189 protein-coding genes and 1 tRNA gene (1 of these 190 only partly in view) are annotated in these 230,686 nt (G+C 53.8%); 90 read left to right on the top strand and 100 right to left on the bottom strand.

Annotated elements, in window-relative coordinates:
* Positions 1-18 precede the first annotated feature (18 nt).
* Positions 19-1,026, top strand: coding sequence for an oxygenase MpaB family protein (locus D9N13_RS22035; RefSeq protein ID WP_290594131.1), 1,008 nt, complete (start codon positions 19-21; stop codon positions 1,024-1,026).
* Positions 1,027-1,044: 18 nt separating this feature from the next.
* On the opposite strand, the gene D9N13_RS22030 is transcribed toward D9N13_RS22035, so the two are convergent.
* The 3 genes from D9N13_RS22030 to D9N13_RS22020 are packed head-to-tail and all read right to left on the bottom strand — an operon-like array spanning position 1,045 to position 2,656.
* The gene (locus D9N13_RS22030; protein WP_290594130.1) at positions 1,045-1,872 is read right to left on the bottom strand and encodes a sulfite exporter TauE/SafE family protein; all 828 of its coding nucleotides are present in this window, start codon (positions 1,870-1,872) and stop codon (positions 1,045-1,047) included.
* 13 nt (positions 1,873-1,885) lie between these two features.
* Complete coding sequence (locus D9N13_RS22025) at positions 1,886-2,338, bottom strand: protein tyrosine phosphatase family protein (RefSeq protein ID WP_290594129.1); 453 nt, start codon at positions 2,336-2,338, stop codon at positions 1,886-1,888.
* Positions 2,339-2,347: 9 nt separating this feature from the next.
* The gene (locus D9N13_RS22020; RefSeq protein WP_290594128.1) at positions 2,348-2,656 is read right to left on the bottom strand and encodes an ArsR/SmtB family transcription factor; all 309 of its coding nucleotides are present in this window, start codon (positions 2,654-2,656) and stop codon (positions 2,348-2,350) included.
* Between the two features lie 86 nt (positions 2,657-2,742).
* On the opposite strand from D9N13_RS22020, the gene D9N13_RS22015 reads away from it, so the two are divergent.
* The 3 genes from D9N13_RS22015 to D9N13_RS22005 all read left to right on the top strand — a co-directional run bounded on the left by D9N13_RS22015 (position 2,743) and on the right by D9N13_RS22005 (position 5,180).
* Positions 2,743-3,609 (top strand): MBL fold metallo-hydrolase, encoded by an 867-nt coding sequence (locus D9N13_RS22015; RefSeq protein WP_290594127.1) that lies wholly within the window; start codon positions 2,743-2,745, stop codon positions 3,607-3,609.
* Between the two features lie 42 nt (positions 3,610-3,651).
* Complete coding sequence (locus tag D9N13_RS22010; protein ID WP_290594126.1) at positions 3,652-4,572, top strand: helix-turn-helix transcriptional regulator; 921 nt, start codon at positions 3,652-3,654, stop codon at positions 4,570-4,572.
* A gap of 62 nt (positions 4,573-4,634) precedes the next feature.
* Positions 4,635-5,180, top strand: coding sequence for a YbhB/YbcL family Raf kinase inhibitor-like protein (locus D9N13_RS22005; RefSeq protein WP_290594125.1), 546 nt, complete (start codon positions 4,635-4,637; stop codon positions 5,178-5,180).
* 65 nt (positions 5,181-5,245) lie between these two features.
* Here D9N13_RS22005 and D9N13_RS22000 read toward each other — a convergent pair whose 3' ends face one another.
* Positions 5,246-7,129, bottom strand: coding sequence for a PhoX family protein (locus D9N13_RS22000; RefSeq protein ID WP_290594124.1), 1,884 nt, complete (start codon positions 7,127-7,129; stop codon positions 5,246-5,248).
* A 265-nt stretch (positions 7,130-7,394) separates the two neighbouring features.
* Between D9N13_RS22000 and D9N13_RS21995 the strand changes: the two genes are divergently transcribed.
* Positions 7,395-8,357 (top strand): GlxA family transcriptional regulator, encoded by a 963-nt coding sequence (locus D9N13_RS21995; RefSeq protein WP_290594123.1) that lies wholly within the window; start codon positions 7,395-7,397, stop codon positions 8,355-8,357.
* On the opposite strand, the gene D9N13_RS21990 is transcribed toward D9N13_RS21995, so the two are convergent.
* The 3 genes from D9N13_RS21990 to D9N13_RS21980 form a co-directional block, all read right to left on the bottom strand.
* Positions 8,354-8,959 (bottom strand): hypothetical protein, encoded by a 606-nt coding sequence (locus D9N13_RS21990; RefSeq protein WP_290594122.1) that lies wholly within the window; start codon positions 8,957-8,959, stop codon positions 8,354-8,356. The two genes, D9N13_RS21995 and D9N13_RS21990, sit on opposite strands and share 4 nt — an antisense overlap.
* 106 nt (positions 8,960-9,065) lie before the next feature.
* Positions 9,066-10,868: an alpha/beta fold hydrolase gene (locus D9N13_RS21985; RefSeq protein ID WP_290594121.1), complete on the bottom strand. Its 1,803-nt coding sequence runs from the start codon at positions 10,866-10,868 to the stop codon at positions 9,066-9,068.
* A 274-nt stretch (positions 10,869-11,142) separates the two neighbouring features.
* Positions 11,143-11,826: a hypothetical protein gene (locus D9N13_RS21980; protein ID WP_290594120.1), complete on the bottom strand. Its 684-nt coding sequence runs from the start codon at positions 11,824-11,826 to the stop codon at positions 11,143-11,145.
* A gap of 261 nt (positions 11,827-12,087) precedes the next feature.
* Here D9N13_RS21980 and D9N13_RS21975 point away from each other — a divergent pair, with 261 nt between their 5' ends.
* The gene (locus tag D9N13_RS21975) at positions 12,088-12,441 is read left to right on the top strand and encodes a transcriptional regulator (RefSeq protein WP_290594119.1); all 354 of its coding nucleotides are present in this window, start codon (positions 12,088-12,090) and stop codon (positions 12,439-12,441) included.
* A gap of 23 nt (positions 12,442-12,464) precedes the next feature.
* On the opposite strand, the gene D9N13_RS21970 is transcribed toward D9N13_RS21975, so the two are convergent.
* The 3 genes from D9N13_RS21970 to cysC form a co-directional block, all read right to left on the bottom strand.
* On the bottom strand, positions 12,465-14,201 hold the full coding sequence (locus tag D9N13_RS21970) for a mechanosensitive ion channel family protein (protein WP_290594118.1): 1,737 nt from the start codon (positions 14,199-14,201) through the stop codon (positions 12,465-12,467).
* A gap of 16 nt (positions 14,202-14,217) precedes the next feature.
* Complete coding sequence (locus D9N13_RS21965) at positions 14,218-14,940, bottom strand: YebC/PmpR family DNA-binding transcriptional regulator (protein ID WP_290594117.1); 723 nt, start codon at positions 14,938-14,940, stop codon at positions 14,218-14,220.
* Positions 14,941-15,030: 90 nt separating this feature from the next.
* Positions 15,031-15,648: an adenylyl-sulfate kinase gene (cysC, locus tag D9N13_RS21960; protein WP_290594116.1), complete on the bottom strand. Its 618-nt coding sequence runs from the start codon at positions 15,646-15,648 to the stop codon at positions 15,031-15,033.
* Positions 15,649-16,028: 380 nt separating this feature from the next.
* On the opposite strand from cysC, the gene D9N13_RS21955 reads away from it, so the two are divergent.
* Positions 16,029-17,462 (top strand): Coenzyme F420 hydrogenase/dehydrogenase, beta subunit C-terminal domain, encoded by a 1,434-nt coding sequence (locus D9N13_RS21955; RefSeq protein ID WP_290594115.1) that lies wholly within the window; start codon positions 16,029-16,031, stop codon positions 17,460-17,462.
* Between the two features lie 10 nt (positions 17,463-17,472).
* Here D9N13_RS21955 and D9N13_RS21950 read toward each other — a convergent pair whose 3' ends face one another.
* The 7 genes from D9N13_RS21950 to D9N13_RS21920 are packed head-to-tail and all read right to left on the bottom strand — an operon-like array spanning position 17,473 to position 25,186.
* On the bottom strand, positions 17,473-19,029 hold the full coding sequence (locus tag D9N13_RS21950) for a hypothetical protein (RefSeq protein ID WP_290594114.1): 1,557 nt from the start codon (positions 19,027-19,029) through the stop codon (positions 17,473-17,475).
* A gap of 46 nt (positions 19,030-19,075) precedes the next feature.
* Complete coding sequence (locus D9N13_RS21945; protein ID WP_290594113.1) at positions 19,076-20,029, bottom strand: UDP-glucuronic acid decarboxylase family protein; 954 nt, start codon at positions 20,027-20,029, stop codon at positions 19,076-19,078.
* Between the two features lie 3 nt (positions 20,030-20,032).
* Positions 20,033-21,103, bottom strand: coding sequence for a Gfo/Idh/MocA family protein (locus D9N13_RS21940; protein WP_290594112.1), 1,071 nt, complete (start codon positions 21,101-21,103; stop codon positions 20,033-20,035).
* A gap of 1 nt (position 21,104) precedes the next feature.
* A complete protein-coding gene (locus tag D9N13_RS21935; RefSeq protein WP_290594111.1) occupies positions 21,105-22,160 on the bottom strand; it encodes a methyltransferase domain-containing protein in 1,056 nt (351 codons plus the stop codon).
* Positions 22,161-22,177: 17 nt separating this feature from the next.
* Positions 22,178-23,110 carry a glycosyltransferase gene (locus D9N13_RS21930; protein WP_290594110.1) on the bottom strand — a complete coding sequence of 311 codons (933 nt, stop codon included), beginning with the start codon at positions 23,108-23,110 and terminating at the stop codon, positions 22,178-22,180.
* Positions 23,111-23,156: 46 nt separating this feature from the next.
* Complete coding sequence (locus D9N13_RS21925; RefSeq protein WP_290594109.1) at positions 23,157-24,119, bottom strand: hypothetical protein; 963 nt, start codon at positions 24,117-24,119, stop codon at positions 23,157-23,159.
* Complete coding sequence (locus D9N13_RS21920) at positions 24,116-25,186, bottom strand: Gfo/Idh/MocA family protein (RefSeq protein WP_290594108.1); 1,071 nt, start codon at positions 25,184-25,186, stop codon at positions 24,116-24,118. Before D9N13_RS21920 ends, D9N13_RS21925 begins: the two co-directional genes overlap by 4 nt.
* A 561-nt stretch (positions 25,187-25,747) precedes the next feature.
* On the opposite strand from D9N13_RS21920, the gene D9N13_RS21915 reads away from it, so the two are divergent.
* Genes D9N13_RS21915 through D9N13_RS21860 form a run of 12 tightly spaced genes read left to right on the top strand, consistent with a single transcriptional unit; the run spans position 25,748 to position 36,838 of the window.
* Positions 25,748-26,101: a hypothetical protein gene (locus D9N13_RS21915; RefSeq protein WP_290594107.1), complete on the top strand. Its 354-nt coding sequence runs from the start codon at positions 25,748-25,750 to the stop codon at positions 26,099-26,101.
* Between the two features lie 53 nt (positions 26,102-26,154).
* A complete protein-coding gene (locus D9N13_RS21910; RefSeq protein WP_290594106.1) occupies positions 26,155-26,796 on the top strand; it encodes a hypothetical protein in 642 nt (213 codons plus the stop codon).
* A 3-nt stretch (positions 26,797-26,799) separates the two neighbouring features.
* On the top strand, positions 26,800-28,299 hold the full coding sequence (locus D9N13_RS21905) for an FAD-dependent oxidoreductase (protein ID WP_290594105.1): 1,500 nt from the start codon (positions 26,800-26,802) through the stop codon (positions 28,297-28,299).
* Entirely contained in the window at positions 28,284-29,291 is a 1,008-nt protein-coding gene (locus tag D9N13_RS21900; RefSeq protein ID WP_290594104.1) for a Gfo/Idh/MocA family protein, read from the top strand. Before D9N13_RS21905 ends, D9N13_RS21900 begins: the two co-directional genes overlap by 16 nt.
* Before the next feature lie 41 nt (positions 29,292-29,332).
* Positions 29,333-30,235, top strand: coding sequence for a hypothetical protein (locus D9N13_RS21895; RefSeq protein ID WP_290594103.1), 903 nt, complete (start codon positions 29,333-29,335; stop codon positions 30,233-30,235).
* Positions 30,235-31,434: a glycosyltransferase family 4 protein gene (locus D9N13_RS21890; protein WP_290594102.1), complete on the top strand. Its 1,200-nt coding sequence runs from the start codon at positions 30,235-30,237 to the stop codon at positions 31,432-31,434. The genes D9N13_RS21895 and D9N13_RS21890 overlap by 1 nt, the downstream gene beginning before the upstream one ends.
* Position 31,435: 1 nt before the next feature.
* Complete coding sequence (locus D9N13_RS21885; protein WP_290594101.1) at positions 31,436-32,662, top strand: glycosyltransferase family 4 protein; 1,227 nt, start codon at positions 31,436-31,438, stop codon at positions 32,660-32,662.
* On the top strand, positions 32,649-33,530 hold the full coding sequence (locus D9N13_RS21880) for a glycosyltransferase (protein WP_290594100.1): 882 nt from the start codon (positions 32,649-32,651) through the stop codon (positions 33,528-33,530). Before D9N13_RS21885 ends, D9N13_RS21880 begins: the two co-directional genes overlap by 14 nt.
* A 13-nt stretch (positions 33,531-33,543) precedes the next feature.
* The gene (locus D9N13_RS21875) at positions 33,544-34,563 is read left to right on the top strand and encodes a glycosyltransferase (protein ID WP_290594099.1); all 1,020 of its coding nucleotides are present in this window, start codon (positions 33,544-33,546) and stop codon (positions 34,561-34,563) included.
* Between the two features lie 58 nt (positions 34,564-34,621).
* Entirely contained in the window at positions 34,622-35,554 is a 933-nt protein-coding gene (locus D9N13_RS21870; protein ID WP_290594098.1) for a class I SAM-dependent methyltransferase, read from the top strand.
* Positions 35,555-35,559: 5 nt separating this feature from the next.
* On the top strand, positions 35,560-36,207 hold the full coding sequence (locus D9N13_RS21865) for a hypothetical protein (RefSeq protein WP_290594097.1): 648 nt from the start codon (positions 35,560-35,562) through the stop codon (positions 36,205-36,207).
* 46 nt (positions 36,208-36,253) lie between these two features.
* The gene (locus D9N13_RS21860; protein WP_290594096.1) at positions 36,254-36,838 is read left to right on the top strand and encodes an acyltransferase; all 585 of its coding nucleotides are present in this window, start codon (positions 36,254-36,256) and stop codon (positions 36,836-36,838) included.
* 5 nt (positions 36,839-36,843) lie between these two features.
* On the opposite strand, the gene D9N13_RS21855 is transcribed toward D9N13_RS21860, so the two are convergent.
* The 4 genes from D9N13_RS21855 to D9N13_RS21840 all read right to left on the bottom strand — a co-directional run bounded on the left by D9N13_RS21855 (position 36,844) and on the right by D9N13_RS21840 (position 41,603).
* Positions 36,844-38,307 carry a lipopolysaccharide biosynthesis protein gene (locus tag D9N13_RS21855; RefSeq protein WP_290594095.1) on the bottom strand — a complete coding sequence of 488 codons (1,464 nt, stop codon included), beginning with the start codon at positions 38,305-38,307 and terminating at the stop codon, positions 36,844-36,846.
* 45 nt (positions 38,308-38,352) lie between these two features.
* Positions 38,353-39,585 (bottom strand): class I SAM-dependent methyltransferase, encoded by a 1,233-nt coding sequence (locus D9N13_RS21850; RefSeq protein ID WP_290594094.1) that lies wholly within the window; start codon positions 39,583-39,585, stop codon positions 38,353-38,355.
* A 48-nt stretch (positions 39,586-39,633) separates the two neighbouring features.
* The gene (rfbF, locus tag D9N13_RS21845) at positions 39,634-40,410 is read right to left on the bottom strand and encodes a glucose-1-phosphate cytidylyltransferase (RefSeq protein ID WP_290594093.1); all 777 of its coding nucleotides are present in this window, start codon (positions 40,408-40,410) and stop codon (positions 39,634-39,636) included.
* Positions 40,411-40,472: 62 nt separating this feature from the next.
* Positions 40,473-41,603 carry a glycosyltransferase family 4 protein gene (locus D9N13_RS21840; RefSeq protein ID WP_290594092.1) on the bottom strand — a complete coding sequence of 377 codons (1,131 nt, stop codon included), beginning with the start codon at positions 41,601-41,603 and terminating at the stop codon, positions 40,473-40,475.
* A gap of 339 nt (positions 41,604-41,942) precedes the next feature.
* Between D9N13_RS21840 and D9N13_RS21835 the strand changes: the two genes are divergently transcribed.
* The 4 genes from D9N13_RS21835 to D9N13_RS21820 are packed head-to-tail and all read left to right on the top strand — an operon-like array spanning position 41,943 to position 46,145.
* A complete protein-coding gene (locus tag D9N13_RS21835) occupies positions 41,943-42,929 on the top strand; it encodes an NAD-dependent epimerase/dehydratase family protein (protein WP_290594288.1) in 987 nt (328 codons plus the stop codon).
* A complete protein-coding gene (gene rfbG, locus D9N13_RS21830; protein WP_290594091.1) occupies positions 42,926-44,077 on the top strand; it encodes a CDP-glucose 4,6-dehydratase in 1,152 nt (383 codons plus the stop codon). The genes D9N13_RS21835 and rfbG overlap by 4 nt, the downstream gene beginning before the upstream one ends.
* Positions 44,078-44,093: 16 nt before the next feature.
* Positions 44,094-45,404, top strand: a complete 1,311-nt coding sequence (gene rfbH, locus D9N13_RS21825) for a lipopolysaccharide biosynthesis protein RfbH (RefSeq protein ID WP_290594090.1) — start codon at positions 44,094-44,096, stop codon at positions 45,402-45,404.
* 15 nt (positions 45,405-45,419) lie between these two features.
* Positions 45,420-46,145, top strand: a complete 726-nt coding sequence (locus tag D9N13_RS21820) for a polysaccharide deacetylase family protein (RefSeq protein WP_290594089.1) — start codon at positions 45,420-45,422, stop codon at positions 46,143-46,145.
* A gap of 83 nt (positions 46,146-46,228) precedes the next feature.
* Here the strand turns inward: D9N13_RS21820 and D9N13_RS21815 are convergent, their stop codons facing one another.
* Both D9N13_RS21815 and D9N13_RS21810 read right to left on the bottom strand, forming a co-directional pair.
* Positions 46,229-47,932 (bottom strand): multicopper oxidase family protein, encoded by a 1,704-nt coding sequence (locus tag D9N13_RS21815; protein ID WP_290594088.1) that lies wholly within the window; start codon positions 47,930-47,932, stop codon positions 46,229-46,231.
* A gap of 411 nt (positions 47,933-48,343) precedes the next feature.
* Positions 48,344-49,540 carry an NADH:flavin oxidoreductase gene (locus tag D9N13_RS21810; RefSeq protein WP_290594087.1) on the bottom strand — a complete coding sequence of 399 codons (1,197 nt, stop codon included), beginning with the start codon at positions 49,538-49,540 and terminating at the stop codon, positions 48,344-48,346.
* 178 nt (positions 49,541-49,718) lie between these two features.
* Here D9N13_RS21810 and D9N13_RS21805 point away from each other — a divergent pair, with 178 nt between their 5' ends.
* On the top strand, positions 49,719-50,312 hold the full coding sequence (locus tag D9N13_RS21805) for a TetR/AcrR family transcriptional regulator (protein WP_290594086.1): 594 nt from the start codon (positions 49,719-49,721) through the stop codon (positions 50,310-50,312).
* Positions 50,313-50,398: 86 nt separating this feature from the next.
* On the opposite strand, the gene D9N13_RS21800 is transcribed toward D9N13_RS21805, so the two are convergent.
* Positions 50,399-51,058: a fatty acid desaturase gene (locus tag D9N13_RS21800; protein WP_290594085.1), complete on the bottom strand. Its 660-nt coding sequence runs from the start codon at positions 51,056-51,058 to the stop codon at positions 50,399-50,401.
* Positions 51,059-51,181: 123 nt separating this feature from the next.
* Here D9N13_RS21800 and D9N13_RS21795 point away from each other — a divergent pair, with 123 nt between their 5' ends.
* Both D9N13_RS21795 and D9N13_RS21790 read left to right on the top strand, forming a co-directional pair.
* Entirely contained in the window at positions 51,182-51,523 is a 342-nt protein-coding gene (locus D9N13_RS21795) for an AraC family transcriptional regulator ligand-binding domain-containing protein (RefSeq protein WP_290594084.1), read from the top strand.
* A gap of 42 nt (positions 51,524-51,565) precedes the next feature.
* Entirely contained in the window at positions 51,566-52,138 is a 573-nt protein-coding gene (locus tag D9N13_RS21790) for a helix-turn-helix transcriptional regulator (protein WP_290594083.1), read from the top strand.
* 352 nt (positions 52,139-52,490) lie between these two features.
* Here the strand turns inward: D9N13_RS21790 and D9N13_RS21785 are convergent, their stop codons facing one another.
* The 3 genes from D9N13_RS21785 to D9N13_RS21775 all read right to left on the bottom strand — a co-directional run bounded on the left by D9N13_RS21785 (position 52,491) and on the right by D9N13_RS21775 (position 54,708).
* A complete protein-coding gene (locus D9N13_RS21785; RefSeq protein ID WP_290594082.1) occupies positions 52,491-52,739 on the bottom strand; it encodes a hypothetical protein in 249 nt (82 codons plus the stop codon).
* 455 nt (positions 52,740-53,194) lie between these two features.
* Complete coding sequence (locus D9N13_RS21780) at positions 53,195-53,848, bottom strand: hypothetical protein (RefSeq protein WP_290594081.1); 654 nt, start codon at positions 53,846-53,848, stop codon at positions 53,195-53,197.
* 17 nt (positions 53,849-53,865) lie between these two features.
* Positions 53,866-54,708, bottom strand: a complete 843-nt coding sequence (locus tag D9N13_RS21775) for a hypothetical protein (RefSeq protein ID WP_290594080.1) — start codon at positions 54,706-54,708, stop codon at positions 53,866-53,868.
* An 80-nt stretch (positions 54,709-54,788) separates the two neighbouring features.
* Between D9N13_RS21775 and D9N13_RS21770 the strand changes: the two genes are divergently transcribed.
* The 10 genes from D9N13_RS21770 (at position 54,789) to D9N13_RS21730 (ending at position 68,024) form a co-directional block, all read left to right on the top strand.
* Complete coding sequence (locus D9N13_RS21770; RefSeq protein ID WP_290594079.1) at positions 54,789-55,019, top strand: helix-turn-helix domain-containing protein; 231 nt, start codon at positions 54,789-54,791, stop codon at positions 55,017-55,019.
* A 226-nt stretch (positions 55,020-55,245) separates the two neighbouring features.
* The gene (locus D9N13_RS24370) at positions 55,246-55,437 is read left to right on the top strand and encodes a ribbon-helix-helix domain-containing protein (RefSeq protein ID WP_411268207.1); all 192 of its coding nucleotides are present in this window, start codon (positions 55,246-55,248) and stop codon (positions 55,435-55,437) included.
* The gene (locus D9N13_RS21765) at positions 55,438-58,323 is read left to right on the top strand and encodes an SNF2-related protein (RefSeq protein WP_290594078.1); all 2,886 of its coding nucleotides are present in this window, start codon (positions 55,438-55,440) and stop codon (positions 58,321-58,323) included.
* Positions 58,316-59,578, top strand: a complete 1,263-nt coding sequence (locus D9N13_RS21760) for an ATP-binding protein (protein ID WP_290594077.1) — start codon at positions 58,316-58,318, stop codon at positions 59,576-59,578. The genes D9N13_RS21765 and D9N13_RS21760 overlap by 8 nt, the downstream gene beginning before the upstream one ends.
* A gap of 2 nt (positions 59,579-59,580) precedes the next feature.
* Positions 59,581-61,497, top strand: coding sequence for an ATP-binding protein (locus tag D9N13_RS21755; protein ID WP_290594076.1), 1,917 nt, complete (start codon positions 59,581-59,583; stop codon positions 61,495-61,497).
* Positions 61,498-61,518: 21 nt separating this feature from the next.
* Positions 61,519-63,324 carry a site-specific DNA-methyltransferase gene (locus D9N13_RS21750; RefSeq protein ID WP_290594075.1) on the top strand — a complete coding sequence of 602 codons (1,806 nt, stop codon included), beginning with the start codon at positions 61,519-61,521 and terminating at the stop codon, positions 63,322-63,324.
* Positions 63,325-63,348: 24 nt separating this feature from the next.
* Positions 63,349-66,135 (top strand): DEAD/DEAH box helicase, encoded by a 2,787-nt coding sequence (locus D9N13_RS21745; RefSeq protein ID WP_290594074.1) that lies wholly within the window; start codon positions 63,349-63,351, stop codon positions 66,133-66,135.
* Positions 66,136-66,182: 47 nt separating this feature from the next.
* Positions 66,183-67,073: a hypothetical protein gene (locus tag D9N13_RS21740; RefSeq protein ID WP_290594073.1), complete on the top strand. Its 891-nt coding sequence runs from the start codon at positions 66,183-66,185 to the stop codon at positions 67,071-67,073.
* Positions 67,074-67,243: 170 nt separating this feature from the next.
* Positions 67,244-67,783 carry a conjugative transfer protein MobI(A/C) gene (mobI, locus tag D9N13_RS21735; RefSeq protein WP_290594072.1) on the top strand — a complete coding sequence of 180 codons (540 nt, stop codon included), beginning with the start codon at positions 67,244-67,246 and terminating at the stop codon, positions 67,781-67,783.
* Positions 67,776-68,024 (top strand): helix-turn-helix transcriptional regulator, encoded by a 249-nt coding sequence (locus D9N13_RS21730; protein ID WP_290594071.1) that lies wholly within the window; start codon positions 67,776-67,778, stop codon positions 68,022-68,024. Before mobI ends, D9N13_RS21730 begins: the two co-directional genes overlap by 8 nt.
* A 33-nt stretch (positions 68,025-68,057) precedes the next feature.
* Here the strand turns inward: D9N13_RS21730 and D9N13_RS21725 are convergent, their stop codons facing one another.
* Both D9N13_RS21725 and D9N13_RS21720 read right to left on the bottom strand, forming a co-directional pair.
* Entirely contained in the window at positions 68,058-69,329 is a 1,272-nt protein-coding gene (locus tag D9N13_RS21725; RefSeq protein ID WP_290594070.1) for a tyrosine-type recombinase/integrase, read from the bottom strand.
* A 162-nt stretch (positions 69,330-69,491) separates the two neighbouring features.
* A tRNA-Leu gene (locus D9N13_RS21720) sits at positions 69,492-69,578 on the bottom strand.
* Between the two features lie 154 nt (positions 69,579-69,732).
* Here D9N13_RS21720 and rnr point away from each other — a divergent pair.
* The 11 genes from rnr (at position 69,733) to radA (ending at position 79,998) form a co-directional block, all read left to right on the top strand.
* Complete coding sequence (gene rnr / locus D9N13_RS21715; RefSeq protein WP_290594069.1) at positions 69,733-72,189, top strand: ribonuclease R; 2,457 nt, start codon at positions 69,733-69,735, stop codon at positions 72,187-72,189.
* Between the two features lie 3 nt (positions 72,190-72,192).
* Positions 72,193-72,945 carry a 23S rRNA (guanosine(2251)-2'-O)-methyltransferase RlmB gene (rlmB, locus tag D9N13_RS21710; RefSeq protein ID WP_290594068.1) on the top strand — a complete coding sequence of 251 codons (753 nt, stop codon included), beginning with the start codon at positions 72,193-72,195 and terminating at the stop codon, positions 72,943-72,945.
* A 157-nt stretch (positions 72,946-73,102) separates the two neighbouring features.
* A complete protein-coding gene (rpsF, locus tag D9N13_RS21705) occupies positions 73,103-73,543 on the top strand; it encodes a 30S ribosomal protein S6 (RefSeq protein ID WP_290594067.1) in 441 nt (146 codons plus the stop codon).
* A 22-nt stretch (positions 73,544-73,565) separates the two neighbouring features.
* The gene (gene priB / locus D9N13_RS21700) at positions 73,566-73,874 is read left to right on the top strand and encodes a primosomal replication protein N (protein WP_290594066.1); all 309 of its coding nucleotides are present in this window, start codon (positions 73,566-73,568) and stop codon (positions 73,872-73,874) included.
* 44 nt (positions 73,875-73,918) lie between these two features.
* Positions 73,919-74,146, top strand: a complete 228-nt coding sequence (gene rpsR / locus D9N13_RS21695; RefSeq protein ID WP_101895037.1) for a 30S ribosomal protein S18 — start codon at positions 73,919-73,921, stop codon at positions 74,144-74,146.
* Between the two features lie 19 nt (positions 74,147-74,165).
* Complete coding sequence (locus D9N13_RS21690; protein WP_290594065.1) at positions 74,166-75,035, top strand: hypothetical protein; 870 nt, start codon at positions 74,166-74,168, stop codon at positions 75,033-75,035.
* Positions 75,035-75,484, top strand: coding sequence for a 50S ribosomal protein L9 (gene rplI, locus D9N13_RS21685; RefSeq protein WP_290594064.1), 450 nt, complete (start codon positions 75,035-75,037; stop codon positions 75,482-75,484). Before D9N13_RS21690 ends, rplI begins: the two co-directional genes overlap by 1 nt.
* Positions 75,485-75,743: 259 nt before the next feature.
* A complete protein-coding gene (gene dnaB / locus D9N13_RS21680; RefSeq protein WP_290594063.1) occupies positions 75,744-77,132 on the top strand; it encodes a replicative DNA helicase in 1,389 nt (462 codons plus the stop codon).
* 2 nt (positions 77,133-77,134) lie between these two features.
* Entirely contained in the window at positions 77,135-78,229 is a 1,095-nt protein-coding gene (gene alr / locus D9N13_RS21675) for an alanine racemase (RefSeq protein ID WP_290594062.1), read from the top strand.
* Positions 78,229-78,615, top strand: coding sequence for a hypothetical protein (locus D9N13_RS21670; protein WP_290594061.1), 387 nt, complete (start codon positions 78,229-78,231; stop codon positions 78,613-78,615). Before alr ends, D9N13_RS21670 begins: the two co-directional genes overlap by 1 nt.
* A 21-nt stretch (positions 78,616-78,636) precedes the next feature.
* Positions 78,637-79,998, top strand: a complete 1,362-nt coding sequence (radA, locus tag D9N13_RS21665; RefSeq protein WP_290594060.1) for a DNA repair protein RadA — start codon at positions 78,637-78,639, stop codon at positions 79,996-79,998.
* 19 nt (positions 79,999-80,017) lie between these two features.
* On the opposite strand, the gene D9N13_RS21660 is transcribed toward radA, so the two are convergent.
* Positions 80,018-80,386 (bottom strand): PilZ domain-containing protein, encoded by a 369-nt coding sequence (locus tag D9N13_RS21660; protein ID WP_290594059.1) that lies wholly within the window; start codon positions 80,384-80,386, stop codon positions 80,018-80,020.
* Positions 80,387-80,768: 382 nt separating this feature from the next.
* Here D9N13_RS21660 and D9N13_RS21655 point away from each other — a divergent pair, with 382 nt between their 5' ends.
* Complete coding sequence (locus D9N13_RS21655) at positions 80,769-80,984, top strand: PA3496 family putative envelope integrity protein (protein ID WP_290594058.1); 216 nt, start codon at positions 80,769-80,771, stop codon at positions 80,982-80,984.
* A gap of 69 nt (positions 80,985-81,053) precedes the next feature.
* Here D9N13_RS21655 and ettA read toward each other — a convergent pair whose 3' ends face one another.
* Entirely contained in the window at positions 81,054-82,724 is a 1,671-nt protein-coding gene (gene ettA, locus D9N13_RS21650; RefSeq protein WP_290594057.1) for an energy-dependent translational throttle protein EttA, read from the bottom strand.
* A gap of 135 nt (positions 82,725-82,859) precedes the next feature.
* On the opposite strand from ettA, the gene D9N13_RS21645 reads away from it, so the two are divergent.
* Together D9N13_RS21645 and glyA are read left to right on the top strand one after the other, a co-directional pair.
* Complete coding sequence (locus D9N13_RS21645; RefSeq protein ID WP_290594056.1) at positions 82,860-86,207, top strand: mechanosensitive ion channel domain-containing protein; 3,348 nt, start codon at positions 82,860-82,862, stop codon at positions 86,205-86,207.
* 187 nt (positions 86,208-86,394) lie between these two features.
* Positions 86,395-87,651 carry a serine hydroxymethyltransferase gene (gene glyA, locus D9N13_RS21640; RefSeq protein ID WP_290594055.1) on the top strand — a complete coding sequence of 419 codons (1,257 nt, stop codon included), beginning with the start codon at positions 86,395-86,397 and terminating at the stop codon, positions 87,649-87,651.
* 24 nt (positions 87,652-87,675) lie between these two features.
* Here the strand turns inward: glyA and D9N13_RS21635 are convergent, their stop codons facing one another.
* Both D9N13_RS21635 and leuA read right to left on the bottom strand, forming a co-directional pair.
* Positions 87,676-88,305, bottom strand: coding sequence for a diguanylate cyclase (locus D9N13_RS21635; RefSeq protein WP_290594054.1), 630 nt, complete (start codon positions 88,303-88,305; stop codon positions 87,676-87,678).
* 360 nt (positions 88,306-88,665) lie between these two features.
* Positions 88,666-90,330 (bottom strand): 2-isopropylmalate synthase, encoded by a 1,665-nt coding sequence (gene leuA / locus D9N13_RS21630; RefSeq protein WP_290594053.1) that lies wholly within the window; start codon positions 90,328-90,330, stop codon positions 88,666-88,668.
* A gap of 288 nt (positions 90,331-90,618) precedes the next feature.
* Between leuA and D9N13_RS21625 the strand changes: the two genes are divergently transcribed.
* The 11 genes from D9N13_RS21625 (at position 90,619) to D9N13_RS21575 (ending at position 98,929) form a co-directional block, all read left to right on the top strand.
* On the top strand, positions 90,619-91,074 hold the full coding sequence (locus D9N13_RS21625) for an Lrp/AsnC family transcriptional regulator (protein WP_290594052.1): 456 nt from the start codon (positions 90,619-90,621) through the stop codon (positions 91,072-91,074).
* A gap of 114 nt (positions 91,075-91,188) precedes the next feature.
* Positions 91,189-91,662 carry a transcriptional regulator NrdR gene (nrdR, locus tag D9N13_RS21620; RefSeq protein WP_290594051.1) on the top strand — a complete coding sequence of 158 codons (474 nt, stop codon included), beginning with the start codon at positions 91,189-91,191 and terminating at the stop codon, positions 91,660-91,662.
* 108 nt (positions 91,663-91,770) lie between these two features.
* Positions 91,771-92,943 carry a bifunctional diaminohydroxyphosphoribosylaminopyrimidine deaminase/5-amino-6-(5-phosphoribosylamino)uracil reductase RibD gene (gene ribD, locus D9N13_RS21615; protein ID WP_290594050.1) on the top strand — a complete coding sequence of 391 codons (1,173 nt, stop codon included), beginning with the start codon at positions 91,771-91,773 and terminating at the stop codon, positions 92,941-92,943.
* 2 nt (positions 92,944-92,945) lie between these two features.
* Positions 92,946-93,611 carry a riboflavin synthase gene (locus tag D9N13_RS21610; protein WP_290594049.1) on the top strand — a complete coding sequence of 222 codons (666 nt, stop codon included), beginning with the start codon at positions 92,946-92,948 and terminating at the stop codon, positions 93,609-93,611.
* A gap of 10 nt (positions 93,612-93,621) precedes the next feature.
* Complete coding sequence (ribBA, locus tag D9N13_RS21605) at positions 93,622-94,752, top strand: bifunctional 3,4-dihydroxy-2-butanone-4-phosphate synthase/GTP cyclohydrolase II (protein ID WP_290594048.1); 1,131 nt, start codon at positions 93,622-93,624, stop codon at positions 94,750-94,752.
* Positions 94,753-94,794: 42 nt separating this feature from the next.
* A complete protein-coding gene (gene ribE, locus D9N13_RS21600; protein ID WP_290594047.1) occupies positions 94,795-95,265 on the top strand; it encodes a 6,7-dimethyl-8-ribityllumazine synthase in 471 nt (156 codons plus the stop codon).
* 20 nt (positions 95,266-95,285) lie between these two features.
* The gene (nusB, locus tag D9N13_RS21595) at positions 95,286-95,750 is read left to right on the top strand and encodes a transcription antitermination factor NusB (protein WP_290594046.1); all 465 of its coding nucleotides are present in this window, start codon (positions 95,286-95,288) and stop codon (positions 95,748-95,750) included.
* Between the two features lie 14 nt (positions 95,751-95,764).
* Entirely contained in the window at positions 95,765-96,727 is a 963-nt protein-coding gene (gene thiL, locus D9N13_RS21590) for a thiamine-phosphate kinase (RefSeq protein WP_290594045.1), read from the top strand.
* A 15-nt stretch (positions 96,728-96,742) separates the two neighbouring features.
* Positions 96,743-97,225 (top strand): phosphatidylglycerophosphatase A, encoded by a 483-nt coding sequence (locus D9N13_RS21585; RefSeq protein WP_290594044.1) that lies wholly within the window; start codon positions 96,743-96,745, stop codon positions 97,223-97,225.
* Between the two features lie 93 nt (positions 97,226-97,318).
* On the top strand, positions 97,319-98,083 hold the full coding sequence (locus D9N13_RS21580) for an EAL domain-containing protein (protein WP_290594043.1): 765 nt from the start codon (positions 97,319-97,321) through the stop codon (positions 98,081-98,083).
* 150 nt (positions 98,084-98,233) lie between these two features.
* Positions 98,234-98,929, top strand: a complete 696-nt coding sequence (locus D9N13_RS21575) for a crotonase/enoyl-CoA hydratase family protein (RefSeq protein ID WP_290594042.1) — start codon at positions 98,234-98,236, stop codon at positions 98,927-98,929.
* 8 nt (positions 98,930-98,937) lie between these two features.
* Here the strand turns inward: D9N13_RS21575 and D9N13_RS21570 are convergent, their stop codons facing one another.
* Both D9N13_RS21570 and D9N13_RS21565 read right to left on the bottom strand, forming a co-directional pair.
* Positions 98,938-99,828, bottom strand: a complete 891-nt coding sequence (locus D9N13_RS21570) for an alpha/beta fold hydrolase (protein ID WP_290594041.1) — start codon at positions 99,826-99,828, stop codon at positions 98,938-98,940.
* A gap of 89 nt (positions 99,829-99,917) precedes the next feature.
* Complete coding sequence (locus D9N13_RS21565) at positions 99,918-101,402, bottom strand: RimK family protein (RefSeq protein ID WP_290594040.1); 1,485 nt, start codon at positions 101,400-101,402, stop codon at positions 99,918-99,920.
* A gap of 200 nt (positions 101,403-101,602) precedes the next feature.
* Between D9N13_RS21565 and D9N13_RS21560 the strand changes: the two genes are divergently transcribed.
* From D9N13_RS21560 to D9N13_RS21545, 4 genes are all read left to right on the top strand, one after another.
* Positions 101,603-102,727 (top strand): DUF2817 domain-containing protein, encoded by a 1,125-nt coding sequence (locus D9N13_RS21560; RefSeq protein WP_290594039.1) that lies wholly within the window; start codon positions 101,603-101,605, stop codon positions 102,725-102,727.
* Positions 102,720-103,907, top strand: a complete 1,188-nt coding sequence (locus tag D9N13_RS21555) for a GNAT family N-acetyltransferase/peptidase C39 family protein (protein WP_290594038.1) — start codon at positions 102,720-102,722, stop codon at positions 103,905-103,907. Before D9N13_RS21560 ends, D9N13_RS21555 begins: the two co-directional genes overlap by 8 nt.
* Before the next feature lie 85 nt (positions 103,908-103,992).
* On the top strand, positions 103,993-105,069 hold the full coding sequence (locus D9N13_RS21550) for an amidohydrolase family protein (RefSeq protein WP_290594037.1): 1,077 nt from the start codon (positions 103,993-103,995) through the stop codon (positions 105,067-105,069).
* Positions 105,070-105,077: 8 nt separating this feature from the next.
* Positions 105,078-105,782 (top strand): response regulator transcription factor, encoded by a 705-nt coding sequence (locus tag D9N13_RS21545; RefSeq protein ID WP_317622544.1) that lies wholly within the window; start codon positions 105,078-105,080, stop codon positions 105,780-105,782.
* Between the two features lie 21 nt (positions 105,783-105,803).
* Here D9N13_RS21545 and D9N13_RS21540 read toward each other — a convergent pair whose 3' ends face one another.
* Positions 105,804-107,222, bottom strand: coding sequence for a sensor histidine kinase (locus tag D9N13_RS21540; protein WP_290594036.1), 1,419 nt, complete (start codon positions 107,220-107,222; stop codon positions 105,804-105,806).
* 57 nt (positions 107,223-107,279) lie between these two features.
* Between D9N13_RS21540 and D9N13_RS21535 the strand changes: the two genes are divergently transcribed.
* The 3 genes from D9N13_RS21535 to D9N13_RS21525 all read left to right on the top strand — a co-directional run bounded on the left by D9N13_RS21535 (position 107,280) and on the right by D9N13_RS21525 (position 109,997).
* The gene (locus D9N13_RS21535) at positions 107,280-107,963 is read left to right on the top strand and encodes a nitroreductase (RefSeq protein ID WP_290594035.1); all 684 of its coding nucleotides are present in this window, start codon (positions 107,280-107,282) and stop codon (positions 107,961-107,963) included.
* Complete coding sequence (locus D9N13_RS21530) at positions 107,963-108,907, top strand: NADP-dependent oxidoreductase (protein ID WP_290594034.1); 945 nt, start codon at positions 107,963-107,965, stop codon at positions 108,905-108,907. Before D9N13_RS21535 ends, D9N13_RS21530 begins: the two co-directional genes overlap by 1 nt.
* Before the next feature lie 91 nt (positions 108,908-108,998).
* Positions 108,999-109,997, top strand: coding sequence for a nucleoid-associated protein (locus tag D9N13_RS21525; RefSeq protein WP_290594033.1), 999 nt, complete (start codon positions 108,999-109,001; stop codon positions 109,995-109,997).
* Positions 109,998-110,078: 81 nt separating this feature from the next.
* On the opposite strand, the gene D9N13_RS21520 is transcribed toward D9N13_RS21525, so the two are convergent.
* From D9N13_RS21520 to D9N13_RS21490, 7 genes are all read right to left on the bottom strand, one after another.
* Positions 110,079-110,756, bottom strand: coding sequence for an START domain-containing protein (locus tag D9N13_RS21520; RefSeq protein ID WP_290594032.1), 678 nt, complete (start codon positions 110,754-110,756; stop codon positions 110,079-110,081).
* 117 nt (positions 110,757-110,873) lie between these two features.
* The gene (locus D9N13_RS21515; RefSeq protein WP_290594031.1) at positions 110,874-111,902 is read right to left on the bottom strand and encodes a sodium:calcium antiporter; all 1,029 of its coding nucleotides are present in this window, start codon (positions 111,900-111,902) and stop codon (positions 110,874-110,876) included.
* A 32-nt stretch (positions 111,903-111,934) separates the two neighbouring features.
* On the bottom strand, positions 111,935-112,192 hold the full coding sequence (locus D9N13_RS21510) for a DUF3081 family protein (RefSeq protein ID WP_290594030.1): 258 nt from the start codon (positions 112,190-112,192) through the stop codon (positions 111,935-111,937).
* 270 nt (positions 112,193-112,462) lie between these two features.
* Complete coding sequence (locus tag D9N13_RS21505) at positions 112,463-114,637, bottom strand: glutamine synthetase III (RefSeq protein ID WP_290594029.1); 2,175 nt, start codon at positions 114,635-114,637, stop codon at positions 112,463-112,465.
* Between the two features lie 133 nt (positions 114,638-114,770).
* The gene (locus D9N13_RS21500) at positions 114,771-116,015 is read right to left on the bottom strand and encodes a catalase family protein (RefSeq protein WP_290594028.1); all 1,245 of its coding nucleotides are present in this window, start codon (positions 116,013-116,015) and stop codon (positions 114,771-114,773) included.
* Entirely contained in the window at positions 116,012-118,066 is a 2,055-nt protein-coding gene (locus tag D9N13_RS21495; RefSeq protein ID WP_290594027.1) for a di-heme-cytochrome C peroxidase, read from the bottom strand. Before D9N13_RS21495 ends, D9N13_RS21500 begins: the two co-directional genes overlap by 4 nt.
* 45 nt (positions 118,067-118,111) lie before the next feature.
* Positions 118,112-118,969 carry a lipase family protein gene (locus D9N13_RS21490; protein ID WP_290594026.1) on the bottom strand — a complete coding sequence of 286 codons (858 nt, stop codon included), beginning with the start codon at positions 118,967-118,969 and terminating at the stop codon, positions 118,112-118,114.
* A gap of 141 nt (positions 118,970-119,110) precedes the next feature.
* On the opposite strand from D9N13_RS21490, the gene D9N13_RS21485 reads away from it, so the two are divergent.
* Positions 119,111-120,907, top strand: a complete 1,797-nt coding sequence (locus D9N13_RS21485) for a diguanylate cyclase (RefSeq protein ID WP_290594025.1) — start codon at positions 119,111-119,113, stop codon at positions 120,905-120,907.
* A 2-nt stretch (positions 120,908-120,909) separates the two neighbouring features.
* Here D9N13_RS21485 and D9N13_RS21480 read toward each other — a convergent pair whose 3' ends face one another.
* From D9N13_RS21480 to D9N13_RS21450, 7 genes are read right to left on the bottom strand one after another with little or no spacing between them, the layout of a single operon-like run.
* Positions 120,910-121,839 carry a sterol desaturase family protein gene (locus D9N13_RS21480; RefSeq protein ID WP_290594024.1) on the bottom strand — a complete coding sequence of 310 codons (930 nt, stop codon included), beginning with the start codon at positions 121,837-121,839 and terminating at the stop codon, positions 120,910-120,912.
* Positions 121,832-124,168 carry an efflux RND transporter permease subunit gene (locus D9N13_RS21475; RefSeq protein WP_290594023.1) on the bottom strand — a complete coding sequence of 779 codons (2,337 nt, stop codon included), beginning with the start codon at positions 124,166-124,168 and terminating at the stop codon, positions 121,832-121,834. Before D9N13_RS21475 ends, D9N13_RS21480 begins: the two co-directional genes overlap by 8 nt.
* Positions 124,169-124,198: 30 nt before the next feature.
* Positions 124,199-125,176, bottom strand: coding sequence for a hypothetical protein (locus D9N13_RS21470; protein WP_290594022.1), 978 nt, complete (start codon positions 125,174-125,176; stop codon positions 124,199-124,201).
* Positions 125,173-127,878, bottom strand: coding sequence for a PEP/pyruvate-binding domain-containing protein (locus tag D9N13_RS21465; protein WP_290594021.1), 2,706 nt, complete (start codon positions 127,876-127,878; stop codon positions 125,173-125,175). Before D9N13_RS21465 ends, D9N13_RS21470 begins: the two co-directional genes overlap by 4 nt.
* Entirely contained in the window at positions 127,869-128,837 is a 969-nt protein-coding gene (locus D9N13_RS21460; protein WP_290594020.1) for an NAD-dependent epimerase/dehydratase family protein, read from the bottom strand. Before D9N13_RS21460 ends, D9N13_RS21465 begins: the two co-directional genes overlap by 10 nt.
* The gene (locus tag D9N13_RS21455) at positions 128,837-129,499 is read right to left on the bottom strand and encodes a methyltransferase family protein (RefSeq protein ID WP_290594019.1); all 663 of its coding nucleotides are present in this window, start codon (positions 129,497-129,499) and stop codon (positions 128,837-128,839) included. The genes D9N13_RS21460 and D9N13_RS21455 overlap by 1 nt, the downstream gene beginning before the upstream one ends.
* 16 nt (positions 129,500-129,515) lie before the next feature.
* Positions 129,516-137,072 carry a type I polyketide synthase gene (locus tag D9N13_RS21450; RefSeq protein WP_290594018.1) on the bottom strand — a complete coding sequence of 2,519 codons (7,557 nt, stop codon included), beginning with the start codon at positions 137,070-137,072 and terminating at the stop codon, positions 129,516-129,518.
* Positions 137,073-137,738: 666 nt separating this feature from the next.
* Here D9N13_RS21450 and D9N13_RS21445 point away from each other — a divergent pair.
* Both D9N13_RS21445 and D9N13_RS21440 read left to right on the top strand, forming a co-directional pair.
* Positions 137,739-138,386, top strand: coding sequence for a TIGR02281 family clan AA aspartic protease (locus D9N13_RS21445; RefSeq protein WP_290594017.1), 648 nt, complete (start codon positions 137,739-137,741; stop codon positions 138,384-138,386).
* Between the two features lie 38 nt (positions 138,387-138,424).
* Positions 138,425-141,700: a carboxyl transferase domain-containing protein gene (locus D9N13_RS21440; RefSeq protein ID WP_290594016.1), complete on the top strand. Its 3,276-nt coding sequence runs from the start codon at positions 138,425-138,427 to the stop codon at positions 141,698-141,700.
* 5 nt (positions 141,701-141,705) lie between these two features.
* Here D9N13_RS21440 and D9N13_RS21435 read toward each other — a convergent pair whose 3' ends face one another.
* Positions 141,706-142,530 carry a DUF3014 domain-containing protein gene (locus D9N13_RS21435; RefSeq protein ID WP_290594015.1) on the bottom strand — a complete coding sequence of 275 codons (825 nt, stop codon included), beginning with the start codon at positions 142,528-142,530 and terminating at the stop codon, positions 141,706-141,708.
* Positions 142,531-142,715: 185 nt separating this feature from the next.
* On the opposite strand from D9N13_RS21435, the gene ahpC reads away from it, so the two are divergent.
* The 4 genes from ahpC to D9N13_RS21415 all read left to right on the top strand — a co-directional run bounded on the left by ahpC (position 142,716) and on the right by D9N13_RS21415 (position 150,424).
* Positions 142,716-143,279 (top strand): alkyl hydroperoxide reductase subunit C, encoded by a 564-nt coding sequence (ahpC, locus tag D9N13_RS21430; RefSeq protein WP_290594014.1) that lies wholly within the window; start codon positions 142,716-142,718, stop codon positions 143,277-143,279.
* Positions 143,280-143,382: 103 nt separating this feature from the next.
* Entirely contained in the window at positions 143,383-144,960 is a 1,578-nt protein-coding gene (gene ahpF / locus D9N13_RS21425) for an alkyl hydroperoxide reductase subunit F (RefSeq protein WP_290594013.1), read from the top strand.
* 180 nt (positions 144,961-145,140) lie between these two features.
* Positions 145,141-146,100 (top strand): diguanylate cyclase domain-containing protein, encoded by a 960-nt coding sequence (locus D9N13_RS21420; RefSeq protein ID WP_290594012.1) that lies wholly within the window; start codon positions 145,141-145,143, stop codon positions 146,098-146,100.
* A gap of 58 nt (positions 146,101-146,158) precedes the next feature.
* Complete coding sequence (locus D9N13_RS21415; protein ID WP_290594011.1) at positions 146,159-150,424, top strand: PAS domain S-box protein; 4,266 nt, start codon at positions 146,159-146,161, stop codon at positions 150,422-150,424.
* Here the strand turns inward: D9N13_RS21415 and dxs are convergent.
* The 3 genes from dxs to D9N13_RS21400 form a co-directional block, all read right to left on the bottom strand.
* On the bottom strand, positions 150,421-152,334 hold the full coding sequence (gene dxs / locus D9N13_RS21410) for a 1-deoxy-D-xylulose-5-phosphate synthase (RefSeq protein ID WP_290594010.1): 1,914 nt from the start codon (positions 152,332-152,334) through the stop codon (positions 150,421-150,423). The genes D9N13_RS21415 and dxs overlap by 4 nt on opposite strands.
* A 111-nt stretch (positions 152,335-152,445) precedes the next feature.
* Positions 152,446-153,342 carry a (2E,6E)-farnesyl diphosphate synthase gene (ispA, locus tag D9N13_RS21405; RefSeq protein WP_290594009.1) on the bottom strand — a complete coding sequence of 299 codons (897 nt, stop codon included), beginning with the start codon at positions 153,340-153,342 and terminating at the stop codon, positions 152,446-152,448.
* Positions 153,343-153,585 (bottom strand): exodeoxyribonuclease VII small subunit, encoded by a 243-nt coding sequence (locus D9N13_RS21400; protein WP_290594008.1) that lies wholly within the window; start codon positions 153,583-153,585, stop codon positions 153,343-153,345.
* 204 nt (positions 153,586-153,789) lie between these two features.
* Between D9N13_RS21400 and pomA the strand changes: the two genes are divergently transcribed.
* The 5 genes from pomA (at position 153,790) to D9N13_RS21375 (ending at position 158,977) form a co-directional block, all read left to right on the top strand.
* A complete protein-coding gene (gene pomA / locus D9N13_RS21395; RefSeq protein WP_290594007.1) occupies positions 153,790-154,551 on the top strand; it encodes a flagellar motor protein PomA in 762 nt (253 codons plus the stop codon).
* Between the two features lie 12 nt (positions 154,552-154,563).
* Positions 154,564-155,757 (top strand): flagellar motor protein MotB, encoded by a 1,194-nt coding sequence (locus tag D9N13_RS21390; RefSeq protein WP_290594006.1) that lies wholly within the window; start codon positions 154,564-154,566, stop codon positions 155,755-155,757.
* A 75-nt stretch (positions 155,758-155,832) separates the two neighbouring features.
* Complete coding sequence (locus tag D9N13_RS21385; protein ID WP_290594005.1) at positions 155,833-156,921, top strand: AraC family transcriptional regulator; 1,089 nt, start codon at positions 155,833-155,835, stop codon at positions 156,919-156,921.
* 20 nt (positions 156,922-156,941) lie between these two features.
* A complete protein-coding gene (locus D9N13_RS21380) occupies positions 156,942-157,964 on the top strand; it encodes a hypothetical protein (RefSeq protein WP_290594004.1) in 1,023 nt (340 codons plus the stop codon).
* A 254-nt stretch (positions 157,965-158,218) separates the two neighbouring features.
* A complete protein-coding gene (locus D9N13_RS21375) occupies positions 158,219-158,977 on the top strand; it encodes a flagellar brake protein (RefSeq protein ID WP_290594003.1) in 759 nt (252 codons plus the stop codon).
* A gap of 69 nt (positions 158,978-159,046) precedes the next feature.
* On the opposite strand, the gene minE is transcribed toward D9N13_RS21375, so the two are convergent.
* The 5 genes from minE to coq7 form a co-directional block, all read right to left on the bottom strand.
* Positions 159,047-159,310, bottom strand: a complete 264-nt coding sequence (minE, locus tag D9N13_RS21370; RefSeq protein WP_290594002.1) for a cell division topological specificity factor MinE — start codon at positions 159,308-159,310, stop codon at positions 159,047-159,049.
* Complete coding sequence (minD, locus tag D9N13_RS21365; RefSeq protein WP_290594001.1) at positions 159,310-160,122, bottom strand: septum site-determining protein MinD; 813 nt, start codon at positions 160,120-160,122, stop codon at positions 159,310-159,312. The genes minE and minD overlap by 1 nt, the downstream gene beginning before the upstream one ends.
* A 20-nt stretch (positions 160,123-160,142) precedes the next feature.
* Positions 160,143-160,925 carry a septum site-determining protein MinC gene (gene minC / locus D9N13_RS21360; protein ID WP_290594000.1) on the bottom strand — a complete coding sequence of 261 codons (783 nt, stop codon included), beginning with the start codon at positions 160,923-160,925 and terminating at the stop codon, positions 160,143-160,145.
* Between the two features lie 195 nt (positions 160,926-161,120).
* Entirely contained in the window at positions 161,121-163,865 is a 2,745-nt protein-coding gene (locus D9N13_RS21355; RefSeq protein ID WP_290593999.1) for a hybrid sensor histidine kinase/response regulator, read from the bottom strand.
* A 40-nt stretch (positions 163,866-163,905) separates the two neighbouring features.
* Entirely contained in the window at positions 163,906-164,562 is a 657-nt protein-coding gene (gene coq7 / locus D9N13_RS21350; protein WP_290593998.1) for a 2-polyprenyl-3-methyl-6-methoxy-1,4-benzoquinone monooxygenase, read from the bottom strand.
* A gap of 178 nt (positions 164,563-164,740) precedes the next feature.
* Here coq7 and D9N13_RS21345 point away from each other — a divergent pair, with 178 nt between their 5' ends.
* A complete protein-coding gene (locus D9N13_RS21345) occupies positions 164,741-166,219 on the top strand; it encodes an AAA family ATPase (protein WP_290593997.1) in 1,479 nt (492 codons plus the stop codon).
* On the opposite strand, the gene D9N13_RS21340 is transcribed toward D9N13_RS21345, so the two are convergent.
* Entirely contained in the window at positions 166,216-169,035 is a 2,820-nt protein-coding gene (locus D9N13_RS21340) for a hybrid sensor histidine kinase/response regulator (protein ID WP_290593996.1), read from the bottom strand. The two genes, D9N13_RS21345 and D9N13_RS21340, sit on opposite strands and share 4 nt — an antisense overlap.
* 182 nt (positions 169,036-169,217) lie before the next feature.
* Positions 169,218-170,246, bottom strand: coding sequence for a cyclic nucleotide-binding domain-containing protein (locus tag D9N13_RS21335; RefSeq protein ID WP_290593995.1), 1,029 nt, complete (start codon positions 170,244-170,246; stop codon positions 169,218-169,220).
* 233 nt (positions 170,247-170,479) lie between these two features.
* Between D9N13_RS21335 and rimK the strand changes: the two genes are divergently transcribed.
* Complete coding sequence (gene rimK, locus D9N13_RS21330) at positions 170,480-171,391, top strand: 30S ribosomal protein S6--L-glutamate ligase (RefSeq protein WP_290593994.1); 912 nt, start codon at positions 170,480-170,482, stop codon at positions 171,389-171,391.
* 6 nt (positions 171,392-171,397) lie between these two features.
* Complete coding sequence (locus D9N13_RS21325) at positions 171,398-172,420, top strand: succinylglutamate desuccinylase/aspartoacylase family protein (protein ID WP_290593993.1); 1,023 nt, start codon at positions 171,398-171,400, stop codon at positions 172,418-172,420.
* A 47-nt stretch (positions 172,421-172,467) separates the two neighbouring features.
* On the opposite strand, the gene purD is transcribed toward D9N13_RS21325, so the two are convergent.
* The 10 genes from purD to dsbD form a co-directional block, all read right to left on the bottom strand.
* Complete coding sequence (gene purD, locus D9N13_RS21320; protein ID WP_290593992.1) at positions 172,468-173,763, bottom strand: phosphoribosylamine--glycine ligase; 1,296 nt, start codon at positions 173,761-173,763, stop codon at positions 172,468-172,470.
* A 146-nt stretch (positions 173,764-173,909) separates the two neighbouring features.
* Positions 173,910-175,475 (bottom strand): bifunctional phosphoribosylaminoimidazolecarboxamide formyltransferase/IMP cyclohydrolase, encoded by a 1,566-nt coding sequence (gene purH, locus D9N13_RS21315; RefSeq protein ID WP_290593991.1) that lies wholly within the window; start codon positions 175,473-175,475, stop codon positions 173,910-173,912.
* Between the two features lie 229 nt (positions 175,476-175,704).
* Positions 175,705-176,037: a DNA-binding transcriptional regulator Fis gene (gene fis, locus D9N13_RS21310; protein ID WP_290593990.1), complete on the bottom strand. Its 333-nt coding sequence runs from the start codon at positions 176,035-176,037 to the stop codon at positions 175,705-175,707.
* A complete protein-coding gene (gene dusB / locus D9N13_RS21305; RefSeq protein ID WP_290593989.1) occupies positions 176,034-177,026 on the bottom strand; it encodes a tRNA dihydrouridine synthase DusB in 993 nt (330 codons plus the stop codon). The genes fis and dusB overlap by 4 nt, the downstream gene beginning before the upstream one ends.
* Before the next feature lie 171 nt (positions 177,027-177,197).
* A complete protein-coding gene (locus D9N13_RS21300) occupies positions 177,198-178,805 on the bottom strand; it encodes a DUF3426 domain-containing protein (protein WP_290593988.1) in 1,608 nt (535 codons plus the stop codon).
* A gap of 78 nt (positions 178,806-178,883) precedes the next feature.
* Positions 178,884-179,759, bottom strand: coding sequence for a 50S ribosomal protein L11 methyltransferase (prmA, locus tag D9N13_RS21295; RefSeq protein WP_290593987.1), 876 nt, complete (start codon positions 179,757-179,759; stop codon positions 178,884-178,886).
* A gap of 86 nt (positions 179,760-179,845) precedes the next feature.
* The gene (accC, locus tag D9N13_RS21290; RefSeq protein ID WP_290593986.1) at positions 179,846-181,192 is read right to left on the bottom strand and encodes an acetyl-CoA carboxylase biotin carboxylase subunit; all 1,347 of its coding nucleotides are present in this window, start codon (positions 181,190-181,192) and stop codon (positions 179,846-179,848) included.
* Positions 181,193-181,205: 13 nt separating this feature from the next.
* The gene (gene accB, locus D9N13_RS21285) at positions 181,206-181,676 is read right to left on the bottom strand and encodes an acetyl-CoA carboxylase biotin carboxyl carrier protein (protein ID WP_290593985.1); all 471 of its coding nucleotides are present in this window, start codon (positions 181,674-181,676) and stop codon (positions 181,206-181,208) included.
* A 46-nt stretch (positions 181,677-181,722) separates the two neighbouring features.
* Positions 181,723-182,166, bottom strand: coding sequence for a type II 3-dehydroquinate dehydratase (gene aroQ, locus D9N13_RS21280; protein ID WP_290593984.1), 444 nt, complete (start codon positions 182,164-182,166; stop codon positions 181,723-181,725).
* A gap of 188 nt (positions 182,167-182,354) precedes the next feature.
* Positions 182,355-184,232 (bottom strand): protein-disulfide reductase DsbD, encoded by a 1,878-nt coding sequence (gene dsbD, locus D9N13_RS21275; RefSeq protein ID WP_290593983.1) that lies wholly within the window; start codon positions 184,230-184,232, stop codon positions 182,355-182,357.
* A gap of 269 nt (positions 184,233-184,501) precedes the next feature.
* Here dsbD and D9N13_RS21270 point away from each other — a divergent pair, with 269 nt between their 5' ends.
* From D9N13_RS21270 to D9N13_RS21250, 5 genes are all read left to right on the top strand, one after another.
* A complete protein-coding gene (locus D9N13_RS21270) occupies positions 184,502-185,113 on the top strand; it encodes a transglutaminase-like cysteine peptidase (protein ID WP_290593982.1) in 612 nt (203 codons plus the stop codon).
* A 78-nt stretch (positions 185,114-185,191) separates the two neighbouring features.
* Entirely contained in the window at positions 185,192-187,165 is a 1,974-nt protein-coding gene (locus tag D9N13_RS21265) for an EAL domain-containing protein (RefSeq protein WP_290593981.1), read from the top strand.
* A gap of 109 nt (positions 187,166-187,274) precedes the next feature.
* The gene (locus D9N13_RS21260) at positions 187,275-188,255 is read left to right on the top strand and encodes a DUF2333 family protein (RefSeq protein WP_290593980.1); all 981 of its coding nucleotides are present in this window, start codon (positions 187,275-187,277) and stop codon (positions 188,253-188,255) included.
* Between the two features lie 303 nt (positions 188,256-188,558).
* A complete protein-coding gene (locus D9N13_RS21255) occupies positions 188,559-190,763 on the top strand; it encodes a molybdopterin oxidoreductase family protein (protein ID WP_290593979.1) in 2,205 nt (734 codons plus the stop codon).
* A gap of 51 nt (positions 190,764-190,814) precedes the next feature.
* On the top strand, positions 190,815-192,731 hold the full coding sequence (locus D9N13_RS21250) for a DmsC/YnfH family molybdoenzyme membrane anchor subunit (protein ID WP_290593978.1): 1,917 nt from the start codon (positions 190,815-190,817) through the stop codon (positions 192,729-192,731).
* Positions 192,732-192,786: 55 nt separating this feature from the next.
* Here the strand turns inward: D9N13_RS21250 and D9N13_RS21245 are convergent, their stop codons facing one another.
* From D9N13_RS21245 to D9N13_RS21150, 20 genes are all read right to left on the bottom strand, one after another.
* Entirely contained in the window at positions 192,787-194,706 is a 1,920-nt protein-coding gene (locus tag D9N13_RS21245) for a polysaccharide biosynthesis protein (protein WP_290593977.1), read from the bottom strand.
* Between the two features lie 169 nt (positions 194,707-194,875).
* On the bottom strand, positions 194,876-196,060 hold the full coding sequence (locus D9N13_RS21240; protein ID WP_290593976.1) for a DegT/DnrJ/EryC1/StrS family aminotransferase: 1,185 nt from the start codon (positions 196,058-196,060) through the stop codon (positions 194,876-194,878).
* A gap of 44 nt (positions 196,061-196,104) precedes the next feature.
* Complete coding sequence (locus D9N13_RS21235; protein ID WP_290593975.1) at positions 196,105-196,725, bottom strand: acetyltransferase; 621 nt, start codon at positions 196,723-196,725, stop codon at positions 196,105-196,107.
* Positions 196,718-197,317, bottom strand: a complete 600-nt coding sequence (locus D9N13_RS21230; RefSeq protein WP_317622543.1) for a sugar transferase — start codon at positions 197,315-197,317, stop codon at positions 196,718-196,720. Before D9N13_RS21230 ends, D9N13_RS21235 begins: the two co-directional genes overlap by 8 nt.
* Positions 197,318-197,396: 79 nt before the next feature.
* Complete coding sequence (locus D9N13_RS21225) at positions 197,397-199,424, bottom strand: acyltransferase family protein (protein ID WP_290593973.1); 2,028 nt, start codon at positions 199,422-199,424, stop codon at positions 197,397-197,399.
* Between the two features lie 67 nt (positions 199,425-199,491).
* Complete coding sequence (locus D9N13_RS21220; RefSeq protein WP_290594286.1) at positions 199,492-200,706, bottom strand: glycosyltransferase; 1,215 nt, start codon at positions 200,704-200,706, stop codon at positions 199,492-199,494.
* Positions 200,707-200,779: 73 nt separating this feature from the next.
* Positions 200,780-201,895: a DegT/DnrJ/EryC1/StrS family aminotransferase gene (locus D9N13_RS21215; protein WP_290593972.1), complete on the bottom strand. Its 1,116-nt coding sequence runs from the start codon at positions 201,893-201,895 to the stop codon at positions 200,780-200,782.
* A gap of 48 nt (positions 201,896-201,943) precedes the next feature.
* On the bottom strand, positions 201,944-203,056 hold the full coding sequence (locus D9N13_RS21210) for an N-acetyl sugar amidotransferase (RefSeq protein ID WP_290593971.1): 1,113 nt from the start codon (positions 203,054-203,056) through the stop codon (positions 201,944-201,946).
* A 6-nt stretch (positions 203,057-203,062) separates the two neighbouring features.
* The gene (locus D9N13_RS21205) at positions 203,063-203,830 is read right to left on the bottom strand and encodes a HisA/HisF-related TIM barrel protein (RefSeq protein ID WP_290593970.1); all 768 of its coding nucleotides are present in this window, start codon (positions 203,828-203,830) and stop codon (positions 203,063-203,065) included.
* Positions 203,814-204,422, bottom strand: a complete 609-nt coding sequence (gene hisH, locus D9N13_RS21200; RefSeq protein WP_290593969.1) for an imidazole glycerol phosphate synthase subunit HisH — start codon at positions 204,420-204,422, stop codon at positions 203,814-203,816. Before hisH ends, D9N13_RS21205 begins: the two co-directional genes overlap by 17 nt.
* Positions 204,419-205,540 carry a hypothetical protein gene (locus tag D9N13_RS21195; protein WP_290593968.1) on the bottom strand — a complete coding sequence of 374 codons (1,122 nt, stop codon included), beginning with the start codon at positions 205,538-205,540 and terminating at the stop codon, positions 204,419-204,421. The genes hisH and D9N13_RS21195 overlap by 4 nt, the downstream gene beginning before the upstream one ends.
* A 9-nt stretch (positions 205,541-205,549) precedes the next feature.
* On the bottom strand, positions 205,550-206,785 hold the full coding sequence (locus tag D9N13_RS21190) for a hypothetical protein (protein WP_290593967.1): 1,236 nt from the start codon (positions 206,783-206,785) through the stop codon (positions 205,550-205,552).
* A complete protein-coding gene (locus D9N13_RS21185; protein ID WP_290593966.1) occupies positions 206,772-207,722 on the bottom strand; it encodes a hypothetical protein in 951 nt (316 codons plus the stop codon). Before D9N13_RS21185 ends, D9N13_RS21190 begins: the two co-directional genes overlap by 14 nt.
* Before the next feature lie 2 nt (positions 207,723-207,724).
* Positions 207,725-208,438 (bottom strand): hypothetical protein, encoded by a 714-nt coding sequence (locus D9N13_RS21180; RefSeq protein ID WP_290593965.1) that lies wholly within the window; start codon positions 208,436-208,438, stop codon positions 207,725-207,727.
* 520 nt (positions 208,439-208,958) lie between these two features.
* The gene (locus D9N13_RS21175) at positions 208,959-210,068 is read right to left on the bottom strand and encodes a hypothetical protein (RefSeq protein WP_290593964.1); all 1,110 of its coding nucleotides are present in this window, start codon (positions 210,066-210,068) and stop codon (positions 208,959-208,961) included.
* Positions 210,068-210,523 (bottom strand): acyltransferase, encoded by a 456-nt coding sequence (locus D9N13_RS21170; protein WP_290593963.1) that lies wholly within the window; start codon positions 210,521-210,523, stop codon positions 210,068-210,070. The genes D9N13_RS21175 and D9N13_RS21170 overlap by 1 nt, the downstream gene beginning before the upstream one ends.
* Positions 210,524-210,525: 2 nt before the next feature.
* Positions 210,526-211,581 (bottom strand): Gfo/Idh/MocA family protein, encoded by a 1,056-nt coding sequence (locus D9N13_RS21165; RefSeq protein WP_290593962.1) that lies wholly within the window; start codon positions 211,579-211,581, stop codon positions 210,526-210,528.
* Positions 211,582-211,632: 51 nt separating this feature from the next.
* A complete protein-coding gene (locus tag D9N13_RS21160) occupies positions 211,633-212,610 on the bottom strand; it encodes a Wzz/FepE/Etk N-terminal domain-containing protein (protein WP_290593961.1) in 978 nt (325 codons plus the stop codon).
* 39 nt (positions 212,611-212,649) lie between these two features.
* Positions 212,650-215,133, bottom strand: coding sequence for an SLBB domain-containing protein (locus D9N13_RS21155; protein ID WP_290593960.1), 2,484 nt, complete (start codon positions 215,131-215,133; stop codon positions 212,650-212,652).
* 10 nt (positions 215,134-215,143) lie between these two features.
* Entirely contained in the window at positions 215,144-216,661 is a 1,518-nt protein-coding gene (locus tag D9N13_RS21150) for a capsule assembly Wzi family protein (RefSeq protein WP_290593959.1), read from the bottom strand.
* 177 nt (positions 216,662-216,838) lie between these two features.
* Between D9N13_RS21150 and D9N13_RS21145 the strand changes: the two genes are divergently transcribed.
* On the top strand, positions 216,839-217,618 hold the full coding sequence (locus D9N13_RS21145; RefSeq protein WP_290593958.1) for a PhzF family phenazine biosynthesis protein: 780 nt from the start codon (positions 216,839-216,841) through the stop codon (positions 217,616-217,618).
* 226 nt (positions 217,619-217,844) lie between these two features.
* Positions 217,845-219,440, top strand: a complete 1,596-nt coding sequence (locus D9N13_RS21140) for an isocitrate lyase (protein ID WP_290593957.1) — start codon at positions 217,845-217,847, stop codon at positions 219,438-219,440.
* Positions 219,441-219,518: 78 nt separating this feature from the next.
* Here D9N13_RS21140 and D9N13_RS21135 read toward each other — a convergent pair whose 3' ends face one another.
* The 9 genes from D9N13_RS21135 to D9N13_RS21095 all read right to left on the bottom strand — a co-directional run.
* On the bottom strand, positions 219,519-220,805 hold the full coding sequence (locus D9N13_RS21135) for a TIGR02270 family protein (protein ID WP_290593956.1): 1,287 nt from the start codon (positions 220,803-220,805) through the stop codon (positions 219,519-219,521).
* 23 nt (positions 220,806-220,828) lie between these two features.
* Entirely contained in the window at positions 220,829-221,761 is a 933-nt protein-coding gene (locus tag D9N13_RS21130) for a type VI immunity family protein (RefSeq protein ID WP_290593955.1), read from the bottom strand.
* Positions 221,755-222,654, bottom strand: coding sequence for a PAAR-like domain-containing protein (locus D9N13_RS21125; protein ID WP_290593954.1), 900 nt, complete (start codon positions 222,652-222,654; stop codon positions 221,755-221,757). Before D9N13_RS21125 ends, D9N13_RS21130 begins: the two co-directional genes overlap by 7 nt.
* Positions 222,655-222,658: 4 nt before the next feature.
* Positions 222,659-223,723 (bottom strand): hypothetical protein, encoded by a 1,065-nt coding sequence (locus tag D9N13_RS21120; RefSeq protein ID WP_290593953.1) that lies wholly within the window; start codon positions 223,721-223,723, stop codon positions 222,659-222,661.
* Complete coding sequence (locus D9N13_RS21115; RefSeq protein ID WP_290593952.1) at positions 223,720-224,724, bottom strand: DUF2169 domain-containing protein; 1,005 nt, start codon at positions 224,722-224,724, stop codon at positions 223,720-223,722. Before D9N13_RS21115 ends, D9N13_RS21120 begins: the two co-directional genes overlap by 4 nt.
* A complete protein-coding gene (locus D9N13_RS21110) occupies positions 224,724-226,025 on the bottom strand; it encodes a class I SAM-dependent methyltransferase (RefSeq protein WP_290593951.1) in 1,302 nt (433 codons plus the stop codon). Before D9N13_RS21110 ends, D9N13_RS21115 begins: the two co-directional genes overlap by 1 nt.
* Before the next feature lies 1 nt (position 226,026).
* Positions 226,027-226,494, bottom strand: a complete 468-nt coding sequence (locus tag D9N13_RS21105; RefSeq protein WP_290593950.1) for a DUF6484 domain-containing protein — start codon at positions 226,492-226,494, stop codon at positions 226,027-226,029.
* Between the two features lie 21 nt (positions 226,495-226,515).
* Positions 226,516-228,624, bottom strand: a complete 2,109-nt coding sequence (locus D9N13_RS21100; RefSeq protein ID WP_290593949.1) for a type VI secretion system Vgr family protein — start codon at positions 228,622-228,624, stop codon at positions 226,516-226,518.
* Positions 228,625-228,778: 154 nt separating this feature from the next.
* Positions 228,779-230,686: the 3' portion of a penicillin-binding protein 1A gene (locus D9N13_RS21095; protein ID WP_290593948.1), read on the bottom strand. Its footprint extends 609 nt past the window's final position; only the last 1,908 of its 2,517 coding nucleotides appear in the window; its start codon lies beyond the right edge, outside the window; it ends in the stop codon at positions 228,779-228,781.

Here is a 230,686-nt window from a genome sequence, read left to right as displayed (position 1 = left end):
TACAGAGGGGGACCGTTGATGACATCACCTGAAACCAAAAAAAGAGATGAAAAACAAAGAGATAAACTATCGTCACTGAAGCAGAAAGCGATTACCAAAGAGGATTTGCACGGCCGGCTGGAGGAGATGAGCAAGCGTGTACTGGACCCGAAGGTGGGGCTGTATGGCCCCCAATCCCAGTCCTGGCGGGTTAACAGATATACGTCGGTGATGATGGGGGCAGGCTGTGCCAATTTGCTGCAACTGGCCCATCCCTGGGTATCCCAGGCAATAGATCAGCATTCACAAACCCAAACCGATCCCTTCGGCCGCCTGCGGCGTACCTTTCTGAACGTGCATACCATGGTGTTTGGCAGCCTGGATCAGGTTCTGGATGCTGCCATCAAGGTGCACAGTATCCATGCCAAAATTACCGGGCAAGCCAGTGAAAGTGCGGGGCAAACCCGCAAAGGCAGCGCGTATTTTGCCAATCAGATCGGTGCGATGCTGTGGGTGCATGCCACCCTTTGGATCACCGGGCTCAGGGTGTACGAACTGTTTCACAAGCCCTTAACTGCTCTGGAGAAAGAGCAGTATTATCAGGAGTCGAAACTGTTTGCCTTCTTATTCGGCATCCCCGAATCGGCCATGCCGGACACTTGGCAGGATTTTCTTGATTACTACCATGGGGTTATCCAATCTGATGAACTCGCCGTTGGTGAAGTGGGCCGCCAGTTGGTGGATTACATTTTTTCCATGAAGGCGTTTCTCAAGCCGGTGCTGAACCGACACAAAATGCACACAGCCGTGCTGTTGCCCGAGCGTCTGCGCCTTGATTTCGGTTTTCCCCAGGTAACGCCTGCATTGCAGAAACAATTTGATCGGGATGTGAAACTGGCCCGGGGATTTTTTGCTGTGTCACCCGATGCCATCAAATTCATGCCACCTTACCTGGAAGCCAGCCACCGGATCAGGGGTGAATCCACGGATCTGGTTACCCGTTTCAGCAATCGCATTCTATATGGCCAGCCACTGCTGGTGTCGTGACGGCTTTTTTGTCTGGATTCACGCCAGTGCCTGCCAGAACATGCCGGCGGCGATCATCAGCATCAGGCAGGCGAAGCCCGTTTGAAGCTTTGGTCCCGCCAGTCTACTGGCGGTCAGGCGGCCCAATAACATCCCCGCCAGTGCGCCGCCCACAAAAGGGGCTGCAATCATCAGATCCAGTGGTTGCCCCTTGGTAATGGAGATGGCAACAGTGCCGGCGCTGGTGAGGGCAATGGCCATCAATGAGGTGGCCACGGCAGAATGGAACGACAAGTCGGAAACGGCCCTGAGGATGGGTACAATCACAAACCCGCCACCCACACCCAGCAGACCGGAGAGAAACCCGGTGGTTAGTCCGCCGCTGGAGATGGCCAGGGCGCAGGGGCGTGTCCAGCGCAAGCGACCGGTAGCGGGGTTCATCTTGCATACCGGTTCCGATGGATTCTCCTGCTCTCCCTTGAGGCCGGCACGTACGATTTTGGATTCTTCCGGTGCCGTGCGTGCCCGCAGGATCATGCGCACACTCACATACAGCAGTACCAGGGCAAAACCGCTGCTGAGAATGGGCAGGGGCAGCCAATGAGCGGCTGTCAGGCCAAGGGGAGCCGTGAGCAGACCGGCGCCACTCATGACCAACGCCGCACGGTAACGTACGATGCCCTGGGGCCAGGCACTCAGGGTACCCAGAGTGGCAGCGGCACTGACCGCCAGTAATGCGGTGGGAGCGGCCTGGGGCAGGGTCCATCCCATACCCCAGATCAGAAGCGGAACGGCAATAACGGAGCCGCCTGCACCGGTCAGGCCCAAAATCAAACCTACCAATGCGCCGAGAAAGGCCGCTAACATCAGTTCAGGCGCATCAGGCCGGTTGCCGGCGCATGATGTCCATTACGCCGGCTTCCAGCTTGGTCAGGCCGGCATTGCGCCCGGTGGCCATCGCCTCGGCGGCACTTTTGCCTCCGAACCAGTATTCTTTCAAGGCCATCAAGGCACCCACCCGATTGGCGCTGCGACAGTGCACCAGAACCGGGTGCCGGTCGCAATTGTCCATCACCTCCGCCAGCTGCCTGGCGGCCTCAATGGTGAGATCCTGTGCACTGCGAATGGGTATGTTGACGTACGCCATACCCAGGGCTTGCACCGAGGATGCCTCGTTGGGGGGCGTCTCTTCCAGTGGGCACAGATTGATAATGGTTTTGACACCCTTCTTGGCGGCATCCTGCAGGTCCTGCTCTGTGGGCATGCCACAGGCCAGAACGTCCGCTTGGGGAGTACATAGGTTGGGTACGTTTATGGGGTGGTCATTCAGCATGATGGCTCCTTACTGGTTTCCGCAAAAGTGTTGATGCAGCAGGGTAACAATATCCATGGCGGGGCCCTCGGCCACTGAATAGAAAATGGTTTGTGCCTGACGCCGGGTTTTCACCAGCCCCTGATTGCGCAGTACCGCCAGATGCTGGGACAGGGCGGATTGAGACAGATCCAGCTGCTCATTCAGTTCCCGCACACAGCATTCTCTCTGGGAGAGGGTGCACATGATCATCAGGCGGTTAGGATTGGACAGAGCCTGCATCAGTTCCGCTGCATCCTGGGCATGGATTCGGAGTTCTTCTAGATCGGTTGCTTGCATGTTGATGAATTCTAATTTAGATTATTCTAATATAATGGTTTTCTCTACTTAACGCAATTCTGGCAGGAATTGACGCAGGTAACATCATGACAGACCCGGTAATTAAAGCATTTTTTGATTCAGGTACCTCCACCATCAGTTATGTGGTCCACGACGGACAGGGTGGCCCCTGTGCCATTATTGATCCGGTGCTGGATTTCGACCCCAAGGCCGCCCGCATTACCACCCACCAGGCGCAGTCGATTGTGGATTATGTGTCGGCATCGGGGCTGGCGGTGGAATGGATTCTGGAAACCCATGCCCATGCAGATCATCTGTCGGCGGCATTCTGGTTGCAGCAAAAAGTGGGAGGGAAAATCGCCATCGGTGAGGGGATCACTGGAGTGCAATCGCATTTTGCCCGCCTGTTTAACCTGGGGGCTGAGTTTGTTGCCGATGGTTCCCAGTTTGATCATTTGTTTCAGGCCGGTGAGCGTTTCAGCATCGGAACACTACAGGCCAGCGTTTTGTCCACGCCCGGGCATACGCCGGCCTGTATCAGTTACCACATCGAAGACTGTGTTTTTGTCGGTGATACCTTATTCATGCCGGATTACGGCACTGCCCGTGCTGATTTTCCCGGTGGTGATGCCCGTGCCCTTTACCACTCGATTCAGCGTATTTTGGCTTTGCCCGGGCCGACCCGGCTGTTCATGTGCCATGACTATCAACCTGGGGGCCGGGCAGCGCAGTGGGAAACCACCGTGGCCCAGCAGCGCGCCGATAACGTGATGATACGGGAAGGCATCAGTGAAGCGGAGTTCGTCACCGCCAGGCAGGAAAAGGATGCCACACTTGCGGCACCGGTGCTGATTCTGCCGTCGCTGCAGGTAAATATTCGGGCCGGGCAATTACCGGCGGCGGAATCCAATGGAGTTCAATACCTGAAACTGCCCTTGAATCAGTTGGGATAGGCCGTGGTATGATCGCCCCCTTCATGTCATAAGGGGTGAGTGATGATCCATGAGCTGATCGAATTGCTGGATGGCCATTTATCATCGCCGGTGATTAATCCGCTCAGGCAAATCGGTGTATTTCATTGTCGGCAACCGCAGCAACTGCACGCCGTTCCCATTCATCAGCCCAGTATTGTGTTGGTGCTGAAAGGCACCAAGCGCATTACTTTTTCCAGCCGGTGTGAAGTCTTCAAGGCGGGCGATCTGGCATTACTGCCTGCCGGCAGCGAACTGCTGATGGAAAATATACCCTGTTGCAGACAACAGGAATATCTGGCCTTGTGTTTGGGGTTTGCCCCGCCCACCGTTGAGCGCTTTCTGGCTAGCTACGGCGCGCAACTGAACTGGAATGAACAACAGGAACTTCTGAAAGCCGCGGCACCACAGAGTTTTATTCAAATCATGCAGCAGCGGGTTGCATGGTGTATGCAGGGTGATACCGAGAACCACATTCTGAATGATCTGCAGCAGCAGGAGCTGCTTTCGGTGTGTGGTCATCACCGGCTGTTGGGGCTGTTGCTGCAGTCGAAACAATCCAGTTGGGGGCAACGGGTGTCCGCTGTCATTGCGCTTGATCTGGGTCGTAAGTGGAAAATAGCCGATGTGTGCAGGGCCTTAACCGTGAGCGAGTCCGCCTTGCGCCGTAACTTGCATGGGGAAGGTACCAGCTTCAGTGATTTACTGGAGCAGGCCAGATTGGTGGCGGGGCTTGCGTTGCTGCAGGAAACTGCTCAGCCCGTTTCGCAGGTGGCGGCAGCGGTGGGCTATCAATCCCAATCCCGTTTCACTGAGCGCTTCAAACAGCGCTTTGGTCTGACGCCCCGTCAACTGAAGCAGAGCCGTCAGTCGGTGCCCAGCCAGGTACCTGAACCGGTAACAACATTGGCTGAATCAGGCGAAACTCTGACTGAATCAGGCTAGTTGTGCTGCCCTGAACAAGTTAGAGTTTTGCTGAACAAAGGTTGATGAAAAAAGGATACGCCATGAAAAATATTACCGCAGTGTTAATGGCTGCCTGTTTTAGCACGGGCTCTGCGCTGGCATTGGAGATGACCAGCCCGGATATTCGGCAGGGTGAGCCCATGCAGCAAAAACAGGTGTTTGATGGTTTCGGTTGCAGTGGTGAAAACCTGTCACCGGAGCTTACCTGGCGTGACGTGCCCGAAGGCACCAAGAGCTTTGCGTTGATGGTGCATGATCCGGATGCACCCACCGGCAGTGGCTGGTGGCATTGGGTTGTATTCAATATACCGGCCGATGTGCGTGCACTCCCCCGTGGTGCCGGCACCGATGGCTCCCCGCTGATGGTGGACGGCGCCGTGCAAGGCCGCACGGATTTCGGCACCGCAGGATACGGAGGCCCCTGCCCGCCCATCGGCCATGGGCCGCACCGATATCAGTTTACATTGTTCGCTCTGGGGGTGGAATCACTGCCCTTGGATGCCAGTGCCAGCGCAGCCATGGTGGGATTCATGGTACGCCAGAATGCCCTGGGCAGTGTGGAGATCGAAGCCAGCTACGAACGTTAACACGACAAAAAAGGTGCAAACGGCTATGCAGTCCGCTTGCACCTGGTCATGGACGCTGGGTCGGATCAAGAACCGATAATACCGCCGTCTTTCTTGGTGATCACAATTGTGCAATCACGGGGGATGGTGATGCCATCGTAGGGGGCGGGAAAGTTTGACTGCGTTGGATCGCCGTTACCCGGATGCTGGGTGTTGACGAACAGGGTACGGCGATCGGGTGTCACCGTGATGCCCGTGATTTCATCACCCGTCACTCCAGTCAGCAGGCGACTCAGTTTGCCGGTTTCTGTGTCCGCTACCAGAAGCTGGTTGTTGAGGCCGTCTTTCTGGCCACCATCGGTTTCGATGAACAGGCGGCCATCCGGATCAGCCCAGATTCCGTCCGGTGAGGCGAAGCTTTCATCGGTACCGTGTGTGGTTTCCGCGATCAGGAAAATATCCCAGCTGAAGCGGGTGCCGGTATGATCTTCAGTATCATGCCAGCGGATGATATGGCCATCGGGATTGGGTGCCAGTGGGTTGGCGGCGTTGGCTTCGGTACGTCGGCTGTTGTTGGTCAGGGTGCAGTACACATCGCCATTGGGTGCCACGGTGGTCCACTCCGGCCGATCCATCGGGGTGGCGCCGGCAATGTCCGCGGCAATACGGGTGTTCACCAGCAGCTCGCCCAGGTCGGCGAAGCGGGCCGCCAGGTCCGGGTTGTCCAGAGTCAGTGGTAGCCAGTCACCGCTGCCATCATCGTTAAAGCGGGCCACGTACAACGTGCCTTCATCCAGTGGGCTTTTACCGGCCGCCAGAATGGTTTCGTAGTGCCCGGCCGACACAAACTTGTAGATGTAGTCGAAGCGCTGGTCGTCTCCCATGTAGACCACGGCGCGGCCGTCCTGACCGATCACTGTGGTGGCGCCTTCGTGTTTTACCCGCCCCAGGGCAGTGCGCTTCACCGGGGTTTGAGTGGCGTCAAAAGGATCGATTTCCACTACCCAGCCAAAGCGGTTTTCCTCATTCTGATAATCCGGATTGGAGAGGTCAAAGCGGGCATCAAACTGCTCCCAGCCATAACCGAATCCGCCTGCTGAAAACCCATAGCGTTGATGTGACTCGGTGGGCGCCCAGGTTTGTTCGCGATTGGTGGCACCGAAGTAACCGTTGAAGTTTTCTTCACAGGTCAAATAGGTGCCCCAGGGGGTTGGCCCGGATGAGCAGTTGTTGACGGTGCCCAGGGGAATGTTGCCGGCGGGTGTTTGCAGTAACGGATGCCCGGCAACCGGGCCGCTGAACGTCACGGGGGTGTTAACGTGAATGCGACGGGCGTTTTTACTTTTCACCTGCTGCCACCGGCCACGCTTATTCATGATTTCAACGATGGAAACACCGTGGGCATGTTGGGAGACGCGCACATCCTCCAGGCTTTCCGGGGATGACTTGCCCAGTACATGGCTGTTGCCGCCGAATTCGTGGTTGATAGCCAGCATACCGTGTTGATTGCCACGGCGGCCACGATGGTGGCGCTTGAATTTGTCGTTGAAGCTTTCACATTCTTTGTGATCGATGGGAAAGAAGGCCATGCCGTCATGGCCGATGCCGATTTGCCGGGCTTGATCGGCAGCGTTGGGTGGCCAGCTGAATGCCGGGCCGCCCGGTTCCAGAGGTTCGCCCCAGGGAATCAAAACGTCGTATTGGTAATCCGCAGAGATCGCGGGCATCGGCCCGTTACCGTCCGCCAGAGCCACCGGTGTGAAATCAATCAGAGGCCGTTGCCCCGGCCAGTGTCTGTGTCCGGCACTGGCCAGACTGGGGGCGGCTACAAAGGATGCTGCGGCCAGTCCCATTCCCCCTTTCAGTACCTGGCGTCGGCCCAGGCTGGATTGCAGCACCTCCTCGAAGGGACGGTTACCACTGTGGTTGGTGATGTCATTGTCGTTGTTGTATTGCAGATCGTCGGTCATGATCTCTCTCCTACTGGTTGTATGCTGACCAATGTCGGAGAAAGCTAACAGCTAAATGCTGCAAATATGTTACGTGTTCCCTCCCCCCACAAAGAGGGGGGGAGGAGATAATTTGTACGTTATCCGTGCAGAGAAAGGAGGTAATGACCCAGCCGCCCCACATGGCAGGCGCTTGAGTCAGTGTCTACAAGTTTGTCCCACGGGATAATTTGCTGATCGGTAGCCGATATTTACAATCTAGTGTTAGGTCAGGGAGAGACAGTGCATGAAGCACATAGTGTTACTGGCACTCAATAACCAGTCGGGATCGGCATTGATCACGCCGTTGGAAATACTGTCTCAGGTGGCGGAAAGTCAGGATCTCAAACTCACCGTGGCAACCTTGAGCGGTGGCCCCGTGGTTTCCCGCAGCGGTTTGGAAATTGCGGCCGATCAGCCACTGGCGGAAGTGGGGGCGGCCGATGCCATCATGATCACCTCCTGTCTGGATTACCAAAGCGACCCTGAGCAGCAAACTGCGGCGCTGTGCTGGCTGCGTGAGCAACACCGTCAGGGCACATTGGTTGGTGCGCTGGGCACCGGCATTGTGTTTATGGCTTTAAGTGGATTGTTGGAAAACAGAACCGCCACGGCGGATTGGCAGGGGGTTTCCCGTTTACGGGAGGCGTTTCCGGATGTGGATTTTGATCCCCGGCACACTTTGATCGAATGCGATGGACTGGTGTCCTGTGCCGGTGGCTATGCGGGTGATGTTCTCTCGCTGTACATGGTGGAGCAGATGTTCGACAAAGACACGGCAGAGCGCTGCGCCGCAGAGCTGATGCTGGATACGGAACGTTTGTGGCAGAACCGGCATCCGGGCCTGTTAGAGTATCGCTTGCATCGGGACAATCGAATTCATGCGGTGCAGTCGTGGCTGGATAAACATTTTGCCGAGAAAATCAATCTGGAGGCCTTGGCCCGGCGCAATAGCATGAGTCAACGCAATTTCGTACGCCGGTTTAAAGAGGCATGTGGTGAAATGCCGCTGGGTTATGTGCAGCGTTTGCGGATAGAAGAGGCCAAGCGCTTACTGGAGCAGTCGGATTTATCGGTGGAAGCGATTTGCGATCGGGTGGGTTATCTGACCGAATCCCATTTTCGTCAACTCTTCAAGCGCTACGTAAAGATGACCCCGGCCCGCTACCGGGGTCAAATGTCGGGTCAGGCGCGCTCGGGCCGGGGCTAATTTATTTCGAACGTGACGCCGATGCGTGCGTTTTCTTCAGACAGACGCTGACGGCGCAAGTCGGAATCCGTGGTCAGGTCATTGATCAGCGTTGCTTGCAGTTGCTGGGCTTGACTCAACCCCAGATCACCGTTCTCGACGCGATTGGGTATGTTCAGCAATAACTGCTCGGCGAGCGCAGACCGCTGTAAAGTGCCCATGTCGTCGCCGCTTTCCCAGATTTCCATGAGCTTGCTGAAACGCAAAAAATTGATCATGCGCGTGAGTTCAGCGTGCGGATTGTCGTGTTGCTGAGCGATGCTGCTCAGAATCAGCCACTCTGCGGGGGAAACAAAGTCAGGGCGTTTTTCTATTCGGTCGGTAAATTCCGGTTGGCCAAGGGTATTGGTTACGGCGGCCATGGCCTGTATCTGAAATTCGTTGACCAGCTCACTGGTCCAGTCCGCAACGGGGGGAACAGCAGGCGCGTTTTCCTGTGTGGAACTTGAATGACTCGCCTGTTCAAGGTCGACAGGGTGTGGTGCGGATTCAGGTGCAGCGGCAAACCAGTAGGCTGCTACGGCCAGCACCAGGGTAATAACGGCGATGATGGTTGTTTTCATAGTGCGTATTATTCCTGATTCGTGTCGGGTAAAAAAGCAGCGGACTCACTGCAAGAAAGAGATCCGCTGCGAAACCTGTGAATGCTGCAATCAGGTTGGTTCCGTATTAGTAGGTGAAAGGCTCCGGTGGTGATACGTTGAAGCGGTATTGCTGTCCCGGGCCCGACATGAGCACAGTGAACAGGCCGTTAAACAAACCGCATCCGGTCATGGACGAGAATGTGGTAGTACCGCTGAAGGTGATGTTGCCGCCGCCAAGATCGGATATGGGGCCGTCAAAGGTGATGGGGAATTCCGCCGGTTCTTTGGTACGGCAACCGAAGGGGATTTGAATCCAGCCAACACCGGCGGAATTCACTTTCACTGTGGTGTAAGCGTTGCCATCAATGTGCAGGTCGCCGCTGGTATCCAGCTCAACGTACCCGCTGGTGGGCAGGGTCGGGTCAATGGTCAGATTGACGTCCAGTGGCAGGATGATGTTGAGCCGGGTGAAAAACTGAGGCACGTTCAGGGTACCGATCAATGACCTGTTGGTAACGTCCGAGTCGGCGTAGAAAGTGGATTCCTCAGGCAGGATTACATTCTGCCGTAACGTACCCAACCGGATATCGGCATCCAGTTTCCAGTTGTCCAGGGTGAATATCAGTGCGCCATCATAAGGATTGGCGGTCGACTCGGGTTCCGGCTGCCCGGTATAACAGGCACTGAATGCCGGCTTGCCTGCAAAGCGATCGTCGATCCAGTCCAGTGCATAGGGCGCCGCCTGAAACTGTGTGGCGATGTGTTCGCTGGGAAACACCTGGAATCGAATGTTACTGCCCATGGCGCAGTACTTGTCTTTCAGGTCTATGTGTTGATCCAGTGGAATGAACTCATCGGCCTGGCCATGGTACATGTACATCGGTACACTCGGCTTGACGTTACCCAAGTTCTGATCCGTCAGCACCTCATTCACCGAGGCAATGGTGATCAAGTCGGAAAGGGGGCGGTTATCCAGGGTGTATTGCGCCAGTTCATCTCCCATAAATTTGAACAGCGATTCAAAAACACACTGCGATTTACCGACTTCAATTTGCTGTAACCCATAATTATTCGCCAGCTCATACAACGGCATTGCACTGCCGTATTCCGCTTCATAGCCGATGATGGCCCCCAGCAGGAATGCCGAACCGGCATCACCATCCAGATTAAAACTGGTATAAGGCACATCTGCAGGGGTGCCGCCGGCCGCGATGCCGACAATATTCATGTCGGGAACGTAGTCCTGTTGAATTTCCGCAATCCAGGCACCGGTCTGGCCACCTTGAGAGTAACCCCAGATGGCCACCTGATCGTCAACGATACCGGCTTCGGGAATCTGTGTGGCGGCAGTGACGATATCCACTGCGGCGTGGGCCTGTGATTCCCCCGCCAGGTAGGTGGGTGTATCGCCGTTGGTGTAGCCGGCGTTGTCAGTAATCAGCACGGCGTAGCCGCGATTGATGGCCGCTGCAATGTTGGCTTGTTCATAATCGGTTCCAGCGGCCAGTTGCAACGAGGGCGCGCAGCGTTGACCCAGTCCATGGGTGCCTACAGCGTAGCTCAATACCGGCCGGGATCCGGTACCGCTCCATCGGGCGGTGGGTAAAATAACACTGCCCGTTACCACGTTGGGTCGGCCATTGGAATCCACCGACCAATAGGCAACGTCCCAGGAACGGGTGAACGGTGCATCTTTACCAAGATCGATATTCGCTTCCCGGTACCAAATCAAATCTCCATGGTTGCCTGCAGTGATGGTGGGGGGCGAATAAAAATCCATGCCCTCGGGCCCCAGTACCGGGGCGGCAGTAAGGGGCGTAAGGGGCAGCGTGAGCAGTGAGGTCAGCCCTGCTGCACAGAGTCCTTGTATCAGCCACGTGTTCTTCATTGTGATTCACTCCGTTTGATTATTGTTTTGGTTGTAACGTGGGATCTTAAGTGCGCGCATTCTGTGTTACGCATTGGTTGCTTAAGAATTGCGAATATATCGCCCTTGAACATTGGGGAGCAGGCACGAAACCGCCAAATAGGGGCTTCATTTAAGACATAAGGGCGAATTGATTGAGGATGTGGCCGTGGGACACCAGAGGGTGGCCGGGCGCAACCGGAATGGTGTGCGCCCGGTACTGAAGATTTTCACGTATTAATGGAATAGGCTGGGCTTATTCCTGCACTTTTAACCGTTCCTGACGACAACCTTTTGCCAGTTGAATGGTGAAGCTCCAATCGTCCAGCCAGAACGCAGGGGCTGCGCCGCCGTCAAAATTGGTGACTTTCCACTGCACCTCCACCGGCACCACTTTGGCCACGGTGCTGTTGCTGTTGATAATGCAGCGGTGTCGGTCCATGGCATGGGATTCCCATGAGGAATTGGTTTCAGACCCGTTGTCAGTACTGTCAAAAGCATAGGTGTCCGGTGGGAATGATGATGCCTGGGGCGAGGCTTCAACACCGTCCACCAACATCTGAACTTCACACCAGTTCGGCGCCATACTGCCGGGTTCGTTGCAGCGGGATTCTGCGGTAAAGGCAAGATTAACCAGTACATCCGTTCCCGCCGGTACGACAATGCGCGAGCGAGCCCCGGGTACTGTTTCAAATTTTTCGGTGCTGGTGATTCTGGGTTTGGTGCTGGTAATGGCCTGCTTGTAGTAGTGGGCACCGGAGGTGAAACGAATGGCATCCGCTTCCTCTGCTGTCGGCACGGCCACCAGATCGTCAATAACATACTTGTATTGCAGTCCGGGTTGGGGGCTCAGTTCCCGGATCTCCGCCACGGTGGCAGCTTGGAGGGTTGTGGCCATCAGTGCGCCGCTGAAAAGCATGGTTGTGAAAACAGTTTTCATGATATTGCTCCTTGGTATTAATGATCCTTGCGAGCCCGGTGATCCGAGCTCGCTGACTACCCTAGCCAAGCTGTGTCCCGGCGGCTTGATAAAAAGCTGACCAAAGCCTGATGATTTGTTGAATTCCGATTTAGTGCGCAGATCTAATGTCACTTTTTAACAATGCATACGTAGATCATTAACTGCAGACTGAATCCAGCCCATGCACACTATGGCTAAAGAACATGAGGTTCGAACATCGTGCTGAAAGGATTCAGAAACGTGTCAGGTATCGAGTATCAATTCTTGGAATTTCGCTTGCTGCCGGATCAGGTGCGCCTGATCCGAAGTGGACGGGATATACCCCTGGCGCCGAAAACATTCCATTTTCTTTGCCTGCTGCTGAACGCCGGGAATGCAGTGGTAGCGCGGGAAGTGTTGTTTGAAGAGTTGTGGCGGGGGCGCCCGGTGTCCGATGAATCCCTGGCGCAAGTGGTGGCCCAGTGCCGGCGGGCGTTGGGTGACTCGGCGGCACGTCAGCAGGTGATCAAAACCGTGCCGAAACGGGGTTACCGCCTGGTCCCTGATATTGTGGTGTTTCGCGCCGGTGCGTTGGCCGGCATGGAGCCCACCTGAGCCTGCGGGCCTGGGTGAGGGTATTAACGATGCCCACGCTCGGGGTAGTCCAGTTGGCCCCTGAGGCTGGCTTTCTCCGCTTCGGTGAAGTCCGGAAAGGCAAGGCGGCTATCCTGCTCCAGCCGGTCGATGTGGGCGCTGGCTTCTGCTTTCTTTTCTGCCGGTTGGGCTTCATCCTGTTGCAGCAGGATGCGTTGCTCAGGCAATGCGAGCTTAATATCACATTCCTCCAGGATGCCGAGAATGCGCAGATTGAGATCTTCCGCCACAGCAAGGTAGACGTCGTAATCGGCACTATCAACATACGCGTTGATGCTGATCACGTAGGCATCCCGTTCAATGTTTTCGAATCGTGCCCTGGTGGCAATGTCCAGCAGGCGGGGATGGCCAACGAGCAGTGCCCGTAATTGTTGCAACAGCAGGCGTACCTGATCTGCCGAAGAGGAGAGGGACAGGTAGAGCGTTCGATTGTAGCGGCGGCGATCGTTTTCGCTGATGTTCTCCAGACTGATGGAAACCAGGGAGGAATTGGGAACGTGCACCACGGTTCGATCCAGGCGGCGAATGCGCGTGGAGCGCAGCCCGATTTCCTCAATGATGCCTGTGATGTTTCCCACTTTGCAGAAATCCCCCGGTTTGATGGGTTGGGCGATATACAGTGTGATGGCCCCGATCATGTTTTCCAGGGTTTTTTGTGCCGCCAGTGCCAGCGCCAGAGAGCCGATGCCGAGTCCGGCAAGAATGGTATTGATGTCATAGCCACTTTCCGTAAGCCAGAGTACTGAAATGACGATGATGGCCAGAATTTTCAGGATGGTGCGCACGGGTCTGATGATGCCGGACCAGTATTGCTGATTTGCCGTGCGCCCAAGAAACAGGGCCGTGAGGAACTCGATGGCAGCCAGCACCAGAAAGGTGGTGGCGATATAGCCCAGCGCGGATTCGTTGAGATAGACGCGGGCTTTTATCGACAGCCCCAAATCAGCCACACCAAGCTGGAGTAATTTAAAGAACACGAACCAGGGCATGGGCACCGCCACCAGGCGATGCATGCTCTCCCGGTAGCGCTCTGAGCGTTCGATGGCGATGAGCAGTAGCCAGCGCAATCCGTAGGCCACCAGCGCCGCTGCCAGAACAATGCACAGCAGCCCCACCACCTGCCAGTTCTGTAAGTACAGAAAGTTAAAGTCGGGCAGGTGGTCTTCCAGCCGGATGATCAGCGGGTTGTACCCGTAAACCTGCCACAGCTCGGGAATGTAGCGGGCAGTGGCGTTGGAGATTTTCCAGATCCGGCCGCCTTCACCATCGGGCACCCGTTGCAGATAAATGGGAATGGACTCATCCCGGTTTAAAGGAATGGTCCCCAGCAGGTCGCGGTAGCTGGGCAGGCCATCGTCCAGATGACCCTCGGGCTGATTACTAAGGCTGGAGAAATCGATGATGCGGTGCTGGCTCCAGATGACCGCCAGTTTGCGGATTAACTCTTCTGCGTCGGCGGTTGCCATGTCTTCAGGCAAATAACGGGTATCTATGAATGCGCCCGCTGTGGCCCAGTCTTGGCTGTCACCGGCGGCACGCAGGGCCAGGGCGGTGGAAAGCGGCGTGCGCCCGGGCTGGCTGGCCAGGTTTTCTGCTTTGGCCTGTTCCAGAACCTGTTCCGATCTGGAATCCGTCTCCAGCACTTCCCGTACGGTGGGTGCGTCTTCTCCGTGGGCCCCAAGGGTCACCAAGCAGGAAATCAGCAGGAGGACGATTCGCAATAGCATGCCCTTGGGCTTAATCCGAGAATTCAGCGTTGTGGTAAATTTCCTGCACGTCATCCAGATCGTTGAGCAGCCCGGCAAATCGCTCAAACTGTTCGGCATCTTCGCCGGATAGCGGGTGTGAGGTTTGCGGCAGGTAAGTGATTTCTTCCATCTCGAACTCCACCTCGGGCATGACTTCGCTGAGCGTGGTTTTGGCCTTGAAGAACTCAGTGGGGGGGACCAGTACCGTAATCATGCCAGCGTCCTGTTCAATGTCGCTGACGTCCACATCGGCATTGAGCAGGGCTTCCAGGATCGCTTCATCATCGTCTCCGGGAAACACAAACATGGCCCGGTGATCGAACATGTGGGACACGGAGCCCTGGCTGCCCAACTTGGCTTTACACTTGGAGAACACCCCCCGAATTTCACCAAAGGTGCGATTGCCGTTATCCGTGAGGGCGCTGATCAGTACCATGCAGCCACCGGGCCCGATGCCCTCATACAGTGCTGCCTGGAAATCCTCGCCGCTGCCGCCGGATGCTTTCTCCAGTGCCTTATCAATGACATGGCCGGGCACCTGATCTTTTTTGGCCCTGTCAATCAGGCTGCGCAGGGCCAGATTACCACCGGGGTCGGTACCGCCATTCTTGGCGCAGACATAAATTTCACGGCCGTATTTGGAATAGACCTTGGTTTTGACAGCGGCTGTTTTGGCCATGGAGACTTTGCGGTTTTGAAATGCTCGACCCATAGGAATGCTTCTTTCTTCTGTATTGAAAATTGCTGGAAATTGTACCCCCAGGTCCACCAAATGGCGACGATGCCGGCAGGCCGGGGCAGACTATTGGCCGAGATAACCGTTGGTTTTCAGGTAGTCGACAATGAGATTCACTTCCTCTTCCACCGTCATGGCAGCGGTTGAGAGGTGGATTTCAGGTGCTTCCGGAGCTTCATAAGGATCATCGATGCCGGTGAAATTTTTAATCTCACCGGCTCGGGCTTTCTTGTAGAGCCCCTTGGGATCCCGCCGTTCCACCTCCTCCAGGGGGCAGTCGACGAAGACTTCGATAAAGGTGAGCCCCGCCGTATCATGAATGGCGCGTACGCGGTTCCGGTCTTCCCGGTAGGGGCTGATAAAACTGGAGAGTGTGATCACCCCGGTGTCAGCAAATAATTTGGCAATCTCACCGATGCGACGAATATTCTCGGCGCGATCCTCAGCCGAGAAACCAAGGTTTTTATTGATGCCCAGGCGTATGTTGTCACCATCCAGGCGATAGCTGAGATGGCCTAACTCATAAAGTTTTTGCTCCAGTGCCACCGCAACGGTGCTTTTGCCACTGCCTGAAAGGCCGGTGAACCAGAGCGTGGCGCCTTTCTGTTTGATGAGGCGGGTTCGATCTTCACGGGTAATTTCCCCATGATGCCAATGTACATTGGTGGCTACCTGTTCGGTCACAATGCTGTCCTTAATGTGCGATGAGCGTGGTTTATTATTGCATCAAGAATAGAAAATAACCTGATCAATTACAATACGTTGTTTGAGGGTGGTGTTTGTCATCAGCCGGTCATGGTGATGGTTTGGAGTATGGCTCGACTGAGTGTTTGCTGAGAACAGCAACCACATCGACCTGGCCAGTGTCCACAGCAGGTTGGCCGGATGTGGACGGATTGATCGCAGAGCAGAAAAACGTGGCTTGGGTTTTGCTTTTAACGTTGGCGGTGATGATGCCCGACCGACTCTTCTGTTTCGTTTAGCCTGCGTGGTGCAAACATCAGGCAGCGAATTTGGGTGATCGCCTTGCCGTTTCTACCGCATTCCACCGGGAGTTAAATGTCATGCGAAATGTTTCCCACGATAATCGAATCCCGCTAAAAGCCGTAGTGGATCAGGGCTATTGCGTTGGTTGTGGTGCCTGCGCCTACAAACTGGGTACCGCGATGAACATCAATCGCTATGGAGAATATGTGCCTGACCTGGATTCCCTGAGCCCCGAGCAGTTGACTGATGCGGGTATCGAAGCCCTGTGCCCTTCGTTGCATCCGGAGCTGAACGAAGATGTGCTGGCACGGGAATCCCTGCCGCCCGGGTTGCCGTTTGATCGCAGCATCGGGTACCACCTCGCCAATTATGCCGGGTACGTCAAAGAGGCGGGCTACCGAGAACGGGGCACCTCCGGTGGAATGGGAACCTGGGTAGCCGCCCAGCTGCTGGACAAGGGGCTGATTGACGGCGTTATTCACGCCAAAGCGCAAACTCGGGATTCCCTGCGCAGCCCGTTTTATGCCTACGAACTAAGCACCACCATGGAGCAGGTGCAGGATGGCGCCAAGACCCGATATCACGTTGTTGAAATTTCAAAAATATTGAAAATGTTGGAACAGAAATCCGGGCGTTATCTGTTTATAGGCGTGCCCTGTATGGTGAAGGCCATTCGACGCCTGCAGCATCAGGATGAAACGCTGCGGGAAAAGCTACCCTTCGTGTTTTCGCTCATCTGTGGTCATTTGAAAAGCATCAACTGGAGCCTGTCATTGGCCTGGGGTGCCGAGGTGCAGCCGGAACAAAGCCGAACCATCCAATACCGCACCAAGGGCGAAGGTATTTCCGCCCGCCGTTATGTCTATCGGGTTTCCGCCGACGATGGCACCACGGTGCAAAAAGATTCAGCGCAAGTTCCGGGCGGGCGTTTTAACAGTGGCGCCATGATGTTGCCAGCCTGCGATTATTGCGATGATATTGTGGGTGAAACCGCTGATCTCACCATTGGTGATGCCTGGTTGCCCCGGTTCGATGCGGATGAGCAGGGTACCAATATGCTGGTGGTACGCAATCAGGTGATTAATGATCTGTTGCAACAGGCCAGGGAGCAGGATCAGATCATGCTGACAACGCTCACTGTGGAGGAGGCTGCTCTGGCGCAGGCCGGAGGGCTGCGTCAGCGGCGGGAAGGGCTTTCCTATCGTTTGCTCAAGGCGCAGAAGCAGGGTATCTGGTGCCCTACCAAGCGCGTGAAGCCGGGGGAGTTTACGGTTAATCGTGCCCGGCGCAGGATCTATGATCTGCGCACGGAAGTAAGCATTAAATCCCGGGAAGTATTTGTCAAAGCATTGGAGCAAGGAGACTTTTCGCTTTACGCCCGGGAGATGGATTCCCTGGTGCGAAAATCAAGGCGGGCAGAAATCCGGGGGTCGTTCTTCCGCCTGGCGTTCAATAAACTGAAACGTGCCTTTATCAAATTCGGTATGCTGCCGAAGTCGGCTTCAGCTTGATCGGGCTTCGTTATTCATCTGCGTGCCGGTATTGGTAGACAGCAAAAAACTCATTGCGAAATACGCGCTGAAAACGTTCGGATGGCAGATCGCTGTGGGTTAAAGGGCGTGCCCAGACATTGAGATTCATATCAACGAGGTAATCCGCCTCGGCGGCATCGAAAAAACGGTTGATAAGCTCCGGCCCTGGGTCAGGCATTCTGAGCAAGCCTATTGATTGTCGATTGGTCAGCAGTGCCATGGTTCGGGGCTTGACGAAAACGATGGTATCGTCGGGGTCGGTATGATTGCGAACAAACTCAAACATAGCCTGCGCATCGGGGTGGGTGATCCCCATGTCCTGATTGGTGAAGGGCTGATTCGCGATGCCGTTGCCGTAGGAGATAAACACCAGGGCAAGCGCCGTGCCCAGGGCTGTATTGCGCAGTGTTGGGCTGTGAATTCTATCGAACACCGCATCGATGCAGATAAAAACATAATAGATGCCCAACGGCACCAGCGGTAAAAGGTAGCGCGGGTAAGTGGGGGAGCCGAAGATCAGCAGTACCGCGATATAACCACCAACGAAGATTTCCAAGACCGTGACTTTGCGAATCATGGCGATAAAAAAGCCGGCAATTCCCAGAACAATGGCACCGTTGAACAGCAGCGTATTCAAGCCGGAAAAGAAGGCGTTATGCTGGGCGGGTAAAAATTCATTCAGAGCCCATCGATAGCGCAGTATTCGATCCAGAATGGAGGCCGGATCCAGATTGATAAAAGCCAGATGACTGGAGGCGGCCGGAGCGGAAAACTGCGCCGCCAGTGCAGCCAGATTGTGTTGTACCGGTTGCGGGGTGAAGTTGGCTTGCAGCAGTGTGTGCTGGGCATAGGCCAGGGTTGCGAACGTTAACCAGGAAATAATCGTTAGCAACGATAGTCTGCGGCGCCAGATCAGGTCATAGGTGAGTATACACAAGGGGAGCACAATACCGATCTCACGTGAACCAAATGCCAGGTACATGGTGATGCCGAGCAACAAGCCGTTGCAGGCAGTCGCCCCCTTTGTTGTCTGATTGCCGCCTGACTGGGCGTCGACGTTGCGCTGCATAAGGAAAAGGGAGAGATAGGTAAACAGCATAAAGGTAAAGTCAGACATCACCCGGTTGCTGTATTCCCAGAAGAAAGGATTGGCTCCCACCAGCACGATGATGACTGAGCAATAAGCAAAAGGAACCTTGGCTTTAAATAATGCCGGCAACAATAAAAGTGCCAAACAGAAGGGAATCAGGGAGACCAGTTTCAGCGCTTCGAAATCCAGGCCGGTTATGGCATAGACGGGCGCCAGCAGAAAAGGAAAAACCGGGGGATAGGCGGCCGGCCCGACAAATTCAGAAATATCACTGATGATGTATCCCGTATCCGAATAGTGCTTACCTTCAATCAGGTTGGCGGCGTGATGTATGTACTGACTGTAGTCGCCCCCCCAATCCTGCCCCGGGTAGAAGCTTAGGGTGTAAACAATGCCGATCAAGACAGCGATAACAAGGTTGAACCGCCACCAGAAAGCAGAACGAGAAAGGTTCATAAGTCAGCCTTGCAGGAATGCCCACGTCGGCCCCGGCGCGGACAGATCACAATGTGGGATCCTCTTTCATTAACTCCGAGAAGTATTCGATGGTATGAATGAGCCCCTGGCGCAACTCTACGGTGGGCTGCCATTGCAGTTGCTGCTTGGCCCTGGTGATGTCCGGGCAACGTTGCTTCGGATCATCCTGGGGCAGGGGGTGGTATTTAATCACGGATTTGGAATTGGTGATGTCGATGACTTCTTCTGCCAGTTGTTTAATAGTGAATTCATTGGGATTGCCTATATTGATGGGCCCGGTTATGTCATCCGGAGTGCTCATCATTTTGATGAAGCCATCTATCATGTCATCGCAATAACAGAAAGAACGGGTTTGGTTGCCTTCACCATACACGGTGATGGGTTCGTTCTTCAGTGCCTGCATAATAAAGTTGGAAACGACACGTCCGTCATGGGGGTGCATGTTGGGGCCGTAGGTATTGAATATTCTGACGATCTTGATTCCAAGATGGTGTTGTTTGCGATAATCCATAAACAGCGTTTCAGCACATCGTTTGCCTTCATCGTAACAGGATCTGGGCCCGACAGGATTCACATTGCCCCAATAATCTTCGGTTTGGGGGTGTACGCTGGGGTCACCATAGACTTCACTGGTTGAAGCCTGCAATATCCTGGCGCCGATACGCTTGGCCAGGCCCAGCATGTTGGTGGAGCCGTTGACATTTACCTTGGTGGTTTGCACCGGATCACTTTGGTAGTGTATCGGGCTGGCCGGGCAGGCCAGATTGTAGATTTCATCGGCTTCGAGATATAAGGGAAAACAGATGTCGTGACGAATAAATTCAAAATATGGGTTATCCAGCAGTTGTACGATATTGCGTTTCTGCCCGGTGTAAAAGTTGTCAACACACAGCACTTCGTTGCCTTCATCCAGCAATCTTTTACACAAGTGACTTCCCAAAAATCCGGCTCCACCGGTTACGATAATGGTTTTTCGCATGGCTCAGTTACCTTGTTTTTGTGGCGCTTGCCAAAGGTTGTTCAGATTTACGATGGTGGTATCAGCATCGCTTTGGTAAACCGCATTTGGAATGGCGATGCTCCTTACCCCGTCATCACTGGTGGCAATGGCGCCAGCCGGGCCGTTTTCGGTTAACCGGATGAAATCGTCTAATTCCTCAATGAACGTTTGAATGACGGTGGACTGCCAGCCTTTGAACTTCTCACGAAATATGGAGCCAACGTAGAAGTTGCGTTTTTTGGTGGCGTGGCCACCGGGCTTGTCGAGGGTGATGATGGTTGAATGCATGGGGGCATAATAGGCTCGGGCCATGCCCAGATCACCATAGGCTTCCACATAGAAATGATAACCCTTCCATTCGGTCCAGCTGCTGTGCAGGCTGCCCATGATGCCGGATTCGCTGCGCATTTGAACGAAGGCGTTGTCTTCTGAACGATCCAGTTGCCAGGTTTCCGTGCTGATCATGCCGGATACCGTTTTAATGGGGTCATTCATCAGGTAGCACACCAGGTCCAACGTGTGGATGCCGTTGTCCATCAGGGTGCCACCGCCCATAATATCCTTGTCGTACATCCATTTGGATTTGAACTCGGATAGCCCGGTGTGGCCGGCAAACCCTTTTACGTAGCGGAGTGTACCGATGACGCCGCTATCAATGGCTTGTTTTATATCCTTGATGGCGGCGAAATAGCGGTGGTTAAAGCCAACGGTGAGCACCTTGTTGCAGCGCCTGGCTGTATCTGCCATGTTGATTGAAGCCTGCAGAGAGCTGGCCATGGGCTTTTCCACGATCACGTGCTTGCCGTTTTCCAGTGCCGCAATGGCAAGATCCTCATGAAAGTGCGTCGGCGTCGAAATAATGACTGCATCGCAGCTATCGGATTTCAATAACGAATCGGCATCGTTAAAGCGGGCAACGTGGGGAGGCAAATCATCCAGCAGCGTCTGATTAAGATCGAAAGCGGCGGTAAGCTCGCATGCTTCGCTTTGCTCCAGGGCGCTTTTGCGCACCAGGCCAATGCCCCCTAGTCCTATGAGTCCAAATCGCATCATGTCATTGGGTGTCCTTGTGAAAGAGTGGATTCCTGTTTGGTTCGCCTTCTGTTTTGAACAGTATCATTTCAAAGGCGGGCCCGATCAGAATCAGGAGTTGTTTTGCCAGGGGCTTGATCGCCAGCCACGCGTAAAGTCGTATTAGAATCTGATCCAGTTTGGGGTAGCTATCCAATTGATGAGTGGCCACTTTTTTGGGGGCGACAAACGCCAGGTCAAGGCGCAGTTTCCTGCCGGCCTTGATGAGTGAACAGGGGTCAATCAGATTGATGTAACGCAACGAGTCCACACCGCGAAAAAAAGTCGTGACCCTTTTTCGCAAGGGGCCGGGTAGGTAGCCGATGGCCCACAGGCGGGTGCTGGGATGGGGCCCGATGCAGTACTGATTGCAACCCGCCAGCCACAAGCGCCCCTTCGTATCCAGCAGTGCGCTGAGTACTTGCAGGCTGCGGTTAACGTCGTAGACGTTTTCCAGCAGATCAGTTGCGGCAATTTTGCTGAATTGCCCGTTTTTGAAGGGGGGGGATTCAATATCCGCACACACCAGTGTGGCGTCTATACCCTGTTCCTGCAGCCGCTGTTTAGCAATCACCAGCCATCTCAAGGCTATATCAACGCCCACCAGGCGCGCACCGCTGTCTGCCGCCGCAAGCAGGCTGCCACCGGTACCGCAACCGGCATCCAGATAGTAATCCTGCGTGCTCAGCGCCAGTTGATGAATACTATGACTTGCCTGCATGGGGCCATTCTGATGATAGGACTTATATACCTGTGCCAGTTCCGGGGGAACGTCGTCGGTGATGTCGTAGTACAGATCCAGCATGGCGGCGAAATCGAGTCCGCTTTGCGCCAGCCGCGTTGCCTTGAGGCGCTCTTGTTCCAGACTGAGGTAACGGTCCGATCGTAAGCGGAAATCCGGAATCCCGAACAAAACCGGAAAGTGCCTGTTACAGGAGGCACACTCATAGGATTCATCATGAGTCTTCAGGCTGCCCCGGCAAGCCGGGCAAACAAACTGAAATTCAGCTGAACTTTCCAATGTGGTATCTGGTGTCATGATAGGGAATCTGTCACTTACTCAATAGCGTTCAGCGCCCGTTGTTGCCCGAAGGCGTAACCCCACATTTCTCCTGCAGCCCAGATCAGAATAAACAACGCCAGATACGGGCTGGCCTGCGCCAGCTCTTTTCGCAGTCTGTTTTTGGCGCGAATCTGCTTGATCATACGATAGAACAACAGCGGGGGCAGCAGTATGGTTGCGCCACAGGCGGCCAAACGATGCAGGCGCTTTTCTGTGGGAAAGCGTAATCCGGCGTAGTAACGGGAATAGATAAAGCGTTGCTTCAGGAACAGCGACAATGAAAACTTCTTGCTGTGGTAGATCTTAACCTGGTTGGTTGAATACAGCGTGTAGCCTTTCTCAATCAATCGATGGTGTAACGTGGTCTCCCAGAAGCCGGATGTTAATACATCGTCGGCAATATCATCGAATGCTTCCTTTTTATAGGCGACATTCATGCCGGGGAGAACCTCACCTGTGCCTTCCTGCACCGGTTCAAGGAAAAAGCTGTACTCGCAAAAAAAGGTCGCCCAATCCAGGGCGGTATCATCGACACCGTTTTCCACGCAGCCGCCCACCGCAATGGAGGTTTCCGGTGCTGCCCTGAAGGCGGCGTCAAAACTGTCCAGCCAGTTTGCCGAAGGCACACAATGGTCTTCTGTGACAATGATGTAGCGCCCCGTTGCCTTGGCTAACGCCCGGGTGCGCAGAACCGGCAGGGAGGTGCCCGGTTCAGCCGGCAGCAGCACTGCCTCAGGATACTCTGCCTGAATGCGTTGGCTGACCTCATCATTGCGGCGATCGCCAATGATCACTTCATAGCGGTGCTGGCCCTGCTGGTTGCGCAGTGAATCCAGCGTTTCCAATATCCGCTGTTCGTCTTCGGTACTCACCAGGCCGATCAGTATGGAAAAATCGGGAGCCGGTGCGGTGTTCGTCGCTTCCATAGTATGTCAACTCTAACAACGTCTGGTTGAGATCAAACCGTAATCCTTAATCGAGTTGCTGGCAGCTGTTTCCTGCACCAACGCTGTAGCCAACAAACTCACCGTAGGACCAGGCCAGTTCCGATCCAATGATGAGCGGAAGAAAGCGAAAAAAAGCCTTCTTAAAGCCAGGTTTATGTTTGATCCAATTGTATATTCGGGCTGTCCTGACCAGGAACAATGCGGGTGTAAACAGGATACAGGCCCACCGGGGTGGTTGATTATCCTGCTGGTGCCGGCACCCTCCAAAACACTGTCCGTGTGATTTTCGGCGCTTGAAATAATGGGGAATATTAAACCCCTTTGCGTACAACACTTCCATATTATCAACAAACGTTGGTGAAATGTTGTGTTGCTGCTGAATATTCCACACCATAAAGGTTTTAAAAAAGCCTTTTTGTTCCAGTTCCTGAGCCGGGGGCAGGAACCGGGCCTGAAATACTATATTGTTGCCGGGGTATTCCGAATCGCACTCAATGGGGAATTTGAATTGGGCGTATTCTATCAAGTAGCCGGTAATCCGAATATCGGTTAATGGCCATGCGGGTTCCACTGCACCGTAAAACAGAGGTTCTCCTTTGCGGATACCGGCAATGGCATGTTCCAGCCAGTGCCCGGATGGAGGGCAGCAGGAATCCAGTACCGCAACATACTGGCTGCAATTCTGCGCCAGCGCGGCGCCCCACAACCTGAGAATGGAGGTACCCGGAGGGCAGTGGCTGAAGGCCATGGAAAAGCCAGGATGCGTCCGTACCGGCAAGGGAATCAGCTCAAGTGCAATTGATTCGTATTCTTGTGGTGCTGTGTGACTGTCCTGTGCAATGTGGAGGTGCAGGGCAACGTCTGGTGTGTGCAATAACAGTGCATCCGTTAGGGCGGTCAGCACGCTCTCTAAAGATGTGTCTCCCTTGGCTGCGATGGCAATGTGCAATGTGATGGCGTGGGTCATGGCCGTGGTGTCCGCGCTCACAGCCACTGACTGGCAAATTCAACGGGTTGCCCCAGGTGCGCAGAGTCATAGGCGGCAAGCATCAGGGCCAGGGTTTTGATGTTGTCCTGTGCGCAGCAATCGGGCGTGCCGCCGCTCTTTAACGCGCTGATAAATCGGGCCATCAGTTTGGCGGTGGCATTGGCAAAGATATCCAGCGGATCCGTCGCAATCTTGTTGCTGGCCTCCGCTTGATAGAGCAGGGCTCGTCCGCCCATGGAAACATCAAAATTGACGAAGGGTTTGCGGTCACCACCGCGAATACCGGCACTGAAGGTTATATTTCCACCTAGTTCGGTTTCGATGGCGCCGTGGGTGCCGTCCAGTCTCATATCCAAATAGCGATGCCGGCCTTTTGTCAGCCGGTCCAGAGTGATCTGTGCGGTTTTTCCATCGGCAAAATCTAGGCGGATGATGTTCAGGTAATCCGGTCCGTTCGGGTTGCCCGGCTTCGGCATTTTGGCATCGATCCGAATCGGTTCGGCGCCAAAAAAATAACGGCACAGGTCCAGGACATGGATGCCGAACTCCTTACAGGTGCGCTGCGGATCGTCGCCGCGCCAGCCCGCTTCCGTATGTGCGTTAACGTGGAACATCTGTTGCGCATTGACAAACAGCAGCTCGCCGAACTCCGCACTGCCGATTTTCTCCTTGGCGGCCTCATAGATGTTCATAAAACGGAATTCATTGTTGACCACGATCCAGCGTTGTTTCGATTTTGCCAGTTCAATCAGTGATTTGGCCTCTTCGATGGTGGTTGTGAAGGGCTTTTCACAAAACACATGACAGTCTCGGTTCAGGGCCATTTGCGTCAGTTCAAAGTGGAACGGAGTGGGGCAGGCGATGGCAACGATATCGGGTTTGGTGGTATCGATCAGCTGGTCCGGGCTGGTAAATACCGGGAAATCAAACTGACCTTTTTCAGGAGCAACCGGGTCATAGCCACCCACAATCTCAATGTCGGTCAGCTTGCGATAAGCCGGAAGGTGAATGTTCCTGGCGGCTGCCCCCAGGCCCAGTATGGCAATTCTTGTTGGCAATGTTGTCATGGTATCGGAGTCACCTTCCTGCTGAACGCCCCTGTTATGCGGGGTTATTTTAGGGGCGCTATTATAGGCATAACCAAGTTGCTTTTGTTCTTTTGTGTTGCCGATTGTATCCATAGGCGGCTGAGCAAAGCCAGGTGGACACCGGATGAGTTAGTATGTCGAACGCGGTTTGGCATGCACTCTGTCCAGCTGCACACTATTACATTAGGAATGTGTGAAGTAATGCTGGTTGCCGGCAACTTCGTTGTAAATAAACAAGGGTTATAATATAGTCACGTGGCTTCGGGGTGCCCGCAGGCGCGCTTCTTGCTTAATGCACGGCAAACGTGGTGAGGCTGCTTTCAATCCGGTTGGGGCAATTCGTTTTCGGTTAAATGCCTGCCCGGCTTCCAGGGCCCGGTTATCGTTGTGCTTCAGTGCCCAGAGACGGCAATACCACAGGCTGAATCATCTTTTGTACAAGGTGGTGTTGTGTGCCCGTGTTGTGTGCCACGGTTAAGCAGTTGAACACAGTGCGCTCCTGTCAGGGAATCCATTATTAACAGAGGGATCATGACTTATATGAATGAACCATCACCGAAAGACCAGGCTCTACTGTCAGCAATGTTTGCCAGGATGGATGTGCTGGGGATGTCGATTGCTGTTGGTGTATTGACCGGCCTGGCGTTGTTCCTGGCCACCGCAATTCTGTTGCTCCAGGATGTACCTGCCGGTTATCCCATAGGGCCACACCTGAACGTATTATCCGATTATTTGCCGGGCTACAGTGTCAGCTGGGCAGGCAGTGTTGCCGGCCTGCTGGATGGCTTTGTGTTGGGTGCGATTGCCGGGTTTGTGGTTGCCCTGTTGTGGAATCTGACCCGCTATATTGCGCTGGCCTCCATGCTGATCAAAACCGCGGTTTTGGCCGATTAAGCAAAGCCATCACGTACATGTAATTTAGAAGCGAATATTCTGAGAGTCATATTATGGTTAAAGTTCATGGTTCGTTGGAGGGAGTCAATCAGGAGCTGTTTCTGGCTGCACTCCGCTTCAACGCCAAAATGTTTGGATTGGTGTTTGGGATTTTCGGCGCGATTGTGCTGATTGTCATGACACAGGTGTCGCTGGCCATGTGGGGTGATAATGCCGGTGGTTACCTGGGCTTGTTGGGTGTGTTCCTGCCGGGATATAGCGTGTCCCCAAGTGGCACCCTGATCGGCGCCATCTGGGCCTTTCTGTTTGCCGGCCTGGCGGGCTACCTGATCTACTGGTCCTATGGCCGTGTGGTAGGGCGCAATCTGGCGGCCTATATCAGTGAACAGGAAGCCACAACAGACCCTATGCTGAAACCCGCCACCATGCGCCTGTACGGGGTAGCCCTGGGCACGGCGCTGGGCGCAGCGATTGGCCTGGCTTTGTTTGCCAGCACGGTGTGGCTGGTGTTGCGCGGCACGGCTGACAGCAGCGTACACGCCGCCCTGCTGGGCAACTATCTTCCGGGTTATACCGTGTCGGTGGTGGGCGGCTTAATCGGGGCGTTAGAATTATTTGTGCTGGTGTTTGTGAGTAGTGTGATGTTGGCGGCCATTTATAACAAGGTGGTTGACCTGCGCGAGGGGAAGGGGTAATCAATGAGCGTCAATGATAAGCAGGATAACAGGGAGCATGTTGTCATTCTGGGCGCGGGCCCTGCAGGCCTGGCAACAGGCCACGAAGTCAGCACTCATAACAGTCATAAAGTGACGGTGCTGGAACGCAACAACTTTGTGGGTGGATTGTGCAATACCATCGTCTATAAAGGCTACAAGTTTGACCTGGGCGGCCACCGCTGGTTCACCAAGAATGAACATCTCAACCGTTGGTTTCAGCGCTTGATGGAAGGGGAGTATATCTGGGTCGAGCGGATCAGCCGTATCTTCTACGATTACAAGTACTATTCCTACCCGGTCAGTTTCGGAAACGTCATCAAGAATTCCGGAATTTTTACCATAGGTTGGGCGGGGATCACCTATTTGTTGTCAGCGCTCCAGTTTTCGGTGTTCAACAAGCCCATTCGTAACATGCGCGATGCCTACGTTGCTCAGTTCGGAATAAAACTGTACGACATGTTTTTCCGACGCTATAGCGAGAAAGTGTGGGGGCTGCCCTGTGAAGAGCTTTCCGCTGACTGGGTGTCCCAGCGCAGTGCAGGGTTGTCTATCTGGACGGTTATCCAGGAAGCGTTGCTCAACACCAAGACGGACAAAAAAAGCCTGATTGAAGAGTTTATGTATCCCCGTGACGGCTACGTTCGCATTCCCCAGCGTATGGCGGAAGATATCGAAAATTCGTATGCGGATAACTCGGTTCGTCTCGAATCCAATGTGACGGCAATTAAATACAACGGGCCCAACGATTTCGAGGTAACGTATAAAACCCAGGATGGTGCGGAGCATACCGAGTATGCAAAGTGCGTCGTCTCAACCATTCCACTGGGTGTATTGCCGAGATTAATCGATCCGCCTCCCAAGCCGGAAGTGATCGAAGCGGCATCGTCGCTGATCTTTCGCGATATCATTTGTGTCAACCTGATCGTAAACAAGCAACAGGTATCAATTGATACCTGGCTTTACGTGCAGGATGAAGACGTTATCTTCGGCCGCCTGCACGAACCCAAGAACTGGAGTAAGGCAATGGTGCCGAACGAAGAGACCACGTCTCTCGTGCTCGAGTGCTTTTGTACCCGGGGGGACAACATCTGGGAAATGAGCGATGATGATATCGCCAGGCAGTGTGTCAAGGATCTGGAGAACAAGCTGGGGCTGGTGAAGCCCGGCGAAGTGGTCGACTGGAAAGTGGTGCGCGCGTTACAGGCATACCCGGTTTATGATTTGGATTACGCTCCGAAGATTGAATTGGTGAAAGAGTATCTCAATCAGTTTGAAGGGCTCTATATTGTTGGGCGTGGTGGTACACACCGATACAATAATGCCGATCACTCAATTGAAATGGGGCTGTTGTTGGGCCGCCACTTGCTGGGTTACGAGGTGGATTACCTGGCAGTGAACACAGAGCCGGATTATCAGGAAATCGTATCCGGCGGCGAACCCAAAAGGGATGCTTACCGGGATGAGGCGTGCCAGTCCGAGTAGCCATCGTTGGTGCAGGATTGATGGGGCGATGGCATGCCTACACAGCCAGGCAGCTCAATCGCCCCATTACTGCAGTCATCGATCAAAACCTCGAGGCGGCGCAGCGTCTGGCCGGCCGCTTCGGTGGCAAGGCATTCCCCTCTCTGCAGGACGCGCTGTCCGCTTCCCAATTTGATGTAGTTCATATTTGTACCCCACTGTCCACCCACTATGGCCTGGCCAAGCTGGCATTAGAGGCAGGGAAGCATGTTCTGGTTGAAAAACCGATCGCCGAAACCTGTACTCAGGCCGGTGAACTGATGGCCATGGCGGCAGAACAGGGGGTGCTGTTGTGTCCGGTGCACCAGTTTGCGTTTCAGACCGGGGTGGACCAGCTCCGGCGTGAGATGGCCTCTCGGGAGGCGCCTCCCACGGCCATCACGTTCGATTTTGCTTCCGCGGGGGGTGAGGGTAAAGCGCTGCAGGCGCTCAATCAGATCCTGGTGGAAATTCTACCGCACCCATTTTCCATCTTGTTAAGTCTATGGCCGGATGCGGACAGTCAGGCGTTGGACGTAGGGGCTTGGTTGATGGATAACCCGGCACCGGGGGAATTGTTTATGCATGGGCACTACCGGCAGATTCCCGTTTCCATCAAGTTGAGCCTCTCAGCACGCCCTACCCACTGTCATATGAAGCTGTATCATGCAGCAGGCGCGGTGCACGTCAATCTGTTTCACGGTTATGCGGTGCAGGAAAGCGCGCGGGTTTCCCGTTTCACCAAGCTGACAGCGCCGTTTAGTCTTGCCTTGAAAACCCTATGGGCCGCCGGCCTGAACCTGGTCCGACGGGCTTTACAAGGTGAACCCGCTTACCCGGGCTTAAAGGCCCTGGTGTTGCAGTTTTATACCGCGGCGGAAACCTCAGGGCCCGCACCATTGCCTGACCGGGCCAACCAACAGGTGGCAGCAGCCTGTGCCGAGGTGAGCGCGCGCATCGTTGGGCCTGAGTGAGTTATCTGAAGATTAATAGAGTACGGACTGGTTGGTAACCCATGGACAAATTCCCGGAACAGCGCCTTTCCATTGTGGTGATCGAGCTCGTGGGCGGGGCAGCGCTCAAGGACTGTATCGACGCGGTCATGGGGGCCGAGGCAGAATACATCGTGGTGACCCGGTCAGCGCAACCGGCGCTTGAAAGGGCGTTTCCGAACCTGACGGTCATGGTATGTGACGCCCCCTTGCCCCAGCGCCGCCGCCGCGGATTTCTGCAGGCAAAGGGCGAATTTGTGGTCATGCTGGAAGATTCCACCCGCATTTCCGCTGAACACGTTCAAGCCGGTGTTGATGCGGCGTTCAGGCGTCCGGAGGTGGCAGCAGCGTCCGGCCCGGTGGTGGTGGACGCGGCACTGAAGCCACGGTTTCAGGCCTTGGGTTGTACCGAATATGGCCGATATCATCGTCAGCAGGTGTTCGCAGGCGATGCGGCCAGTTCGGTGGCAGTAGAGCGGCTACCGGGAAATCTGTTTTGTTATCGTAAGCAGGCCGTGGAGGAGTTGGTTCAGTCTGCAACCGATGGCCTGATCGAAGCCAACATCAATGACGCACTGATTCAGGCCGGTGGTGTTTTGCTGATGGAAACCGGTCTTACGAATCGGTACGCTGTTGATGACGAGTGGAGCGCGAGATTGCGTACGCGCTTTCATCATGGACACCTGTATTCAGGGCAGCTCGCCCAGTCGCTGTCTCTGCCAGCAAGAGCAATACAGTTGATCAAGGCGTTGCTGTTGCCACTGGTGTTGTCGTTGCGGGCAATGGGTTTTATGCACCGCATGGAGGAGATAAACAAGCCGCTGCAAGTGGTGATGTGGATCTTCCTGCTGGAAACATTCTGGTCGCTGGGGGAGGTGGCAGGCGTCTTGTTGGGGGCACCGAAAAGCATGGGGCATTGGCGTTGATGAAGATTGGGATTGATGGTACTTGCTGGTGGAACAAGCGTGGTTTCGGCCGTATGGCCCGCGAATTGTTGGGGGCCATGTTTGTGCTCGATTCCGATCACGAGTTTTATTTGTTTATTGATCAGGAACCGGATGCGGATCTTGAGCAGTTCGATATTAACCTGGTCCGTGTGTTCCCCCATCGACCACTAACCGCTGCGGCGGTGGCAAATGACAGCCGCTCGATTGCGGACATGATTCAGTTATATAAAGCGGTTGCCGCAACAGACATTGACGTAATGTTTTTCCCTGCGGTTTATTCCTGGTTCCCGGTACCATTTCGGCTGCCGTCTGTTGTGACATTGCATGATGCCATCGCGGAACACTTCCCCGAGATGATTTTCCCCGATTGGAAAGGGCGTTTGTTCTGGACCCTGAAAGTGAAGCTGGCGCTATTGCAATGTGATCGGGTGATGACCGTTTCGCAGGCGGCGAAGCAGGAAATTGAACGTTATATCGGTGTTAAGGGATCGCGTATTGATGTGATCAGTGAGGCGCCCAACGGGATTTTCCGGCAGCTGGATGACCTTTCCGCCAGGCCCGCCTTGCGTGCGCGCATTGGGGTGCCGGAGCAGGCACGTTTGATTGTCTACGTCGGCGGGCTGGCACCCCACAAGAATCTTGCGGGTTTGCTGGAAGGGTTTGCCCATGCCCGGCCTGCCTTGCAGGATGATGATGTTCATATCGTGCTGGTGGGGGATTACGGTGGAGCGGGCTTCCATTCAAATTATGGTATGTTGGCTGAGCTTGCCGATGGGGCTGAGTTAAAAGGGCGAGTGCACTTTACCGGCTTTATTTCCGATGATGATCTGGTGTTGCTGTACAACGATGCGTTTGCCGCGGCCATGCCGTCCTTTTCGGAAGGATTCGGATTGCCGGCGGTGGAAGCCATGGCCTGTCGTACTCCGGTGTTGTCCAGTAATCTGGGTTCCTTGCCGGAGGTGGTGGGGGAGGCCGGTGTCTATTTCGATCCCTACAACAAGCAAAGCATCAGTGATGCCATTATCACCTTGGCCAATACCGAAGGCCTGCGGGAGCAGCTGGCTGAGATTGCGGTGGACCGGTCTGCCACCTTCAGTTGGGTCAGCGCTGCGCAACTGGCGTTAGGCTACCTTGAAAACGTGGTTCCCGCCCGGGCCCGGGCAAGCGGTGGCACCTAGTATGCGTTTTTGTATGGTCACCACGTTTTATCCACCCTATCACTTTGGTGGTGACGGAACCTATGTCAGAGCATTATCGGAGGCGTTGGTTAATCGCGGGCATGAGGTGACGGTGGTGCATTGCGAGGATGCCTATCGGTTGTCGGGGGCAGAGCCTCATGTTGACGCCTCTCACAGCCTGGTTCGAGTGCATCGGCTGCACAGCCGTTTTGGTCTGCTTTCACCGTTATTGACACAGCAAACGGGTATGCCGATGCTGAAGCATCGGGCCTTGAAAGACATTCTGAGTGAACCATTCGATGTGGTGAACTTTCATAACGTCTCGTTGGTGGGTGGGCCGGGTGTGTTGCCCATGAGTCGCGCCCGTCTGAACCTGTACACGTTGCATGAACACTGGCTGGTGTGTGCCACCCACATTTTTTGGAAGAACAAACAGCGTGCCTGCGATAAAAGAGATTGCATCCGCTGTAGCCTCAAATCCGGCATCCCCCCCCAGTGGTGGCGCTATACACCTCTGCTGACCCGCTGCACGGAATCCATCGACAGCTTTATATCACCCAGTGAGTACACGGCCCGTCAGCACCGGGCGTTTGGCATCAAGCCACCCATTGAGGTAATACCCCTTTTTTCATACCTGTCGCCCAGCCAGTTCGATGATCAAAGTGAAGGTAAACCCCACTTTTTAACCGTGGGCAGGATCACCGCCTCAAAGGGTGTGGGGGAGCTGGTGTCGGCATTCTCCAAATGGCCGGATGTGGCCCTCACGGTGGTGGGTGATGGTGACCTGCTTCCAGAGCTCAGGCAACGCTATCAGTCGTATCCCAATATTCAGTTCCTGGGGCAATTGCCCCAACAGCAACTTGAACAGCTCTACCGGCAGTCGGCCGCGCTTATCCTGCCGTCCTTGGCGCCTGAAACCTTCGGCCTGACGGTGGTGGAGGCATTTGCCTGCGGCACCCCGGCCATCGTTCGGGTTGCCGGTGGTAACCGGGAAACCATTGATCAAAGCGGGGCCGGTTTTTTGTATGAGACTGAAGCCCGGTTGCGCACCATTGTGGAAACCTTCAGCCAGGATTCAACGCTGCGTGCCGAGCTTGGGAAAAAGGCCCGTGCAGCCTACGAACAGTACTATACCGAAGCGGTGCATCTGAAATCGTACCTGGCATTGATCGAAAGATTGCTTGAAAAAACCGTGGATGGGGAGAGCCAGGACGATGTCAGAGTATGATGTGACGGTTATCATTGCCGAAGAGTTGGCGGCCGGAAACCTGCAGCGGGTATTTGCTGCACTTGATCCCGGGCGACGTCCTCGTGTTGAGTTCATTGTTTGTTCCAGCTCCCCGGTGGCGGCGTTGCCGGGTGTGCCTGAGCTCGACAATGTGTGGGTGTTACAGGCTGCCGGTAATGCCCGGATACCGGTGTTATGGCGGGATGGAATCAAAGCCGCAAGCGCTGCATACGTGGCGTTGACCACTGCCCATTGTGTGCCCGCAGTGGATTGGCTTGACCGGCTCCTATCCTATGATCTGGCCAGCGAACTGGTGGCAGTTGGCGGCGCTATTGAGAACAGGCAGGGCGATTGTGCCCACGGTCGCGCAATCCATATGTTGCGTTATGTGCGTTATCCCAAGGCACGCCCGGCTACGCTGACCAGTGATCTGGCGGCCGATAATGCCATCTACCGCAAAGCCGCCATTATGGCTTACCCGGAACTACTGGAGCTGGGGTTTTGGGAGCCATCATTTCATGAGCGTTTTATTGCCGGCGGTTTGGTTATGCGCTACGACCCCGAGCTGGTGGTGATCCATCATAATCAGTATGGTGTGCGGCAGTTCATGGCGCAGCGCTATGAGCATGGTATCGAATTTGGGGCCGCCAGGGCGGAGGCCATGAGTACGGCGCGTCGTTGCCTGATGTTGTGCCTTTCTCCTTTGATACCGTTTGTCTTTGGGCGTAAAATTTTGACCCAGGCACACAGCTATGGCTTGCGGATCGGCAGTGCAACCGAAGCCGGGTGGTTGGTCGTTTTCCTGCTGGCCTGGTCGGTGGGTGAGACGCTGGGTTACCTCAGGCCCAAAAATCAAAAGAGGCATTAACGTGGAAACCAATATGAAGCAATCAGAATCGCCAGCGGATGATGTGTTAACAATCAGTGTCATCATGCCTGTGTATAACGGAATTGAATTCATCAAGCAGAGCTTGCCGCCTTTGGTTGCAATGAAAGACCGTGGCGAGGTGCTTGAAGTGATCGTGGTGGACGATACCTCCAGTGATGCAACTCCGGAGGTGGCCCGGGAGCTGGGTGCTGAGGTCATGCCATCCGGGGGGCGGCTGGGGCCGGGGGCGGCGCGCAATGTGGCGGCTCAAGTTGCCAAAGGCGATGTGCTCTGGTTTATTGATGCCGATGTTATTGTTCATGAAGATGCCGCCCGCGTAATGTTGGAAGGTTTTCAGGAATCCAATGTGGTGGGCGTGTTCGGTTCCTATGATGATGAGCCTCCGGCACAGAATTTCCTGTCTCAATACAAAAATCTGGTGCATCACTATTATCACCAGCGGGCCAGGCGGGAAGCCTCTACCTTCTGGTCCGGCTGCGGTGCCATACGTAAGGACGCGTTTCTGGCAGCCGGTGGTTTCGATGTGGAGATGTTCAAGCGCCCATCCATTGAAGATATCGAGTTGGGCTACCGCCTTATTGGCGGCGGCGGCAGGCTGCTGTTGCTGACCGATCTACAGTGCACTCACCTGAAAGAATGGCGCTTTGTAAATCTGATCCATACGGAAGTGTTTTGTCGGGCCATACCCTGGGCGCGCTTGATGTTGGCTCGCGGCGGTTTGGACGACGACCTGAATGTGGGTGTGGCAGAACGCATCAAAGCGGTGCTGGCCGCGGTGTTTTTTTTACTGACCGCTGTTGCCCTGATCGGGGCTGTTTCCTGGATTTACCCTGTTCTGGCTTTTGGCGCCGTACTGTACGCAAACCGCGAGATCTTCACCTTGTTCCTGAGGCGCAAGGGGTTGGTGTTTGCTGTGGCCGGGTTGTTGTTTCATCAGCTCTATTATGTGTACAGTTCTGCTGCCTTTGCCTGGGCAGTGTTGGAAAGCAAGTTGGGAGTCCAGTGGGCCTGAAGCAGAGGCAGCCGGAGTACATTGTGCAAGACAAAATACATGCTGCAAGTGAGCCAAAATGACAACTGAATTCAAGAACGAGTTTAAAACGGAAGATGCCAATAGCTACAATTCAGTAGTAGGCTACTTTGATCAGTACACCGAGCGTTTTACCTCCCACATGCCGGAACCCATGCTGGCGGCGGCGGGTTTGAAATCTGCAGCCAGGGTGCTGGATGTGGGCACCGGTACCGGGGTGATTGCGCTGGATGTTGTCAAGCGCCTGGGCCAAGGCACAGAAGTAGTGGGCATTGACCTGTCCGATGGCATGCTGGCAACGGCCGCTGCCAAAGCCCGCGCCGCCGGACTGGATGAGCAGGTCTCCTTCCTGAAAATGGACGCCGAAAACCTGGATTTCGAAGATGAAAGTTTTGATGCTGTACTGAGCCTGTATGCGTTGCGCCACTTTCCCAATCCGGACAAGGCATTGCAGGAGATGTTTCGGGTGCTGAAGCCTGGTGGCGCGGTGGTGGTCGCCGTGGGCAGCAGCCCTTCCCTGTTCAGCAAAGAAGGCGTGATTGCCGCCTTTCGGCGGATCGGCAGTATCCTGAGAAAGTCCACCGGCCGTGAACTGAGTGCCTGTGAATTCATCGACCACCTTGTTGAAAAACATCTGCCCGCGCGGGAAGAAAAAGAGACTACCGAATGGACCGAGCATCACCATGGGTTCAGTGGTTCCCTCAAGAGTCTGGTAGAGGGTGCCGGCTTTGTAAACGCCAAGGGATTCTGGAAGGGACAGTACTCCAAGGTGACCAGTGCCGAAGATTTTTGGTTACTGCAGATGACCTTTTCCAGTTTGGCACGTAAGCGTATTGGGCAGGCTGCGCCGGAAAAAGTGGAAGCATTGAAGCAGGAATTCATGTCTCAGTGCGAAGCTGTGTTGGCAAAAGGCGGGCGCCTGGTGTATCAGACCGGGGGCGCTGTGGTGGCAGCAGCCAAGCCGGGGGCCTAACCAGGATGGAAGGCCGACGTCTGATTCGCCATGCTGTGCTGGCAGTTCTGGCCACTGGGTTAACCCTGGCCTGCTATAGCATGATGCCGGGTGCCACACCCATGTCGAACTGGAGCATTGCTACAGCCTGGGTGAGTCTGCTGTTGCTGGTGATCACACTCATGATCGGGCCTTACAATGTGATTGTTGGCAAACATAACCCTATATCGGGTTACCTGCGTCGTGATGTTGCCATTTGGGGTGGGGTTTTGGCATTAATACACATGGTGTTGGGGCTGCAGGTGCATTTTGCCGGTAAAGTTTGGCTGTATTTTTTGTATCCTGCAGATCAGCAGCATCTGATTCCCTTCCGGTATGGGCCGTTTGGCATCACCAATTACCTGGGTGTGATAGCGACCCTCATGGTGTTGTATCTATTGTACCTGTCGCGCAATACCGTTTTAAAACGGTATGGTGTACAGAAGTGGAAGCGGCATCAGAAGCTAACCTATTTTTATGCCACCGCCGTGGTAGTGCATGGATTTGTTTACCAGTATCTGGAAAAACGCAGCCTGGTATTTGTTGTACTTTGCATTGTGATGGTACTTGCTGCTGCCATTCTACAATGGCAAGGATACCGCCGATCCAAAGCTGCACTGCGTTTAGTGCACTGAATGGAAATCACTGACTTTATGCTATTGGCAGCGCCATGAGGCCCTTATGAATCCTGTTAACTATATTCTGATCATATTGCGAGAACTAAAGCAGGCCTGGATAGAGCGCCTGTTGCGCTACCGCATACAGTACTACAACCCCACCTTGTATACCCACCACTCAGTAATCTGGAATTATGGTTTCAACTGGCTGGATTCCCTGGAGATCGGCAAAGATGTCTATGTGATGCCGGGTGCAGAAATTATTGTGTTCAAGAAAACCAAGAATAGCCAGAAAGAAGGTAAGTTGATTCTGAAAGACCATAGTGTCATTGGTACAGGTGTCAATATCCGGGCAGCGGGAGGGGTGATCGAATTGGGTGAGTATTCAGGCATCGGTGAGCACAGCGTAGTGGTGGCTGCGAATCACTCAACGGATAAGGATCACCTGCATATTCGAAGCCCCTGGGATGAAAACCGCACTGATGTGATTATTGGGCGCAATGTATGGATCGGTGCCAACTCCTGCTTGCTTGCCGGATCCCGGGTGGGGGATAACTCCATCGTGGGGGCGGGCAGCGTTGTGACCGGTGAGATTCCCGCCAATGAAATTTGGGCGGGTGTACCGGCACGCAAAATCAAGGATCTGTAAACCGGCTAAAAAGGAAGCTTGCTGCGCAGGGCGAGCAGCTGGTTTTTTTGATCGGCACTCAACAGCTGCCACAGCACCGCCATGTAGATTACCGCCACCGCTGATCGGGTTCCTATGCCTGTTAGCGTCCACTCTTCCAGCAGCGTGAATACCATGCCGAAGGCGGCGATTGTGCCCAGGCAAAATGCGATTCTAAACCATAATTCCGTGGGAACCGGCGATCCATAGCGGCTCTTCATCCGGTGATTGATGAACAGAAGGGTTATGATGTTGGCCAGTGTGAGCGACAATGCCGCGCCCACCAGGCCAAAGTGCTCAATTAAGGGGTAGCAGGCCAATATGGCCACGCTGTATCCACTCACCAGGCTGAGTGTGCAGAAGTTCACGTCGTCCAGGCCGATTAATAATTGTTGGTAGGTGTTGGTGATCTGGTAGAAACACTGCCAAAAGACGAACACGAAAACCACGTGAAACACCGATATAAACTCGGATGAAAACAGCGTAAACAGCGCCAGTTTTGGGAACAGGATTACGGGCAGGGCAATAGCAGTCAGTATTAGTGACAGGTTGCTCTGGAAATCGTGTGCCGCTTCGAACTTAAGGCGTGGCGCCATGTCACGATTGAGAATGGGAGTCAGGAACAAGCTGTTCATCGGCCCGGCGATGGCACCCAGCGCCAGGGCAATACTGAGTAAAGCCTGGTAATAACCGGCTTCCTCCTCTCCGTACACGGAGAAAATAAAAAAGCGCACGATCAACATGGCAATGGTGTAGGCAGACATGGCCAGATACAGCGCACCTGCCATCGTAAGGATCTGCGGCTTTTGTTTCAGCTGCCTGAAGATCCCGGCTCCGGAATGAAGCACACCCAGATTAAGCCCGCGGGAAAGATAGATCAGCGTAACAACCGTGGTGCCCAGGCCGGTTAACAGTGTGGCAATGTACAGCCCCCAGATACCGCCTGCCCAGACACCAATGCACGCGGCGATGGCCAATGCCAGGGTGACCAAAAGATTCAGGCGGGCACTTCCCGCAGCCTGTTGCGCTGAGGCCAGCGTGTTGACAAAAAATATACCCAGCATCAGGCTGGGGGCACCCAGTAAAGCCAGATTCAGGTATTCAACGTAGGGAACAATATCCTCACCAAACAGATCCGGCTTCAGGTGAATGGCGCCCAGTAGCAACAGGGTGGTAATAATGGAGAGCGCAAGCAGGCCGCGGAAAAAGCTGGCGAAGGTGATTGCCAGGCGGTCGTGGCTTTCACTGTGAGCGTGAGAGAGAAACTTCAGGGCGATAAACGGTATGGCAAATCCCCCCAGCTGGACCGATGACAGCACCACCTGATCGATGGTGCTGACGATGCCAAACCCGGCAGGGCCAAGTAGCATGGACAGGACCTTGGCGCGCCCGATGTTCACCAGAATGATCAGAACCTGAATGAAACCAATGGAAAGTAACGGGTTAACCATGGTAACTACTTTCCTGTTGTACCACCGCAGCCATCAGCAAAGGTTTTATACTACCTTCGGTTTGGGAAAAGGTATGATAAATTTTCCACCGGCGGCCTTGAATTCTGCTTGTTGCTCCATGATTTCATCTGCAAAATTCCAGGCCAGGATCAGGATGTAATCCGGTTTGTCGCTTGCGATCTTTTCCACCGGATGAACAGGGATGTGCATGCCGGGGGAGTACAAGCCGTGTTTCAGTGTGTTTTTGTCCACAATGAACGGCATTGTGTCGGGGCCGATACCATAGTAGTTCAGTAAGGTGTTGCCTTTGGCCGAGGCGCCATAGCCGAAGACCGTTTTGCCGTTATCCTTTATGTCCGCCAGGATCGCGCACAGTTCGTCACGGATTTTTTCTACCGCAAGCTTGTATTGCTTATAAGTGTCGGCGTCCAGCAAACCAACGGCTTTCTCCTTGCCAAGCCATTCGCTTACGATACCCGGAATGGTGCCGGAATCCGCAGCGTTTCGAGCATAAATGCGCATTGAGCCGCCTTGCACATCAATGGCTTCAATATCATAGATTTCCATGCCAAAAGAGCGGTACAGGTCCACCAGCGACTTTACGCTGAACACGGAAACGTGTTCATGGTAGATGTTGTCGAACATCAGTTTGTTGATGTACTCAATGGCCTGCGGGACTTCAACGATAAAGGTGCCGTCGTCATCCAGCAGGATCTGGATGCCTGCCATAAAATCATGCAGATTATCAATATGGTTAAAGGTATTGTTCGAGGTGATGACTTTTGCTTTGCCATATTGCGCCACGGCCGCTGCGGCAGTGGTGGCATTGAAATATTCACTGATTACATCCAGGCCTTTGTCTTTCGCCATCTGACCGATGTTTTCCGCTGGATCAATGCCCAGGGTACGGATGCCGATATCGTGGGCGGATTTCAGCAGCAAGCCATCGTTGCAACCGATGTCGACGAACAAGTCGTTACCGTCGCTGATCAGATTGGATTTGATTTTGGCCGCCAGTTCACCGAAATGCGTATGCATTTGTGCGGCGGTGGATGGAATCCACAGGTAATGACGATAAAAATCCGGTGGGATGCGATCAGGCACCTGGATCAGACCGCAGTCAAGGCAGGCGTGGGTGTTCAGTTCGAACAATTGCTCGTCGTTTAACTGATCCTGTCTCAGAAATGCCTGAGCGGGTCCGTGAGCGCCCAATGGCAGAAACAGTAGCATATTTGTACTTTCGCAGCAGCGGCAAAAATCGGTGGCTCGTTCAGACATGACCTTTCCTGTAATGGTAATAGAGTTTAAAGTGCAATGAATTCGTGGTTACCAGCTTTTCCAGGGCGCATCGCCGCTTTCCCATAGACTGTTGACCAGTGCAACATCACGAATGGTGTCCATACACTGCCAGAAGCCGTTGTGTTGGTAGGCTGCCAGTTGTCCGTCTTGTGCCAATTTCTCCAATGATTCCTTCTCGAAGCTGGTGTCATCGTTTTCGATGTAGTCGAAAATGCCAGGCTCCAGCACGAAAAATCCGCCGTTGATCCAGCCTTCCCCAATCTGGGGTTTCTCGATAAATTCCTTAACGATGCCGTTCTCAAAGGAAATACCGCCGAAACGGGCCGGGGGCCGTACCGCAGATACGGTGGCCAGGCGCCCCTGGCTTTTGTGGAATTTGATCAGGGCATCAATGTCGACATTGGCCACGCCATCACCGTAGGTCATCATGAAGGTTTCATTACCCACCCAGGATTTCATGCGCTTGATCCGGCCGCCGGTATTGGTCAGTTTACCGGTCTCAATAAGATTGACAATCCAGTCTTCATTTTGCGTGTGTTCGTTTTCCTGCACCTGAACCTGACCGCTACTGGTTTCGATGCGGAGGTTGTTTTGCCGTTGGTAGTAGTTGGCAAAAAAATCCTTGATGACTTCGCTCTTATAGCCAAGCGCAGTATAAAATTCATTAAACCCCTGGCTCCCATAGATCTTCATGATATGCCACAGGATAGGCTTACCACCGATCTCCACCATGGGTTTTGGCTTAACATGGGTCTCTTCTGCCAATCGAGTGCCGAGTCCCCCGGCGAGTATGATTGTTTTCATATTGAATTCCTGATGTACATTCGATTTGCTTAACCACCTGTTGCCATTGGCTTTGTAATCGCTCAGGCCGAAACGACCTGTTGCAGAATGGCCAACGTTTTGCGGGCACATTTGTCCCACCTCAGATCTTTGGCCCGTTCGAGCCCTTGTTGCTTGAGTTTTTCATGCAATTCCCGATCACACAGCACCTGCCCCATCGCTTCGCTGAGGCTCTCAAGGTTGATGTCCTCGAGAGTATGGGCGTATCCGTTTGCGACTTCTCCCAGGGAGGAGTTGGCGGACGTGATGGCCGGTACACCACAGGCCATGGCTTCCGGCAGCGTCAGTGAAAAACCCTCGGTGTTCGACGGTAGCACAAAAAGGTCGGCCCCATTGTAAATTGGTATTATGTCACCATGATGGGGAAAACTACCGCCAAAATGCACGAAGCTGTCAGTGATATCAAACTCGGCAGCCAGTTTGTCCAGGGGGATGTGCTCGATGTTGTTGCCCACCACGAACAGCTTATGGGGTAGATTGTAACGCTTTTTGGCGGCGCCAAAGGCCTGCATCAGCAGAGGCACGTTACGACGCGCTGACATGGTGCCCACGAACAGCACATAAGGGCAATCTTCACCAAGATAGTGCAGTTTGGTCTTGCGATTGTTGCTTGCGGCGATCTCGGCATCATAGGGCCGAAATGAGTCATCCACACCCAGCCACACCACCTCCACTTTCTCCGGCGCAATACCGTAATAATCCACCACCCTGTCCTTGGTGGACTGGGAATTGACAATGACCCGGTCGGCCACTTTTGCACTGAGTCTGTATTTCAGGCTGTAGGTGAGTTTATACCATAAAGAGTGCTGCCCTTGTTCGGCCTCATTCACGCTGTGAATGGCCACCACTTTTTTGCCGCGCCCCAGCAACGGCAAGGTGTAACTGGGGCCCAGCACAATATCCATATCACGGCTGGCCTTAGGGAGCAGCAGGTTTTCCCACAGCGCATTGGTCAGCCTGGGGCGCACCTGGCGCTCCACAACCGGGGCATTGCCTTTGCTTTGGATGGGAGGGTCGATGGCGGTGGGTGAGAACAGCACAATGCTGTCCTGGGCGGTGAGTTGTTTGGACAGTGCTGTCACCAAATAGTCCGTATACCGCGCCACACCAAAGCGGGGCCCGCTCAGGCGCCAGGCGCTGATTCCCAACTTCATGTAAAAACATCCCCCTAGCCGTCCGGATAGCTATGCATGCGCCGCCACGGGTGGCTCGCAAGATGGCAGCCAAATGGTCTCAATTGCGTGTGGCTGCTGTATATTATAAGATCCAAATCTTCGGTTAAAGAAGTTATTCCCATAACTCGGTAGAGTTTCAAGTGTACGATTGCCCGTCCAGTGGCGACGAAACTTCTTCAACATTTTCTAGCGATTCCCGTACGGAAGTTAGACCAGAAGTTCGGTTCGGATTACCATCGATACTTCTATCAGGGCTCGGTATCAGGATTGGGGCGTGTGTGTACTCAGGATTAAGGATACGAGGTACTGCCATTGCGAGTGCCCGCTGAGGATCTATTTCATCGATATTTGATTACCGGGGGCACCGGCTTTATCGGTTCTAACCTGGTTAGGTCGCTGGTTGCTCAGGGCAAGGAGGTCCACCTGCTGGTGCGGCCAGGCTCCTCCCTATGGCGGATCGATGACATCAAACAGCATGTCCGCTGTTGGGTGGGTGATTTGCAGGACAGGCAATCCCTGGTGGATTGCGTTGGTTCCGCGCAGCCGCAGGTCATCGTGCATTTGGGTGGGGGGTCCATGGGCCGCCCCTGGGATGTGGATTTCAGCGAGGTATTCGCCAGCATCAATCTTAACCTGATGGGAACCCTGGCCCTGCTGCAGGCGGTGGTTGAGTCAGGTGCGCCAGTACAACGGTTTATTCGCATGGGCGGCTTATTGGAGTATGGTCAGGGGCCGGTGCCGTTTGTGGAATCCCAGCGTGAACAACCGGTTTCCATCTACCCGGCAACGCAGGTCGCCACCACCGTCCTGTTGAATGCGCTTCACCAAGGCTTTGATTTCCCGATCATCTCACTGCGGCTGGCCTCTGTTTATGGCCCCGGGCGATCCCTGGATTTCTTTATCCCGGCCCTGATCTGCGCGGCGCTCAAGGGGCAGGATTTTGCCATGACCTCCGGCAGGCAGGCATGGGATATGCTTTATGTGGACGATGCCATCGATGCTATTGTGACGGCGGCCAACAGTGATTGCGCCTCCGGTGAGGTGATCAACATCGGCTCCGGTGAGGGGCATTCGTTAAAGAGTATTGCGGAATTGATTGTGGCCAACGTACCCGGTGCGGGGGAATTGAAAGTGGGGGCGAAGCCGGAGCCGGTCGGCGCCATTCCCAACCTGACCTGCAACATCATGAAAGCTAAAGAGATACTTGGGTGGCAACCGAAAACATCACTGGAAACGGGATTGAAGAAAACCATCCAATGGTATCGGGACCACCTCCCACAGTTAGAGCAGAAGGCCGGAACATGAAGCGCTGTTTCAGAGAACGATTTCGCGGTAAGAAAATTTTGGTTACCGGTCATACCGGTTTCAAAGGATCCTGGCTCAGCATTTGGCTTACTGAGTTGGGGGCAGAGGTGATTGGTTACAGTCTGGAACCGCCCACCAACCCAAGCAACTTCGACTTGTGCCATCTGCAAAACAGGATGACTCATATCGTGGGGGATGTGTGTGATCAGCAGAAGCTGGATGCGGTATTCGCCCAGTATAAGCCGGAGATCGTATTCCATCTGGCGGCTCAGCCCATAGTGCTGGCCTCCTATCAGGATCCCCATGAAACCTTCCGCACCAATGTCATGGGCACAGCCTGCGTGTTGGATGCTATTCGAAAGGCCGGTGGAGTGAATGCCTTTGTCGGCGTCACCTCTGACAAGGTCTATAAGGATCAGGGCTGGTATTGGGGCTACCGTGAAAGCGACACCCTGGGGGGCTATGATCCTTACAGCGCCAGTAAAGCAGCGGCCGAAACCGTGATTGCGTCCTATCGTCAGTCGTGGAATCAGCAGTGGCAGGAAGATCAAGCCGTCAAACGCTTTTCCGTAGCGCCCACCGCCATTGCCTCCGTGCGTGCCGGCAACGTTATTGGCGGTGGGGATTTTGCGGATTTTCGTATTTTGCCGGATTTCATGCGAGCCTGTATGGCGGGGGAGCCGATGCAACTGCGGAATCCAAACAGCATTCGCCCCTGGCAGCATGCTCTTGAACCGATCAGTGGTTACCTGTGGCTGGCGGTGCACATGCATGATCATCCGGAGCAGTACAATGACGCTTGGAATTTTGGCCCTGCTGAGCGTGAGCCGGTGGTTTGCGAAGCATTGGTTAAACTGGCTGCCGAATTATGGGGAGAGGGCTGTCGTGGCTATACCAAACAGCCGGTAAAGGTGGCCGCCCATGAAACCAAAATTCTGCGGGTGAACTGGGATCAGGCAGCCTATCGTTTGAATTGGATGCCCGCCTACAGTTGGCAGGAGGCGGTAGAGGAAACCGTGTTGTGGTGGCAGGCCTATCATGCGCAACTGCAGTCCGGGCAGGTGCCGGATATGTATGGTGTGTGTGTGGATCACATTCAGGTCTTTGTGGACAAGGCCAGAGACAAAGACATAAGTTGGGCCAGTTAAGGGTGGACGGATAAATATGCAAGCGGAAAAAATCAAGGGCGAGATCCAGCGCAAAGTTGAAGAGTACTACCAAGCGCAATTCGCCAATAAGCTGTTCGTGGCAGGTGAAACCTATATTCCGGTGTCCGGCCGGGTTTTCGACGAAGATGACATGGTGCATCTGATGGAGGCAACGCTGGACTTCTGGTTGACGGAGGGGCGTTTTGCCAGGCAGTTTGAAATCGAGTTTGCGCAAACCCTCGGTGTGCGAACGGCCACCTTGTGCAACTCCGGCTCCTCCGCCAATCTGTTGGCCGTATCTGCGCTGACCTCCATTAAGCTGGAAGATGCCCGCCTGCAACCGGGGGACGAAGTCATCACGGTGGCGGCAGGGTTTCCGGCCACCGTTGGCCCTATTGTGCAGAACGGCCTGGTTCCGGTGTTCGTCGATGTTGAACTGGGTACCTACAATATCGATGTCAGCCGTCTGGAAGAGGCCATCAGCCCCAAGACCCGAGCCATCATGATTGCGCATACTCTGGGTAATCCATTCAATCTGGAAGTAGTGACCAGCGTGGCCAAGCGCCATAAGCTGTGGTTGATTGAAGATAATTGTGATGCGTTGGGTTCCACTTACAACGGCAAAAACACCGGCAGCTTCGGCGATATTGCCACCTTAAGCTTTTATCCAGCCCACCATATTACGATGGGAGAGGGCGGTTGCGTTCTGACTAAATCACCCAAGATGCGTACGCTGGTTGAGTCGTTCAGGGATTGGGGGCGGGATTGCTGGTGCGCGCCGGGCGAAGAAAATACCTGCGCCAAACGCTTTGACTGGCAGCTGGGTGGTTTACCCCATGGTTATGATCACAAATATATCTATTCTCACATTGGATATAACCTGAAAGTCACGGATATGCAGGCTGCGGTGGGTGTGGCCCAACTCAAAAAGTTACCTAAATTTATTGCGGCGCGGAAGAAAAACTGGCAGCTGCTGTATGACGGTTTGAAAGCCTACGAGCGTTTCATCGTATTGCCAAAGGCAGAGGCCAACAGTGATCCCAGCTGGTTCGGTTTCCTGATCACAGTAAAGCCGGATGCGCCTTTCAGTCGTACCGCGCTTACCGAATATCTGGAAGAAAACAAGGTGGCCACCCGCGCTTTGTTTGCGGGCAACTTGTTGCTGCAACCGGCCTTCCAGAATATTGAACACCGGGTAGTGGGTGATCTGGATGTCACCAACACCATCATGAACCAGACATTCTGGATCGGAGTATACCCGGGAATAACCGAGGCAATGATCGGGTATATGCTGGATATGTTCGGTCAGTTTTTTAATCGTTACTAACACTATGAAAGCACAATGAAAGCGATTCTTACTTTTCACAGTATCGATGATTCCGGTTCAGTGCTGAGCTTTCCGGTGCGCAAGTTTGCGCAGTTGATTACTGAGGTTGTGGAAAGTAAGACCCGCATTTGTACCCTGGATCAGATTGTTCGCCCGGAAACGGACAATGCCATTGCCATCACCTTTGACGACGGCATGGAGTCTGTTTTCAAGAATGCGTTACCTGTGCTGAAGGCAGCCGGGGTGCCCGCTCATTTGTATCTGACCACCGCTTGTGTGGGCGGCAACAATCGCTGGCCTACGCAGCCGAGCGCAGCGCCCGAGTTTGAAATGATGAGCCAGGCTCAGTTGGAACACTGTGTTGAGGGCGGTATGCTCATTGAAAATCACACAGCGACCCACCCGGATATGCGGGCGTTGTCGCCAGGCGAGGTGCGGGATGAGTGTCTGCAGGCTGATCGCTGGATTGACGCTGCATTCGGGCGCAAGCCAAAGCACTTTGCTTATCCCTATGGCTACTATAATGCAGAAGTTGCTGCGTTCGTGGGCAGCCACTATGAAACCGCGGTGACCACAAAACTGAAAATGCTGTCCAGTCAGGATAGCATGGCCGAATTACCACGGCTGGATACTTACTACCTTCAGAAGCGTGGCAGTTACCGGTCGTTCTTTTCGTTTCAGGCCAACACCTATCTCAAGCTGCGCAATGGATTGCGTATCATCAGGCAGATGGTTTCCTAGTTTTCAGATTGTACACCGGTGTGATTCGGGGGAGAGGTAATCCGCTATCTGAAGAATTGGCTCAGATAGCGGATTGAAGTGGCTTATTCCACGCGCAGGAAGGACATCATCCCATTTTCGCCATGCTGGAATATATGGCAATGGAAGACCCAGTCACCCTCAGAGCCAAAGCCTCCGGTTTGACCGGGGTTGGCACCAAAGTCGGGGCGTTCATCGATCTGGAAGGAATAAAACACCGAAGTGTGGGGCGGCACGTTCACCGTGTCCAGATATTCGTTGTGCGCGTTCACCATCCACATGTCCATATAGCCTTCATCATGATTCATGCGCATGAACTGCATGGGCTGGAATGAGAAACCGTGCAAGTGAAAAGGATGGTGCATATCCGTGTGATTGTGGGTTTCCCATTCGATGGTTTCACCGATGCTGGCAGTGCGATAGTTCTCGCGCCCCATTACGCCGGAGTAGCCATCGATTTTGAACCAGGTGCTCTTGGGGGCTCCGCTCATCATGGCCATCATGTTGGCCTGCAGTTTGATCTGGCTGTCGGTTCGATCTGAAACCAGTCGCTCAGGCTTAGGCACCAGGGCATCGTTTTCGTTAATATCGAACTCGTAGCCGAAGTAGTTGGGCAGCAGGATGTAGTTGAGCAGGTTGACTGAGGGGCGCTCACCGTCGTCATCCGCTTCGGTCATCATCATTCCCATGGGGGTCATGGTCATTTGATGGCGGCCACGGGCAAAGTCTTTCCATTGCAATGAGACAACGCTGCCGGGTGTGCCCTTGGGTACAATAATGACGTCCGCCCGTTGTGCCGGGGTCAGCAGGATTTCCCCTTTATCGTAGCCCAGTGCGATTTCAATCGGGCCGGTATAGCCGGTGTAACCCATATCCATGCCGTCGCCCATATCCATGCCGTCGCCCATGTCCATGTCGTCCATGTCCATTGCCATGCGCATACCCATAACGGAACCGCCTTCCAGCCTTACTTTTTCAATCAGGCCACCTTCACCGCCGATGCGGTAAATGTCATGGCCGGGCAGAGAGAGTCGGAAATAACGAGTAATGGAGGCGTTAATCAAGCGCAGTCGAATGCCCTGGCCGATGAAGGCGGGGAAAGTGGGGTTCAGTTTACCGTTCACCAATAGGTAGTCACCTTCCGTGCCGTTCATGGTTTCGAGCATGGAAGTAGTGTTCAGGTTTTTCAGGGCACCGTTCTCAATGGCAATATCGCTGAGCATCAGTGTGTTTTCCCGCAGGGGAAGTTTACCCTGCATTTTCAACTGCCGCTCTTCCGGCTGTGTAACGATCAATGGTGCATACAAACCGGCATTGACCGCTTCGGCGCCGCGGGCGTGGGGGTGATACCAGAACACGCCGGCCCGGGGCACGATGAAGTCATAAGTGTAGGTGTCGCCGGGCTGTACCACCTCCTGAGTCAAGGCAGTACCGTCACTCTTATTGTTGAGTTCGATGCCGTGCCAGTGGATGGTGGAGGGCCAGCCTTCGGGTAGTTTGTTTTTGAAATGCACAATGACACGGTCGCCCCGCTTGACCCGGATTTCCGGGCCGGGAACCTGACCGTTGTAGGCAAAAACATCCACTTTTTCATCGCCCACTTTCAATTTGTAAGGTGCGGCGGTAATCGTGGTTTCAAATATGTTTGGATGCGGATTGACGTCAATTGCCCCGGTAGGGTTGACTGGGCCGCGGCCGAACGCCATCTGCGACAGGGACGCAAGCGTCATTAAAATCGTAATGAATGAAAAGCTTCTAAGTTTTAACATAAATGCCCCAATTGATTTATGTCAGAGAGTAATTTTAAGCAGGAAACGTATCTACATAAGTTAGGAAACGATTGCCAGCTTGCCCAATTGTAATAAGGTGGACGTAAAAGCCCACGGTAATATTCAATCCTCTTCTTGTTTCAATTTACCGTTCAAAAAGATTGACGTGGCAATGGGGCACCCCCACAGATGATGCCCAGACGGATGCGGACACCCCATCCACGCAGGTGGTGCCGGCAGACAGGCTGCGGGTGTGATCGTTATTGCCCCAAAACTCTTTTTTAACAGAAATGAACATCGGGGACAAGAAAGCGGCGGCGGGCTGTAACCATAAGGCTACATAACTGATATGTTGTTGCGTTTAATACACTTCAGCGATGCTGATGCAGGCTGCGTTAGAGTGAGTGGATTCTATGAATCGAAGCGGGTGCAATGAATTCCCTGCGGATGCTCGATGGTGGCAACACATTCGTTACAGTGCAGGCACCGGCTTGCATACCCGGGGTTGTGTTTGGCCTGCAATGGCAGATCGGGGTCACTCAGCAGGCTGCGACCCAATTGGATGAAGTCAAATCCAGCCTGCATCAGGGTTGCAAAGCTGTTGTTATTGCTGGCGCCTCCCACGTAGATTAAATCGCAGTTCACAACCTCTCGCAGGCGCTTGGCCTGGTCCAGAAAATACAGCTCCTCATAGGGATAATGTTTAAAGAGCCGGGGGCCGGCAAGGCGCAGCATCATGCGCATCAACGGGCTTTTTTCCGCCTTCAGCATGGGCTGCAACAGGTTGTCGCCGCGAAACATGATCATCGGGTTCATGGTACTGGTGCCGCCGCTGGTGACAATGCCATCGATGCCGCCCTGATCAAGCAAACGCGCGATTTCAAGGGCATCGTCGTAGTCAAGGCCGCCCTGAACGCCTTCCGTCAGGCTGATTTTTCCGATCACCGGAAAATCATCCCCAACGGCCTTACGCACCGATTCCAGCACCCGCAAGGGTAAACGCATGCGGTTCTGCAGCGTTCCACCATACAGATCAGTGCGCCGGTTGGTCTTTGGGCTCATAAACTGGCACAGGCCATAGCCGTGTCCAAAGTGAATTTCCAGGCAATCAAAGCCAACGGATTGCATGAAAGCAGCGGCCTCACCATACCGCTTTACCAGGCGGTCGATGTCCTGCAGAGTCATGGCATCGCAAAAAAACATCCCCTGCGCCACGCCCAGCATATTGATGCCAAAACTGGGGCCAAGGGGCCGCTTGCGTTGCCGGTGGCGGTTTTTGGAAAAGCCGCCACCATAACCCATCTGGCCGCTCACTTTGCAATCCTTGCTGTGCAGGGTGTTAATCAGTGTGGACAGGTCGTTGCGGATGCCTTCGTGCATATACAGCATGTTTTCATGCAGGCGGCCATCGTTCTCAATGGCGCAGTAGCCGATGGTGGTCATGGCAACGCCGCCATCGGCGATGCGGCCATGGAAATTGCACAGCGCGGAAGACACCGCGCCCTGGGGTGACATGCCTTCGAACGTGCCCGCTTTGATGAACCGGTTTTTCAGCGCCAGTCCATTCAGCTTTTTGGGCGTGAAACTTTGTGTGAGAAATGCATTCATAAAGACACTCTGGAACGGTTGGCTGATGCTGAATCCAATAAGGAAACACTCAAATCCGTTCTAATCTGGAAGCTGGGCTCAATAAATATGCAAATTATATGCAATATGGTTGCATATAATGCTCGGGATGGCTATAGGTTATGTAGCCAAGTTACATAATATCAATATGGGATGTATCATGAGTAAGGCAAGAACCCAGAAGCAGCGGAGAGAGACGGCAATCAGCGCTGTGCTGGAAAGTGCCTGTGCTCTGTTTGGTGAGCTGGGTTACCAGGCCGCCTCGCTGGAACAGATTGCCGACCGTGCAGGCATGACCATTCGCCCGATTTATCACTACTTCGGCAATAAGGAAAAACTGTTTCTTGCGGTGGTTGAGCAGGTGGAACAACAGCTACACAGAGCAATGCGGGATATTCAAACGGGGCGGCAAGGGGAAGATCTGGGGCAATACTGGGAGGTATTCATGCGATTCGGGCGTGACAGGCATTTCCGTCAGATTGTGCTGGTGGATGCTCCTGTGGTTCTCGGGCGTGAGCGTTGGGCCGATTCGCCGGTGGTGCAACAGGTCATCGCAATCCTGCTGCCGCTGTTTCCCGGTTTGTTACCACAAACCCGGCACTTGATAGCACAGATGGTCATCGCTGCCCTGACAGAGGTGGCTATGTGCCTGGCGGAGCCGGGTAACGAAGGTAAAGAGCGAGCTTTCGAAGAAATGTCCGGGTTGATTCGGATGAGGCTGGGGTCGACATTGAGCCATTCTGTGTTGGAATGATCTTGTATTCGAAAAGCCCGGTTGGTATCCGGTATTCACTGAGCCGAAAACCAAACGATAAACCAGCCAATTGTTAATTGGCTGGTTTATCGTTTTGCGTAAATCGTGGTGCCCAAAGGGAAAAAACTCAGCGCGGCGATAATGCGCAGGTTTTTAAGGTCGTTACGGTTAACCTTGCCTTGAGCAAGCAGCTTACGTGGTTCTTTAAAGTACTTTCCGGCGCGCAGGTAAAACGCGAACATACTATCGCCGACCATCAAAAAACGTCGCCAGTCCCATTTTTCTCCGTTGGTAATGGCGCGCTCCTCAAGGTCCGTTTCTGTTCCAGATACTTTGTGATGGTGTAAATGCAGGTGGCGGCGTACCCAAGGGTTCTGCGTCAGCGGGCGCGCAATGTATACGCCGGCCATCATAAGATTGTGCCAAACCGGTTGTTTGCGAAAATACATGTAGTGAATAAGGTCATGCTCAAGTTCATGCAGCAACGAAGTCCAGAACGCGCTGAGTACTATCACCACCCATGCCGGTATAATGCCTTCAAGCCATAACCAGCCGTTTAAGGCCATGCCTGCCAGGCTCACCAGAAAGATCGTCATACCAACTGCGTCCCGATGCTTTATCAAAAACGGGTGTCGTGCACGTACTTTTTCGCTTACCGCCATTAAATCGCTCTGTATTTGGCGATCTTTGGCGCGAAGCCGATTGAAGTCTTGCTCTTTACTTTGATCATTGCGTATTTCAGTCATACTATGGTGCTCCAGCAGCTGAGCGGATCATTTACACATGCCGCGATAGGGATTGGGGTACTATATCCAGGAGGCGGTGGTTACGCTCTGCCGTAACTGCCAACCTGTTAACCGGAGATGCCAATGTCTGATCATTCAGTGCCGGAACAGCTAGCAGCGGTGGCCGTGTTTTTGCGCCCGTTGGCCAACCTATTGCGTAGTAGCCCTGAATGCCAAGTCAACGTAGAACATACTTCAAATTTATTGTCTGCAGCTGAAGCCTTACTGCAAGATCCTTCACTGGGCATCAATATGGCGCGCCAGAGCGAATACTCAGTGTTCGGTGGGTTGGGTTTGGCCTTGTCGGCCGGGGGAAGCCTGCTGAGTGTGTTGCAGCGAATGACCCGGTATCACCGCCTTATCAGCAATGTGGTGCGCACAGAGTTAGTGGTCGATGAGGACACGGTCAGCATCCATTTTTATTAAAGCGCAGGTCACACACCGAATCCACAAGGAATGCAGTATGTGATGGCCAGTTTAGTGAGGTTGTTGCGTATACGTTTAGATTCGCAGTTAAACCCGCTACAAGTTTTTCTCGCTTACGATGGTGCTGACTATTGCACGCGAGTAGCACGATACTTCCGAGTGGAACCTGAGCAAGCGGATCATTACGCTGTTTTCTTTGCGCGTAATGCTGCCAATTCGCAACTGCATTCCAGCGATTCGCAAATAGCGGCCATGTTGGATGTCACCTTAAACGAACGTTTGGCTGCGCAAGAAAAAGGTTCATTGGTCATTCAATTATCGCTCTGGCTAGAAGGGCAATTGCCAGAGGGGGAGCCTTTGTTGAAAGATGCGGCAGCTCAATACAATATGAGTGTGCGCAGTTTGCAACGACGTTTGGGAGAGGAAAGCCTAACATGGAATCAATTGGTAGAACGCACTCGTCGAACTTTGGTGGAGCGTCATCTTAAGATCTCCGGAACCACCGTCACCCAGTTGGCGTTTTTGCTGGGGTTTTCGGACGTGAGTTCTTTTTCGCGGGCATTTAAGAAATGGTATGGCATATCGCCAAGTCAATTTCGCTATAAAGACCCCTAGGGCTTTGAAATAAAACAGGTAAACAATTGAATGTCCGGATAAAGAACGGATCTCTGCGTTTGATGAGCTTAATAAAATGGTGGCTATGTCTATGGGGTGGGCTGCCAGAGCGGCATCAGGGGGTGTCTAAAAACCGCGGTTTTTAACCCGCATCATCACAGCTAAATGCCTTGATTTTGCTGTGATCCAGCCTTGAATCGGCTGTTAGAATGGTGCCAGGAGAGGACTTGAAAGTAATATATAACTAGCTGAAGTAAATAATATTAATTCCCTATTTTTGATTCAATACCAGCTCTGATGCCAGCAATTTTTCGGCTTAGGGGAATTCTTGCTGGGTAAAAATCGCCTCACATCAATGTTCAAACAACGCCTTTCGTAACAAGTCGAATTCTTCGCTATCTGGCCAGGTCGCTGCACGCTCAGCCATCCATTCCATAAAGTATGGCGAAGATTGCTGCCGTGCCCTGTAATATTCCTCAACGGTATCGATCTTGTGAATATCAATGCCTGCCTTGGCAAAGTATGCCTGTAATTCAGCAAGGCCTCGCTTGGTAAACCTTAGCTTTCCAGTGGTATCAGTCAGATAGTAAGGGTGATGCATTCAGATTCTACCTCTCGCTTGCTTTGGTATCAGAGGCCAATGGCTTGGCCGTAGTGTCGTCTTTTTCCGCCTTAATAATAAGCAAGGCAATCACCGCAACTGCTAACCGCAACAATCCCAGCAATACATATAACACGGTGTTCTCCAGTTTTCTGGTCTGAGTGGTCAGTAAAAGATTCGACTAAATATAGTCGAATTGAAACGCTATTCGACATCGCTCGAACCAGTAGGATATCAGCCTATATATAATCGAATTTTCTGGCGGCCACATGCACTTCATGGCGTTTGCTAATGGTGCGGTAAAAAATACTTTCGAATAAATTCGATTATATATAGGCGATAAGAGTGGTCATTAGATTATTGTCGAATTCCGCTCTTTTTAGATGAGATAGATACATTGGAAAGTGGGCCGTTTTCGATCCGAGTCTACAGTCAGTTTTTCAACGTTCCTGTGATTAATGTTGTTTTGCCGCGTCGTAACAAAATGCTGCGAATTCTCCAAGGCGATCTGACCTACGCGAGCTGGCAGAAAACAAGTGCCTGAATATTAAGACCAAGGTAAGTCCCGCGAAGATTACCCATGCCAAGAATAGAAATACTTGTTCAAAGGTGGGGTCCGAAGGCTTCAAAAAATAGTAAGCTGTCCATATGCCAAGGCTTGAAATGGCAAAACGACGAAAACGTCCGGTTGGATACAGAGAAGACAGTAGCCACCCTGGTGCTATCCAGCTTTCGGTACCAGTTGAGTCGTTGTTGATGGCCACTAATGTGCCCGCATATTCATAGAGCGCTACCTGATGCCCCTTGCGGAGATTGGGGTGTATGTCCTTGAGTTTATAGCGCCGTTCCAGGCCATCTTCGGTACGCAGCCAGAATTCGCTATACAGTCTGCCGTCGGTGCTGCCGTGCCAGTTCCTGGCCTCAACGATATGGGCACGGAACAGAGTGACCGCATTGGGGTTGGGTCCGGTGCCTGATGATAGAAATGTGCTGATGAAACCAAGAGCACGGAATAGTCCCCGCAGCACTTTGAACAGCATTTGACCGGCGGCGATGATAATTGCCAGTGCGATACAGGCTACCAGGGCATTTAAAAACAGTTCCCGCATACCGTGCACCTATCCTTTTACTGTTCAGCAGATGAGGAGGCTTTCACGAAGTAGTGAATCTGGCCCTGTTGCACAAGCAGTGGGACTTTAATCGGTTGCTCTTTGCCAACGAACACCTTGTTGGGAGCAACGTAAAAATAGATCCACTCTGGCAGATGTTTACTAGTCGCCAGCAACAGCTCCAACTCATTGACACCAGGGTGATTCTTGGAAAAGACAAAACGGCTGTAGACATTGGCGCTGGGATCAAAAAACCAGGTCTTGCTTTGACCCTCTCCGACGAAGGGTGGTGGTGTGTTCAGTTCGGCATCTCGGATAGCAAAGCTGATCCAGCAGTTCGATTTGCCGTATTGATTGTCCGAGCAGATGTCGTCATTGCGCCCGGTCACATAGATGCCAATACCGTTTTTGTCGTTACCGCCTTTGGCAATTTCCTGAACAGGTGTGAAACCCAGATCACGCACACCTTGACTGGCTGCATCCAAAAGCAGATCTGCCAAAATCTCCTTGGGGGAATTCTGAGCGATGCCTTCCGGCATCCAGGCAATCAGGCTGTTACGTGCTGAATCCGCCTCAGGGGCCAGCAACCAAGCGGCGAAGTTCATACCTGCCATTTGTGAGGGGGAGAAGCCTGGAATTGGCGCATTGTACCCGGACGCTGCCATTGCAAAACCGAAGCCGGAGGAATCCGTGATGTCGGTGACCGTATCCTTCGGCAGCTCGGTATCCTTGAGTTTGGCATCAATACCGGCTGCCCGGGCGATATTGAGCGCGTAGGAATCCTGTGGTGTATAGGAGATGTGTGTAGTGCCGCACCCCGCCATTATCAAGACGGTGGACAATAATAGCTGCCTAAGCATGTGAAAGGGCCTCTTGTGCATGATTTATTTCCGTGTACCTGTTTTTGGTACATTGGCGATCGTACCAATAATCGGTACGCATGCAAAAGGCTATCACATCCTCAAAATATGCAAGTCTGGTTGCCTGGCTGAAACGGGCTAGAGTGGATCAGGGCATCAGCATGCGTGAACTCGCCAGTCGATTGGATGAGCCGCATTCCTTTGTGCAGAAAGTAGAAACCATGGAACGGCGGTTGGATGTGTTTGAGTACAGCCTCTATTGTGAAGCGCTGGGCGTCGATGTTCATGCAGGGCTGGATTACCTCAAGTAGCCTGATTGCACACAGCTTCAGGTCCCACCCTGCTGGCTTCCTTTCTCATTGCCACCTCGTATCTTTTCCTTTTTTGCGCTGATATGACCTGTGTCGGCGTGGCGTTTGTTGTACTGGCATATCTGGGCTATACCTGTAAAATGATGCAATGTGATGCAGGTTGATGACTGCGCTACTCAATACAACCCAGGCCCGATTAAAAGAAGCCCGATAAAAGGGGAACTCGATGAAAGCTGTCAGGACCACGGTTTCGCTGCCCTCTGACCAATATGAAAAATTGCAGGCCCTCGCTGAGGCCAATGGCCTATCTGTCGCTTGGGTAGTGCGGCAAGCAGTTGGCGAGTTTTTAGACAGAGTGGATTCAGATAAGGGCTACAACCCACTGGAAAGCGCATCAAAGGCCGGGGGGAAAGCCTAGATGTACACGGACTATCAGGCCGGGTACCTCGCCCATTGGTTGTCCCTGGAGGGTAAGGCCGAGGAAACCCTGACGCAGACAATCGCGTCAGCCAAGGTCGATATGAACCCCCATCAGGTGCAGGCCGCTTTGTTTGCCTTGGAGTCGCCGTTATCGCAAGGCGTGATCCTTGCCGACGAAGTTGGTCTTGGTAAAACCATAGAAGCCAGCCTTGTGCTTAGCCAGAAGTGGGCAGAGCATCGTCGTAAGTTATTATTGATTGTCCCGGCGACACTACGTAAACAGTGGAGTCAGGAATTAGAAGAAAAGTTTTCGCTGCCATCGGTCATACTGGAAGCCAAAAACTACAATAAACTTCGTAAGGAAGGCATTGGTAATCCCTTTGATGTCGAAGTGGCTTTGGGTGAGCCTGCGATTGTTATCTGTTCTTATGAATTCGCATCCCGGAAAGACCAGGAGCTGTCATGGATACTCTGGGATACAGTGGTATTCGATGAAGCCCATAAACTGCGCAACGTTTATAAGAAATCTGGAGCAATAACAGCGAAGAAGCTAGATGAAGCGCTGACGGGGCGGCCAAAGGTACTGCTTTCGGCAACGCCCATGCAAAACAACCTCCTGGAACTTTATGGTTTGGTCTCCATTATCGACCCTCATTTCTTCGGTAGCTTGGACTCTTTCAAAGCACGTTATTCCAAGCCCAAACTGGAGGAGGCTGAGCTAGCTCTGTTGAGGGATCGCTTGAACAAGGTGTGTCACCGCACACTGCGTCGCCAGGTGCAAGAAGAAGGCGGCATTAAATTCACTCGCCGTTATTCCATGACGGAAGACTTTAGGCCATCTCAGCAAGAGTTAGACCTCTACTCAGAATTTTCCAATTACCTCCAAGACGACAACATCTTGGCGATAAAAAGTGGAGCCCGTCATTTAGTAACCTTGGTTATTCGTAAAATACTGGCATCCTCCAGTTATGCGATACAAGGTACGCTCGAAACCATGATTTCCCGGTTGGAGAAAAAAGCCGATCTGGTAGAGGCACTGGGTGATTTCGATGCCTTAGATGACTTGTTGGATGAAACTGGCGAAGACAGCTCCGAGGATACCAAGTCCATTAACCCGGAGGACCTACAGGCCGAAATCGAGAAGCTCAAAAACTTTCGTTCGATGGCGGCAAACATTGCTCAAAACTCAAAGGCCGAAGCCCTGGTCCGTGTGCTTGAAAAAGCCTTTGATTTCACAGTAAGACTTGGCGGCCAGCGGAAGGCTGTCATTTTTACCGAGTCCGTCAGAACGCAGACATGGTTATGTGAGCGACTTGAGCGTGAAGGTTATCAAGGAAAAATAGTGTTGCTGAATGGCAGCAACAACGATGTCGTATCCAAAGAAATTTACTCTGCGTGGATGGAGAAGCATCAGGGTTCTTCTCGAATCTCTGGTTCAAAAACCGCAGATATGAAAGCTGCCCTAGTGGATAAGTTTCGGGATGAAGCCACCATCATGATAAGTACCGAAGCGGGCGCGGAAGGCATCAACCTGCAATTTTGCTCCCTATTGATCAATTACGATTTACCTTGGAATCCGCAACGGGTTGAGCAGCGCATTGGGCGTGTTCATCGGTATGGTCAAAAGCATGACGTGGTGATCGTTAATTTTATTAATAAAGGAAATCGGGCAGACGAACGTGTCTTTGAATTGCTGAATCAGAAATTTCAGCTCTTTGAGGGGGTATTTGGCGCTTCGGATGAGATTCTCGGTTCTATTGAGTCAGGGGTAGATATAGAGCGGCGCATTCTTAATATCTATCAGCAATGTCGAAGTGATGAACAGATAGATTCAGAATTCGCTCAACTCAATCAAGAAATGAGCGAACAGCTCGAAATCCAGTATCGAGATGCGCGGCGATCATTGCTAGAACGCTTTGATGCGGAAGTCGTTAAACAGCTCAATATCACACGGGAAAAAACACGGGAGCAACTCAGCGAGTATCATCATCGATTGCTAAAGCTGGCGAAAATGGCACTGCCGGAAGCGAAGTTCACCGTTGGCAAGAATGAATATCAGTTTGTCTTCGAAGGAAAGACCTACGATGTTAATTGGCAGAAGGCCGACGAGATTGATGCACAGTTTTTTCGGCCCCATGAAGGGCTAGGCAAAAGTCTGATCGAGAAGTACGAAAAAAGTCTTGGCGAGCCCAATAGCACTAATATTCCTGTGGTGGAAATGGTTTACCAGCCTGATGTTCAAGGGCAATTCTCTGACCTGCGCCAACTTATTGGAAAAACAGGTGAACTGGTAGTAGAAAAGCTCGTTTTTAGCATTAAAAACCAGCGCATCGAGCATTTGATCCTGGCGGGTGTTACCGATGCCGAAGAGCCATTAAGACCGGAAACTATCGACCGTTTATTGTTGCAGCCAGGAAAAACAATGGGTGACGTTTTGTCGCTGAACAAAGAATCAATGATCCAAGAGCTCGCTGCCCAAGAGGAAATGGCTATTGAAGAGGCTGTAAATCGAGATCTTGAGCGTTATTACGAAGAAGAAACAGAAAAGCTGGAACGTTGGGCCGAGGATCGCCGCCTCGCGTTAGATTTAAAGACAAAGCAACTGGATGAAGAAATTAAGGCACTGCGTAAAGCCAATCGCAAACTCGTTACGCTGGCAGAAAAGCGGGATGCCCAACGGGCTCTGAAGCAGTTGGAGCGAGAAAGAGATAACGCCATGCTCAATTACCACGAAGAAAAGAAAAAGATCGAGGCTGAGGAAGATCGGCTTCTGGATGAAATAGATGAAAAGCTCGCGATGCACAAAGAGAAAACCCGCCTCTTTGCTATGCGCTGGTCACTGACTGGTGAGGGCTCTTACGATGAGGATGGTATCAATGGATAGAGAAAAACTGGTTCGTGAGCTGCTTTATCAAATACGGCTGGGTGAGGATTCGAGCTACGAATTTAAAAAAGTCACCTTCAAAGGAAATAAGATAGAAGGCCCGAGCCAAAAAGACTTGGCGGATGAAATTGCAGCCTTCGCCAATACCAAAGGTGGTGTTCTGCTACTGGGCGTTAATGACAAGATACGGGCTGGCACATCTGGAAACTCAGTTCGCGAGGTCATAGGCATTGAACCAGACCATATTGATACAGTGCAAGGTATGATAACCCGCGCCTGTCAGGATAATATTAATCCGCCGATTACACCCTATACCCGAATCGTTGAAATCCCAGATCACGAGGGCAATCAAAAGCCGGTCATTTACATTGAAATAGATAAAAGTCTCTTCGTGCATGTGAGCAATGGCAAATACTATCACCGGGCTAACGAATCCAAAAAAGAAATGACGCCGGATTATTTGGGCCGCTTGATGATGCAGCGTAGCCAGGCGCGCATGATTTGGTTTGATGAGCAGCCCGTACCACGCACCCAGGATAGTGATCTGGATGAAGCTCTGGCGAAGCGTTTCTTGCGGGGCGATCAACCCGCCGCCATTCAATTTAAAAAACTCAAACTATTGGTTGAAGACGAAGATCAGCAACTTCGCCTAAGTGTGGCAGGCGCGTTGATGGCAACCACCGAGCCACACCAGTGGCTGCCCGATGCCTATATTCAGGCGGTGAGTTACTCCGGTACAAACCGTGATGCAGAGGATCAATTGGATGCACAGGACATTACCGGTTCTTTGGATGCCCAGGTGACCCAGGCGCTTCGCTTCGTTGAGCGCAATATGAAAACGGCGGCGACGAAAAACATCGGCAGGAAGGATATACCCCAATACAGCTTGAAGGCCATTTTTGAGGCGCTGGTTAATGCGGTGGCGCATCGCGATTATGCGATTTATGGCAGTAAAATCCGCTTGCATATGTTTTCCGACAGGCTGGTATTGTCGTCCCCAGGCGCCCTCGTCAACACCCTGGAGGTCGGTGATCTTGAGCTTAGGCAGGCGACACGCAACCAGTTGATTGCCACCTTGCTGGCGCGCTGCCCAGTAGCCAGCCCGGAGGTTGATCGCGCAATGATGATGGATAAGCGGGGTGAAGGGGTGCCGGTTATTGTCAATGAATCCGAGCGCTTGTCTGGTCGCCGCCCAGAATATCGAATGGTGGGTGAGGAATTGCAGTTGACGATATTTGCAGCGACGAAGGACTGAACATGGAAAGCCTGGATCTTTTCCACACACGGTACGAAGAGAACTATTTGCGGCGAGAGTTGGGTGTGGTCGTAAATGACCCTATTGTCGCTCTGACCGAATTAGTCGCTAATGCTCACGATGCTGGCGCGAGCAAGGTTAACATCATCGTGCCGGAAGACTTTGGCCAGACGCTTGAAGTGCTTGATGACGGTATAGGCATGACCAGTGAGCATCTGCAAACTCGGTGGATGATGATGCGCTACAATCGCCTGCAACACCAAGGCCCCTATGTCGCTTTCCCCGAAGAGAGGAAAAATCTCAAGCGCAAAGCATTTGGTCGCAACGGTATTGGCAGACATGGCTTACTTTGTTTTGGCAATGAATATACGGTCGAAACCTGGCGTGAAGGTTCGTGTACCAAGCTGACAATACGAATCGGCAGTCAAGAAAACCCTTTAGAAGCGGTATCAATGGACTCCGAGCCTCGTGAAGGCCACGGAACCCGATTAACCGTTCCGGTAACCCAAAACCTTTGGACAGGTGAGCGAATTCTGGAGGCGATGGCGACAAGATTTATCTCCATGCCGGACTTTGCCATATACATCAATGGCAAAGAAGTAAAGCTGGATGATCATCCGGGGCTTTTAAGTGAAGAAACGGTCGATATTGCTGGCGCAAGCCTGAAAATCACCATTGTCGATACCAAGCTTTCAAAAAAGAACGCTAAATTTCAGGGCGTGGGGATTTGGGTAGGTGGTCGTCGTGTTGGTGATATGGATTGGCGCTTGGGCTCGGTTTCTTTCGCCGATGCGCGTAGAAAGTTCAGTCTACGATTTGCCGTTATTGTACAAACGGACGACCTGCGAGAAGAAATACTAGAAGATTGGTCTGGCTTTAAGCCTAGAAGCGACCTCGTTAATCAGGTTGCGGAAGGGCTTGCCCAATATATTGCTAGAAAGCGAAAAGAATTATTCAGTTCTGATATTGAAGAAGTCAAAGAAGCCGCCCTCAACACCTATCGTTCCGAGCTTGACGAGCTGCCGCAGCTGGCGCGGAACGAGGTATCTGAATTTATTGATACCATGCTGGAAGACAATCCCGATCTGGACATGAGAGTCCTGCAATTGGCTGTAAAAGCAGCGATCAATCTGGAAAAATCTCACCTTGGCCAAAGTCTGTTGAGTAAGCTGATCAGTATTTCCCATGACGATGTCGATGCCCTGGATCAGCTATTGGAGGAATGGACTGCCAAAGATGCGCTTAAAGCGCTTTCTGAAATCGATGCGCGCCTCAAGGTGATCGAAACCCTCCGACGCCTGTCTGGTGACAAAGATGCGGATGAACTACATACGATACATCCATTGCTACTAAAAGCCCGTTGGATTTTTGGCCCCGAGTTTGAGTCTTCAGAATACTCTTCCAATGTTGGTTTGGTCAAAACCATTGAACAGGTCTTTGGCAAGCGCGTTGATCCTGAGGCTTTCAACAATGCTAAGAAACGACCAGACATTGTGGTATTGAAGGATGCCAGCGTCGGGGCACAGGCATTAGAAGACATCGATGAGGAAGGCCTGCCAACCGTTACTAAAGTTCTCCTGATCGAAGTAAAGCGTGGCGGATTCCCCATTGGCCGTGAAGAAATGAATCAAGCTGATGGTTACGTTCAGGATATTGCCTACAGCGATTTCTTAAGGTCGATTCCGTACGTTAATGCCTTTGTTGTCGGCGAGAGCGTAAAACCAAAAACGGCAACGGACAAAGAAATTAAAGACAGTGATGACCAAAGCAAAAGGATTGGCCGTATCCGGGCTATCACCTTTTCCACCTTGATTGATGCGGCGGATAGAAGATTATTCAGGCTGCGAGAAAAGCTTCAAAAATACAGCTCCATGACAACATCCGAGTTGAAGCAAGCCACCTTATCCATAACACAGTAAAGTGATTTCGGAACAGAGTTAATGACAAGTAAACCAAAGCAAAAGCTCGAACTGACCTGGATTGGTAAAGAGAAAAGACCAAGGTTAGAGCCTCGCATACTGCTGGAAGACAAAGAGCTTTCGTATCGAAGTAATGCCGCTGAGAAGTTGGCGGATGATCTGTTTGCTGACGAAAATGATGCCCCCAAAGCATTCGATGACAATATCTTGATACATGGCGATAACCTGCTGGCGTTAAAGGCGTTAGAACAAAAGTATGCAGAAACTGTAAAGTGCATTTATGTTGATCCACCCTTTAATACGGGCGAGGCATTTGAAAATTATGAGGATGGATTAGAGCATTCCTTATGGCTAACGCTTATCTATCAAAGAATACAGATTCTCTATGCCCTGCTTAAAGATGATGGTCATTTTTTTGTCCATATTGATGATAATGAGCTTGCATATCTAATGATTATTTGTGATGAGATATTTGGTAGGCAGAATAGATGCGCTGTCATCACATTTAAGCAAAGCTCTGTATCAGGGCCAAAAGCTCAAAACCCAGGCTTGGTTACCACATCAAATTATCTGATTTGGTACTCAAAAAACAAAAAGAAATGGAAGCCCAATAGGGTGTTTAAACCCGTTAAACGAGACAGCAGATATAGCAAGTATATAGACAATATCGATGCTCCATATAAAGAGTGGAATCTGGTAAGTCTAAAGGCTGCGTTTGCTCAGTCACTAGGGCTGCAAGTAAAGGATTTAAAGAAAAAATTTGGGGATAAATTAGAGGAGGAGTTAGAGGGATTTGTTTTAAGAGATCCAAGACGGGTTGTTCGTACGGCCAGAGTAAAGGATAAAGACGTAAATGAAGTGGCTCGCAGTGCGTTACAAAACTCTCGAGAAAATGCAGGCGTTTTCAGAGCAGAGAGGGAGGATAAAGATGATTACTATTTTATCGGAGGAGAACAGCTTTTATTTTACTCCAATAAAACTCAGCTCATAGACGGAAAATTTATCACTGGCGAGGCGCTCTCGAATATATGGGACGATTTGCTTTCTAATAATCTGCATAAAGAAGGTGGTGTGAGGTTCCCGAAGGGTAAAAAGCCGGAACAACTTATTAAACGAGTTCTTGACCTTACCACTGAGCCAGGCGATTGGGTTCTTGATTCTTTTGCTGGCTCAGGAACTACCGCAGCGGTTGCTCATAAAATGGGCAGAAAGTGGATAACTATTGAGCTAGGTGAGCAGGCGGTTACCCATATCGTGCCAAGACTAAAAAGAACTATAAATGGAAGCGATCAAGATGGAGTGTCGAAGTCAGTGAATTGGCAAGGTGGTGGCGGTTACCGATATTTCAGGCTGGCGCCCTCGTTACTCAAAAAGGACAACTGGGGCAACTGGATTATCAATAAGGAATACAACGCCGAAATGTTATCTGAGGCCATGTGTAAGCATATGGGCTTTACCTATGCACCGAGCCAGAAGCACTTCTGGATGCACGGCTACAGCACCGAAACAGACTTTATTTACGTCACTACCGGCAGTCTCAGCCAGGATCAGCTTAAAGTGATCAGTGATGAGGTCGGCAAAGATCGCTCCTTGGTAATTTGCTGTAAGGCTTTTATGGCGGACGCCGAGCAATTCCCCAATCTGACGCTCAAGAAAATTCCACAAGCCATTTTGCACAAATGCGAATGGGATCATGATGATTACAGCTTCTCGTTGAATGTATTGCCCGATGAAGAAGAGGAGCAGGATGAAGTCGATCTAGGCGAAGACGAATCTGAAGAAGCACCTGAGTCAGAGAAACAGTCAACAGAGCTATCAGAAGAATAAGAAGAGATGAAGGATTCGTTTTCGATGAATAAAAATGCTGTAAAAGTTGCCAATCAGATTTCGGCCCGCCTTTCGCTGCGTGATCCGCAGCGAGATTCGTTGAATATTCTGGCGGATATTCTGGATCAGATGGAGCTTTCTAAAGATCCGGATCTGAACCGATGGTTGCAAGTGGTGCAAGGACAGTATCCTACGGTAAAGCAGTTTGAACGGGACTTCCCCTCGCTTTGTTTTGCGCTGGCCACCGGGGTTGGCAAGACCCGCCTGATGGGAGCCATGATTGCCTGGCTATACCTGACCGGTAGAAGTCGCCACTTTTTTGTGTTGGCTCCTAACCTTACGATCTACGAGAAATTAAAAGCGGACTTTACCCTGGGTACCCCTAAATACGTGTTTGCGGGTATACCGGAAATCGCCCAAACGCCGCCCGTGGTGATCACCGGCGAGGATTATGAAGATGGCCGAGGGGTTCGACTGGATTATGCGGTGCCGCAAACCCTGACCGGCGATCTGCTGGCCTATGAAACTGCACCCCATATCAACGTATTTAATATCTCCAAGATCAACGCCAAGGAAAACAAAAAAGGTGCGGCCAAGTCCAATATTGCCAAAGTTCGGCGGCTTCAGGAATGTATCGGGGAGTCTTACTTCGATTATCTGGCGGATTTGCCGGACCTGGTGGTGTTTATGGATGAAGCACACCGCTATTATGCCAGCGCCGGCGCCAAGGCCATCAATGACCTTAAGCCGGTATTTGGTGTGGAGCTAACAGCTACGCCAAAAACCACCGGCGCAAGACCGAGGGACTTTAACAATATTGTTTTCCATTACCCTCTGGCCAGCGCTCTTAACGATGGCTACGTAAAGATTCCCGCCGTGGCTACACGTCGGGATTTTCGCGTCGCCGATTACAGCCAGGAACAACTGGAACAAATCAAACTGGAAGATGGCATCCATCATCACGAATACGTAAAGGCCGAGCTGGATATTTATGCCCGCAATACCGGCAGCAAGCCGGTTAAACCCTTCATGCTGGTGGTAGCGCAGGATACCCAGCATGCCAGTCAGCTTAAAGAAACCGTTGAGGCCCTATTTGACGGGCGTTACAAGGGCAAAGTCATCGAGGTCCATTCCAATCAAAGTGGTGAGGAATCAGACGAAGCCATGCAGCGCTTGCTGGCCGTAGAGCATGATAAAGACACGGAAATCGTGATCCATGTGAATAAGCTGAAGGAAGGTTGGGATGTCACCAACCTCTATACCATTGTGCCTCTACGAGCTTCGGCCTCGGAAATCCTAACGGAACAAACCATTGGCCGGGGGCTGCGGCTTCCCTACGGTAAGCGCACCGGCGTTGAATCTGTTGATCGGCTTACCATCATCGCCCATGATCGCTACCAGGATATTATCGACCGGGCTAATGACGACGAGTCCATTATTCGTAAAACCGTGTACATCGGCGATGACGAAAACGCCGATATTCCCGAGCGACGGCCACAGGTCATCACAACACCGTCCATTGCAGAGATTGCTGTCACCGGCAGGCCTGCAACCAACAACGATCAGGAAATCAGAGAGCAGCACCCTGGCTATCATGTGCCTCAATTGGATGTGCGTCGTGCCAAGGTGGCTGAGATTACCTTTAAGGTCATTGAAGAAGAATCTACTCATTTAACCTCCTCAAAAGATCTGGGCAATGAAGCCGTGAAAAGCAAGGTGCTGGAGCGTGTGCAGCGTGTGGTCAGGCAATCTATCCCGCAGCAGGTCTCTCTGGAAGGTATGGAGGACGACTCCGAACTCACCGATGACTCAGTGGCAGAAATCGTCAATAGCGTGACTGATAAGCTGGTTGCGTTAACCATTGATATTCCACAGATCACGGTATTGCCTACTCGTGAAGTCAACTATGGCTTTCAAAATTTTGAATTGACCGGGTTAGATAAGATTAATTTTCAGCCCGTTGCGCAGGAAATTCTGTTGCGCCACCTGGAAGATAACAAGACCACTCGTATTCAATGGGAAAACCAGGAAGCCAAAGAAAAGCGACTGGAAGATTATATTGTTCGCAGCCTGATGGAAATTGACGCCATTGATTACGATGAGCATGCCGATCTTCTTTATCAACTGGCGTTTCAGGTGGTTGTTCGGATCAAGAATTATCTGAACAAAGACCGGGACAAAGTGGAAAATGTCCTGATCTATTGGCAAAAGCAGATCCGGGATTTTATCTGGGCTCAGATGCAGCAGCATGAATGGCGCACGCCGACCGATTATATAGGTAAAGTCACGCAGGGTTTTGAAGTGCTTCGCCCCGCCACGTTCAACCTGGCGGCGGGCGAGAAACCGCGAGACTATCGCGCACCAGTCGAGAACAAACAGCGTGTTAAGCAGATGCTATTTACCGGCTTTGACCGTTGTTGTTATCCCTTCCAGAAATTTGATTCAGTTGAGGGGGAGTTAAGGCTGGCGCAGATTCTCGAATCCGATGAGAGCGTGATCAAGTGGATGAAGCCGGCCTCGGGTCAGTTCCGTATTGAGTATATCAATGGCAAGAACTATGAACCGGATTTTGTCGTGGAAACCACCGACGCCTACTTGATGATGGAACCGAAGCGATCAACCCAAATGGAGCAGGGTGAAGTGGAGCAAAAGGCGAAAGCAGCGGCCAGGTGGTGTCGATTTGCTAATGAGCATGCAGCGAAATGTAGCGGCAAGCCATGGGCGTACCTGTTAATACCTCACGATGCGATTGAGCTGAGTCGGAGTGTTGCCACACTGAAAGCGGAATTTCAGTGGCGTGAGGAAGAATAATTCAAACGGCAGATATACTGCGGCAACTCCGAAAGGATGCGGAATGAATGAGTGAATTGCTGATTCCGTTTGGAATCCACAAGATCACCGGAGAAATTGTCGAACCTGAGGACGCACCTAAAGGGCGCGCCTGCAACTGTTTGTGTCCGGGTTGTAAAGCGCCCTTGTTGTCTCGTCACCCTAAAGAAAAGCGCTATCACTTCGCCCACGACTCACGCCATAAAGATGCAAAGCCTGAAGAAGAGTGTCCTTTTAACTCGGCTGTGGCCGTTGCGATGATGGTGCGTGAAGTTGCGGTTCAATTGGTGGGTGAAGTTCTCGAAACGCCACTATTAGAAGTGACGGAATATCACGCTTGTTGTGGAAACTCCGAGTTGCTTCAAGTCAGTCGCGGCGCAAGTAACACTATCGACAAGGCGCAAGCCAGTGTGAAGGTGTTTGATCATCATGTGGACCTGCTGTTGGAGGTGGGTGGCTATCCAATCCTGGTGGACTTGGTGTACAAGGGTAAACTGCCGATTATGATAGATGAGGGCAAGCTTCAGGATAACAAAGCTGCCCTGTTAACATTGAACTGCGACAGTTTCTCCATTTCCTCGTTGAAAAAAGACCGAAATCTTCGCTTTTCCGAAGCAGTATTGGCATTTGTGTTACGAGAAGGGTTGAGGGACTGGGCTTTTCACCCCAAGACGGCTTCACTGTTGCATCAGGCGAGACGCGATCATCAGTGTTTTAAAGCGGATAGACGCGGCTACTCATCTGGTTGGAGTGGCCATTTTAATCCTGTTGTTCCCGCCAAGCAGAAGCTGCAAACGATCAAGAGAGAGCCCGTGCGCTTTCAATGTGTTATGTGCGGTGTTGAGTGGGTGCACGACTTCAGCCAAGGCTTGCGTTGTCCCAAATGCCAAAGCCACCTATTTGCGAGAGAGCTTAGCTAACCGACCGGCAATCTTTCTCTCAATTTTTAACAACATTCTTTTTTTATAAAAATTTCTGCCCAATCTGAGCATAAAGCCCCTTTTCGGGTCTTTTTGTGAAATTGGATCTTTCTGGCGCTGTGGCACGATTACCTTGAGCGATTTGATTATATCTACCTCAAGGAGAAATCATGAGTAACGAATTTTTCGACGTTGGAAACCCAAGCTCAATTTGTGCCATTGCCGAAGACATAGTTGATGCCAGGCAAGGCTTGTCGGATTTTATGGTGCGTAAAGCATCGTTCGAGACGCTGTGTTCTGTGCTGACGCTGCTTGAATCGGTCCATTCATTAGCTTATTTGGAAGGTAAAATTCACTGCGATAATTATCACGAAGGTAAGCGTTCGTTTAAAGACCTGGGTGAAAGTTACGGCTACTTAAATACCTTTGTAAGGCAGGAGCAGGGCAGTAATACGTTTCGTTTTGGCTATCGACGTCCCACAGGTCAGGGGAGCATTATTCGAGAAAATATTCGTCCTGCCAAAGAGGGGTACACCGAAAACAACTTCAAGCGTGCGGCTCACGACTATGAGAAAGAGCTGGCGATGATGACAGAGGAGCATTATCGCCGTCTGCGTAAAGGTAGCCGAATTGTTCGTAAGGCAATGCGTTTGTTGAAAGGTCACCCGTTGTTGCTTGAGTGTAAGGGTTTGGAGGTGTTGGGTGAATAATGATCAGGAAATCATTCGTCTCTCAGAGCTGCCACGATTGTTTTCAGTCAGTAAATCGTCGATTTATGTATGGATCAAGCAGGGGCTGCTGCCAAGGCCGTTTCGGCTGGGTATCGGATGCAGTGTGATGTTGAGATCAGAAGTGCATGACATATTGTGTTTCTATGCCAGTTGCCCGACCCTGGAAGAGAAAAAGGCGTTTATTGCCAATTTACCTTCTCAGCAAGCCCAGCGTAGGTGACTCTAAACTCTGCTGGTGGTTGATGGGCCTTGCCTACTTTGCGGCTGATTGTTTGGAAAAAATTGGCGAGACTTTTTGCAGTTGGCGTTGATCATCCAGGTAGTCGGCCCACCATTGCATCATGCGAGTCCGTTCATCAAGGTATTCCGCATGATGGGTATACGCGGCTCGAACACCGTTGCGCTCCATATGGGATAGCTGCCGTTCAATGGCGTCGCGGTTAAAACCGACCTCGTTCAAAATCGAAGAGGCTGTTGCCCGGAAACCGTGGGGAGTCACTTTCGATTTGGTGGCATCATTACCTTCGTAACCCAATTTGAAGATGGCCCGGCGCATTGTGTTGTCCGACATGGGGTGTGTTCGGCGACGTTCAGAAGGAAACACCAGATCGTACTTTCCTGAAATAGGTTTTAATTGTTCCAAGATTTTCAGTGCCTGCTGTGACAGAGGGACCAAGTGTTCTGTACCCATTTTCATGCGCGAACCTGGAATGCGCCAAATGGCTTGGTTGAAGTCGAACTCTTCCCAGCGGGCACCCCTGAGTTCACCGGGGCGAAGAAAAGTGAGTACCAGCAACTCGATAGCCAATTTGGTGAGTCTGCGCCCACGCTGCTCATAGGTTTCCAGAGCCCGGAGGAACTCTGGTAATTCATGCTTAGGGAGCGAAGCCCTGTGAGTGGTCTTGCGCTTTTTCCGAACGTCATGTAAATCTGATGCGGGATTGTATTTCAGTCTGCCACTGGTGATCGCAAAACGAAACACGCGGTTAATGTCTTGCAGTACCCTTTTTGCCACATCGAGAGCGTCCCGCTGCTCTATCTGTCGTATGACATAAATAATATCCTGGGGTGAGATATCTTCGATAGCTCGTGCGCCGATGATTGCAAAGCTGTTATCACGTAGCCGTGTCCAGACCCGACTGGCATGATCAGGTGTCCAAGTTCCACTTTGGTGAGACCACCACTCTTTTGCTAAAGCCTGAAAGGTGTTCTCCGAACTTTGTGTTTGTTGGCGTTTGAGCGTCTGCTTCTTTTGTGAGGGATCTATACCGTTCTGGATGTCCTGCTTGGCGTTGCGCCGCGCTTCTCGTGCCTGAGATAGGGTGACTTCTGGGTAAATTCCAATTGAGAACGTTTTTTGTTTTCCCTGAAAGCGATAATTGTAGCGCCAGCATTTGGTGCCATTTGCTTTCACAAGCAGGCGAAGACTTCCACCATCATCAAGCCAGTAATCCTTCTCTTTTGGGGAAGACTGGCGTACCTGAAGGTCGGTAAGTTTTTCCTTGAGATACTTCTTTTGAGGCATTTGCTGGTATCACTCAAAATTGAACTCGAATACCAGCAAAGATACCAGCTTTGAGTGCTGGATCGCAATGGAGTCGATAGGACGACAACGCAATTTGCGCTAAGGAAAAATAGGGGATTTAAGGTGTTTAATGACTTCATCGGAAGTCATTAAACTTGAATATGGTGCCCAGGAGAGGACTTGAACCTCCACGACCGTAAGGCCACCAGCACCTGAAGCTGGCGTGTCTACCAATTTCACCACCTGGGCAGAGGGCCGCTAATTTACGGTCTAACCCGGGTTCTGTCAACTCCCAGTTTAACAAAAATCCCAAATTTGTTTTGCCTGCAGGGGATCTTTCCTTGTAAAAAGGCTACTAACTACCTAAAGTGCCCGAAAGCACCCGCAACCATAGGAAACGTGCATGACAAATTGGTCCTGGTCGGACGACCCGAACCTCGACAAAGAAGCCGAAAAATACGATAACCCCGTGCCCAGCCGCGACTACATCCTGAAGTTGCTTAATGACCGGGGTAAGCCTCTCACCCACCGCCAGATCTGTGCTGAACTCAACCTGCATGATGATGAACCCATTGAAGCCGTGCGCCGCCGCTTGCGGGCCATGGAACGGGATGGGCAATTGTTGTCCAATCGCCGGGGCGCCTACGGGGTAGCGGAGAAGATGGATCTGATTCGGGGGGTGATCATCGGTCATCGTGACGGGTTCGGCTTTTTGAAGCCCGAGGATGGCAGCGATGATCTGTATTTGAGTGCGCGCCAGATGCGTTGCGGTTTTGACGGTGACAAGGTGCTGGCCCGGGCCAGTGGTTTGGATCATCGCGGTCGCCGCGAGGCCACCATTGTGGAGGTGTTGGAGCGCAAAACCCAACGTTTGGTAGGGCGCTACTTCAAGGAAAGCAACATTGGCTTTGTGACCCCGGAAAACCGCCGTATCAGCCAGGATGTATTGATTCCGCCGGACGACACCTTAAAGGCCAAAAACGGCCAGTTCGTGCTGGTGGAGATCACCCAGCCGCCCAGTTACCGGGGGCAGCCGGAGGGTCGTATTATGGAAATCATCGGTGATCATATGGCGCCGGGAATGGAAATCGATGTGGCCATCCGCAACCATGATATTCCCCATGTATGGCCACAAGAGGTGGAGGACGCCGCCCAGCGGTTTGGCTCCGGCCTGCAGCAGAGCGATTACCAGCACCGTTTCGACCTGCGCAAACAGCCGTTTGTGACCATCGACGGCGAAGACGCCAAGGATTTTGACGACGCCGTGTATTGCGAGAAGAAGCGCAGCGGTGGCTGGAAGCTGTCCGTGGCCATTGCGGACGTTTCCCATTATGTGCACCCCGGTGATGCCCTGGATCAGGAGGCCCGCAAGCGTGGCAACTCGGTGTATTTTCCCGAGCATGTGGTGCCCATGCTGCCGGTGAACCTGTCCAACGGCCTGTGTTCCCTGAATCCCCATGTGGATCGGCTGGCCATGGTGTGTGAAATGAGTGTCAGCGCCAGCGGCAAAGTCAGCCGCTACTGCTTTTTCGAGGCAGTGATCTGTTCCCACGCGCGCCTTACCTATAATAAGGTCGGTACTATTCTGCAGCAGCCGGAATCGCAGGAAGGCCAGGATCTGCGCCAGGAGTACCGCAAGATCGTGCCACACCTGGAGGATCTCTACAGCCTGTTCCACGCCTTTCGTGCCCAGCGGGACGAGCGTGGCGCCATTGATTTTGAAACCACTGAAACCAAAATCGAGTTTGGTGAAGATCGCAAGATCGAGCGCATTGTGCCCACCCAGCGCAACGACGCCCACAAAATCATTGAAGAGTGCATGCTGGCGGCCAACGTATGTGCCGCCAAATTCCTGCAGAAGTACAAGTTGCCGGCGCTGTTTCGTGTGCATGAAGGCCCCAAGAATGAAAAGCTGGAGAACCTGCGGGCTTTTCTGAAAGAGCTGAGCATTCCCTTTATGGCGCGCTCGGAGCCCAAGCCTTCCGACTATCAGGAGGTGTTGTCCAGTATCCAGGAGCGCCCCGATTTTGAGCTGATCCAGACTGTAATGCTGCGCTCCATGAATCAGGCGGTGTATTCGCCGGAAAACAAAGGCCATTTCGGCCTGGCCTACGGCGCCTATGCCCACTTTACATCACCCATCCGGCGTTATCCGGATCTGTTGGTGCACCGTGCCATTCGTTACTTTGTCCGCAGTGGCAAGGAAGCCACCAACATCAAGTGCATGCCGGGCGCACCGGTGATTCCCCAGCAGAAGATTCTGCCCTATGACGCCGCCGCCATGGTGGAGTTGGGGGAGCAGTGCTCCATGACCGAGCGCCGGGCCGATGAAGCCACCTGGGATGTCATTGGCTGGCTGAAGTGCGAATACATGAGCGATAAGATCGGTGATGTGTTCAAGGGCATCATTTCCGGCGTCACCGGTTTTGGCCTGTTCGTGGAGCTGAAGGACATCTACGTGGAAGGGCTGGTGCATGTCAGTTCCCTGACCAGCGATTATTACCACTTTGATGAAGTGCGGCATCGGTTGGTGGGGGAGAAGAGCGGCCTGGCGTTCGCGCTGGGGGATGAAGTGACCGTCAGTGTGGCGAAAGTGGACCTGGACGACCGCAAGCTTGATTTTGAATTGCTGGCAGGGGGTAAGCGGGCCCGCTGGAGCAAGGAAAACCCCAAACCGGAATCCAAATCCCGTCGCGGCAAGAAAGAGGCGGGCAAGGGTACTGGCAATGGGGCAGGCAAAGGAGCCGGCAAGAATCCCAAAGGGGGTAAAAAGGCGGGCACCCAACGGCATGAGGTGGCCAAGCAGGCCACCAAGAAATCCCGCAGCAAGCCCAAGCAAGGGAAAAAGAAAAAGCGATAGCATATGTCCAAAGCAGAATGGTTGTATGGAATCCATACCGTCACCGCGGTGCTGAACAAGCACCCGGAGCGGGTATTGGAGATCAGGGTTCAGGAAGGACGCGACGAGCGCCGCCTGGATGCGGTTCTGACGCTGGCGCGACAGTTGGGTGTGGCGGTTCAGCAGGTTAATAAAAAATCCATGGATCACCAGTTTGCCGAGGCCAATCACCAGGGCCTGGCGGCCCGTTGCCGGCTGGCCGCAGCACTGGATGAGCATGCCTTGTTTGATTTGCTCGATCGCCTGCAGGAGCCGCCGTTTTTGCTGATTCTGGATTCCGTGACCGATCCCCATAATCTGGGGGCGGTGTTGCGCAGTGCCGATGCGGCGGGCGTGCATGCGGTGATTACCACCCGGGACAAGTCCGTCGGCCTGACCCCGGTGGTGCGCCGGGTGGCGGTAGGGGCAGCGGAAATTATGCCGTTTGCCCAGGTCACCAACCTGGCCCGCTTACTGAAACAGTTGCAGGAGCGGCAGATCTGGGTGGTGGGAACCGAGCTGGATGCAACCGCTGCCAATCTTTACACCACCGACCTCAAGGGGCCGCTGGCGCTGGTTATGGGGGCGGAGGGGCCGGGCCTGCGGCGTCTGACCCGGGAGCATTGCGATCAATTGGTGTACATTCCCATGCAGGGAGACGTGCAGAGCCTGAATGTCTCCGTCGCCACCGGTGTCTGCCTGTTCGAAGCCCTGCGCCAGAGACGGTCCTTCTCGTAGCGCTTCTGTCTCGTAAAGCTTCTGTTGTTTTTCCAGGTAACCTCCTATAGAATTCGCGATCCTTCGCTCTCCGTGAGTGAAGAGCAATAAGTTAGTAAGCATTAACTCCTTGCCTTACCCAGCTTGATGGGGAGGCTATAATCCGTAAGGAGATGTCATGAGACATTACGAAATCGTTTTTATGGTTCACCCTGATCAGAGTGAACAGGTTCCCGGTATGGTCGAGCGTTACAAGGGCCAGATCCAGGAAGGTGGTGGTCAGATCCACCGTCTGGAAGACTGGGGCCGCCGTCAGTTGGCTTATCCCATCAATAAAATCCACAAGGCTCATTATGTTCTGATGAACATCGAATGTTCCCAGGACGTTCTGGATGAGCTGTCCAGCGCCTTTAAATTCAACGATGCTGTATTGCGCAACATGGTGATTCGCCGTGATGAAGCCGTTGCTGAGCAATCTGTTCTGGCCAAGGCCAACGAGAAAGATCGTGGCGAATCCTCTTACCGCGGTGAGCGGGCGGAATCCAGCGATGATCGCAGCAATGACAGCAGCGATGACAGCGACAGCAGTGATGAAGAAGAGACAGACTCCGAAGAATAATCGGATCTGGTTGAACCGCTGAGTGGAAATCAATCAACTGGTTCTGAGTGGCACCGTAACGGAAATCAAGGGTTTACGTTACACACCAGCCGGTGTTCCCCATTACAGCTTTATGTTGGAACACCGATCCCGTCAGGAAGAGGCGGGTGCCCCACGGGAAGTGCTTTGCCGGATTAAGGTAGAGGCACGGGGACAAGGCATCACCACACAGTGTGAAAGCCTGTCCGTCAGTGATCGGGTGCAGGTGAGCGGGTTTCTGGCCCGGGTCAGTTACAAGGATACCTCGGCAACCCAACTGGTGTTGCACGCTCAGCAAATTGAATTGCGTTAAGTGGGCTGCTTAGTCAGCTGATTAATTAAGTACAGGAGCCAACCATGGCACGTTTTTATCGTCGCAGAAAGTTCTGCCGTTTTACCGCTGAAGGCGTAACCGAGATCGATTACAAGGATCTGGATACCCTGAAAAACTACATTACCGAAACTGGCAAAATCGTACCCAGCCGCATCACCGGCACCAGTGCGAAGTACCAACGTCAGCTGGCCCGTGCTGTTAAGCGCGCCCGTGCTCTGGCTTTGTTGCCTTATTCTGACTCACACAAGTAACCAGGCTTAGGCCAGTAGTATGTTGATGCTGGCAAAGTGGGTCATGGGCGGGCCCTTGCAGGCGCTCGCTGCAGCCGTGATTCTGGCCATGTTGCCAGGGTTGGGGTGGGCCTCAGCCGCCGTAGTGGCGCTGGTGGCCCTGAGAAAGAACCTAAGTGACGCCGCGCTGCCGTTGGTGGGTGCGTTGTTGGTTGCGGTGCTGGTGCACTGGGCCGCCGGGGACATTACCCAGGCCGGCACGGTCATCGCGGCGCTGGCGGCAAGCCTGGTGCTTGCCGCTACCCGCTCCCTGGCGTGGGCATTGCTGGCTTTGGGTGGCTGTGCCGCAGCCTACATGGCGCTGATGTTGAATCTGGCGCCCGCCACGATCAACGAACTGGTGGCATTGTTTCAGCCAACCTACGACGACTTCGTGGTACAGCTGAAGCAGGCTAATCCGGAAGCCGAAACCCTGTTCGAACAGCTTGAGGCTCGGAACGTGGTGGTGGAAGGCATGGTGTGGGTGACCACCGTCGGTGCAACCGCAGCGTTGTTGCTGGCCCGCTGGCTGCAGGCCAGGCTGTACAACCCCGGTGGGTTTCGCCGCGAGTTTCACAGCCTGCGCCTGATGCCGGCGGTGGCAGCGGCCCTGGCGTTGATTCTGTTGCTGGGGCAGAACTACCCACAAGCGCGACTGGTGCTGCCTTGTGTGGTGGTGCCGATGCTGATGGCGGGGTTGGCTCTGGTGCACGGCGTGTTGGGGGCCAAACCCAACAACGGCCCTATGCTGGTGTTCTTTTACGTGGGGCTGATTCTCACATCCTGGTTCGGGATGATGATATTGGTCTCAGCGGCTGTAATAGACAGTTTTGTTGATATTAGAAATCGAATTCAAAAGAGGTATGAGTGATGGAAGTCATCTTATTGGAAAACAACCGCAACCTGGGTGAACTGGGTGACAAGGTAAACGTTCGTGCCGGCTACGGCCGCAACTTTCTGATCCCTCAGGGTAAGGCAGTGCCTGCCACAGAAGCGAACATCAAGCACTTTGAAGAGCGTCGCGCCGAGCTGGAAAAAGCAGCTGCAGACAAACTGGCTGCAGCCCAGGGGCGTGCCGACAAAATCACCGAGCTGGCCAGCGTCACCATTCCGGCCAAATGCGGAGACGAAGGCAAGCTGTTTGGTTCCGTTGGAACCCGCGATATTGCTGATGTCATCACTGCGGCCGGTGTTGAAGTGACCAAAGCCGAAGTGCTGATGCCCACTGGTGCAATCCGCAATACCGGTGACTACGAAATTGATCTGCAGATTCACAGCGATGTGACGGCAACGATCAAGGTATCTGTTGTTCCTGAGTAAGCCCCTGGCTTGCGTCTGACGGCTGCGGCCGTGGGCGCCGGTTAGACCGGTTCAGTGACTCAGTCATGCCTGCGATAAAACTCTGGTACCCCTTTGGGTGCCGGAGTTTTGTTGTTTCTGAAAACGCGTTTCCGGCGGCGCAGTCGTTGCCTGTTCCCGGGTGCGGATTCTCTGCAATGGAGGTTTGCACAGTCTTGCGGCCAGCCGTTAAACTGGGGTTATTCCGATGCCCGTGCACGTTTATAAGTAACCCGATTCCATGAGTGATTCACCTATAGAGTTATCGCTGGATAATGATATCCAGTCGTCTGCCATCAAAGTGCCGCCCCATTCCATTGAGGCCGAGCAATCGGTGATTGGTGGCCTGATGCTGGAGAACAGCGCCTTTGATGATGTGTCTGAAATTGCGTCCGATGTGGACTTCTACCGCCGCGATCACCGGTTGATCTTCCGTGCCATTGCCCAATTGGCGGAGTTATCCAAGCCCTACGATGTGGTGACCCTTGGTGAGGCACTGGATAATGCCGGAATATTGGAAGATTGCGGTGGTATGGCCTATCTGGCGCAACTTGCCAAGAACACCCCCAGTGCCAGCAACATCAAAGCCTACGCCGAAATCGTACGGGAGCGCTCCGTACTGCGGCAGATGATCAGCGTTTCCAACGAAATTGCCGATGCAGCGTTTCACCCGGAAGGCCGCAGTTCCACCGATCTGCTGGACGAGGCGGAGCGCAAGGTGTTTGGTATTGCCGAGCAGGGCAACAAGCAAGGTGGTCCGCAACCCATCAATGTGGTGTTGAAGGAAACGGTCGACAAGATCGATCAACTGTTCAAGTCCGATGAAGCCATCATCGGTATTCCCACCGGCTTCAAACAATTGGACGAAACCTTCTCCGGCCTGCGTCCGGGAGCGCTGGTCATTGTGGCGGCGCGCCCTGCCATGGGTAAGACCACGTTCTCCATGAATCTGGCCGAGAACGCGCTGATTCGGGCCGGCAAGCCGGTACTGGTATTCAGCATGGAGATGCCGTCAGAACAAATCGTGATGCGGATGCTGGCGTCGCTGGGCCGGATCGACCTTACCCGGGTCACCACCGGTAAGCTGGAAGAGGAAGATTGGCCCCGTTTCAGCTCTGCGGTGAGTATCTTGGCCGAGCAGAAGCTGTTTATTGACGACTCAGCCGGTCTCAGCCCCACAGAAGTGCGTGCCCGCTCCCGCCGTGTGGCCCGTGAACACGGTGAAATTGGATTGATTCTGGTGGATTACCTGCAATTGATGCAGGTGCCCGGTGCAGAAAGCCGGGTTAATGAAATATCCGAGATTTCCCGTAGCCTGAAAGGCCTGGCCAAGGAAATGAATTGCCCTGTCATCGCCTTGTCTCAGCTCAACCGGGGCCTGGAGCAGCGGCCCAACAAACGGCCTGTCATGTCGGATCTGCGTGAATCCGGTGCCATTGAGCAGGATGCGGACATCATTATGTTCATCTATCGGGATGAAGTGTATAACGAGGATTCCGACGACAAAGGCATCGCCGAGATCATCGTCGGCAAAAATCGTAACGGCCCCATCGATAAGGCGCGCCTGGCGTTCATCGGCAAGTATTCCCGCTTCGATGAGCTGGCCCCGGAATCCTACGGAGACTTTTGATCTTGAGTCGTGGAACCTGTGCGGTCATTGATCTGGCTGCCCTCGGGCATAATGTGTCTGCGGCGCGATCCGCGGCCAAGAGCAGTAAGGTGTTGGCGGTGGTCAAAGCGGATGCTTACGGTCACGGCCTGGTGCCCGTTGCCAAAGCCCTGGCTGCTGCCAGTGATGCGCTGGGCGTGGCGACCTTCGAAGAGGGGGTGGCGCTGAGGCAGGCGGGCATTCAGCATCCGGTGCTGTTGATGGAGGGAGTACTGAGCGAGGCCCAGCTGCAACAGGCTGCCGAGTACGGTTTTCAAATTGTGGTGCATCAACCCTGGCAGTTGTCGATGTTGCTGGAATCCCATCTTTCCTGCGCGCTCAGCGTGTGGCTGAAAGTGGATACGGGCATGCATCGACTGGGTTTCGCCGAGCCCGGTTGTGCGTTGTTCTGGCAGCAGTTGCAGAACAGTCCCAAGGTGAAAGATGTGGTGTTAATGAGTCATCTGGCCTGTGCCGATGAAGCGGCGCACCCGCTCAACCAGCAGCAGGGTGAAGTCTTCCAGCGCCTGTGCCGGTCGGTGCGGGTGCAGCAGGCCAGCCTGGCCAATTCTGCGGCCACCCTGGATCGGCCGGAGTTTCATTACCAGTGGGTGCGCCCGGGTCTGATGTTGTACGGTGCGTCACCGTTTCCCGACCGGCTGGCGGTGGATCTGAATTTGAAACCCGCCATGCACCTGCAATCCCGAATCATATCCCGCTCCAGGGTGGCCGCCGGCGAGTCGGTGGGCTATGGCGCCACCTGGCGGGCCACCCGGCCCACGGACGTGGCGGTGGTGGCGATCGGTTACGGCGATGGCTATCCGCGTCACCTTTCGCCGCAGGCACAGGTGCTGATCCAGGGCCAGCGATGCCAGGTGGTGGGCCGGGTTTCCATGGATATGATTACCGTGGATGTGTCGGATTTGCCCGGGGCGGGCCCGCACACTCCGGTGACCCTGTGGGGGCCGGGGTTACCGGTGGAAGAGGTTGCCCAGTGGGCCGGTACGGTGAACTATGAACTGTTGTGCCAGATCACCGGTCGGGTGCAGCGGGTCTATCAACATGCCGAGTCGGTCTGATGCCGTTGTGGGTAACGCTCTACTTGGCCCTGATGGCGGTGTCCCTGCCGGTGGGGGTGATGATGTTGCGCCGCATGGAGCGGGATTGGCTGCACCCGGTGGGCGGGCTGGTGTCCACCCTGTTGAGCATGGCGTTTGTGCTCTCATACTGGATGCCGGATGCGATTCCCTTTAAAGCGCCTTCGGTGCTGATGCTGTATGGTTTCGTCCTGTTCTGGGATCTGTACTCCCTGCAGCGCCTGAAAACCAAATTACCGGATTATTTTGATATGCCCGAGGATTCCGGCCTGCAGTCCAACTCCGGGGCCTGGTTAATGGGGGTATTGCTGATGCTGCCGGCCTATTATTTTGGCGCGCTGGTGTGCATGCGGGCCTTCACCGGTTGACTGACTGATAGAGTGGTGTAAATGGCAAAAGCGAAGACCCAGTTTGTGTGCAGCGATTGCGGCAGTGTCTTTCCCAAGTGGGCGGGGCAGTGCGCCGATTGCGGTGCCTGGAATACCCTGACGGAATTCAACCCGGATCGGGGCCTGTCCGGCAACCGCGGGGGTAAAACCAGCTGGGCCGGCGAGGCCCGCAAGGTGACCACCATGGCCCAGGTGAATCTGGTGGAAGAGCCCCGCACCCCCACCGGCACCGGAGAATTGGATCGGGTGTTGGGGGGTGGCCTGGTGGAAGGTTCGGTGGTGCTGATCGGAGGGGATCCCGGCATCGGCAAATCCACGATCCTCCTGCAAACCATGACCCATCTGGCGGCACGGCAAACGGCGTTATACATCACCGGGGAGGAAAGCCTGCAACAGGTGGCGTTGCGGGCCAAGCGCCTGGATCTGCCCATGGACCAACTGCGCCTGATGTCGGAAACCAGTATTGAGAATATTCTGGCCACCGCCAACAAGGAGCAGCCCAAGGTAATGGTGGTGGATTCCATTCAAACGGTTTACTCCGAGGGCCTCAGTTCCGCCCCCGGTGGCGTCTCGCAGGTGCGTGAATGCGCCGCGGCCCTGGTGCGCTTTGCCAAGCAGACCGGCACCGCACTGTTCCTGGTGGGGCATGTCACCAAAGAAGGGGCTCTGGCGGGGCCCAGGGTGCTGGAGCATATGGTGGACAGCGTGCTCTACTTTGAAGGGGAGCAGGACAACCGTTTCCGCATGATACGGGCGGTGAAAAACCGTTTTGGGGCGGTCAACGAGCTGGGCGTGTTTGCCATGACCGATAAAGGTCTGCGCGAAGTGAGCAATCCCTCCGCGATTTTCTTGTCCCGTTATGAACAGCCCATTCCCGGCAGCATTGTCATGGTAACCCGGGAAGGCAGCCGGCCATTGCTGGTGGAAGTGCAGGCTCTGGTGGACGACAGCCAGCTGGGCAACCCCCGCCGGGTGGCGGTAGGCCTGGATCAGAACCGGCTGGCAATGTTACTGGCGGTGCTGCACCGCCACGGCGGGGTGGCCACCATGGGCATGGATGTGTTTGTGAACGTGGTGGGGGGTGTCAAGGTGCTGGAAACCGGTTCCGATCTGGCGGTACTGATTTCAGTAGTGTCCAGCCTGCGTAATCTGGCATTGGATACCCAGTTGATAGTGTTTGGCGAGATCGGGCTCTCCGGTGAGATCCGGCCGGTGCCCAGTGGTCAGGAGCGCCTGCGGGAAGCCGCCAAACATGGTTTCACCCGCGCCATTGTACCCAAGGGAAACCAGCCCAAAGCCGCCATTGACGGGCTTGAAGTGGTGGCGGTGTCGCGCCTGGAGCAGGCCCTGGATGCGCTCTGATATGCTCTGGTACTACCTTTCAATGGTTGGCAAAAGTCACCAGCGCTTCAATCTCCCGTTCCAGCAGCGCTTCGTTACCGGTATTTAATTCCACAATGCGCCTCAGGTGCGAGGCGCTGTCCACGTCAATATGATCGCAGGCGATGCCGGTGCGGTTGCCTTCCAGGTGGGCCACATGGCCTTCCAGACGAATTTCGGTCTCTTCATCACTCAGCAGCAGATACACGGACACCGGATCGTCTATCTCCAGGCCGCAGTCGACGGTCTGCTCCAGAAGCGCGCCTTTCAACGAAATATCCAATAGCTTGGCAGGCCAGTCGTTCTCCCCTCGAATCAGGCGTGCGCTGGCATCAAAAGCAATGCGGGTGAAGTTGCGTTTTTCGATCATGGCCCTGAGCTCACCTGGTTAAGAATGGTCCTGCACTTATAAAGCATAGTCAATCTTTCATAAAAAGCCGAAATTCCGTTTTTTTCAAGTCGGCGCTGTGGGGAATTTGTAACGTTGTGAAACGGGACCGTACTTGGTTATTAATTGAATAACATTCGAACCGAGCATGGAAAAAACATCTAAAAATCACAAATATTAACTACAAAAACTTTTGATGCTGCGTTAATAATTAAAAGATGAAAACGGTAGCGCTTTAAGGGATTATTTGCCGAGCAAATCAGCCAAGGGACCAGGCGGGGTCAGACCGGCTTAATCAGGTCTGATGAACAGATACATGGTTTCACATCTCTGATAAAGAATGATGCTGTAGAGGTATGGGGTTATGAGAACGACATCCACCACTGAAGATACGCAATTCGTCGATGAACTGGATGATGACATGATGGACGACATCGACGGCGAAATCGAAAAGCGCCTGGAAGCCAAGAGCAAACGCTCCGGCGACTATTTGCGTAAGATCGAGGCGTTGATGGAAGAGCGTCGCTTAAAGCACGACCTGGATGATTATGACGACTGGGATGACATCAACGACGAATGAATAATCAAACAAGCCGCTCAATGAGCGGCTTGTTTGTATCGTGGTGCCTTTTCTTCAGATGGCTAAGCGCTACTGGATCTTTTTGTACTTCAGCCGTTTTGGCTGTACGGATTCCTCGCCGTATTTCTTCTTCTTGTAGGCTTCGTATTCGGTGAAGTTGCCTTCGAAGAACTCGACTCCCTCCTCACCTTCAAAGTCCAGAATGTGCGTGGCGATCCGGTCCAGGAACCAGCGATCGTGCGAGATCACAATGGCGGTGCCGGCGTAGGTAAGCAACGCCTCCTCCAGAGCCCGCAGGGTTTCCACGTCCAGGTCGTTGGTGGGTTCGTCCAACAGCAGTACGTTGCCGCCCTTGCGCAACAGTTTGGCCAGGTGCAGGCGGTTACGCTCACCACCGGACAGCTCGCCCACCCGTTTCTGCTGGTCGGAACCTTTGAAGTTAAAACGCCCCACATAGGATCGGGAGGGCATTTCGAACGAGCCCACCTTAATGATGTCGAGGCCATCGGACACCTCTTCCCACACGGTTTTGTTGCCGTCCAGCTCATCGCGGGATTGATCAACGTAGGCCAGGTCGACGGTTTCACCCAGATGCACTTCACCTTTTTCGGGCTTCTCTTCACCCACGATCATGCGGAACAGGGTGGTTTTACCGGCCCCGTTGGGGCCGATGATGCCCACAATGGCGCCCTTGGGCACGGCGAAGTTCAGGTCATCATAGAGTACGCGGTCGCCGAAACCTTTGGTGACGCCGCGGAACTCAATGACATCATCCCCCAGGCGTTCAGCCACGGGAATGAACAGCTCCTGGGTTTCGTTGCGTTTCTGCGCTTCCTGGCTGGACAGCTCCTCGAAACGGGCCATGCGGGCTTTGCTTTTGGCCTGGCGGCCTTTGGCGTTGGAGCGCACCCACTCCAGCTCGGCCTTGATGGCTTTCTGGCGGGAAACTTCCTGTTTGGCTTCCTGGGCCAGGCGCTCGTCTTTTTGCTCCAGCCAGGAGGAATAGTTGCCCTTCCAGGGAATGCCATGGCCCCGATCCAGCTCCAGAATCCACTCGGCGGCGTTGTCGAGGAAGTAACGGTCGTGGGTGATGGCCACCACAGTGCCCTTGTATTCGTGCAGGAACCGTTCTAACCAAGCCACGGATTCCGCATCCAGGTGGTTGGTGGGTTCGTCCAGCAACAGCATGTCCGGGCTTGACAGCAACAGGCGACACAGGGCCACCCGACGCTTTTCACCACCGGAGAGCTTGGTAACCTCTGCTTCCCAGGGTGGCAGGCGCAGGGCGTCAGCGGCAATCTCCAGGGTGCGCTCAAGATCCCAACCGTTGGCGGCGTCGATCTTGTTCTGCAGTTCCGCCTGTTCTTCCAGCAGCGCGTTCATTTCGTCATCCGACATGGGTTCGGCAAATTTCATGCTGATCTCGTCGAAACGGGTCATGACGTCTTTTAATTCGCGAATGCCGTCCTCAACGTTGCCCCGCACATCCTTGCTTTCATCCAGCTGCGGCTCCTGCGGTAAATAGCCGATGTTGATTCCGGTGGCGGGGCGGGCTTCCCCGTCGAACTCTTTATCCACTCCTGCCATAATGCGCAGCAGGGTGGATTTTCCCGCGCCGTTCAGGCCCAGTACGCCGATCTTGGCACCCGGGAAGAATGACAGGGAGATGTCCTTCAGGATTTCGCGTTTGGGGGGCACCACTTTGGATACCCGATGCATCGTGTATATATATTGTGCCATAACAGGAAAGTAACTAGTCAGTTGTGGAAGGAATTGGGGCGTACGCTACCCCAATTGCAGGGCTGATGCAAACACCGCGGTGTGGGCTCCCTGCCCTGATTTGAAGCATGCGTGACCGCCATTTTGGGAGACTGTGTGAGAAAGCATAAGTGTAACGGCATCAGCCTGATAATCTGCGCGTGGCTGGCATTGTGGGCGTTGCCCGGGCAGGCCCAGTTGGGGGTGTCCGGCAGTGTCGCCCCGGCGGAGGAGCCATCCAAGGTGGATGCCCTGAGCAAGGAGCTGGATCTGCTGAATAAGGAGCTGCAGCAACAGGAATCCCTGACCCAGTCGCTGCAGCAGGACATACAAGTGGTAAAAAACGAAATTCAGTCTGCCCCTGAGTTGGCCGATCAGCTGCGCCGGGAAATCAGGCGCCTGGAAAAGAGCGCCGAACGGGCGCAGGTTCCGGGTTCCCAGGACGGGCTGGAGGCAACCATCGGTCTGCTGGAAGCGCAGGCCAAAGCACTGCAGGAAAGTCTCTCCTATGTGCTGGAGCGCATCGGTGAACAGCAATCACTGCCCAGTCAGGCCCGGGCTGAAGTGAAAGCCGCCCAGGCTCAGGCCCAGCAACTGCAGGAGAAGATGCGCTCACTGCAGAGCACCGGCAGGAACGAGTCCATCCGCTCCATGCAGATGAACCTGCTGAAGCAGCAACAGACCAATGCCAATTTACGCAAGGAACTGGCGCAGAACCGCCTTGAGGGCTACCAGAAGCTGCTGGACCTCTACACGGTCAATCGTGATCTGTTGTTTATGCGCATGGAACTGTTGAAGTCGGCATTGGCATTGTTGCGAGAGAAGCGGGACGAAATGCGCCTGCAAACCGCTGACCAACAGCAGGACACCACGGTGACCCTGCAGGGTGACTACGCGCAGCTGCCTGAGGTGTTGCAATCTGAATTGCAGGAAAACGGACGTCTGAAAGACCTGCTGCTGTCGCGCACGGAAGACCTCAATGACATCACCGACGAACTGGTGCAGGGCAAGCAGGAGCTGCAGGATATTCGCTACCGGTTTGAGGTAGCCAAACAGCAACTGGAGCTGACCGAATACTATCAGTTTGTGGATGATTACCTGTTGCGGCAAAGGCAGATGCTGCAGGCCAAAATTCGCGAGCAGGAATCCAATACGTCGCTGCACACCGAGGTTTCCAAAGCGCGTCTGCAACAGTTCCGGCTTGATGAGAAGCTCCACCACGTGCGCACCGATACGGCCCGGCGCCAGTCCATCCGCAAACTGCTCGACGAGGCAGAGCCGGATTCCGCCATTGCGGATAGTCAACAGCTGCAGGGAGACCTGTATCGCATCTACGAGGGGCGGGCAGATCTGCTCACCAGGCTGGTGGAAGTGAATGCGGATTATGTGGTGAATCTTACCAATCTGGAGCTACTCAATGAAGAGCAGCTCAATGAACGCAAGCGGTTTTATGAACTGCTGAACAAGAAACTGTTCTGGCGGCGCAGTGCGACACCGCTCAACTGGGAATGGCTGACTTTATTGCCGGGCAGTGTGCGCTGGTTTGTAATGGAACAATCCTGGTTGGAGCCTTTCAGTGTCTGGTACCGCACTCTGGTGCGGCCGGTGTATCCGCTGCTGTTGTTGATGTTTGCAGGGGCCGCCTATGTTGCAGGCCGGCACAGAGTCATGCAGCGCCTGGAATACGGCAGCGACAAGATCGGTAACGTAACCAAAGACCGGTTCCGTTACACCTTTGAGGCGTTGTTCGGTACCGTACTGTTGGCGTTGCCGCTGCCGTTGCTGTTATCTGTCCTGGCCTATCCGCTGGTGAGCCAAAACGAAGCTTCATTATTCGCCGCCGGGGTGGGGTCTGCGTTTCTGGTATTGGCGCGTTGGGTGTTCCTGTTTGAGTTCATGCGCCATCTGGTGCGCCGCAAAGGGCTGGCGCAGGGGCATTTCCGTTGGCGCGAATCGTCCATTGTGGCGTTGAAGCGCTGGCTGCCGTTGTTGTATCTGCAGTTGCCCGGTGCCTTTGTGTTTATCGTGGTGTGGCGCGAAGGGGATGAGCTGCATTCCGGAATTCTGGGGCGGGCGGCCTTTCTGGTGGTGGCCACTTTGTTTGTGGTGTATTGCGCCCGTATGTTCAATCCCCGTCTGGGGGTGACCCAGCAGGAAGTGGGCAAGCGTGGCCACTGGTATCAACGCTGGAACCGCTCTCTGTACTGGGTGTGTGTGTTGATCCCGGCCGCATTGGTGATGCTGTCGATGCAAGGCTACAGCTTCAGTGCCATGGAGATCATGGTGTTGATGTACCAGACATTGATGTATGGCTTTTTCATCTTCATTGCAGAGCAGGTGATGATGCGCTGGTTTGCGGTGCTGGAGCGCAAGTTAGCCTATGCCCGGGCCATTGAAAAACGCGATGCGCAACGCAAAGTCAAGGAACAGCAGGAGGCTGCCGGAGCGGCCGGGGAAGCCGTGCCTGAACTCGAGCTGCCGTCGTTGGACGTGGCCACCATCAGCGAACAGAACCGCGCGCTGCTGCGGGTCATCTTCTTTTCGTTGTTTGCGCTGGTGTGCTACTGGAGCTGGCAGGATTTCTTCCAGGCCATACAGATTTTCCAGGAGATCAAACTCTGGAGTTACAACGTAGCCACGGAGGCGGGCACCGAAACCCATGTGGTTACCTTGGAAACACTGTTTGCCGTGATTCTGGCCTTGGTGATCAGTTACGCCGGGGTGAAAAATTTGCCAGGGTTGATCGAGGTATTGATTCTGCAGCGACTGCAGGTGGATTCCGGAATCCGCTTCGCCATCACCACCACCGCGCGCTACCTGGTGATCACCACCGGCGTGTTGATTGTGTCCGGAATGATTGGCCTGGAGTGGAGCAAACTGGGCTGGCTGGTGGCGGCGCTGGGGGTTGGGCTGGGCTTTGGTTTACAGGAGATCTTCGCCAACTTTATTTCCGGGCTGATTATTCTGTTCGAACGCCCCATTCGTATCGGGGATACGGTGACCATCAATAATCTGAGCGGTACGGTGAGCCAGATCCGGATGCGCGCCACCACCATTACCGACTGGGATCAGAAAGAGCTGATCATTCCGAACAAGACCTTTGTGACCAGCCAGTTTATCAATTGGACCCTGAGCGACAGTACCACCCGGGTGGTGATCAAAGTGGGGGTTGCCTATGGTTCCGATACGGATCTGGTTACGCAAACCCTGATGGAGATTGCTCAGGCCAACAGCACCGTGCTGAAAGATCCGGCACCGACGGCCTTCTTCCTGGGCTTTGGTGCCAGCTCCCTGGATTTTGAGTTGCGGGCCTTTGTTTCCAATTTTTCCCACCGCTTGCTGTTGATACACGATCTGCATACGGCCATCGACAAGCGCTTCAAAACGCTGGGCATTGAGATCGCGTTCCCGCAGTTGGATTTGCATGTTAAACATCTGCCCAAGGGCGAGCCGAAGAGCGGCTAATAGCATTAGGCTGATATGAAGAAAATTGATGAATAAGAGCAGGACTTTCATGTGCCGTTGTGCGGCGTTTTATGTACAATACCGCCCTCATTTAAGCCAGCCCGCGCCTTGTGCGACAGTGGCGGCAGGCGCCAAGCCAAATTGAATTAGTTTGTGTCCAGTTAGCCAGTGAATCGCGGGAGTGACCATGTTTTCAGCCGAAATGAATATTGCCGATTTTGATCCCGAACTGTGGGAAGCCATGGAGGCTGAAAAACAGCGTCAGGAGGAGCACATCGAACTGATCGCCTCGGAGAACTACACCAGCCCCCGGGTGATGCAGGCTCAGGGTTCCGTGCTGACCAACAAGTACGCAGAAGGCTATCCACACAAGCGCTACTACGGCGGTTGTGAATACGTGGACATTGCTGAGCAGCTGGCCATTGACCGGGTAAAAGCCCTGTTTGGTGCCGATTATGCCAATGTGCAGCCACACTCCGGTTCCCAGGCCAACGCGGCAGTGTACATGGCGCTTCTGAACCCCGGTGACACCGTGCTGGGTATGAGCCTGGCGGAAGGGGGGCACCTGACCCACGGCGCCAAGGTCAATTTCTCCGGCAAGATGTACAACGCCGTGCAGTATGGCCTGGATCACAGCACCGGCGAGGTGGATTACGAGCAGGTGGCTGAACTGGCGCGCGAGCACAAACCGAAAATGATACTGGCGGGATTCTCTGCCTATTCCCGCACCATGGACTGGCAGAAATTCCGTGACATCGCCGATGAAGTGGGAGCCTATCTGATGGTGGATATGGCCCATGTGGCGGGTCTGGTTGCCGCGGGTGTCTACCCCAATCCGGTGAACATCGCCGATGTCACCACCTCAACCACGCACAAGACACTGGGTGGCCCCCGCGGTGGCATTATCCTGGCCCGCAAGAACGAAGAGCTGGAGAAGAAACTCAATTCAGCCGTGTTCCCCGGTGGTCAAGGCGGTCCCCTGATGCACGTGATCGCCGCCAAGGCGGTGTGCTTCAAGGAAGCCATGAGCGATGAATTCAAATCCTACCAGCAGCAGGTGGTGAAGAACGCCCAGGCCATGGCCGGTGTGTTCATCGAGCGTGGCTACGATGTGATTTCCGGTGGCACGGATAACCACCTGTTCCTGCTGTCACTGATTAAGCAGGACATTACCGGTAAAGATGCCGACGCCGCGTTGGGCAAGGCCTTTATCACCGTTAACAAAAATGCGGTGCCCAATGATCCCCGTTCACCTTTTGTCACCAGTGGGTTGCGCATTGGTACGCCCGCAGTGACCCGGCGTGGATTTGGTGAGGCCGAGGTGAAAGAACTGGCAGGCTGGATGTGTGACATTCTGGCGGACCTGGACAACGAGGAACTGATTGCCCAGGTGCGGGAAAAAGTGAAAGCGGTTTGCGCCAGGTATCCCGTCTACGGTAAGTAAGGCGCGCGGTCCGTGCTGCCTGGCTCAGTCCACCATCAGGGTGCTTGAGATCCATTGGTTGCGGCCTTGCTCTTTGGCTTTGTACAGATTGTCGTCGGCCAGCTTGAGCAGCGCTTCGCTGTTGAGGGTGCGGCTGGGTATGCAGAAAGCCAGCCCGATGCTGACTGTCACCCAGCCTGACACGGCAGAGGCCAGGTGCTCGATCCTGGCCTCCATAACGGCTTGTCGTGTGCGCTCGCCGATGGCCTTGAGATTGTCCATATTGGTCTGCGGATAAATGACCACAAACTCTTCACCGCCATAGCGCACTGCCAGGTCTCCGGCGCGCTTGGCCTGTTCGGCAATAATATGAGCCACGGTTTTGATGCAGTCATCACCCCGCTGATGGCCATAGTAATCGTTGTACTTTTTGAAAAAGTCGATGTCGATGAACATGACCGCCATGGCGGTGCCGTAGCGTTGAGCGCGGCGCCATTCCCGCTCGTAGAGGTATAGGCGATGATGACCACGTACAAGGTGCCGATCTGGGCGATCTGTTTGATAATGGGGTTGTCGAGATAATAGGGGCCAATGATGGTGAGTGCGATACCGCCGCCGGCACAGGTTGCGGCATAAACCTGATGCCAGTTGTCCAGAGGTTTGGCAAAAGCGCATGCGCCACCGATCAGCACAAAGCTCCCGACTGCCAGGTGCATATATGGCCAGTTTCCCAGGGAGTCATTGGGGATCAGGGCATAGATTCCAATACCCAGTAAGGCGTAAACCGCGAACACATAGGCGATGTTACGGCGTAAGGTGAAAATGGCCTGCTCCAGGTGTTGCTGCCGGAACTCCTGCTCCAGATGCGCAGGAAATTGCAGCCTCGGGAACCCGCTGTTAAGCACTGCCTGTATCTGCTGCATGTTGCTGGTGCGCAACGTTACCTCCTGCCCGCAATCATTCACTTCTGTTACTAACCATAGTTGAATTCGTGCGGGCTGTTGAGGCTAACCAGCAGGGTGGCCGGGGTGTGGGTCAGGCTACCTGGGTGGATTGCTGCGCCAGTGCGGCATTCACCGCCGACACGATGGCGTTCATGGACGCCAACAGCGTGTCGTCGTGTACGGCAGCTCCCTGATGACGGCTGCCCAAACAATTTATCTGCACGCAGGCAGCGGCCTGGCTTTCTGAGCTGTGCTGCAGACTGTGCTCCTCATAATCCAGTACATCCAGTTGCAGACCAAAGTGTTGATTGAGCCCGTTACAGAAGGCGGAAATGGCGCCGTTGCCGATGGCCTCAATGGTCACCAGTTCCCCCCGGTAGTCGACGGTGAAGCTGATTTGCTCGTTCTCAATGTGTTCCAGGCGATAGGATTTGATGCTCATGGGGGATTGCGCCATAAAATGCTGCTGGAACAGCGCCCATACCCGTTGTGAGGAAATTTCCCCGGAGGATTGCTCTGCATCCCCCTGCACTACGCGGCTCAAGGCAATCTGCATCCAGCGGGGCAGGATAATACCCTGATCCTTCTCCAAGACGAAGGCGACACCGCCTTTGCCGGACTGGCTGTTGATGCGCACCACCGCCTCGTAATCCCGCCCCAGATCGGCCGGGTCGATGGGCAGATAGGCCACATCCCAGAGATCTCCTGGCTGGCGTTTGCTCAGGCATTTGCGTATGGCATCCTGATGGCTGCCGGAAAACGCGGTGTACACCAGATCCCCCGCATAGGGGTGGCGGGGGTGCAGGGGAATCTTGGTGACATCCTGTACCACGGCAATGATTTCATCCATGGCGGACAAATCCAGTTGCGGGTTCACACCGCGGCTGTACAGGTTCATGGCCATGGTTACAATGTCCATGTTGCCGGTGCGCTCGCCGTTGCCCAACAGAGTGCCTTCCACCCGATCGGCACCGGCCATCATGCCCAGTTCAGCCGCGGCCACGCCACAGCCGCGGTCATTGTGGGTGTGCAGTGATACGATCACATGTTCCCGCTGCTGCACGTGCCGGCAAAAGTGCTCAATCTGATCGGCGTAAACGTTGGGGGTGGTCATTTCCACCGTGGCGGGCAGGTTGATAATAACCTTGTTATCGGGGCCCGGCTGCCACACATCAATCACCGCGTTGCACACCTCGGCGGCAAATTCCGGCTCGGTGCCGCTGTAGCTTTCCGGTGAATACTGAAACTGCCACTGGGTGTGGGGGTGTTGTTCTGCTGCGCTTTTTACCAGCCGTGCGCCATCAACGGCGATGTTTACGATTCCCGCCTTATCCAGCCCGAACACCTGTTCGCGCTGTACCGGCGAGGTGGAATTGTAAAGGTGAACGATGGCTTTGCGGGCGCCCTGCAAGGCGTCAAAGGAGCGCTTGATCAGCTCCGGGCGGGATTGGGTCAAGACCTGGATGGTGACGTCATCGGGCACCATGCCTTCCTCAATGATCGCTCTTACGAAGTCAAAGTCCGGTTGCGAGGCGGCGGGGAAGCCCACTTCGATTTCCTTGAAACCCACCTTCACCAGCAGGGCGAACAGACGCTTTTTTTCGGCCACCGACATGGGCTCGATCAGAGCCTGGTTGCCGTCCCGCAGATCCACGCTGCACCAGGCCGGCGCCTGCGTGATGACCTGATCCGGCCAGGTACGGTCGGTTAACTGAATGGGCAAATAAGGTGCGTATTTGCGGTGGTCGAAAGCCATGCTGGATCTCCGAAAAGCCGTGTTGGGGTAGGTCATGCCCGGGCCGGGGGTGGATTGCCTGGCCGGCTTTCCCGCCTTGTGGGCGGGCGATCCGCCACCGGATTAGGAGGGCCTTGTGAGCCCCGTTCCGGTGTTGGATACAGGCGGCGACCTGATGTAATACAGTGTATTGGAAGGGGAGTGGCATAGGATTGCGAAAATAGCGATATTTCACGGTCGGAGTGGTGGAATATTGCCTATAAATACATTATATTGGAATAATATTGTTTCTATAGCTCTGGGGGAGCAATGGATAAGTACGATCAGCGTATCTTGGAAGAAATTCAGCGTGATGGCCGTATCAGCAATCAGGATCTGGCGGATCGCATCGGTCTATCCCCCTCTCCCTGTCTGCGCCGGGTGCGTCAATTGGAGGAAGAAGGCGTTATCGACCGCTATGTGGCCCTGTTGGATGCCGATAAGCTGGGGTTGAAGATGACGGCGCTGATCCAGATTTCCATGGACAAGCACACGCCGGAGCGCTTCGCGGCATTTGAAGACAAGGTGTCCGGCTTCTCCGAGGTGCAATCCTGCTATCTCATTACCGGGCAGAGCGCTGATTACATTCTTAAGGTAGTGGTACGGGACATGGATCACTTTCAGACGTTTTTATTGGGTAAGCTGACCCGTATCGAGGGGGTGTCCGGGGTGCATTCCAGTTTTGTAATGCGCAAGGTGGTGGATAAAACCGCCATTCCCATCTGATGGTGGCGTGTTGCGTAAAGGCGAACCCGTGCCCCGGCGCATTTTTAGAGAACCCGATTGCGGATTACGGTATGATTCGCCCACTTTACTGCTCCAGGGTATTAGGACGACACCATGCATTGCCCCTTTTGTAACGCTGATGACACCAAAGTAATCGATTCCCGTCTTGTGGCGGAGGGTAACCAGGTGCGCCGCCGCCGCGAATGTCTGGCCTGCAATGAGCGCTTCACTACCTATGAGAGCGCGGAACTGGTGATGCCCAAAGTGGTGAAGTCGGACGGTACCCGCGAACCGTTTGACGAAAACAAGCTGCGCAGCGGGATTCAGCGCGCCCTGGAAAAACGTCCGGTGGCGGTGGAACAGGTGGAAGCGGCCATCAACAAGATCTGCCATAAATTGCGCGCCACCGGCGAGCGGGAGCTGCCTTCCCGGGCCTTGGGTGAACAGGTTATGGATGCCCTGCGGGAGCTGGATCAGGTGGCTTACGTGCGCTTTGCGTCGGTATACCGGGATTTTCAGGATATCAGCCAGTTTTCCGATGAAATCGCCCGGTTACAGAAGAATGGCAAGATCAACAGCCTGAAATAACCCTTTCCAGTATTAAATTCCTTGAAATCGGCAATTCACGCCCGCTATGCCAGGCCGTGGCCTGTGGTATACTCTGCGGCCGAAATTCCCAGGTAGTGGCCTAATTCCATGACCGCAGCGCTCTTTACCACAGCAGACCACCAGTACATGGCCGAAGCGATTCAGCTGGCCAGGCGTGGTCTGTATACCACTCACCCCAATCCCCGGGTGGGTTGCGTGCTGGTGAAGGCAGGCGAGGTAGTGGGGCGCGGCTGGCATCAGACCGCCGGTGCAGGCCACGCCGAAGTCAACGCCCTGCGCCAGGCGGGTGCCGCTGCCCGTGGTGCCACCGCTTACGTCTCTCTGGAACCCTGCAGTCATCATGGTAAAACCCCACCCTGCGCCGAAGCCCTGATCGCGGCCGGGGTGACCCGGGTGATCAGCGCCATGGAAGATCCCAATCCGCGGGTGTCCGGACGCGGACACCAACTGCTGACGGCGGCCGGCATAGAGACCTCCTCTGGTTTGTTACAAGCGCAGGCGGAAACCCTTAATCCCGGCTTCAACAAGCGCATGCGCTCAGGCTTGCCCTGGGTGTGGCTTAAGTCTGCCATGAGCGCCGATGGCCGCAGTGCCATGGCCAGTGGTGAGAGCAAGTGGATCACCGGCCCTGCGGCGCGCGCCGATGTGCAGCGTCTGCGGGCCCGGGTGGAAGCCATTGTCACCGGTGTGGAAACGGTATTGGCCGATGATGCCGCGCTCACGGTGCGACCCGAGCTGTGGCCCCAGTCAGTGGCCGGCGACGATGCTCTGTCCGGTTGGGCCTGGCCCGGGGATATTACCCCGCTGCAACCCCTGCGGGTTATCCTGGATTCCCGCCTGCGCACCCCGCCCGCAGCCAGTATTCTTCAACAGCCCGGCCACACCCTGGTGGTTTGCGTTAAGCCCGATGCCGCCCGCGAACAGGCGTTGCGTGCTGCCGGTGCCGAGGTGATCGCCCTGCCGGCGGGCGCGGGCGTTGCAGTGGATCGCGTGGATCTTAACGCCTTGTTGCAGGAGCTGGCACGGCGGGAAGTGAACGAAGTGCTGGTGGAGGCCGGCGCGGCTCTGGCGGGGGCCTTTGTTGAACAGCGGCTGGTGGATCAATGGATCTGCTACATGGCACCCAAGCTCATGGGCAGCGCGGCACGCCCGGTGCTGGCGCTGGATATACCGGCCATGAGCAGCACCCGGGGGCTACACTTAACGGACCTGCGTCAGATTGGCCAGGATATTCGAATGACCTATGGTTGGAGTGATTGATCATGTTTACGGGGATCATCGAAGCGGTGGGCAAAATTGCCAATATGGAAGCCAAAGGCGGCGATATGCGCTTGCGCATCCAGACCGGCAAGCTGGATCTGGCGGACGTGAAACTGGGCGACAGCATCGCTGTGAACGGGGTTTGCCTGACGGTGATCGATCTGCCGGGTGACGGGTTCTGGGCCGATGTGTCGCTGGAGACATTGAACCACACCAGTTTCAGTCAGCTGAAAAACGGCTCGCCGGTCAACCTGGAAAAGGCGCTGACCCCCACCACGCGTCTGGGGGGGCACCTGGTGTCCGGGCATGTGGATGGCCTGGGCGAAATGGTATCGCGGGAAGAAGACGCCCGCTCAATCCGCTATAAAGTGCGGGCGCCGGATGATCTGGCGAAATACATTGCCCACAAGGGCTCGATTTGCGTGGATGGCATCAGTCTGACGGTGAACGCGGTCAGTGGAGCCATATTCGATCTGAATATCGTTCCCCATACTGTGCAGGAAACCACGGTGGCACAGTGGCAACCCGGTGTGAAAGTGAATCTGGAAGTGGATGTGATCGCCCGTTATCTGGAGCGCATGCTGCTGGGCGACAAGGCTGCAGACCCGAAGGCCCAGGGCAAAGACATTAGCCTGGGTTTCCTGGCTGAAAACGGTTATCTAAAGTAAGGCTTTATATATGCAATTGAATACAGTTGAAGAACTGATTGAAGATATACGTCACGGCAAAATGGTCATCCTGATGGATGATGAGGACCGTGAGAATGAAGGTGATCTGGTGATTGCCTCCACCATGGTGCGCCCGGAAGACATCAACTTCATGATCAAGCATGCCCGTGGCCTGGTGTGCCTTACCATGACCCGTGAGCGGTGCCAGCAATTGAATCTGCCGTTGATGGTGCACGGCGCCAATGGCTCCCAGTTCGGCACCAACTTCACGCTATCCATTGAAGCGGCGGAGGGGGTTTCCACCGGTATTTCTGCGGCGGACCGTGCCCGTACGGTACAGGCAGCGGTGGCCCGTGATGCCAAGCCTTCGGATATCGTCCAGCCGGGCCATGTGTTTCCCATTATGGCGCAGCCCGGTGGTGTGTTGCGTCGGGCCGGGCATACGGAAGCCGGCTGCGATCTGGCGCGTCTGGCGGGGTTGGAAGCATCCTCGGTGATTGTGGAAATCATCAACGAAGACGGCACCATGGCACGGCGCCCGGACCTGGAGATTTTTGCCCAGGAGCACGGCCTTAAAATCGGCACCATTGCTGACCTGATCCATTACCGTACCGTGAACGAGCGTACGGTGGAGAAAATTCGCAGTGAAAAGCTGCCCACTCAATATGGCGATTTTCAGCTGGAATTGTTCCGTGATCTGATTGATGGCCAAAGCCACATTGCCCTGGTTAAGGGTGATGTTATGACCGTTGATGCGCCTTTTGTGCGCGTGCATGTGGCCGATCCGTTGCGTGACCTGATGATGGCGGTAAAGGCAAAGTCCAGCGGCTGGAGCCTGGAAAAAGCACTGAGTTTTCTGGGCAATCATACGGAGCCGGGTGTTGTGCTGTTGCTGGGTGATTCCTTTGAACGCCACAATATTGATGATCTGGTGGACAGCTTCTTTTCCGGCCGCCAGCCGTTGCGGCCGACCACCGGAGACGGCACCGGCATTTATCGCACCATCGGCACCGGGTCGCAGATTCTGCGGGATCTAGGGTTGACCAAAATGCGGCTGCTGAGCTCGCCCATGCGCTTTAACGCATTGTCCGGCTTTGATCTGGAAATCGTTGAGTACGTGGAAAGCGACGCGGCAGAATAAGTTTGAATTCTACATTGGTTTTATTGGAAATAAGGTAAAGACATGACAAACGTAAGCGTAGTGGAAGGCGATTTTCGCGCAACCGATGCCAAGTTCTCCATCGTGGTGGCACGTTTCAACAGCTTTGTAGTGGAAAGTCTGCTGACCGGTGCCATTGATGCACTGGTACGCCATGGGGTTTCTGAAACCAATATCGAAGTGATCCGGGTACCGGGTGCCTTTGAATTACCGTTGGCGGTAAAACAGGTGGCCATCAAGCGTAAGCCTGATGCCATTATTGCTCTGGGTGCGGTGATTCGGGGTGGCACGCCTCACTTTGATTATGTGGCCGGCGAGTGCACCAAGGGTGTGGCCAGTGTCATGCTGGATACCGACATTCCGGTCTCCTTTGGTGTGTTGACCACCGACACCATTGAGCAGGCCATTGAACGTTCCGGTACCAAAGCCGGAAACAAAGGTGCTGAGGCAGCTACCGGTGCCCTGGAAATGGTCAGCCTGTTTCGCAATCTTTAATTGAGGTCAGTGGTAATCCAATGAATACCGCTTCACAAAAACCGTCTCCTTCTGCGCGCCGCAAGGCGCGCCGGTTTACGGTGCAGGCACTGTACCAATGGCAGATGACCGGCGCCGGTCTGGGGGACATTGAAACCCAGTTTCGTGTGGATAACGACATGCGTAAAACCGACGTGTCGTATTTTCATGAGTTGCTGCATGAAATCCCCAAATGCATTAATGAACTGGATGGTTATTTTGCGCCGTTTCTGGATCGGGAACTGAAAGATCTCGACCGGGTGGAGCTGGCCATACTTCGCATCGGCACTTACGAGCTGAGCAAGCGGGTGGATGTGCCCTACAAAGTGGCCATTAACGAAGGCATCGAACTGGCGAAATATTTTGGTGCCACGGAAAGTCATAAATACGTGAATGGCATTCTGGATAAAGTGGCGCAAAAGCTGCGCGTACTGGAAATGAAAGCCAACGACAAACCAGGCGGGTAATCCAACCGGTGGCTATGAACGAGTTTGCGCTCATAGAGACCCATTTCAAACGCCTCAGTGATCGCACTGGGGCGTTGTTGTCTGCACGTGAGCCTGAATTGCCGGCGGATCTGGGCATCGGTGATGATTGTGCCCTGATGAGGGTACCGGATGGGATGCAGTTGGCCGTGTCCTCCGACACCTTGGTGGCGGGGGTGCATTTTCCCGGGCAGGCAACGCCGTTTGATATCGGCTATAAAGCATTGGCGGTGAATCTCAGTGATCTTGCCGCCATGGGGGCAACCCCGGCCTGGTTTTCTTTGTGCGTTACCTTGCAGGATCAAAGCGAAGACTGGATTACAGCCTTCTGTGAGGGCATGGCCGCTGTCACCCAGGGCAGCCCCATTCAGTTAGTGGGTGGCGATACAACGCGGGGGCCGTTGAGCATCTGCGTTCAGGTGATGGGGGTGGTGCCGGCGGGGCAGGCATTAACCCGCAGTGGTGCCCGGCCGGGGGATGAGGTGTATGTCTCAGGCTGTGTCGGTGAAGCGGCCCTGGGGCTGGCGCTGGCCCTTGATCCACAGGCAGCACAATGGCAACAGGCTCTGGACCACCCGCACCTGTTGGCGCGCCTGCACCGACCCACGCCCCGGGTTGCCCTGGGGCAGGCGTTGCGTGGTATCGCCAGCGCCTGCATCGATGTTTCCGATGGCCTGCTGGCCGATCTGAATCATGTGCTCAGGGCCAGCCAAGTGGGCGCTGAGCTTGAGCTGGATCTGATACCGGTGGCGGCGGGGCAGGATCGAATGATCAGCATCACGGCCGGTGATGATTACGAATTGTGTTTTACCGCCCCCGCCCATGCCCGATCCCAGGTGATTGCCTTGGCGCAGTCGCTGTCACTGCCTGTTTCAATGATCGGCTGCATCAGCAAGGCTCAGGGGTTGCGGGATCAGGATAACCAGGCCCTTACTCCCGCCGGTTACCAACATTTTTGAGCACGGATCCTTTTTATGAACTCAGTTCCCCGCAGTGCGTTTCGCAATCCCATTCATTTTCTCGCCATCGGGTTGGGCAGCGGCGCGGCACCCAGGGCACCAGGCACCTTCGGAACCGCAGCGGCGGTGCTACTGTATATTCCCCTGGCCCAGTTGCATCCCTGGTGGTATCTGGCAATGCTGCTGACTTCAGCACTGGTGGGTATTTACCTGTGTGACAAAACCTCCCGTGACTGGGGCGTGCACGATCACGGTGCCATCGTCTGGGATGAGTTTGTGGGGATGTGGATCACCCTGTTTTTGATTCCGCCCGTCTGGTATTGGGTATTGCTGGGTTTTCTTCTGTTTCGCCTGTTTGATATCTGGAAGCCCTGGCCGATTCGTTATGTTGATCGCCAGGTTCACGGTGGCTTTGGCATCATGCTGGACGATATTCTGGCGGGGCTTATGGCCTGGGCTGTATTGTTTCTGTCGGTTCAACTGGTTACCGCAATTTGATTGCACCTTGAGCGGGCTCTGAGCGGATGGTCTGGTTGGTGTCTATACTGATCAGGGTAGCTTCAGTCAGAACCGTCAGGAGGCATGGGTTGGATGATCGAGCAGGCTAATTACCGAGCATTAGGATGTGCGGAGTGTTCTCAGGGGGAGGCATTGGGGTTTGATTTCAGCATGGCTTTCCAACCCATCGTGGATATTCGGCAAGGTGTGGTATTTGCCCAGGAGGCGTTGGCCCGTGGGCTGGGGGGGGAATCCGCGGCGACGGTGTTCCGGCATGTGAATCCGGATAACCAGTACCGGTTTGACCAGACTTGCCGCGTCAAGGCAATTAAGCTGGCGGCAGAATTGGGGATTCAGAGCAACGTCAGCATCAACTTTATGCCCAATGCCGTGTATAAACCGGAGCTTTGCATTCGCACCACGCTTAACGCTGCCCAGGATTATGGCTTTCCGGCTGAACGTATTATTTTTGAGTTTACGGAAAACGAGCGGGTTGCGGACCCGCAACACCTGCTGGACATCATCAATTGCTACAAGAGCCTGGGTTTTAAAACGGCCCTGGATGATTTTGGTGCCGGCTATGCCGGATTGAACCTGCTCAGCAAGGTGCAGCCGGATTTGCTGAAAATTGATATGGAGTTGGTGCGGGATGTCCACCGGTTGCCGGTCAAGCAAGCCATCGTCAGATCAATAGTGGCTATGTGTAATGATCTTGAGGTGGACGTAGTGGCCGAGGGTGTGGAAACAGCCGAGGAGTATGACTTTCTCAAGTCACTGGGCATACATCTGTATCAGGGGTATTATTTTTCCAAACCTGCCTTTGAGAGCAACCCTCCGTTGGATGTGTCGTTGCTCTAGCATCTTGCCATCGTTGGGCCATCGATCACCCATTGCTAGCGAGTAAAACCTGCTTCGGTGAATTATCCATTTTGGACGATTTCGCCATTGTCCGGCGGGTAGATTCGCCTCCATCATGGCAGCGGTAACCCATTAAACAGGAGCAGACCCATGAGTATCATCACCTCTACAGAGCAGGACAACGTGCAAATCATCCAGTGGGACGATGGTAAGGCTAACGCCGTGTCCGCGCCGTTGTTGCAGGAATTGAATCAGGCCCTGGATCAGGCAGAACGGGATAAGCGGGTGGTGTTGCTGGTGGGGCGTCCCGGGCGTTTTTCTGCCGGCTTCGATTTGCAGGTGATGGGGCAGGGTGGTACGGCCATGGCCGAGTTGGTGGTGGGCGGAGCCAGGTTGGCGTTGCGTCTGATGCAGTTTCCCACACCGGTGGTGATGGTGTGCAGCGGCCACAGCCTGGCCATGGGTGGCTTGCTGTTGCAGGTGGGGGATTATCGTCTCGGTGTGTCCGGCGACTTTAAAATCGGCTTGAACGAGGTGGCCATCGGCATGACCATGCCCTGGTTTGGTGTGGAGATTTCCCGTGGCAGGCTACAGCCTTCTCACTTTCAACGCGCCGTCGTGAACTCGGAAATCTACACTCCGGAAACGGCGTTGGCGGCGGGGTTTCTTGATCAGGTCTGTGCCCCTGAGGTTATTATGGAGACGGCAATGCGGGTGTCGGCATCCCTGTCCCAGCTCAACATGGCGGCCCACCACGCTACAAAATTACGGGTACGGGAACAATGGGCCGCCGCCGTCAGGGGCGGAGTCAGAAAGGATTTTGGTGAGAATGCACTGCCTCTGTAGCACCCCGGTCACTGGACTGCTGCGGTAAGAAACTGGCGGTAAGCATCATGCACCTGCTGGGGCGCTTCCCATTGCGGATAGTGGCCGATGTCCTGCAGCGAGATAATCATTAACGGGTTGCCCACCGCTTCCTTGTAGCGGGCCACCATATGGGCGCCGGAAATGGGATCCATACTGCCATTGATCAGCCCGATGGGAATGCGCTGCTGTTCCAGTGCCCCTACCCAGCGTGGCCGGTGGTGGCGGCGTTGCTTCATGTAGTCGATCAGTTTGTGCAGCGTGCGGCGGCCATTGTTGAAATTGATCACCTCCCAAAAGCCGTCTATCAGGGCGTCGTCGGGTTGGGTGTCGGGGCCGAAGATCCGGCTCATGGTTTTGTACAGGGTCTGCCTGCCCATGTGGCGGGTCAGAAAAGGGCCAAGGGGGCCGGCCAAGAGCCTCTGGACCAGCCGCGGGCGGTGGGTTTCGGGAAACAGGCCGCCGTTCAACAAACACAGCGATTGCCATTGTGGTGTGGCCCGTTCGTTCTGGCGCGCCAGCAACTCCTGGGCTACGGTATCGCCGTAATCATGGGAGATAACATGAAACCGCTGCAGCCCCAGCTGTGTCACCAGGGCTTCCACAATATCCGCCTGTTCCTGAATGCGATAATGGTATGGATAGGGTTTGTCGGAAAAACCAAAACCCAACAGATCCAGGGCCACCAGGCGGAAATCGTTTTCCAGCAGCGGCCACAGTTGCTCCCAATCCCAGCTCGATGTGGGGTATCCGTGCAGTAGCAGAATGCAGGGGCGATCCGTTTGCGCATCCGCGCCGGCGGAATCCACCACAAAGATGCTGTGGCCATTGAGGCGTTTGAGCGTGCCCAATGCTTTCCACTGCCGAGGGGTAAAATTCATGGCGGGTCCTGATTATTGTTTTTCGCCAGTTAACATGGCTTGGCGGTGGCTTGTCAAATGCAGGGGCACCGCCAGGCCATGGACACCGGCTATTTTTTCTGGCCCCGCCGGTTTTCGATACGAGCGATAAAATCCTGCATGATCTGCTCGTACAGCTGGTTTTCCAGAAACCGGTCTTCCACTCCATGTTCAATGCTGGGGTTGTCGTTCACCTCGATCACCACGGCGCGATCCCCGGATTGTTTGATATCAACACCATACAGACTGTTACCGATCAGGCGGGTGGCCTTGAGGGCGGCATCCAGTACCACTTTGGGGGCTTCGTAGGTGGGCATGGTATCAAAGCCACCGCTGGTGAAGCGGGTGTTCTTGCTGGCGTGGTTGTAGATCTGCCAGTGATCCTTGGCCATATAATACCGGCACGCGTAGAGCGGCTTGTTGTTGATCACACCAATGCGCCAGTCAAAATCGGTGAACAGGAATTCCTGGGCCAGTACCAGGGCCGACTTCTTGAACAGGCTCTGCAGTTTGGCCTCGAATTCCTCCGGCGTATTTACCTTGAATACGCCCTGGGAAAAAGCACCGTCGGGAATCTTCAGCACAATGGGAAAACCGATGTCCTCCATGGCGGCCTGTAACGCTGCTTTATCCTGCTTGCTCAGGATATGGGTTTTGGGGGCGGGTACCTGATTGACGTTAAACAGATCCGTCAGGTAGACCTTGTTGCAACAGCGCAGAATGGAGGTGGGATCATCGATCACCACCATGCCTTCTGATTCGGCTTTTTTGGCAAAGCGAAAAGTATGATGGTCGATGGCGGTGGTTTCGCGGATAAACAGGGCATCGTACTCTGCCAGGCGCACATAATCCTTGCGGTCAATGATGTCCACATCAATGCCCAGCCGGTTACCCTCTTTGATAAAGCGTTTAATGGCCTTGGCATCACTGGGGGGCAGCTTTTCATCCTTGTTGGCCAGAATGGCCAGGTCATAGCGGTACTGCTTGCGTGCTTTGGGGGAACGCCAGATTTTATGACTGAAGCGGTCCAGGGCATCGGCAAAGGCCGTCTGCTGATCGTCGGTTTTGAGATGATGGGGGGACAGCGCCTGCAATTCGGTAATCTGCCAGCGTTCGGCAAAGCGCAGGCTAACCTGCAGAATGGGGCAGGGAAATTTTTCGAACAGATCCTTGGCCAGTGACTTGAATTCCGGTTTTTCGGTGGCCCCAAAATAAGTAATGAAGGTGAGATCATTTTCCTTATGGGATTTCTGGATCTCGGAATTGCTGAGCTCGGTGAGGTCATCCAGATGCAGCGTGTACAACGATTTCTGGTTGAGATCGTTGATCACCCGCAGTGAGGGCATCACATGGTGATCGCGGGCCTCTCCCAGTAAGGAGCAATAGTACCCTTTGGACAGATACTTGTAACTGCGACACAGATTGATAACCCGGGTCCGGGTTTTCTTTTTGCCATCCTGGCGGCTGAGGTAAGCATCAAAGGTGATGACGTCTTCAGCGGGAAAATAGGGCGCCCAGTCTTTCAGAGAATCGACGACCACAAGAAGCTGTGACATGGTTTCCTGCTTGTTGATGAGTAAAGTAAAGATCCGTGTTGGCGCGGATTCAGGGGTTCCGGAAGCGGCCTTGCGTGAAATATTGGATTCAACCTGCGCTAAAAACAAGGGGTATTCCCAACTATTTTTAAGCGGTCTTCTGGTAAAAAAACAGGGCCAGGGTTAGTCTGTTTGTTCATCGCAAACAGAGAGTGTAATCCATGCTGTCACCCTTGCTTTCACAGCGGGAATTGTCCGTTTTTTCAACCTCCTACAGAGCGGCTGAGCAGGCTTTTCTGGGCGCGGTGTCGGCATTGGGGCCCCTGGCCCGGGCCCGCGCGCTGCCTTATGTGGGCCATGGCCCCGCTGACGAGGCGCTGGCCACGCAGCAGGTCTGGATCGGTGATCCGGAGGCCAGGCGGGTGCTGGTGTTATTGTCGGCGGTGCATGGTGTGGAAGGCTTCTGTGGCTCCGCCGTACAGCAGGATCTGGTGCGGCGCCTGTCCAGCGGGCAAATAACGCTGCCGCCGGGGCTGGCCGTTCTGCTGGTGCACGGGGTGAATCCCTGGGGCTTTGCCTGGTGCCGGCGGGTGGATGAGCAGGGCATTGATGTGAACCGTAACTTTGTTGATTTCTCGCAGCCGCTGCCGGACAACCCCGGTTATCGAGAGCTGGCCCAGGCGCTGGTGCCTACAGAGGCAGAGCCCGATGCAGAGCTGCTGGTGCGCAATGAACAGCAGCTGATGGCGTATCTGCAGCATCATGGGCAGTTTGATTATGAGCTGGCGGTGAGCGGAGGCCAGTACGAGTTTGCCGATGGCCTGTTTTATGGTGGGCAGGGCAAGAGCCAGGCGCGCCTGAACCTGGAGCAGGTGTTGCAGGAGCTGGATTGCGCTGCCCGCGATGTGGCGGTCATTGATCTGCACACTGGCCTGGGCCCCTATGGCCATGGTGAGTTGATTTGCGATCATCCCCTGGCAAGCCCGGGGCTGGCTACGGCGCAACACTGGTATGGTGATGCCGTTACCATCCCGGCGGGCGGGGACAGTTGTTCGGTGCCGAAAACCGGGCTGGTGGATTATGCCTTTCATCAGGTGATGGGGCCGCGCAGCTGTTACGTTACCCTGGAGTTCGGTACCTATCCCATTGCCGAACTGCTGCGTTGTCTGCGGGAGGATCATCGGGTGCGCAAACCCGGTCAGCAGGCAGCGTCCAATGAGAGCGAGCGTGTGCGCCTGCAATTGTTAAAGCAGTTTTATCCGGCGCAGCCACAATGGCAAACGCTGGTGCTGTTGCGTGGTCGGCAGGTGATTCAATTGGCCTGCCAGGGCTTGATGAATGGTTGATAACAATGTTCGTCTGCGCCCTGCAACGCTGCAGGATCTGGATCAACTGGTGGCACTGGAGTTGAGTTGCTTCGATTCCGATCGCATGAGTAAACGCAGTTTCAAGCATCAGTTGCAGCAGGATCATAACCTGTTGCTGGTGGCGGAAAAAACAGTGGAAAAACACCAGGGTAGTGACCATGCTCCGCCGTTGCTGGGGTATGTGTTGGTGTTTATGCGCCAGGGCACCAGCCTGGCCCGCCTGTATTCCATTGCCGTTTCCCCCGCGGCCCACGGTTTGGGGATCGGGCGCCGCCTGCTGGAAGAGGCGGAGGAGGATGCCGCAGAAGAAGGGCGTATGTTCATGCGCCTGGAGGTGCGGCGCGACAACCAGGCGGCGATCCAGCTCTACCAGCGTTTGGGTTATCGCCAGTTCGGACTGTACACGGATTATTACGAAGATCATGCCGATGCCCTGCGTTTCCAGAAGCGGATCATTCCCCATGAGCGCTTGGAGGAGCATCTGGCCGAGCCCAGTGAGCGGGTGGCCTATTACGCCCAAACCACTGATTTTACCTGTGGAGCCGCCTCGTTATTGATGGCCATGAATGACCTGGATGAATCCGTGATCTGTGACCGGCGCTCAGAGTTACAGATCTGGCGTGAGGCCACCACCATCTTCATGACCTCCGGTCATGGTGGGTGCGGGCCCCACGGTTTGGCCTATGCCGCCGCCAAGCGCGGTTTTAACGTGGATGTTTACGTTAACCAGCCGGGCCCACTGTTTACCGAAGGGGTGCGCAACGACAGTAAGAAGCAGGTGCTGGAACTGGTGCATCATGACTTTCTGGAGAAGCTGACAGAGCTGCAGGTGCCGTTGCACCAGGAGGTCCTGTCGCTGGCGCGCATGAAATGGTTGCTGGACGACAACGCGTTGCCGCTAGTGCTCATCAGCACCTATCGTTTCGACCGGCGCAAGGCACCCCACTGGGTGCTGTTGGTGGATATGGACGATGACTTTGTCTATATTAATGATCCGGACATCGACGAAAATGAGCAGAGTTCCCAGCTGGACAAGCATTATCTGCCCATCCCCAGAGACAGCTTTGAAATGATGCTGTACTTTGGCCAGAACCGTTTGCGTTGTGCTGTGGTTGTCAGGTCGGGGCACAGCCATGCAGGGTGCTTCACAACAGAATAAAAGGCCGCATTGCCAAAGACCGCATTGCAGAGCCAGGCACGGCCAAACCGAATTGACACAGAACAACAACTAAGGGCTGTATCGGGTGAATTTCCCCTTTCCCATTATCGATCCCCATATTCATCAGTGGGATTTGATCAACACACCACGCATTCTGACCTGGCCGAAACGCCTGTTGGGTTGGAACCGCTATCTGTATGAATCCGCCATTCGCCTGGGGGCCAGTGAAACCGATAAACGTTACGTGGGGCGCCCGGATTTTGTTGCCCATAATTATCTACCGGCGGATTACGCAGCCGATGCCGCCGACCTGCCCGTTACCCAGGTTGTGCACGTTGAAGCGGAATGGCGTGATCGTAAGGGTTTGGGGCCGGCACAGGAAACCCGTTGGCTGGAGCAGCTTTTTGGCGACAGCACCCCGGGCCTGGGGGCGGTGGTGGGTTATGTGGGGCTGGAACAAGCCAACGCCGCCCAACTGATTGCGGCCCATATGCAGGCCAGCACAAGGTTTAGCGGTGTGCGACAGATGCTGGCGTTTGATCTGGATGACGGCATCATGCGTTTCTGCCCGCGCCCCTATCTTTCCCGTGATCATCACTGGCGTCGGGGCCTGGCGTTGCTGGAACAGCACAACCTGAGTTTTGATGCCTGGTTTTTCCATCATCAGCTTGATGAGCTGGTGGCATTGGCGAAAGATTTTCCCGGCATCACTTTTGTGCTCGATCACATGGGAACGCCCATCGGTGTTGGCGGACAGTTCTCTTCCTATGGCCGCACCGCAGAGGCCCGCGACGTGATTTTGCGAACCTGGCAGATGCACCTTAATGAGCTGGCGGAGTTACCCAATGTGATGGTGAAACTGTCGGGTATGTTCATGCCGGTACTGGGCTGGGGGTTTGAGCACCGCGTTACCGCACCCTCACCACAGGAACTGATGGACAAGGCCGGGCCACTGTTTGATTTTGTATTGCAGACGTTCGGTGTTGAGCGCTGCATGTTTGCCTCGAATTTTCCTATGGACAAAGTGTCCCTGTCGTTGCGTCAGCTGTATGAATTTTACCGGGCGCTGGTGTCAGCTTATCCGGAGGCCAGCCAGCGTAAACTGTTTCATGATAATGCAGCCCGTGTTTATCGGATTGGCCTGCCCCTATTAGGTGAGTGAGGGAAAGTGTGAGTACAACCAGCGACATTAAGAATGCCTGTATCCTGCTGGTGGAAGATCATCAGCAGCTGGCGGAAACCACTCTGGATTTTCTCGAGGGAGCCGGTTTCGAAACCGACTACGCGGCGGATGGATTGAGTGCACTGCAGCTGGCGGCGGGCAACCGCTATGATGCCATCGTTCTGGATGTGATGTTGCCGGGGGTGGACGGCTTTACGGTTTGCCAGCGATTGCGGCGGGAACAGGGCAGCGATGTGCCGATTTTGATGCTGACGGCGCGGGATCAACTGGAAGACAAGTTGGAAGGATTCCAGATGGGGGCCGATGATTACCTGGTGAAACCCTTTGATATGCCGGAACTGGCTGCGCGCCTCATGGCCATGGTGCGGCGCCAGCGCGGAGAGTTGGCGGCCAACCGGTTACAGGTGGCCGACCTGGTGCTGGATGCCGGTACCTTTGAGGTGATGCGTGCCAACCAGGTTATTTCGTTGTCCCCCACCTGTTTCCGGATTCTGAAAATACTGATGCGGGAGTCACCGCGCCTGGTTACCCGGGAATCGCTGGAGCAGGAGCTGTGGGGAGATACGCCGCCGGACAGCGATACCCTGCGCAGTCATCTGTACAAACTGCGCCAGGCCATTGATAAGCCATTTGACACAGCGCTGCTGCAAACCATCCCCGGGCAGGGTTTTAAACTGGCGGTCATGCGTTGAACCACAAGCCGTCCAGCTTTTTCAGGTTGCGGCCACGTTGACCCGAAAACAGGAGCCTTCACCCAGCTGGCTGCTGACGCTGATCTCCCACTCCAGTTCCTGACAGACTTTCTGCACGATGGCCAGGCCCAGACCGAAGCCTTTCTCCCGGCGATGATCAATGCGGTAGAAAGGATCAAAAATGCGCGCCAGTTTATCCTCTTCAATCCCCATGCCCGTGTCTTTGACACTGAAACCTTCGGCATCAATGATGACTTCAACCCGCCCCCTATCCGTGTAGGCCAGCGCGTTTTTCAACAGGTTGGTGAGCAGGATGCGAATCAATTTGGGGGATCCACTAAGCGAAAGAAAACCGTTGTTGATCATATCCAGGTGCACATCCGGATTGGGTTGGGTTTCCCGCAGTTGCTCTACTACCAGTTCCGCCAGATCGTTAAACAGCAACGGCTCATGATGCACGCTTTGATGGGATTCCCGGGCCAGCTCCAGCAGAGCATCCAACAGGGATTCCATGTCCGTTACGGTGTTGTCGATGCGTTTCACCTGGCGCTTGCTGCGTTCGCTGAGCTGCTCCTGTTGCAGGTTGGCAACCGAACCCTTGATCACGCTCAGCGGGGTTCGTAGTTCGTGACTGGCATAGCGCGTGAAGTTGCGTTCACGCTCAACAAAGTCATCCATGCGGGTGATGAATGAATCGATGGCATCCACCAACACGAAGGTTTCTTCCTCGGCAGTCGTGCGCAGATCCGATAAATCCAGCCTGGTTGTCCGTGATGGTTCCAGCTCATGTTGTTCAACGCGACGTGCCAGGTGCATGATGGGAGAGACGGCTTTTTTGGCCTGGCTGTAGGTGAAATACGCCAGCCCGTACAGTACCAGCAGCACCAGCGTGAGCGGTACGATACCGAAGAAGAAGGAAAGCCGGCTCACCTGCTTTTCGTTGAAGATCAGGTACAGGGTGTCAGCCCCGCGCTGGGAGACGTGCACAATGGGTTTGCTGCTGTTGACCTCCACCCGGGACATTCCCTGGGGCAAACCGATCAGCCAGCCCGGCAGATTGCGGGTATCGCCGGACACAGACAGGTATCCCTGCAGGTTGAGGGAATCCGGCAGTGAGGCCCGCGGATTTTTCTGGTGGCGCTGCCAGAAGTAATCCGCCTCCCCCTCCAGGGCCTGGTTAACCAGAAATTCTTCCGTAATCAGGGCGGCCGCCAGCACCCCGAACACGGTGACGGTACTGATCAACAGAATCTGGATGAAATAGATTTTCAGCAGTTTTCTGCTGATGCCGGTACGTTGCAAGGGCGTTCCCTGAAAGAGGTGAATGACGTAAGCGTAGTTCATGGCATTACCATAGCGCCAGCGCTGTGAAAATTGTGTGAAGGTTTGGCCGGCCGCGGTTTCAGCGGTCAAGCCGCGGCCCTGGAAATTCGGTATCATGCGGGTTCTTTGTTATTAACCTGTTGTTGTTTATGTAGGATATTCATGAGGGAAACCATGTCTTTATCACCGCAAACCCTGTCTTTGGAGGACGCCATTACCCAGCGCCGGTCCGTGCGCGGCTATCTGGATAAGGAAGTGCCACCGGAAACCCTGGAGGCCATCTTCACCCTGGCCCAGCGGGCGCCGTCCAATTGCAACATCCAGCCGTGGAAGGTGTATGTGGCGTCCGGTGCATTAAAGGATCGAATCCGCGATCAAATGGTGGCAAAGGTGATGCAGGGGGTGCCGTTTAACTCCGATTACGACTATCCGGAGACCTTTGATGGCGAGTACCGCAAGCGCCAGGTGGCCTGCGCCGTGGAACTGTATGGCAATATGGGCATCGAGCGCGGTGACAAGGAAGGCCGGGCCCGGGCGCACCTGCGAAACTTCCAGATGTTTGACGCGCCCCATGTGGTGTTCATCGGCATGGATCAAGCCTTCGGCGCCTCGGTGGCCATCGATGTGGGTATGTACATGCAGACCCTGATGCTGTCCATGACCGCCCATGGCGTCGGGTGTTGCCCCCAGGGCACCATGCGTTATTATCCGGACATCGTGCGTGAGGCCTTTGCCATTGATGATCACATTAATATTCTGTTGGGGATCAGCTTTGGATTTGAAGATCCTGCCGTGCCGGCCAACCAAACCTGGATCGATCGCGAGCCCATCGACAAACTGGTGACCTTTAAACGCTGATGCAAGCCCTGACCTATTCCCGTTTCGGCAGCGCTGACTGCCTGCAACTGACAGAGCTGGACGCACCCCAGCCCCGGGCCGGACAGGTGCTGGTGCAGGTGGCCGCCGCCGGGCTCAACCCCATTGATGTGAAGACCCGGGCCGGCAAAGGCTTTGTGGCGCAGCAATTGGGGCACCGTTTCCGGTTTGTGCCCGGCTATGATCTGGCCGGTACCCTGTTGCAGGGCAGCGATCGGTTGCCTGCCGGGGCAGCGGTTATCGGCATGGTGGGCTTTCCACTGGCCGCCGGTGCCTGCGCGCAGGTGTGTGCCGTGGACCCGCCCGCACTGGTGGCGGCCCCGGGCAACCTGCCTTTGGCAGAGGCAGCCGGCCTGCCCCTGGCGGGGCTCACCGCCTGGCAGGGGCTGTTTCAGCACGGCGCACTGCAGCCCGGTCAGCGCTTGCTGGTGCTGGCCGGTGCCGGTGGTGTCGGCCATTTGGCCGTGCAATTGGGGGGCTGGGCCGGGGCCAGCGTTGGGGCCACGGCCTCCGCCGGCAACCATCCGTTTCTGTCCCGGCTGGGGGTGTCGCAGTGCATGGATTACCGTGTGCCCGGGCACCTGGCCGGGGCGGGGCAGTGGGATCTGATTCTGGATCTGGTGGGGGGAAATACCGGGCGTGATGCGCTACCCTACCTGGCCCCAACAGGCCTGATGCTCACCGTGCCCACCATCACCGCCGCAGAGCTGACGGCGGCGGGAGAGGCCCAGGGGAAACGGGTTCTGGGTTACACGGTACAACCCAACCGCGAACACCTACAACAACTGGTGGCGCTGGTGGAAGCCGGTAGCCTGCGGTTGCACATCAGCCGCCGCTTTCCTCTGGATCAGGCTGCCGAGGCCCATCGCCTGCTGGAGTCGGGCCATGTGAACGGTAAAGTGATTTTAGAAATGCCGTTAGGTTAAGCTGAGGATGAGACAAGACGGAATCGTGGCCGCCGGTTTCGTGCGAAGACAAGCACCCGTATAATGGCCCTCCCAGATGTGAGAGGTTGCCATGCCCGTTTCCGATTTTATTGCCCACCAGATTGACCGCGCCACCCCGGACCAGTCCGCCACCGTGCATTACCGCGATGACAGCATTGCATTGGATGATCACGCCAGCCAGTTGCTGAACGAAATCAAACAGGCTTTCAGCACCAAAACCTCCAAGCGTTATGGCCAGTTCAATCCGGATCTGGGGGAAAACCCGGTACCGGCCTGGCTGCGGGATTTTCTCAAACAGCAAATGCCGTTTTCCACCTTAAGCAAAAAGCTCACCGAGCATTTTGTGGTGCTGCTGGAGCAGATGGAAGCCACCTTTCAGGGCCACTTGCTGTTCTGGCAGGAAAATAATGCCGATGCCGAGTGGCTGTACGTGGCCCACTTGCAACATCAGACCGGTCTGGTGATCAACAGCCATCTGGAGATTTCCGAAACCGTGTACGCGGATTTATCCCACATTGGTTTTTGTGCCCGGGTCAACCTGACCCATTGGGCTGATAACCTGTCGGAGAAATTTCTTACCATTTCCAAAAATCGCGGCAATCGGGAACTGCTGGATCTGTTCAACCAATGGATTGGTTTTGCGGACACGGTAAATGTCACCGCCGATACCAATGAATTTTTGAATATCGTGGAAGCCTACGCCGAGAACCTGCCGCAAGCGGAGAGCAAAGAGTATCGGGAAAAGGTGGTGGACTACTGCATTGAACAGGATAAACAGGGCGAACCGGTGGTGTACAAAGAACTATCCTATTATCTGGATGACGCCGAACCGGAGCGCTTCGAGCGCTTCGTGCAGGAGCAGCAGGAACAACCGCGTGAAGATCTGATTCCGGATAAAAACCGCCTGCGCAAGTACGTGCGCTTCAGCGGCCGCAGCAAAGAGATGAGCCTGCAATTTGCCGCCTCCCTGTTAGGGGAGGAAGTGGAGTTCGACGCGGCCAATGAACGGTTGGTGATTAACAAAATTCCCAAATCGTTGTTGGGGCAGTTGAAGAAACATCGCGGATAAGAAAATCACGAATAAAGCACAAGGGGAAGGGGATCGGTGCGCAAGCGGCCCTGTTGATATCAGCCGATCCCCACAAGCACCTCACAGACCGGTCACTGTATTACGATAATCCTGCCTGGCCCCGGATGGGTATTCCGCCACTAAGGCTTTTAATCCGTTGAGCGTTTTAACCGGCACCTCGGTGGACAATTGATTGATGAGCCAGGTGGGCAGCGTACCACCGGGATCGGCATGGCCGAAGGTTCTGACCCGGGTGCTGCCATCTGCCAGCGGGGTGAGCTCCCAAATCACCGTGGCATCCTCAATGCGAATGTGTTTGCTTGTTGGCGCCAAGACATCGCTGGTTGCCACTCCTACGGCTTTTATCACGTTGGTTGCCGGATCTTCATGCCAGGTGATGCGGGCCAGCGTATCCCGATCCTTCACAGGAAATGGCATGTCGCTGGCGGTGTAAACCAGGTCAGTGTTCGGTGTTTCCTGCTTGTGGCGATAGGATTCACCGCACCGGTAGACCCACTCAGAGCAGGTGGCGGGGTTGCGGATGATGGCCACCAGATCGTAGGTGGCGGCATCAATCACCGTCTCAGCCAGGTACGCGCGATAGGGCGAGTGGGGCACTGCGGCGGTTGACACCTTGATGTCGTCTTTTTCTTTTTCCAGTTGCCAGTTCAGGCTATCAAAATCCTCAGCGATGGGTTGGCTTGCGGCGCTGGCGGTGTGGGATACAAGCAGGGCTAAGAATAAGAGTAGAGTTTTCATAATGGCTTCCTCATTGGCTTGGGTTATTGCCTTATATACGGAACCCAACATGAGAAAGTTGCAGTGTGGAGGGGATAGAAGTGTGTGAATATTACCAATTCGCGCCGGCAGCCCGGCCTACACAAACAGAATCAGCACACCCAGGGCGTACAGAAACAGAATGCCCATGCTCTCGAAACCAATATTGGCGACGCCTCGCCTTTCCCGGGCGAGCAAGCCCATGGCGAGCAGCCCACCCATGGCCAGATTGAGCGTGATCCAGAAGAACAACCGGTCGTCCAGTTGGTGATAGATGGAACCGTCGCGGTAGGCAATATCCGAAAAAGCCGCAAACAGCGCATCGTAGGCGTTGCCGCCGATGATGGCGCTCACCGCCAGGGTCAGTGCCCCCCGGCGTACGGCGGCAACGGAGGTAACCAGCTCCGGCAGGGAAGTTGCCACCGAGGTCATCAATGCGCCCACCACCACCGCCTCGACACCGGTAATGTCAATCAGGCGGGTTGCCGTACCCTCCAGAATCCATCCGGCCAAGCCCATCAACGTGGCATAAAAAACAAACCGGGCCCACAGGTGGGACAGATTGAGGAAACGGGCATTTTCATCGGGCACATCGGTAACCGTGTCTGCGGTTCTTACCGGGCGCCACATGGGCCGCCCTTTGAACTTGTTGATCAGGTACACACCATACAGGTAAACCCCGATCACAATGGGGGTGCCGGGGTGAATACCCCACAGAGTCCATTCAGGTGAATAGGCGGCCATCATCACAATGGACAGAACCAGCACCAGCAAAGCACATTGGAAGATGTTTTCCAGGGAAGCCGCAGCGTGCTCCAGGTTAACCTTGCGCAGCGCCATATCCGCGATGGCCAGAAACGCCATCTGCGCCGCCATACCGCCAAACGCATTGCTTAGTGCCAGTTCCGGTGCGCCGTTCCAGGCGGCGCTGACCGACAGCACACTGCCGGAAATAGAGGTAACCGCACCCAGCAGCACGCCCCCCATCAAGGCCTCGCCCAATCCGGCACGATCCGCCAGTTGATCCGCCACCGCCGAAAGCCGGGTGCCGCTTACCCCAATGACACCGGCACAGGCCAGGAAAATGGCGATGGTGGCAAACAGACTATCGGGCAGAACGTTCAACACGTGGATAAACTATCGGTTGCGTAACGGGATTCTCAAAAATGTTGGTCAATCTCTTCGATCTGGCGCATCAGAGCGTCCGCGTGCTCCTGGGTATCGGTGTCAAAATGATAGGTGTTGTGAAAGTTGAGATATAACGTTGTACGCTCATCTTTCAGCACCAGGCTGTAACCGTCAATAGACGATATGGCCTCAACGCCTTCCAGCTTGAACCCATCTTCGGTTTGCTCTCCGTTGTCCCTGATTTTCTGGAATGCACTTAACACCACTTGAACATCAAATTTGTGTTCCATTGTACCCTCCGTGCGCAGGTGCCAAATCACAGGCGCGTGGATTCATGCTAACAAAAGATGGGGTAAAGATCGATGTGGTGTGATGGCTGCGAGTCGGGGCGGTTTTCGAATACCAATCAGCGGATTAACCTGTTGATTGAACGGAGTGGGTGTCCGGTGTTGATGTGTTGTGCAATTGACATTTTTAATGAAGAGGCCTCATCCAATGAGGCCTCTTCATTCACACTACGATTTTTCAACAGTGCTAAGATTTTCCTACAACATTAACCATTACCGCATAAACAACATCTCATGATACTTCGGCAGTGGCCACAGTTGGTCATCCACCAGGGTCTCCAGCAGATCCGCTTGTTCGCGCACCGCCAGCATCAGGCCGCAGAGTGTGTCGGCGCAATACTTCATGTGATCTTCGGTGGATGCGAAGTCGTGGGCCTCCAGGGCCGCCGACAGTTTGTCCACTTCGGCCATCATGGCGTTGGCGGTGGTGGCGATGCGGGTGGCCACGCCGCTGTCCAGGGTGATGGACAACGCTTTGGCGGCGCTTAGGGTTTCTGTGAGTGTGGACAGATAATTCACCGCTGCGGGGTAGATCATGGTGGTGGCCATATCCACCACCAGTTTGGCTTCCACTTCGATGGAGAGAATGTATTGCTCGGCGTAGACTTCGTAGCGGCTGGTGACCTCCTTGGGGGAGAGCACTCCGGTGCGTTCAAACAAGCCTTGAATGTCTTCGCTCAACAATACCGGCAGGGCATCGGCGGTGGTGGGAATGTTCTTCAGGCCGCGTTCTTCCACCGCAGCGCGGTGCCATTCACTGGAATAGCCGTCACCACCGAATACCACGTTGCCGTGTTCGATCATCAGATCCTGCAGTACGCTGAATACGGCCTCGGTTGGGGTGGCGCTGCTTTGCAGAGCCGGTGCCAGTTTGTCGGCAATCCAATCCAGGGAATCCGCCAGCATGGTGTTCATGGCCACCAACGGGCCTGAAACCGAGGCGGATGAGCCCACGGCGCGGAACTCAAAGCGGTTACCGGTGAAAGCAAAGGGAGAGGTGCGGTTGCGGTCGCCGGGATCGCGTTCGAACTTCAGTATCTCGGCCAGGCCGATGTCCATCATGCCGCCACTGAGCAACTCGCCGATGTTGCCCTCTTTAATGTCCATAAAGAGTTTTTCCAGCTGGTCCCCCAGGTAGACCGACAGAATGGCCGGTGGGGCCTCGTTGGCTCCCAGGCGGTGATCGTTGGAGGCCGAGGCGATGACGGCCCGCAGCAATGGCCCGTAGAGATGCACGCCACGGATTACTGCACCACAAAACAGCAGAAAGTTCAGATTGTCGTTGGGGGTCTTGCCCGGGTCCAGCAGGTTGCCCTGGGTGGCGTTACCCACCGACCAGTTCACGTGCTTACCGGAGCCGTTGACCCCGGCGAAAGGTTTTTCATGCAGCAGGCAGACAAAGCCGTGCTGTTTGGCGGTGATTTTCAGCAGGGTCATCAACATCTGCTGGTGATCCGAGGCCACGTTGGCGCTTTCAAAGTAGGGGGCGATCTCAAACTGCCCCGGTGCCACCTCGTTGTGATGGGTTTTGGCGGGAATGCCCAGGCGGTAGAGCTTGTCTTCCAGGGCTTGCATAAACACCTGCACCCGTTCCGGGATGGCGGCAAAGTAGTGGTCATCAAACTGTTGGCCTTTGGCGGGGGCGGCGCCGAACAGGGAGCGTCCGGCCAGCATCAAATCGGGGCGGGCAGCGGCCAGGCCGGCGTCAATCAGGAAGTATTCCTGTTCGGCGCCGCAGCTTGAGTTCACGGTGGCGATGTCGGTTTCGCCCATCAGTGACAGCACTTTCTGGGCCGCCTTGTTCATGGCGGCATTGGAGCGCATCAGCGGGATCTTTTTGTCCAGGGCTTCCCCGGTCCAGGATAAAAATACGCTGGGAATCATTAACGTAGCGCCGTTATCCGTATGCATGACGTAGGCGGGGCTGGTGGGGTCCCAGGCGGTGTAGCCACGGGCGGCGTTGGTCATGCGCAGGCTGCCGTTGGGGAACGACGAACCGTCGGGTTCGCCCTTGATCAGCAGGCTGCCGGTGAATTCTGTAATGGCGGCGCCATCGGCATTGGTGACGATGAAACCATCGTGTTTCTCCGCCGTGACATTGGTCATGGGGTAGAAAATATGAGAGAAGAATTTCACGCCTTTGGCGATGGCCCAGTCCTTCATGGCGGCGGCCACCACATCGGCCGTACCCGGATCCAGCGGGGCACCGGTTTGTACGGTTTTCTTCATGGCCTTGAAGGCGCTTTTCGACAGGCACTCCTCCATGGTGGCCAGATTGAACACGTCGTCGGCCCAGATTTTTTTCAACGGCAGTGGCATGTCGACGTCCACTGGTGGTCGGGTGGTGATGCCGGCAATGGCGGTAAGACGGGCTTGGTTTCCACTCATTGTGAGTCCCCTAACAAGCAAAGTTAAATGAGATACGGCCTGTAGCGAACAGGCCGTAAGGTGTGATGGCTCAACTTTGGCTGTGCAATAGCTGCGCCAAGTGGAAAACAGGCGCAGATCCGCAGGGGCAGGATTAATTGCAGGATGGCGGGGCGCCGGCACTCCCAAGGGGTGTGTACAGGGAATCAAAGCAACGCTTGGCAGGGGCCGGTGCCGGGCTGGGGTGCAACACGGCAGACAGGTCACAGGTCTGTTCCGGCGTCAGGCACCAGCCCTCCGGCTCAAAATGGGGGGCGTCGTTTTGCTTATGGCGAAACCGGGATACGGCATGATAAACCAGGCGCCGGGCTTTGCTGAGGCTGCCCAGGGGGCGCCAGTCGCCCACACCGTGCCACGGGTTCATGGACAGGTTTTCGCAAAAGCTTTGTTGCTGTTCGCCACTGAAACTTTGTGGCGGGATGTGCAGGCGGGCAACGGGAACAAAGGGGGATTCCGCCTCCGACCAGATGGCGGTGGCGTCGTCCAGCGGCATGGCATGGCCCGCCAGCCGTTGCTGCAGCATGAAATCGAAGCAGGCGGCACCGGATTCCAATTGCCCGGCCATGGCCTCGGTCAGGAAGTCGTGATCCTGTGGGTCGGCATGGGTGTGAAACTGCATACCGGCGCAGGGGCGCGCGGAAAATTTCACGGCGCTATTGCCCAGTTGATAGGGCAGCATGGAATAGTACTGTGGTTGCAACGGGGTGGTGATTTTGGAGGATACGGTCTGTGCCGCGATGTACAGGCGCCGTGGATGCAGGCGCGGAGGCCACAGGCTGACAAACCAGGCCAGGCGCTTCTGTTGCGCCAGGTATTTCATATCGGCTACGTAATCGAAAATATTGCGGTTAAAAAAAGCCGGGGTGTTGGTCATGATGAAATCCTGGGTTTTGGCGCCCTCCAGCTCCGGTGCGATCTTGTCCCCATCCACGTTCATCACTTTGATGGCCATGCCGCGGGCATCCGGTTTGCTGTCGGCCTGCACCAGCATGTCGCCGTTGGAAAAGCGGATCCAGGCCTGGTATTCCCGCCCCGGTTCGCTGAACACGCTGTGCTGAAAATGGAGGGGAATGTTGCCGTTGATGGAGAAGGTGGCGCGCACGCAACCGGTGGCTTTGGCGTGGGCGTCACGCCGGTAGGGCAGCCCGTTGTGTTTTTCCGCCCAGGTTGAAATCTGGCGGCCGTATTCCATGGCCTGGGCAATGGCGGTTTGTTCTTCCGGGCTCAGCTCCATTCCCAGTGAATCCATGGCGGGCGCAGTGGGGGGGGCGGCGTGGCCGATGCCGCAGCAGCCCAGCAACAGGGCGCTGATTGCGTTTATGATCCTGGTTTTTTTCATGGCTTGGGCTCCTGTTCCACTATGCCGTGGCGCAGATGATTGTTGCGGCATCGGGTGGCGCTCCATTGGTGTGGCGGCGGCGCGCTGTAGCGGGCCCAGTTCTGCGGATCGCCATTGAGTGCCTCATCAAAATCGGGATTGCCCATCACCTTAAGGTATTCCAGCAGTTCATAGCGTTGCATTTCACTTAACAGGGGGCCGATGCGGCCGGGTATGTCCACGTCGGTAAACAGGTGCCCATGATTGCGGTTGCCCTGGATGCGGGTGTCATGAAAAAAACTGCCTTCTGTTTTGTGCGTCAGGTAGCCCAGCTTCTGCGGATCGTATTCACGATTACCCACGTAGAATGTTGTGGGGCGTTGCTGCAGTGGAGACAGCAGGTGGTAGATACTGGGAACAGAGCCGTTGTGGAGGAAGGGTGGCGTCGCCCACACGCCGTGCAGCGGGCGGGCTTTGTAGGCCCGCTGATTGGCGATGCGAAAGGGCACGTTGAGGCCGTCGTAGTTTGCGATTTCAGCGCCGGTGATATCCCAACGTGCGTAGAGTTTTGGTACCAGCAGGTTTAACAGCACCTGTAAGCCATCCCCGGCATTCACCGGTTTTGAGCCGGGCACCAGTTTGCTGGCGTCGTAGCGGTTGTCCATGTAATTGTCCGCCAGTTTGGGATCGGTGCCGATTTCTTGGGTGCTGATCCACGGCATGGACCAGATAGTGCTGCGCCAATCCCGGCGTACCGGCCGGCCATCCTGCTGGCTGATGTCGCCGGCCATATCCCACTGCCAGTTACTGTTGATCTGGCCGGGAATCTGCGGGTTGGCCTGGTCTGCAACCGGCCAGGCATAAGGCTCGGAAATATGGGGGCCATGGCAGTGCTGGCAGTGATCGGCAAACAGTTGCTTGCCGGCCCGGGCGCGCTCGAAGTCAATGTTGCCCAGAATATCCTGCGGCCACTTGGGTGGTTTCAGCATGCGCAGTAAACCTTCGGCGCAATGCAGGCCATCCACATCCACCACGGTTTCACCCAGTTCGCTGGCGGGCAGGGGGTTGCCCTGTTTATCCACCAGTTTGATGGGTGCCAGCACACCCAGGGTTTCACCCACATTGCGGGCCATGGCCTGGTTGGTGAAACCGGTGTACTGCACCCAGTCAAAGCGCCAGATATCCCACAAAAACGGCAGGCTGGCAGGGGCGTCGGCGGGGCGATAGTTGGCCGGCACATCCATGTCGTAACCGAACACCACATTGGCGATGCGGCCGACAGCATCAATGCGGCCGCGGCCTTCCTCCACCGGGTAGTATTTGGGATTGCCGGCGCCCTGCATGAAGTGCTTCATATGGTCGGCGAAGGCCCACATCTCAGTTTTCAGTTGCTCCCGTTGCGCCTCGTCATGGCCGGCAACACGGGTGGCAAAGCGGTTCCACTTCACGGGATTGAGCAGGGTTTCGAACACAGAGGCCCCCAGGGTGGTAATGAATTCTCCCCGTTTGGCATTGGAGAGGCTTTGTACCGCCTGGCCCCCATCCACCCGCAGGGCAGTACCCTGGTAGTGCAGCTCGCCGGTATGGCAGGTGGCGCAACCGATATCCAGGCGTTCCTTGCCGGTGCCGGGGTCCACATGGCGCCCCAGTCCCACGGGCAGGTTACCCGGGTTCAAGGGATCGGCCTGTTGTCCCGGGGTGACGATGAATCCCCAGCCCCGCATATTGTCATCGGTGGCCAGCCGTTCGTGGGATAAAGGGAGTTCCAGATTGATGAACCACTGATACTCAATGCCCAGCAGTTCAGTGCCCTGTGGTGTGTAATAAAAATTCTGGCGTTGTTGTTGGGTCCAGCCATCATTCAGGTAGCGCACCTGGTAAACCGTCTCCCGGGTCAGGTTGGGGGTTAGAAACAGGCGGGCCTGATGCCAACCAATGGCCAGCACCACCACCACTACAACAGTGACCCTGAGCCAGCGTGGGCCAAGGCTCAGCCAGAGCGTCCAGAGGGCTTTCAGAATCCCCAGCAACCAATGGAGTGCGCCGCGGCAGAGGTGTTTTAGCGTGTGCATAATGTCAGAGTACTCCGTGGGTGAATGGGTAGGTTTTTATTGGGATCAATGTGGGATGTAGCGCTCACGCTGGGCATAGGGAACCGCTGTTGCCCCCTCCAGCTTGCTGTTGATATTGCGCAGATAATGCGTCATGAAATGCTCGGTGATGCTTTCATTGCCCAGGTTGTCCCAGAAGGAATCCACACCTTCGGTGCGAACCTGGTGCTGGGTTTGATAACTGTAGTACTTGCCCTGTAATAAGATCAGTTCCGGGCCCAGGTGTTCGTAGGCGCCATGGAGGGAGTCCAACAGATCGGTGGGGGGCACCAGGGGCACCAGATCATTTTCATCCGCCACCCTCAATAACGGCAGGTGGCGGTATTTTTGCGCGCCGGCATGATTGGTGACCTTGGGTTGGCCAAAATTGATGGAGGGTCCCAGGGGGTAACCTTCCTCGTACAGATACATCATCAGCAGGGTGGCTATGGCCGCACCCAGGGAGTGACCGGTGACGATAGTTGTGTATTTTTTGTTCAGCTTGGGTTGGATATCGCGAAAAATCTGGTCCGTATCCCGATCGAATCCGTTGTGTACGAAGATGCCCAGCTTGGGATTGCGGGATTCGATATAGGCCACGTCATCGCGAATGTTGCGCAGGTTGTCGGTACCGCGCACTGCGATGATCTGACGCTGGTGCTGGTGGTCCAGCTCCATAAAATATTGCACCTTACCCTGCGCGCTGGTGGCCACCAGTTGGGTGGCGGGAAAGGTGGCCCTGATGAGCGCTTCAGTCTGGTAGGCGGCTGCAGCCCGTTGGGCATACCAATCCACTTCATGAAACCGGATCTGTACCTTGTCGCTATTGTCCTGATTCTGGCAGGCTGTCAGTAACAGCACTACCGCGAAAATGAATGGCTTCATTATCCTGGCAGTCTGATTCATAGTGTCCGCTATGTCACTTGCTTCGCAATGTCACCGTGTCTAAATGGTGTTTTTGATTTATAGTTATTCAGGCTCGATTTATTTGATCGGCCTGCGTTGTTTCCCGGTTTGGGCTTCTTCATGATTCTAAAATTGATAGTAGCAGTGCTTTTGATATTTCCCCAGTTTGCTCTGGCGGTGAATGTCATTGATGTTGGGGGCCAGGAAACGGGCACCAAAACCACCGGGCAGCAAGAGATTCTGCACGATGTGGATGGGGATCTGGATATTGCTGCTGCCGCCAGCATTTCTGAGCGCGGTGCCTTTCAGCCGCTGCAGAGCGCAGGTTCCACCGGTTTAAAGCCCGGTGCCTTCTGGAGTCACTTTGCCCTGCGCAACGTAACGGATGAGGCAATTACCCTTGATCTGGAATACGTGGACCATCAGTTGATTGCCCTGGAGGCGTATACCCGCAACCTGGATTCCGGTGACGATTATCGTAATATTGCCCGCATGTCTCTGGCCGACCCCTTCAGTGAACGGCCGGTGGTGCACAATCGCTTTGTGGTGCGGGTGACGATTCCTGCCCGGCAGGTTAAGGAATTTTTGATTAAGTTCAGCTCGCACCAGGCGGGGTTTGTTTTTCCCAGCATGCGGATCTGGAACCCTGATCGCCTGCGGGAGGTGCATACCACTGAAGTGGGCATCATTATGTTTCTGTTTGGTGGTATCTTCCTGATGGCGATTATCTCGCTGGTGGGGGCACTGGCGACGCAGGATCGGACCTTTTTGATCTATGCGGTTTACGCGCTTTCCAAGATTGTCAGCTGGTGTACCATTCTGGGCTATACCCACCAATTCTTCATCAAAGAAGGCTTTCACTGGAACTATCTCTCGGTCAGTGGTGCTTTCGGGGTATTGGCGGGAACGGTGTTTGCCCGGGCCTTTCTGCAAACCCAAAAATACACACCGCGCATCGATTATGTGCTGATTTTTATGATGCTCAATGCGGTGTTCCTGCTGTTTTGCGCCTTGTTTAATCTCACCGGTCTGGCCGTGTTGTCCATCACCGTTGCCCTGTTGTTGTACCCCATGATGTCGGTTGCCGGTGTGGTGCGTTGGCGCCAGGGCTCGACGGATGCGGCGGTGTTTGCCCTGGCCTGGAGCCTGTTGGTGGTGGGATTGGTGGTGCAGGCGTTGCGTGATCTGGGGCTGGTGGAACACAGTATTATGAATTATTACTGGCCGGCGTTTGCCTCTTTTGTCGAGATGCTGGGTATTATGGCCGCCATGGGGATCAAGGTGCGCCGTTTGCGTTTACAGAAAGATCAGGCGGAACATCGCTATACCGAGCAGCTGGAGATGTCCAAGGCTGAACTTGAAGCGCAGGTGGTGGCCCGTACCCGCGAATTGGAGCAGGCCAAACTGGCCGCCGAACATGAAGCCCGTACCGATCCGTTAACCGGGGTTTATAATCGCCGCAGCTTTTTTATCGAGGCCGGAAAACGGATGAATCTGGCACTGCGTAAACACCAGCCCTTGAGCATCATGATGTTTGATATTGATCACTTCAAGTCGGTCAACGATACCTTTGGCCACAGTATTGGTGATGAAGCCTTGCGGGTGTTCAGTGATTCCGTGGTGCAGAACCTGCGCGACAGTGACGTGTGGGGGCGACTGGGTGGCGAAGAATTTGCGCTGGTGTTGAGCGAGGATCGCGAAGGCACATTGCAGACGGCGCAACGCTTGCGCCAGGCCATCGGGCAGATCGTGATTAATACCCCATCGGGCGAGCTGCGCATGACGGCCAGCATCGGGGTGGCCTATCTGCAGTCCGATCACAACATTGAGTTGTTACTCAATAAAGCCGACGATGCCTTGTACAAAGCCAAAAATCAGGGCCGTGACCAGATCGTTGAGTACAGCGAAGCACTCTGATTTTAGTCCATCATCTTCGCTTTCCAACGAAACGGGATTAACAGCTGTTTCCAATAGTTGTTCATGGGATAGCGTTCTTCGTGATGAATGCCCAGTTCTTGCGGGCTGCCATCGGGGCGGTAGTAGTGGGTGCCAAACATCACATCCCATACAATTAACACCGCGCCGTAGTTGTGGTTGGCTTCATCAAGGCGCTTCGAATGATGCCAGCGGTGCAGTTCATTGGTGTTGAACACGTAGTTCAGCCAGCCGTACCTCAGTTTGATATTGCAGTGTTGAATGGAGCCACCGATGGCCAGCAACACGCTGTTCAGAATCAATGCCTCCTGGCTGGCACCGATCAGGTAGCAGGGTACGACACCCAGGGCAAAGGTGCACAGATGGTAGAGCGGGTGAATGCGAAAACCATTGAGCAGGTGCATGCGCTTGACGCTGTGATGTACGGAATGCAATGGCCACCAGCGCAGGTTCTCGTGGCCCATGCGATGGAACCAGTACTTGGCGAATTCAATGATCAGCAGCACCAACAGGGTTTCGGCCCACAGTGGCATGGAATCCGGAATCAAACGGTAATTCTGCGGCAGATCCAATGCCAGGAAAGCATACAGCGCAATCAGTGGGCCTGCTTTTTTTAATGCACCTTCCACGAAAATCCCTACCAGAATCAGAGAGCTGAAATCCGGACCCAGATCACCCCGTGACTGGTTCCATTGCGGGTTCAGAGGATGGACCCGTTCAAACAGCATGGTAATCAACAATACGGATACGGAAATAACGAACGAGGCGGTTTCCACATGCTGGCCTGTGTGCAGGAACCAGGACATGGTGCCCAATGCGGTCAATGCCAGAGTCGGAAAGTACAGCCATTCAAATGCCAGCGTACCCAGTGCGGGGCCGGCAATGACAATGGGTGCGGAGTTGGCGTTATCCATGAACGGGATCCTCGGAATGGTGGTTGTGGTCAGTACGATCGAATATAAGCAGCAGCGCCGGTATGAACAGCAGATCCACCAGCAATGCAATGCCGATGGTGAGGGTGGTCAGAATGGATGTATTGGCGGTAATGTTCATGGCGGAAAAGCCAAGCATGGCAAATCCGGCAATGAGAATCAGCGAAGTAATGAGGATGGCGGGCCCCACCCGGGCAAAGGCGAAACGTACGGCATCTTCGCTATTCATATTCAGTTGCTGACGCCCGGTGCGGTACTTGCCCAGAAAATGAATGGTGTCATCCACCACGATGCCAAAAGCAATCCCCAGGGTAACCGTCAGGCCCACATCGATATTGCCATTGAGCATGCCCCACACACCAAAGGCCAACGCCACAGGCAGTACGTTACAGGCAATGCTCACCAGCCCCAGTTTGACGGAGCGGAACAAACGGCTGAGCACCAATCCCATGACAAACAACGAACCAATCAGGCCGATCAACATACCCTTCATGCTGCGCTCACCAATGTGGGCAAACATCAGTGGTGCGCTGGCGGATATTATCTGCGGTTGCCGCTTGGCGTGCTGTTGCAGCCAGCTTAACGCCTTTTGATTCAGTTCTATGTGATATTCACCGGCGGTGTTGTTCATGGTAACCCGCACCCGGGAGGCCTGACGGCCCGGTGCGATCATGGTGCTCAGATCCCCGCCGAAGGGCAGTGACATTTCGTAGAGCAGCAATAGCTGGGCAATGGCCTCGGGATCGTTGGGAACCTGATAAAAATCGGCATCATCGCTGTGCCATGATTGATTGAGGCGTTTGATAATGTCCGCCATGGAATCCACGTGCACCACGTGGGGTTGCTGTGCCAGCCACTGACTGAATTGATCCAGTAGATTCAGGTAATCCGGATGGGTAACAGGCTGACCGGCAGCCACTGGAATGGAAAAGTTCAGTGCCCCCAGGCCGGTGATGCGATCGTTGACGAATTCCATATGCTGGCGCATGGTTTGCTGGGTGCCGAAGTATTTAACGGGATCATCATTGATGCGGTTTAACGGCAGGCAGGCCAAGCCGGCGATAACCACAACCAGGCCGCCGGCGAACAGCGCGCGGGGGTGCCGGATAACCCAGTCCGCCACGGCATCCATGCCCGCCGCCGCGCCGGCCTGCTTTGGCGTTTGCTGCCGAATGCGGTGGGGGGCGATCATCACCAGTGCCGGTAGCAGCAGCGTCGCATACAGCCAGGCTGCAATCACTCCGGCACAAACGATATAGCCCAGTGCCTGATAGGGAGGTGAGTCATTGAAATGCAAGGTGAGAAAACCGGCTGCGGTGAACACGGAGGTGAGCAACACGGGCACTTGATTTTGGTACAAGCTGGTGCCCAGCGCGGTGACTTTATCCTGCCCCTGTTGCCGGAACAAACGATAGCGGGTGAGAATGTGGACACTGTCCGCGATGGCCAGGGTCAGTATCATGATGGGGGCCACGGTGACAGCCGCGTTGATTTTCATACCGGTCCATCCCAACAGACCCATGCCGGTGCCGATGGCGCACACGGCTGTAAGCACGGTAAAGACAACAAAGGCGACGCTGCGGAAGATCAGGCCCAGCAGTACCAGCATAACAACAAAGAACGCCGGCCACACAAACGCCATGTCGCCTGCGGTGGATTCCGGAAAAGCTTGATCCACTACAATCTGGCCGGTCAGATAGGTATTGAACTGAGGGTGGTCCTGCTCGAACCGGGCGAGCAGATCGCGCACAAAGAACACCACCTTTGGCGTTTCCAGCGCGCGGTCTACACCGGGCAGCTTGATCAGAATGCGCATGCCGGCCACATCACCCTGTGCCGAAATCAGTGCGTTTACGGTGGCTGGCTCCCGCAGGGCAAATTGCTCGCGCTGTTGCAGTTGGGCCAGGCTGAGATTGGCGTCGCTGCTGAACAAATCCTCCACCAGAAAATCATCCTCGTTGGCGAGGGTGTAGGGGAAATTGGTGAGGGAATCCACCCGCAGCGAATAGGGTGTTTGCCAGGCGGCTGCGGTCAGCTGCGCCAACGCCTGCAGATTGTGTTCACTGAACAGATGGCTGCCATCGTTGGTGGCGATGGCAATGAAAACAAACTCTTCGGATCCGTAAGTGGATTGCAGGTCTTCATAGGCTGCCAGTTGGGGGTTGTCGGCGCTGAAGAAAAAGCGGAAATCCAGGGTGTTGTGGTAGCGGCTGGTGCCCACACCACAGGCCACGGTAAACAGCAGGCACAGTATTAACGTGAGCCGGGGCCGGTGCAGTGGAAAGGATACCCGTGGCATCGACTCGGTCATGTTTGTCCCCTGGTTATCCGCCATGGTGCATTACCAGCCTGGTATCATTTGGTGCTGGTTACCGGCAATGGCATGCAGCAAATTAAACAGATAAAAACTCACAATAAATGGCACGGAAAACTGGCGCGGGTTAAAGCGGCTGTTTCGATGGCGCAGAAACAACCTCAGGCTGAATGCCACAAACAGCAGGCCCAGCAAGGGCAGCCAGCCGGTGAGGGCGGCGGCGCCGCTGTGTTGCCAGGGCCGGTTTATCAGTAACATGCCGCCGATCGCCAGCACCCCGCACAGGCTGCCCAGGGTAAGCGCCGCTGCGGTGCCGATTTCCGCCGAGTACAGTTTTTCCCCGGCTGCCGTCAGGTTCTGCCACATGCTTTTACGGATGATTTCGAAATGGAGAAAAGCCAGAATATAGCAGCCGATGATCAACAGCTGGTTGGGGCTGAAGTGCACCTGATGGGTGAACTGAACCTGCAACAGGGTATAAAAGCTCAGCGCAATGCTGACCGGATAGGTGAGCAGCAGATTGAAGAACAGGCTGCGATCCATCAACGGAATCGCTTTCTCCAGCCACATCAGCAGTAAACCATAGCCGATGTTCAACATGACAAACAAAGCCAGTGGCCAGGCAAGTACCAAGTTCACAGCCATCATGAGCAGGGTGCCTACAATGACGTAAGAGCGAATGTCCATCATGCTCACTGCGCCGGATACCAGGGGGCGATCCGGATTGTATTGTTGGTCGTAGGCCAGATCCTTAACCTCATCAATGGCGCGCAGCACAAACAGCACGCCGAAAAAGGTGAATACCGATATCAGTGTGGGCAACCCCCAACGCCAGGTGTGCGTTTCACTGTGCAAGACAAACAATCCCTGGATGGATAGAAACCACAGGCTTGCAAACAACAAATGCTGTTTGGGTTCATAGATGATCCGGGAAAACTGATTCAGTCGTTGCCAGTAATGGTCGTGGCTCCGGGTGCTCTGGGCAATCCCCGCTGAGTCGTTCATGCCGCGGCTCCTTTGCTGTGCTCAAGAATGGTGACCACACCGGAGCAGCCATCAATCTCAATCAGGGCGCCGTCGGGAATGGCGCGGGTGGCATTGGGCAAGGCTACGATGGTGGGAATTCCGAACTTGCGGCCGGTAATGGCGGTGTGGGATAACATGCTGCCCCTCTCCACTACCATGCCCTTTGAGGCCAGCATCAGGAACAGCCAGCCGGGATCGGTTTCCCGTGCGATCAGTATCATGTCCTCGCCGCTGGTATCCACCGTGTTGGGATCCTGCACCACCCGGGCTATGCCCCTGACTTTCCCGGCGCTGGAGCCTAATCCCACCAGCGCGTTGTCCCCCGGCTGCGGCATGTCACCGGGCCCCAGGTCGTTATCCCGTACCGCACCCAAAGTGGTGATCTGTTCAGCGGGTTCACTCTGGCTGAACTGCTCGAACTCGCCACGGCGCAAGTCCGCCAGAGCCTGCAGATTTTCGGTAACACCCATACCATTGATGTAGCCGAAGATCTCATCTTGCGTTAAATGGTAGATATCGCTGGTATCACGCAACACATTGCGGGACACCAGATAAGCGGCCAGGGCTTTGAAAATCTCCTTGCTGAAGCCAAACAACTCGCTGCGGCAATAGCGGGAATTTTCCCGATGGCGGATCAGGCGTCGCAGGCGCGGCAGGATGATTTTGCTGAGCAGTTTAAATTTCCAGGGTTGATCCTGCAGCAGGCTCGCCAGCGTGGTGTCGGCGCGACGACGCACATCCAATTCATGCTGGCGGTAGCTTTCCACCGTCACCTCCTGGGCGGCGTACTGGCGGATCATTTTCATCAGCACCCAGGGGGTGTCCCGTAAACTGGGCTGTTCCATCTTCAGCTCTTGCAGGCCGCGATCACCAAACCGGTGCAGATGGGTGCGTACCGCCCGGGTGAATGCGCTGGGTAGTTCGTCATGATCCAGTGCCTGCCATAAGGTGTGTTCGTCGTCTTTGGCAAAACGTGCTGCAAGTGTTTGATCCGCCCTTACCTGCTCCGCCAGATTAACTGCAGACAGAATGATTTCCACACTCAGCAGCTGTTCATCACCGCACAGTAAATCCGACAGCAGTCCGGGGTTGTCCTGTTCCAAATCCCATTTCCGGAACAGCGCTTCGCTCCAGCCGTACAAGGGGATCAGATAGGCGTCAGTGGTCAGGGTGACACCCCAGTGGCGACCCACTTCGGTCCACACCTGATAGAAGCGGTTTACCAGTGTCAGCGGGTCTTCGCCGCGAAAGGACTGGCCGCGCAGGGGGGCGATGGTGGTTTCCCACCAGCGGTGGTAGTGGTACATGGCGCGGTCATGGCCCAGGTAATCCACCAGGGTCAAGGCCAAGGCTTTGCCAAAGCGGGCCCAGCCACGCAATTTTCTGACAGCCGCTTTCAAGGAGCGGGGTTCCTGGGTGTGAAAGGAAGATCGCAATCCAATCATGTTTTCCCAATGAGCAGCGAACAGCGGGAACAGTGGACTTTGTTTGTGAAGCAGATAAAAATGCGACAGACAATAATAAATACGGCCGTTGAGGTAACCAATCATATTGTCCAGTGGCTGGTAGTTACTCCAGATCTGTTCATTGCTCACGCTCAGGCGCTGGTACAGGTCACGGAAGATGACGCGGTAAAAATATTTGGCGTGGGTGAAGGTAAGTGTGCTGCTGATGCCGGGATAGCTCTCAGTAACATTGGTGTTGCTCCACACCAGTTGGCGATCAAAGTCCAGGGCAATGGGGCGGGTTTGCAGCAGATAGAATGTTCCATCAGCGGTGAACGTGCCTTCAATATCCTGGGGTAGCCCATACAGCGCTTCCACTTTGCTGCCGGCCTCCACCAACTGCCTGATTTCGGCATCCGTCAGGCAGGGCTCATTTTGCAGTGCCGGTGCCACCACCGTTTCGGTAAGGCCGTAGCCGTCGGACTCGTTGAACACCAGTTGGCTGGTCTTGTCTGCAATGGTGTGGGTGATGGCTGCGGTTTTACCGCTGATAAAATAGTGGTCCACGGCCACTTTTTCCTGCACAACCCCTTCACCAATGCCATGCCCGGCAATGATGATTTTGTCTGCAGCAGCGGTTTTGGGGTCGGCGGTAAACAGCACAAAAGAACGCTCGCCAAAGACCATCTCCTGAATGCCCACGGCAACGCTGAAACCCATCAGGTCCATCTGCTGCTGCTGGCGGTAAATCAGGGATTCCTGCGAGAAACCGGAGGCCCAACACTGCTTGACCCGTTGCAGAATCTGATCGCGGCGCACGTACAGAAAGGATTCACTCATACCGGCAAAGGGGTTGGCCAGGGAATCTTCGCTCTCTTCCAGTTTGTGGCCCACCGTCGAGGCACGCACCGACACCAGTGTGTCCATGGCGAACAGGCCATCAAAGCTGCCTAAAATGGTGTTTTGCTGCTCGCGGGTCAGCTCCAGGCCACTGATCAACGCCTGCGCCTGATCCGAACCTTGCAGAATGCTCTGGTGGCGGTTGAAGTCGATGGCGTGAAGTACCTCCCGTAGCGCGCCCTGAATGGGGCGGGTCACCTCGGTATAAAAATCCCGCGTCAGACACACGAACCTGGGTACGGGTAAGCCCGCGGCGATCAGGTCAGCCTGTTTGGCGAATTTGCCTCCAACCTGTTGTTCGTTTGGTTGCTGGCGGTAGTCGATGGTCAGTTGCATGATGATTCCTTGAAATGTTGAGCAAGTTCGCGGAAATACTCGAGGCTGTCCCGGCACAGAATATCGTCGTGCAAACGCGAGCGGGTCTCACTGATATCACTGTAGTGATCAAGACCAATCAATTGCAGTTGGGTGGCAAGGGACTTCAGCTTCTGGAACGGCAGCAGATTGCAGGCCGTGGCCAGCGCCGCCGGGTAAGCAATACGGCGTTTGATGCCGGTGCCGGGCTGAAGCCCCTGCAACGTGCTGAACATGGAAGCAAAGGACAGCGGCTGCTGATAACCCATGTTCAGGGGAATTTGTTCACAGGGTAGCGCCTGTGTATCAATGCGTCGGCCAAGCTCCAGCATGAGCTTGGCATAATCGTCCACATCGATGATGGAATACTGCTGTCTGCCGTCGCCAATATAGGTTCCTTTTGCCGCCAGCCTGATTAATGCCGGCATTACAAACGCATCGTCCTTACCGAATATAAAACGTGGCCTCAGGCAATAACCGTTGATGGCGTGCTGTTTACAGTATTCCAATACCAGCGCTTCGGCGGCGGCACGGGAACGGGCCAGGGCAGTGCCCGGCGCCCGCCGAGCCGTGTTCGAAACCTGCTGTTGCCTGTGCTGCCCCAATACAGAAAGTGAACTGTGGTACAGAACACCCAGGGTGTGCGCATTACAGGAGGACAGCAGTTGCCGGGTGCCTTCCACATTGGTGTGATGATAGCCGCTGCCGTCATGGTCGATGTTTTTACCCGCCGCATGGATTAATACGTGGGGTACGTTCGGAAACAGCTCAGGGTGCACCTGCTCCAGACTGCCTTTGAACAAGCGAACGTTGTGAGCCGTTTGCAGATCATCAGTGGTGCGCGCCTGTGCCCACACCTGAACGTGCTGCGGACTGGCGATGACGGCCCGCATGATGGCGCGACCCACGTATCCATTGGCACCCACCAGAACAATGTTCATTACCAGATTCCAGGTACCAGACGCTTATGGCATTCCGCGTATTGCGGATAACCCGGCAGTTCGAAAAGTGCCGTCTCTTCAACTTTGATACGCTTCACGATGGCCGGAGCCAGTATCAGCAACAATGCCAGACAGGCATAGATGTTGAAGAACACCAGCACAAATCCCAGGTGGGCCATCAGCATTCCGGTATAGGCCGGATGGCGTACCCATTGATAGGGGCCGGTATCGACCACGCTGTGTGCTTCTACGAGCCGCACCCGGTGGGAATAGAATTTACCGAGGGTGTCGATAGCATTGAGGCGGAAAGCGATGCCGCCGGCAAAGAGAACAAACCCCAGCAGCATGATAAAACTGAAACCTTGCCATTGGGTGTCCAGAATAATGGCGCTGAATACCGTAAGGATGCGGCCGAAAACATAGAGTTCGCAGGTGCCACGGTCCTTTTGGGTTGCGCCTTTTTCCTGTTCTGTTATGGAAACGTTGGCTTCAGACATCAGCCAGATGATGTAGCCCAGGCCGGTAGCCAGCCCCACCAACCACATTATCCCATCCCAGTGTTGCAATTTAAGGGTGGCGAAATGGGTAAACAGCACGATGGCTGACAGCATGGTATAGAGGGGGACTTTGTTTCTGAAATCGCGGGTGCCGGTTTCGCTCATGATGTTTGCCTTTACGTTAACGTGCTCTCTGTTGGGTATAGGTTTCCAGGCGGGTCACCTGGGCGGTAATTTGACTGCTCACCACCGTACTGCCGTTTTGCTGCCACAGCACGGTGATGGTTTGAAACGAATCCTGTTCCATGATGCCGCTGTTGGGGGCCAATACCAGACGCACGTCGGCATTGAAATCAATGACGTTGCGGAACTCCAGTTTGATGTCGATCAGATTGACGTGGGTGCCCATGGCCACACCATATTGTTCGTGGGACAGATAAGTCAGAAACTGACGGGTTGCTTCCAGTACATAAATCGGATTGAGGCAACTGTAGGCCAGGGATGTGTGGCCAAGGTAATGACCTGCTTCCGGCAGTTGGGGCCGACATTCCCAGCGTGTTTCCGATTGCTCGGGCTGGTTGATCAACACATTGGATTCGATTTGCTTGTGCAGCAATGCCATACCGGAGGTCATGATCTGGCGGGTTGCAGGCAGCACCATGGCCGGTTTGCGATGATGATAGTCCAGCCGCAGAAAGAACGTTCCGATACGTTGGCCGTCTTGATTGATATAACATTCCAGCTGAATGCTGTGGGCGCCGCCGCCACTGCACTGCAATTCGTAGTGTAGTGACCGGTCTTTTTCCGCAAATCGGTCAAACAACAGCGAACATTGCCCCACGCTGCGCGTCAGCAACGGGTTCAGTGGGTCGTATTCCTGGGTTGAGCGGCACACCAGTTCCCAGGCACCTGCCAAAATAAGAATTCCGGGAATATGGTCCAGCTCGTGATCAAAAAAGTAGGGGTGATCCTCGTCCACTCTCAGTGTCGCGCAGGGGCGATCCTGCTCATTGCGTTCCGGTGTGCCTGTCAGCACCGATTGGCTCAGGTTGCTGCGCTCCAGTGTGGTTTGCAGAAAGCGGTTGCTGGTGGTGGCGTTGCTGCGTACCAGCTTACGCAAAAACGAAGCCAGGGTTTCCACATTTCCGGATTTGAACAGGCTCAGGTGATCACCGGGAATGGTTTGCGAGTGGATCTTGCGACTGGTGAGTTTGTTCCATTCCCCCGCCGCCGCGTTGGCGATCAGATTTTCATGGGTGGGCCCGGTTTGGAAATGGCGTAGCTCGTAGGTTAACGACATGGGTTTGGATTGCAGCGCTTGAGAATACAATTCGAATAACTCCGCTTTGTAGCGCACTGCCCGTTGTTTCGACATCATTGCCTGGTGTGCCGTGATTTGTTCAATGCTGTATTGCAGAGTTTGCGCACTTACCGAGGATCCCAACAGGCAGGGAGCATCCACCACGCTGACGAATTTGATCTCTTCTCCCTGGTGTACCAGTTGGTTGGCCACCAGCACCGCCAGGGTGGCCCCTAAAGACCAGCCGGCGAGCATATACGGGCCGTGTGGTTGTTCGGCGCGGATATCATTAACCAGCAGATCCACTACGCTGTTTAGGGTGCGGGGGTGATGATCTTCGTTCAGGTCCGGCAACATTACGTACAGAGGTATGTCATCGCCAAAGGCGTTGGCCATATCCAGGTAATTCAGGGCACCGTCGTTACCGGGGTGTACAAAGAACAGGGGCAGCACGCCGGCGTGACCTTCACGCATGACGGCACAACTACCGCGCACCAGGGTGCTGGGATTCTGGTCGTGGTTGCCGAGCCTGGCGGCCAGCAGGATAACGAAATCCTCAATTGAGCGGGCTTTATTGAGGTCTCCCGGGCGGATCTCCAGCTTCAATTCGCTCTTCAGGCGGGAGAGAGTGGAAATCACGGTAATGGAATCTGCGCCAAGCTCACCCAGGGAATGGTTCAGATCGATGTCCATGGCCTGCCCACCCAGATTGGACGCCAGGCTGTGGGCAATCAGGTTGCGGATAATGTCGATGCGTTCCTCCATACCCACCTCCCGTACCTTTTCCGCCACGGTCTTGGCTTTTTGAACGCGCGATCGCAGCAGCATGCCTTCGATTTTCATCCGGCAATGGCCGCCTGTGTCCAGAATCAAGACGTCCAGTTCGGTGTGCTCGGCCTCTTCATTCCAGGAACCGACATGGGTGAGTTGGATAAAACCTTGGGCCGGTAATTCATCGCACCAGGCTAAGCTGCGTACGCTGTAGGGTGTAAATTCCACACCGGGATGCAGCGCATCATTCTGGCGTAAGGATTCACAAAAGAAGCCCACCACTTGATACAGGGCCTGCATGGCTTCCGGCTTGATCCATAAAGGGGAGGTGCTGCCGGCGATCAGTTCGGAGAAATCCATCTCACAGATCATGCTGTTGCCCTGCAGTTGCGTGGCGCTTACGACGTTCTTGTCGTTGGTGCAGTACACTGTGTGGGCAGCTTTCCCAGCCTGGAAAAACTGCGACATGTCCACGTCAGGTGCGGCCGATGTGTCGATCTCCAGCGGTTTTATCCGCGGTTGGCGGCCGCCGAAGGACGGCGCAATGCTGACCGAACTCAACAGCGCCCATTGCTCTTCATCACGATGGTCATTTTCCTGCGTATAGAAGTGAACCCGCAGCTCGTTATTGGCCCGCTGCTCGACGATGGTATGAATGCTCTGCGTATCACCGCGATGGGTGCGCATACGCCGATGCAACTCCAAATCCTGCAGGGTTAGTCTGTTGCTACGAAAAGCTTCGTGCCCCACTTCCATTGCCATTTCAAGAAAGTGGCTGAGATGAAAATGAATAACATCAGTTTGTTTAAAGGTGCTGGCCCAGTTGCCGGCATCCAATCCGGGATGGGCAACAAAATGCATTTCACCGTTTTTCAGGTAGGGTGAATGCTGACGCTGCCCCAACAAAGGGTGGAACGTGTTCTGGGCTTTGCTGACCTGGTTTTGCGCAGACGTGGACACCGTGCCTTCAAGCCACGAGCCTTCAAGCCAATAGTACTTGCGTTGAAACGGATACAGCGGCAGGGGAAGCCGGGGTCGGTTTTGTACCTGTAAAAAACGCTGCCATTCTATATTCATGCCGCTGGTGTAGCACTGGGCGATGGCCTCCAGCAGGCACTGCATCTCCGCTTGCCCTTCACGCATCAACGGGATAATACGCACGCTGTCGCGATCAAGGCTGCGTTGGGCAATGGCGCTTAAGGTTGCCTTGGGTCCCAACTCAACCAGAATGCCGTGCTGATGCTTGGCAATTTGCTGTAATCCGCCCAGAAAATTTACTGTCGCAACCACGTGCCGGCACCAGTACTCCACACTGGCCAGTTCTGCATCCGCGTATTGGGCACTGACGTTGGATACCAGGGGGATAGATGGCGGCCTGAAGGTGACTGTACCCAAAACTTTTCGAAAATCAGCCAGCATGGGTTCCATCAATGGTGAGTGAAAACCGTGGGAAACCTTGAGCAGGCGGGTGTCAATATCCCGTTCTTCAAACTGTTGTTGCAAGTCACGCAGGCTTTGTTCACAACCAGACAGCACCACTTGCCCGGGACCGTTAAGGGCGCCGATGGATACCAGCGGATAGTCACTCAACAGGGGATCCACGTCTTCTTGGTGGGCGAACACCGCCATCATACCGCCGGGCTCCGCCAGCTGCTGCATCAGCCGGCCGCGCTCAACGGCGATGCGCAAGCCGTCCTCCAGACTAAATACACCGGCGATGGTAGCGGCAACGATCTCACCCAGGCTGTGGCCAATCACTGTGTCCGGGTACATACCGCTGTCCAGTGCCAGTTGTGCCAAGGCATACTCATAGCAGAACAGAACCGGCTGGGTATGATCGGTACGATGAATCAGTACCTGGGCCTGTGGATCATCCTGCTGCAGCAGAAAACGTTTTAAGTCGATGCTGGAGTACTGGCGCAACAGATCATGGCAGTGATCAACGGCCTGGCGGAAAGCCTGATTGTGCTGGTACAGCGCACTGCCCATGCCCGCCTGCTGCGAACCCTGGCCGGTGAACATCCAGGTGATGTGAGGCCGCTTGCGGGTCGGGCGGCGTTTGCTGGAGAAGATGTTTTTGCCCAGGTTTGCCCAATTCAGCTGACGCAGGCTTTGCTGTAACTCGGCCACGTTGTCTGCGACCAGCGCCAGGCGTTCATCGAAATGTGTGCGATTGCAGTTCTGGCTGATGCACAGCGTCTGCAGATCGCAATCTGTCTGCTGCAGAAAGTTCACGTATTGGCGAACCTGAGCCTGTAATCCACTGCGATCCTTTGCCGAGAGACAAAACAACCGTGCTGATCCTGTTGTTGGGTTCGGGTTCGGCTCGATGTTCGATGTGGGCGGCTCTTCCAGAATGAGATGGGCGTTGGTGCCGCCAAAGCCAAATGAGCTGACGCCGGCTCGCCGGGGCACGCCAGCCTCGGTTAACCAGGGCTGGATCTGATCATTGACCCGGATGGGGTGGCGCGCCCAATCAAAACGCTGGTTGGGCATATTAAAATGCAGGTTGCGTGGTAACAACTGCTTATGCAAACACAACGCGGTTTTGATCACACCGGCGATACCCGCAGCGGATTCCAAATGGCCGATATTGGTTTTCACCGCGCCCACCATCAGGGGGTGTTCGCGCTGTTCGCCATAAGCATTGGCCAGTGCCTGCAATTCGATAGGGTCACCCAGTTCGGTGCCGGTACCATGGCTTTCTACAAACTGGATGTCGCGGGGGTGCAAGCCGGCATTGTGCAGCGCGCGCCGGATGGTCTTGACCTGAGCCGGGCCGTTGGGTGCAGTGATACCATTGGAGCGCCCATCTTGAGTAACGGCAGACCCTTTGATGACGGCAATTACCTGGTCACCGTCTGCCATGGCGTCTGCCAACGGCTTCAGGATCACTACGCCACAGCCTTCGGAGCGAACATAACCATCGGCGCTGTCATCGAAAGTTTTACAACGGCCATCGGCGGCCATCATGCCACTTTTGGAGAATGTGATACTCAGGTCCGGTGTCAAAATAAGATTGACACCGGCGGCCAAGGCCAGTCTGCATTCCTGTTGTCGCAGGCTGTTACAGGCCTGGTGAATGGCCACCAGAGACGATGAGCAGGCGGTGTCCAGCGCCACGCTGGGTCCGCGCCAATCGTAAAAATAGGAGAGCCGGTTTGCGGCAATGGAGGTGGCGATGCCGGTGCCGGCGTAGGGCTCGCTGCAGGCGCCTATGCGGCTGCAGTGGCGATCGTAATCCACATTGGAAACACCAACAAAAACCCCCACCTCTTTACCCGCCGTTGATTCCGGGATCAGGCCGGCGTGTTCCAGGGCGTGCCAGCTGGTCTCCAACAATATGCGTTGCTGTGGGTCCAGCAAAGTGGCTTCCTTGTCTTTAATGCCGAAGAACGCGGCGTCAAAATCTTTCACCCGTTGCAGATATCCTCCCCATTTGGTGGCCATCTTGCCTGGTGCCAGAATGTCCGCATCGTAGTATTGCTGAGTACTCCAGCGGGAAGCGGGGGTTTCTGCGATGGTATCGATACCCTGTTCCAGTATTTGCCAGAACGCTTCTGCCGATTCGGCCTGGCCGGGAAAGCGGCAACCGATACCAATAATGGCGATGTCGCCCTGTGCCTTGGTCGGGGCCGGGTTTGTTTCGAGGGGGCCGTGTTCACACCCGCCCTGTCCACCAAGATACTCCGCCAGCTTGCTGATGCTGGGGTAATCGAAAAACAATTGGGGTGGCAGTGGCTGCTTGAGTTTCTGTTCCAGTATGCCGGCCAAACCCACCAGGGTTTTTGAATCGAGACCAAAGTCGGCAAAGGTCATTCGCGGACTGATCTGTTCGGCATTAATTCCCAGCTCTGTGGCGATGACATTGAGAATGGCCGCTTCGTAATGGGCCTGGGATAAAGATGTAACGTTGCGGTTGTCGTGCTCAGGCCGGGAAAAGAAATCGTTTGCCGTAAAGGCCTTGACCACCTTCAACTTGTGGTTCTGGTATTGCTGTGCCATGGCCGTGCGACGAATCTTGCCGCTGGAGGTTTTTTGCAAGCTGCCCTGCTCGATCAGAATCAGGCTTTTCAGTGCCAGTTGGTGCTGGCTGTTCACCGCACGCAGGGCGGATTGCGCCAGTTCCGCCAGTTCCTGTTCTGAATACTCTGCGCGATTGGAAAGTTCCTGTACTGCGATTACCGCTTCGTCGTCCAGGCTGAACACCGCGCCACAACCGACGCGCAATGAAGAGCTGGTGCTTTGTATGGTTTCCTCGATGTCCTGGGGGTACAAATTGCGCCCATCCACGATCATCATTTCCTTCAGGCGCCCGGTCACAAACAGGTCGCCATCGCGCAGAAAACCCAGATCCCCGGTGCGCATGAACGGACCCTCACCGGAGTCGGTCAGGTAGGCGGCAAACGTAGCCGCGGATACCTCCGGATTTTTCCAATAGCCTTGGGCAACGCTGTCGCCCTGAACCCATATCTCTCCTACTTCGTTATCAGCACAGCGGTGGCCAGTGTGCGGGTTGACAATGTGCAGGGTCTGGCCAAGAACCCTGCCACTGCTGACCAGTGTTTTAGCACTGCCCCGGTTATTGCCGGGTTGCGGTTGCCCCTGCTGCAGGCTGGCTGCGTCGACCCTGAACAGGTGAACCGGAGTACCAATGCTATGCTGGGTGACCAACAGTGACGACTCTGCCAGGCCGTATACCGGCAGAAAGCTGGTGTGCTGAAAGCCACAGGTGTGAAACTTATCACTGAAGCGCTGCAGCGTGGCTGCACGAATGGGTTCGGCACCGTTATACGCCAGCTGCCAACAACTCAGATCCAGCGTCGCCAGCAACGCATCGGGAATGCGCTTGACGCAGAGTTCATAGGAAAAGTTGGGGCCGCCGCTGTGGGTGGCGCGGTAATCGCTGATGGTCTTCAGCCATAGGTAGGGATTCTTGAGAAAGGTCAACGGCGACATCAGAATCGATGTCATGCCATTGAAGAGCGTGCCCAGAATGTTTCCGATTAACCCCATATCATGGTACTGCGGCAGCCAGCATACTACTTTGGCATCAGAGGTCAGTTGAAAGGATTCCTTGATCAGGCATTCATTGTGATACAGGTTGCCGTGGGTCAGCATCACCCCTTTGGGATTGCCGGTGGAACCGGATGTGTATTGTAAAAATGCCAATGTATTCGCGTCGGCGCTACAGGTTACCGGCGCTGTTTCCTCTGCCTGCAGGCTGTCGGTGCTGAGCAACTCGATGCCGGCCAGCTCAGGCGTCATGGCGATCGCGGCCTGTGATAGTTGGGCCAGCTGCTGGGTGGTAGCAACCAGGCGGGCTTCGCTGTTCAATACTATTTTTACGAAACGGGGCCAGTCCTTGGGTGAAGATGGGGGGTAAACCGGAACGGCAATCAACCCTGCCTGTACACAGCCGAGAAAAGCGACGATGAAGTCGAGCCCGGGTTGATAGGTGAGGACAACGCGATCGCCGGGCTTGGCCTGTTGTTGCAATTGGTGAGCTACCCGCTGCGTGTCGTTCAACAACGTCAGATAAGAAAGGGCGCCGGTTTCGTTGCCATCGTCGCCTATAAAATGGAAGGCGACTTTGTCCGGCGACAGATTGGCCCAGTGCTGCAACCAACAGCCGATATTCCTGAATTGAGCAGGATCATTCAGCATGGCGCGAGCGTCATATCAGGTAATGTGGAGATAAAGCCATTGAGGGGCCGGCCGTAGCGGCCATCAATGCTGAGGTTTTTGCTGCGTCGTCCCTGAGTCTGGACCATCTGCGCTGGGCTCCCGTTCGCTGAGTACATTCAGTTCACGATCAGGTGCAACTGACCCGCTCATGTTGATTTTTGCAACAGGGCGGTCGGCGCATGTGGTTATTGTTATGGTGTTGTTGTGTTTGTAGACAAAATTCGTCCACCGGATCGATGTTGGAAATTATATTCGATAGGCGCACTAATGAAAGTAAAGAAATGTATATTTAGGCCAAACGAAAATTAACGAAAATAATGAGCAATAAAAACCTTTTTAGAATAATAAAATTAGGGCGGTCTGGGTCGGCCAGTCAACCTACTAAAGTAGGATTGTGTGCAAGGTTTGAAATTTCTCACAGAATTTCTCTACATTTTCTGGCTTGGTGTAGCCTGGGGGTGCAGTCAGGAGCCTGGTTGCAACCGTATTGGTTAAGGTACAGGACAACAAAAAACGGATGCTCCTACTACGTACCGTTACAGACCAGCCGTGCATAGAATAATAGAATGATGCGCGGGGCAGGTGGCATTGACCTGAATGCAGGCGACGCCAGTCTGAAAATGAGCAGTAAGGCAGGATTGCAACATGGCGATTGGAAAATGGTTACTGGCAGGATTGATGTGGGGGGCAGCGGCGCACTTGACCGCCGCCCCTGAGGTGCGCGTTGAAGGGCTGTTCAAGGGCGCTGCGGTACTCAAGATTGATGGCCAGCAGGTGATGCTGAAGAAAGGGCGCTCCCACAGTAGCGGGGTGACGCTGGTGGATGCCAACGCACACCGCGCCATCGTCGAGATCGATGGCCAGCGGCATGAGCTGGCACTGCACATGGCTATGGGGGGCACCTACCAGCAAGCAGACGTCACGCAAGTGGTCATTCGCAAGAACGATAACAATCAATATAAGGTCAATGGCAGCATCAACGGTCAACCGGTCCATTTTCTGGTGGATACCGGCGCCAACACCGTCGCCATGAATGAAATACAGGCCCGTAATCTGGGGTTACTCTATAAAATGGACGGGCAGGAATCCCGGGCGGTTACCGCCAGCGGAGTGGTTTCCACTTGGGTGGTGACGCTGAACGCGGTGAAGGTGGGTGAAATCAATGTGCCAAACGTCAGGGCCGTTGTCATTGAAGGCGCCTATCCACAGGAAGTGCTACTTGGAATGTCCTATTTGGAGTATGTAAAGATCCAGGAACACAACAGCGTTTTGATGTTGGAGAAGAAATTCTGATTTAATAGCGGCTTCCAGTTTTGACTTGGGAGTCGCTGATGAGTCACACCGCAAAAACCATTCTGGTTGCCAATCGGGGCGAAATCGCCGTCCGTATAATTCGTACCTTGTCTGAACTGGGGTGGCGCTCCGTGGCGGTGTACGCTGAAGACGATTCCCTGTCCCTGCATGCATTGAAAGCCGATATTGCCGTACCCTTGAGTGGGTCCGGTGCCTCCGCTTATCTGGATCAGGCGCAGATGATCGCCATCGCCCGGCAGCATCAGTGCGATGGTGTGCATCCGGGTTACGGCTTTCTGAGTGAAAACAGCGATTTTGCCCGTGCCTGCGAACAGGCTGGTCTGGTGTTTGTGGGGCCGGACGCAGACACGCTGGCGCTGTTTGGCGATAAGGCCCGAGCGCGGGCGCTGGCGGCAGAGTGTGGGGTGCCGGTGCTGCAGGGAATGGATCACTCGGTTTCGCTGCAGCAGGCAGAGGCGTTTTTCGCTCAGTTGCCGGCCGGCAGCGCGATGGCCATCAAAGCCATTGCTGGTGGTGGTGGCCGTGGGTTGCGGGTGGTCAGAGACAGTGCGCAACTGGCTGCAGCCTACGCCCGCTGTCAGTCGGAAGCTGAAAGCGCGTTCGGCGATGGTTCGGTATATGTTGAGCAGTGGGCCCCGGCGGCGCGCCACATCGAGGTTCAGGTGCTGGGTGACGGTAGTGACTGTGTGCATCTGTATGAACGTGAATGCTCATTGCAGCGACGCCACCAGAAAGTCATCGAGATGGCACCCAGTTGTCATCTTTCCCCTACGCTTAAGCACGGGTTATTTGAGGCCGCATTGGCCATGGCGCAGCGTGTTGGCTACCGCGGTTTGGGTACCTTTGAGTTTCTGGTATTTGAACAAGCCGGTGATAGCCGGTTTGTTTTTATCGAGGCCAATCCCCGTATTCAGGTGGAGCATACTGTTACTGAAACCATTCTGGGTCTGGATCTGGTGGCGTTGCAGCTGGCGGTGGCCTTTGCTGCTCCGCTGGCTGAGTTGCACGTGGATGGCCTGTCACCCTCCGGTTTTGCGGTGCAGGCGCGCATCAATCTGGAGGCTTTGCAGGCCGATGGTGAGGTAAAACCCGCCGCCGGCAGGATTACGTCGTGGGATGTACCGGGTGGACACGGTGTGCGCGTGGACAGTTATGTGTACAGTGGTTACCAGACCAGCCCCCGCTACGATTCCATGGTGGCCAAACTCATTGTGCACAGTGCGCGGCCGGATCACTCCGCCGCCCTGCGTAAGCTGTCCCAGGCGCTGCAGGAATTCAGGATCGGCGGATTGGCATCCAATCTGTCGGTATTGCGCAATCTGGCCTGCCACCCGGATGTATTGAATGGCGCGGTGGATACGGGCTTTATCGATGCTCACATGGCGGAATTAACCCAACCCGAAGAAAGTCTGCTGCCGGCGCGCGACGCCGGAGCGGATGAGTCAGGCCCGCAGTGGGTGTTGACCGACAACAGCATCGCGGCCCCCATGCAGGGCTCCGTTGTTGCTATCAGTGTTGAATGTGGCCGGCAGGTGAATAAGGGTGAAGCCCTGTTGATCATGGATGCCATGAAGATGGAGCATGTCATTGAAGCACCCGGTACCGGTTATGTGGAATCCTTTCTGGTGGCGGACGGTGATGGGGTAATGGAAGGGCAACCCTTGCTGGTGTTCCAGTTGAGCGATCAGCAGGGGCAATCAGCGCAGCAGGATGAGGTACTGGATCCGGATGCCATTCGCCCCGACTTGCAGGAATGCATTGACCGTCACGCATACGGGCTGGATGAGAACAGGCCGGACGCTGTTGCCCGGCGTCATGGCAAGAGGCAACGTACAGCCCGCGAAAACATTGCCGATTTATGCGATGACGGCTCATTCGTTGAATACGGCCCACTGGTGATTGCCGCTCAGCGGCGACGTCGTACGCTGCAGGATTTGATGGAGAACACACCCGGTGATGGCATGGTCACGGGGTTGGGATGCATCAACAGTGAGCTGTTCGGTGATGATGCCGCCCGTTGTGTGGTAATGACTTACGATTACACCGTGCTGGCGGGCACCCAGGGCATTCAAAACCATCACAAGAAAGACCGCATGTTCGAACTGGCGGAACGCATGCAGGTGCCGGTGGTGTTGTTCAGTGAGGGGGGCGGTGGCCGTCCGGGTGATACCGATGGTTTGGGGTCTTCTGCCGGACTGGACTGCCTTGCCTTTCTGTATTTTGCTCGACTGTCGGCGTTGGTGCCCCTGGTGGGCATAGCCAGTGGCCGTAACTTTGCCGGTAATGCCGCGTTGCTGGGCTGCTGCGATGTGGTCATCGCAACCCGCAACGCCAATATCGGTATGGGGGGCCCTGCCATGATCGAAGGCGGCGGCCTGGGTGTGTATCGGCCGGAAGAGGTGGGCCCGGTTTCGGTTCAGGCCGGCAATGGTGTGGTGGATATTGTGGTGGAGGATGAGCAGGCCGCCACCGCCACGGCGAAACGCTACCTTTCCTACTTTCAGGGTGACCTGTCGCAATGGCAGGCTCCGGACCAGCGCCTGCTGAGGACACTTATTCCTGAAAACCGCCTGCGGGTTTACAGTGTGCGGGCGGTTATGGACGGGTTATGTGATATTGATTCGGTGTTGGAACTGAGATCCGGGTTCGGAAAGGGAATGGTCACCGCATTGGCCCGGATTGAAGGGCGTGCGGTGGGTGTCATTGCCAATAATCCGGAGTATCTGGCGGGTGCTGTGGACGCCGACGGCGCCGACAAAGCGTCCCGCTTTATGCAGATGTGCGATGCATTTGATATTCCTTTATTGTTCCTGTGTGACACACCGGGAATCATGGTGGGGCCGGAAGTGGAAAAAACGGCGCTGGTGCGTCACGCGGCCCGAATGTTTGTAACCGCAGCCAGTCTGACCGTGCCCTTCTTTACGGTGGTGTTGCGTAAGGCCTATGGCCTGGGCGCCATGACCATGGCAGGCGGCTCCATGAAGGCACCGTTGTTCACCCTGTCCTGGCCCACCGGGGAATTCGGTGCCATGGGATTGGAAGGGGCCGTGAAACTGGGGTTTCGCAAGGAACTGAACGCCATAGCAGACCCGCTACAACGGCAGGCCCGTTTTGAGGAAATGGTGGCGGAAATGGTTGAGCGGGGAAAAGCCGTCAACAACGCCACCTTTTTTGAGTTTGACGACGTTATTGATCCGGCGCAGACACGGCACTGGATTGTGGCAGGCTTACAGTCAGCACCGCGGCCACGGGCGCGGCATGGCAAAAAACGCCCGTGCGTGGATACCTGGTAAGGTATTTATGGCGTGGTCAGAGCCGGCTTGATTTCCCTGAGCTGGCTTTGAATGCGGACGGTGTTACGGGGGCCCATGCGCCACAACAGTTTTTCCACGTCAGTGGCAGCCTCTTTTTCTGGATCGGCATAGCGATAGTACACCGCGGGTTGCTTCAGCTTTATGGTTTCTGTCGCCAAAGGCCGGACCGATAAAACCCGGTCGATGGCAGCCAGCATCCGGTCGTGGAACGCGCCGGGTTGGCCCAACTCTTTGTACGCCTCCTCCAGCAAAGGGCTCCAGGCCCGGTAGTAATGGGCTACCAACTCCGGGTCCAGGGCCACGAACGCGTCCACCAGTGGTTCCGTTCTTGCGTAATTGCTTTGTGCCAGTACGGGTTCAGCTTCGCTGCCGGTGACGGCAAATGGCGCGATGGCAACGCTCAAGGGCCGGTTTTTCACCGGCACCTTGCCCATGGCCATGTTGTCCACCAGCAGTACCCACTTGCGCAGCTGCTCTTTAGGGGTAAGCCACTGCACCGCTAAAGTGGAAAGATCCTTTACTGCCGCCAGCACCTGTTGGTCGCTTTGATCCAGTTCAGCGGGTGCCTCCACCAGAGTTGGTATGTTGCCTGCAGGTTGGGCAGCGGCGGATTCAGCGTCGGGCAGGGCAGAAGTGGACGGTAAATCCCGTATCACGGGGTGTACTTCCTTTGCTGCCGGGGGCTGCGATGTTTCTTGGTCGGCAACCGGAGCAGGCGGCGGTGGTGGTGTTTGTTCGGAATGCCACAACCAAGCCAGCCCGGCGCCTACCAGTAATGTCATAAAGATGCCAAAAACGACGGGTTTCATATGAAAACTCCCCCAGATTGTTATACTTGGCCCACCACTTTACCTGATTTGAGTACGTATTGGTCAGGCATAAATGGTGATATGGAAATTTTATCAATCATATAGTAACAATCAATTTTGTATATGATCGGTAAATCCCTATTATACCTTCATCAGCTTAACAACACCTTAGACCAGGAGGAAACATGGCGCTGATTAATTCAGAAATCAAACCGTTCACTACAATGGCATTCAAGGATGGCGAATTTGTAGAAGTGTCCGATACCGATGTTAAAGGCAAGTGGGCAATCTTCTTTTTCTATCCTGCCGACTTTACCTTTGTGTGCCCCACTGAACTGGGCGACGTAGCTGATCACTATGAAGAGCTGCAGAAGCTGGGCGTGGAAGTATACTCTGTTTCCACCGACACCCACTTCGTTCACAAAGCATGGCACGATGCTTCCGAAACCATCGGCAAGATCAAATACTACATGCTGGGCGACCAAAGCGGCACCATTACCAATAACTTTGGTGTGATGCGCGAAGGTCAGGGTCTGGCGGATCGTGCCACCTTCCTGGTGGATCCGGACGGCATTATCCAGGCTATGGAAATCACTGCAGAAGGTATCGGCCGTGACGCTGACGATCTGATGCGTAAAGTGAAAGCGGCTCAGTACGTGGCTGCCCACCCCGGTGAAGTATGCCCCGCAAAATGGAAAGAAGGCGAAGCCACGCTGGCTCCCTCTTTGGACCTGGTCGGCAAAATCTAAGATCGATTTTGCTGGCGGCGATACCGGAAGGGGAGCTGGTCTCCCCTCCGGGATCGCAAACTATTAAACCGTTCGTTGTAGTCAGTAATCAGGTGTGTGTCCCATGTTAGATGCAAATTTGAAAGACCAGTTGAAAACCTACCTCACCAATTTGAAACAGAAAATTGAATTGGTAGCGTCCCTTGATGATTCTGCCAAATCCGGAGAAATGCTGGCTTTACTGCAGGATGTGGCCTCCCTGACTGACAAGATCACCGTGAAGGAAGTGCGTGACGACGCAGAACGCAAGCCGTCGTTCCGTATCAATCGCCCTGGTGAAGACATTTCAGTGCGTTTCGCAGGGTTGCCCATGGGGCACGAATTTACCTCACTGGTATTGGCGCTGTTGCACGTGGGCGGTCACCCTCCCAAGGAAGATCAAACATTGCTGGAGCAGATTGCCCTGCTCGAAGGGGATTTCGAGTTCGAAACCTATATCTCCCTTTCCTGCCACAACTGTCCGGTGGTGGTGCAGGCGCTGAATCTGATGGCGGCGCTGAACCCCAATGTCAAGCACACCATGATCGATGGAGCCCTGTTCCAGGACGAAGTGGATAGCCGTCAGATTATGGCTGTCCCCACGGTTTACCTGAATGGCAAGGAATTTGGCGCCGGCCGCATGACCCTGGAAGAAATCCTCAATAAAGCGGACTCCAAGGCCAGCGAACGTCAAGCGCAGGAACTTAATGACAAAGAACCCTATGATCTGTTGGTCGTGGGGGGTGGTCCGGCAGGTGCTTCGGCTGCGATCTATGCCGCCCGTAAAGGCATCCGCACCGGCATCGTCGCCGACCGTTTCGGCGGTCAGGTGATGGATACCCTGGCAATCGAAAACTTTATTTCGGTGCAGGAAACCCAGGGCCCGAAACTGGTGGCACAGCTGGAAGAGCACGTGCGCCAGTATGAAGTGGATATCATGACCAACCAAAAAGCGGTTGGCCTGGTTACCGGTTCACAGAAAGGTGTTCAACTTGAGAACGGTGCCACTTTGAAATCCAAGGCCCTGCTGATTGCAACAGGTGCCAGCTGGCGCGAAATGAACGTGCCGGGAGAACAGGAATACCGCGGCAAGGGGGTGGCCTACTGCCCCCACTGTGATGGCCCCTTGTTCAAGGGTAAGCGGGTGGCCGTTATCGGCGGCGGCAACTCCGGGGTAGAGGCAGCCATTGATCTTGCCGGCATTGTTTCCCATGTCACCCTGATCGAATTCGACAACAAGTTGCGGGCGGACGCGGTGCTGCAAAAGAAACTGAACAGCCTGTCCAACGTGACGGTGATTGTGTCGGCCCTCACCAAAGAAGTGCTGGGCGATGGCAATAAGGTGGTGGGCCTGACCTACGAAGATCGCACCAATGGTGGCATGCACGAACTTGAGCTGGAGGGTATTTTTGTCCAGATCGGGTTGGTGCCCAACAGTGCTTGGGCCAAGGATGCCATCGAACTGGCACCCCGTGGCGAGATTATTGTTGATGCCCACGGCCAGACTTCAGTACCGGGCATATTCGCCGCCGGAGACGTCACCACAATACCTTATAAGCAGATCATCATCGCCATGGGTGAAGGCGCAAAAGCCTCACTGGGTGCGTTCGACTACCTGATTCGATCCTCGGTGGAGGATGACGAGCAGACGGACGCTGCCTAAACCGGGTTGGATCCCCGGTGCACGGGTCATTTTGAGCGGGGTGACCTGTGCACCGGTGCGATTCCGGACTAACCTGATGACATTCTGTTCCTTATAGAATTCGGCGATTTGGTTTGTATTTGCTATTCTTAGGCTGGTACCCACGGATGAGAACCATCCTGCCTAGAGGGATAGAATTACATGACGCAGGCCGATAGCCTACCAGCCTTCCAGAATCAGGCCCCTGCTCTCAGCGACAGCGTGATACTGATCATCGATGATAATCCCAAGAGCATCAAAGCATTAAGCCTTATTATCCGTGACTTCGGCCAGGTTATTTTTGCCACCTCAGGACAGTCCGGCATTGCTATGACCATGAAAACCAAGCCGGATCTGATTTTGCTGGATGTGGAAATGCCCGGTATGAATGGTTATGAAGTGTGCCGGCAATTGAAGGCGGATGCGGCTACCCGCAATTGCAGTGTTATTATTGTGACCTCCCACAGTTCCGTAGATCACGAGGTGGCTGCACTGGAGGCCGGGGCAGCGGATTTCATTACCAAGCCGTTGAATGCACCCTTGGTTCGGGCACGGGTGAAAACCCAGTTGCTGGTAAAAAAGCAGGCGGATGAGCTGCACCGCCAGGTTGAGCAGGATGGGCTGACCGGAATTTATAACCGACGCTATTTTGATCAGCAGTACGCGCAAGAGTGGCGTCGGCATCAGCGCCAGCGCAGCCCTCTGGGGTTGGCGTTAATTGATGTAGACTTTTTCAAAGCGTATAACGACCATTACGGGCATCAGCAGGGTGATGAATGTTTGCGGCAGGTGGCCAAAGGGCTGCATTCTGCTTTGCGGCGGCCCGGGGAAACAGTGGCACGCTATGGCGGTGAAGAGTTTGCCGTTATATTGCCCTACACAGAACTTGGCGAAGCGCAAAAAATCGGACTTTGGCTGTGCGAAAGTATTCGGGATCTGCAGTTGCCTCATGCCCAGTCGGAGGTGGCCGCACACGTCTCCATCAGTGTTGGTTTGGCCAGTTGTGTGCCCGATGGCCGCAGCCTGCCAACCAGTTTGCTGAGTGATGCGGATGATGCGCTGTATAAAGCCAAAGCCAATGGCCGTAACAGGGCGGTGGTGAGCGATCGAGTGATAGATTAGAGCATGATCTCAACCCTAAAATTGGTGTTATGTGAACCTTAGTCGGTCAGGGGCGTTTTTGAACAGCGCATCGCTAGCGGCATTGTATCTGTTGTTGGCGGTGTTTTCCTATGGGGTCGCCAGTGACGCCCAAGGTATTGCCCTGGTCTGGCTGCCGTCCAGTGTGGCCGTCGTCTGGGTTATGGCCAGCCGCCGTTCCCAACGGCTTTATCTCTATGGTGTGGTCTTCCTCGCCAATGTCATAGTTGCCTGGTTATATGGCAGCGGCCTGCCCTGTTCGTTGGGTTGTTCGGTTGCCAAGCTGGCCGGCATTATGGTCGCGGTGGGGCTGTTGGGGCCATTCTACGGCAGAGCACTTACGGTACGTGATTCCGCCTATATTTTTTCCGGGTATTTGTTGCTGGCCGCCCCCGTTTCCGCCGCGATTGGGGCAACCCTTGTCTGGTTGGCCAATCCGGTTGAATGGAGTACCGCAGCGATGAACTGGTGGTTGGGAGAGACCATCGGAGCCGTGCTCTTATTGCTGCCTTCCCTCGCATTTTTCAATATGGACCAGAGCAACCGGCTGACCAGCGGAGTTTTGACTTCGGTGCTGGTGCAATTGGGCGGCCTCTTTGTCATCAGCTTTATTGTTCTGACCTTTGCGCTGCATCCGTTTGCTTACCTGGCGTTACCCTTAATGGCGGTGGCCCTGGCCTACGGAATGTTGCGGGTTGCCGTGTTGGCGAATCTGGTATTTCTGGTATTGGGGGCCGGCATTGCCTGGGGCTGGTGGGCGTTCCCCCTGATGAATGCCCAGGATGATCCCCGTGGCATCTGGGCGGCCAGTGCGGCGGTTATCTTTGGCCCGATGATCCTGGGTTTGGCCATGGATGAGATTCGGCGCCGACAAGCCGAATTAACCACACTGGGGGAACGATTGAACCTGGCTTCCCAATCGGTGGACCTTGCACTGTGGGATTGGGATGTGAAAAGCGGTGAGATTTATTGGGATAACCGCATGCGTCAGTTGTATGAAATTGGCCCCTATGATGAACCCCTGGCCGTACCCCAGTGGCGGGAGAAGCTGCATCCTGATGATGTGTTGCATGCCGAAACCAATCTGAACGATGCCCTGGCCGGCAAGGCGGAATACAAAACCCAGTTCAGAATTCAGCGCAATGACGGCAGTTATCGTTCATTGCAGGCAGCCGGTATTGTGATTCGTGACAACAGTGGCGCAGCAGTACGCATGGTGGGGATGAATTGGGATGTGAGCGAACTGGTACGTGCTCAGCGGGCGGTTAAAACCGCCGAGGACAAACTCAATGCGGTGATTGAGGCGGCCAGTGAGTTTTCCATTGTTGCCACCAATCAGGAAGGGCTCATTGAGGTGTTCAGTGCCGGCGCGGAACGTCTCTTGGGCTACAAGCGAGAAGATATAGTGGGTCAACAGACCCCGGCATTGTTTCATGATGACGCGGAGGTGCGGGAGGAGGGTGAGCGCCTGACCTTGAAACTGGGCTATGAGGTTGAAGGTTTTGAAGTCTTTGTGGCCCAGGCTCGACAGGGGGTGGCGGTATCGCGGGAGTGGACCTACCTGCGTAAGGATGGTCGCAGGATTCCGGTCAATCTTACCGTGACCGCAATCTATGATGATCTGGGCAAGATCACGGGTTACCTGGGTGTGGCGCGTAACATTATTCAGCAGAAAATCGCCGAACGGGAAATCCGTGCGGCACACAGTGTACTGGAGCAGCAAATCAAACTGGCGCAGCAAATGCGGGATGAGTTTGAATCCCTGTTTGAACTGGCCCCCGGAGCCATGTTGGTGTTGGATGGCGAAGGCTGTGTGGTGAATGCCAATAGCCGGGCTCACCAGATGTTTGCTACTGAACACACTATGTTGGGGCGCAGTATTACGCTCTATTTGCCTGACTTCAATTTATATCATCAATCCATATCCAAGCCCGTAAAGGGCTCCCACAGTGAGCAGGAATGGCTGGCCAATCGAGCCGATGGCGAGCGCTTTGAGGCACTGTTGGAATACGGCCCATTACTGCTCAACGGGGTGGTGCACACCATCGTTAATGTATACGACATATCCGAGCAGAAGGAAGCCGAACGTGCACTGCAGCGATCCCGTGATCTGGCGGAGAGCGCCAACCGGGCGAAAACGGAATTTCTGGCCAACATGAGCCATGAAATTCGTACACCACTCAACGCAGTATTGGGTGCGTCACAATTGCTGGGCTACACCTCACTGGATAAGAATCAGAGTAATCATGTGGGCATGATCAGTGCGGCAGGTAAAGCATTACTGACGTTGCTCAATGATGTGTTGGACGTGTCAAAAATTGAAGCGGGCAAAATGGAGTTGAGTCGCGCGCCGTTTGCACTGGATGATGTTATTGAGGCTTTGGCAACCATCATGTCAGGAAACGCGGCCGATAAAAACCTGGAGTTGATTATTGATGTGGCGCCAGAGATGCCCCGTGGTTTTATCGGCGATGAGATGCGTTTTCAGCAGATTCTGGTGAATCTGGCGGGGAATGCCATCAAGTTTACCGAACAGGGTGAGGTGGTGGTTCAGTTTGCGTTGCTGTCATTGGAGGCCAATCAGGCCCGCATCCAGATCCGTGTCAGGGATAGTGGGATCGGCATGGATGATGGGCAACGCGCCCGCTTGTTCAGCGCGTTTTCCCAGGCCGATACCTCCATTACCCGGCGCTTTGGCGGTACCGGATTGGGGCTCACCATCTGTAAGAAGTTAATCGAGTTAATGCAGGGAACGATCGATGTTCGCAGCACCCCGGGTGTTGGTTCAGAGTTCTGCTGTCAATTGGCGCTGGAAGTGGATACCAGCCTGGAGCATGACGTGCCGGTGGCTCAGCCTGCCAGGCGCGTGCTGCTGGCTGATGCCAGCCCGGCCTCGGCCAGCGCTCTGGTGGCCAGCTGTGAGCGGTTGGGGTGGGTGTGTGAAACCGTCGCCGATGTGGTGCAGGCGCGGCAGCGTCTGACCCGGGCCGATACCGATTTCGACGTGCTGGTGTTCAACCAGAACCTGCCGCACGCGGAACAGCTGACCACGCTTGAGCGGGGTATCCCGACGGTCAAACTGATGGGCAGTATGAACCACGAAGCCTTGATGAGAAATAATCTGACAGAAAGCCGGGTGGTTATCCTGTCCAAACCGGTGACGGCATCCACGCTGCTTGATGGTGTTAACGAAGCCTGCCTGCGCTACAGTAACCGCACTGTGGAGCCAATCAAACCGGAAGAAAAGCCTTTGCCCCGTCTTGATGGTGCCCGTCTTTTACTGGTGGAAGACACCGTATCGAACCAGGTGATCATCGAGGGAATCTTCGAACAGGTGGGTGCGCAGGTGGATGTTGCCGCAAACGGTGTTGAAGCACTGGACATGTTGTCGGAGTGTGCGGGGCGCAGCCAATACGATGCGGTGCTGATGGATGTGCAGATGCCGGTCATGGATGGTTTTACCGCTACCAGGAAAATTCGTGAGGAGCTGAAGCTATCGCTTCCTATCATTGCCATGACCGCCGGTGTGCTGGCATTTGAAAGGCAGCAGTGCATTGACAGTGGTATGAACGATTTTGTAGGTAAACCGCTGGATATACCTGCGATGCTGGAAACGGTATGCCGTTACGTATCCCCGCGGGTGGCGGCACCGCAGCAGCAGGTGCCGGCAGCCGCCACCGAATCGAACTCGAAGGATTTCCCCCAGGTTGTGGATGGGGTGTTTAACCCGGAAAAGATCATGTCATTCGTGCGTGGCAAGCCGGCCCGGGAGAAGGACATCATTAATATGATTGAGCGCATTGTGACTGAAGATCTGTTGCCCCTGGAGCAAGGCCGCCAGCTGCTTGAGGATGGCAGAATTGAAGAAGCAGCGCGCCATTTTCATACCTTGAAAGGGACCATGGGTAATTTCGGTGGCGATAAGGTGATGCAGGCGTCCCAGGCTCTGGAGCAGGCTATCAAGCAGCAGCAGGAGGCGGAATACGAAGGGCTGTTGCAGCATTTTGGTGAGGCTTTGCAGCATATGCTGACGGTGGCCCGGTCATGGCTGCAGAGCTACCACACCAGTGCCGGGCCGCAGACCGAGGTTGATAACGGGCTCAGCATGGGGCGGGCGGCTTTTCGCGCGGCCCTGGATGATTTAAAAGACAAGTTGAACTGTTCCAATATGGATGCGGCGGAAGTGTTTACCGGCATTGCACCTGAAATCAGCAGGCGCGTGCCGGCGGACACGATGGCGTCCCTGACGGAGGCCATTGAAGAGTTGCGTTTCAATGAAGCAGCCAAACTGCTGGAAGGCCTTTAGACGGCGTTTTTATTGACTTTGCTTTGTGCCAGTAAGGTGAGGCGCTCACGTATGGATTGTTCGATTCCCTCGGCGTTCAAACCGCATTCTGCGATCATTTCAGCCGGCTTGCCGTGTTCCACATAGTAATCCGGAATACCCAGGTTCAATATGGGCAGCACGACGCCGTTCCTGGCCAGCACTTCTGATACTGCGGAACCGGCACCACCCTGTACGGTATTTTCTTCAACCGTTACCAACAGGTCATGGCGGCTGGCCAGGTCCAGAATCAGGGTTTCATCGATGGGTTTGACAAAGCGCATGTCCGCCAGGGTGGCGGACAGGTGCTCGGCGGCTTTCAGGCCGGCACTGAGTACGGTTCCAAATGAGAGAATGGCCACACCGCTGCCTTCCCGTACAATGCGGCCTTTGCCGATGGGCAGTGCGGTCATGGTTTCTTCGATTGCAACACCGGGCCCGGTGCCCCGGGGATACCGGATGGCGGCGGGCCCCGGGTAGAGGTAGCCGGTATAGAGTAACTGGCGGCATTCGTTTTCATCGCTCGGTGCCATGATGACCAGGTTGGGAATGCAGCGCATGAAACTCAGATCATAGGCGCCTGCATGGGTGGGGCCGTCTTCACCCACCAGGCCGGCACGGTCGATGCCGAAGGTGACATCCAGATTCTGCAGCGCCACATCGTGGATCAACTGGTCGTAGGCCCGTTGCAAAAATGTGGAATAGATCGCCACCACAGGCTTTTGGCCTTCGCAGGCGTAGCCCGCGGCCAGTGTGACCGCGTGTTGCTCGGCGATGGCAACGTCTTCATATTGATCCGGAAAACGCCTGGAAAACTCCACCATGCCCGAACCTTCCCGCATCGCCGGTGTGATGGCCACCAGACGTTTGTCCTGCTCGGCGATATCGCACAGCCAGCGCCCGAATATATCACTGTATTTAGGCAGTTTGGGTTTCGGTTCGGCGGTTTTAACCGGTGGCTTGGGTTCAATTTTGGACAGGGCATGATAACCGATCGGGTCTTGCTCAGCGGGATAGAAACCGCAACCTTTGCGGGTAAAGACGTGCAACAGGTGGGGCCCCGGAATTTCTTTCAACTTACCCAGATAGGTGACCAGCTTGTCCAGATTATGGCCGTCAATGGGGCCAATGTAATTCAGGCCCAACTCTTCAAACAGGGTCCCCGGTGAGACCATGCCCTTCATGTGTTCTTCGGTGCGGCGCACAAACTCCATGGCAGTGGGCATGTTCTCCAGCACTTTTTTACCGCCTTCGCGCAACGCATTATAGGTGCGGCTGGCCCAGACCCGGGACAGGTAGTTAGACAGGCCGCCGACGTTTTCTGAAATGGACATTTCATTGTCGTTCAGAATCACAATCATGTTGGCTTTGGTGTGGCTGGCGTGGTTGATGGCTTCGAAGGCCATGCCGGCGGTGAGTGCCCCGTCTCCGATGATGGCGACGTTATGGTTGTTGCGGCCCTGGGCCTGGCTGGCCAGGGCCATACCCAGGGCTGCGCTGATGGAGGTGCTGGAGTGGCCCACTCCGAAGGTGTCGTAGGGGCTTTCCGAGCGCTTGGGAAAGCCTGACAGGCCGCCCCGTTGCCGCAGGCTGAGCATGGCATCACGGCGCTCGGTGAGAATCTTGTGAGGGTAGGTCTGGTGGCCCACATCCCACACCAGGTTGTCTTCCGGCGTATTGAACACGAAATGCAGGGCGATGGTCAGCTCAACCACCCCCAGTCCGGCACCGAAATGCCCACCGGTCTTGCCCACCGCGTACATCATGTAATGGCGCAGCTCCTGCGCCAGTTGCGGCAGCAGTTCCTGATCCAGCTGGCGCAGTTGGGCCGGGTTATCGATCAGGTCCAGCAGCGGGGTACTGGGACGTTTGAGCGGGATTTCGGTAAACATCAATCAGGGTGCCTGTGTGCCAATCCGGTTGGAATCGGGTTAATCCGTCATTATACGAGTCTGGGAAGCAAAAATAACGCCCAAGCGGGAATTTCTTGCCTGTCCGGCCCGTCAGTGGCTACGGGAAACAATGTAATCCGCCAGCGAGCGCAATGGGTCTGCCTGTGGGCTGAAGTCGGTAAGCGCGGCCACCGCTTTGTGGCAGAGATCACGGGCCAGCTGGCGGGCCTGCTCCAGCCCCAGAATGCTGGGGTAGGTGGCTTTGGCCAAGGCCTGATCAGCGCCCTGCTGCTTGCCCAGTAACTCTGTTTCACCGATCACGTCCAGGATGTCATCCTGGACCTGGAAGGCGAGGCCCACGGCCTGGGCGTAGCGATCCAGCGCCAACAGCTCTGTGTCGGATACGCCGGGACAGGTCAATGCCCCCATGGCCACGCTGGCCCGAATCAGGCAGCCGGTCTTGTGCTGGTGGATGGTTTCCAGTTCCTGCAGGGTCAGGGTTTCGCCTTCTGCAGCCAGATCCAGTGCCTGGCCCCCGGCCATGCCCTGGGTGCCGCTGTTGGTGGCCAGTAACTGAATCAGGCGCAGTCGGGTTGTGTCGCTGTGCGTAATGGGTGAGCACGCCAGCACTTCAAACGCCAGGCATTGCAGGGCATCCCCGGCCAGAATGGCGGTGGCCTCATCAAAGGCGATGTGGCAGGTGGGTTTGCCCCGCCGCAGGGCGTCATTATCCATGGCCGGCAGGTCGTCGTGCACCAGTGAGTAGGAGTGCACCATTTCCAGGGCGGCGGCCACATCGTCCGCCTGGTGATGGTCGCCGCCGACCGCCGTCGCCGCCGCGTAGGCCAGCACCGGGCGTATCCGCTTGCCACCGTTGAAGGTGGCGTAATGCATGGCGTCCACCAGGGTAGGTGCCAGGCCGTTCTGTTGTTTGAGCCAGTATTCCAGGCGTTGATTGACTTGCTGTTGGCAAGCGGCAAGGTACTGTTGCAGATCAAACGCGCTCATTTAGTCAGCGTCGTCCTCGGCAAAGGGAGTCAATTCCTCGTCGCCGTTTTGCTGCAGCAGAATGTCCACCTTCTGTTGCGCTTCCCGCAATGCCTGTTGGCACTCTTTGGTGAGCTTGATGCCCTGTTCGAAGGCTTCCAGGGATTTTTCCAGGGTCATGTCGCCACCTTCCATGGATTCCACCAGTTGTTCCAGGGTTTGCAGTGACTTTTCGAAGTCGATAGCGGTTTTTTTCTTCGCCATGGGGGCTCCTGATTGCGGGGCAATACATGCTTTCCGGATGAGGGCGCAAGTTTCGGCCATCGTGCTGGCGAGGTCAATGCGCGGCCACAATAAATCACAATCCGTCCTGTTTGCGGAATTTCTCCAATTCCTGTCTAGACTTACTGGTATAGGCCACTCAAGTAACGTGTGTTGAATGTTTTTTAGACAGTTTGGAGTAGGGGTGTGGATCTAGCGACCCTCATAGGATTAATCGGTGCGCTGGTGATTGTGGTGATGGCCATGGTTACCGGCGGCGATGTCCTGATTTTCGTGAACGTGCCGTCCCTGTTGATTGTATTTGGGGGCACTATTTTTGCGGTAATGGCCAAGTATTCCCTGGGCCAGTTTCTGGGTGCCATGAAGGTCATGGGCAAATCCTTCAAGTTCAAGCTGTCTTCGCCGGAAGAAATCATTGTGGAGGTGGTTGAGCTGGCGGACGTGGCCCGCAAAGGCGGTTTGCTGTCCCTGGAAGGCAAAGAGGTTTCCAACGATTTTCTGCAAAAGGGCATTCAGTTGCTGGTGGATGGTCACGATCCTGAAGTGGTGAAGAGCATCCTCAGCAAGGACATGCGGGAAGGCATCGCCCGCCATACCATTGGCAAGGCGATATTCCTCAACATCGGTGACACGGCCCCTGCCATGGGCATGATCGGTACACTGATCGGGCTGGTGCAGATGCTGTCGGCCATGGACGATCCCAAGGCCATCGGTCCGGCCATGGCGGTGGCGCTGCTGACCACTTTGTACGGTGCCATGATTGCCAATATGTTTGCGCTGCCGGTGGCGGATAAGGTGGCGCTTCGTTCTGAAGAAGAAGCCCGAATCCAATCCATGATCATTGATGCTCTGTTGGCCATTCAGGCGGGTCAGAACCCGCGGGTGATCCAGGGGCTGCTGAAGACCTATCTGCCCGCCTCCAGGCGCGCCAGTGAAGGCGAGGAATAACGGAGATTCGCCATGGCCGACGAAGAAGAATGCGAATGCCCTGAATGCCCGAAAGGGCTACCTGCCTATCTGGCCACCTTTGCCGATCTGATGTCGTTGCTGATGTGTTTCTTTGTTCTGCTGCTGGCGTTCTCGGAGATGGATGTGCAGAAATACAAGCAGGTGGCCGGCTCCATGAAAGAAGCGTTCGGGGTGCAGGATAAGGTCAAGCTGAAGGAGGTTCCCAAAGGAACTTCCATCATTGCCCAGGAGTTTTCCCCCGGCCGGCCGCAGCCCACGCCGCTCAATGAGGTGCGCCAGTCCACCAGTGAAACCATGAACAACACCCTGGAAGTGCTGTGCTCTCCGGGTAAAAGTGAGCAACGGGAGGATGCCCAGGATCAGTCCACCAGCGCCTCCGATCACTCCGCTGAAATTCTGGAACGGCTGGTGTCCATGACCCAGGCGGACGCGGTGGAAGTGGCCTCAATGATGAAGCAGGATATCCAGAGCGGGGCCGTGGAAGTGGAAACCCGTAATCGCAGGATTGTCATCCGGGTCAAGGAGCAGGGTTCGTTTCCCAGTGGTTCCGCCACCCTGCGCCGGGATTTTGTGCCGATCATGGATAAAATCCGCGATGCCATCAAAGACATCGATGGTATTTATTCGGTGGAGGGGCACACCGATGATCTGCCCATCTCCACCACCCGTTTTCGTTCCAACTGGGAGTTGTCTTCGGCGCGGGCGGTCTCGGTGGCTCATGAACTGATGAAAGACGGGGGTATGGAGCCGGCTAAATTCACCGTAAAGGGTTTCGCCGATACCAAACCCATGGTGCCCAATGATGATGACGCAAGCCGGGCCCGCAACCGGCGTGTGGAGATCGTGATTGAACAGGGTACTGAGGATGAGAAATATCTGTCAGGTGAGGAACCGCTGCCGGAGGACCCGGAGTTCAACACCAGGTTGTTGAAAGAGGCGGGGATTGAAAATCTGGACGGCTTTGAATTGTTGTCGGGGGATGAAGCGGATCAGCAAACCAGTGAGGCCAAGGGAGTCATCAGCGTGCTGGATTCTGAACAGCCGCCCGCTGAAACCAGTGCCGATCAGCGCCCCGGCGAGGGTGAGCCGCAGCAGGATGGCCCCGCGTCGCAATCCCCCTTTGATCTGTCGGTGGATCCATTTGCCCCCCGCCAGGAAGATAAGTCGCAGGACGAATTTTTCTAGGTAAAGGGCGGGCCTTGCCATACCCTATTACGGCGGGGTATGGTTTGGTCATTTAGGGCCATCAGCGGACACCATATGGATCATCACCCCCACCCGAATTCCCCCCGGGAGCTGCCTGCCGAGCCGGAGCGCGAACTGGACAAGCTCAGTGCCAACGCTGTCTACGCTGCCTTGCTGGTGGAAATGCTGGTACAGCAGGGTATCCCGTTGGCGGAACTGCTGGCCGGCACCCACATCACCGTGGATGCCCTGCGTTCCCTGGAAGCCAGGCTCACGGCGCGCCAGTATCGGGCCTTGATCGAAAACGCGTTGCGCCTGTGCCCCGATCCCGCGTTGGGGTTTAAATTTGGATTCCAGTTGAAATTGTCCACCCACGGATTTCTGGGCTTTGCGGCCATGAGTGCGGCGTCCCTGGGGGAGGCCCTGGAACTGGCGGTGAAATACTGCCGTACGCGCTTCGATTTCTTCGCCCTGGAGATTTTCGAACAGGGTGGCTGCGTTATTCTACAGGTGGATGAGTTACTGAATATGGGCCGCTCCAGCGCGTTTCTGCTGGAATCCGTGATGGCCAGTTTCGGTACCATGAGCATCAACCTGCTGGGCGAGATACCCCGTGGGGTCAGCATCAAGCGAACCTGCGACAAACCACCGTATTTTGAGGCCATGGAAGACTGGTTTCCCCAGCGGGCGCCGGTGCACTTCAACCAATCCGTCAATCAATTGATATTCCAGAAAAGCCTGATGCAACGCCGGCTCAATTTGTCGGACCCCCTGGCCCGGCAATTGGCCGAAGCGCAATGCCAGCGGGAGCTGCAGACCATTCAAGTGGATGATGACCTGCTGTACCGTGTCCATCGGCTACTGAAAGAAGCGGAACCGAACTACCCCAAACTGGACGAAGTAGCCTCCCGGCTGCACCTGTCTTCGCGTACTTTCAAGCGCCGGCTGCAGGCGGAAGGCACCACCTTTCAGTCAATTCTGGATCGGGTGCGTATGCATCAGGCCAAGCAATTACTGACCGGGTCCAGGCAGTCAGTGGACGCCATTGCCTCGGCATTGGGGTATAGTGATGCCTCCAATTTCAGCCGTGCCTTTCGGCGCTGCGAGGGCATGACGCCGGCCCGTTACCGGCGCGAACACGTTAACAACAATCAGCAGCATTAAATCGTTTTTGAGGGGAAACTATGACCGACCAAACCGAACTGGCCAACAAGCTTCAGGAAGCGCACGTGCAGTTTCTGCTGGGCCGTTTACAGGATGAGGGGCTGGCCGCCAGCATCGACCGCGAATTGGCCGCAGCCTGGGAATGGGGTGCCGGCGTATCGTTGAACGATATTCTGGATCGTGAGTTACTGATCACAACCATTTGTCGATTGGTGGAAACCGCACCCTTTAATCAGGAGCTGCGGGCCATCGTGGTGAAAAGCGTGATTACCGGTATTCAGGCGGAATTCAACGATGGTGCCACGGTTCAGAGCCTGGTGCCGAAAGCGGAATACGACAAAGCCATCGCCCACTACGCCCAGTTTGAAAAAATCCGGGTGGATGTGATTCGTATGATCCTGGAAAGCCCCATCTACAGCGAGCTGATTACAGACGTGCTGTATCACGGCATCAAGGATTACATCACTACGGAAAATGTGGTGGTGAAAAAGGTGCCCGGCATGGGTGCCCTGATGAAGGCGGGAGCCAAAAGCCTGAACCGAGCCATGCCCAATCTGGAAAATGCGGCAGAAGGCACCATCAAAAAGTTCATTACCGGTAACCTGCGCAGCTCTGTTGAGCTTAGCGAAAAGATCCTCAACAACGCCTTGTCGGAAAACAACATCAAGACCATCGCCGACCATTTCTGGAAAACCGTCAGCGAGAAGGATTTCTCCAAGTTCAAGAACTACGTTACGGATGAGGACATCGACAACACCATTGCCATTGGTGATGAGCTGTGGAGCGAAGTGCGTAAGGCTGAGTATCTGCACAACATGATTGCGGCCATCGTCAACCATATTCTGGATGAGAACGGGGACAAGAAACTGGCGCAGCTGGTAGATGAGATCGGATACACCCAGGAGTACGTGGCCAATGAGCTGAAACAGATTCTGCCGGGCACCCTGGGGCGGGAGGCCTTGTGGAATTTCCTGGAAGCACGGGTGCGGGCTAATATGGCGGATTTCTACGGCAGCGAGGCGTTCACCCAGGCACTGGGTTGACCCAGGCAGCAACGGCAACCACTCCGGCAAGGATGAGCAGCCCGCTGGCAAATCTTCGCCAGGAGCGCTTCGGGGTTTGGTGATTTTGTAATCAGTTTGTCCCGGTTGAAGCGGCATTTTCAGCCACGGTGACCGCGTTTGCCGAGGGCGGCGGACCTGGCAATGAGTTTGCATTTGTATGTTGGTACACGGGTATACAAAAGAGCCTGTCCCTTCATGGGGGGCTCCGGGATATCGCAAACAGGGAGCGAAACATGCAGCGCGTGTCCTCGAAGTTGAAAAGCTGGTGGCAACAGAAAAATTCCGCCAAACCCCTCAATACGCAAGCCGTGCCGGAAGAGATCATGCATCTGTTCCGGCTGCGGCGCGAGCACAGCCTGTTGCAGGCCCGCTTTAACGGTGTGGACGACGTGTTTCAGTCGCTGTTGCTGGAAGTGGATCTGGAACAGAATCAACTGCTGCTGGACGAGCCTTTTCCGCACCGCTTTCCGGTGCAGTACTGGGTGGGGCGCCGCATTGTGGTGTCCACCAGCGAGGGTGGCCTGGCGACCCGGTTTGAAAGCCGGGTCAGTGCCAGCATGGGGTTGGATCAGGGTAATGCGCTGGTGCTGGAAATGCCCCGCAGTATCATGGCGGCCCAGCGGCGTAACAGTTTCCGGGTGGCGGTGAGTGGACGCATGCCGGTGGATGCGGTGGTGCGGGTGCCCGAACAGGGTAATCTGGCGGCGCGGGTACTGGATCTGTCGGCCTCCGGTATACGGCTGGCGATCCCCGGTGAGCTGGATGCTCTGGCGCAGGATACCCGCCTGGCGCTGCGTCTGGGCGCGGAAACACCACTGGTCAGCCAGCTGTCGGTGCGTTACATGCAGCCATCGCAGCAGGAGCAGGATTGCACCGAAGTGGGCGCTCAGTTTACCGGCCTGAACAGCAGTCAGTGCAAAGTCATCGAACGCTTTCTGGTGCGGATGCAGCGAAGCCAGCGGCAGCGGGAGTTGGAAGCCGGTCTGGTGTAGTGTTCACACGACGCCCGCAGACCCAGGCGGGGGATGACGGGCTCAACACCCCGCGTTTGACGGAGGCTGCTAGGAAACGGGGTCGGTTTCCGGCAGGGTGATGTTTAACTCCAGAACCGCACAATCGTCGTTTTGATCCAGGGCCACCGAGACCATTTCATCGGTAATCGGAACGTACTTGCTGATCACCGCCACCAGATCCCGCTGCAGTGCGGGCAGGTAATCGGGCTGGTCACGAGCGGTCCGCTCGTGGGCCACAATAATCTGCAAACGTTCTTTGGCGACACTGGCCGTGCTTTTCTTTTTGGTTTTGAAGAATTCCAGTAAGCTCATTACCGCCCTCCAAACATTCTCGACAGCAGGCCTTTTTTACTGGCACTGAGAAAACGGTGTTCAATGTCTTCGCCCAGCAGGCGGCGCACCGCGTCATCGTAGGCCTGGCCGGCATCGCTCTCATCATCCAGAATCACCGGTTGCCCCTGGTTGGAGGCAGACAACACCGCCTTCGATTCCGGGATAACCCCCAGCAGTGGAATGGAGAGGATTTCTTCCACGTCTTTCACACTCAGCATTTCGCCCCGTTCCACCCGTTCCGGACTGTAGCGGGTCAGCAGCAGGTGTTCCTTAACCGGTTCCTCGCCTTTTTCCGCGCGCAGGGTTTTGCTCTGCAGGATGCCCAGTATGCGATCGGAATCGCGCACCGACGATACCTCAGGGTTGGTCACCACCACAGCCTGATCGGCGAAATACATTGCCATGTGGGCGCCTTTCTCGATACCCGCAGGTGAGTCGCAGATGATGTAGTCATAGGTCTTTTTCATCTCATCCAGTACTTTCTGCACACCTTCCTGGGTGAGGGCGTCTTTGTCGCGGGTCTGGGATGCGGGCAGAATGCTGAGATTCTCCACCCGCTTATCCTTGATCAGGGCCTGATTCAGATTGGCCTCGCCATTGATCACATTGACGAAGTCGTACACCACGCGACGCTCACATCCCATGATCAGGTCGAGGTTGCGCAGGCCTACGTCAAAATCGATGATGGCGGTTTTATGGCCTTTCAAGGCCAGCCCCGTGCCAATGGCCGCGCTGGTTGTGGTTTTGCCAACGCCGCCCTTTCCTGAGGTCACCACGATAATCTCTGCCAATGTCGTATCCTCTTTAATTGTTACAGTGGACTGATGATGAGTTGATCGCCTTCCAGCTCGGCCTTGATGGCCTGTTTCCAGAGTGAGCCTTGCAGGTCTTCGTTTACTTTATAGTTGCCGGAAATGGAAATCAGTTCCGCTTCCAGGCTTTGACAGAAAATACGGGCGCTGTCATCACCCTTGACCCCCGCCAGTGCACGGCCGCGCAATGGGGCATACACATGAATATTGCCATCGGCGAGAATTTCGGCACCGGCACTCACCGGCGCCAATACCACCAGATCGCCGCCGGGGGCATAGATCTGCTGGCCTGAACGCACCGGGGTGGTGATCACCTTGTTGGCACTGATGGGTACTTCTATTTCCACTTCGCGTACTGCCACCGCCGTATCCGGCGCGGGCTCAGGTGAGCGGGTACTGATGCTGGCCGGAGGCAGGCTGGGCAGGCCGGCCACGTTGGCCGACAGCAGTTGCTCTTCGCTGCCGCCCCGCACCGCCACCGGGATCATGCCGTATTCACGACACAGTTCACCCAGCTCGATAAAGTCGATGAAATTATCGGCCGGGCATTTCTCCAGGCTCAGTATGACCGGGGTCTGTTGGAAAAAATCCGGTGCGCTGCTGACAGTGGAGGAGAGGGTGTCGTTGAAGCTCTTGTAGTCATAACGATAGAGCTCCAGGATGGTCATAGTGACCCGGCTGCCTTTCAATTTGAAACAAGCTTCCGAATCCAGTGCGGCTTCTGTGTCCTGCATAGGTCCCAGTTTTATTTTGTTTTTTCTGAACAACTCCAATTGGCTCATGGTTTGAAGGCATCCTGTCCAGTGGATTTTGCGGTGACACCACCAGCGCCCTTATCGTGCTTGCGGAGCGGAAGTGACTGCCCACATTTTCAAACCATAACTAGCCCCAATTGTATCAGAACTGGAAAATATTGAAGGGAAAAGTTTGCGAATTCGTGATCTTTTGTTGTGAAATTGAAAAAGCGCTTGAGAAATTTATTTAGGTAACGGGTCGGTTTTGTACTGATAGCTGCGCGATAGTTCTTCAGCCAGGGTTTCGATGGCCAGGGGTTTGGTTAGGAACGCAACCATACCCGCCGCCATGCCTGCTTCCCGGTGTTCCTGCATGGCGTGCGCACTGAGCCCGACAATGCGGGTGCGTTCACATTGGCTCAGGCTGCGCAGTTGCGAGGTGGTCTGGTAGCCGTCCATGTTGGGCATCTCGCAATCCATCAGAATCAGGTCATAGGGCACCGCGGCATGGGTGACGCAGCGAATGGCTTCCAGTCCGTCGTTGGCCAGGTCCGGTTCGATGTTGAATTTTTTAAGCAGTCCTTTGACCACCATCTGGTTGACCTGGTTGTCTTCCGCCACCAGTACATTGAGTGTACTGAAGTCTTTGCTTTGGTGAGAGCCGTTGCTGGATTCCTCGAGGCCGGTGAACTGGCGCTGAAGTGTTTGCAGCAGTTGTGATTGTGTCACCGGATCCTGAATGCTGAGCCTGGCTTTGCTGCTGTTGTCGCCCATGGGCTGCAGGGGCAATACCGCGCAGGGCAGGGTGGCTTGTAGCGGCTGGTGGACGTGTTGAATAATCAGGTCCGGGGTGTCTCCCAGGTCACTGGTGGGCACCACGATGCCTTGCGCTTCCAGGAGATGCCGCAAACTGATGACCGCTTCCGGCAGAGGGTCCATCACCAGGATGCGTTTGCCCGCCAACTGTGGATTGGGCTGGGGAAACGTCAGCGGGCGGCAGGGCAATTCAAGCCAGAATTCACTGCCCTCTGCCAATGCACTTTTTACGTTGATCCGGCCCCCGAGCAGCTGGGTCAGGGAGCGGGAGATGGCCAGCCCCAGGCCGGTGCCGCCAAACTTTCGTGTGGTGGAGGAATCCGCCTGGGAAAAGGACTGGAACAGATTGCGCTGTTGCTCGTCACTGATGCCGATGCCGGTGTCGCGCACGGTAATGCGCAGTTCGGAGCGGGTGTTGTCGTATTGGGTGCTGAGTGTCACGAAACCCTGGTCGGTGAATTTTATCGCGTTGCCCAGCAGATTAATAATGATCTGGCGCAGACGGGTGGGGTCGCTGATTATGATGCACGGGGTGTCGACGGATACGTCCAGCAACAGGCGAATCTGCTTTTGGGTAACGGCGGTGGAGAACAGCTCGATGCACTCATCCAGCAGATTGCGCAGATCCAGTTCGATTTGCTCAATGTTGAGTTTGCCCGCTTCGATTTTGGAATAATCCAGAATGTCATTGATGATGGATACCAGAGTGTCGCCGGAGTGCTTGATGGTGGTTATCAAGTGGCGCTGGTGGTTATCCAGAGGGGTGTCCATCAGCATCTGGGTGATGCCCAGCACACCGTTCATGGGGGTGCGGATTTCATGGCTCATGGTGGCCAGAAACTGGCTCTTGGTTGCCAGCGCCTGCTCCGCTGTGTGGCGGGCCCGCTCCGCCTCCTGTTTCTGCGCTTCCAGCTCCTGGGTGCGTTCTTTGACGGCGCTGTCCAGTTGCTGGTTCAGGCGTTCCTGCTGGCGAATAATCCGTTCTTTGTTGCGTTCGCTCAAACGTTGAACTTCGCGGAATTGATCGGTAAGCCCCATGTTGAGAATGACCAGGGTGAACAGGGAACCGATCTGGGATCCATAGGTGGAAAGAAAACTTACCTCGATCAGATCGAAGGCACGCAGGATATTAAGCAGGCCACCCAGCAGGAAACCCAGCCAGCCGATGATGTAATACTTGGCTGCGGTTTTTTGCAGGTAGAGTTGATAAAAAGCCACCGACAGCACATAGGGGGTGACAATAATCATGGCGATCAGGGATATCTTAATGGCCCAGGTGAACGGCATGGTGAGGGTGGCAATCATGGCCAGCAGGCCAACGGCAAGAATCGCCGGTTCAATATTCACACCCCCCATGCGGATGGTGCGCAGTTCAAAGTAACTCTTGGTCAGTTTAAGTGTCAGTATGCTCAACAAGCCGATGGCAAACGGGCGAATGGTTTTGGTGAACTCCGGGAAATCCTGCCACAGGTAAACGTTACCGGTGCCGTTCAGTGAAAGCTCCACCACGGCGTAGTTGGCCAACAGTGCAACATAGTAAATCTGAGCCTTCTGACGCAGAAAAAAATACAGGAAGGAATTGATCAGCAGGATAATGACGATGGCGCCGTAGTACATGCCAAACAACATCATGGCGTCCAGTTGTCTGGATTCCCAGTAATCCCGGGTGGCTACGGTAAGCGGCACAATCAAGGTGTCCCGGCTTTCCACCCGCCAGTAGAGGGTTTTGCTTTCGCCCTGCCGGAGTTGCACCGGGAAGGAAAAATAACGGTCTTTCAGCATGCGGCTGGCAAAGGGAAGCTGGTCGCCGGTCTGGTGTTGCTGGTAGGTTCCCCGGGCGTCGGGATAAAAAAAACGCACCTGATCCAACAGCGGGTACTCCAGCCTGGCAATAAACGTCTGTTGGGGCCCCTCGTTTTTCAGCGTGAGCTTCAGCCAGAGCGCGTCGTCGGTAAAACCGAAGCTGGTAAAGCGATGCTTCATGGGCTGCCATTCCCCGTCATGGCGCACCTCACTGAAGGTAAGGGTGTGGTTGGGGTCGATCAGGTAGCTGGCGCTGTGGGCCGCACTGGCATACTCAAACCGGCCATCCACCACCAGTGCGGAAGCATTGGCCGGCGTCGGCAGGCAGCTGAGGATCAGGATACATATGAATAACAATTGCTTGGGCATATACCCAGTATAGAGACTGTACAGCCTGTTGAGTATAAGGTCACAGCCTGTAAGCGGTTTGGGTCATTACTGTAGCCACCGCCGTCATCAGTTTTTTAACCGGAGTGGGCAAGTTCATGGCGCCGGCACTGTGCGCTTTGGCGGCATGACGGGCTTCGTCCTCGTGCATTTGCGCCAGAATGCGGCGGCTGCGTTCGTCCTGTTGCGGCAAGCGGGCCATATGGGTTTGCAAATGACGGCACACCTGGTTTTCGGTTTCCTCCACAAAGCCCAGGCTCCAACGATCACCGATGGCGCCGGCGGCGGCACCGATGCTGAACGACATGGCGTACCAGATCGGGTTCAGGACGCTCGGGTGGCTGTTCAGTTCCGCTAGCCGTTGTTCGCACCAGTGCAGGTGGTCTTCCTCTTCCTGGGCGGAAATCTCCATCTGGCGCCGAATGCGTGGTAGTCGCGCCGTGACCGCCTGACCCTGGTACAGGGCCTGTGCGCACACTTCACCGGTGTGGTTGACCCGCATCAGCCCGGCCACATGCCGGCGTTCGCCCCGATCCAGAGCGGGCACATCGGTACCTGCCGTGGGGTTGGGCCGATCCGTGCCCGCATGGCCGCCGGCCACGGTGCGCAATGCATTGTCAGCCTGGCTGATAAAACGGTCAAACACGCTGTAGCGGCGTTGGGGCTGGGTCGGGTTCATGGGCGTTCCTGTAAAACCTGGTTGGCCGGATCGGGTATTATAATGGGTTAAGTGGCATTACGGCAGGGGCCCGGGTGTCACAATATTGATTTGCAGCAATGTCGTCTATCCTGCTAAAGGGGATTACAGCATAGCGCAGCAGAGAAACCCGTTATTTAACGCAGATAAGGAAGTGTTCATGCCGGATTTGGTGGATCTGGAAATTATAATGTTGTCGCGGGTGCCGATCATTGTGATCGAAACCTTTGAGGAACCGCGGGCGCTGGATCTAATCAAGCGGGCGGGTATGAAGCTGCAAAAACCGGTTTTTTCCTGGTCGGTAACCGAAGGGGTGCAGCGTATCGATCTGGCCCATGGGGTGCCGGAGCACCTCACCACCGAACCGGGTGCGGCCTTGGCCCACATCAAACAGACGGGCCGGGCGGGGGTGTATATCCTGTGTGACTTCCATCCCTTTTTGTGTGAAGCCCCGAAAAACGTCCGCCTGTTGAAAGAAATCGCCATGGGCCATGATGAGCACCACCACACACTGATCCTGCTTAGCCATGCGCTCGACATTCCCCCGGAGATTCAGCGTTATTGCGCCAGGATGGATTTGTCGTTGCCCAATGACGAGCAGTTGATGCATCTGGTGAAAGAGGAGGCCAGCGTCTGGTCCAGCCAGAACCGGGGGGCCAAGGTTAAAACCGACAACCAAACACTGTCCAAGCTGGTCTCCAATTTACGCGGGCTGACCTATTCGGATGCCCGGCGCCTGGCGCGGGGTGCTATCTTCGATGATGGCGCCATCACCGCATCCGATCTGCCGGAACTGAACCGCGCCAAGTTTGAGTTGTTGGGGATGGAGGGTGTGTTGAGCTTTGAATACGATACTTCCAGTTTTGCCGATGTGGGTGGCTTGAACGGTCTGAAGGAGTGGCTGTCCAAACGGCGGGACTATTTTCTCAATCCGCGTGCCGGTGTAGACAGCCCCAAGGGAGTGTTGTTGCTCGGGGTGCAAGGCGGGGGCAAGAGCCTGGCTGCGAAAGCGGTGGCCGGCATGTGGGGCGTGCCGCTGCTGCGGCTGGATTTTTCGGCGCTGTATAACAAATACATCGGTGAAACGGAAAAGAACCTGCGGGAATCCCTGGCCATGGCGGACACCCTGGCACCCTGTGTGCTGTGGCTGGATGAAATCGAAAAGGCCTTGTCCGTGGATGCCAGCGATAACGGCACCTCCAAGCGTTTACTGGGGGCACTGCTCACCTGGATGGCCGAGCGCAGGCAGCCGGTGTTCCTGGTGGCCACATCCAATGATATTTCCCGTATGCCGCCGGAGTTGGTGCGCAAGGGGCGCCTGGATGAAATCTTCTTTGTGGATCTGCCTTCCGAGGTGGTGCGCCGGGATATATTCAGCATTCACCTGCGCAAGCGCTTTCAGAACCCGGAGGGACTGGATCTGGATAGCCTGGCGCGGGCCAGTGACGGGTTTTCCGGTGCCGAAATTGAACAGGCGGTGGTATCCGGCCTGTATCGGTGCCAGGCGGAAGCTGTTGAGCTGGATACCCAGCATCTGTTGCAGGAAATCGCCAGTACCCAGCCCCTGTCCATCGTCATGGCCGAGCGACTGGCGGAGCTGCGCTCCTGGGCGGCGGGCCGCACAGTGGCGGCGGATTAGGGTTGCACGCGTTGTACCTGATCGGTGGCGCTGTTGCCCGCATGGGCATCCTGCCACTGAATCAGCATATCCCGTAATTCACTCAACTCAATGGGCTTGGCCAGATAATCATTCATGCCACACTCCAGGCTGCGCTCTTTGTGTTCATCCATGATATGGGCAGTGAGCGCAATAATGGGAATGGGTGGGCGCTGGTTTTCCTGCTCCCATTGTCGAATGGCGCGGGTGGCTTCAAAGCCGTTCATCAGCGGCATTTCACAGTCCATCAATATGATGTCAAAGGCCTGCTCTTTGGCTTGGTTGACAGCGTCTTCACCGTTGTCCACGGTGACTGCCTGCATACCCAGGCGAGACAGCATGCCACGCACCACTTTCTGGGACAGGTGGTGATCTTCCGCCACCAGAATGCGCATGGGGGACAGTGTCTCGGCCCGCTTATCGTCCTGTGGGTGATCGGCCTGGATGCGTCGCACATGGGCCAGCTCCTCCAGCAGGGTGACCTTCAGTATGCGGCCGGTCACCGGCTTGTTGATGACCCTGCGAATGCCGGCATTGCGTGCCGCGGTGGCACTGGGGGCCATCCCCAACCCGGTTAACATCATGACCAGGGGATCATTGTTGATCAGGGGATCTTCTTTGATGCGTGCGGCCAGTTCCATGCCGGTCATGCCCGGCATCTCGTGATCCAGAATCACCACATCGAAAGGCTCATGAATGGTGGCCTGATTATGCAGCATGGCCAGTGCCTGGCGGCCGTTGATGGCCGTGGAGACTTTCATGCCCCAACTGGACGCCTGCTGCTGCAGTACCAGGCGGCAAGAGGCATTATCATCCACCACCAACAGGTGTAAGCCGTTCAGTTGGTCGGCGAACAGTGGCACATCCTGCCCCTCCGGGTCCGGTTCCAGGGGCACGCTGAACCAGAATGTACTGCCGCGGTTGGCCTGGCTCTCGGCGCCCATCTCGCCGTGCATGATGCGCACCAGTTGTTGCGAAATGGGCAATCCCAGGCCGTGGTGGCTGAGTTGCTCCAGATGATCCCGTTGCTGGGTGAACAGATCCTGCAACTGATCCCGGTTCATGCCCACACCGGTATCCATAATGGAAAAGCGTATTGAGTTCTGGCCCTTTTCCAGGTCTGGGCTTACTTCGATAATGACTTCACCATGATCGGTGAACTTGATGGCATTGGAGAGCAGGTTGGCCAGAACCTGACGCAGGCGGGTGGGATCACCTTTGACCTGAAAGGGCACGTCGTTGTGTACATGAGTGATCAGTTCAATGCCTTTTTCTTCGGCCCGCTGGCGGTACAACTCAATGCATTCCGACAGCATCACCCCGATGTCAAAGGAGGTGATGTCCAGTTCCATATTGCCGGTCTCGATTTTGGAATAGTCCAGAATATCATCCAGAATCTTCAGCAGATTGTTGCCCGAGGCGCTGATGGTGCGCACGTAATCTTCCTGGGAAGGGGATAGAGCAGAGTCTTCCAGTAACTCCGCCATACCCAGAATCCCATTCATGGGGGTGCGTATTTCATGACTGAGCTGAGCCAGAAATTCAGTTTTGGCACGGCGCTCCGCTTGTTGAATGGCGATGTGCTGCCGTTGCTGTTCTTCCAGTTGGCGCACCTTGCGTTGTCTTACGTTGAGGGCGATCACACCAGCAAAACAATCGATAAACAAACTGGCCACCAGAATATGCAGCGTTTCCATGCCCACGGCCAGCATGCCGAATACGGTTTGCGCGGTCATTAAGCCGATGAAGAGAATAATCAGGCGTGGGGCCACCATAATGCGCGCGGGGTTGAAACCATCCAATGTGCGAATGGCGGCGTTGTAGAAATTCAGCGGTACTGCTACCAACGCCAGTATGATGGACAGACGTGATGCCAGTTGAACTTCCAGCAGGAACACCGCCACCACAGCGACCAAGCTGGCGGCGATGATCAGGCGATTGAGATTGTCCAGGTGGCGGCGGCAGCGACGCAGTTCAAATAGCTTGCGACTGACCTGCAGCGAGGCGGCAAACATCAGGATCAGGGCTGAGGTTTCCAGTTTGGCATGCAGGTTGGTGGCCGCAAACCAGTAGTATCCGATGTAGCCATAGGCACAGGCGCAGTAGTAGGCGATGGTGAGCGAGTAAAGCGCAAAATACAGATAGCTTTTATCCCGGCTTTTGATCACGCCAACAATGCCGTACACAACGAGCATCAGCAGGGCACCCATGGCCAGGCCCATGATGAGCTGCTGATTGAACTGGGTTTGATAGAATGACCCGGGATCAGACACATTCAGCGTCAGTGATATGTACTGGCGGGAGCGCACTTCAATGAGGTATTCCGAGCGCTGCCCCGGCTGCATCAGCAGGCGCAGTACCGGGGCGCGATGCTTCACGAAACCGTGGATGTGGCTGGTCATGCCACCCACGCTTTCTATGTGTTGAAGCTGATTGCCGCGGCGCTCGTGAAGCGCCATAAAGCCGATGTTGGGTTGGCTGATGTAGATCAGGGAATTGATGGGGGTGGCGAGCCGGTTTTCAATCTGCACCCGCAGCCAGAGGGTGGAATCGGTGTAGCCCAGCCGCATAACCGGGGTTCGTGTAGGGGTAAATTGCTGCAGCAGGGACTCGTCGCTGAAATCGCTGGCCTGATACTGGTGCTCAGTGTCTTCGAAATAGCTGATGTTCTGGGTGATCTGGTAGTGATAGGTGGGGCTGTCGATGACCACCGCAGCCTGCCCGGCTACCACAACCAGCAGCAGGCAGAGCAGGGCAACACTTTGGCCAACTATGCTAGGGCGGTTGGATCGGCTCATCGGCTAAGGGCATCCTGCTCATCTGGTTAATTTTGTCTCAAGTATATTCAGACTAAGGGGCAAATCCCACCGCCAAGGGGGTGTTTCTCCCTACTTTTGCTTATTTTGCAGTCATTTACAGGGGATATTTAACCCGAATGTACAAGGTGAGTACTCACCTTGTACATTCGGTCCCGCTGGTTTTATTCGCTGTCCGATTTCAGTAGGTACGCCTGCAACCCGGCTTTCACCAGCAGATAAGCCCCCAGCTCGGCGCGGGGGCCGGCATTGTCCACCACCACGTAACAGGCCGAGCGGTCCAGATTGTCGCAGCGCTGGCGCAATTTATTGAGGGGGATATTGATGGAATTTTCCCGGTGAAAGTGCTTGAACTCACCGCTGAGGCGCACGTCCAGCAATACCAGTGCGGTACTGTCCGCCTGCATGGCATCCAAATCCTGCTCGGTAATACGGTTCATCACCGGCTGTTCCAGCAGGCTCTTGAATTCATCTTTTTCCAGGTACATCAACGCGCCATCGGTTTCCATGGTCACCGTCGCATTACGGGTGGTTTCACCGATCAGCGCTTCCTCACCAAAGAACTGCCCCGGCCCCAGTCTGGCCACCTGTTCCACGCCGTTTTCCGAACGCTTGCTCACCAGTGCGCTGCCGTGCTCAATCACGTAGAAAAGATTGCCCGGATCGCCTTCGGCCACCACCACGTCACCCAGCGCACGCTCTTCATTCTTAAAGGCAGTAAACAGACGTTGAATGTTGGCGGGCGGGACCTTGGCGAAGACATCCGATTCCAGCAGGGCGGACATCCAGTCCACATCATTGTCGTCGCTCTCCTCTACCCGGTAGTCGCCGGCCTGCTCCCAGGTGATGGCCAGGTCCAGGCGGTTTTTATCCACTTTCAGAATTTCGCAATCACTGGTGGTGATACTGGAAAAGCGGTGGGGTGGGCGGTTATCCAGGGCTCGCCGGCACTCCGGATCGTCGGCACTGAAACTGGTGATATTGAAATCCTCGTCCAGCAGATCCACGGAGCCTTTTAACAGATAATACCAGTAGGCATCCCGTTCCCCCCGTTTGAATAGCTTCTTGCGGGGTGGTAACGTGAGCAATTCACAGCATTTCAGCGCTTCCTGAAATTGGTGACGCAGCAGTTCATTGAAGGGTACCAACTGCTTGATGGCGTCTTCATCCAGGGGGGGTGCGAGCTCGGCCATGGCGATTCCTTTGCTGACTGATGAATAGGAAAAGTATAGTTCAGCTGGAGGCAGGTACTAGTCTGATGTGGGTGGCGAATCGTTAGTCTGTGATCGGTTTCAATGGACTGAAAACTGTGCAGGTACTATAAAAAATAATCAGGCGAAGCGTGGGTGAATCTGGTATAAACGCGCCTTGATTAGGCTGGCTCCAGTTGTTTCCTGCTTTCTCCTTCAACCAAATTGGATTCTTTATGAAAGTAGCCATATTATCCCGAAACTCCAAACTGTATTCCACTCAGCGGCTGGTGGAGGCGGGAGAAGCCCGTGGCCACGAAGTGCGTGTCATTGATACGCTGCGCTGTTATATGAATATGGCCACTCACAAGCCCACCATCCACTATAAAGGCCAGGCGTTGGAAGGATACGATGCCGTGATCCCCCGTATCGGCGCCTCGATTACCTTTTACGGTACCGCGGTGGTACGTCAGTTCGAGATGATGGGGGTTTATTCCGTTAATGAATCTGTGGCTATCTCCCGCTCCCGTGACAAGCTGCGCTCACTGCAGTTGCTGTCCCGCAAAGGGGTGGGCATGCCGGTGACCTGTTTTGCCCACTCTCCCGATGAGATTCCGGATCTGATTGACATGGTGGGAGGCGCGCCCCTGGTAATCAAACTGCTGGAAGGAACCCAGGGCATTGGTGTGGTATTGGCGGATACCCGCAAGGTGGCTGAAAGTGTGATTGAAGCCTTTCTCGGGCTGAAAGCCAACATCCTGATTCAGGAGTACATTGCGGAATCATCCGGCGCGGATATCCGCTGCCTGGTCATTGGCGATAAGGTGGTGGCGGCCATGAAACGGCAGGCCAAACCCGGTGAATTCCGCTCTAATCTGCATCGCGGTGGCAGTGCGACTCTGGTCAAGATCACGCCGGAAGAACGGACCACGGCTGTGCGTGCTGCCCGCATCATGGGGTTAAGCGTGGCAGGGGTGGATCTGATACGCTCCAATCACGGCCCGCTGGTGATGGAAGTCAACTCTTCGCCGGGCCTGGAAGGAATTGAGAATGCCACCGGTAAAGATGTTGCCGGTATGATTTTCAGTTTCATGGAGAAAAAAATCATCGATGGCAAAGCCACCAATCGTACCATTGGAAAAGGATAACAGGGCATGGCGCGCCGCTCCCGGGCCATAGAGATTTTTGGTGAAACCATTGCTGCGTCAACACAGCGCACCTTCAACATTCCCATCGGACAACTCTATACTCACACGGATATTTCCATTCCGGTGCAGGTGGTGAATGGCAAAACCGCTGGCCCGGTGTTGCTGATCTGCGCCGCCATTCATGGTGATGAATTGAACGGTATTGAAGTGGTGCGCCGGGTGCTGAAAGCACCCTGGCTGAAAAACCTGCGGGGCACCCTGATTGCCGTGCCCATGGTGAATGTACTGGGTATTATTCAGCGTTCCCGTTATTTGCCCGATCGCCGCGATTTGAATCGCTGTTTTCCCGGCTCGGAAAAGGGCTCATTGGGTGGACGAATTGCGAACTTGTTCGTACAGGAAATTCTTACCAAGTGCCAGTACGCCATCGACCTGCATACCGGTGCGGCGCATCGCTCCAATATGCCGCAGATCCGGGTTCATCTTGAGAACCAACAGGCAGCGGAACTGGCGCAGGCATTTGGGGTGCCACTGGTAATCGATGCGCCCATCCGCGACGGCTCCTTGCGGGGTGCCGGCGATGATCTGGATATCCCCATCATTACCTACGAGGCCGGCGAAGCGTTGCGGTTTGACGAGCCCGCCATCGCTACCGGTGTAAAGGGCGTGCGTAACGTCATGACCCACCTCCAGATGCTGCCACCACGCAAGAGCAGCAAAGCCCGCCCGCCCAGTTTTATTGCCCGATCTTCATCCTGGGTGCGCGCACCGGCAGATGGCCTGTTCCGCAGTAATCTGCAACTGGGGGATCGGGTGGCCCGCGGAGAAGTGTTGGGTATTATCGATGGCCCGTTGGGGGGCAGTGAAATCCCGGTAACATCACCGTTTGCCGGAATCGTGATCGGCAATACCAACCTGCCGCTGGTGAATGAAGGTGAAGCGCTGCTGCATCTGGGGCGCTTCGATGACATTGATGACGTGGAAACGGTGGTGGAAGAATTCCGGCAGGAATTTGATGGTGGGTTGTAGTCTGCCTTCGTTGTGAAGACAGACTTCCGGATTCAATTGTCTGACGCTTACCCCTGTTGCTCGCGTTCTCTGGCCACCGCCCGGTAACCGATATCATCCCGGTAATACACGTTGTTCCAGTTGATCTGCTTGGCCAGATCATAAGCCTTGGATTGGGCTTCCGCCACGGTGCTGCCCAATGCCACCGCACACAGCACACGGCCACCATTGGTTCGCACCCGCTCACCGTCCAGGGTGGTACCGGCATGAAACACCTTGCTGTCATCCTGCTCTGATTCCGGTAAACCAAATATCTGGTCGCCTTTCTCGTAGTGGTCAGGATAACCGCCTGCGGCCAGCACAACGCCCAGTGAAGCGCGCTCATCCCATTGCGCTTCCACCTGATCCAGCTTGCCGGCAATGGCCATATCACATAAATGAACCAGATCCGATTTCAGACGCATCATAATGGGCTGGGTTTCCGGGTCACCGAAGCGGCAGTTGTATTCCAGCACTTTGGGGGTGCCGTCTGCCGCAATCATCAAGCCGGCATAAAGAAACCCGGTGTACACATTGCCTTCTGCCGCCATACCGTTCACGGTGGGGTAGATGACTTCATCCATGACCCGCTGCTGAATATCTGGCGTTACCACCGGTGCCGGCGAATAAGCGCCCATGCCGCCGGTATTGGGGCCTTGATCACCGTTATCCCGGGCTTTGTGATCCTGCGAGGTGGCCATGGGCAGCACGTTTTTTCCGTCCACCATGCAAATAAAACTGGCTTCTTCGCCCACCAGGAATTCTTCAATCACCACCCGGCTGCCGGCCTCACCAAACTTGTTGCCTGCCAGCATGTCTTCAATGGCGGCAATGGCCTCTTCCTCTGTTTGTGCCAGAATCACACCTTTGCCCGCGGCCAGGCCATCGGCTTTCACCACAATGGGGGCCCCTTGTGCTTTGACGTAGGCGACGGCTTTGTCGATCTCGGTAAAGTTGCCGTAAGCTGCGGTGGGAATATTGTGACGGGCCAGGAAATCCTTGGTAAAGGCTTTGGAGCCTTCCAGCTGGGCGGCGCCCTTGGTGGGGCCAAAGCATTTCAGCCCGGCGCTGCGGAAGGTATCCACCACGCCTTCAACCAACGGTGCTTCGGGCCCGACGATGGTGAGTTGGATGTCATTGCCCTGGGCAAACTGCACCAGCTCGTTCAGTGCCAACACGTCAATATCAACATTTTCGATCTTGGCTTCCAGCGCCGTGCCGGCGTTACCGGGGGCAACATAGACTTTTGCCACATTGGGTGATTGTGCTGCTTTCCAGGCCAGAGCATGTTCCCGGCCGCCGCCACCAATAATCAGAACGTTCATTGTTTGCCCTCAATTTTCGTTAAAACCGGGATACCCGAACCTGCCATGCACATCAGAGTTCGAAGGTGAGATCCCCTTGGCGTCTTGCCACTGTGCTGGCAGAAACGCTTCCGACCTGGTCATTCAACAAGTAACCGGCAACAGGATCAATGGCGGAAATGGCGCATGCCCGTGAACACCATGGCAACGTCTGCTTCATCCGCCGCCGCAATCACTTCTTCGTCGCGGATGGAGCCGCCGGGTTGAATTACTGCACGAATGCCGGCTTTGGCCGCCGCATCAATCCCATCACGGAACGGGAAGAAAGCGTCCGATGCCATCACCGAGCCTGGCACCGTCAAGCCTTCGTCTTCGGCTTTGATGCCGGCAATCTTGGCGCTGTAAACGCGGCTCATCTGGCCCGCCCCGATGCCGATGGTCTGCAGCCCTTTGGCGTAGACGATGGCGTTGGACTTCACATATTTCGCCACCTGCCAGCAGAACATCAGATCCTGCATTTCTTCGGCGGTCGGTGCGCGCTTGGTTACGACTTTCAGGTCGTCCTGGGTGATCATGCCGTTGTCACGATCCTGCACCAACAGGCCGCCGTTGACCCGTTTGTAGTCGAATCCGGCAACCCGCTCACCCCACTGTTCACAGGTTAGCAGGCGCACGTTTTTCTTTTCGCCCACAATGCTGATGGCAGCAGCGGATGCCCCGGGGGCGATGATCACTTCCACAAACTGTTTGTCGACGATGGCGCGGGCTGTCACTTCATCCAGCGCCTGGTTAAACGCAATGATACCACCAAAGGCGGAGGTGGGGTCGGTTTGGAAGGCCCGTTCATAGGCTTCGGTGATGGAGCTGCCCACCGCCACACCGCACGGGTTGGCGTGTTTAACAATGACACAGGCCGGTTGCCGGAATGACTTGACGCATTCCAGCGCGGCATCGGTATCGGCTACATTGTTGAAAGACAAGGCCTTGCCCTGTAATTGCGTGGCGGTGCTGACGGAGGGTTCCGCCGGGTTGGCTTCCTTATAGAAGGCGGCCTGCTGATGCGGGTTTTCGCCGTAGCGCATTTCCTGCACCTTTATAAACTGCGTATTGAACGTACGGGGGAAGGCTGTTCGTTCACCATCGGCTTTCAGGCTGCCCAGATAGTTGGCGATGGCGCCATCGTAATGCGCCGTGTGTTCAAAGGCGGCCAGGGCCAACTCAAAACGGGTCTGATCGCTGACCACGTTGGCATTGCTCTGCATTTCATCCAGAATGCGCCCATAATCCCCGGCGTTCACCACGATGGTCACCCACTTGTGGTTTTTGGCCGAGGAGCGAACCATGGTGGGGCCGCCGATATCAATGTTTTCGATGGCGGTGGCCAGATCACAGTCAGGATTGGCAACGGTTTGCTCGAATGGATACAGATTTACCGCCACCAGATCGATGGGGGTGATGCCGTGCTCATTCATGGCGCTGTCGTCAGTACCACGGCGGCCCAGAATACCGCCGTGGACCTTGGGGTGCAGCGTTTTCACCCGGCCATCCATCATCTCAGGGAAACCGGTGTAGTCGGACACTTCCGTGGCCTTGATGCCATTGTCCTGCAGCAGCTTGAAAGTGCCGCCTGTGGAGAGGATTTCAACGCCCATGCCTTCCAGGGCCCTGGCGAAGTCAACGATACCGGTTTTGTCGGAAACACTGATCAGTGCGCGTTTGATTGGCTTGCTCATGATGGATGTCTGTACTGTCTAGGTGAATCAATGAATGAGGGGGCAGCGGGTTGCCCGAAAGGGGCGCATTGTAGTCGGAAACCCAATGGGATTTAAGACTTGGGGGGTAAAAAGATTTATGCCCACGACGCGACAGGTCCAGAGCGGGGGGCTAAGGTGCTGTTGAGGCTACTCGCTCAACCCCTGATACTGCCGAGGGTTGAGCGTAACGTCTTGAAAACGTTAAAGTTCAGATCAAACCGTAGGTTTTCAGCTTTTTCCGCAGGGTGCCGCGGTTCAAGCCAAGCAATACGGAAGCCTTGGTCTGGTTGCCTCGGGTGTATTCCATTACTGTCTCCAGCAACGGCGCTTCTACTTCAGAAAGCACCATCTGATACACATCGGTGACCGGCTGGCCGTCCAGGTGCGCAAAGTAATTGCGCAGAGCACGGTGCACATTATCACGTAATGTGTGGCTGTCCTGATCAGCTGATGTGATCAGGTGTTGCTTCAAATCGGTGTTGTTGGCCGATGTGGAGCTGCTGGAAAATGGAGTTTCGTCATTGTAGTTTGTATCGTTCATGCCGCCATTACCTCTCCCTCGATTAGATGCGCAAAGTATTCCTGAGCACTGGCGAGTTGTTCCGACGCTAAGTTAAGCTGGTTAAAACGTGATTTAAATTGTGCTCCCATTGGAAGGTGTTGTACATACCACCCGAGATGTTTTCGGGCTATACGCACCCCCATATAGTCGCCGTAAAAGCCGTGCAAACGATGCAAATGCTCAATGATCACTGCCGATATATCCTTATACGACGTCTTTGGAAGCGTTTCCCCGGTTTCGAGGTAATGCTGGATCTCTCGAAATAACCAGGGGTTCCCCTGTGCTGCCCGGCCAATCATAATCCCGTCTGCTTTGGTGTAATCCAGTACCTGCTGAGCCCGTTCCGGTGAGGTGATGTCGCCATTGGCAATGACCGGGATGCTGATTGCTTCCTTGATCATGGCTATGGTGTCGTATTCCACCTCACCCTTATAGGCGCAGGCACGGGTTCGACCATGTACCGCCAGTGCCTGAATACCGCAGTCTTCGGCAATCCTTGCAATGGTGATGCCATTGCGTTGGTCGGGTGACCAGCCGGTGCGGATTTTCAGTGTAACCGGTACATCTACCGCGCGTACCACGGCTTCCAGAATGGATTGAACCAGTACTTCATCCTTAAGCAATGCTGATCCTGCTGCTTTTTTGCACACTTTTTTGGCGGGGCAGCCCATATTGATGTCCACTATCTGGGCACCACGCTCCACGCAAAGTTGTGCCGCCTGGGCCATTTGATCGGGCTCGGTTCCGGCGATCTGAACAGATCGGGGCTCCGGCTCGTCCGCATGGATCAGGCGCAGCTGAGATTTGCGGGAATTCCATAGTCGGGTATCACTGGTTAACATTTCAGCGACCACAAGGCCGGCGCCGAGACGCCTGCACAGCAGCCTGAAAGGTTGATCAGTGACGCCCGCCATGGGCGCAAGCACCACTTGGCTATTCAGGGTAAAGGGCCCGATTGTTATGGACACGCCGCACTCCTGTGTATAAAAACGCCTAATGGTTTTCAGCCATGCTTAAAGATCGAGCTATGATAGCCGGAAGAACGGGCGGAATAAATACGGTTGTGCGCACTTTTGTAAAATAATTCGACTATTTGCCAATTGGCTGGACATTTTGGACGAATGGCCACCAGGGTGGCCTCAGCTTGCACTGCTGTGGGGCAAAAACAATAACTCGTAGTTAACGGCACTGCGGCCGGGGTCTTCTATTTCCAGCGTCAGGTGAATGGGGGTATTGCTGGGCATGCTGTCCGGGGTGACGGCTTTATCACTGATGTACTCAGCAGGCGCAAAGCGGCGGCTGGCCACCGGTTGCCCATTGATGTCCTCAAAGTTCAGCTGAACCACCGGATAGGGTTGGTCGAATTTGGCCTGGTTCTTGATAATCACATCAATCACCAGTGCATTCTTTTCATAGGGGTGTGAGCGCACCACCAGATTGGTGCCCACGATCTGGGTGACATCACTTTGCGGTGCCGGTTGGCAGCCGATGATGGGGCAATACTGGGTGATCAATGGGCGCAGTGCCGGCATCCGGGAAAGGGTATCGAAGTTGAAGTAGGCATACTGGCCACCCAGGCTGAGCACCAGCAGGATCATGGCGACGATCCACAGGCCGGTATGGGATGACTCTTTGCGGCTCTCTTCGGCGCCATACTCCAGTGCACTCAGGCGGATTTGCTGATTGATAACCTCGTCACTGTCGGCAAACAGGTTTTCCGGGGTAATGGCTTCGTCTTCCAGATCTTCCAGTTCGTCCAGATCCTGGAGCTTGGGTTCGGCCCGCTGCTTGGCAGTGTCGGGGGTATCCTCTTCAAACAGCCGGAAAAAGTCTTCTGTCTCGTTGTTGCGCAGGTTTCCCTTGTTTTCTTTGCTCTTCGTTTGCTGGTTTTTGGAAATGGATTTCAGTTTCTCTTTTTCTTTCTTGGCACGCTCACTGATTTCTTTCTTGTCCTTCGATAGGTCTTTGGCGGCAAACGGGCTGTTGTCCTCGGGCTCTTCCTCGTCCATCATGATGGACAGGCCTTGGGATTCCGGCTTTTTCGGTGCATCCTCCTGCTCCAGCTCATCGAGCATGGCCTTGGCCCAGGATTCATCATCGGATGACGCCTCCCCCTTGCCGAATTCATCTTCTTCAATGTCGCTGATGGCGAAGGGATCATCACTGGAAAAATTACCCAGGCTGACGAAGGTGTCGCTGAGTTCGTTGCCTTTGCTGGGTTTCTTGGTTTTGCGTCGAGGTTCTTCATCCAGGGTAAAGGCATTGTCGCCGCTGATGATGCCGCCGCGGTCATCGGACTCGTCAGCGTCCTGAATGGGCTCGTCTTCCTCGTCTTCACCCAGCTCCTTGAGCAGTTCTTCGGCCCAGGATTCATCGGATTTGTCTTTCTTCTTGGGCTTGTCTTCCCGGTAGCCGAATTCCTCCAGTGAAGATTCCTTATCCAGTCCGGCCCGGTATTCTTCGCTGAACACTTCCTCGTTGGAATCTTCCAGGTTGAGATCATCTGAGTCGTACGGGTCCATGCCTTCGTCGGATTTCATGTCGAAGGCTTCTTCCACGGGATCGGGTGGTTTGGTGACGGTGCGGCGCTCTTCCACCACGGAGGTTTTGACGATGTGTTCCGCGGCATGGAAAACCTGATAGCAGGCGCCGCAACGCACGGCCCCGCCGGCGATGTCCAGTTGCGCCTGGGTCAGTCTGAATGTGGTACCACAATGTGGACACTTTGTGAGCAGATTGTCCGGCATGGCCCGAAGAAATCCTTGGCTAATTGTTCTTATGATTGTACACAGTTTAGCGTTTAACGTTGTGATCTGCTGAGTATTTTAGCTGGCTTTTACCCCGCTGAGCCGCACCCAGTCACCGTCGATGGCGGCAGGATCCATGCTGAACCAGCGGGCATAGGTTGCACTCACCTGGTGGGCCTGATCCTGCAATATACCGGACAGCACCAAATGTCCGCCGTCTGCGGTGAGCGACGATAAATGTTCGGACAGGCTCATCAGCGGCCCGGCCAGAATGTTGGCCAGCATGACATCGGCCTGGATTTGCGGCATGGCACCGGGGGGGAATACCTGAATGATGTCGCCCACCTGATTGCGCTCGGCGTTGTCACGGGTGGCGGTGAGTGCCTGGGGATCGTTGTCCACGCAATAGACGGCCTTCGCCCCCAGCAGGGCCGCTGCAATGGCCAGAATGCCGGAGCCGCAACCGTAGTCCACTACGATTTTGTCCTGCAGATCGGCGCTGTCCAGCCAGCGCAAACACAGCGCTGTGGTTTCATGGGTGCCGGTACCGAATGCCAGGCCCGGGTCCAGCATCATATTGACGGCATTGGCGTCCAGCGGGGTTTTCCAACTGGGGCAAACCCACAACCGGTGGCCGAAGGCGATGGGTTCAAAGCTGTCCATCCACTCGCGAATCCAGTCTTTGTCTTCCAGTGCTTCCACTTTGATGGGAAGTTCGGTACCAAGGTTGCCGCGCAGGGCGGCACACACCAGGTCGGTGTCGATGTCCGCTTCAAACAGTCCGGTGACGGTGGTGTCATCCCAAATGGGCGTGGCGCCGGGCGGTGGTTCCAGCAGTGGCTGGTCTTTGCTGTCTTCCAGTGTGACGGAAACCGACCCCAGCCCCATGAGCAGATCTTCCACATGGCTTGAGTGGGCACCGGTGGTTTGCAGTTTGATTTGAATCCAGGGCATACAGCGCTCTTGGTTGAGAAATGAAGTGCGCCGGGTGGCCGCGCGCAAAACCGCATTTTACCCGGGTTTTGCGCGGGCGGACAGGCTCAGTGCAGGCCCAGTATCTTTTCCAGGTAGTGGATGTCGACGCCGCCTTTATTAAAGCCGCTGTCTTCCATGATGACATCCCGGTGCAACGCAATATTGGTCTCAATGCCTTCCACCAGAATTTCGTCCAGTGCATTGCGCATCCGTTGCAGGGCGATGTCGCGGTTTTCCCCCCAGGTGATCAGCTTTCCGATCAGGGAATCGTAGTTGGGCGGTACTTTATAGCCAGTGTAGATATGCGTATCCATGCGCACGCCGTTACCACCGGGAGCGTGCCAGTGGTTGATGGTGCCGGGGCTGGGAATAAAGGTTTTCGGGTTCTCAGCGTTGATGCGGCATTCAATGGAATGGCCCAGGATGTGGATGTCTTCCTGCTTGATGCTGAGTTTTTCTCCGGCCGCAACGCGCAGCTGCTCCTTGATGATGTCTACACCGGTGACCATCTCCGTTACCGGGTGCTCAACCTGAACCCGGGTATTCATTTCAATGAAATAGAATGCTTCGTTCTCGTACAGGAACTCGAAGGTGCCGGCGCCGCGATAGTTGATATCGATGCAGGCCTGGCGGCAGCGTTCACCCACCTCACGGCGCAGATGGTCCGGAATGCCGGGCGCCGGTGCTTCTTCCACCACTTTCTGGTGGCGGCGTTGCAGTGAGCAATCACGATCTCCCAGGTAAATGGCGTTGCCCTGGCCATCGGCCAGCACCTGGATTTCCACGTGACGGGGGGTGGTGAGGAATTTTTCCATGTAGACCGTATCGTCGCCGAAGGCAGCGCGGGCTTCGGCCCGGGTCAGGGACACGGACTTAACGATGTCTTTTTCGTTGTGTACCACCCGCATACCGCGACCACCACCACCGGAGGCCGCTTTAATGATCACCGGATAGCCGATGTCGCGGGCCATCTTCAGGATTTGGTTGTTGTCGTCGGTCAGGGGGCCGTCAGAACCGGGCACGCAGGGTACACCGGCTTTTTTCATGGCTTCAATGGCGGACACCTTGTTGCCCATCAGGCGTATGGTGTCGGCTTCCGGGCCGATGAAGATAAAACCGCTGTCGGTCACCCGTTCGGCAAAATCCGCATTTTCTGCCAGAAAGCCATAGCCCGGGTGGATCGCGGTGGCGCCACTGATTTCGGCAGCGGCGACAATGGCCGGAATATTGAGATAGCTTTCGGCGGCGGAGGCCGGGCCGATGCAGACGGCTTCGTCCGCCAGTCGAATGTGCATGAGTTCCTTGTCGGCAGTGGAATAAACTGCGACAGTGGGGATGCCAAGCTCCTTACAGGCACGTAACACCCGCAGAGCGATTTCGCCACGGTTGGCGATAAGCACTTTTTCCAGCATGGTGAGAGCCTTATTAGTTGATGACGAATAGGGGTTGGTCAAACTCCACGGGTTCTGCGTTATCCACCAGTATCGCAACCACGGTGCCGGATTTGTCGGCCTCGATCTGGTTCATCATTTTCATGGCTTCGACGATACACAGGGTGTCGCCGGCTTTTACGGACTGGCCCACTTCCACAAAAGGCTTGGATTCCGGTGATGAGGCGCGATAGAAGGTGCCGACCATGGGCGATTTTACTTTGTGGCCGTCGGGTTCGTTGCTGACGGCAGCCGGAGCCGGAGCCGGAGCCGGGCTGGGCGCCGCGGGTGCCGGGGCAGGGGCCATGGGAGCCTGCATGGGAGCGGCGTATTGTTGTGGCATCGCCATCGCCTTGTTGGAATTGCGGCTGATGCGCACCGATTCCTCACCCTCTTTTATTTCAATTTCATCGATGCCGGATTCTTCCAGAAGCTCGATCAGTTTTTTTACCTTGCGAATGTCCATGTGAATTTCTCTTTTATTATGGTTAGAAAATATTGGTCTGAAGCCTCTATCGAGCAGCGAGCTGTCGGCCCGCCGCCTGCAGTGCCAGCTCGTAACCCTGAGGCCCCAGGCCGGCGATCACGCCCACCGCGATGTCCGACAGATAGGAATGCTGTCGGAACGCTTCGCGGGCGTGAACGTTGGAAAGGTGCACTTCAATAAATGGAATCCCCACTGCCAGCAGGGCATCCCGCAGCGCAACGCTGGTGTGGGTAAAAGCTGCCGGGTTAATAATGATAAAGTCCGTACCATCGGTGCCCGCGGCATGAATACGCTCAATCAGCTGGTATTCCCGGTTGCTCTGCAGGCATTCGCACTGATGGCCTTGTTCCGCGGCCTGTTGGGTCAGCGCCTGATGGATCTGATCCAGGGTTTGGGTACCGTAAATGCCCGGTTCCCGTGTGCCCAGCAGGTTCAGGTTTGGCCCATTGAGTACCAGCAACTTTGCCATGATGTGGGGGATTCCTCTGCTTATCCTGTATTGATTTATGCAGGTTGAATTTTTCAGTGATTTCGACCGGATTATAACGAGTGCATTCGGTGCATTCCTGTGCTTTGTGGCACATCTTACATTTACTTACAAGTTAACCGCGTGAGTGTGCAAGTTCAACGAAGATAGCCTGCTTTTCACCCTATAAATCAGTGTTGGATGCGGTGCTGTTCCAGGTGGTTGAGGAATTGGGCCTTACTTTTGTAGGCGTAGATACGGGCATTTTTCAGCTCATTGCCCTGCTTGTCGAAGAACAAGATAGCGGGGGGGCCGGGCAGGTTGTAGCGCTGCAGCAGGGCGTTGTCCTGCGGGTTGTTGGTGAGGTCGATCTGCAGCCAGACATGCTGGCTTAAGCGGTTCTGCACGTCACTATGGCTGAAAGTTTCATGTTCCATTTCAAAGCAGGCGGTACACCAGTCAGCGAAGTAATCGATCATCACCGGTTGCCCATTGGCGCGGGCGCTGGCCAGAGCCTGGTCCAGGGATTGCTCGCTGCGGATACGTTGAAACGGTAACGGCTGCTGCACGCTGGCGGTACTGGACAAGGCCGCCGGAGAGGAGATGAATTGGGCCAGAATCAGGGAACTGCCACAGGCCAGAATGGTCAGCCCGATGCCCCGGAACAATTTACCCCGGGGGCTGGTCAGAGGGTCCAGAGCGCCGCAATACAGGCCGGCCAGAATCAACAGGCCACCGCCGCTGACCCAGGCCAGTGTTTCCGGCAGCAGGTGCTTCACCAGCCACAGGGCCACGGCCAGCAGCATCACGCCGAACAGGCCTTTTACGTTGTCCATCCAACCACCGGCTTTGGGCAGGATGTTGGCGCCGGTAACGCCAATGGCAATCAGCGGGGCACCCATCCCCAGGCCCAGCGCCAGCAGCGCCAGCCCTCCCAGCACCCAGTCACCACTTTGCCCGATATACAGCAGGGCACCGGCCAGCGGGGCCGATACGCAAGGCGACACCACCAACGCGGACAGGACACCAATGATGGCTACACCAATATAAGTGCCGCCCTGTTGCCGCTGGCTGATGCTATTGAGTCGATTCTGAATGCCGCTGGGCAGTTGCAGCTCGTAGAAGCCGAACATGGAAAAAGACAGCACCACAAACACAGCGGTAAAACTGAACAGCACCGTGGGGTTCTGCATGGCTACCTGAAGTTTTGCCCCGGTGAGCCCCGCCACCACACCCAGGATGGCGTAGGTCACGGCCATGCCCAGCACATAGGTAATGGAAAGGGCCGCCGCTTTGCGGCGGGACAGATCTGTACCCTGGCCGACGATGATGCCGCTGAGAATAGGCACCATGGGCAGGACGCAGGGGGTGAAGGTAAGCCCGATTCCAATCAGAAAGAACATGCCGATGATGGAGAACAGACCGTTTTGTGACAGAAAAGTCTCCAGGCTCAACGCATCATCAGCGTCCAGATCTGTACTTGATTGTGTGATTTGCCCCGGATTCGGCCGTTTTTCTGACCCGAGGGGGGCCTCTGCCGGGAAAACCGAAGGGGATTCTGCATCCAGATCTGTACTTTTAGTGGATTCTGGTCGCGGTTTGCCCGGTTCCGGGTTGATGTCGGGTGCGGCTGCATCAACATCAATCTGGTACATATTGGTATAGGTCTGGGGGATGTAACACAGGCCCTTGTCGGCGCAACCCTGGTAGTGGGCATCAATTTCAATGAAACCGTCATCCGCCGCCAGCACAGGTACATATACGTCCACACTTGAGTAAAAAACCTCCACCTGTCCGAAGATGGGATCGTCCTTCCATTCAGCGGCCTGTTGATACACCGGTTCGCCCAATTCGCCCGGTGTTCCGGCCGTGGGCTCAAAGCCAAAGCGGTGTTTATAAAGGTAGTAACCATCGGCGATGGTGAAGGTGAAATGAACGTGATTGCCCGCGTCAACGGCACTCACCTGGAAGGCCTCATTTACCGGCAGAAACTCGCCATCGTCGTTGGCAAAGGCGAAGGTAGTGAGCCAGCTTAACAGCAGGGCCAGAAACAGATTACGGTGGGGCATGTTGTTCATTGCCTAAATGATTTCAGAAAATTGGAGTACAAAAAAGGCGCTCAGTGTAACGTTAGACGGTTATGGGGCGAAAGGGTTTCACTTGGCGCAGGTGAATCCAAAATCTGTGACCTCCTTCATAGGGTATCGACCTCCTTCATAGGGTATGGACCTACTGGTCACCGCTTAACAGGCAGCCAGCTTACACACTGCTATAGTTATTTTTATTACAACCCTAACCTGAGCGATCCGTGCGCGAGCGAACAAGACTGGCAGTCCTGGTGCTATTTTGGGTGGTCTGCTCCGCAGCATTGGCGGGAGCACTGCCCCTTGAAATCAAGGGCAAGGTACATGATCAATATGGAGCCATCGGCGTCGAACGTGTTGAGCGCTGGGAGAAACTGGTGTGGGACATTACCTATCAGAATACCGCCGACCAGTTGCGGGAGGTAAACCGCTTCTTTAATCAGCTGCAATTTCGGACCGATCTGGAGCATTGGCAACAGGAAGACTACTGGGCGACGCCGGTGGAAACCCTGGCCAGTAATGGCGGTGATTGCGAAGACTTTGCCATTGCCAAGTATTTTACCCTGAGACAGCTGGGGGTGCCGGCCAAGAGCATGCGCATTACCTATGTCAAAGCGTTGCGCCTGAACGAACCGCATATGGTGCTGACCTATTACCCCGAGCGCGGCGAACCCCTGGTGCTGGATATTTTGGTGGAGGAGATGCTACCTGCGTCAATGCGGCCGGATCTGGAACCGGTATACAGTTTTAATGCAGAGGGGCTGTGGAAAGCCAAAAACCGGGGCGAAGAGACAAGGTTAGGGGATGCGGACGACATTACTTTGTGGCGGGATTTGCGAGTGCGCTTGGGGCTTGGGAGCCTTTAGGGATACACTCACGGATTAAACAAAAATAAACTAGGCAACCCGGGCTGCGCCCTGTCGGCATGCCGCGAGGAGAACAGTGTGAGCTTACATCGTCAAATGGTTCTGTTGATTACCGGCCTGTTGCTGGTGCTGTTGGCGGGGATTTGCTATTTGAGCGTGCGCAACAGTCGGGATTACCTGGAAATGCAGATGCACAGCCATGCTCAGGATACGGCGACATCCCTGGGGCTTTCCCTCTCCAGACCGCTGGGGCAGGACGATCTGGCCATGGTCCAGACCATGGTGGATGCCATATTCGACCGTGGTGACTTTACCGAGATCATTGTGCGCAATCCGGATGGGGATGTAATCACGCGCCGTACCCTGCAGCCGCCACCGCATCTGGTGCCGCCGTGGTTTGTGAACTGGCTGGAGATCAATCCTATGCCGGGGATCAGTGAAATCACCGATGGCTGGCGCCGGGTGGGTGAGGTGCGGGTGTTCGCTGATAAGGATGCTGCCAACCGCAATCTGTGGGTGGCGGCCAAGCAGGCATTCTGGTTGTTCCTGTTCGTGGGAGTCATCAGTTGGGTGGTGATACTGATGATCGTGCGGGCGGTGCTGACTCCATTGCGGACATTGGAAAAACAGGCAGATCTGATCTGTAACCGGGATTTCACCGGGCAACAACCGTTGCCGAAAACCCGCGAGCTGAAGCGGGTGGTGCAAGCCATCAACCGCATGACCCGCCAACTCAAAGTGCTGTTCGATGAACAGGTGGCGCAAATTGAACAGGTCCGCAACCAGGCGTATGTGGATTCCATTACCGGGCTGGGTAACGGCCGCTTTTTCAATGCCCAGCTCAATGCCCGAATTGAATCCCCGGAGGAACCGTTCAGTGGTGTGTTGGTGCGTCTGCAGGTAAAAAGCATGGGCGAATACAACGAGCACTATGGTCATGATGCCGGCAACCTGCTGTTGCGGCGCATTGGTCAGGTGTGGCAACAGGCCCTGGAAGGCGTGGAAGGGCACTGCGTGGCCCGCGTTACCGGAACCCGCTTCGCTGCGTTGTTGCCCCACCAGACCATCGACCAGGTGCAAGCCATGATTACCCAGGCGCTGGGCCGGATTCAGCGCCTGGATGGGCTGAACCTGGGTGGTTCCCCGGTCAAGCTTTACGCCGGATTAAGCGCCTGCAATGTGGGGCATGATCCCAAGTTGCTGGAGGCCCAGGCGGCGGCCGCATTGGAGCGGGCGGAGAGCTTTCAGAGCGGGCACGTGGAAGTGTACGACCAGGCGGCTCACGGCGAGGCACTGGCGCCCAGCATGCCGGGAGTGAGCAACTGGGCCGGTTTTCTGGAAGAGGTGATCAGCAAGAAAAAAGTGGTTTTGCATTACCAGCCGGTGATTTCCTGTGTGGATCAATCGTTAATGCATTACGAAGTGTTGGCGCGGGTGGCCGTGGAAGGCAAGCTGATCACCGCGGGGCACTTCATCCCCCTGGTTGAGCGCTTCGACATGGTAAGCCGGTTTGACCGCATGATCATCGAACGCCTGATCGAGCAGTTGAAAAACCAGCAGAATGGCAAACGGGTGCCGTTGGCAGTGAACCTGTCCAGCCACAGCGTGCGTGAGGAAGATTTCGACGGCTGGTTGCTGGCCACCCTGCGCAATCACCCGGATGTGGCGCCCTACCTGATTTTTGAGGTGCCGGAAATAACCGTGCGCACGGCCCATGGCAAGCTGCGCCGCCTTGCCGCCAGCCTCAGGGAGCTGGGCGCCAAACTCACCATCGACCACTTTGGTACCACCAACAGCAGCTTCGGCTATCTCAGCGGGTTGCAGCTTTATTCCATTAAAGTAGACAGCTCTTATATCCGCGATATCGAAGACAACCTGGATCACCAGTTCTTTGTACAATCCCTGGTGCGCATTGCCCACAGCCGTCAGATTTTGCTGACCGCGGAAATGGTGGAAGGGGAGGGGCAGTGGGATTTGCTTCGACGCTTCCAGCTGGATGGCGCCCAGGGTTATTTTCTGGGTGAACCCCAGCCCGGGCAGGAAGCCGCGTAGGCAAGGGCAGCCGCATGTGGAAGGTTGCCACTGACACCATAAACAGTTAGCTTAGGGTCAGTAATCTAAGGTTGAGGGAACAGGATTGGACACGCACGATAACAAAAGCATGTGGGCAAAACTCATTTCCGGGATTGTGGCGGTGTATCTGCTGTTTGCCATCGGGCTCGGAGTCTATTGGAGTTCAGAGCCGGCCCTGTGGGATGTAAATCGCACCGTGGAGCTGGATGCCGCCGCCTTGGGTGAGCAGCCGGCCACCGGCTTTGCCACCACCTCCACCTTGATTCGGTTGGGTGAGAGCCTGCTGGACAAGCCCGGGGGCTACATCAGTAATGACATTGCACCACCGGGAATCTGGCTCGACAACATCGCCAACTGGGAGTTTGGTATTCTGGTGCAGCTGCGCGATATGAGCCGGGCCCTGCGTAAAGACATTGCCCGCTCCCAGTCCACCTCCCGGGAGGACATCGACCTGGCCCGGGCTGAACCCCAACTGCATTTCGACAACGACAGCTTCTGGTTTCCGTCCACGGAATCGGAATACCGTCGTGGTATACAGTATCTGCAGGCCTATCAGGTGCGGCTGCTGGACGAGGACGTGAATAACGCCCAGTTTTACGCCCGTGCCGACAATCTGCGCAATTGGCTGGCGGACGTGGAAACCCGCCTGGGCAGCCTCTCCCAGAAACTCAGTGCCAGCGTGGGCAAGGAACAAATCAATATTGACCTGGCCGGGGATTCGGCCGCCAAGCAGTCCACCCAGTCACCGCAACAGATGCGCCTGAAAACACCGTTCACCCAAATCGACGATGTGTTCTACGAAGCGCGGGGCGCCTCTTACGCGTTGATCCACCTGATGAAAGCCATTGAAATCGACTTCAAGGACATTCTGGAGAAAAAGAATGCCATGGTGAGCTTGCGTCAGATTGTGCGGGAACTGGAGGCAACCCAGGAACCGGTAATGAGCCCCATGATCCTGAACGGCTCCGGGTTCGGACTGTTCGCCAATCATTCTCTGGTAATGGCCAATTACATCTCCCGGGCCAACGCCGCTATCATCGATCTGCGGAGATTGCTGGAGCAGGGATAATCCCTGCCGCACTCCCGCCTTGGTAATTGCCAGGCGGGGGCGCCCCGGCATCACCCCAACCTGCCATTGTTCTGCCTTTCTCACCCTTTTATACCCTTATTATGCCCGCCACCGGCCTATTACCCCATTTTTTGTCCGGTTCTTGTGGCACGTATCTTGTTAATCCTACAGGGAATTTGCCGTTAATCACTAAAAATAGGCGTTTTGGTGATCAAATTGAACCAAAGTAGTGCGGTTTGGTTTGGTGCGCGAAATTTTTCTGCACCGTAGTAGAGCTGAAAAAATGAGAGAGGAACCAAAATAATGCTTTTTGGCCGTCAGGATCGCAAAAAAATCAAGATTTTGGACAAAAAAGTCCAACAGTGGAAATACACCACCTGTGGTTATTGTTCCACTGGCTGCTCGATCGAAGTGGGGCTGGATGAAGGCGGGCGTGCCGTTGCCACCCGGGGGGTCGCCACTGCCGATGTTAACCGCGGCAAGCTGTGCATTAAAGGCATTTTTGAACACGAGCTGTTTGAAGCCTCCGGCCGCGGTACCACGCCCATTATGCGCGATAAGCCATGGGATGACTGGCAGCCCACCGGTTGGGATAGCGCCCTGGACAAGATGGCCGGGGAAATCAAGCGTATTCAGAGCCAGCACGGTCGGGATGCCTTTGCCGTGGTATCCACCGGGCAAATCATGACGGAAGAATTCTACACCCTGGGCAAACTGGTGCGGGGTTGCATCGGTACCAACAACTACGACGGTAACACCACCCTGTGCATGGCCTCTGCCGTGTCCGGCTACAAGCGTTCCTTTGGCTCCGACGGCCCACCCGGGTGTTACGACGATTTCGAACACACCGAATGCATGATTGCCTGGGGCTCCAACCTGCCGGAGCAACACCCTATTATCTATTGGCGCCTGAAAGAGGCCCTTGAAAAGCGCAAGTTCCCGCTGATCGTGGTGGACCCACGGGTGACCATGTTTGCCCAGTTTGCGGACATCCATCTGCCCATTACCCCCGGCACCGATGTGGTGTTGCAGAATGCCCTGATGCACGTGATTCTGGCGGAAGGCCTGGAAGACCGTGACTACATCGATGCCCATACCAACGGCATTGAGGCGCTGGAAAACTGCGTCAAGGATTACGATCCCACCACCGCCGCGCGCATCTGTGGCATCGATGAAGATACCATCCGCAATGTGGCGCGCCTCTACGCCAATGCCGGTGCCGCCATGAGCATCTGGACCATGGGCATCAACCAGAGCACCCACGGTTCCGACGGCGTGGTGGGCATCAACAACCTGAACCTGATTACCGGCAACATCGGCAAGCCCGGTGGCACCAGCCTGTCCATTACCGGCCAGTGTAATGCCATGGGCACCCGTGAGTGGTCATCCTGCTCCGGCCTGCCGGGTTACCGCTATCTGGAAAAGGAAAAAGATCGCAAAGAAATCGCTGAATTCTGGGGCATTGATGAATCCTTCTTTCCACAGAAGCGCGGCATGTGCATGACGGACATCCTGCCCGCCATCGAGACCGGCCAGGTAAAAGGGTTGTGGCTGGTGGCCACCAACCCCATGACCTCCATGCCCAACACCCCACGCATCCGCAAAACCCTGGAGAAGTTGGAGTTTCTGGTGGTACAGGATGCCTATCAGGATGTGGAGACAACCCAGTATGCGCACCTGTATCTGCCTGCGGCGGTGTGGGCTGAAAAGACCGGTTGTTTCACCAATACCGAGCGCCGGGTCAACCTGATTCGCCCGGTAGTGGCGCCCCATGAGGATTCCAAACCGGACTTTTGGATCTTTACCGAGCTGGCCAAGCGCTTTGAAAACGGGCAGAAGATCCACTTCCCTGACACGCCGGAAGGCGCGTTCAACGAAATGAAACAGCTTTCCAAAGGTGATGGCCGTACCCTGGATATTTCCGGTATGAGCCATGATTTGATCGAGCAGAGCCGTGGCATTCAGTGGCCGTTTCGGGAAAGCCAGTTGCAAGACGGCGCGGCTGAAGTGAAAGGGGATCAGCGTCTTTATACCGATGGCTATTTCCAGACAGCTGATGGCAAAGCCAACCTGATTGCGCTGCCGTTTATCGATAATAACGAACGCCCCTGCGAGGATTACCCGTTCTGGCTCAACAGTGGCCGGGTGGTGGAGCATTTCCACACCCGAACCCGAACCGGCAAGCTGGGTAACTGCAACAAGTTCAGCCCAACCCCCTATATGGAGATGAACCCGGATGCAGCGGCGGAACTGGGCATCAAACACCAATCCTATGTGCGCCTGGTATCACGCCGCGGCGATGCGGTGGTGATGGTGCAGCTGACCCAGCGGGTGCCCCGCAATATGGTGTTCATACCGTTCCATTTCCATGATTGTGTCAACCGGCTTTCGTTAGGGCTTTTGGATCCCCATTCGCGCCAGCCGGCCTACAAGCAGTGCTCGGTTCGGATCGAGCACACTGATCAGAAGCAGGCCGCCAAACTCAATGCGCAACGCCGCGCGTTCTAAACGCGCCCCAGAGATCCGGAAGTCCAGAGATTCGGAAGTAGAGGAGAGGACATGTTAAGTATTTTACGTAATGTACGGGATCGCCTGGACCAGATCGGTGCCGAGCCCGATCCGGTATACGATGCCCCCCAACCCACCTGGGAGAAGCGCCCGGGTGAGCAGAATTACGCCAAGCTGTTTGACCCTAAAGTACAGGACACCAACCGCTATGGCCGCAAAATTGATCTGCTGGAACTCAGTGGTGGTTGCGCGCCCGAAGGCCAATCCCTGCTGATCAACCAGAACCCGGCAGTGGGCGACAACCCCAACCGGTACAAGCAGCACGGTTTTCATTTTACCGCCGACAACTGCATCGGCTGCCATGCCTGTGAAGCGGCCTGCAGCGAAAAGAACGGCAATCCGGCCCACATCAGCTTCCGTTCCGTGGGCTATGTGGAGGGGGGTACTTACCCCGACTACAAGCGCATGAACATCTCCATGGCCTGTAACCACTGTGATGATCCGGTGTGCCTGAAAGGCTGCCCCACCCGCGCCTACACCAAGCACGCAGAATACGGCGCCGTGCTGCAGGATCCGGACACCTGCTTTGGCTGTGGCTACTGCACCTGGGTATGCCCCTACAATGCACCGCAACTGGACCCCATTCAGGGCCAGGTGTCCAAGTGCAATATGTGTGTAGACCGCTTGGAAGAGGGTTTGAAACCCGCCTGTGTCTCCGCCTGTTTGGGTAACGCACTGAACTTTGGTGTGATCGAAAACACCCCGGAAAACCGCGAGCAGGTGCTGCCGCAGATTCCCGGATTCCCCGATCCCAACATCACTAACCCCAACATTCGCTTCCAGCAGACCAAATCCATGCCCAACGAAGTCACCCGCACCGACTCCATGCCGGTGAAATACGCCAAGGGTGATGATGGCCAGTTCCGCTCGGTGGTAGATGAGAAAGAAGGCAAAGACACCCACTGGAACCTGGGCCGGTTGAGCTCGCGGGAGAACCCGCTGGTGATCTTCACCCTGGCCACCCAGGCGGTGATCGGTGCCTTTATCACCGTACTGCTGGCACCTTATGTTGGGCTGGACAGCATCGCCGCCATCGAAAGCAGCGTGCTGTACATCCCCATGCTGGCTGTCTTTATTGGTTTGCAGATGTGGGGGCTGGTACTGTCCACCATGCACTTGGGCAAACCCATGCGCTTCTATCGCGGCTTCAATAACCTCAGGCATTCACCGGTATCCCGGGAGGGGCTGGGTATCACACTGTTCCTGACCGGATTGGGCGCCTTTACCTTCTTCAAGCTGGTGAATATCTGGCTGGAGTGGGGCTTCGTGGATGTACTGGCCCTGCTGGCCGGTGGCTTTGCTGCCCTCTCCGGGCTGGTGGGCCTGTGGTACATGCACAAGAGCTATCGCATCAAGGCGCGCCCGTTCTGGAACCACTGGCAGGTGATCACCTCCTTCTTTGGTACCATGGGCAGCCTGGGCAGCCTGCTGCTGGGGGCTTTCCTGTTGCCGCTGGCGCTGATCAATGGCACTGACATTGCCGGCCTGATGACCGTGCTCGGCGCCATGGCCCTGATCGGCTTTGGCGCAGAGGGTATCGGCCTGATGGCCCACGCCAAATACCTGAATGTGGAATCCGGAGAGGGTGCCGCCTCGCATTATGTGCAGTGCACCACCTTTGGTAAAACCTACGCCCTGCGTAATGGGTTGATTGCCTCTTGTGTACTGCTGGCGCTGGCCATGGTGGTGTTGCCGACAGGTGCGGTGGCGGGAACTGCGTTGTTCGCGCTGATGCTGGTGGCTGGCCTGGCGGCCCTGCTGATGGGGCGGGCACTGTTCTATGTGCTGGTGATTCCCACAACCATGCCGGGTGCGTTCTTCTGGAAGAACAAAGGGTTTGAGGAGCATGCCCGGGATGTGGGGCTGGCCAATATGCCCCAGGTGGGGGTGGTGCCGGATCTGCATTGATTGAAATTTGATCTGTGACCATAAAAAAACCTCCTGCTTGCTGGAGGTTTCTGGATTATATCGCCTCTAATACTTCACTGCGTGGGGTAAAGTTTTTCTTCTCGGAGAGCCAAAGCATATCTTCGATATCGTTAGCTGGCCTGAAATCGAGCGGACAGCTTATAAGCAAATCCCGAATAGTATCGCAATCATTTCGATTGCAATATAACGCTAGATCTTTCAGGAAACACTCTAACTTAGACCATTCCAAATAAGTTTCAGATGCTCGCATGACCTGAGGGTGCTGAGTTGGAGTTACGTTTTCCCCAATAAGCAATTCTTCAAACAACTTTTCGCCTGGTCGTAGCCCGGAGTAGACAATTTCAATATCTCCTTCTCCTTTATCATTAAGTATCGAATACCCCATTAGAGAAATCATTTTATGTGCTAAATCAGAAATTTTTACAGGTTCTCCCATATCAAGAACAAACACCTCTCCGCCTTTAGACATTGCACCCGCTTGGATGACGAGTTCGGCTGCTTCCCGTATGGTCATGAAGTATCTAATAATATCTGGGTGCGTTACTGTCACAGGTCCTCCATTCTCTATTTGCTGTCGAAATAGCGGAATAACAGATCCAGAAGAGCCAAGGACATTGCCAAAACGAACCATGCTAAATCTTGTTTTGCTCCGTTGTTCCATGGCCTGAAATATTAACTCGGCAATCCTTTTGCTGGCGCCCATCACATTGGTTGGTCGGACTGCCTTATCGGTGGAAATAAGAATACAGTTTTCTATGCAACACTCATTAGCAATTTCGGCAACATTCAAGGTACCAAAGACATTGTTTCTGATACCTGCTACAACATTATATTCTACAATAGGCACATGTTTGTATGCTGCCGCGTGGAATAGGGTTTGGACGCCGAAAGTAGCGACGAAGGATTTGAGCAAACTTTTATCTAACACAGAACCTAGAGCTGGTACGATCTTGATGTCTGATTTCTCTTCGTGGTACTCAGTCTTAAGTTCCCTCTCAATTTGATATAAAGCAAATTCGGATTGTTCAAACAGCAATAACATTTTCGGGTTGAGTTTTACTATTTGCCTACATAGTTCAGAACCTATTGAACCGCCAGCCCCCGTAACCATTACCACTCGTCCCCTGATGTTTGCGTGCATTAGATTATCATCAGGATCTACGGGATTTCGACCAAGCAGGTCTTCTATGTCTACGTCTTTTATTTCTTCTATTCTGGCCTTTCCAGATACTAGGTCAGCCATGCCTGGTATGGTTTGAACGTGGATAGGCAGGTGGGACATTGATTCAATTATTTCTTTTCTTTGTCTTCGGCTTACACTTGGAATAGCCAAAAGAAGATCTTTGATGTTCATATGATCGACGCGTTTGAGGAACTCATCACGGCTAACTACTTCAACTCCACAATAGACGCGCCCTTGTACTTTGGGGTCGTCATCTACAAATAGGACCGGCTTGTACTCGGGAGACTTCAAGAGAGACATAAGAGCCTGAGTACCTGCTGCACCTGCTCCATATATGGCAACTGGACGTCTTTTAAATTTTTCAAGAGAGTGAAGCATTTGTCGGGCTAGAAAGCGTACGCCTCCAACAAATAGAAGTAGAATTAAGAAATAAATGAATGGAACAGATCTCGGCAGAGGTGAATTAGCGAGGAACGCGATGGATAGCATTATCAGAGTTGAACCCAATGCACCTTTTGCGACTGTCCATCCTGCTTCCATGCCCATGTAACGTAATACTGCGCGATAGAGGCCTATCCTCGTGAAAAGGATACAGGTCAGGATTAGTGTTCCAGCCAGGACCAATAGATCGTTACTATTCAACGTGGAATAACCGAAATCAAGTCTTAGGTTGAAAGATGCCCAGTAAGCGAGTGGTATGGCAACGGCATCAGACGCCAACATAATGGCACGTTTTATATTTCGAGGTAGTTTGACCAGTTTTGCTTGCATAGTTTCCGTTACGCTTTGCAATTATTCACGGGTGAGAAGATCAGTACTAATAAGGATAGCAGTGAAGGAAGGTTAAGCGTTAACTTCAGTCCATTCAAGCACTACGAGATGAGTTTAGGCCGTTGATAGTATGTTAAATAGATTAACAATGTTGGTGTGCAATAAATGTTCAACTCAATGTCGCTTGACTCATGACCTTTTCCATAGCTTCGCATGTGGCGTCTATCTCTGATTCCGTTAGGGTTGGGTGAACTAAAAACATTAAACTAGTTTCGCCTAGCGTTTTAGCGTTTTGAAGGCGAGAAGATGGCCTCAAATTCGATTTCTCGAAAGCTTTTTCTAAATAGACTTCTGGGCATGATCCCGAGAAGCACGGCACTCCTAAGTCATTAATGCTATTGATTATTTTGTCTCTGCACCAATCTGGTTTTAATGCATCCGGATTAACAAAAACATAGCATTTATATGCGGCATGACCGGCCCACTCAGGTACTTCTGATGGATTAAGCCCCGGGATTCTAATTGCTTCTCTCCAAATGCGTTGAGCATTTGCTTTGCGCTTTTCAACCCACTCAGGAAGTCTACGTAATTGAATTCTACCAATGGCTGCTTGCATTTCTGTCATTCTCCAGTTTGTGCCAAGCGAGTTATGTACCCAGCGAAAACTGCTTCCTGACTTATTGCTGTTAGAATGAATCACATCCCAATCTTTGCCATGATCTTTATAGCCCCACATACGTGCATGGAGATCTGCATTACTCGTTGTAACCATGCCTCCTTCTCCACCGGTTGACATGATTTTGTCTTGGCAAAAAGACCAAGCCCCGACATCACCAATACTACCTACAGATCGACCCTTATATGTTGCACCATGAGCTTGTGCGCAATCTTCGACTACATAAAGATTGTGCTCTTTTGCTAGTTGCACTATCGGATCCATATCACAAGGCATGCCTGCTAGATGGACACAAATAATTGCTTTGGTTTGAGGAGTTAATGCAACTCTAATTGTATCTGCACTTATATTCTGAGTATCTGGATCAATATCTGCAAATATTGGAACGGCGCCAACTGCGGAAATAGATGAAGCGGAAGCAATGAATGTTCTGGGTGTTACGATGACATGGTCGCCAACACCAATCTCAAGGCCTCTCAACGCAAGTTCTAATGCAACAGTACCATTGGCCAATGTAATCGCAAACTTTGAACCCGTGTGGCACGCGAACTCAGTTTCAAAGTTAGTGCACTCGCTGCCTGTCCAATAGTTCACATTGTTAGAGAGTAATACTTTAGTGACGGCATCTGCTTCCTCTTGAGTAAAACAAGGCCAGGGTGAGAAAGGACGATATGACATTTTTGCCTCGATCTATGAAAGGTTTAATAAGATTGAAAACTCGACTATCGGAGTGCTTTGGCTGGGACGCCGGCTACTATGGCACAATCTTCAATATCTCTTATAATGACGGAGCCAGCTCCCACAATTACATCATCGTGGACGCGAATGTGCTGCTTTATTGCCGCCCCGATTCCTATCCAGCTTCGTGCGCCGATAGACACGCTTCCTGCGAGCCGAGCCCCTGGACATATATGAACAGCATCACCTAAGGAACAGTCGTGATCTATAGATGAACCGGTATTGATGATACAGCCTATACCAATCGTTGTATCGACATTTATAACCGTTCCAGCGAGTACCACGCTACCAATTCCTATAGTTGTATATTGGCTGATTTGAGCGCTGGGATGAACTAGTGTTACAAGAGGAGCACTATTTTCTTTCAGATGTAGTAGCTTTTCATACCTGATAAGATTATTCCCAATGGCAACGATAACTCCATCGAAATCAGCGAGAGTTGACAGCAGTGAGGGGTAATCACCAATTATTTCCCAATGAGAATTGTTTTTACATTGAGGCCATGTATCGTCAAAAAAGTATACTTCATTCCAATTACAATATTCTGCACAGTCAGCAACAACCTTGCCGTGTCCACTAGCACCATATACAGCTAACTTACTCATTTGAGGAACCTTTGAATTTTGGCATGCTGGCTTCTCCCTCAGCGGATATGCCTTCTCGTTTTACTACTTTTATGAAGGTTAGTATCAATATTCTTAGATCTAGCCACAGTGACTGATTCTCTACATACCAAATATCAAACTCAAATTTTTCCTTCCAGGAGATAGAGTTTCTTCCGTTGATCTGAGCCCAGCCAGTTATTCCAGGTCGGACTTGGTGTCTCTTTAGTTGCCTCTGAGAATAAAGAGGCAAATATTCTTTCAGTAATGGCCTCGGGCCCACTAGACTCATATCGCCCTTCAAAACATTCCAAAGTTCAGGTAACTCATCCAGACTTGTCGAGCGTAAAAATGCTCCTAGCTTTGTAATCCTCATACTATCAGGAAGTTGATTTCCATCGTCATCAATAGAGTCACGCATTGTCTTAAACTTCATCATCCTAAATGGCTGTGAATTTAGCCCGGGTCTCTCTTGGTAGAAGAGTACCGGACGTCCCATAGATGACCAGATCGCTATTGACAATAGCAACATTGCTGGGGAAAAAAGTAGTAACGCTACAAAGGCTACTGAAATGTCCAAAATTCGTTTATACACCTTGTTTATCTCATCGAAAATCTATTAATTTGCACAGACTAACAGCTGTAGGTTGTCCTTCAAATACATCGGTACCTATCTACTTAAAAATATATGGATGTAGCTTATATAGAGCATCGGCTTGGAAACGACTTCCGCTAATAGAAAGGTGATTGTCATCAGCATATAAAAGTTTGCCATTTTTGAAAACTGAACAGATGCTCTCATCGGCGCAAAAAAACTCTGTGCTATCAATGATGTGAATACCTGATATCTTTTGGAGGATCTGAAAATATTCATCCTGCCTGCTTCTAACGGCTTGTAACGATTTTCTGCAATCACGTTTAATTAGTCGTAGGGGGCGATGTTGGCATGCTTCAGCATCATAACTAAGCTCAGGGTTTTCAGTAATGTACACGACCTGTATGCCAGCATTGGTGATAATATCTGTCGTATTTTGGAGTCCCTCTTTAAAGGAGGCCTTACTGAGAATTCCGTTGACAGGATGTGAGAAATGCCTCCGAGCTAGCTCCTGACCACTAAGATAGACAGGTCCACGGGTAAAAAATAAAACAATATTTATGTCTGGATGCTTAGGAAGCTCGTCCAAGATCTGGTTAATATTGATTCTGCAATTTTCCGTTTCAACTTTGGATCTACCAGTTGGTGCCCCGTAAAATGGCGGGCAGCTGCTATTAGCTAGTAACAACGTGTTTTTTTTATGATCCTCTAACAATTCAGCTAGCCCGGTATATGCGGCGTGAGCATGACTGTCACCTATCACGGCTACAGTATAATTTGAGCCTACGTCATTGAAGCGACAGTAATTGAAAGAAGGGGGTGGTGTGCGTATGTATCCAAGGCAAAGTTCATCTTTTGGGCTAGGCCTAATTAGTTCCATATGGTTTTCAGTGAAAGCTTTAACTGTGGATCGTGAGGGTATTCCATTGAATATATGTACGAATAAACCAAAGCTACCTATTAGGAGCATAGATATAACCAATAGTTTAACTGTTGTCGTTCGGTGCCCACTTGTTTTCAGTGGTAGTTCAACAAAACGGTAGGTCAACCAAGCTACTATTATAGAAGCAAGAACGGCGCAAACGCGAAATTCTCTACTAGGCATTTCCCCTGAAATTATCCTTGCAAATGAAAGAACTGGCCAATGCCAAAGATAGAGCGGGTAACTTATTAGGCCGAGCCATACGGCAGGCTTTCCTGAAAGTATAATTCTGTTTAGGATTGCGTTAGAGCCCGCACTAATTATCAGCATAGCACCTAAAACAGGGGTTAATGCCCAAACCCCGGGGAAATGTGCGTTCTGATCCAGATACTTTGCGGCTATCAGAATTGTGAAGAAACCAAGTGTAGACAAGAAGTTCTCTACGAACGGATAAGCTGCTCTAGAGCGACCATTAGCTATAATGGATGTTAATCGTTGATTTATGGCTGTAGTCGTTTTTGAAAGTGTATGTGGATGATTTGAGTAGTAAGCAAGTATAGCTCCACACATTAGCTCCCAAAAGCGATTTAGTGAAGAGAAGTAAGCAGTTTTCGAAGAATAGAACCAAGACTGCGCAGACAATGAGAACGAAATGGCAGCGACAATGATAATTACCAAGAGTATATTGAATTTTCGTTTCCAGGAGAACCACAGTAACAGCGGCCATATGGCGTAGAATTGTTCTTCTACGCTTAAACTCCACAGATGAAGTACAGGCTTGGAAAGTGCAGGAGCTCCAAAGTAATCTACTTCACTTATCAGTAGGAGATTAAGAGCGAATACACTGCTTCCTGCTATATGCTTACCAAGCGATTCTAGTTCATTTGAGAACAAGGCGAACCATCCAAATACAAAGCAAGTCAATGCAACGAGAAGCAACGCAGGGAAAAGTCTCAAAACTCGTTTTTGATAAAATCTGGAAAAATTGAAATAGCCATCTTTTAGGTCTTCAAATATTAAAGATGTAATTAGGTAGCCGGATATTACAAAAAAAACATCTACTCCGATGAAGCCCCCTTTTAGGTGATCCGGAAAGGCATGAAAAACCACCACAACCAGAATTGAAATAGCTCGTAACCCATCTATGTCTGCCCTGTATTTAAGAGTCGATGCTGTATTGGCCATCAGATTACTGTCATAAACCTATGAATCGGTAAGAGGGTTGCCTAAATGTCTATTCGAAATTCAATGATCATTGTTTTCCGTGGTTTAATACTATTTTTTCTAACGATCTAGAGTAGGATGTGTATACGACATGTGATTGGAAGTAAGTTTCAAAAGCTACTTTCGCATTCTGCCTTAATGATTCTAGTTCGGTGGGAGTAGAGCATAATTTGATTAATATTTTATAGAGCTCTTCGCCTGAATCATAACAATATCCTATATTGTAAGATTCGATTGTGTCTCGTGGAACGCCAGTAAGGTTCGTGATTATGGGTAGCCCACCACTTAGATAGTCAAAAAACTTGTTTGAAAGTGAATTCTGATAGTCAATTCTATTTTCAATTGATAATAGCGCACATAAAGACCTGGCTTTGAGGTAGAGTAAGTGGTCTGGTGAAACATGGCCTGCTAACACTATGTTGGGTAGATAATCGACCATTCCTTTTATTCTGGATGCGCACTCACCTTTGCCACATATCACTAATTTGATGTTTAATTCATCTTTAAAGGCACGGTCCATGGCATTCATTACATCTGGTATGGCATTAAGTACTGTATTGTTTAGTGTGCCTGCAAAATATATGTAAGCTTCATTTTTGTTAAAATCTACGCCCTTTTTAGACCAAAAGTTAACGTGCTTGTTGTCGTAAGTGGTGTCATCTGATCCATCTTGAGCTTGAGACTCGTAACCTATAGGAAGCACGAAATCTAAAGACGACTGATCTCTGCCAGAATACTTAATAAGGTAGTCTAAAAAGAACTTAGTTATACCCGAAAGCGCAGTTGCTCCTTTGCACGCGTACCTCAGCTCGATTCTCATCAAGGCTGCCAAAAGCCTCAATTTAAAGCTCACGGCCCCTTTTTCTAACACAAACACATCTGGCCACATGTCGCGAGCATCTAATACGACAGGAATGCGTTTGAGCTTTCCATAGAATACAGCGATTGCACATGTGATTGGTGCAGGCATGCTACAAACAATTACATCTGGAGCGTTCTTACTAGTAGTAGACAAGAAGCGCCATAATAATACGAAGCTTGTAACATATATATTTAGGAGTCTGTAGATGCCGTGTCCACTGTCAGTATAATGAAAAAAGCACTTGATCAAGTTGAATGTGTAATGGTCGTTATATGCTATGGATGTGCTTCTATTTACACGGTCATTTCCTTGTTTATGGTTGTGAGCAGAACACCACCTTACGACCTCATGTCCTCGCTGAACAAGTGCAGCGCCTAGCATCCCCATCCGGTAACTGTAGGGGGTGTCATCGAAAGGCAAATCCTCTTCTAGTTTTATTAGCCAAACGCGCATTCTAACAACCCAAAGTGTCTACGCACTTTTTAATACTATCAACGACATATTCAATCTCTTCCTGTGATATTTCGGGAAATATAGGTAAAGAGAGGATTCTTTCTTGATGGTTAAATGCAATCGGGAAATCTTTAACATTATGGCCGAATCTATTGTAGGCAGGTAAAAACGGTAACGCTATCGGATAGTTAATTACCGTGTCTATTCCCCTGTCTTTTAAGCGTGACTTTAGTTCGTTTCTTCTCTCAGTTTGAATGACGTACAAATGCCACACATGTTCGTTGCCTTCCAGTTCGGTGGGTGAAACTATGGAATCTATGGAACTTAAATTTGAATTGTATTGAAGGGCTATCTGTTGCCGTAGCTTAGTCCATTTTACGAGGTGGGGCAGTTTGACGTTCAGAATGGCCGCCTGCAAGCCATCTAATCGACTGTTTATTCCTTCTATTTCATGATTTCCCTTCTGAAGGCCACCATGCCTGGCAAATTTTGCGGCAAAGAGCGCGTATGATTCTGTGTTTGTGATTAATGCCCCTGCATCTCCCATTGCGCCAAGATTTTTTCCTGGGTAAAACGAAAAAGTTGCGATGTCACCAAAAGTCCCAATTTTCTGGCCGTTGTGTTCTGCTAGATGGGCCTGAGCACAATCTTCGATTACCCAAAGAGAATTTGACCTGGCGATGCGCATGATGTTCGTCATGTCAGCTGGATGACCAAATAAGTGAACGGGGATAATTCCAACAGTCTTGCTAGATATTTTTCGTTCGAGGTCGTCAGGGTTCAATGTGAAAGAATCTATAGTCGTGTCGCAAAATACAACGCTTGCACCTGCTTGCGTAACTGTTTCACTCGTAGAAATCCAGGAATGCGCAGGAACAATAACCTCATCACCAGGTTTAACTCCTAAAGTTTTCATTGCTATATATAATGCATCTGTGCCATTTGCACATGAAACACAATACTTGCTTGATGTGATGTTCGAAAATTGCTCTTCGAACATTTCAACTGCTGGGCCTCGAACAAAGGCAGAATTACGAATTGTTTCGCTTATTGCAGTATCCAATTCATCCTTTAGTGACAAATATTGTCTATATAGGTCATTGAAAGGTACGTGCATACATTCTCCAGGATAAGATTATTAAGAGTAAATTAGATTCTAATGATATTATTTTGGATATAGTCCCCAACGCCTTAAGAGTCGCAGTCCACTTTTTATCTTATTTATAGTGCTGATGTGCGAGGAGTAACTACTTCTATCCATTGGATGGGTAGAAATTATTTCTTCTAGGTCTTCTTTGCTAAGGCCAAATTTTGTGCAAACAAATCTTTTTAGATCTTCTGTGTCTGAAGGGGTAACTGGCGATTCAGATAGGATGCGCAATGCACGTTCTCTGTTTATCTGGCCACTGTAGATAAGATCAGACAAGTGACCTTTTCGCTTATCAATATTAAATTGTTTGGGAAGCACATAACCCTGATAAAATTTTGTGTAAGATGATTCAAAGTGCTTCCCCTCGTATGGGCGCCAATCTAATTCCTTTCTTAGCGTGGTGATAACATCCTGTTTTACATAGGGGATGTAATTCAATATTGATACGCTTCGTATGTGCCTAATAAAAGTGAAGTAGGCGAGATCGAATAATGAAATAGTTGGTATGCTTTGAAATTTTTCTGGGCCACCATTCTTCAAGCTTACACTCCTGAGATACTTCGAATCCATGTGACCGTATGACCAACTAGGCACATAAATAGACTCAGTTTGAAAGTTCATGCCGCTTAGGATGGTTTTAGTCCCTGTTTGGTGAGCTGTTCTCCACAGGCTAGCATATATTGCATGATCGGTCGGTATCTCTCCGTCTGGTGTAGATGCTCGTAAAAAAGCAATTTGCAAAGACTTAAACTCATTCCAGTTTAAGACGACGGTTCTAAGTGGTATTCCTAACACTTTTACAAGTTGCTCGATATTTCGTACCGCTAGTTCTGAGTTCCAACCATTATCGACATGAACGGCTAGGACTCTTAATCCGGACTTTGCCGCAAGATAAGCTACGTACGATGAGTCCACACCTCCACTAACACCAACAATGCAGTCATATTTCTTTCCTCTTCCTCTATGCTTAATACCATCTATAATTGATGCAAACGCACCATCATCTAGATTTAGTCGATCGCGGGATAAGGAGCTGTATCGATGACAATGGTTGCATACCCCGTCATTATCAAATTGTATGTCCGGATCAACTAGGTCGTCCATTACGCATCGGTTACAGATTCTCAATCTTTTTCACCTCAAGGCCTGTTGTAGTTCATCAAAGCTTGGATAAGTTGGTAAAACGCCACGTTCCGCGCCAAAGAAAACAAACATGCTGGATGCGCCGAAAGCAGAGCACCCAGCGTCGCTGGCTTTCTTCATGTCTACCAAGTTTCTAGCGCCTCCACAGATAACTATTGGAATGCCTATGTGATCGGTTAGATCTCTAACGAAATCGATATCATATCCTGAATACGTTCCATCTTTGTCGACCATGTTTATGATTAATTCTCCTGCGCCAGCCGACTCAGCTTCTATTGCAAATTCTTTTATGTTTAGAGTTTGTGTTTTTTCGGTGGTGTGCTGAAAACGACGATAACTGCCAATAAGAGACTTCTTTACATCGATAGATACGCTAACACATGAGGTTCCGAATTCTTTTGCGATACGTGTCGTAAGCTGAGGTGAGTATGTAGAATTTAGTGACACTTTTTCATAACCAAGCTGTATTATCCTGGAGGCATCTTCTAGGCTGGAAACGCCGCCACAATAAGACAGAGGGAATCGAGCACTCGCAGCTATGTCGCCTAAAACTTTAAAGTCGATTCCAACTTTAGAAGCCGTTTTTGAAGTAATAACCATTTCATCTGCTTCTTTATGATTGAAAATCCTAACCAAATTGATAGGGTCACCTATGTATTGATCGTATTTGAACTTGATGGTGTTGATGGCACCAGATCCATCCAATAGAAGGAATACTATAACCCTTGGATGTATATGTTGATTACGCTTTTCCATCATTTACTATGCCTATGAATTTTTTAAAAATATCCATCCCAAATTTTAGGCTTTTTTCAGGGTGAAACTGAGTGCCTATTACGTTTCCTTTCTTTACCGCAACACAGTAGTCTTCCCCATAGTGGCTGAGTGCAATCTCAAAGTTGTTCCTTGGAGCGTGGTAAGAATGGACCAGATAGAATCGTTCAGATGTATCTGTCATGCCAAATGGTGAATGATCTGACCAATCAATGAACGACCAGCCTATTCTTGGGACTTTTAGCGAGGAACCAAACTTTTTGCATTTCCCAGGAATAACACCCAGTCCATTGAGTTCGCCCTCTTCACTGCCTTCAAAAAGCAATTGGAAGCCCAGGCATATTGCCAATGTAGGTTTGTCATTGGTTACCCAGCTCTCTACATGGTGATATACGTCTTGGCGCTTCATGTACTGAATCGCTGCGTCGAATGAGCCGACACCGGGGAGTATTAACGCATCAATTTGCTCGAATTTACTCGGTTCATCTACTATGTGAGATTCCACGCCCAGTTCAGTCAGAATGTTGATAACAGCATTCAGGTTGTTTCTTCCTGTCGTAATTACTCCAATTTTCATTGGGTGACCTTTAGGTATGTGTTAATCATACAAATTTGTTGAGCCTCATAGTTATATAGCGCTTTCGCTTCGTCAAACCCTCGGCAGCCTTCTTGATAAATGGCGGTCGCTTGTTCGATGGCTGTTAGTAGGCTCTCTAGAGATTGTTGCTTTAAACAGGCGCCTAAATTGTACTCTTCAGTAATTCTCGCTTGGTCTCCATATCCGGAAACTACTACCGGCACGCCAGCAAAAATATAGGCAAAGAATTTGTTAGGACTGGCGCATCTATTGCTTAAGCTCGAGGTGTCCATCAAACTGAATCCGACAGAACAGCATTGTGACAATAAGGCCTGTAGTTCGCCTTCTTTGAGTGATGGCAAAATTCTTATGTTGCTGTGTTTAGACGCTATGTTTTCTAGCTCGCTTCTCATGTCTCCGTGGCCTACGAGCAATAGTGTTCGCCCTGTTTTTATGTAGGCTTGTACCAGTAACTCCAGGCCACGCCCACGGGCAAATAATCCAACGTAAACACCTGCATCCTTGGGGAGCATCTGGTTGTAGTATGTTGTATCGTCGGTCGTTTGCGGAACACTATAGACAATGGTCGCCTCAGATATTGAGTAAAGTTTACCATATTTTTTTATATACTCACGTTTAACTGCTTCACCTACGAATACTGTAGCAGTGATAAAATGTCGGAGCGAAATTCTCTCCACAATGCTAATTATGAAAGACCTGAAACCAAGCGAATATGAGGTTCCAAATTCAACTTCATGAGGTTCATATATGATCTTAATATTACGCAGTATGCTTGCTAGCATCACAGGAATTAAGCTGTACCAATTGTGAACATTTACCACAAGAGACTCTCTGTGCGATAACAAATAGAGTAGGGTGTGCGCCAAATATAGTAATTTTCCAATGGAAACTGATTGGCGGGCCTTTCCGAGGAACTCAATGTTACATCCTATCTCACTATACTCATGCAATACATTGTGATGGTTTTCGCCAGGTAGGGCTAGTAAGGCTATTTTATTAAATCTACCTGAGCTCTTTGCTGCCTTCATTGATCGTTTGATTCGAGATTCATGTAAACCATGAGTGGGATAGATGTGGATATTCGTTATACTTTCCATGTTAGGGCTTCAGTCTTTTCGGACATCTATTGGATTAAGGTTGGACGAACTTAATAGGTTTTGCGAAGGAACTTTTCGATATGCGAGGACCACGTAAACTAATGATATTAAAAGCCCGCCAGACAAGATCCACGATTGAAACCTTAAAGAAGAATAGATTATAGCTAAGACGAATCCTATTGAAACAGATCCTTTTAGTGGTTCATTCATTTTGACGATATAGCCGAACATCAACCCTAATATAGTAGTTAATAGAACAGATACTAGAGGAGTGTGCTCCATGTGTACTGTAATGAAAGGGTTCATGTTGGCGTTATGACCTTGCTCTAAAAAATATGTTCCAGCTTGTAGAGACAAAGGTTGGTTGTGCGAAAGTAGGCCGTTATTGGCCAATTCTACAGCTTTCTCGGGCCAGTAGCCGGGAACAATGATCGTTCTTCTGATGAGCATTGATGCAATGAGCCCAGTTAAGGTTGTAGGGAAGATAAATACCAAGCTGCTTAAGAAGACGTAAAACCCCATAATGTAATGAATAAAATATTTACTCGCATGTGTGGCACAGAAAAGTATGTAGATAGCTATTATAAAGTAGGTGTTACGTACACCTAGAGTTAAAAATAGGATGCTAGCTAGGAAAAGTGCAATGGCTACTTTTACCAAGTTGTTTGTTCCTTTCGCGGAAAGCGTAATCGCTATACCAAAGCTTCCAATGCTTACTGCGGAGTATTTTACCAATGAGGAAGCATCTCTCGCTTCGAAGCGGCTGTCATAGAACGCAAACAAGTCAAAATTGAAAGATGCTTGGCTAGCATAAAGGCAAAGGAACACCACGATTGAAAGTAGTGTGGCTAGCTTGGCTGTTCTTGTTGTTAGCATTGGCGGGTGTAGCCTTAGGTACGGTATGTATGCTGCAATCCTGTATGCTATTAGAAATACTAGGAAATAACTTAATGAAATTATGAAAGCTTCAAGTGCAGAGCTGTTCTGAGCTATTAAATAGTTTGTCGCGCATGGCACCAATCCAAAAAATGCTAGAGCTTGTATTTCCACGCTTAATTTGGTTATGGGCCATAAAACTGCAGCGATAATGAGAATGGCAGGGAGGTTAAGGGTCGAATCTATGTTGGAAACGAATAAATCCTTAACGAAGCCTTCTGATACTACTACTTGAGAAATAGCAACAAAAAAAGTTATATAGAAAATGTGAAATCTACAGGCCTTTTCGAAGAGGTTACGTATAGCCATATTTCTCTAGCTCATGATGGAATATTCTATCTAATTCCCTGATTTTGCTGGGTTCCAATGATCTGTATCTCCCTATACTCTTATTGTTAAGCATTGAAAAGTCGAGCTCGCAATCCTCAAGTTCTATACTGTCAAAGATTCTTTTGACCTGTTGTCGTGGGTTCGCAATAAACTCTTCGAGTTTTACTATTTTTACATCTGGGGTGTCCTCAAAGGATTCCAATATGGACTTGATATACAGAGCACAACTTCCTACTTCTGTGGGGGCCCATGTCATATCTATGGATGATGCGACTATGTCTCGTGGGTCTCGAATAATAAAAAACATTTCATGAGAAGTTCCTAGGAGTTCTTGATACTCCTTATGGAAATAAAACGAAAAAGGATTGTCTTCGCAGAGCACAGGTTTTTCAGCACGTATTCCATCGATATATTTTTGTACGAGTTTTCGAAATGCTTGTTTTGTTGCAGAAGTCCCCGTGGTTTTGTATGACATTTGTTGCTTTTCAAAAAGAGAGGATCCAATATACCTCCCGTTGTATAAACATGCGCCAAGATCTTCTAAAAACTCGTTATATATTTGTTTGTGATTTAGAAGAAAGCGACCACCAGTTACTCCCATATATCGTGGAGTTGCTACTCGGTTAAACACTGAGCCAACTTTTGTTCTCAAATGGTATCCAATTCCAGCATGGACTTTTGAGCCATTCATTATTGCTTTATAGGCACTTTCGAATCGTTTCATCGAAGAGTCGAATATAAAAGGGCTTGGGTTGGTTTTAAGTGTTCTATAGAAATCAAGAATGCCATCCGGATCACATAATATTCTCATCTCTCGGCCCTTCACCGTAGCCACCGATGGATGCTGGCTAAGTATTTCCTTGATTATAGTAGTGCCACTTCGGCCAGTTCCTGAAATATTGAGAAGTTTCGGCATCTTTAGTTGCTCAACAAAATGAAAAAGGTAACAAGGAAAATCAAAATAATACTGGCTCCTGCTTTTGCATTCCAAACTGTTTTAATTGCAAAGTAAGACCAGGCCAAGTACGTAGAAATCTGTAAGTAAATTACTGTTGATAGTAGTTCCCAACCTATGAATAAGTTTGCTTTATTGTTTATCAAAAAGAAGAGAGTAAATAGAATTGCTGCTGATAGTTCGATATTAAAGTTAAGTTTTTGTTTGTTGCGTATCTCGAAAGCTTTGTCACCCCAGTTAAAAAATGCTGCTGAGATGCCTTGTAATAGCATTAGTTTCCATATTTTGTCTGAATTGTTATATTGTTCCCCGAATACTATTGGAAGTAAGTTGTTGTTATAAAGTAAGAATGTCAGGGTTAGGCAAGATGCTATGATCAAAATTAGTAGGATTTTAAGTTTTGAGTCCAATAACCCCTTATGTGCTTTTGAATGGTTGACATAGTATGGGCGCAATACCTGAGCCAAGGAGCTGGATACTGAGTTGGATACTCTTTCTGTAAAGTTGTACGTAGCAATGTGGCTTGGTGAGATGTTGCCGCCCATGAAAAGGTAAACAGATCTTAAACGAACTAGATTGACGACTGTTTGTGGTAGCGTATATCTCAGTTGATGCTTTCCTCTTTGTGCCAAGCGCTTGCATTGCTTTGTGTAATCTGACCAGTTTCTGAAATTCATTTTGATTATTCTGAAAGCCAAAAATGCGGTAAGCATGTTTGATGTTATATAACTTATGAAGAAATTGAGTTTTGTGAAGTTTGTGAATATGGAAATTAGGACATTTGCACACAGCGGAATAGCGCTGAGCATTAGTACTGAGAATGCATAGGGGGTCGTGCGTCCAATCCTTAGATAATATGCGATTAGGATCGTATTAATGGCCGTGTTTAACGAAAGTATTGCAGCTGTCGTTTGTAGATCGAATTGAAAGATTGAGAGTGTTGCAAAAATTGCTATGCAATGTATTAGATACATTGAAATAAGTAACGTACTGCAAAACCGACTTACAACTTCCGCTTTTTTTGTACTGTAAAATACGTTTTCTAGCCTTAAGGTTATAAGTGTGCCGGTTGTTGACCCCGCTATAAAGTACAGGCTCCAGCTACCCCACAGCTCAGCGCTATATCCCCTTGATAGTATGGGAAGCATGGCTAAAGACAAGCCAAAGTTTAAAAATGGAAGTGCATAATTCAAGTTGCTAACTCAGTAGAAATCTACGCACGGCAATATAGGTTGGTGTGTGTAACAGGTCGAAAAATACTTTATTATTTCTAAATTCAGATACTGGTGTGTCGCCTTTGCATGAGAAGCTAATCAATTCAGATGCAGGGATGTTCAATTTTTCTGCAACATATTTCAGTTCAGTGTGTTCATAATCAGTTGGCAGCATAGGTTGATTTAGTTGCTCAATAGCATTAGTGCGAGTGATTTCCCCTCTAAGTAACTTTACAGAAAGGTGGGCTCTCCGTTTGTCAATGCCGAATCGCTTTGGTAGCCAGTATCCTTGATAAAACTTTGTCCAAGTTGATTCGAAGTGCTTCTGGTCGTATTTTTTCCAACCGTATTTTTTCTCAAGCTTCATCTTCCATTCGTCTGATGATTGTTCTACGTAGTTTAGAGGAAAGTATTCTTGGTAGCGCCTGGTTATGCGATCAAAAAGATAGCTGAAAAGAGATTGTGAGGGGAACGATTTGTCAATAGATACTCCATGTCTCGAGCATACTGATAGAAGAAACTTCCTGTCTAAAGGGCCGTAAGACCAAGCTTCAGGTAATATCCCTTCAGTGACTAGATTGCGACCAGACAGAATGGATTTTATGCCGTGTTTTTTTGCTGTCTGATATACGCCAAATTTGATGGCGTGATCAGTGGCGAATTCTAGTTCCTTTAGTCCTGCCTCTACAAAAGCTTTTTGTATATCTCTGAAGTTACTCCAATTTAGAACAACTGTAACCAGTGGAAAGCCAGTGCCCTTAGAAAGCAGCTCAATATTTCTAGTGGACAGCTCAGTATTCCAACCGTTGTCAACATGGACAAGTAATGCATTTAGTCTATGTTCGTGGGCCCAATCAACTAGATATGAGCTATCGGTGCCTCCTGAAACACCAATAACACAATCATACTCTTGGTTTGGACCTTTATTCTGTTTGACTCGGTAGGCTATATCTTTTTGAAAGCCAGATTTGTTTACCTGATTAATTTGGTTAAGTCGCGACATATAGGTGTCACAAAAGTTGCATCCACTAGCTGTGTATTGTGCTTCATCAATTTCGTGCTGCAACAAGCATCTTTTACATGTGGATTGCATTACTTTACTCTCCTAGCTGGGTTGCCTGCATACGTTCCTGGCTCCAAGATGTCTTTTGTTACAGTGCTGCCTGCACCGATAACTACGCTGTCGCATATAAAAACAGGGAGCAGAGTGGCGTTGCTACCAATTGATACGTTATTTCCAATTTTTGTTGGCAGCCACTTGCTTTTGTCGCCCATGGCGGGGCCCCCTTCCGAGAATGTGTCGTTGATAAACATTACCCCATGACCGATAAAGCAGTCATTTCCTATTTCGACAAATTCACATATAAAAGAGTGGGACTGGATTTTGGTTCTGCATCCTATTACTACATTTCTTTGTATTTCAACAAACGGTCCTACAAATACACCATCCATAAGAGTGCATCCATATAAATTCGCTGGTTCGATTACGGTGACGTTTTCACCGCAGGTAATGTCAACTATTCCAGCATGGCGTATCGTGGCTGCCATATTCACCCGCCCAATTTACAGAATCTAGGTTTGAATCGAAGCGCGACTTCCTGGCCTGTTTCTATCGATTCATAGATCGCGTTGATAAGTTCAAGGCTTTTTCTTCCTTCCAAGCCATCAACCAAGTGCCTTTTATTGTTTGTTATTGAGTCTACAACATGATCATAGTAGGCTTGATGCCCATATCCATAGACATTCGGTGGATTTACTGAGTATTTTTCCATTACTCCTTGGTCTTCAGGCGTTTCTTCTAAAAAATTCCATGTTTTCATTTGGTTTACTGCAAAACCACCTATTTCAACTGAACCTCGCTCACCAAGGACAGATATTGAGCCTTCTAGATCTTTAGGTCTTACAGCAGTTGTAGCTTCAATTACTCCTAGCGCGCCATTAGTAAATTTCAATGCAACTACTGCAGTATCTTCTGCCTCAATGTTGGCTAACGCTCTTGTGCTGAAGGCTGACACGCTTTCTACTTCTCCCATCATCCATTCTAGCAAATCTACGTGATGACTTGCTTGGTTTGTAAGCACGCCGCCATCCAAAGCCCATGTGCCTCGCCACTCATCTTGGTCATAGTAGGATTGAGGCCTACACCACCTTACTCTGACTGTTCCCAATACTAGTTTGCCGAATCTGCCGCTTTCTAAAGCTTCACGAAGCTTGATTACGGGTACATTGAATCTATTTTGCTTAACAACAAACAGTTTTATGCCCGCAGAATCACACGCAGCAATCATTTGGTCTGCATCTTTGAGTGATAAAGCCATAGGCTTCTCAACGATGATATGTTTGCCATGCCTTGATAACTCAATTACGTGCTTGGCATGGTTCCCGCTTTCTGTTAATACCACTACAACATCAACTTTCTCTGAGGTCATCATTTCGTGCATGTCGTGGTAGTGATTGATGCCAAATTGCTTTGCAATGGTTTTACACTTCTCGATATTGGTATCGCAGACTGCACATAATCTGGCTCCAGCAATTAAGTTGTTTCCTAAGAGTTCTGAGTGCCGCTTTGATATGCGTCCACAGCCTACTAAAGCAAAATTGAGCATTTGTTGTATCCTCTGATTGTTTTCAAGTTCAATAGGGGAGGCATAGAGCATTCAGTTGATAGCTTGTATCTCTTGTTCTCGTACTTTGAATGCAAAGTAGTAGATTAGTACGCCTAGAGTTCCAGTTAATGAGCCTATTATTGTTGCGATTATGCATATGTACGCTCTTTTGGGTTTTACTTTGATTTCTGGTGTGTATGGTGGGTCAATAACCTTAAAAACGTATTCCGGTGTTACTCTGGCGAACATGATCTTTTCAACTTGTGATTGCATTAGATTGAACAATCCAACTCGCAAATCGCTCAGGACCGTTTCTTGAATTTCTTCCTTGAGAAATTCAATAGAGTTTTTTGCCTCTGTTATGTCCAATTGTCGCGCGTCTTCGTTTAAATCCTCTATTAGCCACTCGACCCACCGTTTGGCGACATCTGGTGAAATATGCTCAATGGAAATGCGAATCAAGCCAGTGCTTTTCTCTTGTGATACTGACAATCTAGAAAGAAAAACCTCGTGGGATTCTTGTAGGCTAGGCACTTCCATGTTCGGAAACTTCGGAGGGATAAGCCACTCTCCTCCAGTCGGATCGTATACGTCATTATCCAGTGTTAGCTCTCGGGTATTAGGATCCCATTCCTTTGCAGCCAATAATTTTGGGAGAATGTCTCGCTTCTTTGAGAACTTCTCAAAAAATGCTCTCGACTTTAGAATCTCCATGGTAACCAATGTTTTATCTCTCCATTGGGGAGTGCCGATTATGCTTGAAAGGCCACTGATCCCCCCCAGTTGTGATACTATTCCTCCAAGCCTTCCTTGAGCTTCTTGCCCCGCTGACGCTGGAATCACTATGGCTTCTGCCCGGTAGACGTTGCTTAATGAAAGTGCGTAAATTACTGATGCTATAGCTGCAGCGATGGTAATCCCTACAATCCAGGCTTTCCCCCATAGCATTGCCTGAAAAATGTCGCGAACATCGATTTCGCCTTCGATAAGCCTTGTTGTGTTCGCTTCAGGATGTTTTTCTTTGCTCAAATCGGGCTCCTAAACCATGCATGTTTGTGATGTTTTTAACTAAAAACTAGCTACTGCAGCTGCCCCTAGAGCAATTTGATAGAAAACTTGAGAAATGCTAGTCCACAGAGTTAGTGGTTTAATTCGATCTGCGTCCAACGGAACAACAACTGTGTCCCCGGCTTCGATTCTGTGGTTGGTTGCTTTGAACCACCCCGTTTGTTCAGGCAAAAATACTCTACCATTTGCTTTCACTACGTAAATTCTGTTGTCGTCAGCTTTTTGCGTAGTTCCGCCGCTTCGTTTGATATACTCGTCTGCACTAAGGCCCCTTTCAAATATGTGTGAAGTTGGAAATTGAACTTCTCCCACAACGGTAACAGCTTGTTTTTTTCTGGGGATGACGAGTTTGTCGCCATCTTTTAGTTGGATTGATGTGGTTGTTTTTGCTATAACCGAATTTAAGTCAATGACCATTCTGCCAAGGGGGCGCACAGAGTTCAGGCTTTCAAGTAATTCCTCGGCATCACTAATTGCTATTTTTTGAATTTCGGATTGTTGTTCGACGTTTGCAGCGGCGATATCTGACTCTAATTTATCGCGTAGTTCTTTAAGCCTTTCTGATTCTAACTTCCTAAGATCTTCCCTTGAAAAGACTGCACCCTCTGGGTAGGCCCATTTATTGAGTCCGCCCGCTCGCTCAATTACTTGGCCGAGGGTTTCTCCTCGCTTTATTTTGAATTTTCCAGGAAACTTCACCTCACCCTCTATGGTGACTACCTCTTGATCCAGCCAGTTGGGTAATCGCTTTATGTGAAGTTCATCTTCTTCTTTAAGGCTCTGCACAGAGCTATTGGCGAGATCAACATTGATATGTTCGATGCTCTGTTCTTCTGTTTCGCTATAGGTTATTCGGGTGATTTCACCCCTAAGGCCATAGGCATTCTCGGTCAAGCCGCCAGCGAGTGTGACTGCATCTCGCGCTGACATATTCATGCCAAGGGGGTATTCGCCAGGAAAGCGAACGTAGCCGGATACTTTGACCGTTTGTTTTCTTAAATCCTTGTCGGCTTGCAGCTTAAGCCGTTCCACTAATTCTCCAAGCTGGTTTGTTCTTGCTTCTTCAAAGTTGAAGACGTAGATTTTGTCGCGTGTTTTCAACTCAAGGTTATCCGGGCTTGAGGGGTTGCTAAGTGCTTTGCCCAAGTTAAAAGTGACCACCACCTTTTCTCGGGTGGGTTGAATTTCCCGTTCAATCAAGGCGATGCTCAGATCCGGAAACGGCAAAAGCTCTTCCGCACCTCGAATAACGTCAGTGACTCGCATACCTTGGCGCCAGGCAAATCCACCGGGGCGTTCTACGTGGCCTTCCAGCATGACGACATCTTCCATGTTTTCCAGTACGGAATAGACGCGAATCATGTCTGCGTCTTTTACTCGTATATTTTTGCCAGACTGTTGAGTTAAGTTTGCATCAACCAGCGTACGCTCCCCTTTGTTATCAATACGCTCGATGCGAGAGACAGCTGGGAACGCTGTTGGGGTAAAGCCACCAGCCAGTTGTATTGCCTCAATTGCTTTGTTTTCTCTCTTAAGTTCATAGATGCCTGGACGCTTAACCTCGCCACTTATCCCCACGGTTTCCCCAATGGGGGGAATGAAAATGACATCTCCCGGCAGTAGGCGGGCATCGTCACTGGTATCTCCATTCAGTAGCAGGTCGTACAGATCCAGCGTGGTAATTAATTTACCCTGGCGCTTCAATTGAATATTACGGAGTGACCCTATCTTGCTGATCCCGCCGGAGGTGAACAGGGCATTGGTCATGGTGGAAAGTGAGCTTACGGTGTATGACCCTGGTTGCAGAGCCTCACCCAATACGAAAATGCGTATGGAGCGAAGAGTTCCCATCGTGACACTGGCTTTAACGCCGATCATTTGTTGGGCGACAGTATCCATCAGTACTTGGCGGGCATTGCTGAAGGTCAATCCGGCCAGGGTGATGGGGCCAATTTCAGGGAGTTGGATTTGGCCATCCCTGTTCACCGCCAGGTTGTAGCTGTTGTTTACCTTCCCATACAGTTGGATCACCAGACTGTCCCCGGGGCCGAGTACATAGCTGTCCGGGGGAGGGATATCACTTACCGGCATAAATGCGTCGGGAGTACCATTGAATAGGTCGTAACCAAACTGACGCAGTTCGGCTTTTACTTTTTCAATGTTTTCGCCTTTGTCCGCTTCCCTTTCTGGTTGGCTGTCTGTTCGATTGAACATGGAAACATCTTGTAGAGTCGGACGAATGTTTGGTTGGTTGGTGTTTTGCCCGAGATTAGGCTGGGCCGTGTTGCCTCCCAAGCCTAGGTCGTCGAGGTTCACACCATATTGGCTGGCCAAAGCGCGCTGTTGCTCCGGCGACAGGCTTTTGAACATCTCAATTTGCTGTGAAGTGGGGGTTAGGCCAAAGGCGACAGTCGTTGTACCTGCCAACAGTAGCAGGGCTAAAAGGCTAAAGGATCGTCTAATTAGGTTTTTAATGAGTTGCATGTTGTTTCAATTACCATCTGGCTTCCCATGCGAAATAGGCACTGGCACCGCCAATACTGTCTCCCCCATAGGTTAGATCTTCACTTTGATAATCCACCCCGAAGCTCAATTGCCACGGGTTAATTAATATACTGTATCGGGCATCCGCCAACCACAGATTGGTCCTGACGTTTCTGCTCAAGGTGTTGCCGCCTGGCGGGCTGGTGTCCGTTCCATCCCGGTTCACTTCTACCTTGGCGAGAGACCAACTGATTTGTTGATCGTCGTTCAGGTGTAAATCATGTGCCAAGGTTAGCATGCGGGTGTCGTTGTCGGTGGCGGATGCGATGCTTCTAATCCGATAACGATATCCGTTTTTGTAAATGCTGTGTTCATAACTGATATTTGGTCTGGCGCTGTCGCCGCCTTTAAAACCTTCTGCGGTGGTGTCGCTGAACTCAAGGTAAATACGATGGTGGATGCCAGTAAGAATGATACTCGCATCAGCACCTATTAGCATACTAAATCGGCTTGGTGTTCCCCCGGATTCGTCTTCACCAATCCATTGACTATACAGTCCTACACCAGTATCACCAAAAAATGTTCCACTAAGTCGCCAGTCAATCCCCCCAAGCTGATTGCCTGGTTCGTTACGCTGTTCGATTCCTTCGTCGCCGCGATTATCCCGCCCTAATAGCAGATCAGTAAAGGTGCTGAAGTCTCGTGGGCGACCTTCACCACCCCATTGTGCTGTTCGGGTTAAACCAATTTCCAACGGTTGAATTGGTCGAAAAGTGATCCGCAGCCCCCACAGTAATGCATGGCTGATTTCCCGATTATTTTCCAACCGCCCCATAAAGGTTTCCAGATGCCAGGGGCCAATCCAGCTTAACCAGGGTGTCTCAAAGGCGGCCGAATGATTGCGTTGCAGGGAAAGGCTGGGGGCGGGGCGGGCGTTGGTGCTTAAAATCAGGCTGTTTTGCCAGCCGGGGCCCCACCAGCGCTCGATGGAGCCTGCAGTAAACGCCCAGTTTCCCAACACCGTGCTGATATAGCTGCCGTCCAGTTTGGCATTGGGGTCATCGTTGGCGTCGTCGGTGTAGGATATTTTCAGGCGACCTGCCAGGTGTTTGCCCATCCAGTCAGCGGACAGGCTGGTCTCCGCTTGGTCACGCTGGCTGTCGCCAAAGTCGGTGAAGAGTCGTGGATCCTGGCGCACGTCTCCGCGCCAGTTATATCGGATGTCGTTGCCCGTATCGCGGCGCAGGGCAAAGCGCACATAACTTAAAGACAGTGCTTGTGCGCTGCTAAGTTTGCCTGGGCTCAACGATTCAAGGTCTTGCTTGATGCCGCTCCACATCAACGGCCAAGTGGTGATCGGTACGGTTACTGCGCCAGCATCAGAGAGCACTTGGAGGTGATGGCGCAGGGTTTCATCACCCGGATTGATCCAGGGGCCAGCGTGGCTGGTGTTGGCCACCACGATCAGCAACAGGGGGCAGAGTGCCGCCACCATGCGTCGGATGGAATTGTGCGGGGTTCCTGGCACGGTAACGTTGATCCGTTTCTCCAATTGGTCTGGTGGCTATTTTGCAACTCGTTGTGGGGGTATGCAAGGTGTAAGTGGGTGATTTTTAATAGGCTTATCACAAAACGAGGGCTAGTGGATGTAGTCAGCATTCTCGATTTCGGATAATGTAATTTTTTTGCGAATTGGAGAATATTGATGTTGTTGACGCAGTATCAAGTCGACGCCTTCGCCTCACAGGTATTCGAAGGCAACCCCGCTGCCGTCGTTCCCCTGGAGCAATGGCTGCCCGATGCCACCATGCAAAACATCGCTGCCGAAAACAATCTGGCGGAAACGGCGTTCTTTGTGCCGGAAGGTACGGGGTTTCGTATCCGCTGGTTTACACCCACGGTGGAGGTGAAATTGTGTGGCCATGCCACTCTGGCGTCCGCCTTCATACTCTACGAGAAGTTGGGCTGGAGTGGGCCGCAGGTGGTATTTGAATCCCTTTCCGGGCCTTTATCCGTGCGCAGGGAGGGTGATCTTTTCAGTATGGATTTCCCGGCCCAGCCCGGCGTTGTCTGTGAGCCGCCGCGGGCCCTGGTTGAGGGGTTGGGGGTAGAGCCCCAGTGCTGCCTGGCCTCGGAAGATTACCTGGTGGTGCTGGAGAGCGAACAACAACTGGCGCAATTGCAGCCTGATATGGAAGCCTTGAAGCAGTTGGCTCTTAGAGGGGTGGCGGTAACCGCCCCGGGGGATCATCAGGATTTTGTGGTGCGCTTTTTTGCCCCTCGCTGCGGCATTCCGGAAGATCCCGTAACCGGTTCTGCATACACCCAATTGGCGCCTTACTGGTCGCAGCGGCTGGGGCGCCAGCGGCTGCAGGCCCGGCAAATTTCCGCCAGAGGCGGTGACGTACTGTGTGAAATGGCTGCGGATCGGGTGAATATCTGTGGCTCTGCGGTGCTGTTTTTGCAGGGTGAAATACACCTCTAGCGTCTGACTGGCTGGTCGCTGCAGTATGCATTTGTTGCTGCAGCCCCCGTCAACTCTGGCCTGTATGCTTTATTCATGTAAAAAATACCCACTATACGATCTATTAATTTTATTTATGCTCGTGTGCTCCGTAGAATGCCTTCATCTGCAGTAAAGACTGTTGTCTATAGTTATGCGTTGACGTGATTTACTGCGATACCTAATTCCTAAATGTAGAGGATCTACCATGTCTAACTACTCCGCTTTTACTGATGAAGCAGCATCTGTAATCGCTGCCAATGGCCCCACCTGGAACGCGATCAGCCCTGAGTCGGTTGCTCGTATGCGTTTGCAAAACCGTTTCAAAACCGGTTTGGATATTGCCAAGTACACAGCCAAGATCATGCGTGAAGACATGGCTGCCTACGATGCCGATTCCGCTCAGTACACTCAGTCTCTGGGTTGCTGGCACGGTTTCATCGGTCAGCAGAAACTGATTGCCATCAAAAAGCACCTGGGTGACACCAAGCGTCGTTACCTGTACCTGTCCGGTTGGATGGTTGCGGCTCTGCGTTCCGACTTCGGCCCTCTGCCGGATCAGTCCATGCACGAGAAGACTTCTGTTTCCGGTCTGATCGAAGAACTGTACACCTTCCTGCGTCAGGCCGATGCCCGTGAGCTGGGTGGCCTGTTCCGTGAGCTGGATGCGGCCCGTGAAGCCGGTGATTCCGCCAAGGCGGCTGAAGTTCAGAGCAAAATCGACAACCACCAGACTCACGTTGTGCCCATTATTGCCGACATCGACGCTGGTTTCGGTAATGCAGAAGCCACTTACCTGCTGGCCAAGCGCATGATCGAAGCCGGTGCTTGCTGCATCCAGATCGAGAACCAGGTTTCTGACGAGAAGCAATGTGGTCACCAGGACGGTAAAGTAACCGTTCCTCACGCTGACTTCCTGGCCAAGATCCGCGCTGTTCGTTACGCGTTCATGGAGCTGGGTGTAGACGACGGTGTTATCGTTGCCCGTACCGACTCGCTGGGTGCCGGCCTGACCAAGCAAATCGCCGTAACCAACGAACCCGGTGACCTGGGCGACCAGTACAACAGCTTCCTGGACGGTGATTACATCGAAAGCGCTGACGACATCGACAACGGTGACGTGGTGGTTAAAGCCAACGGCAAGCTGTTGAAGCCCAAGCGTCTGCCTTCCAACCTGTTCCAGTTCAAGAAAGGTTCCGGTGAAGATCGTGTGGTTCTGGACTGTATTACTTCTTTGCAGAACGGTGCAGACCTGCTGTGGATCGAAACCGAGAAGCCCCACGTTGGCCAGATCGCCGGTATGGTTAACCGTATCCGTGAAGTGGTACCCAATGCCAAGCTGGTTTACAACAACAGCCCGTCCTTCAACTGGACTCTGAACTTCCGTCAGCAGGTGTTCGATGCGTGGAGTGAAGAAGGTAAAGACGTGTCTGCATACGATCGTGCCAACCTGATGAGTTCAGAATACGACGAGAGCGAGCTGTCTGCTGAAGCCGATCGTCGCATCCAGAGCTTCCAGGCTGATGCATCACGTGAAGCGGGTATCTTCCACCACCTGATCACTTTGCCGACTTACCACACTGCCGCGCTGTCTACTGACAACCTGGCCAAAGGTTACTTCGGTGATGAAGGCATGCTGGCTTATGTTGCCGGCGTGCAGCGTAAAGAGATCCGTCAGGGTATCGCTTGCGTTAAGCACCAAAACATGGCCGGATCCGATATCGGTGATGACCACAAAGAGTACTTCGCTGGTGAAGCTGCTCTGAAAGCCTCTGGTAAAGACAATACTATGAACCAGTTCTAAGGTTTATAGCGGTTTAGGTAACCTCCTTAACCAGAGTGAAAGAAAAGGCCGGTTGGAAACAACCGGCCTTTTTTCGTCTCAACTGTGACGCAGCTGCGCCAGGCGCGCTTGTTGACGCCAGGCGGGAGCCTCAGTGAGAAACAGCGGGGCTGCCGGGTCCAGTTTTTTTAAGTGCAGAGCGGCAATCGAGCGTTGTGCCTGGCTACCAAATTGCAAAACATCCAGGCAGTGGCGGTGGTTGATTTGCCGGCCCATCTGATAGCGTGTGCCGGGCTTGAAGGTTGAGCCATTGTGTTCCCACCATTGCACCAGTTTGTCCCGGTCCGGCCAGGGCAGCTCTTCATCCGGGTCTGATTCAACGTTCTCATCCTCGGGCTCGTCATTGGGGCCGGCTGCAAAATCCTCGGGTGGGGCGGCGTCCATATTGTTTTCAATCAGGTCCAGTCCTGTGATGCAACTGACTGCGTAAGCGGCCAAACGGGTCAGCTCCGGGTCGGCCATCAGGCGGAGCAGGGCGGGGATGTTGACGGGATCGCCCAAGTCCCCGGCGACCCTAACCAGCAGTCGTTTGTTGCGAGTATATCCCCTGAGCCGGGTCAGAAACGACTGGGCCGCTTCCAGCGGCAGAAACACAGCAAGCAGTGTCAGTGCCTTCGCCTGATACGGAGTGTTCCCCGTTACCAAGGATTGCAGAGCAGACAGTGAGTGGGTATTTTCACCCAGCAACAGGGCTGCCCGTGCTGCCGCAAAACGGGTGGAGTGTTGCTCGGATTGTAGTGCTTGCAGGCACACTGGCAGCAGGGTGGTTGCCCCCAGTTCGCCGGCAGTGGTGAGGCCGGCGTCGCGGATGTCGGTGCCGGCATGGGTGATCGCCCATTCCAGGTGCGTATCCGCGTGGATGTGATGCTGATGGTAAAGGTGCAGGCCAAGGCCCTGGTAAAAGGTGTTCCCTGAGGCCATGAGATGGGGGAGCAGCGGGCGTGTAATGGGCTCAGGTACCCAGGAAAACGCCTGTCTGACACCAAACTGCAGGGTGGTATCGGTTTCCGCCAGCGCCAGAATTTGTTTCAGACGCACGGTGTGTTTGGATTCCAGCGCCAGTACGGTGGCAACAAAGACGACACCGCTATCCGCTGCTGCCAGCGCCGACTCCAGCAGTTTCCATGCGTTGTTCCCCGCGATGCGTAGACCGTCAATACAGGCATCCAGTTGCAGATCCCGACCGCGCAGATCGCCCAGGTTAACGGCTCCATCACGTTGCTCAAACAGCAACTGTGCACCCGCAAGGTACTCCTCCAGTACCGGCGCCAGGGCCGGTTGAGTGCTGGTTTCGGCGGGCGTGAGGTGTTCGGCCTGGGCTCCCATGCTATTTCTGTTCCTTGCTGATACTAGCCATCAAAACGCTCGATCCATTCTTCAAAGGCCTGCCGGTTAAATTTACCGCGGGAGGTATGAATGGCCGGGTGCGTGGTCAGGCGGATGGGTTTAAGTGCGTTGGCAAGCTGGCGATAAATGGGCGTATCGGTACCCTGATTGCGGTCAGCCACAATGGGTGACTGGCCGGCCCGTATGATGATTCCGCCCGGGTAGGGGTGAATGTCGAAGGGAGCAGGCAGGGTGAACCGGGAATCGGGTGACTGTAATTTGCCGAGCCAGGATTCAGACAGAATGGTGAGCCAATTACCGCCCTTTATGCCCTCCCGTGACCACAGGGCGTGTTTCAGTGGGTAGTCCACCTCCAGCGCCGGAAAGCGCTGGGCCAGTGCGTATTCTTCATTTTCATGTTGTGCGGCAACAAATCGATCGCTGGCGTGGATGATGCCCATGCCGCCGTAACCATGGTACGGTTTCAGGCGCTCGCACCAGCGCAGCGCCAGAGCCAGCAGGGCGTCCGGATCGCCCAGGGCACTGTGCAGAGGGAAGTGTACGGACAGATAGGAAAGGTGGCCCAGCTCCTCGCTTTGCTGTTGGGAACAACCTGAAGCCTGAAAGCCACAATCACTGGCGTGTTCCGGTTCATCACTGTGCCAATAGATTTGCCAGCCATCATCATCAGTCACATCAACGGAATCCAGGTATTGCCGCGTTGCCTGCTCGGGAAAGGTATTGAACGCCTGCGGTTTTCCCACCCCGAGAATGCCCCAATGAAGCTGCGCTTTGAATACGTTTAGAAATTCGTTGGCACATTCGGATACCGCCAAGCGGGTGGATTCCAGGTGGCCGTTGTGAAAGTAAAGTGTGAGCAGTGGGCACACTTTTATCACCGGATTATTCTTGCTATCCCGAATGGGTAACATGGTTTGCAATGACTCAGTTAGCATCCACAAGATTCCTCATCCATTAATTCGACAGTGGCGTCCGGGTTGTTTTCCTGCGCGATGCGCTCATAGGCGCGCTGCTGTCCCTGATTCCAGGAATCCCCGGGGAACTTCATTTCCACGATACGGGTGATGTTTGTGCCGCTGACCGGGCCCGGTGCTCCCAGGCAAACCACGTCCGGCCGCCGGTGGCCTGACGGGCGGCCCGAGATAGCCTGCGGCGGGGTTTTGCTCATATCGAAGGGTTGTTCCGCGATCATGGTTGGGTTGTTTTCCAGTTCTTTCTCGACACATTTTTGATTGTCAAAGCGGTTGGTTTTGGCCTTGATGTCCCCGGGCGATTCAAAAGCAGACCGGTCCACGCCCACTGGTGTACCCTGTTTGGCAAAGGGGCGGGTTTGCAGGCACTGGCAGAAGATCATGCACAGTAACTCCATTTGGAAGTCAGTCAGATCCTGGTTGGCCTGCCCTAATCCTGTCATGGTGGCGCCGGTATTGGGTGGCATGCCGCTGGCACCCAGATTGTTCAGCATGGGTTCGCTCAGCAGATGCACGCTTTTGCCCTGTATCTTGACTGTGAGCGAACCGGGGGTGATGAATTTGGCCGGCCCATGGGTGTTGGCGGAAATCAAACCGCCGCCGGTGCCTTTGCTGGCCATATCCCCCATGCTCTTAAACGTTGCTCCACGGATGGCAACGGTGTTGCCTTCAATTTTTACGGTGGTGGAATACCCTTTTGGGGACATGCCGGATTTGGCGATATTGGGAAGGGGCGATGGCACAAAAGGTGCTGGTGGCCCCGGCATTTTGCAGATATTGGGAATGGTGGCTTTGGCGATACCCATGCTGCCTTTGGTCACCGGTGTTTTGGGCGGGTGGATTGCGACGCTGGCCATGGAGTTAACCTCGATACGGACTGGGAATAACGTCCGCTTCCAGTAAGGCGGCTGTGCGCAACCCGTTTTCGGAACTGGTCCACAGCAGACTGCGTTTTCCGCTTGCATAGCCCCGGAGTGCTGCCTGCGTTGCCAGGCCTACAAACAATGCGCCGGAGGCCGCTCCCATATCACCCCAGCAATCCGCCGGGCTCCAGTAGCCGGTGGGGTCATCAAAATACTGTGCCAGTTTCAGGCAAGTGAAGCCCCATTCTTCTCCTCGGTAGCGTTCTCCGTTGATGTCGCAATAGATGGAATGGATACGATCCCGGGAGGCGTCCAAGCCCGCCACAGTGGAGCGAACCGATTCAATTAAAGCTTCCCCAAAATTCATCTCCTGGGTTTTGATCAGCCTGCTTTCCCACGCCGTGGCGGTGTTGTGGATCAGGGCAATGGGTTGCAGCCCGGCTTGCTGCGCTGCGGTGGGCGTCATGACCAGGCAAAAGCCGGCGCCTTCTGCTGGTACAAATCCAGCGCGGGATACACTGCCCAGCAGTTGTTTGTTGGTGTCCAGCCATTCCATGGTGTCCGCATGAAAATAACTCTCTATACCGCCAATCAGACAGGCTTCATATTGCCCTTGCGCCATCTCCTGTCTGGCCATATCAAACAGTGACAGTACCGCGCTGTTTCCACTCATGTAAGCCTGGCTTTTGCTGATGGATACAGGCAGCTCCGGGTGCTGACTGATTTGCTGGCTCAGCCAGTGGGCATCGGATTCACCAAATCCCGGGCGCGGCTCGGGTAAGCCCAGCAACAGCGGTAGAGCGCCAAGGTTGATGTTGGTCAGTGGTTGGCTGGTTTCCAGTAGTGCGGCTTGCCCCATGGCGAGCATGCGCTCCCGGCAGGGTGTTGCAGGATCCAGTAGGGCATCCATAGAGGCGGGCATGGGCTCGCCCACCTGATCAACCATAAAAGGGTGTTCGCTGCAGCTGCTGATAGCCGCTCTCACTGCTGCTGCGGAGGTGTCGGTGTCCAAACCCAGTGGGGTACGTGCTCCGGTGCTGACGACAAAAACGGGCCCGCTCATTGTTCGTACCTTTTTTGGCGAATGATGGTGCGGTCCAGGTAATCGCTTTCATTGCGGCACAGCAATTCGGTATTCCAGATCAGCTTCACCTGCATTGTGTCCGGCTCGATGATGACGCTGGACATTTGCGCCCGATGTTCTTCAACTCTGCCGGCGATGTGGGTGGTGAAGGTAAGGTAGATTTTGGGTAGCTGAAAGCATAGCCGCCCACTGGGTGTCAGATTAAACAGTTCAATGGTTTCTGCGCCGCGCAGGGGCTTTTCTGTCTGCTGATCCAGCGGTGCACATTGCAGGCATTGTGGTTGCCAGTCCAATGGCAGTAGTGGATGGCGCTGTTCCTGCCATTGTTTGTCGTAGGTGCCGACGTATTGACTTCTGGGATGCCAGAAACTGTCTATGGCGCCAAACCCCGCAGGCCCAGCACGTTTTGCTGTGCGCTCCAGGTGTTCGATCTGGGGCAGCGGCATACCCAACTGTGATTCGTTCTGCACCAGGCCGCAGCCGACCGGGTTGTATGGATCCCACTTCTGTTTGGCCGGGTTGGATTGGCTTTTATCCCAACCCCCGTACGCTTTTTCATAGCGGATGGGAACCCGGGTAACCGGTTGGGTGGAGGAAGGTTTTAAACCCACAACCCCTTTTTCCCAATGCCGTTCGCCAAGAACGCGCAGTGCTTTCTGTTTGTTGTTCACCCGCATCGCCACGACGAACTCATTGCTGGGTTTGCCTGCAGGAGCATGGGCGGTGCCGTTGAGGATGATGTCGGTGGTGGGTTTTAGCGGGATCAAATCCGCTTCATATTTTAAACTGGATTGTCCGGGTTCACCAAAGTATTCCCCTGCAAACAGTGGTTCGCACTGCTCATCGGCAAGCTCAAGAACACCATCGTCTTGAATGTTGTAGGTGGCCTTCACGGCCACAATCCATTGATGCCAGCCGTTCAGGTCCCGGCCCCAGGTGCGTTCGGCAGCGAAGGGTGTTTTATTAGCTAGAGCCCACATCAGGCGCTCTCCATGGCCCGTGCACTGTGAGTCTTTTCCACCCGCTGATGGAAGGCGGTGGTGTAATAGCCTCCCCATTGTATTTCAAGCCGATTGAGCCGGTTCAGGCCGGGATCGGAGGCAGGTTTTGGGCTGCCGGGCAGACGCAATTCGATGAGGCCGTTGTGGTGTAAAAGAATCAGGTCATCCAGGTAGCGGTGGTGAGTGCTCAGTACGGTATCCAGCGGAGCGCTTTGCGGCCACAGGCTAAACAGGTGATCCAGTGCACCAGCGATTTGTTTGTCTTTCGCTTCCACCTGGTAGCCATTGGGATGTTGATACCAATTGGGTTTATGGGGGCCGGCGGGATGCAGGCAGGATGCCACACTCAGCTGTTCGAGCAGGTCTGGATCGGGGTGGGGAATCCTGCTGCGCTTTTTGCTCAGGATCGGCGTATGCAGCTGTCGATAGCTGATCAGATCCACGGTGTCTTCCAGGTTGGCTCCGATCAGGTCCTGGGATTCGATCTGTTTTAACAAGGCGGGGTTAACCCTGCCGGAGGGATAGTTGTAATCCGCATCGGAAACCGGGTACAGATCGAAGCGTTGCGCTAAAGCCAGGAATTCGCTGCGCCAATACGCAGTATTGTGTTCGGTTAAGAATTCATGGGCGATATAGCTGTCGTGATTGTCACAGACGAATTGAAATTCGTTACCCAATAGTTGCGAAAACGGATGGGTTTCGTCCGCTAATGAACGCGCCATTTTGGCGGCTGCGGCCCGTGCTGCTGTGAGTTTGTCTGCCAGCGTCGATTGGGACTGGGTATGTGCCAGAAGGTAATCACGTACCATGCCGCGGATGTTCCAGCCCGGTTTGGTGTTGTAGTTCAGATACAAAATTCCTTTGGAGCTGAGCCGGTCGCTACAGAGCTGAAACAATGCATCGCGGACGCCGTCGGCAACCCATGAGAATACGCCATGCACGATGATGAAATCGAATTTCCCCATCAGTTGGGCGTTTGCCTGGCGGAAGTCAAGTTGCAGGAATTCAAGGTTGTCCAGTTGCAGTTGGGCGAGACGGCTCCGGGCCTGCTCAATGTGGCGTGCTGAGCCGTCCACACCGACCCACTCTGCCTGGGGCCGGTAATAGGCCAGCGGCAGCAGGTTCGCGCCATCGCCACAGCCCAGCTCCAGCACTCGGTAGCGCGCAAGGGTCGGGGCCGGGCCGCCGTGCAGAAGAGAGTTGATGGCCAGCCTTTCCGGAGCGGTCCATTCGATGGGCTGGCAGCGATAGGGAATTTGATCGTAGGGGTTGCTGCTCATATCAATTGATCTGCACGCAGCCCCCTTTGATGCGGTGCGTCCCGGTGGCGTGGGAGGAAAGGTAGTTGCCTTTAATCAGAATCTTGCCGGCGCGGGTGAGGGTGATGCTGGCAGCACCACAGCGCAGCGTCAGTTTTTCCTGGGCCTGAATCTGCAGATGCTGATGGTCCACCTCCACCTGAAGAGGTTCAAGTTCTGATTGCCCGGTGGTCGGTTGAGGCGTTTGGATAATGCCCATGATAATGGGTAAGTTCAGGTTTCCCTGATCAAACTGCAAGATGACCTCTGCACCGAACGGAACTGACTCCAGGTTGGCAATGGAGCGTGCCCGGCGGGCGGCCGTACCTTGCTGACCCGGGAATACCACCATGGGGTTGCCATCGCTATCCAGCCCCAAAAACTGGCCGGTGACAACACCGTAAACGGGGCTGCGCAGCTGTGCCTGCTGAGGATTTTCATATGCGCCCATGTGCATCCCTCCCTGTGTATTTTAGTTAATGCCGACCTTGCTGCCCTTGATGGTGACATTGCTGCTGGCTTTGATATTGATTTTGCCCGTTGCCTTCAGATCCAGGTCTTTTCCGCTGATTTGCACGGTGCCGTCTTTTTTCATGCTGATGCTGGCTTTGCCCACCTTGATGGTGAGTTCCTCCTCGGCAATGATGTTGATCTTTTTGGCTTTGTGGCTGCTGTTGTCGGAGACGCTCACATCGCGATTTTTGCCCACTTTCTCGCTCATGCTCCCGCCCACCATAACGGTTTTATTGGCCCCCACCTCTTCGGCTTTCACGGCCCCCACCGTCTCGTTCATGGCCGCACCCACGCTCACCTGATACAGGCCACCAATAGTCAGCTCCTTGGCGGCGCCCACGGTTTCAGCACTGTTGATGGCCACGGTGGTGGTTTGATTGCTGTTGACACCGGTACTCTGGTTGCCTTGCACGGTGATGGACTGATTGCCCGTCACGCTTTCGGTTTGGCTGCCGCCAACACTTTTGGATTCATTGGCGCCCACAGAGACCGCCCGATTGTTGCTGACACTGAGTGTCTGATCATTCTGTATGTCGCCGGTTTCATTGTTGGCGATGACAAAATTCATATCCTTGCCGGCTTTCAGGTAAATTTCTTCGGCGCCGCCGGCGTCGTCAAAACGAAACTCGTTGGCATTGCCGCTCTGTGTCAGCCAGCCGGATTGCGTGGCCGTATATTTCGGCCCCTGGTTATCTTTGTTGTAGAGTGCGCCTACGACGATGGGGCGATCCGGATCGCCGTTGATAAAGTCCACCAGGACTTCCTGATCCAGGCGCGGAACAAAACTAGCGCCCCAGCCACTGCCGGCATAACCCTGCATGACACGCAGCTTACAGCTGTTGTGATCACCGTCCCATGGAAACTGAACTTTCACCATACGTTGCGGATCGGCATCCGGCGCCGATCCGGACGCACTTTGCGCCACCACTTTTGCGGTCTGTGGCCCCGGCATGCGTTGTTTGTAGCGGGGCTTGGCCGGGCGGGGTGGTATATCGGCAGGAATGCAATTGAAGTGATTTTCATACAGACTGGGGCTGTCAATGTTGTTCCGTGCCCGGTGGCTGACTTCCCATAGCAGATAACGTCCGGATTCGGATTTGGCGTTGTGAACCAGCTCAAAGCGGCCCCCGGGATGAAAGCCGGGGCAATTGCTGACACCTTCCGCCAGATTATGTCGTGCTTCCAGTTCTTCCATGCGGTTTTGGGTGATCCGCTTGTTATAGGCTGAGTCAAAATCGTGACAGCTGTCGCTGCCGGTTTTGAAATTGTAACAGCCAAAACCCACCCGGGCGTCCATGGGCGGTGTCTGTGAAAAGGATGAGGTGGTGGGTACCCGCTGTTTGTAGAAGTTCTTGGGGGTGTCCTGGTTGTAATCCAGCAGTTGATACGCTTGGGGGTGGTAGCTGAGCGCTCGGCTCCACTGCCGAATCACTGCGCCCTCCGCACCTTCCTCCCGGGATAAGCCGCGTTTCACCACCTTGGTTTCCGGGCAGTCCACGTAACCGTTGGTTTGGTCGGTCAGTATCAGGGTGTGGCTGTTTTCGGTGAAGGTGAAGTAATAGGTGATACCGTCTTCCGCCAGGATACGCTCGACGAACTCCAGATCGGTTTCGTTGAATTGAACGCAGTACTCACGCTTGATGTATGTGCCGTTGGTTTTGGTTTCCAGTTCGCAGAAAGGGCCGTAGGAGCTGATGATCTCTTCGGCGATCTCCAGGCTGGTTTTATTCTCGAAGATGCGGTTATGGTTGGCCTGTGACAGAAACCAGAAACCGGGTACCACTTGAATCTGGTAGAAGCGTACACCGCTTTCGTTGACGTCGTTCAACACCAGGCGGTTTACCCGGCCGTGCCGGTAGATGCCTTCGGTGCGGCCCTGGTTATGGATCGCGATCCCGATTTTCTGTCCGATCACATCCTCGCAGGACAGCTCCAGGGAGTCTGTGAGAAATTGCACTTGGAATTCATAAGGGGAAGAGAGTGCTTCCCTTCCCTCCAGTTCCACAGCGACGCAAGAGCTATCCACGAAGCTGCCGGACAATCGGATTAAGCGGGTATCTTGAGTCATTTCCCTGGCGCCGAACGAAGACGGGCAACATCCCTGATTACTTGATCAAACCCGTTTGCATGATTGCACAGTAAGTAGGCCTCTATTTCTACGCGTAACGCCGCTGACAGTCAATGAATTGGGCCACACCCAAAGTGTGACTAAATATTGACTTCTAGAAAAGTTGCTCCGGTATGTTACCGCTTTCGCCATGGGGGTTCACCATGTCGTCTTCCACTTCCTGTGCCGGTACGTTCTCTTCGCGGAAGTATTCAAAGATGGCGTTGGGTTGCCCCGGTTTTGCCCGTTTGCCCGTTTCCGGATCGATGCGCACAGTGGTGATGCCATCGGGAATCTTCGGGCTTACCTGGGGCGACGATTGCAAGGCAGTACGCATATAGTCTATCCAGATGGGAAGTGCGGCAGTACCGCCATATTCACCACGGCCAAGGTTGCGGGGCTGATCGAATCCAACCCAGACCGTGGCCACCACATCGCGGTTAAAACCTGAGAACCAGGCGTCTTTCTGGTCGTTGGTGGTGCCGGTTTTACCTGCCAGATCCGAGCGGTTCAGGGCTCGTGCTTTGACACCGGTGCCGCGTTTGATGACGTCCTGCATCATGCTGGTGATCAAAAAGTTGATGCGTTCGTCCTGCACCCGTTCGGCGTAGCGAATCGGCTTTTCCTCTGTAGTATCTTCAGTGTCCGCAGCGGCCTCCGGCTGAGTTGCTTCCTGTGCCAGCAAGTCGGAAAAGGCGAGTTCGTCGCTTTCGTCTGCGGCGGATTCTGCCGCCAGCTGCGCTTCTCGGGCTTGCTCCTCGGCCCGCTGCTGCTCACAGGCGTCGTCACAGATGACCATGGGATTGGCCTCAAACAGCGTATCCCCATCGTTGTTCTCGATGCGTTCGATATACCAGGGTTCCAGCTTGTATCCCCCGTTTGCCAGCACAGAATAGGCGGATGCGATCTCCCAGGGGGTCAGCGCCGCGCTGCCCAGAGCCAGGGACAGGTTGTTCGGCAGTTTGGCTGGGTCGAAACCGAATTTTTCGGCGTATTGAATGGTGTGGCGCACACCGATCTGGCGCAGAACGCGAATGGACACCAGGTTGCGGGATTTGTACAGCGCCTGCCGCAGCCGGGTGGGGCCATAGAAGCGACCGCCCGAGTTCTCCGGACGCCAGGTGCTCTCCAGGCTGGAATCTTCAAATACCACCGGGGCATCGTTGATGACGGTGGCCGGTGTCATGCCCTTATCCAGCGCGGCACTGTAAATAAAAGGCTTGAAGCTGGAGCCGGCCTGTCGGCCACCCTGCACCGCACGATTGAATTTGCTGCTTTGGAAATCAAATCCACCCACCAGTGCCAGCAGTGCGCCGTTGTTGGGATTAAACGATACCATGCCGCTCTGGGCCTGGGGTTTCTGTGCCAGGGTCCACTCATCTTTTTCCTGTATTATGCGGACGATTTGCCCGACCTCCACCACATCGCTGACCTTCTTCGGTTCCGGCCCCCGGTCCACATTGTCAATGTAGCGGCGGGCCCATTGCATGCCTTCCAGCGTCAGGGATACGGTTTCCCCTGATTTCAACAGGGCCTTGGCGGACTCGTCGGACACTTCAGTAATGAGTGCGGGTTGCAGTGGGCCAATGGTGCGGAAGCGCTTCAATTCGGCCACCAGGTCAGTCAGGGGAACCTCCTCCAGCGGGTAATCGAGCTTGGCTTCTTCACCCCGATAGCCATGGCGGCGATCATAATCCACCAGCCCTTTTTGGGTTGCTGCGTTGGCGCTGGTCTGAAAGTCTGCTTTTAGGGTGGTATAGACCCGATAGCCATCGGTATCCGCCTTGTCTCCGTAAAGCGCCACCATATCCCGGCGCACCATTTCGGCAAAATAGGGTGCTTCCACCTGCACCGGGATACCATGCAGCTCCGCTGTTTCCAGTTCAGCCACTGCCGCGTCGTATTGTGGTTGGGTGATGTAATTCAAATCCAGCATGCGGGACAGTATCCAATTGCGGCGGGTCAGCGCCCGCGCCGGATTGGTCACCGGGTTGTAGGCCGAAGGGGCTTTTGGTAACCCGGC

The organism is Ketobacter sp. GenoA1, from assembly GCF_003671475.1.
GTDB lineage: Bacteria > Pseudomonadota > Gammaproteobacteria > Pseudomonadales > Ketobacteraceae > Ketobacter.
Note: the sequence above shows the minus strand (reverse complement) of the source record. Positions and strands in the feature narration are given on the sequence as shown.

Bases quoted from the DNA above. Each gene is read 5' to 3' on its own strand.
- aroQ (WP_290593984.1), bottom strand. From the start codon at position 182,166: ATGGCAAAGTTGCTGGTACTCAATGGGCCAAACCTGAACCTGCTGGGC.
- D9N13_RS21820 (WP_290594089.1), top strand. From the start codon at position 45,420: ATGAAAGCGATTCTTACTTTTCACAGTATCGATGATTCCGGTTCAGTG.
- D9N13_RS21445 (WP_290594017.1), top strand. From the start codon at position 137,739: ATGGCGATTGGAAAATGGTTACTGGCAGGATTGATGTGGGGGGCAGCG.
- D9N13_RS21530 (WP_290594034.1), top strand. From the start codon at position 107,963: ATGCAAGCCCTGACCTATTCCCGTTTCGGCAGCGCTGACTGCCTGCAA.
- D9N13_RS21655 (WP_290594058.1), top strand. From the start codon at position 80,769: ATGAGAACGACATCCACCACTGAAGATACGCAATTCGTCGATGAACTG.
- D9N13_RS21920 (WP_290594108.1), bottom strand. From the start codon at position 25,186: ATGACAACATTGCCAACAAGAATTGCCATACTGGGCCTGGGGGCAGCC.
- dxs (WP_290594010.1), bottom strand. From the start codon at position 152,334: ATGTTTACCGAAATCCCGCTCAAACGTCCCAGTACCCCGCTGCTGGAC.
- D9N13_RS21885 (WP_290594101.1), top strand. From the start codon at position 31,436: ATGCGTTTTTGTATGGTCACCACGTTTTATCCACCCTATCACTTTGGT.
- D9N13_RS21460 (WP_290594020.1), bottom strand. From the start codon at position 128,837: ATGAACATTGTTCTGGTGGGTGCCAATGGATACGTGGGTCGCGCCATC.
- D9N13_RS21240 (WP_290593976.1), bottom strand. From the start codon at position 196,060: ATGTCATATCGTCCTTTCTCACCCTGGCCTTGTTTTACTCAAGAGGAA.
- D9N13_RS21130 (WP_290593955.1), bottom strand. From the start codon at position 221,761: ATGCTAACTGAGTCATTGCAAACCATGTTACCCATTCGGGATAGCAAG.
- D9N13_RS21535 (WP_290594035.1), top strand. From the start codon at position 107,280: ATGTCTTTATCACCGCAAACCCTGTCTTTGGAGGACGCCATTACCCAG.
- D9N13_RS21775 (WP_290594080.1), bottom strand. From the start codon at position 54,708: ATGCTTAGGCAGCTATTATTGTCCACCGTCTTGATAATGGCGGGGTGC.
- D9N13_RS21935 (WP_290594111.1), bottom strand. From the start codon at position 22,160: ATGACACCAGATACCACATTGGAAAGTTCAGCTGAATTTCAGTTTGTT.
- D9N13_RS21815 (WP_290594088.1), bottom strand. From the start codon at position 47,932: ATGTTAAAACTTAGAAGCTTTTCATTCATTACGATTTTAATGACGCTT.
- D9N13_RS21575 (WP_290594042.1), top strand. From the start codon at position 98,234: ATGAGTATCATCACCTCTACAGAGCAGGACAACGTGCAAATCATCCAG.
- D9N13_RS21875 (WP_290594099.1), top strand. From the start codon at position 33,544: ATGAAGCAATCAGAATCGCCAGCGGATGATGTGTTAACAATCAGTGTC.
- rfbG (WP_290594091.1), top strand. From the start codon at position 42,926: ATGAAGCGCTGTTTCAGAGAACGATTTCGCGGTAAGAAAATTTTGGTT.
- purD (WP_290593992.1), bottom strand. From the start codon at position 173,763: ATGAACGTTCTGATTATTGGTGGCGGCGGCCGGGAACATGCTCTGGCC.
- D9N13_RS21500 (WP_290594028.1), bottom strand. From the start codon at position 116,015: ATGAAAAAAACCAGGATCATAAACGCAATCAGCGCCCTGTTGCTGGGC.
- D9N13_RS21155 (WP_290593960.1), bottom strand. From the start codon at position 215,133: ATGCAACTCATTAAAAACCTAATTAGACGATCCTTTAGCCTTTTAGCC.
- D9N13_RS21220 (WP_290594286.1), bottom strand. From the start codon at position 200,706: ATGCTAGGCGCTGCACTTGTTCAGCGAGGACATGAGGTCGTAAGGTGG.
- D9N13_RS21335 (WP_290593995.1), bottom strand. From the start codon at position 170,246: ATGGCCGAGCTCGCACCCCCCCTGGATGAAGACGCCATCAAGCAGTTG.
- D9N13_RS21785 (WP_290594082.1), bottom strand. From the start codon at position 52,739: ATGCATCACCCTTACTATCTGACTGATACCACTGGAAAGCTAAGGTTT.
- ribE (WP_290594047.1), top strand. From the start codon at position 94,795: ATGACAAACGTAAGCGTAGTGGAAGGCGATTTTCGCGCAACCGATGCC.
- D9N13_RS21450 (WP_290594018.1), bottom strand. From the start codon at position 137,072: ATGCTGAATGATCCTGCTCAATTCAGGAATATCGGCTGTTGGTTGCAG.
- D9N13_RS21740 (WP_290594073.1), top strand. From the start codon at position 66,183: ATGAGTGAATTGCTGATTCCGTTTGGAATCCACAAGATCACCGGAGAA.
- D9N13_RS21810 (WP_290594087.1), bottom strand. From the start codon at position 49,540: ATGAATGCATTTCTCACACAAAGTTTCACGCCCAAAAAGCTGAATGGA.
- D9N13_RS21355 (WP_290593999.1), bottom strand. From the start codon at position 163,865: ATGCCCAAGCAATTGTTATTCATATGTATCCTGATCCTCAGCTGCCTG.
- D9N13_RS21190 (WP_290593967.1), bottom strand. From the start codon at position 206,785: ATGGCTATACGTAACCTCTTCGAAAAGGCCTGTAGATTTCACATTTTC.
- D9N13_RS21610 (WP_290594049.1), top strand. From the start codon at position 92,946: ATGTTTACGGGGATCATCGAAGCGGTGGGCAAAATTGCCAATATGGAA.
- D9N13_RS21765 (WP_290594078.1), top strand. From the start codon at position 55,438: ATGTACACGGACTATCAGGCCGGGTACCTCGCCCATTGGTTGTCCCTG.
- D9N13_RS21340 (WP_290593996.1), bottom strand. From the start codon at position 169,035: ATGAGCCGATCCAACCGCCCTAGCATAGTTGGCCAAAGTGTTGCCCTG.
- leuA (WP_290594053.1), bottom strand. From the start codon at position 90,330: ATGGCTTTCGACCACCGCAAATACGCACCTTATTTGCCCATTCAGTTA.
- D9N13_RS24370 (WP_411268207.1), top strand. From the start codon at position 55,246: ATGAAAGCTGTCAGGACCACGGTTTCGCTGCCCTCTGACCAATATGAA.
- D9N13_RS21755 (WP_290594076.1), top strand. From the start codon at position 59,581: ATGGAAAGCCTGGATCTTTTCCACACACGGTACGAAGAGAACTATTTG.
- D9N13_RS21585 (WP_290594044.1), top strand. From the start codon at position 96,743: ATGAACTCAGTTCCCCGCAGTGCGTTTCGCAATCCCATTCATTTTCTC.
- D9N13_RS21850 (WP_290594094.1), bottom strand. From the start codon at position 39,585: ATGTCTGAACGAGCCACCGATTTTTGCCGCTGCTGCGAAAGTACAAAT.
- D9N13_RS21895 (WP_290594103.1), top strand. From the start codon at position 29,333: ATGGACAAATTCCCGGAACAGCGCCTTTCCATTGTGGTGATCGAGCTC.
- rplI (WP_290594064.1), top strand. From the start codon at position 75,035: ATGGAAGTCATCTTATTGGAAAACAACCGCAACCTGGGTGAACTGGGT.
- glyA (WP_290594055.1), top strand. From the start codon at position 86,395: ATGTTTTCAGCCGAAATGAATATTGCCGATTTTGATCCCGAACTGTGG.
- rfbH (WP_290594090.1), top strand. From the start codon at position 44,094: ATGCAAGCGGAAAAAATCAAGGGCGAGATCCAGCGCAAAGTTGAAGAG.
- D9N13_RS21635 (WP_290594054.1), bottom strand. From the start codon at position 88,305: ATGCGCTTTTGCCAAACCTCTGGACAACTGGCATCAGGTTTATGCCGC.
- D9N13_RS21625 (WP_290594052.1), top strand. From the start codon at position 90,619: ATGGATAAGTACGATCAGCGTATCTTGGAAGAAATTCAGCGTGATGGC.
- D9N13_RS21120 (WP_290593953.1), bottom strand. From the start codon at position 223,723: ATGAGCGGGCCCGTTTTTGTCGTCAGCACCGGAGCACGTACCCCACTG.
- D9N13_RS21995 (WP_290594123.1), top strand. From the start codon at position 7,395: ATGAAGCACATAGTGTTACTGGCACTCAATAACCAGTCGGGATCGGCA.
- ahpC (WP_290594014.1), top strand. From the start codon at position 142,716: ATGGCGCTGATTAATTCAGAAATCAAACCGTTCACTACAATGGCATTC.
- D9N13_RS21480 (WP_290594024.1), bottom strand. From the start codon at position 121,839: ATGGATAACGCCAACTCCGCACCCATTGTCATTGCCGGCCCCGCACTG.
- D9N13_RS21560 (WP_290594039.1), top strand. From the start codon at position 101,603: ATGCTGTCACCCTTGCTTTCACAGCGGGAATTGTCCGTTTTTTCAACC.
- D9N13_RS21965 (WP_290594117.1), bottom strand. From the start codon at position 14,940: ATGGGTCGAGCATTTCAAAACCGCAAAGTCTCCATGGCCAAAACAGCC.
- D9N13_RS21800 (WP_290594085.1), bottom strand. From the start codon at position 51,058: ATGACTGAAATACGCAATGATCAAAGTAAAGAGCAAGACTTCAATCGG.
- D9N13_RS21980 (WP_290594120.1), bottom strand. From the start codon at position 11,826: ATGAAAACTGTTTTCACAACCATGCTTTTCAGCGGCGCACTGATGGCC.
- D9N13_RS21175 (WP_290593964.1), bottom strand. From the start codon at position 210,068: ATGCAATCCACATGTAAAAGATGCTTGTTGCAGCACGAAATTGATGAA.
- D9N13_RS21420 (WP_290594012.1), top strand. From the start codon at position 145,141: ATGACGCAGGCCGATAGCCTACCAGCCTTCCAGAATCAGGCCCCTGCT.
- D9N13_RS21375 (WP_290594003.1), top strand. From the start codon at position 158,219: ATGCAGCGCGTGTCCTCGAAGTTGAAAAGCTGGTGGCAACAGAAAAAT.
- ahpF (WP_290594013.1), top strand. From the start codon at position 143,383: ATGTTAGATGCAAATTTGAAAGACCAGTTGAAAACCTACCTCACCAAT.
- D9N13_RS21745 (WP_290594074.1), top strand. From the start codon at position 63,349: ATGAATAAAAATGCTGTAAAAGTTGCCAATCAGATTTCGGCCCGCCTT.
- ribD (WP_290594050.1), top strand. From the start codon at position 91,771: ATGACCGCAGCGCTCTTTACCACAGCAGACCACCAGTACATGGCCGAA.
- D9N13_RS21930 (WP_290594110.1), bottom strand. From the start codon at position 23,110: ATGGAAGCGACGAACACCGCACCGGCTCCCGATTTTTCCATACTGATC.
- D9N13_RS21570 (WP_290594041.1), bottom strand. From the start codon at position 99,828: ATGAATTTTACCCCTCGGCAGTGGAAAGCATTGGGCACGCTCAAACGC.
- D9N13_RS22010 (WP_290594126.1), top strand. From the start codon at position 3,652: ATGATCCATGAGCTGATCGAATTGCTGGATGGCCATTTATCATCGCCG.
- D9N13_RS21490 (WP_290594026.1), bottom strand. From the start codon at position 118,969: ATGAAGCCATTCATTTTCGCGGTAGTGCTGTTACTGACAGCCTGCCAG.
- D9N13_RS21250 (WP_290593978.1), top strand. From the start codon at position 190,815: ATGTTAAGTATTTTACGTAATGTACGGGATCGCCTGGACCAGATCGGT.
- D9N13_RS21950 (WP_290594114.1), bottom strand. From the start codon at position 19,029: ATGAACCTTTCTCGTTCTGCTTTCTGGTGGCGGTTCAACCTTGTTATC.
- mobI (WP_290594072.1), top strand. From the start codon at position 67,244: ATGAGTAACGAATTTTTCGACGTTGGAAACCCAAGCTCAATTTGTGCC.
- minE (WP_290594002.1), bottom strand. From the start codon at position 159,310: ATGAGCTTACTGGAATTCTTCAAAACCAAAAAGAAAAGCACGGCCAGT.
- D9N13_RS21470 (WP_290594022.1), bottom strand. From the start codon at position 125,176: ATGAACGACTCAGCGGGGATTGCCCAGAGCACCCGGAGCCACGACCAT.
- D9N13_RS21205 (WP_290593970.1), bottom strand. From the start codon at position 203,830: ATGATGGAAAAGCGTAATCAACATATACATCCAAGGGTTATAGTATTC.
- accB (WP_290593985.1), bottom strand. From the start codon at position 181,676: ATGGACATTCGCAAGGTAAAAAAACTGATCGAGCTTCTGGAAGAATCC.
- D9N13_RS22000 (WP_290594124.1), bottom strand. From the start codon at position 7,129: ATGACCGACGATCTGCAATACAACAACGACAATGACATCACCAACCAC.
- D9N13_RS21880 (WP_290594100.1), top strand. From the start codon at position 32,649: ATGTCAGAGTATGATGTGACGGTTATCATTGCCGAAGAGTTGGCGGCC.
- D9N13_RS21565 (WP_290594040.1), bottom strand. From the start codon at position 101,402: ATGTCACAGCTTCTTGTGGTCGTCGATTCTCTGAAAGACTGGGCGCCC.
- D9N13_RS21380 (WP_290594004.1), top strand. From the start codon at position 156,942: ATGACCGACCAAACCGAACTGGCCAACAAGCTTCAGGAAGCGCACGTG.
- D9N13_RS21725 (WP_290594070.1), bottom strand. From the start codon at position 69,329: ATGCCTCAAAAGAAGTATCTCAAGGAAAAACTTACCGACCTTCAGGTA.
- D9N13_RS21790 (WP_290594083.1), top strand. From the start codon at position 51,566: ATGGCCAGTTTAGTGAGGTTGTTGCGTATACGTTTAGATTCGCAGTTA.
- D9N13_RS21110 (WP_290593951.1), bottom strand. From the start codon at position 226,025: ATGAGCAGCAACCCCTACGATCAAATTCCCTATCGCTGCCAGCCCATC.
- D9N13_RS21345 (WP_290593997.1), top strand. From the start codon at position 164,741: ATGCCGGATTTGGTGGATCTGGAAATTATAATGTTGTCGCGGGTGCCG.
- D9N13_RS21555 (WP_290594038.1), top strand. From the start codon at position 102,720: ATGGTTGATAACAATGTTCGTCTGCGCCCTGCAACGCTGCAGGATCTG.
- nusB (WP_290594046.1), top strand. From the start codon at position 95,286: ATGAATACCGCTTCACAAAAACCGTCTCCTTCTGCGCGCCGCAAGGCG.
- D9N13_RS21390 (WP_290594006.1), top strand. From the start codon at position 154,564: ATGGCCGACGAAGAAGAATGCGAATGCCCTGAATGCCCGAAAGGGCTA.
- D9N13_RS21125 (WP_290593954.1), bottom strand. From the start codon at position 222,654: ATGGCCAGCGTCGCAATCCACCCGCCCAAAACACCGGTGACCAAAGGC.
- rfbF (WP_290594093.1), bottom strand. From the start codon at position 40,410: ATGAAAACAATCATACTCGCCGGGGGACTCGGCACTCGATTGGCAGAA.
- D9N13_RS21185 (WP_290593966.1), bottom strand. From the start codon at position 207,722: ATGCCGAAACTTCTCAATATTTCAGGAACTGGCCGAAGTGGCACTACT.
- D9N13_RS21520 (WP_290594032.1), bottom strand. From the start codon at position 110,756: ATGAAAACTCTACTCTTATTCTTAGCCCTGCTTGTATCCCACACCGCC.
- D9N13_RS21770 (WP_290594079.1), top strand. From the start codon at position 54,789: ATGCAAAAGGCTATCACATCCTCAAAATATGCAAGTCTGGTTGCCTGG.
- D9N13_RS21495 (WP_290594027.1), bottom strand. From the start codon at position 118,066: ATGCACACGCTAAAACACCTCTGCCGCGGCGCACTCCATTGGTTGCTG.
- rpsR (WP_101895037.1), top strand. From the start codon at position 73,919: ATGGCACGTTTTTATCGTCGCAGAAAGTTCTGCCGTTTTACCGCTGAA.
- dnaB (WP_290594063.1), top strand. From the start codon at position 75,744: ATGAGTGATTCACCTATAGAGTTATCGCTGGATAATGATATCCAGTCG.
- D9N13_RS21455 (WP_290594019.1), bottom strand. From the start codon at position 129,499: ATGAGCGAAACCGGCACCCGCGATTTCAGAAACAAAGTCCCCCTCTAT.
- D9N13_RS21955 (WP_290594115.1), top strand. From the start codon at position 16,029: ATGCGAAATGTTTCCCACGATAATCGAATCCCGCTAAAAGCCGTAGTG.
- D9N13_RS22015 (WP_290594127.1), top strand. From the start codon at position 2,743: ATGACAGACCCGGTAATTAAAGCATTTTTTGATTCAGGTACCTCCACC.
- D9N13_RS21870 (WP_290594098.1), top strand. From the start codon at position 34,622: ATGACAACTGAATTCAAGAACGAGTTTAAAACGGAAGATGCCAATAGC.
- D9N13_RS21525 (WP_290594033.1), top strand. From the start codon at position 108,999: ATGCCCGTTTCCGATTTTATTGCCCACCAGATTGACCGCGCCACCCCG.
- rlmB (WP_290594068.1), top strand. From the start codon at position 72,193: ATGTCCAAAGCAGAATGGTTGTATGGAATCCATACCGTCACCGCGGTG.
- D9N13_RS21945 (WP_290594113.1), bottom strand. From the start codon at position 20,029: ATGCGAAAAACCATTATCGTAACCGGTGGAGCCGGATTTTTGGGAAGT.
- D9N13_RS21485 (WP_290594025.1), top strand. From the start codon at position 119,111: ATGATTCTAAAATTGATAGTAGCAGTGCTTTTGATATTTCCCCAGTTT.
- coq7 (WP_290593998.1), bottom strand. From the start codon at position 164,562: ATGAACCCGACCCAGCCCCAACGCCGCTACAGCGTGTTTGACCGTTTT.
- D9N13_RS21215 (WP_290593972.1), bottom strand. From the start codon at position 201,895: ATGCACGTACCTTTCAATGACCTATATAGACAATATTTGTCACTAAAG.
- purH (WP_290593991.1), bottom strand. From the start codon at position 175,475: ATGAGCAAGCCAATCAAACGCGCACTGATCAGTGTTTCCGACAAAACC.
- D9N13_RS21245 (WP_290593977.1), bottom strand. From the start codon at position 194,706: ATGCAAGCAAAACTGGTCAAACTACCTCGAAATATAAAACGTGCCATT.
- accC (WP_290593986.1), bottom strand. From the start codon at position 181,192: ATGCTGGAAAAAGTGCTTATCGCCAACCGTGGCGAAATCGCTCTGCGG.
- D9N13_RS21510 (WP_290594030.1), bottom strand. From the start codon at position 112,192: ATGGAACACAAATTTGATGTTCAAGTGGTGTTAAGTGCATTCCAGAAA.
- thiL (WP_290594045.1), top strand. From the start codon at position 95,765: ATGAACGAGTTTGCGCTCATAGAGACCCATTTCAAACGCCTCAGTGAT.
- D9N13_RS21795 (WP_290594084.1), top strand. From the start codon at position 51,182: ATGTCTGATCATTCAGTGCCGGAACAGCTAGCAGCGGTGGCCGTGTTT.
- D9N13_RS21435 (WP_290594015.1), bottom strand. From the start codon at position 142,530: ATGAAACCCGTCGTTTTTGGCATCTTTATGACATTACTGGTAGGCGCC.
- minC (WP_290594000.1), bottom strand. From the start codon at position 160,925: ATGAGCCAATTGGAGTTGTTCAGAAAAAACAAAATAAAACTGGGACCT.
- D9N13_RS21905 (WP_290594105.1), top strand. From the start codon at position 26,800: ATGAGCGTCAATGATAAGCAGGATAACAGGGAGCATGTTGTCATTCTG.
- D9N13_RS21440 (WP_290594016.1), top strand. From the start codon at position 138,425: ATGAGTCACACCGCAAAAACCATTCTGGTTGCCAATCGGGGCGAAATC.
- D9N13_RS21115 (WP_290593952.1), bottom strand. From the start codon at position 224,724: ATGTGGGCTCTAGCTAATAAAACACCCTTCGCTGCCGAACGCACCTGG.
- D9N13_RS21195 (WP_290593968.1), bottom strand. From the start codon at position 205,540: ATGGAAAGTATAACGAATATCCACATCTATCCCACTCATGGTTTACAT.
- D9N13_RS21140 (WP_290593957.1), top strand. From the start codon at position 217,845: ATGTCTAACTACTCCGCTTTTACTGATGAAGCAGCATCTGTAATCGCT.
- D9N13_RS21660 (WP_290594059.1), bottom strand. From the start codon at position 80,386: ATGATCGAAAAACGCAACTTCACCCGCATTGCTTTTGATGCCAGCGCA.
- D9N13_RS21860 (WP_290594096.1), top strand. From the start codon at position 36,254: ATGAATCCTGTTAACTATATTCTGATCATATTGCGAGAACTAAAGCAG.
- fis (WP_290593990.1), bottom strand. From the start codon at position 176,037: ATGAACGATACAAACTACAATGACGAAACTCCATTTTCCAGCAGCTCC.
- D9N13_RS21180 (WP_290593965.1), bottom strand. From the start codon at position 208,438: ATGAATTTCAGAAACTGGTCAGATTACACAAAGCAATGCAAGCGCTTG.
- D9N13_RS21400 (WP_290594008.1), bottom strand. From the start codon at position 153,585: ATGGCGAAGAAAAAAACCGCTATCGACTTCGAAAAGTCACTGCAAACC.
- D9N13_RS21165 (WP_290593962.1), bottom strand. From the start codon at position 211,581: ATGCTCAATTTTGCTTTAGTAGGCTGTGGACGCATATCAAAGCGGCAC.
- radA (WP_290594060.1), top strand. From the start codon at position 78,637: ATGGCAAAAGCGAAGACCCAGTTTGTGTGCAGCGATTGCGGCAGTGTC.
- D9N13_RS21750 (WP_290594075.1), top strand. From the start codon at position 61,519: ATGACAAGTAAACCAAAGCAAAAGCTCGAACTGACCTGGATTGGTAAA.
- D9N13_RS21940 (WP_290594112.1), bottom strand. From the start codon at position 21,103: ATGATGCGATTTGGACTCATAGGACTAGGGGGCATTGGCCTGGTGCGC.
- D9N13_RS21260 (WP_290593980.1), top strand. From the start codon at position 187,275: ATGTGGGCAAAACTCATTTCCGGGATTGTGGCGGTGTATCTGCTGTTT.
- D9N13_RS21840 (WP_290594092.1), bottom strand. From the start codon at position 41,603: ATGAAGTTGGGAATCAGCGCCTGGCGCCTGAGCGGGCCCCGCTTTGGT.
- rimK (WP_290593994.1), top strand. From the start codon at position 170,480: ATGAAAGTAGCCATATTATCCCGAAACTCCAAACTGTATTCCACTCAG.
- D9N13_RS21170 (WP_290593963.1), bottom strand. From the start codon at position 210,523: ATGGCAGCCACGATACGCCATGCTGGAATAGTTGACATTACCTGCGGT.
- D9N13_RS21505 (WP_290594029.1), bottom strand. From the start codon at position 114,637: ATGAGTGGAAACCAAGCCCGTCTTACCGCCATTGCCGGCATCACCACC.
- D9N13_RS21475 (WP_290594023.1), bottom strand. From the start codon at position 124,168: ATGACCGAGTCGATGCCACGGGTATCCTTTCCACTGCACCGGCCCCGG.
- D9N13_RS21690 (WP_290594065.1), top strand. From the start codon at position 74,166: ATGTTGATGCTGGCAAAGTGGGTCATGGGCGGGCCCTTGCAGGCGCTC.
- D9N13_RS21540 (WP_290594036.1), bottom strand. From the start codon at position 107,222: ATGATACCGAATTTCCAGGGCCGCGGCTTGACCGCTGAAACCGCGGCC.
- D9N13_RS21135 (WP_290593956.1), bottom strand. From the start codon at position 220,805: ATGGGAGCCCAGGCCGAACACCTCACGCCCGCCGAAACCAGCACTCAA.
- D9N13_RS21235 (WP_290593975.1), bottom strand. From the start codon at position 196,725: ATGAGTAAGTTAGCTGTATATGGTGCTAGTGGACACGGCAAGGTTGTT.
- rpsF (WP_290594067.1), top strand. From the start codon at position 73,103: ATGAGACATTACGAAATCGTTTTTATGGTTCACCCTGATCAGAGTGAA.
- D9N13_RS22025 (WP_290594129.1), bottom strand. From the start codon at position 2,338: ATGCTGAATGACCACCCCATAAACGTACCCAACCTATGTACTCCCCAA.
- ribBA (WP_290594048.1), top strand. From the start codon at position 93,622: ATGCAATTGAATACAGTTGAAGAACTGATTGAAGATATACGTCACGGC.
- D9N13_RS21300 (WP_290593988.1), bottom strand. From the start codon at position 178,805: ATGCCGGACAATCTGCTCACAAAGTGTCCACATTGTGGTACCACATTC.
- D9N13_RS21670 (WP_290594061.1), top strand. From the start codon at position 78,229: ATGCCGTTGTGGGTAACGCTCTACTTGGCCCTGATGGCGGTGTCCCTG.
- D9N13_RS21100 (WP_290593949.1), bottom strand. From the start codon at position 228,624: ATGACTCAAGATACCCGCTTAATCCGATTGTCCGGCAGCTTCGTGGAT.
- D9N13_RS21990 (WP_290594122.1), bottom strand. From the start codon at position 8,959: ATGAAAACAACCATCATCGCCGTTATTACCCTGGTGCTGGCCGTAGCA.
- nrdR (WP_290594051.1), top strand. From the start codon at position 91,189: ATGCATTGCCCCTTTTGTAACGCTGATGACACCAAAGTAATCGATTCC.
- D9N13_RS21780 (WP_290594081.1), bottom strand. From the start codon at position 53,848: ATGCGGGAACTGTTTTTAAATGCCCTGGTAGCCTGTATCGCACTGGCA.
- prmA (WP_290593987.1), bottom strand. From the start codon at position 179,759: ATGCCCTGGATTCAAATCAAACTGCAAACCACCGGTGCCCACTCAAGC.
- D9N13_RS22030 (WP_290594130.1), bottom strand. From the start codon at position 1,872: ATGTTAGCGGCCTTTCTCGGCGCATTGGTAGGTTTGATTTTGGGCCTG.
- D9N13_RS21985 (WP_290594121.1), bottom strand. From the start codon at position 10,868: ATGAAGAACACGTGGCTGATACAAGGACTCTGTGCAGCAGGGCTGACC.
- D9N13_RS21865 (WP_290594097.1), top strand. From the start codon at position 35,560: ATGGAAGGCCGACGTCTGATTCGCCATGCTGTGCTGGCAGTTCTGGCC.
- dsbD (WP_290593983.1), bottom strand. From the start codon at position 184,232: ATGCCCCACCGTAATCTGTTTCTGGCCCTGCTGTTAAGCTGGCTCACT.
- D9N13_RS21915 (WP_290594107.1), top strand. From the start codon at position 25,748: ATGAATGAACCATCACCGAAAGACCAGGCTCTACTGTCAGCAATGTTT.
- D9N13_RS21385 (WP_290594005.1), top strand. From the start codon at position 155,833: ATGGATCATCACCCCCACCCGAATTCCCCCCGGGAGCTGCCTGCCGAG.
- ettA (WP_290594057.1), bottom strand. From the start codon at position 82,724: ATGGCACAATATATATACACGATGCATCGGGTATCCAAAGTGGTGCCC.
- rnr (WP_290594069.1), top strand. From the start codon at position 69,733: ATGACAAATTGGTCCTGGTCGGACGACCCGAACCTCGACAAAGAAGCC.
- D9N13_RS21255 (WP_290593979.1), top strand. From the start codon at position 188,559: ATGCTTTTTGGCCGTCAGGATCGCAAAAAAATCAAGATTTTGGACAAA.
- D9N13_RS21145 (WP_290593958.1), top strand. From the start codon at position 216,839: ATGTTGTTGACGCAGTATCAAGTCGACGCCTTCGCCTCACAGGTATTC.
- D9N13_RS21225 (WP_290593973.1), bottom strand. From the start codon at position 199,424: ATGGCCAATACAGCATCGACTCTTAAATACAGGGCAGACATAGATGGG.
- D9N13_RS22020 (WP_290594128.1), bottom strand. From the start codon at position 2,656: ATGCAAGCAACCGATCTAGAAGAACTCCGAATCCATGCCCAGGATGCA.
- D9N13_RS21105 (WP_290593950.1), bottom strand. From the start codon at position 226,494: ATGGGCGCATATGAAAATCCTCAGCAGGCACAGCTGCGCAGCCCCGTT.
- D9N13_RS21805 (WP_290594086.1), top strand. From the start codon at position 49,719: ATGAGTAAGGCAAGAACCCAGAAGCAGCGGAGAGAGACGGCAATCAGC.
- D9N13_RS21890 (WP_290594102.1), top strand. From the start codon at position 30,235: ATGAAGATTGGGATTGATGGTACTTGCTGGTGGAACAAGCGTGGTTTC.
- D9N13_RS21325 (WP_290593993.1), top strand. From the start codon at position 171,398: ATGGCGCGCCGCTCCCGGGCCATAGAGATTTTTGGTGAAACCATTGCT.
- D9N13_RS21465 (WP_290594021.1), bottom strand. From the start codon at position 127,878: ATGCAACTGACCATCGACTACCGCCAGCAACCAAACGAACAACAGGTT.
- ispA (WP_290594009.1), bottom strand. From the start codon at position 153,342: ATGAGCGCGTTTGATCTGCAACAGTACCTTGCCGCTTGCCAACAGCAA.
- D9N13_RS21855 (WP_290594095.1), bottom strand. From the start codon at position 38,307: ATGGTTAACCCGTTACTTTCCATTGGTTTCATTCAGGTTCTGATCATT.
- D9N13_RS21760 (WP_290594077.1), top strand. From the start codon at position 58,316: ATGGATAGAGAAAAACTGGTTCGTGAGCTGCTTTATCAAATACGGCTG.
- D9N13_RS21580 (WP_290594043.1), top strand. From the start codon at position 97,319: ATGATCGAGCAGGCTAATTACCGAGCATTAGGATGTGCGGAGTGTTCT.
- D9N13_RS21910 (WP_290594106.1), top strand. From the start codon at position 26,155: ATGGTTAAAGTTCATGGTTCGTTGGAGGGAGTCAATCAGGAGCTGTTT.
- D9N13_RS22005 (WP_290594125.1), top strand. From the start codon at position 4,635: ATGAAAAATATTACCGCAGTGTTAATGGCTGCCTGTTTTAGCACGGGC.
- hisH (WP_290593969.1), bottom strand. From the start codon at position 204,422: ATGAAAATTGGAGTAATTACGACAGGAAGAAACAACCTGAATGCTGTT.
- D9N13_RS22035 (WP_290594131.1), top strand. From the start codon at position 19: ATGACATCACCTGAAACCAAAAAAAGAGATGAAAAACAAAGAGATAAA.